The following is a 182,878-nucleotide window of genomic DNA, read 5'->3' as shown; positions in this document are numbered from 1 at the left end:
TTAAAGAGCGGTTGGTTAAGATCTTTCGTCTCAACCGAGGCGCGCATTCTACAGCAGCCTCATTTGCTGTCAAGTGGTTATTTTCAGAAGCTTTCGAGGATTTCCTCAACAACTTCAACCACTTGCGCTTCAGATCTCTCGTCAGCGGGAGGCGAATAATACAGGATTAAAACACGTGGTCAACCCCCGCCTGAAAATTCTTTGCAAAGCGCCTGAGTTGCCATCATGAAACGCCCTAGACATCTCAAGCACTACCTCAGCAAGCACGGCTAGGCGCGGGCATACGGGTATCCCTGACTCTGTGGCCTACCGAACTCCAGGAGCCTCCATCCAGTGTCTGACTTGTCGAGCAACGCTGCCTACACACAACGCTTCAATGCAGTCCTCACCTATATAGAAGCCAATCTCGAAGGTGACCTGTCCGTGAAGGCGTTGAGCCAAGTGGCGAATTTTTCGGCGTTTCACTTCCATCGGCAATTCACTGCCTTCGTCGGCGTACCAGTTTCACGCTACGTGCAATTGATGCGGCTACGACGCGCGGCGCATTGCCTGGCCTCCACCCCGGGTTACTCGGTACTGGAAACAGCCTTCGGTGCAGGTTTCGAAAGCCCCGAGGCTTTTTCCAGAGCATTCCGGCGAGCGTTCGGTATGGCACCGAGTGCGTTCAGGAAGCAGCCCAGTTGGCAGGTCTGGAGTTCGGTGTTCACCATCCCTCACTTCTCAAGGAACATCATCATGCTCGTACGAATCGTAGAGTTTCACCCCGTCAGAGTGGCAACACTCGAACACTGTGGCGCTCCCGGGCTCGTTAGCGAGAGTGTGCGCAGGTTTTCCGAGTGGCGCATGCGCAGCGGACAGTCGCCCGTGCAATCAAGTCGCAGCTTTGGCATTCCTTTCGGCAACCCCGATACAACCCCGCCCGAAGCATTCCGGTTTGCACTCTGCGGTGAAATTAACGAGGCCGTGGCCGCAAATGAGTTCGGCGTAACCGAGCGCGTTATCCCAGGAGGGCGTTGTGTTGTCGTACGCCACGTGGGCTCGACGGACCACATCGGCGAGACCATCTACCCGATCTATCGCGACTGGCTACCCACCAGCGGCGAGGAACTGCGCGACCACCCCCTGTTCTTCGATTATCTGAGCGTTTATCCCGAGACCCCGCAGGATCAATGGCAGACTGACATATATGTACCCCTGCAATAACGCGCCACCCACCTACCGCCACATCCAATTTAATCTATACAAATCAAGCCATTAATGCTTTAAAGAAAGGCCTTGAAACTCAAGGTCTTTTTTTCGCCTGCAGAAAAATGACCACCCCCGCCGCACCCCATAGGAGAGGACCCAGGACCATGGAATTGACGCTCGAAGCCGTTGCTCTATTCGCCCTCAAACTGGTGCATGAGACCGAAGATGGCAGCCCGATCCTGCGCGACGATCTGGTCATGGATGGTTACGAGCGGGAGGTGTTTGGATTGTTGGTGCGCAGTGGCGACCTGCCAACCATCCAACGCAAGGTAGAGGAATGCACCAAGCTGGCCCTGGCGACCTTGGGTGGTGCCGACACGGTGTTGGGCCGCGAGCTGCAAAAGCTTATGACTGACGTCCAGCAAGCCTCGACACTAGAGGAACTCAATCCCCCACTCGAAGCACTCAAGGACTACCTCAAGGCAATCCTGTAGCACCCTCCCAGCCCCCCAAGGACCTTCCAATGATCGACTTCAACAACAAAGGCTTCTTCAAACTCAAGCAAAACAACGAGTATGCCGAACGCGTTGCTTCGCTGTTGCTCGATGACGAACAAGTAGTCGATGCCTATAAAGCCATGCGCGACGGCGTGGTGTTCACCACCAAACGCATCATCGCCGTGAACGTACAAGGCATCACCGGCAGCAAGAAAGACTTCACCTCCCTGCCCTACAAAAACATCGTCGCGTACTCGGTGGAAACCTCCGGTACGTTCGACCTGGATTCGGAACTGGAGATCTACTTCTCATCGCTGGGCAAAGTGAAGTTCGAGTTCACGGGCAAAACCTCGATTGTCGAAATCTCCAGGCTGATCTCTAAACATCTGTTGGGATGATCGGCTGGCAATACTCCCAGCGGTTGCCAACTGTTTCATTGCTCTGGCTCCCAGCCCGATGGCTGACGTAGGATAAGTGCTTCAGCCCAAGGAGCGTCACGGATGAGCGCCACTCCCCCCCAATCGTTCTCTCTGGCGCTGCGCTCTTATTCCGGGCAGATCGAGCTGCACGAGCACGATTTTCATCAAATAGTCCTCCCCCAATCCGGGTCGATGGAGATTGAGGTCGACGGATGGGGTGGCAAAGTCGATGCGAGCCAGGGCGTGGTGATTGCCGCCGGCGCCCGGCATACGTTCCTGGCCAATACCCGTAACAGTTTCCTGGTACTGGACGTGTTGATGCCGCCTGCCGAACAACAGCAGCCAAGCACCGCGCAGCTCCTGGATCCGCTCCATGACAAACGCTTTTTCGCGGTCCGCCCCCAGATCCGGCATTTACTCGACTACGCAAACAACAACGGAACATGGCTGGTCAACTCACCAGAAATGGCCCAGTCATGGAGCCATTTGCTCTTGGGCTCATTGCTGCAACCCGACGCCCCGCCGAACGACCCCGGGCAACTCATTCTCGCCAGGGCGCTGACCTACATCGAACAGCACCTGAGTATGCCCCTGACAGTGCATGACATTGCCCGATACGCGGGCACCAGCGAGCGGCGCTTGTATGTACTGTTCGGACAACACCTGAAACGAACCCCGTTCACCCACATCGCGACCTTGCGCCTGAACCTGGCCGTCGATCTGTTGCGCCAGACCTCGCTGTCGATCATTGATATTGCGCACCGCGCCGGTTATGCCGATCAGAGTGCGTTGAGCCATGCCCTGAAGAAAGCCCGCAACCTCACCCCGGCGGCTGTGCGTAAACAAGCACGCGATCATTGAAAACAGCAGGCCTGAACATTTTTTTGGCAGGCCCGATCAATACGCGCCCCTCGAAACTTTTTTATTGTCCCGGCATTAGGATCATCTAAAGACGCGGCCGCATGAGCACTTCCAACGCATCCTTCACCCTTGCCAAGGGCGCCGCAGGTGCCACCCTGATTGGGGTCATTGCAGTGTTTTTGTGGGCGTGCCTGGCACTGTTGACCACATTGACCGCAGGAATCCCGGCTTTTCAGTTGCTGGCATCGAGTTTCGCCGTCGCATTCGTGGCAAGTCTGTTGATGCTGGGTATGCGCGGCGCTGAGGGGTTCAGCAGTTGGCGCCAGCCTTGGTACGTGTGGGCAACGGGCTTCGCCGGCATCTTTGTCTATCACTCTCTGTATTTTTTCGCCCTGAAGGCCGCGCCGGCGGCTGAAGCCAGCCTTATTGCGTACCTGTGGCCGCTGCTGATCGTCCTGCTGTCGGGGTTTTCCACTGGAGAGTCGCTGCGCAAGCGCCAACTACTGGGGGCATTGCTCGGTCTGGCAGGGACGGCCTTCATCATGCAACAGCGCGCCCAGGGTGAAAGCCTGGCGATGCCGATTGTCGGTTACGCCGCTGCCTTTGCCTGTGCCTGGGTCTGGTCGATTTACTCGGTGGTGAACCGGCGCTTCAGCAATGTCCCCAGCAGCATCATCGGCGGCATTTGCGGGTTGGTCGCAATCGCCGGATTGCTGTGCCACCTGGCCTTCGAAACCACAGTGCAGCCTGGCGCGGGCCAATGGGCGGCAATCGTCGCGCTGGGGCTCGGCCCGGTAGGCCTGGCCTTTTTCGCATGGGATCACGCAACCAAGCACGGCAACCTGGCGATGCTTGGCGCCTTGTCTTACCTGGCGCCGCTGTTCTCCACACTGCTGCTGATTGCCGTAGGGCAAAGCGACGCCAAGCCGATCCTGCTGCTCCCTGCCGCGTTAATCATCGCAGGGGCCGTCATTGCCACTTCACGCTCACGCAAAACCTCACGCTGATATCGAGCCCCCCAGGAGATAGACAAATGGATTTGATCGCTTCGCAAGATACCGTGAGGATCGAGAGCTACGGCCCCGGTTTTTCGGTTGCGCCCACACGGCCCTTGCTCAGTCACCTGGGACAGCCATCGTTACTGAGCAGCCGCACCGGCATCCGCCGGCGTGCCAATGGCGAAGCCCCTCGCGTATTGTTGTTTGTTCCCCCTTACACGCGCCTGATCGAGCCCACGCTGGACGACAGCGCATTCGCCCGCATCGGCATTGATACATTTGAAGTCATGAAACGTGCCGGTACCCCCATCGGTCTGTTGCGCATCGCCACCGTCGCCCGACGTGCGGGTTATGAGGTGCAGATTGTCGATGCGCCCTTTGCCGGCTGGTCCCAGGAGTCCAGCCTGGTCAAGGTCGACCAGGGCCACCTGATCCGCTACGGCCTGACCGATGCGCAGATGCGCAAGATCATCGAAACCGCGCAGCCCGATATTGTCGGCATCCAATGCAACTACACCGTGCAATGGGGCAATGCCCGTGCACTGGCTGAACTGGTAAGGAATATCGACCCCAATCTGGTCCTGGTAACCGGCGGTGCTCATTCCAGTGGCGATTGGAAAAACGCGCTGCTGGATTCGGCCTTCGACTTTGCACTGATCAACGAAGCCGACCGCGCCTTCACACTGCTGCTCGATGCCTTGACCCACGAGGGCACCGACATCAATGCCGTGCCTGGCGTGGCCTACCGCGACAGCCGTGGGCAACTGGTTCGCCCTAGCCACAAGTCCAGCTATCTGAGCATCGTCCCCAAGCGCCAGGACCTCGACGAGCGGCTTGGCCTGATGCCCTTGCCGGATTTCAGCTTCCTGGACATGAACCATTACCTGCAGCCCTACCACTCCTCCGGAGCACGGGTGCGCAAGTACGGTGCCTGGGCGCAGATATTCTCCACGATTGGCTGCAACGTGAACTGTAACTTCTGCTACATCCCGAAAATCAATGGCCCTTGGCGCGCCCTGGGCCTCGACTGGTTTGACCTGCACTTGGCCGACTTGGTCAAGCAAGGCGTGACCGAGGTGTTGATCGAGGACGATCACCTGATGCACGACCCGCTGTATGCCATGGAGGTCGGTCGGCTGCTGAAAAAACATGACTTGCCCTGGGTTGAGGAAGGCGGGTTGAGCCTCTTCAACCTGATCCTGCTGCACCTGGGTGAGCGTTTTATCGCCCAGATGGACGAAAAGGAGCGCAAGAACCCCCAATATCGCAATGTGATCGAAGCGGTCAAAGGAGGACTGACGGCAAGGGAGTTCATTCGCTCGATTGCCGAAAATGGCTGCTACAACATCTACCTTGCGGTGGAGAGCGCTAACGAGGACGCCCTGCTCAACTCCAACAAGTCCCGACTCAATGCCATTCAACAATCAACGTTCGAACTCATCGAAATCTTTACCGAATACGGGATTCAAGTTACTGGCGGCTTCATGCTGGGGTTCGTCAACCCGCCTGCGGGGCCTGGGCAAAAACCTTTTGTAGAAAGCCTGGAACTGATCGACCGGACCATCGATTACGCCGTCAACCTGATGGGCGCCGGCATGGCCTATGCCAACCCGTTTATCGTCACCCCAATTCCCGGGACGCCGATGTGGGAGTACCAGCAGCAATTTGTCGTGCGTCACTACGACAACGGCTGGTCCCATGAAAAAGCCACCATGGCAACCGATCAATGGAGCGCCGAGGCTATCGAAAAAGCCCGCATGGAGTTGCTGGTCAGGGCCAATGGCGCAGACCGTGTCAGGGAGATGGTGCGTCGAGGCACCTGGCCCGTAGACGCTTGATATTGGGGTTGAAACTTATCTGCGCAGAGGCGAGGGAGTGTGCCATCACATGTGAGACTGCTCCCTACCCTCCACGCAAATACCTGCGATACCAAACGACGCCAACGAACGCTGAAACCACAACCACCGCTCCATTGCCCGCCAACCGAATCCCGAAGTTGCGACTCTGCTGTGCATCCCCCCACTATCGGCCCAACCAATCCATCCCCCCAATCTATCGATTTGAGCTCTCCCCCACCCTCACCGACTATTGGCGCCACTTCCAACAACAAAAACCAGGAACACGCCATGACTGCCCGATTCCACAACCCGGTAGACACCCGCTTCGGCTGGGGCTGCCTGCAAGACCTGGCCAGTATCACCGCACACCAGACTGTCGCCCTCGTCACCTTTCCTGAAGCCCGTGCGCTGGGTTTGGTGCAGAGGATCCAGGCACTGCTGGACGAGCGCTTGGTGTATGTGGTCGAGGATGTGCAGCCCAACCCCGATGTCGCTCAACTGCGTGGCACCTATGAGCGTTTCTGGCAGCAGGCCGGAAGTTGTGATGTGGTGCTGGCCGTCGGTGGTGGCAGTGCGATTGATACGGCCAAGGCATTGATTGTCGGGACCGAGTCCGGGCAGTTCGATGAGTTGCTGGCGTTGTTGGCGACCGGCCAACCGTTTGTACCGGCCCATTGCAAGACGTTGATCGCGGCGCCGACCACCGCGGGTACCGGCAGTGAGGTGACGCCCTGGGCGACGATCTGGGATTCGGCCAGCCACAAGAAGTACTCCCTGCACCTGGACTGCACTTGGCCAAAGGTAGCGATTGTTGATCCACAGTTGATGCTCACGGTGCCAGCCGGGGTCACCGTATCCACAGGGCTCGATGCTTTATCCCACGCCCTGGAGTCGATCTGGAATATCAACGCCAACCCGGTTTCCGACACTTTTGCGGTGTCCGCCATCGAGGACATCCTGGAGTGCCTGCCGCAACTGCGGCGCGACCTTGGCAACCCAGAGTTGCGCTCACGCATGGCCTTGGCGGCACTCAAGGCAGGCCTGGCGTTTTCCAATACCAAGACCGCCCTGGCCCACTCCATTTCCTACGAAATGACCCTGCACCACGGCCTGCCCCATGGCATCGCCTGTTCCTTCACCTTGCCGTTGGTGTTGGGGTTGGCGTGGGGGCATGACGCGGCGCGCGATCACACGCTGCGCCGGGTGTTCGGCGATGACCTGGATAAAGCCCAGACCCAGTTGCGCAACTTCCTGCACAGCCTGGACGTAAAAACCGAGTTCGCCGACTACGGCGTCACGCCCACCGAGGCCGACGCGATGATCCGCTTCGCCCTGCAAGGGGCACGCGGCAAGAACTTTATCGGTTCCAGGGCCGCCTGAGCCCAACGCAATTCAGTCTTTCCTCTTGCACCTGTAAAGCGTGCCACCCCGTCGCTGCGGTTTCGGGGGCGAATAACAATAAGGAAAACATCATGAATCGTGCACACACCCTGCCTGTCCCTGCCGTTCGCTCGGCGTCGTTCCGTGTTGCCCAGTGGCGCATGCTGCTGGCGGCGATGTTCTGTTACCTGTTTTTCTACACCGGGCGCCAGACCTTCGGCTTCGCCATCCCGGGGATACAGGCCGAGTTCGGCCTGACCAAGGAGGTGCTGGGCTGGATCTCGGCCGCCATGCTCTGGGCCTATGCCATTGGCCAGGCGATCAACGGCAACCTGGCCGACAAATTCGGCGGCCGGCGCATCATGACCCTGGGCGCGGTGCTGTCCTGTGGCGCCAACTGGGTCACCAGTTTTGCCAGTGGCTTTGCCGGGTTGATCCTGCCGTGGGGCATCAACGGGTACTTCCAGGCACTGGGCTGGGCGCCGGGCAGCCGCTTGATCTCCAATTGGTGGAGCGCCAGCGAGCGCGGCCGGGTCTATGGCTTCTATGTGTTCGCCGCCGGTTGTGCGTCGGTGCTGTCCTATGTGACCTCCATCGTGGTGCTGGAGGTGCTGCACCTGGAATGGCGCTGGATCTTCCGCCTGCCAGTCCTGCTGATGCTGGCCGGGGGCATCCTGTTTTACCTGGTGGCCCGTGAACGCCCGCAGGATCTTGGCTTCGAGCCCCTGGCCGATACCGGCGTGGCCAACGCCGAGGACAAGGGCCATGAAGTGGCCCAGGACACCGAAGAAACCTCGGCACAGCGCTACAAAGCCGTGCTGAAAAACGCGCGCCTGATCATCGCCGCCGTGTCCCTGGGCTTCCAGAACGCTGCGCGCTACGGCTTGATCGTGTGGGTGCCGGTGCACTTTCTCGGTGCCAACTGGAAAAGCGGCGACAGCATGATCGATCCCAAGTGGATCACCGTCGCCCTGCCAGTCGGCATGGCCGTCGGCGCCCTGAGCAATGGCTGGGTATCCGACAAGCTGTTCGGCTCCAAGCGCTACCTGGCGATCATGCTCTATATGTTCCTCGGCGCCGCCACCAGCCTGTGGATGTGGAGCCTGCCGCCCCATAGTGCAATCGGCCTGGTGGCGCTGTTTCTGTGCGGGTTCTTTGTCTACGGCCCGGCATCCAGCTTCTGGGCTCTGTGCCCGGACTTGGTAGGCGCCAAGCGCGCAGGCACCGCAACCGGTGTGATGAACTTCTCGTCTTATCTGTTCGCTGGCCTGGCGGAACCGCTGATCGGCAGTATGCTCGACAGTACCGGCAATACGTCGCTGATCTTCATCGTCGTCACCTCGGCCTGCCTGTGCAGCGCGGTGGTGGCCCTGTTTATCCGCCGTTGACGCCCTCTGGAACAGGACCCGTTATGTACCAGTACCACAAGTGGCTGCGTTCGTTTCATGCGGTCGCGAAGACCGGTAGTTTCACCCTCGCCGCCGAGTACTTGAGCGTCGGCCAGCCAACGGTCAGCGAACAGGTGAACGCCCTGGAAAAGCAGTTCTCGGTGGAGTTGTTCCACCGCCGTGGGCGCTTTATCGAGATGAGCGCGGCCGGCCACGCGCTCTACGGAATCACCCAGGGCCTGTTCGGCCAGGAGGATGAGGCCATGCAATTGCTGCACAGCTTCAAGCAGCGCAAGACTGGGATGTTGCGCCTGGGCGCGGTGTCGCCGCCAATCGCCATGAACCTGACGTACGAGTTGATGCAACGCCACCCGGACATCGAGCTGGAAACCTCGTTTTCCCCGGAGAAGGAAACCCTCGACCGCCTGTTCAACTTTGATATCGACGTGGCAATCCTGGCCCTCTCGGAATTTGACCGACGCTTCGACACGCAACTGTACCGCCGCTACCCGATCATCGCGGTGGTGCGCGACGACCATCCCTGGGCGGCGCAGAAAGAGGTGCACGTCGCACAGATCAGCCAGGAGCGCTGGGTCATGCGCGAACGCAGCTCACGCACCCGGCAGTTGGTGGAAGAAAGCTGCAAGCGCCTTGGTGTGGACCTCAACTGCGTGATGCAGCTCAACAGCCGCGAGGCCATCGTGCATGCCATCGCCAAGGGCATCGGCATCGGCTTTGTGTCGGAGGTGGAGTACGCCGAAACGCCGGGCACCACCCCGATCACCTTTGTCGATCACCCGTTTTCCATCGACTACCACCTGTGTTGCCTGGGGATCCGGCGCAACCGCCCGATGATCGCCGAACTGTTTGAGGCCAGCCCCATACCGGCTACCTGAATCGCCTGATTTTTTTGTACGCAACCGGCTTACCCCGTTTATCGGGGGACGGCCCACTCATACCCGAAACTGGAGATTGCTCATGCATTACCAACAACCTGCCAAGCTGCAAGCCGTGGTCCTGGACTGGGCCGGCACCGTCGTCGACTTCGGTTCCTTCGCCCCCACGCAGATTTTTGTCGAAGCCTTTGCCGAGTTCGGCGTCGCGGTTTCCCTGGAGGAAGCGCGCGGCCCCATGGGCATGGGCAAGTGGGATCACATCCGCACCCTGTGCAATCAGCCGCAGATTGCCGAACGTTATCGCGCCGTGTTCCATCGCCTGCCGAGCGACGAGGACGTCACCGCCCTGTATGAGCGTTTCATGCCACTGCAGATCGAGAAAATCGCCCTGCATTCGGCGGTGATTCCCGGCGCACTGCAGGCAATTGAAACCCTGCGGGGCAAAGGCCTGAAGATCGGCTCGTGCTCGGGCTATCCGGCGGTGGTGATGGCCAAGGTGGTTGAGTTGGCGCGGCAAAATGGCTACGTGGCCGATCATGTGGTGGCCACTGACGAAGTGCCCAACGGACGTCCACATCCGGCCCAGGCCCTGGCCAACGTGATCGCCTTGGGCATCAGCGATGTGGCGGCATGCGTCAAGGTCGATGACACTTGGCCAGGGATCCTGGAAGGGCGCAGTGCCGGCATGTGGACGGTGGCGCTGACCTGCTCCGGCAACGCGCTGGGGCGCACTTACGCACAATACAAAGCGCTACCGGCCGAAGAACTGGCCCAGGAGCGCGAGCGTATTTCCCAGATGTTTGAGGGTGCGCGACCACACTACCTGATCGATACCATCGTCGACCTGCCAGCGGTGATCGATGACATCAATGGGCGGCTAGCGCGTGGTGAAACACCCCAGGGCACCTGATCCTGGCAGCCTGCTCGTCTGTGGCGAGCGGGCTTGTCGGAGCGCCGCATCGCCCGCGCTGGGCTGCGAAGCAGCCCCAACCAGCCAAATGCGGTGTATCAGATATTCGTAGCGGCTGGTTTGGGCTATTGCGTCTGGAAAGTCTCAAGATACGCCAGCAGATTCTCGATCTTCTCCTGATCGCTGATCCCCCAGAAAATCATACGGGTGCCGCTCACCACTTTCTTCGGGTTCTCGATATAGGCGGCAAGTGTTTCCCGCGTCCACACCACACCTGAGTTTTTCATCGCGTCGGAATACTGATAGTCCGCCGTGGTACCCGCCAGCCGCCCGATCACCCCATTGAGCTGTGGCCCGAAACCGCCGCGCGCATTCAACCCGACACTGTGGCAACCGCCGCAGGTCTTGGTGAACAACCTGCCACCCGCCTCGGCATCACCTGCTGCCGTCGCCGAAGTGTTAAAGAGCGCGGCAGTGAGCAAAAGAGTCAGTAAGGCAGCGGGTTTCATCAGGGGCTCCAGGTCAGGGCTTTAGCAGTGAAGGCGGCAATTATGCCTGCGGTTTACTTGTCCTCGTCCACGTTATTGAAGCGTGCCCGGTTGATCTGCCAAGGCAGGGCTGGCTGCGAACGGATTTTCTTGTGTTTGCCCCGGCTGAAAAAGTGCGTCTGCAGTTCAAGGAAGTGCCGGTCGCGCCCAACTGATTCAAAGGTCACAACGAAAAAGATCAGTGGCGTGCTGGCCTTGGCCCAGAGCTTGGAAGCCTTCTCGATGGCTTCGGGCAAATGGCTTTTGGTGCTGTAGGACACGAAGGTGGAGAACGCCGCCTGTTCATGGTTTTTAAACAGCTTGCTGATTTCATCCACTTTATCGTTGTGGGACTGGACCCACTCCCATTCGACATTGGACAAAATGCTCTTGTCGGAATACTTCAGGACCGCATCGGTACGCCCGCCCTGTTCGAAATAAGCACGTGCGCCCAGCAATTTCGCGCATTCGCGCATTACCAACCCCACATGAATCGTCCAGCCCGCACGGTTGGTGACGGCATCGACCTCCACCGGAAAATCCTGATACCACAGGCAATTGAATAAGGTGATGAAGTCGCGTTCGATCCGTTTCATTTTTACTTCCTTAGCGTCGACTGGATAAATGGCAAAGAGCCATCACTCTAAAACAACTCGAGACAAATCGCTCCCTGTACCTGGCATAACATTTAGACACAGCCATTTAATTGCCATCACTCCCGCCCTCTGCTTGCATGCGCACTTTCCCTCAGCACGTCAGTTCAGGAGCGATCGATGAGAACCATGGTGGTCGGTGCAAGCAAAGGTTTGGGCAGGGCATTTATGGAAGGCCTGGGCGGGGTGGGCGATACCTTGATCGGTGTCTCGCGCAGCCGCCCCACTGGCTTGGTCTCCAGCACCGGCGCCGAAGTGTCGTGGGTAGAAGCCGACCTTGGCCAACCAGCACAGGCCGCGCAGCTCATCGAACAAGCAGTGGCGCAGGACGGGCTGGACACGCTGATCTATAACCTGGGCATCTGGGAGGATCGGGCGTTCGATGAGGCCTACAGCTTTCTCAAGGATGAAGACACGCAGTTGGAAGCCATCGTCAGTTGCAACATCACCGCGCCTCTGCTGCTGATCAAGCGCCTGCTGCCCGTACTGTTAAAAAGCCCCAACCCACGCATCATCCTGACCGGCTCGACCTCGGGGCTGCCCCAGAGCGGGCGCCCGGAAGTCACGTTTGGCGCGTCGAAATTCGCCCTGCGCGGCATGGCCGATGCCCTGCGCGAAGGCTATCGGCACCAGCGCCTGGGCGTGACCTGCCTGAACCTGGGCTACCTGAATACCGAAGACCCGTTGAGCACATCACGGCTTGAGGCCGAGCAGCGCGGCGACGGGCAGTTGATCCCGGTACATGACGTGGTGCAGGTGGTGCGCATGGCCATGAGCCTGTCATCGGCCAGCTTCGTCAAGGAGCTGACGTTGCCGGCCTTGCTCGACGAGCGCTTCTGACTCAATAGGCCGAATCTTCAGACAGCCAGGTAGATCGCCATCAGGCACAACGGCACCAACACCAGCCCCAGCAACATCATGAACACCACACTCATGGCGTTGGCCCGGGGCGTGCCAACGTGGCTGACAACCCCCATGCACAAGCGTCGCAGCCAGTCAGCGCCCCTGGCGAACTGGTAGGCCACGGTGATGGTAAGCAGTGAGAGTGTGCCGGTGACCGCGCAGTAAAACAGGATCGGCTCAGGCATGAAGTAGCTGGAGATAAAACCTTCGGACGTGGCGTAGATAAACGTCACGGGCTGAAACAGCGAAATCGAATACAGCACATCGCGCAATGGACTGAACGCGATCGTCGGCCGCACTTCGTCGGCGGGCAACATGGCGTACAGCTCGCTCATATCCGACCAGCGAAACCAGTAAACCGCCGCGCTGAACAGCAGGTACGCCAAGGCAATCGTCGCCGAAAAGCACCACAAAAACCGCCACGAACCAAAGCCGCGGCGCATCCCCACATTGATGCTCCATTTCGTCAATTGGATGGTCACGCAATCGATCGCGATCGCGACGAGCAGGCCCTTGCTATAAAAGTCCTTGATCGCCTGCAGCACATTGGGCGGCGGCGGCACATTGAACACGTGCTCAGGGTTTTTAAACAGGTAGAGATCCAGCAGCCACACGACAAAAAACACCAGTGACACCAGCAAGGTGTACAGCGGGATGCTGATCAACTGGCGCCTGGCCAGTAACGTGCGCCCGAACACCCGTTGGAAACAACTGGCCCACAACTGCGCTATCCCGATAAAGCGATCACGCCCAAGGCTCATGCCGCTCAAGCTCTTGAGTATTTCCAGGCGACTTTTCTTGGTGCTGAACGCCACTGCCACCAACACCCCGGTGCAACCGAACAAAACGGTGGCAACGACGATCAACGCGCCGATCATTTCTTTCACACTGGCATTCCTTGCGGTGAATTTTCCGGCCCACATCCTGGCTTAACCCACCCAAGACTCGCAAGCTATAGCGGTTGTGCAGGCGCCGTAGATACCACCAAATGACCACCCATCGAATAAAAAACATCCAATCGAACCTAACCCCTGACAGGCCACTCCACCTTATTCAACCCAGATGGTGGAGTAAGGATCATGGCTCAGCCATCGATATTGGTATTGGAAGACGACGAGATTATTCGCTCGCTGATGGTGGACGTGCTGGAGGAATTCGGCGCCGTGGTGACCTCTTTCCCTTCGGCCGATGAGGGGATGATTTTTCTGGAGAGGACCAGTGATCCGGTAGACCTGATTGTCAGCGATATCCAGATGCCCGGCCTGCTCAACGGGTATGACCTGAGCAAGGTCGTGGCCCATCGCTGGCCATCCTTGCCAGTGGTGCTGACCTCAGGCAATACGGTGATGGCCGCACAACTGGGCAGCACGGTGAAGTTTTTGCCCAAGCCCTGGAGCACGGAGCGGCTGCTCGACTGTGTGCAGGCCGCGTTGGTGCAAGGTACCTCCCTGCACTAATAGCATCGCAATATCGCGGCAATCGAACTTCGCGACAGCGTGTGAGGTCTGTTTTTGAGTATCCGGTTATTTTTCTGACGAAAACGTCAGGTTTTTCGTTATGACCTCTCAGATACAGACGGTCGGGCGTATAGAATTGTGCGCCCACCCTTCACTCACGCGTCAGCCATGGCCCGCCCTGGCCGACCCCTCCGAGCTTCCTTCATGCATCTACCGGCCCATGACGTCGCGGCGCCCTCCCTGCTTGAAGCCTTGCGCTCGGGCACAGCCCAACTCCATGTGGCCCTGGAAAAACGCTTGCCGTTCTTTTCACCGAGACTGGATGCCGATTGGTATGGCCGCCTGCTTGCGGCCTACTACGGTTTCTACCATCCGATGGAATCGCGACTGTACGACAGCGCGATGATTCCCGTGGGATTCGACCAGACGCTGCGAGTGAAAACACCAACCCTGCACAGTGACCTGATTGCCTTGGGCCTGGCTAACCCAGCGATTGTCGCCCTGCCCCTCTGCCCGAGCCTCCCTCCTCTCGGCACACCGGCCGCCTGCCTGGGCGTGTTGTATGTGCTCGAAGGGGCGACCCTTGGCGGCCAGTTGCTGCGCCGGGAGATGGCCCGCAGCCTGGGGCTGGACGCCAGCAATGGCGGCGCCTTTCTCAATGTTTATGGCGCCGAGACCGGTCGGCGCTGGAAAGACTTTCTCGACTACCTGGGCCACGTTCCGCTGGACGACCTTGGCCGTCAGCAGGCGGTGGACGCGGCCTGTGCGACATTTCGCTGTTTTGAGCAATGGCTCGACAGCCAGGAGGTACTGCTATGAAACCCGATGACTTTGAACAACTGCTGGCCAACTGTGCTGACGAGCCAATCCGTTTTCCCGGTGCGATCCAGCCTCACGGCGTGCTGCTGACCCTGAGCGAACCAGACCTGCGGATCGTGCAAGTCAGCGCCAACGTGGCCAGCCTGTTCAATCACCAGCCCGAGGCCTTGCTCGGCCAACCACTGGACACGCTGCTGGGCACGCAACCTACCGACGTTGTGCGCCAGATAGCCGGCCAACCCAGCTTTATCGATGCCCCACCACTGTACGTCACCCTTAACGGTGGCCAGTTCGAAGGCCTGTTGCATCGCCACCAAGGCGTGTTGGTGCTGGAGTTCGAGCCACACTACGAGCACTTCCAGCCCAAGTCCCAGAATGGTCGTACCAGCAACCTGGGCAAGATGCTGCAACGGTTGCAGTCGGCGAAAACCCTGCAAGCCTTGTACGAAATCAGCGTGAGCGAAATCCAGGCCATGACCGGCTATGACCGGGTACTGATTTACCGCTTCGAAGAGGAAGGCCACGGCCAGGTCATCGCCGAAGCATCCGCGCCCTCCATGGAACTGTTCAACGGCCTGTTCTTCCCCGCGTCCGACATCCCGCAACAAGCCCGCGAGCTGTATCGCACCAACTGGTTGCGGATCATCCCCAATGCCGACTACGAGCCGGTGCCGCTGCTGCCCAAGCTGCGCCCGGACACCGGACAGCCGCTGGATCTGAGCTTCGCCACCCTGCGTAGCGTGTCGCCGATCCACTGCCAATACATGAAGAACATGGGCGTGCTGTCGTCCATGAGCATCTCGCTGATGAAGGGCGACAAATTGTGGGGCCTGATCAGCTGCGGTAACCGCGAGCCGCTGCACGTGCCCAACGATCTGCGCACCACCTGCCAGACCATCGGCCAGGTGCTGTCGTTGCAGATCAGCGCCATGGAAGCCCTGGATATCAGCCGCCAGCGTGAAGAAAAAGTCGACGCCCTGGGCGTACTTAACCAGGCAATGAGCAACTCATCGGACGCGGTGTTCGACGGCCTGGCCCAATGTCCGCAGGTGCTGATGGACCTGGTGCAGGCTGGCGGCGTGGCAATCATTGAAGGCCAGCAACTGCACCGCTACGGCAACTGCCCCGAGCCGGAGCAGATCCGCGCCTTGCACAAGTGGTTGAAGGACACCGGGCAACCGGTGTTTGCCAGCCACCATCTGTCAGCGGTCTACCCGCCCGCGGCGGATTATCAAGCGGTAGCCAGTGGCGTCATGGCCATGAGTTTGCCCAAACCGGTGGACAACGGCGTGCTGTGGTTCCGCCCGGAAGTCAAAGAGAACATCCAGTGGAGCGGCGACCCGAAGAAACCGCTGGCCCTGGAAAAATCCGACACTGGCCTGCGCCTTCGCCCACGCACCTCGTTTGAAATCTGGAAGGTGGAAATGGCCGGCATCTCCACCAAGTGGAGCCCCGGCGACCGCTTTGCCGCCAACGATCTGCGCCGCTCGGCCCTGGAAAACGACCTGGCCCGCCAGGTCCTGCGCGAACAACAGGCCGTGCGCGCCCGGGATGAGCTGGTAGCGGTGGTGTCCCATGACCTGCGCAACCCGATGACCGTGATCTCGATGCTCTGCGGCATGATGCAAAAGGCTTTCAGTTCCGATGGCACCCACACCTCGCGGCGGATTTCCTCGGCCATCGACACCATGCAACAAGCCGCCGGGCGCATGAATGTGTTGCTGGAAGATTTGCTCGACACCTCAAAAATCGAAGCGGGCCGCTACACCGTCAGGCCGGTGCCGCTGGACGTCAGCCAGATCTTCGAAGAGGCCTACTCACTGCTGGCGCCCCTGGCCCTGGAAAAGGGCGTGGACCTGTCGTTCAACGCCGAACCCGGCCTGCAGATCAACGCCGACCCCGAGCGCCTGTTCCAGGTGCTGTCGAACCTGATCGGCAACGCCATCAAATTCACACCACGCCAGGGCATTATCGGTATTTCGGCGATGAGCAATGACGAGGAAATTGTGTTTTCAGTGCGTGACTCCGGTGAGGGCATTGCCCCTGACCAGTTGCCCCATGTGTTTGATCGCTATTGGACCCTGACCGAAAACAATCCCACGGGCAGCGGCCTGGGGTTGTACATCACCCAGGGTATCGTCAAGGCCCACGGCGGCCGGATCGAAGCCCAAAGCGAGCTGGGACGTGGCAGTGAGTTCCGCTTTACCGTGCCAAAAGCGCCGAAAGAATCACACCTCTGATCGGGCATGCTGTGGCAAGCCCGCTTGCCACAGCGTCGCGCTCTTCGTATTCATATTTGGAAGCGAGTTGTTTATAGCTCGACTATCAGCCTCCTAGGTAGCGTTGGCGTCGCCATGGCAGCGCCAGACATTCTTACCGAGACGATACCGATGATCGCCACTATCACTTCCCCCCTCGTACACCTGCATCAGTACCCTGCACACTCGGACGAACCCGCCCTCACGCGCAACAAACGTTCCTACGACCAACCCTTCGCCGCGGGGCCGGCCAATGACTTCAACCGCCTTTCAGCCAACGACCGCCGCAAGAGCACCGGCACGCTGGACAGCCTGGGCCGTGGGAACCTGCTGTAGATGATCCAGGCCGGGGCCCCGCACCTGCCGCGTTGACAAAACACCGACATCCCCTGCGCTAACCTGCGCTGTCATCCTTCGCACAGAGCCATTTTTTCATGCTGCAACCCGACACATTGCCCGCCGTCCTCGCCGGCCCCCTGTTGCGTCGTCTGGAACCTGGGCGCCTGGTGTTGTGGCTGGTGGGCAGTCGTGCGCTGGCACTGACCCTGCGATTGCAGTTCACCCAGCACGCGCGCCAACAGTCGCTGGATATCGACCTCGACGCCAGCCGCTGCCAGGTGATCCCCGTAGGTCGCGCAGCGTTTATCCACCTGATCGATGTAACGCTGGACACGCCGCTGCCCCAGGACGTGCCCATCAGCTATGACCTGCTGACCGATGATCAAAGCGGCATCGCCGAGTGGGCGCCGCACCTGCTGTACGCCAATGCCCAGACCCCGGATTTCATCCTGCACAGCCGTATCCGCCAGTTGCTGCACGGCTCTTGCCGCAAACCCCACCATTACGCCGATGAAGGCCTGCTCTGCGCGGACCGCCTGTTGGCCGAAGATCGCAGCCTGGCCCAGCGCCCGGCCCTGTTGATGATGAGCGGCGACCAGGTGTATGCCGACGATGTCGCCGGGCCGATGCTGCGCGCCATTCATGGCCTGATTGCTCGCCTGGGCCTGTTCGATGAACACCTCGATGGCGCAGTGGTGGACGACAGCACCCGGCTCTACGACCACCCCGCCAGCTACTACCATCGCGCCGACCTGTTACCGGCGCTGGAGAGCAACGAGACCCTGCGCGAACGCTTCTTTGGCGGCGTGAAGAAACCGATCTTCACCAGCAGCACCGCCGACAACCACCTGGTAACTTTCTCCGAAGTCATGGCGATGTACCTGCTGGCCTGGTCGCCAACCCCTTGGAGCCTGATCGCCCCGCACCCTCCCACGCGGTTATCCCTGGAAGAACGGGCACGCTACGCCCGTGAACAGGTGCCTGTGGATAAGTTTCGCGATGGCCTGGCCGGCGTGGCCCGGGTGTTCGCCCATGTTCCATGCCTGATGATCTTCGATGATCACGACATTACCGATGACTGGAACCTCAGCGCCCAGTGGGAGCAGACCGCCTACGGCAACCCCTTCTCCAAGCGCATCATCGGCAACGCCCTGCTTGCCTACATGCTTTGCCAGGGCTGGGGCAACAACCCCGATGCCTTCGCCCTAATCGTGGAAAAAACCCTGGCCCTGACCGCCACCGCCCAGGACCACGACAATCATCTGCATGCCCCCAGCCAGGACCAATTGCTGGAAGAACTCCTGAAATTCCAGCAGTGGCACTACGTGCTACCCACCACTCCGGCGCTGGTGGTCATCGACACCCGCACGCGGCGCTGGCGCAGTGAGTTCACCCTCAAGCAACCGTCCGGCCTGCTGGACTGGGAAGCCTTGAGCGAATTGCAACAGGAACTGCTGGACCACCCGTCGGCCATCATCGTTTCGCCCGCGCCGATCTTCGGCGTCAAGCTGATCGAAACCGTGCAGAAAATCTTCAGCTGGTGCGGCTACCCGCTATTGGTAGATGCCGAAAACTGGATGGCCCACCGTGGCGCGGCGCAAGTGATCCTGAATATCTTCCGCCACTCGCGTACCCCGGGGAACTACGTGATTCTGTCCGGGGATGTGCACTACTCGTTCGTCTACAAGGTGCTGATCCGCCATCGCAATGTCGGGCCGCATATCTGGCAGATCACCAGCAGCGGTATCAAGAACCAGTTCCCGCCGCGCCTGCTGGAATGGTTCGACCGCCTCAACCGCTGGCTGTACTCGCCGCGCTCGCCCCTGAACTGGCTGACCCGTCGCCGTCGCATGCAGGTGGTGCCGTATATCCCGGAGCATGCCGAAGCCGGCGAGCGCCTGTGGAACAGTGCCGGCATCGGCCAGGTATTTTTCAACGAACAAGGCCAGCCTGAGTCGATCTACCAGCACAATGCCAACGGTGCGCCGCCCACGCGCATGGTAGAGCCGCAATAGCCTGCAGGCCGCGAATAATGGCACTTAGCCATGGTTTTGCGGCCTCTTCTACGCAGGCAAGCCTCGTTGTACAGTACGCCAAGCCACGGAGTATCGGCGTTAACACCTGACTGGCCATAGTGAGCCAGCACCCTCGCAGGGAGCGCGCAGATGGGCGATATATCCGATAAGGATCCGTTGAAAGGTGAGCTTTTCGACGTCAATGCCGACCTGGTCCATGCCATCATGGAACTGGTCAGCGATGGAATATGGGACTGGAATGCCAACACCGGGTTTGTCTACCGCAACCCCGGCTGGTACGAAATGCTGGGCTACAATCCCCACTCCCTGGAAAACACCGTCTTCACCTGGGAAAGCGTGATCCATCCCGACGATTACCCCCATGTGATGAAAGTCTTCGATGACTACATCAATAGCCGCGCCACCCACTATCAAGTCGAGTACCGCTGTCGAAAAAAAGACGGCACATGGCTATGGATCGAAGACCGTGGCTACGTGATCGCCCGCAATCCCGATGGTTCGGTGTGGCGTATGGTCGGCGCACACCGCAGCATTCACGAACGCAAACGCTCCCTGGAACAACTTGAGCGGCGCAACCAATCCCTGGAAGCCCTGGTGGCCGAACGCACCCGTGAGCTGTCGCGGGTCAACCAGCAACTGCAGCTACAACTGGACGAAAATCGCTCCCTGGCCGAGCGCGATACCTTGACCCGTATCGCCAGCCGCTATCGCCTGGAAAAAGCCTTGCTGGAAGAATGCGAACGCGCCCAGCGGTTTCGCCTGCCGTTGGCGGTGATTGCCATGGATGTCGATGACTTCAAACCGATCAACGACCAGCACGGGCATGCCGTGGGCGATGCCACCCTGCTGCAGGTAGTCGAACGCCTGGAGCATTGCGTGCGCCAGGGCGATCTACTGGCACGCTGGGGTGGTGATGAGTTTATGGTGATCATGCCCAAGAGCACCGTGGAAACCGCCATGGCACTGGCCGAGCGTATCCGCCAGGCAGTCCTCGACATCCCCCTGTGGGTGATTTCAAAGTGACCTTGAGCCTGGGGGTGGTACAACGCCTCGACCACGAGTCGCCCAGCAACCTGATGGCTCGGGCGGACCAGGCGTTGTACCGGTCCAAGGCAGCAGGCAAGGACCGGGTTTCACAATAGGGACTGTGCCTATACCTGTGGCAAGCAGGCTCGTCGTGGCGAGCGGGCTTGCCCTAATGCCGTTCAGTTAAGCCTTTTTGTAGGAGCGAGGGGGACGCCTAGTTCTTGCTCGCGAAGAACTTGAGAGCGCCGCGTTTACCTAGCAAACACGCGTTATCGTTGACGTCCTTCGCGAGCAAGCTCGCTCCTACAGAAAGCAGAATCCGCTTAACTGAACGGCATTAGGGCTTGCCCCGCGCTGGGCTGCGCAGCAGCCCCAACATTAGCACCCCAGCCACGCCAGACACACCGAGCAAACAGGCTTTGGGGCGGCTTCGCCACCCAACGGGGGACAAGCCCCCTCTCCACATTTACCGCGCCAGCCTGCCGACTGCGGCCAGAGCACCCGTTGTGGCAAGCGGGCTTGTTGTGGCGAGCGGGCTTGCCCGCGCTGGGCTGCGCAGCAGCCCCAACAAACCCACCCCAGCCACGCCAGACACACCGAGCAAGCAGGCTTTGGGGCGGCTTCGCCACCCAACGGGGGACAAGCCCCCTCTCCACATTTACCGCGCCAGCCCCCCGACTGCGGCCCGAGCACCCGTTGTGGCAAGCGGGCTTGTTGTGGCGAGCGGGCTTGCCCCGCGCTGGGCTGCGCAGCAGCCCCAACAAACCCACCCCAGTTACCCCAGACACACCGAGCAAACAGGCTTTGGGGCGGCTTCGCCACCCAACGCGGGACAAGCCCCCTCTCCACAGCTGACCTCCTACGCAGCAGCCCCCACTCCCCACAGGGCACAGTTTTTTTGCCAATACCCCCGCGCTAGTAACGCGCATCCACCGGCTTGCCGCCGTTCGGCCAGTCCTTGACCTTATCCGGGAAGTCCGGGCGTGGTTTTTGCGAGAAGTAGGCGGCAACGTCCACCGCTTCCTGGTCCGACAAGCCGCCCTGGCCCAACGGGAATTTTTCGTGGAAGCCGATCGGCATGTTGCGTTTGACGAACGCGGCCGCGGTGTAAGTGCGGGCCATGCCGGCACCGATGTTGAACGACTGATCGCCCCACAACGGTGGGTACACCAAAGTGCCGTCCGCTCGGACCAGGCCTTCGCCGTCATTGCCGTGGCATACCGCGCATTGCTTGGCGTAGACCTGTTCGCCATTGGCAAGGTCGGGCTTGATGGCCGGGTCGATCTTGCCGACACCCCGGCCTGGCACCTTGTCCTCGGGCTTGGTGTTGTTTTTCATCCAGTCGAAGTACGCCACCATCGCCTGCATGTCCGCCGATTGTGGCGGCACCGGTTTGCCATTCATCGAGCGGCGGAAGCAACCGTTGATGCGTTCTTCCAGGCTCACCACCTTGCCAGCACGCGGGGCGTAGCTGGGGAAGAAGGCCGACACGCCCACAAACGGCGAACCATCCGCCACGGTGCCGGCATTGAGATGGCAACTGGTGCAGTTCAGCGAGTTGCCGACATTGTCTGGCAGCAGTTCCTTGGTTTGCAGGTGCAAGCGCATGCCGCGTATCACTTGGTCGGCATTCGAAGCTGCCAGCAGATTGGCCAGGCGCGGGGTTTCGAAGGCCGATGAGTCGGTGCTGACCGGGTTGAGCTGGTCACGCATTTTCTTCACCTGGGCGGTACTGATCGGCGTGCCTTCGTTACCCCAGCGCGTGCGCACAAAGGTGAGAATTTCCGCCACTTCGTTGTTCCCCAGGCGCGCAAAGCCCGGCATGGTGTAGACCCGTGGATGGGCTGCGGTCTCGGCGGTTTCCCAACCGGTAAGGGTAATGTGCAGCAACGAGGTCGGGTTGCTGGCGACCACGCCGGCGTTGCCGGCCAATGCCGGGAACAGCCCTTTCACACCGGCGCCGTCGCTGCGGTGGCAATCGCTGCAGAACTGCATGTAACCCAGGCCGCCACGGCTGGTGAACAAATCCTTGGGCAGTTCGGCAGGACCTTTGGCGACCGCAGGCATCGGCAGGTCGTCCTTGCCCGGTGGCAGGGATTTCAAATACGTCGCGACGGCCGTCAGGTCGGCGTCCGTGAAATGCTGGGTACTGTGACGGATCACGTCCACCATGTTGCCCGACACTGTGGCAAAGCGGTTCTGCCCGGTCTTGAGCAGTTGCACGGTGTCTTCCACCGTCCACAGGTTGCGCAGACTCAAGGCGCGCCAATGCTCGACGGTTTCCCCGCCCAGGTAGTGCTCGCCGCCGCTGCCGGTGTCGCTCATGGCTTTTTCCTGGAAGGCGATACCCCGTGGGGTATGGCACGAGCCGCAGTGGCCGAGGCCCTGGACCAGATAGGCGCCGCGGTTGAGCACTGCATCCCGGGCCGGGTCGGGCTGGAACGGTTGTTTGTCGAGGAACATGAAGTTCCACAACGCCAGGCCCCAGCGCTGGTTGAACGGGAACCCCATGTCTGCTTCGAGGTTGGCCTGGCTCACCGGCTTGACCTCATGCATCAGGTAGGCGAACAAGGCGCGCATGTCCTCTTCGCTCATCTTCGCGTAGGACGGATACGGCATGGCTGGGTACAGGTTCATACCAGCCGGTGTCACACCTTCACGCATCACGCGGTCGAACTGTTCAAAGCTGTAGTTACCGATGCCGGTCTCGCGGTCCGGGGTGATGTTGCTGGAATAGATGGTGCCCATGGGCGTGCTCAGTTCCAGGCCGCCGGCCATCTGTGGACCTTGCTTGGCGGTGTGGCAGGCGATGCAGTCACCGAGTTGGGCCACGTATTTGCCTTGGGCGATCAGCTCGGTATCGGGTTTGGCAGGTTCGTTGGCGTGCAGGGGAAGCGCAAGACACAGCGTCGCCCCCATCAAGGCCAAACGTGACAGAGAAAGGGCCATCGCATTATTCCTTTAATAACCTGGCCTGGGGGTTGGCCCCTGGGTACAGGTTTATCTTCGTTTTTATGAGGTCATCAGGCGGACAACCGGGGCTTTGTAAGCCCCGGTTTGTTGTAGCGGATTTTCGAGGGTGGCCCGTTGATATGGATCAGGGCCGGGGGAGGTTCAAGCGTTTTGCAGGTATTGCGCAGCGTCGAGTTCGATCATCACCGGTTGGCGGCTGGTGGCCAGGGTTTGCAACAACGTGTGCAAGGCCTGTGGCGTGTCCGCCGTGTGGTGCTCGACATGGCAGCTGCGGGCCATCGCGGCAAAGTCCGGGGTCATGATATCCACGCCCAGCGGGGTGATTTCCCGGGCTTGCATATAGTCGCGAATCTCGCCGTAGCACTGGTTGTTCCACACCACCAGGATCACGCCGATACCTGCCTCCCGGGCTGCGATCAGTTCGTTGCTGGCAAACTGCAGGCCGCCATCGCCCACCAGCGCCACCACCGGTCGCTCGGGCTTGGCCAGCTTGGCACCGATAGCCGCCGGCAACCCGTAGCCGAGAGTGCCGTAGCCAGTGCCAGCATTGAACCAACTGTTGGCCGCCGGCGCCTGGTAACCCACTGCGCCCTGATACACCGGCTGGGTCGAATCGCCGACGATCAATGGGTCGACCAGGCTGTCGCGCAGCAGGTCCAGCAAGCCTTGCAGCCCCTGTTGCTTGGCATTCCATGTCTCGCGCTCCAGACGGTTGACCCGCTGCACGCTGTCCTGTGCCCAACGCCCGCTCGGGGCAGGTGGGCGGACCTCATCCAGCAGCACCTGCAACCCTTCGCGGGCATCGCCCACCAGCCCGACATGGGCGCGTTGCACGCCCATGACTTGCATCGGGTCGATATCCAGACGGATCAGTGGTGCCTTGAATTTCAGTGGGCCAAGGCCGAAGAAGTCGTAGTCGGTTTCCCCAAGCTCCGTGCCCACGGCGAGGATCACATCGGCTTCGTCAAACAGCGAGCGGCCATGTTTGGATGACTGCACGCCGTCCAGCAATAAGGGGTGGTTCATGGGCAGCAAGCCACGGGCATTAGTGGTCAGGGCCACCGGCGCTTGCAGGCGCTCGGCCAGTTGCTGCAACACCTCGGCGCAATCACGGGCACCGCCGCCGGCGAGAATCAGCGGCCGGCGCGCGTCGTTGAGCAAATTCAACGCCGCACGCAACGAGGCCGGCGCCGGGGCCGGTGCGCCTGGCAGGCTGCGGGGCATCAGGTTGAGGTCGATGGCCGGCATGTCCAGCACATCCAGGGGGATTTCCAGGTGCACAGGGCGCGGGCGCGCACATTTGAACACGGCGAAAGCGCGGGCCAGCAGCTCGGGCAATTGCTCAGGCGATTGCAACGTGTGGCTGAACGCACACACCCCCGAGACCATCGCGCGCTGATCCGGCAACTCGTGCAGATGCCCATGGCCCAGGCGCAGATGTTCGCGGCGGTTGGTGGTGGAAATCACCAGCATCGGCACCGAGTCGGCATAAGCCTGGCCCATGGCGGTCAGAATATTGGTCATGCCCGGGCCGGTAATGATGAAACAGACGCCCGGCTTGCCACTGGCGCGGGCGTAGCCGTCGGCCATAAAACCGGCACCCTGTTCATGGCGCGGGCTGACATGGCGCAGGCGGCTACCGTGCAGGCCGCGATAGAGCTCGACGGTATGCACGCCGGGGATACCGAACACGGTATCTACCCCATAACCTTCCAGCAGGCGAACCAGGGACTGGGCGCAGGTGGTCATTGCTCACTTCCTTCTTATTGTTCTTTGTCGATTGGCCAGACCTTAGGGTGCGACCCGAGGGCGGACAAGCAAAAAATTTACCGGCCATTGGCAAAAAAAATTCACGGATTGCCTGGCGTCAAAGCCCGCCGCCCAACTGCGACTTCACCCACTCGCCAAACGCCTGCACCACCGGTCGTTCGACTTTCTGGTGATCGGCCACCAGGTAATAGCCACGGTTGGACTCGATCTCGGTCTCGAACGGTCGCACCAGCAAGCCCCTGGCCAGGGCTTCACCGCTGATCAGGTTGTCGCCCATGGCGATACCCTGACTGGCGATGCACGCCGACTGCACAAAGTGCGCATCGGCAAACACGATGCCGCGCTGCACATCGACATTCGGCGCCCCGGCGGCGGCCAGCCAGACGCGCCAGTCGGAGTAGTCGATCATATGCAGCAAAGGTGCGCCGGCCAGGTGCTCCGGGTTCTTCAGGCCGCCCATGGTGTTGACCAGGCGCGGGCTGCACACCGGGAAGTAGCGCAGCGAAACGATCTTCTGCACATGCTGGTTGGGCCAGTCGCCCATGCCGTAGGCGATAAACAGGTCGGCGCCGTGGTCGCTGGTGTCGTCTGGGGTACGCGGTGAAATCAGGTGCAGTTCGACCTGTGGATAAAGGGCCTGGAAATCAGCGATATGCGTGCACAGCCAATAGGTGGCAAAGCCCGCCGGGCTGCTGATACACAGGCGCCCGCTGACCTGCTGGCCATCAAAGCGCTGGCCAGCCTCGAGGATATTGGCCAGCAGCCCATGGATATCCCGGGCATAACGCTCGCCTTGCCAGGTGATGCGGATATTGCGCCCGGTGCGCTCGGTCAGGGCAAAGCCCAGGGTTTGTTCCAGGCTCTTGATCTGGTGGCTGATGGCGCTGGGGGTGAGGTTCAGCTCGGTAGCGGCCTCGGACACACTGCCCAGCCGGGCCACCGCGTCCAGCGCCCGCAAGGCGGTCATGGAGGGGTAACGCATGGATGTTCACCTGCTCAAAGATACCCGCACCATAGCCGTAAACGGCCGTCAGACATAGCCACCGGCAAAGCGGACAGTTGAATTAAATTTCAAGATCGACGGAAAAATGCTCGATTGACCTCCAATGGCCAGTGGCTATTCTCGACCTTCAGCACGGCACGCCCAAACTTGCCGGCGTTGGTCGTCAACGATGACATGGGCAGGCTGGATAAACGTGGTGTTCTTGCGTTTTTCGCTGGCAAGCCAGCTCCCACAGGGGGCGGTGTCCAGGTTGATCAATTTACAAAAATAAAGAGGGAAAACCCTTGAACCCAGTCACCCCAGTGGTCGCCATTGATGCTCTGCACAAGAGCTACGCCGCGCACCATGTTCTCAAAGGCATTTCCCTGCGCGCCAACGAAGGCGATGTGGTGTCGCTGATCGGTTCCAGCGGTTCGGGCAAAAGCACCCTGCTGCGTTGCATCAACCTGCTGGAAATCCCTTGCAGCGGCAGCCTGCGTATCAACGGCGAAGAAGTGCGCCTGAAAAAGGACCGCGCTGGCAACCCGCTGATCGCCGACCCGGATCAAGTCGCTCGCCTGCGCACGCAACTGGGCATGGTGTTCCAGAGCTTCAACCTGTGGCCCCACCGCACCGTGCTGGAAAATGTCATCGAAGCCCCGGTATATGTGCTGGGTGAAGACCGCAAGGACGCCATCGCCCACGCCGAGCACCTGCTGGAAAAAGTCGGCCTGGCCAGCAAGCGCGATACCTTCCCCGCCTTCCTTTCCGGTGGCCAGCAACAACGCGTGGCCATCGCCCGCGCCTTGGCCATGCGCCCGCGCGTATTGCTGATGGATGAACCTACCTCGGCCCTCGACCCGGAGTTGGTCGGCGAAGTGCTGAAGGTGATCCAGGGCATCGCCGAAGAAGGCCGCACCATGATCCTCGTCACCCACGAAATGGCGTTTGCCCGCGACGTATCGAGCAAAGTCATGTTTTTGCACCAAGGGTTGGTTGAAGAAGAAGGCACGCCACAGCAAGTCTTCCAGAACCCCACCAGCGAGCGTTGCCGCCAGTTCGTCATGGCCCAGGACAATCGCGTTTGAACTGCCGCTTCCATCCTTCAAAACAATAACTTCGAAAGGGTCAAGCCATGCACAACACTCTGAAATCCCTCGCCGCCGGCTGCGTGCTCGCCGTGCTTTCCCACAGTGCCGTTGCCGCCGACAAAATTGTCTTTGGCATCGCCCTGGAACCGTACCCACCGTTCTCCGAAAAAGCCGGCAATGGCGCCTGGAGCGGTTTCGAACCGGACCTGATCAAGGCCCTGTGCGAACGCCTGCAAGCCCAATGCCCGCTCAAGGAAGTGTCCTGGGACGGCCTGATTCCGGCGCTGCAATCGAGCCAGATCGACGTGATCCTCAACTCCCTGAGCATCACCGAGGAACGCGAAAAGGTCATCGCCTTCACCGCCCCTTACTACCAGACCCCGGCCATGTGGGTCGCCGACAAGAGCCTGGAGCTGGTCACCACCCCCGAAGGCCTCAAGGGCAAGCTGATCGGCGTGCAGGGCTCGACGTCCAACGCCACGTATCTCAAGGCTTACTACGCCAAGGGTTCGACCCTGCGCTACTACAACACCCAGGACGACATGACCGCCGACCTGCAAAGCGGACGGATCGACGTCATGCTGGCCGACGCCCTGACCATCGAGCCGATGCTCAAGTCTGATGCTGGCAGCGGCCTGGCCGACAAGGGCCTGGCGCCCAAGGATCCATTGTTCGGTTCGGGCATCGGCGCCGCCGTGCGCAAGGGTGATGACAGCCTGCGCGAGCAGCTCAACACCGCGCTGGCGGCGCTGAAGGCTGACGGCACCTACGACAAAATTCGCAGCCGCTATTTCAGCGTCGATATTTCCGCGCAATAACGTCCAACGGAACGCGCCATGATTTCTTTGTCCGAACTCTCCCAGCTGTTCGTCGCCGACGGCTGGCTCAACGCCCTGCTCCAGGGGGCGGTGGTGACCTTGCAGATTTCCGCCGGGGCCTTTGTGCTGGGCCTGGGCATCGGCCTGCTGGTGGCCATGATCAAGCTCAAGGGCCCACGCTGGATGGTGCGCCTGGCCAACCTGTACACCACGCTGTACCGCGCGGTGCCGGAGTTGCTGCTGATTTTGCTGCTGTATTACGCCGGCACCGACCTGCTGAACATGGCGATGGCCGCCATGGGCCGCGACAGCGTGACGGTCAATGGCTTTATCGCCGCCGTGCTGGTGCTGGGCATTGTCCAGGGCGCCTATTCGGCGGAGATCATTCGTGGCGCGATCCAGGCCATTCCCGTCGGCCAATTGGAAGCAGCGCGGGCCTTTGGTATCGAGCGCTGGTTGCTGGTACGCCGGGTGTTGCTGCCCAGCATGCTGCCGTTTGCCATGGCCGGCCTGTCGAACCTGTGGCTGGTGCTGGTCAAGGACAGCGCGCTGATCAGCATCGTCGGCTACAGCGAGCTGCTCTCGGTGGGCAAGCAGGCGGCCGGTTCCACCAAACATTACCTGGTGTTCTACCTGGCGGTGGCAGCGGTGTATTTCATCATCACCCTGATTTCCAACGGCGCCTTCCGGGTGTTCGAGCGACGGATCAACCGCTGGATGCCGCAGCACTAAGGAGCGCAGTGGATGGATTTTTCATGGATCAACAGTTTTGGCAACGAGCTGCTGCATGGCCTGGGCATCACCCTGAAATTGCTGGCGTTGTCCGGGGTGTTCGGGTTCTTGCTGGCGGTGCTGGTGGCGTTGGGGCGCTTGTCGTCCAACCCGCTGATCAGTGCGCCGCTGCGCGCCTACACCGCGGTATTCCGGGGCACGCCGCTGCTGGTGCAGATCTACATCCTGTACTACGGCGTAGGCAGCGTGTTTGCCAGCTACCCGCTGATTCGCGGCAGCTTCCTCTGGCCGTACTTGCGTGAAGGTTTCTGGTACGTGGCCCTGGCGCTGATCCTGTGTGTCGGCGCCTATGTCGGCGAAGTGTTGCGCGGCGCCCTGCGTGCGGTGCCACGGGGCGAGTTGGAAGCGGCGCGGGCCTTTGGCATGAAGCGCCTGATGGTGCTGCGCCGGGTCTGGCTGCCGCGGGCGCTGGAGCTGGTGAAGCCGACATTGGTGGGCGAGACCGTGCTGCTGCTCAAGGCCACCGCGCTGGCTTCCACCGTGGCCGTCACCGACTTGCTCGGCGCCGCCAACCTGGTGCGTGCGCAGACGCTGCGGGTGTACGAACCCCTGCTGGCCGTGGCGGTGATCTACATTGTCCTGGCGTTCGTGATCGAACACGTCTTCTCGCGCTGGGGCAAAGTCCCGCAGCGCCAGGCTTGAATCAACTTTAGGAGAACAAGGATGCGTTATTCACCGTTTGTCGAGCGCATTAGTGGCGAGTCCGTCAGCGCCTGGGATATTCACTACGCGGCCGTCGAAGCCCGTGGCCGTGGCGAAGATGTGATTGTGTTGAGCGTGGGCGACCCGGACTTCGCCACCGCCAGCGCCATTTGCGAAACCGCCGTCGATGCCCTGCGCGCCGGCGACACTCACTACACCCACGTCCTCGGCCGGCCGGCCCTGCGCGAGGCGATTGCCGCCAAGCAAAGCCGCCTGCAAGGGATTGCCGTACACGCTGATAACGTGGCCCTGGTGGCCGGTGCGCAAAACGGCCTGTTCGCCACCTCGCTGTGCCTGTTCAGCCAGGGCGATGAAGTGCTGGTTCCAGAACCGATGTACCTGACTTATGAAGCGTGCATCCACGCTTCCGGTGCGCGCATCGCAACCATCGAGCAACCGGCGGCCAACGGTTTCCGCCTGACCCGCGCCGCCCTGGAAAAAGCCATTAGCGCCAAGACCCGGGGCATTGCCCTGGCCACGCCCTGCAACCCCACCGGCAACGTCTACAGCCGGGAAGAGCTGGAACTGGTGGCCGAAGTCGCCCGTGAGCATGACCTGTGGGTGATTTCCGATGAAGTCTACGGCCAGATCACTTACGACCAGCCGCACTTGAGCATCGCCTCGCTGCCGGGCATGGCTGAGCGCACCGTGGTGCTCAACAGCCTGTCGAAAACCCACGCCATGACCGGCTGGCGCGTGGGTTGGGTGGTAGCGCCGACTGCGTTGGTGGGCCACCTGGATAACCTGCTGCTGTGCATGCTCTATGGCTTGCCGGGGTTTATCCAGGAAGCGGCGATCAAAGCCCTGGAACTGGATGACGAAGTGGTCAGCGATGCGCGCACGGTGTATCGCCGCCGGCGTGACCTGGTGGTAGCGGGCCTCGGCGGCATTGCCGACCTCGATTGCCGCGTGCCCCAGGCCGGGATGTTCATGCTGGTGGACGTGCGCCGCACGGGGCTGTCGAGCATGGACTTTGCCTGGCAGCTGTTCCGCGCCACCGGCGTTTCGGTGCTCGATGCCCAGGCGTTTGGCGCCAGTGCCGAGGGCTTTGTGCGCATCTCCTTTACCGTCGCCGACGACACCCTCAAGGACGCCTGCCAGCGCATTGCCGGGTTCGTCGAGGGCCTGAGAGCCAACCGCTGATTATGTGAACACTGGGATTGATGTGGGAGCTGGCTTGCCTGTTCCCACATTTGATCTTTGCTCGTCTTGAATATTGAGGTTTCCCCCGTGACCGCTTCCGACCAATTCACTTCCACCCACTCCGTTGTCGGCGAGCACGCTGACCTGGTGCTGCACCATGGCCGTTTCTACACCCTCGACCCGAGCCAGCCGTGGGCCGACGCGGTGGCGATTCGCGGGGGACGTTTTATCGCGGTGGGCACGCTCGCCGAGCTGCAACACCTGATCGGCCCGCAGACCCGCCAGCACGATCTGCTGGGCGCATTCTGCATGCCCGGCCTGCACGACATGCACACTCACCCCGACCTCGCCCTGGCCCCGCGCTACAGCGATGACCTGGACGTGGGCATCGAAGACCCCACCCCCGAACAACTGGCGGCGGCGATCCACGCCTATGCCGACGCCCACCCCGGCGATGGCTGGATCTACGGCCAATACTGGGTGCGCTACACCTTCCGCGAAGCCGGGCTGACCCCAGGTCGCGAGTGGCTCGACAGCATCATGCCGGACCGCCCGGTGGCACTGCTGGACCGCATGTGGGGCACCATGATGGTCAACTCCTGCGCCTTGAAACTGGCCGGCATCGACCGCCACACCGCCGACCCGCGCAACGGCTATATGGAGCGCGACGAACTCAGCGGCGAGCCCAATGGCCTGATGATCGACGGTGCCTACGCGCTGATCCACGCGGCCATGCCGCCCACACCGGTGGCGGTGCTGCGCCGGGCCTATCGCGACGGCGTGCACTTCCAGAGCTCACGCGGCGTTACCGCGACCAAGTACGTGCACGTCTGCGAGCGGCGCCTGGACGCCCTCAAGGAACTGGACGACGCCGGTGAGTTGAGCGTGCGCGTGGAAGCGGCGATCAGTTGGCAGGACGATATTTTCCCGGTGCGCCGGCGCTGGGAACTGCTCGGTGGCGAGCGTCACTACTACCGCAGCGCGCGGCTCAATGCCAACGCGGTGAAGTTCCACTTCGACGGCACCGTGGAGCCCAAGTCTTCGTACCTGATGACACCCTGGGCCGCCGACTCCACCTGGCGCGGCAAGCTCAACCTGACCCCGGAACACATCACCGACATGGTGGTGGACATGGACCGTCGCGGCCTGCGGGTGATCGCCCACTGCACTGGCGACGGCGCCTCCGATGTATTCCTCGATGCGGTGGCCGAGGCGCGGCGGGTCAATGGCGACAGCGGCATCCGTCACCAGTGCGCCCACAGCACCCTGCTGCATCCGGGCAACCTCAAGCGCTTCAAGGCGCTGAACGTGATCGCCGAGTTCTCCCCGGCGGCCTGGTACCCGACGCCGTTTGCCAGTGGCGCCCGCTCCGGTTATGGCGCCGAACGCCTCAAGCGCATCTACGACTTCAAAGGTGTGCTGGCCGAAGGTGGCCTGGCGGTGATGGGCACTGACTGGCCGGTGGCCTCGATTGACCCGTGGCTGGCCCTGGAAACCATGGTCACCCGGCAGAACCCGTGGAACCAGGAACCGGACTGCTTCGGCGAGCCGATCACCCTGGAACAGGCGCTGCAAGTGGCGACCCTCAACGGCGCCCACGCCATGGGCCTGGAGCATTCCACCGGCAGCCTGGAAGTGGGCAAGTGCGCCGACCTGATCGTGATCGACCGCGACCTGTTCGCCCAGCCGGCGCGCAACTACATCCACCAGACCCAGGTGCTGCTGACCTTTGTCGATGGCCGTCCGGTCTACGACCGTCTCAACGCGTTTGAAGGCACAGCCTTGCAAGCTGTGTGGCAGGGCCTGCCGCCGGTGATCGAATGAATAACGACAGCATTGCCGTCACGGTGGTCTCGGGCTTTCTCGGCGCCGGCAAGACCACCCTGCTCAACCGCATCGCACAGCAGCCGCAACATGGCCGGATGGCGGTGATCGTGAATGACTTTGGCGAGCTGAATATCGATGCGGCGATCATCGCCGAAGTCACCGATGCGGTGTTCAGCCTGCAGAACGGCTGCATCTGCTGCACCGTGCAAGAGGACCTGCTGGCGCAACTGGTGAGCCTGAGCCAACTGCGCCCACGCCTGGATCGCATCGTGATCGAGTGCAGTGGCGTGTCCGACCCGCAGCGCATTGTGCAGACCCTGGGTTATCCACAGCTCAAGGCGCACTTGCATCTGGATACGGTGATCACCCTGGTGGATGCCAGCGGTTATGCCGCCCTGGAAGGTGAGTTCGCCCGTTTGTCCCGCGCTCAGGTGGCCTGTGCCGACCTGGTGCTGCTGAACAAGGCCGATCTGGTCAGCGCCGCCGAACTGCAAAGCCTGCGCGCAACTATCGGTGCGCGCACACGGGTGATCAGCACCGTGCAGGCGCAGATCCCCGACGCCCTGCTGCTGGGCGAACGCAGCCCGCGCAACGGCTTTACTCCCGTGCCGGCGCCGCACCATGAACTGTTTGAAAGCTGGACCTGGCAAGGCACCCAGGCCCTGCCGGCCAAGGCCCTGCGCGACTGGCTGGGGCAACTGCCCAAGGACGTGTTCCGCCTTAAAGGCCTGGTGCATTTGCAGGGCAACGACCAGCCCTTCTGGCTGCAACATGTGGGCAACCGCAGCCAGTTCACCCTGGCCAGCGGCGAGCATGCGCGAAATTCGGCACAACTGGTGTTTATCGCGCGGCGCGGCAGTGACCTGCGGGAGCGGTTGGAGGCGCAATTGCAGGAGATACAGGGCCTGTAGACGCGGATGACGATGAAGGCAGAGTGCCGCCTTGACCTTGCTACCCTGGCCCTTGAAAATGCCCGACGCTTTTTCGTCTCCCCGCTTACAGAAGTAGTGAAATTTCAATGTCTGATTCCCGTACCGAAGAATCCGTAGTCACCTTGCAATCCAAAGCTGAATACGAAAACGCCATCAATCTTTCACAGCATGTGCCAGCGGCCAAGAACATCAGTGAAATGGTGCTGGACGCGTTCCATACCTCCAAGGAAAGCGACCAGATCCGCGAGTTGCGCGTGGCCATCCGCCAGGCCCACGACGCCTTTGACGATGACAAGGCCTACGACCTGATGGGCCAGCTCAAGCAGCTCAAGGACGCCGAAGCCGCCGACAACGCCGCCCTCGAAGACCTGAGCAGCAAGTTCTCGATCAGCCGCATCCTTTCCAGCTTCAAGGACGACCCAGAGTTCCAGGAACTGGTCTACGGCCTGGCGCTGAAGGTGCTGAACCAGACCCACCAGGCCATCAGCAACCCAAGCGCCGGCAAAGGCAAGGCCGCCCGGGTGAAGAAGGAAGTGGAAGTGTTTGTGATCAGCAAGGATGGCATCAGCGTCACCCTGCCATTGCGCACACCGCGCTCCAAGCTCAATGTCGACCGCGAGGCGCTGGAATTCCTCGGTTTCAGCTTTGTGGGTGAAGGCGACGAGGCCGAGCTTGAGAGCGAGACCTTTGTGGATAACTCCGGTGCCGAACAGCCTTTGACGCGCAAGAGCATCGTCACCGCGCTGCAGCAGCAGACGGCGTTTGACGGTTACAGCATCGCCCAGCAATAAGCCCTACCCCCCAAAAAATGTGGGAGCGGGCTTGCCCGCGATAGCGTTGGGTCAGCCAACACATGTATCGACTGATTCATTGCTATCGCGGGCAAGTCGAATCGTCGCACCGCCGCTCCCACAGGGTTCTGCGGTATTTTCAGAGCTCAATAAAAAGCCCCGCTCTTCTCTCGAAGGCGGGGCTTTTCATTGCATCCCAACTCAGTGGGCGTAAGTCAGCAGCAACTCTTTCGGCACCTGGAAATCCAGGGACATCATCACGCTCAAGGCGGTGATGGTGAAGATCGAGAAGACGAACAACTTGCGCGCCCAGACGGTGTCATCCACCGCCTTGTAGCCGGTCCAGGCCATGTACAACCAGTACATGCCCATGGCCGCGGCGACGGCGAGGTAGCTCATGCCGGCGTAGCCACTGAAGGTCAACATCAAGGTCGCCACGAGGAAGGCCAGGATGTAGAGCAGGATGTGTTTCTTCGCCACCTGGATGCCGCGCTTGACCGGCAATACCGGAATCGAAGCCGCCAGGTAGTCGTTGAAACGGAAGATCGCAATGGCGTAGGAGTGCGGCATCTGCCACAGGCTGAACATCACCAGTAGCACCAGCGCGGCCATGTCGAAGCTATTGGTCACAGCCACGTAACCAATCACCGGCGGCATCGCCCCCGACAGACTGCCCACCAGCGTGCCGTGAACCGACTTGCGCTTGAGGTACAGGCTGTAGAGGCCGACGTAGATGACAAAACCGATCACGGCAAACAACGCCGCCAGCGGATTGGCCACCGTGTACAGCAACGCCACGCCGACAACACCGAGGACGGTCGCAAAGATCAGTGCCAGTTTCAGGGAGATAAGGCCCTGGACCAGCACGCGATTCTTGGTGCGCTCCATCTTGATATCGATGTCACGGTCGATGCAGTTGTTGAACACGCAACCGGAGGCCACAACAAGGGAAGTGCCGATCATTGCCGCCAGGAAGATGGCCAGATCGACATGCCCCTTGGAGGCCAGGAAGAAACCGCCTGCCACAGAAAGCACGTTACCGAAAATGATCCCCGGTTTGGTGATTTGGATAAAGTGCTTAAGCGACATCGGGTCTTACCTCACTTCGCCATCATGTAGGTGTGGATGCTGAACATGATCCACAACGACAGGCCAACCAGCAGCAGGATCACAATGGCCGTGAACACAAACGCAATCACGTTGTTGCGCTGGGCCTGGGAGCGATCCAGGTGCAGGAAGTAATACAGGTGGACAACCACCTGGATCACCGCGAACAACAGCACGATAGCCAATGTGGTGGCCTTCGGCAGGGTCGGGTACATCACTAGGCCGAACGGGATGATCGTCAGGATCACCGACAGGATGAAGCCGATAGCGTAAGACTTTACGCTGCCGTGGCTCGCATCATGGCTGTCATGGGAGTGTGCATTAGCCATTACAGAGTCCCCATCAAGTAGACAACGGTGAAGACGCAGATCCAGACCACGTCCAGGAAGTGCCAGAACAGGCTCAGGCAGCTCAGGCGCGTCTTGTTGGTCGACGTCAGGCCATGCTTGTTGACCTGGTACATCATGATCGCCATCCAGATCAGACCAGCGGTTACGTGCAGACCGTGGGTACCGACCAGGGTGAAGAACGCCGACAGGAAGCCGGAACGGCTAGGGCCGTAGCCTTCGGAGATCAGCAGGTGGAACTCGTTGATCTCCATGGCGATAAAGCCAAGGCCGAGCAGGAAGGTCAGGCCCAGCCACTTGAGCACGCCTGCCTTGTTGCCACGGAAGAACGCCAGCATGGCGAAGCCGTAGGTGATCGAACTGAACAGCAGCAAGGCGGTTTCGCCCAGTACGTAGTTCAGTTCGAAGATGTCGTGGCCCGACGGGCCACCCGCTACGTTGTTTACCAGTACCGCGTATACCGCGAAGATCGATGCAAACAGGATGCAGTCGGTCATCAGGTAGAGCCAGAAACCGTATACGGTCATCTCGCCCGCGTCGTGGTGGTCATCGTGCCCATGGTCATCGACATGGGCGTGTCCAGCATTGGTCACTAAGTTCGACATGGTTTAAGCCTGTTCCAACGAGGTTTCAACACGGTTGGCCGGAATCTTCTTCTCGGCTACCAGGCGAGCGTGCTGCTCGGCTTCGATGCGCTCGATCACGTCGACCGGCACCATGTAGCCTTGATCATCACGAGCCGCGTGGATCACGAAATAGATCACGGTGCCAGCCAGGCTTGCGATAGCCAGCCACCAGATGTGCCAGATCATCGCGAAACCGAATACCGTCAACAGCGCGCCCATCACCACACCAGTGGCGGTGTTGTTCGGCATGTGGATCGGCGAGTAGCGCACAGGACGCTGGTACGCCGTACCGTTTTCCTTGGCTTCGGTGAATGGGTCGATGGTCTCGGCCTTAGGCAGCACGGCGAAGTTGTAGAACGGTGGTGGCGACGAGGTCGACCATTCCAGGGTGTGTGCATTCCATGGATCGCCGGAGTCGCAGGCGTTTTGCTTGCGGTCACGGATACTCACGTACAGCTGGATCAACTGGCAGGCGATGCCGACAGCGATCATCACCGCACCGAACATGGCGACGTACAGGTACGGCACCCACTCAGGGTTGGTAGTGGCGTTCAGACGACGGGTCATGCCCATGAAGCCCAGTGCATAGAGCGGCATGAACGCGACGAAGAAGCCGGTGATCCAGAACCAGAATGCAGCCTTGCCCCAGCCTTCGTGCAGCTTGAAGCCGAACGCTTTCGGGAAGTAGAAGCTGAAACCAGCGATGTAGCCGAATACCGCGCCGCCGATGATCACGTTGTGGAAGTGAGCGATCACGAACAGGCTGTTGTGCAGTACGAAGTCAGCACCCGGGATGGCCAGCAGTACGCCAGTCATGCCGCCGATGGCGAAGGTCACCATGAAGCCCAGGGTCCACAGAACCTGGCTGGTGAAGCGCAGGCGGCCGTGGTAGATGGTGAACAGCCAGTTGAATAGCTTCACCCCCGTCGGGATCGAAATCAGCATCGTCGCCAGGCCGAAGAAGGCGTTGACGCTGGCCCCCGAACCCATGGTGAAGAAGTGGTGCAGCCAAACCATGAAACCCAGCACCGAGATCGCGCCGGAGGCGTAGACCATCGAGTGGTGACCAAACAGGCGCTTGCCGGTAAAGGTCGAGATCACTTCGGAGAAGATACCGAACGCTGGCAGGATCAGGATGTACACCTCAGGGTGACCCCATGCCCAGAACAGGTTCACGTACATCATTGGATTGCCACCAAGTTCATTGGTGAAAATGTGGAAATCCATGTAACGGTCAAGCGTCAGCAGTGCCAGGGTAGCGGTCAGGATCGGGAACGAAGCCACGATCAGGACGTTGGCCCAGGTGCAGGTCCAGGTGAAGATCGGCATGTCCATCAGTTTCATGCCTGGGGTACGCATTTTCAGCACGGTGGCCAGGAAGTTGACCCCCGTTAGCGTCGTACCCAACCCGGATAACTGTAGCGCCCAGATGTAGTAATCCATCCCCACGCCCGGACTGTATTGCAGCCCCGACAACGGCGGATAGGCAACCCAACCGGTCTTGGCGAATTCGCCGACGCCCAGGGACAGGTTGATCAGCACGACGCCGGAAACCAGCAGCCAGAAGCTCAGGGAGTTGAGGAACGGGAACGCAACGTCACGCGCACCGATCTGCAGCGGCACTGCCAGGTTCATCAGGCCGGTGAAGAAAGGCATCGCCATGAAGATGATCATGATCACACCGTGGGCGGTGAAGATCTGGTCATAGTGTTCAGGCGGCAGGTAGCCAGGCGAACCTTCGGTGGCCATGGCCAACTGGGTCCGCATCATGATGGCGTCGGCAAAACCGCGCAGCAGCATGACCATGGCGACGATGATGTACATCACGCCGATTTTCTTGTGGTCGACCGACGTCAGCCACTCAGTCCACAGGTAGGTCCACTTCTTGAAGTAGGTGATTGCCGCAAACAGCGCCAGACCACCCAGCGCGATCATGGCGATGGTCACCATCACGATCGGCTCGTGGAATGGGACCGCTTCCCAACTTAATTTACCAAACATCGTTTACTCCTCTGCCCCGGCAGCTGAATGCGAATTTGCGTCCGTCCCTTCCACAGCAGCCACTTCTTTCTTCTCGTGCTTGACCGGCTTGCCTGGCTTCATCCCTTCATACTTATCGATGATTTTCTGAAACAGGTCCGGCGTGTACGAGGAGTACAGCTCTACAGGGTTGTTCTGGCTTGGCTTGGCAAGGGCTTCGTATTCAGCTTTTTCAAGCTGTTTTGGTGAGCTCTTGGCTTCTTGTACCCAGGCGTTGAAGTCTTCCTGAGTGGTGGCGATTGCTTTGAATTTCATGCCGGTAAAGCCCGCGCCACTGTAGTTGGCGGAGATACCGTCGAGCTCGGCGTTCTGGTTGGCAATCAGGTGCAGCTTGGTCTGCATGCCCGCCATCGCGTAGATCTGGCCACCCAGGCCCGGGATGAAGAACGAGTTCATCACCGCATCCGAGGTCACTTTGAAGTTGATCGGGGTGTTGGCCGGGAACACGATCTTGTTGACGGTGGCGATCCCTTGCTCGGGATAGATGAACAGCCACTTCCAGTCCAGCGCGACCACTTCGATAGTGATTGGCGGCACGTCGGATTCCAGCGGACGGTAAGGGTCCAGCTCGTGGGTCGACTTATAGGTGATGTAACCCAGGGCGATGATGATGAGTACAGGTACCAGCCACACCGCGATCTCGATCTTGGTGGAGTGCGACCACTTCGGCGCGTAGGTGGCCTTGGTGTTGGACGCGCGGTATTTCCAGGCGAACGCGAAGGTCATCACGATCACCGGCACCACGACCAACAACATCAGCAGCGTAGCGGTGATGATCAGGTTACGTTGCTCCACGCCGACCTGACCCACAGGGTCGAGCAGCGTCCAGTTGCAGCCTCCCAGCAATAACATGCCGAAAAGCGGCACTATGCCTAGTAATCGGGTGTACCTGTTTTTACTCATCTCACGACCTCTAAAGCAGCTTGCGCAATGCAGTTGGGTTTTGATCGCCAACACTTCACCCTGCCAAGGGTTGGCATTTCTCTTCGATTGAATAAGGGCCTGCCCGGCGCTTCATGCGCTGATCGACACGTCCAGGTCTGGCGGTGAATTCTTATTCGATTTCGTTGGTCAAAGGCCTTGTTACAGACCAATTCCATTTGGTGCGGATAGTTGAAAGGCTGCCGGCACCTGGGGTCGCATGAAGCAATGTTTTCGCCTCTCGACCGCCCTATTTGCTCAGGGTTGAGCAGCACCGGACACTCAGTGCGGGCGATTGTAGTTAGCTAGCGATGTATAAACCATGACTTATAAAGAAATAATTTTTATCGATTCCAGCAATAATCCTGCGCCATTGTTGCAAAGGTTCGGGATCGTATCGCGTTTGATTCTCAACAAAAACCACAAAAAATGCCGTGTTATTGCCCATTGTGTCGCACCCAAGGGGTCCTTCCCGGGTCGCCAAACCCCAGGCAAGCCCTCTAAAAACAAGGCATTCGTAGATCACCGCAAGTTCTGCAACGCACGCCGTTCGCGGCTCGGCTCCAAGCAGAAAGTGACAGGTAAAAGCAACTGCCCGAGGGTGGATTAACCGGCAAACCCAGGGGTAGGAAACCTCCTGCGGCACCTCCACTGTGACAACGTGTCGCACTTCGCGCACCGCCAATCTTGTCCAGCGTCACGGTCCGTTCACAAAATGCCCACACACAAAAACGCCCCGGCCTGCATCAGCAGGACCGGGGCGTTTTGTAGGACGATTTAAGCGCTGTGCTTGCGATTGCGGTAAATGCCCAGCGGCACCAGGATCACCGTCAACACGAACGCCACCAGCGCCCACTGGGCCAGGGACAAGCCCAGTACCGGCGGATACGGCGTGCTGCAGAAACCATCGACCTGGAAGCCCAGGGGGAAGATCTTCGCCAGGGGCAGGTCATCGACAATCGGCTGCAGTACATCGACACCGCAACTGATGGCCGGATAGAACTGGGTATACACATGGTGCCCGGCGGCAGCGACACCGCCCAGGGCGCTGAGCACCACCAGTACTTCAAAGATCGTGACACTGCGCTGGGTACGCATTGCCGCGCCAATAAAGGAAAAGAGCGCAATCAGCAGCAAGGCATAGCGCTGCAGGATGCACAGTGGGCATGGCGCTTCACCCAGCACTATCTGCATATAAAGCGCGCCACCGATCAGCGCCAGGCAGATGATCCCCAGCAACACCAAAAAGCGCCGCTCACGCCCCAACCGCATTTCGTCAATCATCCCCGTTTCCCTTTGCCTAATGATGGGTGTGCCAATGGCCGCAAGTTTACACACAGGAAGTGAAAATTTAGCAGTAGGCGTCGGCATCTTAGGCGCAGGCGGGTTAACGACACATTAATGTGGGGGCTTTCGGACGCCATCGCAGGCAAGCCAGCTTCCACAATTTGATCTGTGAATACATTCAAATGTGGGAGCTGGCTTGCCTGCGATGAAGCCAACGCGGTTTAAAGAGCGGCCGCTTATTCCAGCGCCGCCGCCGGCCCGAAGAACTCATACCGGCTCTGCTTTTCAGGCACACCCAGGGCCTTGAGGTGACGCTTGATTGCACTCATAAACCCTTTGGGCCCAAGGAAGTAGGCATCCACATCACGCTCCTCAGGCAACCACGCCGCCAGTTGCTCCTGGGTCAACATCCCCAGCTTGTCCGCCGCCGGGCTGATGCCGTCGTCTTCGGCGTAGCAGTAGAAACGCTGCAGTTGCGGGTGACGCGCGGCCAGGGCATCGACCCAGTCGCGAAACGCATGCACGCCACCATTGCGCGCGCAGTGGATGAAGTGCACCGGGCGCTCGGTCGCCAACGCCGCTTCCAGCATCGGCAGGGTTGGCGTGATGCCCACACCGCCGCTGATCAGCACCAGGGGTTTGTCGCTGTCCACCAGCGTGAACTCCCCCGATGGCGGGAACAGGTCGATGCTCGCCCCCACGTGCATCTGGTCATGCAGGTAATTGGACACGCGCCCGCCCGCTTCGCGCTTGACGCTGATGCGGTATAGGCCCGCGTCGGTACGCGCCGACAATGAATAGTTGCGGCGCACTTCTTCGCCGTCGAGGATCAGCTTCAGGCCGATGTACTGGCCGGGCTCGGCGGCGAGGATCGGGCCGTTGTCCACCGGGGCAAAGTACAAGGAGATGATTTCACTGCTCTCCTCCACGCGCTTGACCAGCAAAAACGGGCGCGCCCCGCGCCAGCCGCCAACGGCCTGGGCTTTTTCGTCGTAGATGGCACTCTCTGCGCCGATCAGGATATCGGCCAGTTGCCCGTAGGCTGCGCCCCATGCACTCATCACTTCAGGGGTGGCGATTTCATCACCCAGCACCTCGGAAATCGCCCGCAGCAGGCAGTTGCCGACAATCGGGTAATGCTCCGGCAGGATTTGCAGGGCCACATGCTTGTTGATGATCTTGGCCACGAGGTCGCCCAACTGATCCAACTGGTCGATGTGCCGGGCGTACATCAGCACACCGTTGGCCAAGGCGCGAGGCTGGTCGCCGCTGGCCTGGTGGGCCTGGTTGAACAGCGGGCGCACTTCGGGGTACTCGGACAACATCATGCGGTAGAAGTGGGTGATCAGGGCTTCACCACCGCTTTCGAGCAGCGGCACAGTAGATTTGACGATGGCACGGTCTTGAACGCTAAGCATGGGGAGACTCCTGAGCCTTTGGGCTTCTGAATGATTACCTTGGGATACTCAGTATTCGTGCCAACAAATAATCCTTTAATTATCAAGGGTTTAAATTAACAGTAGTCAATATGACTTCCCACAACTTATAGTCATTAGGACTACAAGGAGTCATTATGACTGCACACTCCCTGCTCACCACCCTGCTGCCACTGGTTGCCGACCTTTCCCGCGAACTGCCGGAAGGCGAGCGCTACCGACGCCTGCTGCAAGCCATGCGCACCCTGCTGCCCTGCGATGCCGCCGCACTGCTGCACCTGGACGGCGAATGGCTGGTGCCCCTGGCGGTGGACGGCTTGAGCCCTGACACCCTGGGGCGACGCTTCAAGATCAGCGAACATCCGCGCTTTGCCGTGCTGCTGAGCAGCCCCGGCCCAACCCGCTTTGATAGCGACAGCGAATTGCCCGACCCCTACGACGGCCTGGTCGATGGCCTGCACGGGCATTTGGAAGTCCACGACTGCATGGGCTGCCCGCTGTTTGTCGACGACCATCCCTGGGGCCTGCTGACCCTGGATGCCCTCGACACCGAACGCTTCGAACGTGTGGAACTGGACGCCTTGCAGGCGTTTGCCAGCCTCGCCGCCGCCACGGTCAATGTCGCCGAACGCATGGAACACCTGGCCCTGCGCGCCGAGGACGAACACCAGCGTGCAGAAATCTATCGCCAGGCCAGCGGCCAGCAGCACAAGGAAATGATCGGCCAGAGCAAGACCCACAAACGCCTGGTGGAAGAAATCAAGCTGGTGGGCGGCAGTGACTTGACCGTGTTGATCACCGGCGAGACCGGGGTCGGCAAGGAGCTGGTGGCCCAGGCCATTCACGCAGCCTCGCCCCGTTCAGAGAAACCGCTGATCAGCCTCAACTGCGCAGCACTGCCAGAGACCCTGGTGGAAAGTGAGCTGTTTGGCCACGTTCGCGGCGCGTTCACCGGGGCGCTGAACGAACGGCGGGGCAAGTTCGAGCTGGCCAATGGCGGCACCTTGTTCCTTGATGAAGTGGGTGAGTTGTCGCTGGCGGTCCAGGCCAAGCTGTTGCGGGTGTTGCAAAGCGGGCAGTTGCAGCGACTGGGTTCGGATAAGGAGCATCAAGTGGACGTGCGCCTGATCGCCGCCACCAACCGTGACTTGGCCGAAGAAGTGCGCAACGGCCGTTACCGCGCCGACTTCTATCACCGCTTGAGCGTGTACCCGCTGCAAGTTCCGGCCTTGCGTGAACGCGGGCGTGACGTGTTGCTGCTGGCCGGTTTCTTCCTGGAACAGAACCGCTCGCGCATGGGCCTGGGCAGCCTGCGCCTGACCAGCGATGCCCAGGCGGCGTTGCTGGCTTATGGCTGGCCCGGGAACGTGCGAGAGCTGGAACACTTGATTGGCCGCAGCGCGCTGAAAGCCTTGGGCAACCACCGGGAGCGGCCGAAGATCCTCAGCCTCAGCGCCAAGGACCTGGACTTGCCGAGTGAAGCGGCGCCACTGATTGAGGAACAGGCCGAGCTAGCCGTGGTGACCGGTGACTTGCGCCAGGCCACCGAGCACTACCAAAGGCAAGTCATCAGCGCCTGCCTGGAACGCCATCAGCACAACTGGGCCAGCGCCGCCCGCGAACTGGGGCTGGACCGCGCCAACCTGGGGCGCATGGCCAAGCGCCTGGGCCTGAAGTAACACCGATCAAACTGTGGGAGCTGGCTTGCCTGCTCCCACATCAGATTTGCTTCGATTCCCAAAGCGGACTCACAGGCGTAATCGCTCGGGGCTTACGAAACACCAAGACATTCCCCAGCATCACCAGCACCAACCCGCCCAGCGCCGGGGCGGTCCACTGGTAGCCTTCGAGCAGCGCCGAGACGTTCAGCGCCACCACCGGGAACAACACCGTGCAATAGGCCGCCCGCTCCGGGCCCATGCGGCCGACCAGGGTCAGGTAGGCGGTAAAGCCGATCACCGAGCCGGGGATCACCAGGTACAGCAACGAGCCGATGTAGCGAGTGTTCCATTCCATTTCAAAAGGAATGCCCTGGATCACGCAGTACAACGCCAGCATCGATGCGCCGTAAGCCATGCCCCAGGCGTTGGTGGTCAACGGCTTGAGCCCGGCTTTCTGTTGCAGGCTCGACAGCATGTTGCCCGCCGAGAAACACATCGTCCCCAGCAACGCCAGGCCCAAGCCCAGCAGCGTCTCGGGGCTGGCGGTATGCCCGACCAGTTCCGGCCAGAACAACAACCCCAGGCCGAGCAACCCGAGACCGCCGCCCAGCAACACGTTACGCGCCACTTTCTGGCCGAAGAACACTCGGGCATTCAAGGCATTCCATAGCGTCGCGGTGGAGAACACCACGGCCACCAGGCCACTGGGGATCCATTGGCTGGCGGTAAGGAAGCACATGAAGTTCACGCAAAACAGGCACAAGCCCTGGGCCAGGCAGATCAGGTGCCCACGGCGGTTCATCACCTGCAATTTGTGACTGAGCAGCAGCAACACAAACAGCACCAGTGCCGCCAGGCCGAAGCGATAGACGATGGATGCCGCAATCTCCACCACACCCAGTTGCCATTTGAGGGCGATCCAGGTGGTGCCCCAGATCAGCACGGTCAGTAAGTACAGGGATAGGTTCATGGCGCACTCCGGTGGTTGAGCCACAGTTTCACCCCGACTGGCTGCCAGGCACTTGCAGATTCTTGCGCTTTTGTCGGGCCGAGGGATCACAGCGCCAGCCGCCGGGAGTAGGATGCAAGGCGTCGGAGAGAACCCCATGTCTGCACTGGAAAACCTACAAGTCTTCAAAGCCCTGAACAGCTCGCCCAACGCTCGCCTTGAGCTGAGTGCCGAGCTGGGTGACGGCTTGTCTGCGGCTTTGTGGAGCAACCACCACGACGCCCAGGACTACGAGGCCCCCAGCCATCACACCCTGTCTTGCTACGTGGGCGGTGGCACTGAGACATTTCGCCGTGGCCAGCCCGGCACCAAGGGCGGCCCCGACAAATTGTGCATCCTGCCCGCCGAGCATCAGTCGGCCTGGGTGATCAACGGCGAAATCCGCCTGGCCCATGTGTATTTCAGCCCGGAGCACTTTGCCCTGGGTTGCGTCACCCTGCTGGACCGCGAACCCCGGGCGCTGCAACTGCGCGAAAGCACGTTCCTGGAAGACCCGCAGCAGGCCGGGCGTTTTCATCGGTTGATCGGCCTGAACTGGCAGGAGCCCGCCGAACGCCTGCTGACCAGTAGCCTGGCCCATGAAATGCTCAGCCACACCCTGCTCAGCCAGGTCGGCCTGCGCGAAGGCTTGCGACTCAAGGGTGGATTGGCCGCACACCAACGCCGGCAGTTGGTGGAATACATCGAACAGCAACTGGCCGAGCCGCTCAGCCTGGGGCAATTGGCGGGGTTGTGTGCGTTGTCGGAGTACCACTTTGCGCGGATGTTTCGCACCAGTTTCGGCCTGCCGCCTCACCAATATGTGCTGGCCCGCCGCCTGGTGCGGGCCCAGGCCATGTTGCGCGGCGGATCACTGCCATTGGGGGAGATTGCCCTGGCGTGCGGGTTTTCCAGTGCCAGCCACTTTACCAACCGGTTTCGCCAGGCGATGGGCGCGACACCAGGTGAATACCGGCAGGCGTTCCAACCCCGCCCCCTGTAGGAGCGAGCTTGCTCGCGAAAAACCTGAGGCCAATGCGGGGCGTCAGGTTTCCCGCGTTAGCGTTAACGACCTTCGCGAGCAAGCTCGCTCCTACAAGGGGCTTTGGGCCGGGGCCGTTGCCAACCGGTTTCGCCAGGCGCTCCAACCCCGCCGCTGTAGGAGCGAGCTTGCTCGCGAAAAACCTGAGGGCGATGCGGGGCGTCAGGTGCCCCGCGTTAGCGTTAACGACCTTCGCGAGCAAGCTCGCTCCTACAAGGGGCTTTGGGCCGGGGCCGTTGCCAACTGGTTTCGCCAGGCGCTCCAACCCAGCCCCCTGTAGGAGCGAGCTTGCTCGCGAAAAACCTGAGGCCAATGCGGGGCGTCAGGCTCCCCGCGTTAGCGTTAACGACCTTCGCGAGCAAGCTCGCTCCTACAAAGGACTGTCGCCACACGGTCTTCCACAGCCTTGATCCGGCTACCCTCCACCACGTAGTTATTGGTCAGCATCGAAAACGCCAACCGCCGCCCACTCGCATCGGTGATGTAGCCCGTCAACGAAGACACCCCACCCATCGAACCCGTCTTGGCCTGCAGGTTGCCTTGTGCCGCGGTCCCGCGCAGGCGGTAACGCAGGCTGCCGCCGCTCAGGCGATCCGGGTTGCCGGCAATCGGCAGCGCGTCGTACCAGGCGTTGAACCACGGCTGCTTGCCCATGGCCAGCAGCAGGTCGGTGAAGTTCTGTGCCGACACCAGGTTACGTCGTGACAAACCGGAGCCATCCACCTGGTTCAGCGCTGCCGGGTCCAGGCCTTGGCGGCGCAGAAAATCCGCAACCGCTGCCACACCCGCCGCCGCTGTCCCGGCATTCGCCTGTTGTCGCCCCATGGCCTTGAGCAGCGCTTCGGCCATGCTGTTGTTGGACAGCTTGAGCAGCGGCCTGATCAGTTCCTGCAACGGCGCCGACTGGTGTGTCGCCAGCACAGTGGCGTTCGCCGGGCTCACACCACCGATCACCCGCCGGCCCTGCACGCTGATCCCCTGCTCCGCCAGGGCCTGGGCAAACAGATTGGCCACCAGTTGCGTCGGCTCCCACACGCTGACCCACTGGCGGCTTTGCGTCCCCGGCTTGAGGGTGCCACTGAGGCGCAGCAGGTTGCTGCCATGCTGGCGATTGAGCCCATAGCTGTTGCCTGGGCCACTGACGGCCAGATTGCTCAGTTGCACATAATCGGTAGGTGGGCTGAGGCTGACGCTCAGCGGTTGGCCGACCGCCACAGGCGCCTTGGCCGTGACGATCAAGGTGCCCGCATCAAAATCGGCATTGGGTGACACCGTCAGCGCGGAAATCTGCGCGCCGTAATACTTGTCTTCGTCGTCATGGGCCCAATCCACGCCCAGGCGTTCGGCGTCGAACCAAGTGTCATCGAACACCAAATCGCCCTGGATCTGCTGGATGCCCTGCCCGGCCAGGCTCGCCGCCAGCGCCTGGTAATCGGCCCACTGGATCGTCGGGTCGCCCAGGCCGCGCAGGTACAGATTGCCCATCAGGCGTGTGCCTTGTTGGCTGCCATTACTCAGCAACTGCGTAGAAAACCGATACTGCGGGCCCAGCACATCCATGGCCGCCGCCGTGGTCAGCAGCTTCATGCTGGACGCCGGCACCAGCCGCGTGCGTGGGTTGTGCTGGTACAGCGTGTTGCCGCTGCGGGCATCGCGCACCATCAAGGAAACGCTGGCACCGGCCAGGGCCGGATCGGCCAGCAATTGGTCCAGTGCCTGCTCGCTGGTTTTCGAAGACGTGGCACAGCCACCCAACAACAGGCTCAAGCCCACCAGCATGGCACTGGCGTGTATCCATCGTCCCAACTGCATCAAACCGTCCCGGCAATCATCAAAGAGCGCAACGCTAGCAGCTCACGCCGCCAGCGTCATCGCCAATGATCAGAACTCCAGGGTACTGGACAACGTCACCTGGCGCGCATCGCCCATGGACACAAACAGACGGCTGACGGCCGAGGTGTAGTAAGTACGGTCAAACAGGTTCTTTACGTTGAGCTGGAACTTGACCTTCTGCCCGTCGACCTTGGTGTCATAGGTGGCAAACGCATCCGCCACGGTATAGCCCGGCAAGTCGAAGCTGTTGAGGGCATCGCCGGCACGCTCACCGACATAACGCGCACCGGCACCGACGCGCAGTTGATCGCCGCCGACGATAGTGCCGAAGTCGTACACGGCTGAAACAGAGCCGGAATTCTTCGCCACGTTTTGCAGGCCCTTGCCTTTGTAGGTCGGGTCTTCGGTGACTTCGGCATCGGTATAGGCATAGCTGCCGATCAGGCTCCACTGCTCGGTCAATTGCCCGCTCAGGTCCATTTCCAGACCACGGGAACGTACCTTGCCGGCGACGCTGTAGATCGAGGTCGCGCCCTCGGTGATCGACACCAGCACGTTGCGCTTGTGGATATCAAACAACGCCACGTTGGCGGTAATGCGCCCCGGCATATCGAGCTTGGCCCCCAGCTCCCAGGACTTGGATTCTTCCGGGGCGATGCTGCCGTCGATCACCATCTTGTTGTCCAACGGCGCGATGGTGGAGTTGGGTTTGAACGATTCGGTGTAGCTGCCGTAGAACGACAGCGCATCGGTATAGCGGTACACCAGACCGGCGCGGGGCACCCACTTCTGGCCGTTGCTGTCGGTGTTGGCGGTGAACGGCCGGCCTTTGCCGGCGTACTGGTCGTACTCCTGGAAGCGGGCGCCACCGACCAGGATCCACTGGTCGGTGAGGTGGATGGCATCCTGGAAAAACACCGAGTCGCTGCGCAGCAGATCGGTCTGGTTGCTGTCCGGCGCGCTGACCGTGGTGCCCGCCACTTCGCGGCCATACACCGGGTCGTTGTAATTGAACACACTGCGGCTGGCCTGGCGGATCAGGTCGGCGCGGTAGATTTTGCGGTACTCGTCATCCAGGCCGAACACCAGGTCATGGCGCATGCCGGCCACATCCACTTTGCCTTCGAGGCTGACGGTGGTGAAGCGGTCGGTGGTCAGCGCGCCCTGGGTGCCGTCCATATTGCGGTTCAGGGTGCCATTGGGGTTGACCTTGGTCACGCGCACTTGGCTGGCGTCGTAGGTTTCGCGGTTCCAGCTGTAGCCGAAATGGGCCTTCCAGTCGTCATTCAGGTCGTGGTCAACCTCGAAGCGATACAGGTCGGAGCGGCCTTCCATATTGTTGAACGACTCGTCCAGGCGGCGCGTGGCGGGGATGTTCAGTGGGTGGTTGGTATTCGGGTCGATGGCTGTGCCACGGTCGAACGGCGAGAGGAATTCGCGGTGCTCGTAGGCCAGCAACACTTTGGTGTTGTCGCCGTACCAGGCCAGGGACGGTGCGATCAGGCTTTCGCGGTAGGTGCCAAAATTGCGCCAGTAGTCTTCATCCTGATGATCGACGATCAAGCGGTAAGCCAGGCCGCTGTCGCCGATGGGGCCGGTGGTATCGAGGTTGCCGCCGCTGCCGTTCTTGCCGCTGCCATAGCTCGAGCCGCGCACAGTAAGAGCGGTGGATTGGGTCAGCTCGGGTTTCTTGCTGACGATATTGATCACCCCGCCCGGGTCCTGGATGCCATACAGCAACGACGCCGGGCCCTTGAGCACTTCGACGCGCTCGGCGGTTTCGTTCAACGCCCGCCCCTGCACCACCGGCATGCCGTCGCGCATGACCGAGCCATTGCGGTTATCACCAAAGCCACGCAGCATCACCGCATCCTGGGTGCTGCCCAAGGTGTTGGCTTGGGTGACGCCGCTGATGTTGGTCAATGCATCGTCGAGGTTGCGCGGCACCTGGTCGCGCATCACCTGGGCCGGCACGATGTTCACGGTTTGCGGTGTTTCCAGCAGCAAGCCCTGGGAGCGCATCACCGAACTGGTGGGCGGTGGCTGGTAGCTGGTGGCTTGCTGCGGGTTCACGCCGCTGATGGTCGTGGCGCCGAGGTTGACCGCGCCTTCGGTAGGCAGCGGCTCCAGGGCCAGGGTGCGCGCGTCGATCTGGCGGAAGGTCAAGCCGGAACTGCCCAGCAGGCGCTGCAGGGCCTGGGCCGCACTCATCTGCCCAGTGACGGCCGGGGCATTGAGGGTGTAGGGCGCTTCGTCGGTGTAGACCACGCTGATGCCGGTCACGCGACTGAAATCGCTCAGTGCCTGGGGCAACGGTTTGGCCTGGAGTGCAAAGTTGAAGACCGTGCTTTGCTGTTGCGCATCCGCCGCCTGCGCCAGGCTCAGCGGCAATACCGCCAGACCTGAAGCGGCCAGAAGGGAGGCTCCCAGCCACTGTTTAACCGAACCGCCTGCCGCCGACTTTGCCCTGGACTTCATGCTTGAGAACCCGTGTAGAAAACGCCGTTAATGCGAATTTATCGCAGTTTCAAGCACTACACGGATGGCGTGGGGTTTTACCTCAGGTGAAATTGAAAATAATTTCACCCTCAGCCTTTATTCTTGTTTTTTGCCCCACCCTGGCGGGCCTTGAAGCGTGGGTTGGATTTGCAGATCACATAGATCCGCCCACGGCGCTTGACGATCTGGCAGTCGCGGTGACGGTTTTTGGCTTCTTTAAGTGAGGATAGGACTTTCATGGGGGAGGCTCCTTCGCTGAATGTAATAACATATCATAAATACAAATAAGAACAGTTATCAACTCTCTCTCACCCACCCATTCCCTGTAGGAACTGGCTTGCCAGCGATGAGGCCCCCAAGACCTACGCTGCTCTTGACGACGCCATCGCCGGCCGGCTCCTACAGGGGTGTGGATAGTTTTTAGCGAACGACGATCAGCCGGCCCAGCACATTGTGCTGCTCAAAACCCAGCACTGCTTGCAATGCCTTGAGCACCGCCTCGGGGTCCTTGCTCGGGAAGCTGCCGCTGACCCGGCGGGCGCCGAGTTGGTCATTGAGCAGCAGGATGCGGCCGGGGTAGTAACGGCCAAGGTCCTTGACCACATCGGCCAATGGGGCCTTGTAGTAGTTGAGCCAACCGTCGCGCCACCCCAGGCGTGATTCACTGTCCACGGCATGCCGCTCATCAGCCACACCCTCGACGTAGGCCAGTTGTTGGCCGGCCGTCAGAATCTGCTGAGTACCCTGGGCAGACGGCGTCACCCCTACCCGCCCCGACAACACCGTTACCTGGGCGCCCGCCGGTTGCAGGCGCACTTCAAACTGCGTGCCCAGCACCCGCACTTCGCCGCTGTCGGCGTGCACCACAAAGGCTTGCCCTGTGTGGGCGACATTGAAAAAACCGGCGCCACGACGCAGTTGGATATGCCGCTCGCCCTGGCTGAAATCCACGGCAATCGCGCTGTCGGCATCCAGGGTGATTTGGCTGTGATCGGCCAGGGTCACGGTTTTGACTTCACCCGGCGCGCTGACGTAATCGGCGCCCAGGTCGTCGGCCCAGCGCTGCGGCTGCCAACCGGCGCCCATCGACACCATCAACACCAGGCAAGCCGCCATCGCCAGTGCCGCAGACCAGCGGCGCACACGGGCGGGTTTCGCGCCATCCATGGCCTTGAGGTAACGCTGCAAGGCCAAGGCATCTTCGTCGGCCAGGGTGCTCGCCGGCACTTCGCTCAACTCCCACAACACCTGGGCCTGGGCATACGCCTCGACATGGGCCGGGTCGGCGCGCAGCCAGCGGCTGAACGTGGCCTGGTCGCCACTGCTCGGCGCATCGTGCAGCAGGCTGAGCCAGGCCAGGGCGGCCTGTTCCTGGGCGGGCGTCGGGGTGACGTTCACGGTGCTTTCCCTGGCGAGCGTGGTGGTGGGGGTTCACGAAGGCTGGCTTTGCAGGCTTCGAGGGCGCGCATCATATGTTTTTCCACGGCACTTTGGGACAGGCCCATGGCCTTGGCGATTTCTGCGTATTTGCGCCCGTGGATGCGGTTGAGCAAAAAGATCTGCCGCGTACGCTCCGGCAAACTGCGCAGCGCCGCTTCCACATGGCGCAGATCGTTGCCCGCTTCCAGCGCGGCCTGGGGCTCGGAGCCGTGATGATCCTGATGTTCCGGCAACCAGCCTTCATTGCCGCGCACCCGCGCGCCTTCGCTGCGCAAGTGGTCGATGGCGATATTGCCGGCGCAGCGCAGCAGGTAGGTGCTGAGTTCTTCGACCTGCACCAGGGGCCGGCGCCAGAAGCGCAGGAACAAGTCCTGCACCAGGTCCGCGGCCGTCGCCCGGCAGCCTACGCGGCGGCTGACCAACGCCTCCATCTGTGAGCGCTGGGACAAAAATACCTGCAGGAAATGTGCACGCCCGCCCGACGATTCTGCGTGGGGGTGATCCTGGGGTTCGGGCGGTGTGCTGATCATCGACAGGGCTCAGAGGGTCGCGAATGCCGCAACGGGGCTGGCCAGCAGGCCGATGCCCGCGAGGATCAAGGCCAGCCTTGGCCGATACGGCAACAGCAACACCAGCAACAGCCCGCTGAGCATCAGCACCGCGCACCAGTCCACCAGGCCCCGGCTCCAGCCGGCCATGTGCACCGCCGGCCAGATCGACAGCGCCAACAGCAGCCATCCGCCCACACGCAACCCCAGGCGCCGCCGTGGCGAAGGTTTGCTGTGCAGCAACTCGCCGTGGTGACGATCCAGGGACAGGCACAGCGCAACAAAGCCTGCGTAGCACAGCAACAAGGCCAGCAACATCAGTGCACCTCGCCTTTGAGAGTCAGTGGGCGGGCACGCTCGGCCCGGGGCTGCTCGGCGCTGCGGTGCTGCATTTTCCAGGCAGCCCAGGCCAGGAACAGGCCGCTGCCCAGGCACGTCAGGTCAAAACCGGCCATGGCCCAATCACCCTTGGCCAGCGACACGCCCAGGTGCTCGGAAGTGGTCAGCGCATTGAGCAGCGGCACGGCCATGAACAGCACGGCGCCCAGGCCCAGTTGCTCGATCCAGGCGCGGCGGCCACGGCGCAGCATGGCATGGAGCAAGGTCAGGCCCCAGGCGATAAAGAAGCTCTGCACTTCCCAGTCCGAACGCTCGGCGAAGGTCGCAGGCAGCAGGCGATTGGCCCAGAAAAACACTGCAATGGCGATGAGCAGCCCGGACATACTGGCCAGGTTCAGCACTTCAACCAGGCGCAATTCAAACGGCATCACCCCGGTTTTTGCGTGCTTGAGCTGCCGCTTGCCCAGCCAGATCACCAGGCCGGTGCCAATCATCGCCGTGCCCGCCAGGCCGCAGATAAAGTACAGCCACCGCAGCAGCGGGCCGGCGAAATGCCCCATGTGCAGGCCATAGAAGCTGCCCCCAATCGCCATCGGCAGCGACTGCTCGGCACTGACCCGTAGCAGCTGGCCAGTGTTGCCATTAAACGACACGGTACTGCCGAAATCATGCACCACCCGGTCAGAGCCGGCGCGGGAGACATTGACCGAGGCATTCACATCGCCAGGGTTGTTCACCGCCAGCCGCCCCACATGACCACCGTCCCACTGCGCCCGCGCCTGTTCCACCAGCGGCGCCAACGGCTGCAGTTTGCCCGGCTGGCCGAGGGCCGGCGCGTTGTCGGTGGCGGGGAACAATTCATTGAAGAAGGCGCGGGTGTCGCCGTCATAGGACGCGATGATGCTGGCGGGCATGACCATGGTCATGAAAATCACCAGGCTGCTGTAGGTGATCATCAGGTGGAACGGCAACACCAGCACGCCGACCGCATTGTGCCCATCGAGCCAGGAGCGCTGGCCCTTGCGCGGACGGAAGGTGAAGAAGTCCTTGAAGATTTTCTTGTGGGTGATGATCCCGGTGATCAGCGCCACAAACATCACCATCGCGGCGATAGTCGACAACCAGCGCCCCCACGGATGGGGCATCTGCAACTGGAAGTGGAACCGGTAGAAGAACTCGCCGCCCATGGTTTCCCGGGCCTGGAGCTGTTCGCCGGAGACCGGGTCGAGCATTTTCTCGATGAAATTGCCGCGCCGGCCAGGGTCGATCTTGTCTTGCCACATCACCGATAAACCGGGGTCGCGGCTATCGGGCAAGCCGATAAACCAACGGGCCGCCGTGGGTGCGTGCTGTTCCAGGTAGCGTTGCGCCACGGCCACGCTGCGCGCATCGTCCACGGCATGGGCGGGTACTTCCGGCTGCATCCAGTGGGTGATTTCGCCCTTGAAGTAAGACAGGGTGCCGGTGAGGAAAATCGCGAACAGCAACCAGCCGAAAATCAACCCGGCCCAGGTGTGCAACCAGGCCATTGCCTGACGGAAACCCTCTTTCATGGGCGCCCCATCCAATAGGCCAGGCCAGCCAGGGTGGCCAATATCGCGCACGGCACCAGCACGCCAAACCAGGCGCGGGCCGCACTGCGGCAGGCAAAGCACCAGATCACCGCCAGCAGGTAGAACACAAAGGAACTGAGCATGCCACTGACCACCGCATCGGCGCGCGAGAGTGGCAGCCAGAAGCTCAGGCACACGCTGGCCAGGGACGCCAACACATAGCCGCCGACGACAGCCGCCAGCAGGCGCGACGTCACACCGAGGCGATAGGAAAGAGGAAGTGAGGCTTTGCTTTTCATGCCAGTGGCGCCTGGTTTATCAGGGGCGGGAGTTTAATGATAAATATTCTCATAAGCAAAAGAGAACGACGAACATCAAATGTACCTTGGCTGCGATGGCGGTGGGGCAGTCGATATACAGGTGGCTGAACCACCGCCTTCGCGGGCAAGCCCACACAGGGGATCTCGGCGAGGCAGGAAGTTTTGGACACGCCACAAAACAAATGTGGGAGCTGGCTTGCCTGCGATAGCGGTGGGTCAGTTAACGCATAGGTGACTGACACAGCGCTATCGCAGGCAAGCCAGCTCCCACAGGTGACTGGCGGCTATAAAAGCAGCTATCGGTCTTCTGCCGATTGCTGAATGCCATCTCGCCGCCTACAATGCGAACAATTCTCGTTACCTAAAGCATGCAGATGCTGCCGGAGTGTTCGCGTTGCGGCCGTCCAATACCGTCGAAGTCCTGTATCACGACCATCACCACTGGCTGACCGGCTGGTTGCGACGCAAGCTCGGCTGCCCGCAAAGTGCCGCAGACCTGGCCCAGGATACGTTTATCCGGGTGTTGACCGCCCGCGAGACACCGACGCTGATCGAGCCCCGCGCCTTCCTCACCACCATCGCCAAGCGCGTGCTGTTCAACCACTACCGCCGCCAGGACCTGGAACGCGCCTACCTCGATGCCCTGGCGCAAATGCCCGAGTTCGTTGCGCCGTCGGAAGAAGAGCGGGCGATCATCCTGCAAACCCTGATGGAGCTGGACCAGTTGCTCGACGGTTTGCCAGTGCTGGTCAAGCGCGCTTTCCTGCTGGCCCAACTCGATGGCCTGACCTACGGGCAAATCGCTGCCGAACTGGGGATCTCCATCGCCACCGTCAAACGTCATCTGAATAAAGCCGCCATGCGCTGCTATTTCGCCCTATGAACCCCACCGCGAACTTCTCGACCCAAGTCGCCGAGCAGGCGGTGCAGTGGCTGATGCAAATGCAGCAAGGCCCGCTCAACCCGCGCCAACAGGCAAACTGGCAGCATTGGCTGGATGCCCACAGCGAACATCAACGGGCGTGGGAGCATATACAGCGGGTCAACCAGCGCTTGCGCGGGATGCCCTCGCCCCTGGCCCATGCGACGTTGAACGCACCGCAATCGAGTAGCCGGCGCCAGGCCCTGAAGCTGTTGTTGATTCTGGGCGCCGGTTCGGCAGCGACCTGGGGCTTGCGCCAGCAGCACTTGATCCCGCCATTGACCGCCGACTACCGCAGCCCCCTCGGCCAGCGGCGCAAGGTACAGCTGGCCGATGGCAGCCAACTGCAACTCAATACCGCGAGTGCGGTGGATGTGCAATTCGATGGCCCACAACGGCTGATCCGCCTGCTCGAAGGCGAGATATTGCTGCGCGCCAACACCCCACTGCAGATCATCACCAGCCAGGGCATCGTCACCACCCAGGCGGCGCAGGTGAATGTGCGCCAGTTCAACGATCACACCCAGGTCGCGGTGCTGGATGGCCAGGTGCAAATGTCACCCAAGTCCTACAGCGGTCTGCCCCTGACCCTGGAAAAATCCCACCTGGCCAACCTCACCCGCAAAGGCTGGGATATGCCGCGCCCCACCGATGCCAATACGGGCGCCTGGGCCGACGGCATGCTGGTGGCGTCGCACATGCGCCTGGCAGATTTCCTCGAGGAACTGAGCCGATATCGCCGCGGCCAATTGCAGTGTGATCCACAGGTGGCGAACTTGCTGATCTCCGGCAGCTACCCGTTGGACGACAGCGAACGCATCCTCGACCTGCTGCAAATCAGCCTGCCGGTCAAAGTGCGACGTTTTACCCGTTACTGGGTCAGCGTCGAAGCCCGCGTTTAAATTATTTTCGGCAAACTTGAGCCGTTTTCCGCACCTCGCGTGACAGAGAGGGAAAGCCACCCAGTTTCCCACCTCTGAGGAACGTTCTTCATGCCCCAGCAACCGACTCGCCTGACGCCACTTACCCGCACGCTGCGCCACTTGCTGCTGGGCGCGAGCCTCAGTTTCAGCGCCCTGCCCTACGCCATGGCGGCCGAGGCCAAGCCTTATCAGATCGCCCCGACGTCCCTGGAGGCCGCGCTGAATCAGTTTGGCCGTGAAGCCGGCGTGCTGATTTCCTTTGGCTCGGAAGTGACCGCCGGCGTACAAAGCCAGGGCCTGACAGGCAACTACACCACCGAGCAAGGTTTGAACGCATTGCTCAAGGGCACCGGCCTGCAAGCCCGCGCCGAAGGTAACAACGCCTACAGCCTGCAACCGCTGAACGCACCGGCCACCCTGGAGCTGGGCACGTCCAATGTCGTGGGAGACTGGCTGGGCGATGCCGCGCAAACCAACGTCTTCGAACACCCCGGCGCCCGTGATGTGATCCGTCGCGAAGAGTTCGAGCGCCAGGGCGCAACCCAGGCCAGGGACGTGCTCAACCGCATTCCCGGGGTCAACGCTCCAGAAAACAACGGCACCGGCAGCCACGACATGGCGCTGAACTTCGGCATTCGCGGGCTCAATCCGCGCCTGGCGTCACGCTCGACGGTATTGATGGACGGGATTCCGGTGCCCTTCGCCCCGTATGGCCAACCGCAACTGTCGTTCGCGCCGGTCAGCATGGGCAACATGGATGCAGTAGACGTGGTGCGCGGCGGTGGCGCCGTGCGTTACGGGCCGCAAAACGTCGGCGGCGTAGTCAACTTCGTGACCCGGGCGATTCCGGATGCACCGACGGTCAAGGGTGGCCTGCAGACCGAGACCAGCCCATCCTCCAGCCATGATGGCTTCAAGACCACCGGCAATCTGCTGGCGGGCGGCACTGCCGACAACGGCCTGGGCGGCGCGATCCTGTATTCCGGCACCCGCGGCGGTGACTGGCGCGAACACAGCGACACACAAATCGACGACCTGATCCTCAAGGGCAACTACCAACTGGACGAAGCCAACAGCTTCAATGCCATGGCCCAGTACTACGAAGGTCAGGCCGATATGCCCGGTGGCTTGAGCACTGCGGCCTACAAGGCCGACCCGTATCAGTCCACCCGCCCCTACGACAAATTCTGGGGCCGCCGTACGATGTTTAACGTCGGCTACCGCTACCAGGAAGATCGCCGGGAATTCACCGTCAACAGCTTCTTTACCAAGACCCTGCGCAGCGGTTATCTGGACCAGGGCAGCTTCCTTTCGCTGTCACCGCGCGAGTATTGGGTACGCGGCCTGGAAACGCGCCTGGCCCAAGGCTTCGACCTCGGCCCGACCAGCCACGAAGTCGGTGTGGGCTACCGCTACATCAACGAAGCCGGGCATGAATTGCGCTACCGCACGCCGATTGCGGCCAACCAGCAACTGCCCAACACCGACAGCCGCAACGACCGCGACACCCGGGGTGGCACCGAAGCCAATGCATTCTTTATCGACGACCGGATCGATATCGGCAAGTGGACCATAACCCCTGGCATCCGCTACGAGATGATCAAGTCGCAACAGACCAACAACCTGACCAACGTCAAATACAAGGGCGACTACAACACCGCCTTGCCGGCGTTGAACGTGCTCTATCACCTGACCGACGACTGGAACCTGTACGCCAACACCGAAGGCTCCTTCGGCAGCGTGCAGTACAGCCAGATGCCCAACCGTGTGAGCAGCGGCGCGGTCAAGCCGGAAAAGGCCCGCACCTGGGAAGTCGGCACCCGCTACGACAACGGCGCGCTGCGCGCGGAAATCGGTGCGTTCCTGATCAACTTCGACAACCAGTATGAAAGCAACCAGACCAACGACTCGGTGATCGCCCGGGGCGAAACCCGGCACCAGGGCATCGAGTCCAGCCTCAATTATGCTCTCGATGGCTTGAGCCCGGCGCTGGCCGGTTTTGATGTGTACGCCAGCTACGCCTACGTCGATGCAACCATCCGTGAAGACGGCCCGAACAAAGGCAACCGCGTGCCGTTTTCGTCCAAGCACAAAGGCACCCTGGGCGTGGGCTACACCGAAGGTGCATGGAAGTTGAACCTGGACAGCACCTACCAGAGCAGCCAATTCGCCGACAACGCCAACACCCGGGCTGAAAGCGTGGACGGCAGCACCGGGCGCATTCCTGGCTACATGCTGTTCAGCAGCCGCGCGGCCTATGACTTCGGCCCGCAATTGTCGGACTTGAATGTGGCGGTGGGGGTGAAGAACATCTTCAACACCCAGTACTACACCCGCTCGTTTGACGACAACAACAAGGGCAAATACGTGGGCGAACCGCGCACGGTGTACGTACAGACCTCGGTCGCATTCTGACGGCCGGACTACCGGCTTACTGTAGGAGCGAGCTTGCTCGCGAAAAGCTTAAGAACACCGCGTGCCCGCAGGATCTGCGCGTTATCCTTTACGCCCTTCGCGAGCAAGCTCGCTCCCACAGTGAAGCGTTCATCAGACACAAAAAAACGGGCCTGCATCTGCAGGCCCGTTTTGTATGGGGTTGAAAAACACTCAGCAATCAGCTGTTAAGCGCAGCCTGTTCGTTTTCCAGGAATTCCTCTTCAAGCCCGGCTTCATCGACTTGGTTGTTTGGCGTGCTTTTCTCTGCACGCGGCTTGCCTTGCAGCCTGCCGAACAGATGTTCCAGCGCGTTATCCAGTTTGGTGGCCGCCCCGTCGATCGCTTGTTCCAGGGTGTCGGCTTTATGGATAACCGAAATCGGTTGATGCCCCTTTGGCCGCGCTTCCAGGCGGCAACTTAAATCGTGGGGGCCCGGCTTGTCGCCGTTCTCATCCTTCAAAAAGACTTCGATGCGGGTCAAGTCTTCTTCATAACGTTCGAGCGTGCTCTCAATGGTAGTACGTACCCACTCCTCCAGTCGGATGCTGCTTTCAATATGGTTATCGCTGTTGACTAGGATTTGCATAGTGTTTCCCTTATTTCAGCTAGCTCGCCAGAGATCACAACTGCAACACCGATGCGGTGAAACCATGACCTCTTGATTACACAATTGAGCACCTGAGAGAACAATTCAACCCCTACGCAAAGATAAATCCTACATTACAAATTAAGTCTGACAACCGCCCAAAGCGCTGTTATGGTCGGGAGTTGGGTACACCTGCTCACCTGCGTAAATCCTCACAATTGCCCCTCTCCCAAGGGGTGCAATCCGCGAAAAATCTCCGCCTCCTCCACCAGCCAGTCATGCACCGCACGTACGCCGGGATGGTTCAGCGCGCCTGGCGCATACAGCAGCACGTAGCGTTTGTGATTCGCAACCGCGAGCCCGAACGGCACGATCAGGGTGCCACGCTCCAATTCATCATTGAGCAGGGTGCGCCGGGCAATCGCCACACCCATGCCGGCAATGGCGGCCTCGATGGTCAGGTGGTTACGGTTGAAGGTGTGGCCGCGCCGCACGTCCGCGTCGTGATAGCCGATAGCATTCAGGTAAAACTCCCACTCCGCATACTCATAACTCCCACGCCAGGCGGTGATGTCGTGCAGTAACGGGAAATGGGCCAGGTCGGCCGGGCCGTGCAGCGGTGGCCGACCGCGCAACAGGCTCGGCGCGCACACCGGGAATATCTGCTCATCCAGCAAGGCTGTGGATAACAAACCCGGATAACTGCCGTCGTTAAGGTCGATGGCCAGATCGAAGTCGCCTTCGTGCAAGGCGATGCTGCTGTCTTCGGCCACCAATCGCAGTTGGATATCCGGAAAACGCTGCTGCAAACGCGGCAGGCGCGGCGTCAACCACTTGCCGAGGAATGACGGAATGGAGCGCAGGCGCAAGGTGCCGCTGATCATCCCCGCATCCAGGCGCTGCAACTCGGCATCGATACTGCCGTAGGCCTCGCTCACCGTGATCGCCAGCCGCTGCCCTTCGGCACTCAACTCCACGCCGCGCGCCCGTCGATGAAACAGGCGAAAGCCCAGGCGCTCTTCCAATTGGCGAATCTGCTGGCTGACTGCACCGGGTGTTATGTGCAGTTCTTCGGCGCAACGGGTAAAGGACAGATGCCGTGCAGCGCAGGCAAATACGTGCAACCAGACATACGTCTGGGCATGCAGGGGGCGGGCCATAGAGTTTAGTCCTGCTAAAGGGTGTCTTAGGATAATTCGTTGGTCAGTGCCGATCTAGAGGGGCAGTATCGCGCCACTTCCGCTTGTCCTACAAACAATGGCAGCGATTTCCTACTCCATAGCTTGTAAGGCTTTAGCATGGCTATCAGCGTTTTTGATCTATTCAAGGTGGGCATCGGCCCGTCCAGCTCCCATACCGTTGGCCCCATGCGGGCGGCGGCCACCTTCGCCCAATCCCTCGCAGACCAACAAGTGCTGGAGCAAACCCAGCGCGTGGAAGTGCGCCTGTACGGTTCTCTGTCTGCCACCGGCGTGGGCCATGCCACCGACCGCGCCTGCGTGATGGGGCTGATGGGCGAATGGCCGGATCGGGTTGACCCTACCTCGATCGGGCCGCGTATCCAGCAGTTGCGCGAATCAGGCCGATTGTTGCTTGCCGGTACCCAAGAAATCTCCTTCAACTGGCAGCACGACCTCCTGCTGCTGGAGGAAAGCCTGCCCTACCACCCCAACGCCATGTCCCTGCATGCCTACGGGGCAGACGGCCTGTTGAGCGAACAGACCTACTACTCGGTGGGCGGTGGTTTCATCATCGAGGCCGCGGAAGCCGAGTCGGGTATTGCTCCCACCAGCGATGTAGAACTGCCCTACGACTTTTCCAGCGCCGTCGAACTGCTGGCCCTGTGCAACAAGCACGGCCTGCGGGTTTCCGAATTGATGATGGCCAACGAGCGCGCCTGGCGCAGTGACGAAGACATCCGTAGCGGCCTGCTGCATATCTGGTCGGTGATGCGCGAGTGCGTCGAGCAGGGCCTGCGTGATGAGGGCATCTTGCCCGGCGGCCTGGATGTACCGCGCCGCGCCGCCAAGCTGCACCGTAGCCTGCTGGAAATAGGCAAACCGAATGTGATCACTTCAACGTTGTCGGCCATGGAATGGGTCAACCTGTTCGCCCTCGCCGTCAACGAAGAAAACGCCGCCGGTGGGCGCATGGTCACCGCGCCGACCAATGGCGCGGCCGGGATCATTCCGGCAGTGCTGCACTACTACATGAAATTCAACGCCGACGCGTCTGATGATGATGTGGTCAATTTCTTTCTGGCTGCCGCCGCCGTCGGCATCCTGTGCAAGAAAAACGCCTCGATCTCCGGCGCCGAAGTCGGCTGCCAGGGCGAAGTCGGCTCGGCCTGCGCCATGGCCGCCGCAGGTCTGGCGGACATTCTCGGCGCCACCCCCGAGCAACTGGAAAACGCCGCCGAAATCGGCCTGGAGCACAACCTCGGCCTGACCTGCGATCCAGTCGGTGGCCTGGTCCAGGTGCCCTGTATCGAGCGCAATGCCATCGCCGCCGTCAAAGCCATCAACGCCACGCAGATGGCCCTGCGCGGCGACGGCAAGCACTTTATCTCCCTCGACCGGGTGATCCGCACCATGCGCGATACCGGCGCCGACATGCATGACAAATACAAAGAAACTTCACGGGGCGGCCTGGCTGTCAGTTGGGTGGAGTGCTGAGGAGCACGACTACCCGCCCCATACGTGAGCCCGCGCAAAAATAATAACGAGGCAATAACGATGACCGATGTACGTACACCTGCTGCCGAAAATCCCGCTTCTGTCACGCAAACCGTAACCACCGGCTGGACCAAGCACGACACCACCTGGATGCTCGGCCTCTACGGCACCGCCATCGGTGCCGGCACCCTGTTCCTGCCGATCAACGCCGGGGTCGGTGGCTTCTGGCCATTGATCATCCTGGCGCTGCTGGCCTTCCCCATGACCTTCTTCGCCCACCGTGGGCTGACGCGCTTTGTGCTGTCGGGCAAATCCGGCGACATTACGGACGTCGTGGAAGAACATTTCGGCGTTGGCGCCGGCAAGCTGATCACCCTGCTGTACTTTTTCGCCATCTTCCCGATCCTGCTGGTGTACAGCGTCGCGCTGACCAACACCCTCGGCAGTTTCATGGAACACCAACTGCACATGACCCCGCCCCCACGGGCGATTCTGTCCCTGGTACTGATCCTCGGCCTGATGGCCATTGTGCGTTGCGGCCAGGGCGTGATCGTCAAGGCCATGAGCGTGCTGGTCTACCCGTTTGTCGCCGCCCTGCTGTTGCTGGCGCTGAGCCTGATCCCCAACTGGAACGGTGCGTTCTTCGCTTCGGCCAGCGAGGGCATGCCCCTGCCGGCATTCTTCAAGACCCTGTGGCTGGCGATTCCGGTGATGGTGTTTTCGTTTAACCATTCGCCGATCATCTCGGCCTTCGCGGTGGACCAGAAACGCGTGTACGGCGCCCAAGCCGAACGCAAGAGCAGCGGCATCCTGGCCATGGCCCACGGCATGATGGTGCTCACCGTGATGTTCTTCTGCTTCAGTTGCGTACTGGCACTGTCACCCGCCGACCTCGCGGCCGCCAAGGCACAGAACATCTCGATCCTGTCCTACCTGGCCAACCACTTCCAGACCCCGGTGATCGCCTACGCTGCGCCTTTGATCGCGCTGGTGGCCATCACCAAATCCTTCCTCGGCCACTACATCGGCGCCAGCGAAGGCTTCCAGGGCCTGATCGTCAAATCCCTGCGCGGGCGCAACCGCACCCTGTCGGCGCGCTGGCTGGAACGTTGCACCGCTGTGTTCATGATCCTCAGTTGCTGGGCCGTCGCCACCTTCAACCCAAGCATCCTGGGCATGATCGAAACCATGGGCGGGCCGATCATCGCGTGCTTGCTGTTCCTGATGCCGATGTACGCCATCCGCCGCGTGCCATCGCTGCGCCAGTATTCGGGCCAGGTATCGAATGTATTTGTGGTGCTGCTGGGGTTGATTGCGCTGTCTGCGGTCATTTTCTCGCTAGTGCCCTGAAACAGATCACCCTGTAGGAGCGGGTTTGCCCGCGATGGCGGTATGTCAGTCACTAAATGGTTGGCTGATCCACCGCAATCGCGGGCAAGCCCGCTCCCACAGGGGCAGCTCGTCGTCAGAAAGATGCCTGTACGGCACGCCCCTTGCTGTACACCCACTGAAGGAAAACGGAGCTTGTGACCGGTGGTCAGGCAACACGAACCAATCCCGATACCGGTCGTCAATCAGTGCATGTTCTTATCAGGCGGTAACGCACCATGGACAATCCTTTTCAGCTGATCACCGACACGTTCTCCCCAAAGTACCGGGTCAACCTGAGCATCCAGCGCCTGGACGGCAGCATCATGCTGACCCTCTCCGACGACAGCGGCGTGGTTGCCAAACGCATGATCAGCGCCGAACAGCGCAACGACCCACAACGCCTCAAACGCCTGGTGCAAAGCGTGCAATTCGGCATTGCCATTGAACAGGGGCACAGCGCCATGGAGATCCTGGCGGTGATGACCGACGGCGACAGTCACAAACTGCTGCAGCGCCCACCGAGCAACCGGCCGCCGATCACGGCCGGGCTCTGACTCAGGACTCGGACTTTTCCTTGACCGATGGGTAACGCGACGACGCAAAGCGCACCACCAGGATGGCAAACGCCAACAGCAGAATCCCACCGCACAGGTAAATGATGCCCAGGTCCGGGGCATTGTGGTGAGACACGTCGCCGATCAGCAGGCGGGTCAATGCGGTGATTGCTACGTAAAGCAGGAAGCGGATGGGCATGTGGTTGGTCTTGAAATAGATCCCCACCATGGCGCCCAGCTCCAGGTAGATAAACAGCAACAGGATGTCATCAACGCTGATGCCACCTTTTTGCAACATGTCGATAAAGGTCAGCACAGCCGCATAGGCGGTGATTGCACCGATGCCAAACAGCGCTAGGTAGTGAAACGCCTCCACCGCCAGATTACCCAGGGAATCTGCGTTTGCGTGCAAGCTTTTGCGCACTTTGTCGGCCCACTTCATTTCTGTCATTACTCACCACCACTGTTTAAAAAATAGCCAACTGTTTGCCATTGCCTAAGCCATGCTTTGGCCCGGGGATAATGCCCGTTTGGCATGACGATTTCTCTGCATGCAGAAAGAAGGCCAGAGATTGCAGAATGAGATGATGGTGGAATGACAGGAGACACGCATACAGAAAAACACATTAACTCTGAGCCTCCGAGAGGCCGGTTTATCAGGGATACCGTTGGCGCGCATGCAAGACCGAGAGTACCCGGATGTAGTCCGTCACTTGATAAACAACCAGATAATTTGGATGAACCACCATCTCCCGCGTGCCGATAACACGTCCGGGTCGGTAAAGATGGGGCCTACGGGACAGAGCCAGTACAGAGGCTTCTATTGCCTGGTTTAGCTCAAGTGCTGCGACTAAATTGCGGTCGCTGATGTAACTAATAATTTGCTGGAGTTGCTCCCGCGCTGCGGGCGCCCACTCAATCAGCATCGCCTTTCTTGCGTTTGGATGCGATCAGGGCGCGCATCTCAGCCATCACCTCATCATGAGGAATACCTGGCCTTGGGTCATCAAGAGCGGCTTGCACCTTGGCGCGAAACCACCGGTCATAGCTGTCGGCCTGCTCTTCAGTCTCTGCGGGGGTAGCAGAAGAAAAGGAAGTGTCCATAAAAGCCTCCATTGTTGATGAAGAAGGAGTCTAGTCGTTGCTGTTTTGACTGTCGTGCTCAAAGCGATGAAGTGAGTCTGGGGGGTTGGGCATGGCGTATCTCTTCTTGATCGAATGGATATCCAGCACCGTCTGCCGCCAAGCAGATTGGGTGACGGACCGGTAAGAAGAAACCCAGCACCCCGCCTCGACACAGGAAAGCAGGCGTAAAAACACCAGCGTTCTTGTTGGGGGTTGTTGCGCTATCTTCTACCGGGCCGACAAGCCCAATCGCTGCATACACAGCGCCCGAGGAAGGTAAGCCACCGGACAAATCCAGCGCAACCCCGGCAAGTTGTCAGAAATTTTCCTTTGTAGCAAAGCCCCATTTCCCGACTACATTAAAAAGCTGCTACCCAAACCCCCTGGATTGGCTTATCCTTTTAGCTGTATATAAATACAGTAGTCGCAATAGACAACTATCGTGAAGGCATGTGAGGTGGTGAATGGCCGTCGAAGTGGTATACCGCAGCAGCCGAGATCTGGAGCGTTTGTTCATGGATAAAGCCGAAGCTGACCGTCATGACAAGATGCTTGAACTCGCTGAGTTGCTCGCAGAAGTGTTGCAAAAAGCCGTGCCGTCCCTGAGTGAGCAGCAGGTGGAGGAAGCCGGGATCTACATGGCGAAGAATCGCGATGTGTTTGCCAAGGCGTTCAAGAGCCAGCCGGACGCGCTGTCCGAGTTGCTGAACCCCGCGGCGGAATAAAGCCCGAATTGAACAGGCCCTGAATCGATGATTCAGGGCCTTTTTAATAAGTGCTAGGCGTACAGCAGGCGCTCGGCCAGTTCATCGGCGACCCGCGCGGGTGAGCGTTTTTCGGCTTGGGCGTGGGCGAAGATTTCGGTCAGGCGTGTACCGATGTTGGACAGGTGTGCGGTGATAGTCGCCAGGTCCGCGCCACCGTGCTTGAGGGCGACGTAGATCAGGCCGCCGGAGTTGATCACGTAATCCGGTGCGTAGAGGATGCCACGTGCCTCCAACTGGTCGGCCACTTGCAGGTGGGTCAGTTGTGCGCTGGCCGAGCCGGCCACGGCGGCGCAGCGCAGTTGGGCGACGCTCTGGCGATTGAGCACGGCGCCCAGGCCGCAGGGCGCGAGGATGTCGCACGGGGTGCTGAGCAACGCATCGTTGGCAATCGGGTGGGCGCCCAGTTGCTCCATGGCCAGTTGCACTTTGCCAGGGTCGATATCACTCACCAGCAATTCGGCGCCGGCGGCGTGCAGTTGTTCGGCCAGGGCGTAGCCGACGTTGCCCAGGCCCTGGATTGCCACTCGCAGGCCTTCCAGGTTGTCGCTGCCCAGGCGGGCCATGGCGGCGGTGCGGATGCCGGCGAATACGCCCATGGCCGCATGGGGCGAAGGGTCGCCGGCGGCGGTGGTGCTGGTGACAAAACGGGTGTGCTGGGCGATGCAATCCATGTCGGCCACGGAAGTGCCGCTGTCGATGGCAGTGATGTAGCGGCCATCGAGCTGCTCGATACACCGGCCGAAGGCTTCGAACAACGCGGCGCGGCTTTCGACATGGGCGGGACGGATGATCACCGCGTTGCCGCCGCCTACCGGCAAACCGGCCAGCGCGGCTTTGTAGCTCATGCCCTGGGCCAGGCGTGCGGCGTCGGCCACGGCGCTTTCGTCGTCGGGGTAAGCCAGGTAGCGACAGCCCCCCAGGGCCGGCCCCAGGCGACTGCTGTGAATGGCAATGACCGCCTTCAACCCGGTCACCGGGTCAACGCTCAGGTGCAGGGATTCAACGCGGGTGCTGTGCATGAGAGCAAACATCGTCGAGCTCCCGAATGACTGCTTGTAGTCGCCAAGTATAGGCCGCCGGGAAAAGGTTGCAGGAGCGCGCAGGAATAAGCAGCCCGTAATTACAGGCTTTGCGACATAACCAGGTAGGCCAGGTCCTAAGGGACTGGACGAAAGTTCTCGGCAAGGCTAAAACGGGACATCCGACGGAGAATGCAATGAATCCCCGCCAAGCCTTTTTCGACTGCCTGCACCGCTCGCCTCCGGCGCTGTTTGAAGCCGCCTTATGGATCGCTGCCGAGCACGACCCTACCGTAGAGCCACGGGCGATCCTGGCTGACTTCACTGTGCTGCACCAGCAGGTCAGCCTGGGCATGCCGCTGCTGCCGGCCGATGAACTGGGCCAGCCGTTGCTGCGGATAATGAATGACCTGGGGTTCGCCCAGGACGACTTCACCCCCTTGCGCCCCGCCGCCGCGCTGTTGGACAAGGTGTTGCAGCGCCGACGCGGGCAACCCCTGGCCCTGGGTCTGATTGCCCTGGAGTTGGCGCGGCGCCTGGGGATTCCCATGGCCGGGGTCAACTTTCCAGGGCACTTCCTGCTACGGGTGAGCGGTGCCGATCATTTGCTCGATCCCTGTGGCGGGCGACGGCTGTACCCCAACGACTGCCGCGAATTGCTGCAACGCCAGTACGGCCCCAATCTCAAGCTGCAAGCCGAACACTTGCGCAGCGCCGAACCGCGGCTGATCCTGCAACGGCTGTCGCGCAACCTGCGGCAACTGTACGTGGCCAATGACAATCACCTTGCGGCGCTGATCGATGCCGAACGGGTGCTGGAACTGGGCGACGCCAATGCCGCCGACTATCTGGCACGGGCCAGCCTGTACAAGCATCTGGATTGCCCGAATGCCGAGCGCTTCGACCTTGAGCATGCGCTGTTGCTCAGCGAGGATCCGGTGCAGCGACTCAGACTGACTGAACGCCTGGGCCACCTGCCACCTGGCGCGGTGGTGCATTGAATGGGGGCGACCGTTAGACCGCGTCGCCCCCATCGCAGCCGCGCCGGGCTCGACAGTTCCCACAGGTAAGCATGGTGTTCTTCAGGTTTTGAGGATATCGCCACGCAGTGAATCTTTTGGCGCCTTGGCCTCAGGCGAACGCACCTGAATGATCAGTAACGCGGCAATCACCGCCGGAATCGCACAGAAGAAGAAAATCTGCTGCACCGGTACATGCATCGCCAGCAGCATGCTGCCAAACAGTGGCCCCAGGATCGAACCAAAGCGCCCGACACCCAACGCCCATCCCGTGCCAGTGGCCCGCACATGGGCTGGATAGAAGTTGCTGGCAAACGCATTGAGGGTCAACTGGCCGCCAATGATGCAAAAGCCCGCCGCAAACACAAATGCCACCAGGTAACGCGGGTTGTCGTGATTGAGCCCCAGCAGAATCGTGCACAGCGCCGCTGCCGCCAGCACACCCGAGAGCAAGCGCACTTTGCTTTTCAGGCGGTCGGCAAACCAGGCCATGCCAATCGCGCCCAAGGTGCCGGCGAACAGGAACATCGAGGTCACCAGGTTGGCTTTATTCAAGGCCATGCCACTTTCCAGCAACAGTGACGGCAACCAACTGATCATGAAATACAGCAGGATCAGGCTGACGAAAAAGGTCGACCAGATCAGCAACGTTGGCCGTGCATAACCATTGCGGAACAACTCCACCACCGTCAGTTTGCTGCCCTGCTCCTGGCGATTCTGTTGTTCGCTGGCCGCCGGTGCCTGCCAGCCGGGCAGCATGCGCTCCGTGACTTTCTGCAGGCGCGCATAGGGCGGCGCATCGCGCAACAAACGCGGTAAGGACTCAGGCAGCAGCCATGCCAGAAACGGGAACAACAACAATGGCGTCACGCCACCGGCGAGGAACACCGCCTGCCAGCCGAAGCTGTCGATAAAGCCCGCCGCGACAAAACCACCCGCCGCCCCGCCGAACGAGAAGCCACAGGCCGCCAACGTCACCATCAGGGTGCGCATACGCGGTGGCGAGTATTCCGACATCAACGCCATGGCGCTGGGCATCGCGCCGCCCATGCCAATGCCGCAGATAAAACGCGCGACCATCAGCGTTTCGAGGGAATTGGCGAACACCATCAACACCGTGAGGCTGGCGTAGATCAGTACGCAAGCGAGCAAAATACGGCGCACGCCGAAGCGATCAGCCAAGGGCGTCACGGCCAGCGAGCCGAGGGTCAGCCCCAGCAGGTTGGCACTGAACACAGGGCCGAAGGCGGCTTTTTCCAGGCCCCAGTCCTGGGCCAGGGCCGGGACCACGTAACCCAGCACCTGGGCATCGTAGCCATCGGTCACCAGCAACAACGCCAACAACAGAAGAATCAACCACTGATAGCGCGACACCGGACGGGCGTCGAGTGCCGCGCGAAAGCTGGCAATCTGATTGTGCATCGCAAGGTACCTATTTTATTTTTATGGGGTATCACTTGTGGGAGCTGGCTTGCCTGCGATGGCGGTGTGTCAGTCAACACCGTCATCGCAGGCAAGCCAGCTCCCACATTGATCTAGGGGGTGTCAGGTTGGTTGGAGGGATGGGCCTGGATAAATGCAGGATGTTTGGCAGCCAAGGCTGCGACGCGCAGGATCCGTGGATAGCTGTCCAGCGCCACTTTGAAGCGCTCCGCCGCGTACAACTGAGGGATCAGAAAGGTATCCGCCAAGCCAGGCTGCTCGCCAAAGCAGTAACCCTGGTCGCCGATCAATTGCTCGACAGCGCCCAGGCCCTGGCTGATCCAATGCCCGATCCATGCCAGCAACTGCGCTTCGTCATGCCCCCACTGGCGCAGGAGGTTCTGGGTGCTGGAGTTGTGCAGCGGGTGAATGTCACAGCCGATGATCGCGGCCACCGCGCGCTCATGGGCGCGGGTCGCCAGGTCCTCGGCCAGTAGCGCGGGCTGTGGATAACGTTCATCCAGGTACTCGATGATCGCCGGCGACTGGATCAGCAGCTCGCCTTCATCGGTGCGCAAGGCCGGGACACGGCCCTGCGGGTTGATCGCCAGGTATTCGGGCTGGCGATTGGCGCCGCCCTTGGGTACCAGCAGGTTGACCGGCAGCGCGGTGAACGCCAGGCCCTTGAGGGCCAGGGCAATGCGCACCCGATAGGACGCCGTGGAACGGTAGTAGGTATAGAGTTCCATGCCCCTGCCCTCTTAGCGCGCCGCGACTACGGTGCCACGGCATTCGCCAAAGCCGATGGAGGCAAATCCATCACGCTGGCAGCGGGCACGCAGGATGATTTCGTCGCCGTCTTCAAGGAACTTGCGCACCTCGCCCGAGGCCAGTTCAATCGGCTTTTTCCCGCCTTCGGTGATTTCCAGCAAGCTGCCGAACTGGCCGGCCGCCGGGCCCGACAAAGTACCCGAACCAAACAGGTCGCCCGCCTGCAATTGGCAGCCGTTGACACTGTGGTGCGCAACCATTTGCGCCACGGTCCAGTACATGTGCTGGGTGTTACTCAGGGTCAGGCGATGGGCCGGCAGGTTCTGCTCGCGCATCGCCGCGGTGGTGAGCAGTACTTCCAGTTCGATATCAAAGCCACCAGCGGCCTGGTCGCGGCTGTCCAGCAGGTACGGCAGCGGTTGTGGATCACCGGCCGGCCGCGCGGGCTGGGCCTTGCGGAACGGTTCCAGGGCTTCGGCCGTGACCACCCACGGCGAGATGCTGGTGATAAAGCTTTTGGACAGGAACGGCCCCAGCGGCTGGTATTCCCAGGCCTGGATATCCCGCGCCGACCAGTCGTTGAGCAGGCAGAAACCGGCGATATGCTCGGCGGCGTCGCCAATGGCAATCGAGTCGCCCATGGCATTGCCCTGGCCGATCCAGATGCCCAGTTCCAATTCATAGTCCAGGCGTGCGCACGGGCCGAAGGTCGGTTCGCTGTGGCCGGCTGGCAGGGTCTGGCCCTTGGGCCGACGCACCTCGGTGCCGGAGGTGCGGATGGTTGACGCACGACCGTGATAACCGATCGGCACGTACTTGTAGTTGGGCAGCAAGGGGTTGTCGGGGCGAAACAGTTTGCCGACGTTCTGCGCGTGCTCGATGCCGACGTAGAAGTCGGTGTAGTCGTTGATTTTCGCCGGCAGGTGCATCTGGCAATCGCTGGCCAGGGGCAACACCTGGGCGCCCAGGGCTTGCAACTTGGCCTGCTGGTCGCTGCCCTCGGCCAGCAATTCCAGCAGGCGTTCGCGCAGGGCAACCCGCGGGCCGCGGCCCAGTTCGAAGAAGGCGTTCAATTGGCCGCCTGCCATGGCGTCGATGGCGCGGCGCGCTTCACCATCAAACAGCTCACGGGCGGCCTGCAGATCAAAAATATGCTCGCCAATCGCCACGCCACTGCGCGGCGCCGAACCGTTGAGGCTGAAGATGCCCAGGGGCAGGTTCTGCAGGGGGAAATCCGTGTGACCGTTGGCCGAGGCCACCCAACTACGGGTGAGAGTGGACTGAGTCATGGTTTATCTCCGATTCGGGTTGAAGGTTGCCGGCAACGTGGCCCAGCAAGCGTCGTAAGTGTTTTGCAGTTGCGGGCAGTCCAGGGCGAACCGGGTCGGGCGCAGCACCTGGCTGGTCTCGAACATGAAGGCCATGGTGTTATCGATCTTGTGCGGCGCCAGGTCCACGGCGATGGCCTTGGTGCAGGTCTCGCCATCCGGGCCGTGGGCGCTCATGCAGCTGTGCAGCGACGCGCCGCCCGGCAGGAAGCCTTCGGCCTTGGCATCGTAGGCGCCCTGGATCAGGCCCATGTATTCGTTCATCAGGTTGCGGTGGAACCACGGTGGCCGGAAGGTGTTCTCGGCCACCATCCAGCGCGGCGGGAAGATCACGAAGTCGAGGTTGGCCAGGCCATGGACGCTGGTGGGCGAGGTCAACACGGTAAAGATCGACGGGTCCGGGTGATCAAAACTCACCGTGCCGATGGTGTTGAAGCGGCGCAGGTCGTATTTGTACGGCACGTTGTTGCCGTGCCAGGCCACCACGTTCAGCGGTGAGTGGTCCAGGGTGCAGCCCCACAGCTCGCCGAGGAACTTCTGCACCAGGGGCGTGGGTTGGGACAGCTCTTCGTAGTGGGCGACCGGGGTCAGGAAGTCCCGCGGGTTGGCCAGGCCATTGCTGCCGATCGGCCCCAGGTCCGGCAGGCGCAGCGGTGCGCCGTGGTTTTCGGCAACGTAGCCGTTCGCCTGGGCATCCAGCAGTTCGATGCGGAATTTCAGGCCCCGAGGCAGCACGACGATTTCCAGCGGCTCGACCTCCAACACGCCCAACTCGGTGGCGATGCGCAGGCGGCCTTGCTCGGGAACGATCAACAGTTCGCCATCGGCGTTAAAGAACACGCGCTCCATGGAACGGTTGGCGCGGTAATGATAGATGCTGATGCCTGAGGGCTTTTCGGCACCGGAGTTGGCCACCATGGCCACCAGCCCATCGATAAAGTCGGTGGGTTCTGCGGGAACATCCAACGGGTTCCAACGCAGGCGGTTAGGCGTGACCTCACCCAGCGGGCCACCGGCCAGTTGCCGTTCCAGTTTGACGAATGCCGGGTGATTGGCCGACGGCTGGATGCGATACATCCAGGTGCGCCGGGCTTCGCTGCGCACCATAGTGAAGGCGGTGCCGGAGAACAGCTCGGTGTACAGCCCGTAGGGCGCTTTTTGCGGGGAGTTCTGGCCGACCGGCAGTGCACCTGGCAAGGCTTCGCTGGCGAATTCATTGCCAAAGCCCGATTGATAATCGAGGGTCATGGATCGTCCTCAGTAAGGAAGTTGTTTTTATCGTAATCCAGTTACGCATAACGTAATTTGCTCCGTATCGACCGTCAAGCTATAAAGACCGCCATTCGTCTTTGGGACACACGTTCTCCATGGAAAAGCCGCCCGCCCCCCGCGACACCGGTAAACAGAAAGTCCGCTCGGCCGAAGTCGGCACCGACATCCTCAAGGCCCTGGCCGAACTGTCGCCGGCCACCTCCCTGTCGCGCCTGGCCGAACATGTGCAGATGCCCGCCAGCAAGGTCCACCGCTACTTGCAGGCCCTGATTGCCTCGGGCTTTGCCGAGCAGAACACCGCCACCAACCATTACGGCCTGGGTCGCGAGGCCCTGCGCGTGGGGCTGGCGGCGCTGGGCAGCATGGATGTGCTGAAAGTCGCCACCCTGCCCCTGGCGCAGTTGCGCGATGAGTTGAATGAAACCTGCTTTCTCGCGGTGTGGGGCAACCACGGCGCGACCGTGGTGCATATCGAACCGGCCGTACGCGCGGTCACGGTGGTGACGCAATTGGGGTCGGTGCTGCCGCTGCTCAGTTCCTCAACCGGGCTGGTGTTCAGCGCCTTCTTGCCAGAGCGCGAAACCGTAGACCTGCGCGCGCAGGAGATCGAGGCCGGCACCGCCCATGCGCTGGCGGACGACCAGGCGTATAGGCAGGCCTGTGAGCAGATTCGCCAGCGTGGCCTGCACTTTGTGCATGGCTTGCTGATGCCGGGGGTCGATGCGCTGTCGGCGCCGGTGTTCAACGCGATGGGGCAGGTGGTGGCGGTGATGACCGTGGTGGGGCCGACCTCGTTGTTCCATGCCGATGAAGATGGGCCGGCGGCCAGGCAATTGCTTGCGGCGAGCCAGGCGGTGAGTTGGCGGATGGGGTATCAGCCCTGACTGCACGCACGTGGGCAAATGTGGGAGCTGGCTTGCTTGAAAATCAGGCCATCAGGCCCAGGGTCTTGGCCTTGGCCACCGCCTGGGTGCGGCGCTCCACCCCCAGCTTGCTGTGGATCCGCCGGGCATGGGTCTTTACGGTGTGCAGCGAGATAAACAACAGATCGGCAATTTCCAGGTTGGAGTTGCCCAGCGCAATCAGTTGCAGCACCTCCAATTCCCGCTGGCTCAGGGGGTTTTCTCCAGGTGCCGCCACCGCCTCTTGAGGTTCAAGCCCCAACTCACAGAGCAACCCCGGCTGGCGCAGGCGCAGTTCACGCACCGCCTGCTGCACCTGGCAGCGCGCCGCCAGGGCCAGCCCGGTTTGCAGCGAGCGCACCGCGTTCGCTCGCTCGCCCAGTTGCCAGGCCACCTCGCCCAACACCAAGTGCAGTTCCACCTCCAGGCATTGCATGCCGCGCTCGCGGGCAGTGTCGAGCAAGGCTGTGAGCCGCTGGATGGGCTGCTCGGCGTGGCGCAGTTTGACTTGGGCCAGCACCAACAGGTATTCCAGCCGGGGGATCAGTTCCAGGGTCGCCGGCGGTGCCTGTTTGGCCTGGGGCCCGTGATAGTGGCGCAGCACCCGGCTGACCGCTTCCTGGGTCAGTTCGGCCCGCCCCTGCTGTAACCAGAAATGCCCGCTGAGCAAGAGCAACACCGCCCGGTACACCGTGTCGGGCACGTGCCGGCGTTGCATCAGGCGTTCGGCGTCACGTAGCTGGATAAACGCCTGGGCGTAATCACCACGATTGGCCGCCAGCATCGCCATCCCAAGGAAACCATAGAGCACACGCTTGTCCTGGCTGTGCAAGCACATGCCCAGGCCGGCTTCGAGGCACTCGGTGGCCAACGCATCATGCCCCTGGCGCAAGGCCAGGTGGCCACGGCGCAAGGCTATCCGGCCCATCAATGGCCCCGCCTTGAGGCGCTGCTGCACCAGCATCGCCTGCACACCTTCCAACAGGCTCTGGGCCCGGTACGGTGCGCCTCGCTGTTCCAGCAACTGCGCATGGTCAAGTTCCAGCACCGCCTCCAACAGCAACGAACCGTTGGCCCGCGCCAGGCACAACGCCTCACGGTTGAGGGCCTGGGCCACGTCCAGTTCGCCGCGCAGCAACGCTTGCTGGGTCAGGCCCGACAAGCACATTAACCGCGATGTCCAGGCGCTGTCCGGCAAGTCATTCAACGCTTCCAGAAAATGCCCGCGCGCAGGTACCGCGTCCCCCCCAAGATGCAACAACCACCCCCACTGCGCCTGCCAGCGCGCCAGCAGATGCCGTTGCAGGGCGGCCGTAGGTTGCGGGGTGAAGCGCGCCAGTTGGTCGATACATTGCGCGGCCTGGTCGAAACGCCCGGCGAACAGCAAGGCGGCGGTGACCAGCCCCACCAGTTGCGCCGAGCCGAGCATCAACTCGTCGCCATGTTGCTCATGCAGGCGCAACAACAGCACGGCGTTTTGCTGGCGGAACAAGTCTTCAAAGCTGAAGTGCTCCAACAGGCTGACCGCCACTTCGTATTCTTCAGCCAACAGCGCCTGCTCAAACGCCGCCTGCCAGTCCTGGGCCGCGGTGAACCATTGGCAGGCGCGCCGATGCCAGGAGCGCCGGGCCGGCCACGGTTCGTCGCGCAGCAACTGGGCCAGGGGCGGGAAGACCTGCAGCCAGTCTGGCGAGTCGTCCCAGGGCTCGATGAACGCACCCAGGGCCTGAAGGTCGCGCAGGTAGCCGGCGCCATCGCCAAACCCGAACAGGTGCTCGCACAGTCCCGGGTTGAAACGCGGCAGATGTGCCAGGACGCGCCAGGCCTCCTCCAATTCTTCGGGCAACGTGCTGAACAACTCGTGCTGCAGGTAATCGAGCAAGGTTTGCGAACGCCCATGCCAGGCGCCGCTGTCGGGATGGTTGTCGCCTTCGAGCAGGGCGATACGCACGCCTGCGCACCAGCCCGCAGAAAATTGCAGGACTTTGTCGGCAGACTGCCCAGCAGCGGCGTGGTGATCGAGCAGTTGCTGGACCTCGCGCTGATCGAACGCCAACTCGGTGCCGCCCCATTCCCACAGCTCATCATCGAGCAGCAACCGCGGCCAATTGCACGCCGGCCGACGCCGCGCGCCCAGCCACCAGGTCAAGGCCGGGCTACTCGAGGCCAGCAGCCGATCGAGCAAAGCATCCAATGCGGGCGCCGCCACCCGGCAATAGTCATCGAGAAACAGCCAGGCTGGCGTTTGCCAGCGGCTCAGGTCCAGCAACAAGCTGGCTTCATCGACAAACGCCAGGCCCAGGCTTTGTGCCAGGCGCTGGCACAGAGCATGAGGGTCCAATGCCGTACCGTTGAGCGCCAACCAATACACCTGGCAGCTCGCCGGTGCCTGCTGGGCGCATTCAGCCAACAAGGCGCTCTTGCCGCTGCCGGCCGGCGCGCACAGCAACCTTACCCGCGCCTGCGTCCCTAGCAACGGGTCGGCCAGGCGGGGGCGCAGCAAATGGTGGGAAGACAAACGTGGCATGAATCCAGGACGATCCAGGCGACGGGTCATGGCGGTCATTACAGCGTCCCTTTTTTATTTTTATGCGGCGTGCGGCCTACCGTAGTCCCCTCGATGGGCGTTGTTGAAGAAGTATTCAGCGGGCTGATTGCCGGGCATAAAAAAGCCGGGCTTCAAAACAAGCCCGGCACGATCAAAGGTCAGCCAGCTCCCACAATGATTGGGTCTACAACTTTGGATCAGCGGACGCCCGAGGCGCGCAGGGCCGAGGGGGTGTAGTCCGCCGCCTTGGCATTGAAGCCGAACACAAAACTGCTCTTCTCCTCGTTCTTCATGCCCAGGGCGATGTAGCGCCCGGCGATGATGTCGTACAGGGTCTCGACGGTGTAGGCCGGGGTCTGGTGGTTGTAGTAGAACTGCGCGTGACCTTCGGCAACGCGCCACAGTTGGCCACGACCGTCGTAGTGATCCACCAGCGCCACCTGCCAGCTGTCTTCATCGATGTACATATGGCGCTTGGCGTAGATGTGCCGCTCGCTCGGCTTGACGGTGCCGACCACCTCCCAGACCCGGTGCAGTTCGTAGCGGGTCAGGTCCTGGTTGATATGCCCGGCCTTGATGATGTCGTCGTACTTGAGCGAAGGCGAGTCGAGCTTGTAGGCGTTGTAGGGAATGTACATTTCCTTCTTGCCCACCAGCTTCCAGTCGTAGCGATCTGGCGCACCGGAGAACATGTCGAAGTTATCCGAGGTACGCAGGCCGTCGGACGCGGTGCCCGGCCCGTCGTAGGCCACTTGCGGTGCGCGGCGTACGCGGCGTTGGCCGGCGTTGTAGATCCACGCCAGGCGCGGTTCCTTCACCTGGTCGAGGGTTTCGTGTACCAGCAACACGTTGCCCGCCAGGCGCGCCGGGGCGGTGACCGACTGTTTGAAGAACGTCAGCACGTTGGCGCCCTTGGCCGGGTCCATGTCGGGGATCAGTTGCGGCACCGCCACTTCTTCTTCAAAGCGGATCGGCGTGTAGCTGCCGTTGGTCTGCGGTGTGGCCTGGGTGATGATGCGCCGCAGGTTGCCGCCGTGGTAACGGGTGATGTGGTTCCACAACACCTCGACGCCAGTCTTCGGGATCGGGAAGGCGTAGTAACGGTTGCCGGTGAAGTTCTCCAGGCCGTTGCCGTCGTTGATCGACTTGACGTTGAGTGCGCTGCGCTTGATCGACTCGTAGATATCGTCGGGCAGGTTGACCGTGCGGTGGGTGGTGTAGACCGGGATTTTGTAAGTCTCGGGGTAACGTTTGAACATCGCCACCTGGCCATCCGACAGCTTGTCCTTGTACTTGTCGACCGTGGCGGCGGTGATCACAAACAGCGGTTTTTCATTGGCGAACGGGTCGGCCAAAAAGCCCTTGCTGTCGACTGCACCGGCGTTTTTCGGGATGCCACCGGTCCAGGCCGGGATCGAGCCATCGGCATTACCGGCCATTTGCGCGCCGACCGGAGTCAAGGTGGTCCCAAGCTTGGCGGCTTCTTCCGCTGACACGGCAGCCATCACGTTGGCGGCCAACAGGCTGAGGGCCAGTACGCCGCACTGCAAAATCATCTTACGCATGGTTATTGTCCTTGTTCTTTTTTAGCCGAATCAGAAGTTCACGCCAAAGCTGAGGGCGAGGAAGTCACGGTCGGTCAGGGTGTTGTAGTCACCGCCAAAAAAGTCGGTGTAGCTCAAGCTCGCGGTGTAGGTGTTGCGGTAGTCCGCATCGACCCCGACGCTGAGCGCCTTGGCCCCCTCGTTGAACAGGCCGTTGGGGCCATAGCCCTTGACGTCATGGGACCAGGACAGGTTGGGCTTGAGGTTGATCCCGGCGATCACGTTGTTGTAATCAAGAATGGCCCTGGCGCGATAACCCCAGGACGTCGCCGTGACGAAGCCGTCGGTATCACCACCAAAGCCGTACTGGCCGTAGACCGAATCGCGGCCGTAGCGCAGCTTGGTTTTGTTCTCCAGCCCGCCCACCCGCACGATGGCCGCCTCGCCCACTACAGTCAGGCGTTCGGCGCCCAGCACCTGGTCGAAGAACTGGGTCATGGTGGTTTGGAACTGGGTGATTTCCTTGCGCCGGTAGCCGGTGTTGTCGGCACCGAATGAGCTGCGAATGGGTGACACGGTGTTACCGGCAATCGGGTTGACCAGAGCCAGGGTCAGGTCTGTGGTGTTGAGTTGCACTGGCGCGTTGGGACGGTAGCTGACTTCCCCGGTCCAGGCCGTGCCGGTGGGCAAGGTGGTGGAAAAGCTGGCGCCGTACAGGCGGATGTCTTCCGGGTAATCGAGGTAGTACTGGCCGCGTCCGAGCATCACGCTCTGCGCCAGGCCGGCGCCACTGCCGGGGGCAATGCCGTTGGCGGTATTGATGATATTGCCGATGGTCGCAAGGTTAGTGTTGGCCGTGAGCGTGCCCACGGTCGGCGTGCGGCTGTGGTAATTCATGAAGTACAGGCCGTACTCGGTGTCATCGCCGAGCCAGCGCAACGCCATGCCGAACTGCCCGGAATCCCGTGCATCACGGTCGGCGGCGCGGCGCACGATCACCCCTTCATCGGTCACGCCAAACCCCTGGCCGAACGCGGCGGCCACCGGTTGCAGCGGGCGGATCGCCGGGCTGCCGACGGTGTAGTTGTCGGTGCAGCCATCGGCCGCCACGTCGCCACCAAAGAAGGTGCCGCAGTTATCCAGCACCGTCTGGTCCCATTCCAGTTGGTAGAAGCCTTCCACGGTCAGTTGGTTGGTCAGGCCCTGGGAGGCGAACAGCATGTTCACCGGAATCAGGCCTTCCTTGATCTCGGCGCCGGGCCGGCGGAAGGCCGAGACGTCGATAGGGTTGATGCTGTTGATGGAGTTGCCGATGAAGGTACTTTCGCCCCAGCTGACCACCTGTTTACCGGCGCGCACGGTGCCCGGCAAATCCCACAGGGAGTAGTTGTGATAGACGAAGGCATCGAGGATCTGCGCCCCGCTGGATTTGGAGCCTTCCTTGCGGTTGTGGTCGCTGATGGGCTTGAACTCGCGGTCTTCGTCCTTGAGTTCGAAGTCGTACCAGTATTTGCCCCGCACAAACACACCGGTATCGCCGTACTTGAGCTCCAGGTCATGCAGGCCCTTGAAGATTTTCGAGAAGGTCTCGCCTTTCTTGAAGTTCAAGCGCCCGTCATCCCCAGTGGAGGCCTGGCCACTGCCGCCATTGACCGTGCCCACCAGCTTGCGGTCGGCATCGCGCATGCCCCAACTGGCACCTACCGACAGCGACGAATCGAATTGCCCCTCGATCTCGCCGATGTTGAATGAAACAGCCTGCGCCTGAACGCAGCAACCCAAAGCAACCGCAGCGGCCAGCGCCTGTGGCCTGAAGATGGCGCGCATTGTTGTTTTTGTCATGCGTCTTCCCCGGTGGTGTGACAGAAGGCCCCACCCTACTGCCCGCCATCAGGAGCGATAAGCGCACCAAGGAGGTATTCGTTTTGTCGCTCGAAAGGATTAGCGCAGGCTCTAGCGCGGGTATTGGCGGGGCTATCGACGTAGTGGATGAAGGGTTATCAAGAGAATGGATAACCCCACGCCCCCTGTAGGAGCGAGCTTGCTCGCGAAGAACGTGAGTACGCCGCGTTAAACCAGACAAAACGCGTCATCGTTCACGTTTTTCGCGAGCAAGCTCGCTCCTACAGGGGGTAGTCACTGTTGTTGTTTTGGTAATAGTCCTTGTCCTGAATCAGTATTTTTCATTCCGCTACAAGGGACTATTCTTACCGGGCTTTCAGAACAAACCATCCGTTTCCTGGAAGCCAGTCTTCAACAGATTGAAGCGAATTTTCAGTCTGTTACCCGTGTTCACTGACGTTGATTTGTAGCTCCTTGATCCAACGTCTTACTTCGGCCGCTGCGTATGCAGCGGCCTTTTTTATGCCTGAAACAAAGCGGGGCGCCATCAGCGCCCCGCAGGATTGAATGTTTTTCAGGTAACGATCAGAGGCTGTATTTCTGCAGGTTGTCCATCATCTCTTTCAGGGCTTCGATGTTGTCCTTGGGATGGGCCGCCCCTTCAAAGTCGCAGATCTGCTGCCAGTGCGCCGCCACATCCTCTGGCGAGAAGCCGGCCTCGGGATCAAAGCCCACGCCCAGGCTGCGCTCCCAACGGGTCTTGCCGATCCAGCCGCCCCCCACTTCGAACAGCCCGGAAGTTTCCTGGCACGCCTCGCTGCCCAGGTACACCACCAGCGGGCTGACCAGCTCGGGCTTGAGGCGCTCGAACACCTGTGGCGGGATCAGGCCTTCGGTCATGCGCGTACCGCCCGTGGGCGCGATGGCATTGACCAGGATGTTGTTCTTGCGCCCTTCCAACGCCAGGGTGCGGGTCAGGCCATACAGGCCGAGCTTGGCCATGCCGTAGTTGGACTGGCCGAAGTTGCCGTAGATACCCGACGTCGACGCGGTGAAAATCACCCGGCCATAACCCTGCTCGCGCATATGCGGCCAGGCAGCGCGGGTGACTTTGTAGGCACCTTCGACGTGCACGCGGTAAACCAGGTCCCAGTCGCCGTCCTCCATTTTATGAAAGGTCTTGTCGCGCAGGATCCCGGCGTTGTTCACCACCACGTCGATGCGGCCAAATACATCGAGGGCGTGTTGCACTATCTTTTCGCCGTCGGTCACCGAATCATGGTTGGCCTCGGCAATGCCCCCGGCCTCGCGGATCTCGGCCACTACGCGGTCGGCGGCCGAGGCGTTGGCGCCTTCGCCCTGAGTCGAGCCGCCAAGGTCGTTGACCAGTACCTTGGCCCCGTGCCTGGCGAACAGCAGCGCATGGGCACGACCCAAGCCACCACCGGCCCCGGTAACGATCACGACTTTATCTTGGAACTGCACAGACTCACTCATAGGGAACTCCAGCGAAGACAGTGGACGATGGGTTGAGTGTCAGGCACGGAGCTTGTGGTCACAATAATTACGGGCGGGGGTGAATGGTGCGCAATAAGGTACGGGGATGATCGGCTCGTGTAGAAGCTGGCTTGTGTGGGAGCTGGCTTGCCTGCGATTGCCTCACCTCGGTGCAACTGACTTACCGAGGTACCCGCATCGCAGGCAAACCTGCTCCTGCATAAGCCAGTTCCCACAGGCGATCCTGGTTGCTTTCAATGCCCTCGCGAAACGCCAGGTAATGCTTGAGCACCTGGACCGGCGCCTCCACCTGCGGGTAGTGGCCGATATTGGCCAGCAATACCGTGTCGGCATCCGCTATCAGCTCGCGGTAGCGCGCGACCATATGCCCGCCGGAAATCGGGTCTACCTCGCCATCGATCACCCGCAACGGTACTTCGCCGCGTTGCATGGCCGCCACCCACCGCTCGCGTTGTTGACGGCGCTGGGGGATGTAGGCGATGAGTTTGTGCAGGATCCGTGGGCCGTCGTTGTTTTCGATCAGGCTCCAGAAGTCATCCAGAGCGCTTTCGCTGGGGCGGGTGCCGGGGCCGAAGATCTGCTTGAAACTGTCAGCCAGGGCGTTGCGCCCGAATGCACGGCCGATCATCCAACCCAAGGGGCTGAGCAATAGTTTTTGCACCAGCGCCGCGCGGTGGGTCTCGGGGAAGAGCCCGCCATTGAGAAAGACACAACTGGCCAGCTGGAAGCTGCCCTCGTAGTGCCGGGCGAGCAGTTCCTGGGCCACGCTGTCGCCGTAGTCATGGGCCATGATATGCACCGGCTGCTGCACGCGCAGATGGGCCAGCAGGGCCTGTTGCAGATCAGCCTGCTCCAGCAGGCAATAGGTGTGGTCCAGGGGCTTGGCCGAGTCGCCAAACCCGAGCATGTCGCAGGCAATCACCAGGTTGCGCTGGGCCAGGGGCTGCCAGAGGTAATGCCAGTCCCAACTGGCGCTGGGGAAGCCGTGGATCAGCAACAATGGTTCGCCCTGGCCGGCCACCCAGTAACGGATGGTCTGCCCGCGAAAAACAAAACTCTGCCCGCGTTTGCGCCAGGCACGCAGCGGAATCTCGGCCAGTGGCATTAGAGTCGGTATCCAGGGTCTTGTTTATCGAGTTTGCGCAACAGCGCCGGCCAGGCCAATGCACCACCCATGCCTTGGGCGCTTTTGGTTACGCCAGCGATCATCGCCTTGGCCCCCGCCAGAATCTGCGGCTCGATGGCGATCAATTCGGCCCCGCCGTTTTGCGCCAGTACCTGGATATCGCAGGCGCGCTGGAAGGTGAACATCATCAGGAAGGTATCGGCGATGGTCGCCCCGCAGGTCAGCAGGCCATGGTTGTGCAGCATCAGAAAATTGTTCGGCCCCAGGTCGGCTTGCAGGCGGGCCTTTTCCTCGTGGTTCAGCGCGACGCCTTCGTAGGCGTGATAGGCCAGGCTCGACAGCACGAATAGCGACTGCTGGCTGATGGGCAACACGCCCTGCTTCTGCGCCGACACCGCCACGCCGGCTGCGGTATGGGTGTGCAGCACGCAGACCACGTCGTGACGTACTTCGTGTACCGCGCTGTGAATGGTGTAGCCCGCCGGGTTGATCTCGTAGGGGCTGTCCATCAGTTTGTTACCGGCCTGGTCGACCTTGACCAGACTGGAGGCGGTGATCTCGTGGAACATCAGCCCGAAGGGGTTGATCAGGAAGTCTTCAGTGCCGGGTACCTTGGCCGAGATGTGGGTGAAAATCAGATCATCCCAACCATGCATGGCCACCAGGCGATAGCACGCGGCCAAGTCTATGCGGGCCTGCCATTCGGCAGCGCTGACCTGGTCTTTAACACTCTGTGTCGATTGAACGGGGGCTAGGCTCACGGCAATGACCTCGACGCTGTGGTGTTTTTATTATTTTTAGACTGAAGGGCCAGTCTAGTCAGACCTCGGGCACGCCGTAGTTGCGTTGGCAGCCAGCTTGATGACCGAGCGAGTCAACCGTGAGGATAGTTCGGATTCGTACAACGTGGTGTCAGAGAAGCGACGCCAATAAAGGTGCGGCGAACAGGTTGAGCAAGCCCGTAAGCACCATCACCAAGCCCGCCACCGAGCCCTCTTCGCCGCCTACTTCATGGGCACGACTGACGCCAGCACCGTGGGCGCCCACGCCAAACAACGCGCCCCGCGCCAGGGCACTGCGCAGCGGCAGCCACTTGAGCAGCACCCCGCCAAGCAGGGCGCCGAACACGCCGGTGAACATCACGAATACCGCCGTGAGTTCCGGCACGCCGCCCAGGTCGTGGGCCAGGGGCATGGCAAAGGGCGTAGTGATCGAGCGCGGCACCAATGACAGGGTGACCGAACTGTCCAAGGCCAACGCCTTGGCCAAGCCGAAAGAAGTCCCGATGGACGCCGCGCTACCCGCCAGCATGCCCAGCAGCAATGCCGACCAGTGGCGCATCAGTAACTGGCGCTGCTGCCAGATCGGGATGGCGAACGCCACCGTCACCGGTCCCAGCACCAGCATCAGCCAATGGGTGTCGGTGGCGTACTCGGCATAGGCGGTGTTCAGCGGCACGGCCACCGCCAGCAGCAGCGCGGGCACCAGGATCAGCGGCGATAGCAGGTAACGCCCGGTTCGCCGGTAGATCCAGCGGCTGAAACCGTAGGCCACAAGGGTCAGGGCCAGCCAGAACAATGGCATCAGTTCAAGCTTCATGGCGCAGCTTCCAGCGGCAGACGAGTTCAACGGTAAATGCCGTGACCAACATCACCGTCAGGGTGCTAAGGGCGATCACCAACATGATGCGCCAACCGTCATGGCGCATCAGCCCACCGTAATCGAGCAGGCTCATCAACGCCGGAATAAAGAACAGCAGCATTTCCGCCATCAACATGCCAGCGCCCAATTGCAGGGTTGCGGGCTTGATCAGGCCACTGGCGAACACCAGCAACAGCAGGCCCAGGCCAATGACCCCGCCTGGAATCGGCCAGGCCAGCCACAGGGCTACTTGGCAACCCAGCAGGTAAATCGCCAGCAATACCAGCAACTCAACCAGCAACCGGCACACATATTTGAAGGTGAAACGTTTAGTAGACATGGGTTCCTCGCAGGCCCCCATGTTAAAGAGCCCCCTGGCATCCCCAAAGCGAATTGTTAGACTGCAAGCCATTCCAATCTGGAATTACCGTAATGGAATTCAAACAGCTGCGCAGTTTTATCGAAGTGGTTCACCGTGGCGGCTTTACCCAGGCCGGGAGAACCCTGCATATCAGCCAGTCCGCGGTGAGCAAGCAAGTGGCGCAACTGGAGCAAAGCCTGGGTACGCCGCTGCTCGACCGCATTGGCTCGCAGGTGCGCCTGACCGCCGCCGGGCACGTGGTGGTGCAACGGGCCGAGGCAATGCTGCGTCTGCAAACCGAATTGTTGAGCGAGTTGGACGATTTGAATCAGTTGACCCGTGGCGAGTTGCGCATGGGCCTGCCGCAACTGGGGGGCGACACACTGTTTGCCGAGTTGTTTGCCGAATATCGGCGACGCTATCCCAATGTCAGCATCCAATTGCTTGAGGGCGGCAGTCGCAATATCGAGCAGGCGATCCTCGCCGGGGAACTGGACGTAGGCGGCAGCTTGTTGCCCACCGATCCGGCGTTTGCCTGGCAAGCCTTCTGTGATGAACCACTGGATGCGCTGCTGCCCGTGGACCACCCGCTGGCGCAGCGTGGGCAGATTGGCTTGGCGGAATTGGCCGACACGCCGTTTTTGATGTATCAGCGCAGCTTTGTGCTCAATGACCGGCTGCTCCAGGCTTGCCAGCAAGTGGGCTTCACACCCCGGGAAAGCGGACGCAGCGGCCAGGCGGATTTTCTCGTGGCACTGGTGGCTGCAGGCCAGGGCGTGGTGCTGCTGCCCAGTGTGGTCGCGCGCGGCCTGGAGCGCCCTGGCGTGGTGCGCCTGACACTCAGGGCGCCCGAATTCCTACGCTGGGACATCGCTTTTATCTGGCGCCAGGGCGCCTATCTGTCGAAAGCCGCCCTGGCCTGGCTGGCGTTACTACGCGAGTACCCGATCAGCCGCGCAGTGCCGTGACCAGCTCTGCCAACCAGGGCTCGGCGTCCGCTTCCGGGGTGACGCTTTCGCTGGCGTCCAGGCGCAGCATCGGCAGCACTTCGCGTACGCCCAACTCGCTGAACAGCTCGCGCATCTGCTCCCCGCCACCACAGAATGTGTCGCCATAGCTGGCATCACCCAGGCCGATCACCGCACCTGGCAAACCGCGCCAGGCGGCGGGCAGTTGATCGCGGATTGTCGAATACAGCGGCATCAGGTTGTCTGGCAATTCGCCCATGCCGGTGGTGGAGGTTACGGCCAGAAAGGCGTCCGGGGCGAAGGCCTGCACATCGGCCAGGGTCGCCCGCGGGTTATGCCAGGCCTCGAACCCGGCTGCGTTGAGGAGACCCATGGCGTGGCGGGCAACTTCTTCGGCCGTGCCATAGACCGAGCCGGAAAGGATGGCGACTTTCATCAATCTGATCCTGTAGTTGAGTGAAAACCTGGGATATTAGCAGTTGGCAGCCGCGTGAGTTGTCTTACACTACGAAATCCACAAACACGCTATGGATCGCTCAATGATCAACGCCAAGCTGATGCAGATGGTGATCAATGCCTCTAACGACGGGATTTGCGTGGCTGAGAGGGAGGGCAAGGACAAGCCCCTGATTTACGTGAACCCGGCCTTCGAACGCATGACCGGCTACAGCCTGGACGACATCCTTTACCAGGATTGCCGCTTCCTGCAATCGGGTGACCGTGACCAGCCGGCCCTGATGGCCATCCGCGAAGCCCTGGACACTGGCGGCGCGTGCCGGGAAATCCTGCGCAACTTCCGCAAGGACGGCACGCACTTCTGGAATGAGCTGTCATTATCGACGGTTTACAACCAGGCCGATCAGCAGACGTACTTCGTTGGCGTGCAAAAAGATGTAACGGTTCAGGTCAAGGCCCAGCAGCGTGTAGCCCAGCTTGAAGCCCAGGTGGCGCAGCTTACAGCCGAGCTGGCAGCACTCCGGGCGACGAGCGGATCTAACAAACTTTAGAAAACACGGTCTTTAGGGTGATAATCAGTTTAATCACGCCTTTCCTTGAGCCACATCAATGCAACGCGACACGCTCTTGACCCAGGACGAACTGGACTTCATCCAGAACATGCACCACAACCCGCAACTGAATGTGCGGGATGTGTCGTCGAGCCTGACGGTCAATGGCGGCGCGCAGATCCGCGACTTGCTCACGCGCCTTGCGGCCCATGAACAGGTGACGATCCAGGCGCAGTTCGATAACCAGCAGATGACCTTCCCCCTGCAATTGGTGGAGGACGAGTTTCATGCCCTGCACCTGCGCCTGGGAGTACCGAGCATTTTCGAGGACGGGCCAATGATCCGGCCTTGGCGCCTGGTCCTCGAAGAGCCGGTCGCCCTGGAAAACGTCAAGGGCCAGCCTGGGGCGCTATGGGTACATGAAGTATCGTTCAAGGGTTTGCTGGTGCAGTCCCGTGGCCGTAGCAAACCACCCAGGACTTTCTCGATGTGGTTCAGCCCGTCCGGCTACGAGAGGATTGCGGTGCGTGGCACGCTGGAGCGCGAGACCGCTCGCGGGCTGTTTGCCTACCGCTTGAGCCAGGGTGATGTGGATGAAACCGAGCGCCTGCGCCAGTTCATCCTGCAACAGCACCGCCTGGCCCACCCTGAGGTGCATGCCTGATCTCAGGTATCCAGGGTTCCCCTTAAAAACTGCTGCAAGCGCCGCTGCATCAGCCTTCCCTCATTGCCCAGGCAGCCAATGGCAGTACCGGCCAGTAGCTGCTCGGCCATGTCCGAGGCATCACCGGCCAGCAGTAGCGGGCACTCCAGGGTCAGGGCCAATCGGGCCAACCGCTTGGGCAACTCATGGGTGGGTGAACGGTTGGAGAACAGCACCAGCGCCTGCGGGCGGGTCTTCTCGCAGATCAGTGTCAACTCATCCAGGGGCTGGCCCACGTTCAGCACATGCACGGCCAGTTCATCACCATTGAGCATGAGCCCCGCCACCAGCAACTCCAGTTCTCGGCATTCACCGGCAATGGCTGCCAACAGTACCTGCGGCGTACGGCCGGCGCGGGCCAGTTGCAGGCGCTGGGAAATTCGCGCGCGCAAGAAGCTGTCGAAAAACAGCCATTCGCTGGCCTGGCCAAAACGGCCCTGATGCCGCAGCAATTGGCGCCAAAGGGGCATCAGGATGTCCTGAAACGCCACTGAAGCGGGGTAGGCCGCAAAGACCTGCCCGTACAGGCGCTCCAGTTGCAGCTCATCAAACGCACCGATGGCCAGTTGCAACTGCTGCTGCCACTGCGCCCACTCAAGCTCACCGCTGCCTTCTTGTGGGTGTTGCAGTGAAGACAGTTGCGCATCATCCCGGGCGAGAATCTTGCCGACTTTGCTGACTGCCACGCCCCGCTCGATCCAATCCAGAATGCGATGAACGGTCTCGATGTCCTTCTGCGTGTACAGGCGATGCCCACTTTCGGTGCGCACCGGCTGGATCAAACCATAACGGCGCTCCCACGCACGCAGGGTAATCGGGTTGATACCTGTCAATCTTGCGACTTCGCGAATCGGGAACAACTCATCCGCAGCGGATAGGCCGTCATGCTCAAGACCGGGGGAAGGGGCTGTGATTACAGGCATAAAATGACCAGAAACTTATACGAAGTTGGATCCCATTTAACGCTTGTATACCTGTCTTTTTCAAGGGGCCTGCCCAGCCGTCCAATGCCGCTGGCGTATTTCGTCAAATCAGGAATAATCCTTGCCTGTTTTTCTGCGTCGCCGCCCTACCCTGCGGTTTCGCCAGGGACGCCACCTACCCGGTGCTGCGCTCCCATGCATTCGGAGATACACAATGTCTACCCTACCCGTCACCTTGATGGTTGCGCGCCGCGCCGCCCAAGGTCGTTATCAAGACATGATGAGCTGGCTGCGCGAAGGCGAGCAACTGGCCACTGACTTCCCCGGCTACCTGGGTTCAGGCGTGCTTGCACCGCCTGCCGACGGTGGCGAATTCCAAATCATCTTCCGCTTCGCCGACGAGCAGACCCTGCACGCCTGGGAGTTCTCCGCCTCGCGCAGTGCCTGGCTGGGGCGCGGCAGCGAATTGTTCGCCGACCCCATGGAGCATCGTGTCAGCGGCATGGAGGGCTGGTTTGGCGCGGCGGGCCAGCGCCCACCGCGCTGGAAACAGGCCGTGGCGATCTGGCTGGCATTTTTCCCGGTGTCACTGCTGTTCAACGTCGGCCTGGAACCGTTGTTGGCCGAGTTGGGCTTGTTCAGCCGCGTGCTGGTCAGCACCCTGGCCCTGACGCCCTTGATGGTCTATCTGTTTATTCCCTTGTCGACCCATTTGCTGGCGGGCTGGCTCAATCCTGCCCCGCGCCGGGTAAAACCTGGCGAAGCAACCGTTTGAGCCGATCCACTACAGGCCGGTCGCTGGTATAGTTTTAGCTTGCCCGCGACCCGAGCTTCCCATGACCTGTACCCCCGCCCCGATCCTCATCACCGGCGCCGGCCAACGTGTCGGCCTGCACTGCGCCCAGCGCCTGCTGGATGAACAGCAACCGGTGATCTTCAGCTATCGCAGTGAACGTCCCGGTGTGCAGGCCTTGCGCGAGCGTGGCGCGGTGGGCGTATTTGCCGATTTCTCGTCCGAGGCCGGTATCCTGGCGTTCATCAGCGAACTCAAGACCCATACCGACAGCCTGCGGGCAATCATCCACAACGCCTCGACCTGGGCCGCAGAGACACCTGGTGACGAGGCCAGCGCCTTTATCGATATGTTCAGCGTGCACATGCTTGCGCCGTACCTGATCAACCTGCATTGTGCTGACTTGCTCAGAGGCTCGACGCCGGCCGACATTGTGCATATCAGCGACGACGTAACCCGCAAGGGCAGCCGCCAGCACATCGCCTACTGCGCCACCAAGGCCGGGCTCGACAGCCTGACCCTGTCCTTCGCCGCCCAATACGCGCCTCGGATCAAGGTCAATGGCATCGCGCCAGCCATGGTGATGTTCAACGAAGGCGACGACGCGGCTTATCGCGCCAAGGTCCTGGCCAAGTCGGCACTGGGTATCGAACCCGGGCCTGAGGTGATTTACCAGAGCGTGCGTTACCTGCTGGACAACCCTTATGTGACCGGCACCACCCTGACCGTCAATGGCGGGCGCCATGTCAAGTAAACCCGAACACCAGCCGCCTGGGGTTCCTGCAACTGATTGGACGGAGCAAGTAGCAATGCCACAACTTCAACCAGGTATGGCGCGCATCCGGGTCAAGGACCTGTGTCTGCGTACCTTTATTGGCATCAACGAGGATGAAATCCTCAACAAGCAGGATGTGTTGATCAACCTGACCATCCTGTATGCCGCACAAGACGCCGTGCGCGACAACGATATCGACCACGCCTTGAACTACCGCACCATCACCAAGGCCATCATCGCCCACGTCGAAAGCAACCGCTTTGCCCTGCTCGAACGCCTGACCCAGGAAGTGCTGGACCTGGTGATGAGCAATGAGTCGGTGCTGTATGCCGAAGTCGAAGTCGACAAGCCCCATGCGCTGCGCTTTGCCGAATCGGTATCGATTACGCTCGCCGCCAGCCGTTAACCCCCCTGAATCTGCGTGAACCCTATGACCGATCAACAACGCCTGGAACTCGAAGCTGCTGCCTTCCGCCGCCTGGTTGCGCACCTGGACAGCCGCAAGGATGTGCAGAACATCGACCTGATGAACCTTGCCGGGTTCTGCCGCAACTGCCTGTCCAAGTGGTACAAGGCCGAGGCCGACGAACGCCAGATCGAAGTCAGCCTCGATGACGCCCGCGAAATGGTGTACGGCATGCCGTACGCCGAGTGGAAAGCCCAGTACCAGCAAGAAGCCAGCGCCGAACAACAAGCGGCGTTTGCCAAAGGAAAAACCCATGACTGACCTGAACACCCTGCACACCAGCCTCGACAGCGGCGAACACCAGTTTGCCGATACCCTGGCCTTCATCGCCGCTGGCTACGACTACCAGCCACAGGCCTTTACCAATGGCAGCGTAGAAAACGCCGCTGGGCAGAACGAAGGCTCGTGCAAGACCCTGGGCCTGGCGCTGCTCGAAGGCTTGAGCGACCAGCAGGCTTTGCTGGCGTTCGGCGAGCATTACCGTTCGGTGCTGGCTACGCCTGAGGGCACAGATCACAGCAACATCCGCGCGTTGATCGAGCATGGGTTGGCGGGAGTGAAGTTTGTCCAGCCGCCTTTGACCCGCCGCTGATCCAGCTTGCAAACCCGGTCAATGTGGGAGCCGGGCTTGCCCGCGATGGCGGTGGTGGCTGTCACACCGCCATCGCAGGCAAGCCAGCTCCCACATTGATTGGATTGCCAGATTGAGATTGCGGTGTTCGTCAAATCAAGCACATAAAAAAACCGGCCGCGCGGCCGGTTTTTTTATTGCAACGGTTTAGAAAGAAGCGTCTTTCAAACCATCGAGGTAACGCTCGGCATCCAGGGCCGCCATGCAACCGGCGCCGGCCGAGGTGATGGCCTGGCGGTAGACGTGGTCGGCCACGTCGCCAGCGGCAAAGATGCCTTCGATGTTGGTCGCGGTGGCATTGCCTTCACGACCGCCCTGCACCACCAGGTAACCGTCTTTGGCGGTCAGCTTGCCTTCGAACAACGATGTGTTCGGGGTGTGGCCGATAGCAATGAATACGCCGTCGACTTTCAGCTCGTCGAAGCTGCCATCGTTGTTCTTCAAACGCGCACCGGTCACGCCCATGTTGTCGCCCAGGACTTCGTCCAGGTTGGCGTTGAGCTTGAGGATGATCTTGCCTTCGGCAACCCGCGCGTGCAGCTTGTCGATCAGGATCTTCTCGGCGCGGAAGGTTTCGCGACGGTGAACCAGGGTCACGGTGCTGGCGATATTGGCCAGGTACAGTGCTTCTTCCACGGCGGTGTTACCACCACCGACCACCGCCACCGGCTTGTTGCGGTAGAAGAAACCATCGCAGGTCGCGCAGGCGGAAACGCCCTTGCCCATAAAGGCCTCTTCCGATGGCAGGCCCAGGTAACGGGCGCTGGCGCCAGTGGCGATGATCAGCGCGTCACAGGTGTAGACGCCGCTGTCGCCAGTCAGGCTGTAGGGCTTTTTCGAGAAATCCACGGCATTGATGTGGTCGAAGACGATTTCGGTCTCGAAGCGCTCGGCGTGTTCTTTCATGCGTTCCATCAGCACCGGGCCGGTCAGGCCATGGACGTCGCCCGGCCAGTTGTCGACTTCAGTGGTGGTGGTCAGTTGACCACCCGCCTGCATGCCGGTGATCAGCAACGGCTTGAGGTTGGCCCGGGCCGCGTAGACCGCAGCGCTGTAACCGGCAGGGCCGGAACCGAGAATAATCACTCGCGAATGACGGGTATCAGACATGACTCACTCCTATCGACCGCCCGGACTACAGAGCGGCTGGAATAAAAAAGGACCGCGAAGCACTTGGGGAAGGCTTGAACTCGCAGGCCCTGAAAATAATGGGTGCAGCGTATAGAGGGGGGCAAGATTAAGGAAATACGGAATAACAATCCAGCTCATAGGTGGTCTCTATCTTGTGCCCCCTATTAATCGACATGTTTGTTACCGTTAATGTCGACTCGCTGACCGTGCTTTCACCGCTTTCGCAAAGCCGGTAAGGTCGGCGCGTTTGCCCCTTTACCCGGAGTTACCCATGCCCGCCCCCGTTCTGTCAGGCCCACAATACCTGCGCGAAGGCCTGAAACTGGTCTTGAGCCCAGGCCTGCGCCTGTTCGTCCTGCTGCCCCTGGCGATCAACCTGATACTGTTCGTCGGATTGATCTATTTTGCTGGCCATCAGTTCAGCCTGTGGGTCGACACCTTGATGCCAACGCTGCCCAGTTGGCTGAGTTTCCTCAGCTACATCCTGTGGCCGCTGTTCGTGCTGCTGGTGGCTTTTATGGTGTTTTTCAGCTTCACCATGCTCGCCAGTATCATCGCTGCGCCGTTCAATGGTTTTCTCGCCGAGAAGGTCGAAGTGGTGGTGCGCGGTACCGATGACTTCCCGGCCTTCAGTTGGGCCGAACTGTTCGCCATGGTCCCGCGCACACTGGCGCGGGAAATGCGCAAGCTCGGCTACTTCCTGCCACGCGCCATCGGCCTGTTTATCCTGTCGTTCATTCCCGTGGTCAACCTGATCGCCGCCCCCCTGTGGCTGCTGTTCGGGGTATGGATGATGGCGATCCAGTACATCGACTACCCAGCCGATAACCACAAGCTGGGCTGGAACGAAATGCTCGCCTGGCTGCGGCAGAAGCGCTGGCAGAGCATGAGCTTCGGTGGGATTGTTTACCTGGTGTTGCTGGTGCCGGTGGTCAACCTGCTGATGATGCCCGCGGCGGTGGCCGGGGCGACGTTGTTCTGGGTGCGTGAGCGCGGCGCCGAAACCATGCTGGCGCAAAAGCCCTAATCTGTTCGATTGACCTGGATCACGACGATTTTCCCACATAAAGCACATGGTTATTAAAACTATAAGCCTGTGGGGAGCAAGCCATGTACAGACCGTTGATGCTGATGTTTGGGTTGATGTTGGGCGGCGAGGCCTGGGGGGCCGCTGCCGCCAACGAGCCGATCTTGCCGGTGCAGCCGGCGAAAATCACTGACGCCGCCAAGGTCGAGTTGGGCAAGCAATTGTTCTTCGACCCGCGCCTGTCCAAGTCCGGCTTCATTTCCTGCAACTCGTGCCACAACCTGAGCATGGGCGGCAGCGACAATCTGCCCACCTCCATCGGCCATAACTGGCACCAGGGGCCGATCAACTCACCGACGGTGCTCAACTCCAGCATGAGCGTTGCGCAGTTCTGGGATGGACGCGCGGCAACCCTGCAAGAGCAGGCCGGCGGCCCGATTTCCAACCCGGGCGAAATGGGCTTCACCCATGATCTGGCCGTGGACGTGCTGCGCTCGATCCCGCAATACCAGGCCTCGTTCAAGAAAGTGTATGGCGATGACGGCATCAAGTTCGACGATGTGACCAACGCCATCGCGGCCTTCGAAGAAACCCTGGTCACCCCCAACGCCCCGTTCGATCGCTGGCTGCTGGGCGATAAAAAAGCCATCAGCGCCACGGCAGCGCAGGGCTACCAGTTGTTCAAGAGCATCGGCTGCGTGGCCTGCCATAACGGCGAGGCGGTCGGTGGCAGCACCTTCCAGAAAATGGGCATGGTCGAACCCTATGCCACCAAGAACCCGGCCCAAGGCGTGGCAGGCCTGACCGGCAAGGATCAGGACCGGATGATGTTCAAGGTACCGACCTTGCGCAACGTCGCCCTGACCTACCCCTACTTCCACGACGGTGCCTACTGGAACCTGAGCGAAGCGGTAGACGTCATGGCCCGCCTGCAATTGGGGCGCAAGTTGAGCACCGATGAGGTCAGCCAGATTGTCGCGTTCCTCGACACCCTGACCGGCGACCAGCCGGACTTCAAGCTGCCGATCCTCCCGCCCTCCTCGGCCAAGACCCCGCGTCCTGCGCCGTTCAACTAAGCCGGTAGCGGGCCGGTCGTCATAAATCCGTCATTGCGACGACACAATGGCGACATGGCCCGCGCCGACACTGGCTGCATGACGACAGCTTTCCTGAATATCACCCTGATTACCGAAACCTTCCCACCGGAAATCAACGGCGTGGCCAACACCCTTGGCCGCCTGTGTGAAGGCCTGCGCGCACGTGGACATCAGGTGGAACTGGTGCGCCCGCGCCAGACTGGCGACTTGAGTCGCCAGAGCGACGACGGCCTGCTGCTGTGTCGCGGCTGGCCTCTACCGGGTTATCCCGGCCTGCAATGGGGCCAGTCCTCGATGCACAAACTGCTGCGGCGCTGGAAACGCCAGCGTCCAGACGTGCTGTACATCGCCACCGAAGGCCCGCTGGGCTTGTCGGCTTTGCGGGCGGCACGGCGCCTGGGGATCAGCGTGGTCAGCGGTTTCCACACCAACTTCCAGCAGTATTCCAGCCAATACGGCCTGGGCATGCTCAGCCGCATCCTGACCCACTACCTGCGCTGGTTCCATAACCGCTCCAGCCTGACCCTGGTGCCCAGCGTCAGCCAGCGCCTGGAACTGGAACGCCGCCACTTCGAACGCCTGGACCTGTTATCGCGCGGTGTCGACAGCCAGCTGTTCCACCCAGCCAGACGTGACAACGTCCTACGTGAACAGTGGGGGCTGGGCACTGAGGACATTGCCGTCATGCATGTAGGCCGCCTGGCACCGGAGAAAAACCTCGGTGTGCTCAAACGCTGCCTCGAGGCCTTGCAGGCGACTTATCCACAGCGCCGATTGACGCTGATCGTCGTCGGCGATGGGCCGCAACGCGAGGCACTGACCAAGGCCCTCCCCGGCGCAATTTTCTGCGGCACACAACGCGGTGAGGAACTGGCGCGCCACTATGCGTCGGGGGACCTGTTTCTGTTCCCCAGCCTCACCGAGACCTTCGGCAATGTGGTGCTCGAAGCGATGGCATCGGGATTGGGCGTGGTGGCCTACGACCAGGCGGCCGCCACCCAGCACATCCGCCATGGCTACAGTGGTGCCGTGGCGATGCCGGGGGATGAGGATGCGTTTTGCGATGCCGCCTGTTGGTTGCTGGAAGAGCCCGAGAGCTTGCGTCGGGTGCGCCTGAACGCGCGCCAGCACGCCAGTCGCCAGGGCTGGCCGGCGATTATCGAGCGGTTTGAACAGCAATTGCGCGGGGCGTGTGGTGAGGATGTGATGGAGACGGGCGGTTCGAAGCTGACCTGACGAGCCCGCTCCCACATTGAAATGCAATCAACCTGTGGGAGCGGGCTTGCCCGCGATGGCGCCCGTCAATTCCCCCCTAAACCAGAGTGGTCAGCGCCTCGCGACTGAAGGGCAAGATATCCCCCTCACGGCCTTCACGCACCTTCACCGCCCAGTCCGGGTCGACCAGCAGCGCACGGCCCACGGCCACCAGATCGAACTCATCGTTGTTCAAGCGCTCCAGCAGTTTTTCCAGGCTCGCTGGCTGAGCGATTTTGTCGGTATTGACCATGAACTGCAGGAACTCACCATCCAGGCCCACACTGCCCACGGTGATGGTCGGCTTGCCGGTGAGCTTACGGGTCCAACCGGCCAGGTTCAGCTCGGAGCCCTCGAACTCCGGCTCCCAGAACCGACGGGTGGAGCAGTGAAAAATATCCACACCGGCGTCGGCCAACGGCTTGAGGAACTCCCCCAGGGCCTCGGGGGTTTGCACCAGACGCGCGGTGTAATCCTGCTGCTTCCACTGGGAGAAACGGAAAATGATCGGGAAATCGGGGCCTGTGGCAGCCCGCACGGCTTGGATCAATTCAATGGCAAACCGCGAACGGTTGGCCAGGCTGCCGCCGTATTCGTCCGTACGCTGGTTGCTGCCTTCCCAAAAGAACTGGTCGACCAGGTAACCGTGGGCGCCGTGGATTTCCACACCGTCCATGCCAATATCCTGGGCATCCTTGGCCGCCTGGGCGAAGGCGGCGATCACCTCCTGGATATCCTGGACCGTCATGCCGTGGACCAGCACGGTGCCATCCTTGAGTTTTTCCATCGGGCCGTAGGCCGGCACGCTGGCGTCCGGCTCGGTGCCGATACGCCGTACGCTGCCGACGTGCCACAACTGCGGGACGATCTTGCCGCCTTCGGCATGCACCGCATCGACCACTTTCTTCCAGCCAGCCAATGCCGCTGCACCGTAGAAATGCGGGACATTCGGGTAACCGTTGGAAGCCTGATGGCCCACTACCGTGCCTTCGGTGATGATCAGGCCTACGCCGGCCCCGGCGCGGCGACGGTAGTACTCGATCACTTTGGAATTGGGTACGCCACCCGGGGAAAACGAGCGGGTCATCGGCGCCATGACCACACGGGACGGCAGTTGCAGGGCACCGAGCTGGAAAGGTTTGAACAAGGCTTGGACAGGCATGGGAGCACTCCGCACGAGAGGGATTTTATGATGCGGATAATATGGAGTGCGGGCGGTGCTGGGTAGCACTATTGATTTCAGTGATTAACATGCAAAAGCCGGGAGCTACACAACACATTGCAGGACCCGGCAAGCCGGCTCCTACATGGATCAGGCCAGGGCTTTTTCGATGGCTTGGATGATCGTCGGGTCATCTGGCGCAGTGCGCGGGGAGAAACGCGCCAAAACCCGCCCATCCTTGCCCAACAGGAACTTCTCGAAATTCCAGGTGATGTCCCCGGGAAACTCGGCGCCCTCGCCCGCGAGCAAGCGATACAACTGATGGCGCTCGGGGCCGTTCACATCCAGCTTGCTGCCCAATGGAAAGGTCACCCCGTAGTTGAGGCTGCAAAACTCGCGGATTTCTTCCTCCGTTCCCGGCTCCTGGCCAGCAAACTGATTGCACGGCAGGCCCAGCACGGTAAACCCCTGATCCTTGTATAGCTGGTAGAGGTTTTCCAGCGCCGCATATTGCGGGGTCAGCCCACATTTGGAGGCGACATTGACCACCAGCACGACTTGCCCTTTATAGGGCGCCAGAGGCAGCTCCTGACCATCCAGGGCTTTGAGTTTAAGGTCGTGGAAAGCACTCATGACACACTCCAGGTTTCCCATATTCTGGTTAACGGCATTTCGAGATTACAGCCGCCAAGTCGGCAAGAATAGCCGCCAATCAAAAAAGGCGCCCGAAGGCGCCTTTCTTTTCAACTGACCGGCCGTAGCCCGTCAATCAATGGTGGTGACCACCTTCGCCGTGCACGTGGCCGTGAGCCACTTCTTCCTGGGATGCGTCGCGGATGGCAACGATCTTGACCTGGAAGTTCAGGCGCTGGCCGGCCAGCGGGTGGTTGCCGTCGACGGTGACGTCGTCGCCATCCAGGTCGCGGATGGTCACGATCTGCATCTGGCCGTCCGGCGCGGAGGCGTGGAACTGCATGCCCACTTCCAGTTCGTCGACGCCTTCGAACATGCTGCGGTTCAGGGTGCTGACCAGTTCGGCCGAGTACTCGCCATAGGCATCTTCAGGTTCGATGGCAACGGTCAGCTCATCACCAACCTCTTTGCCTTCCAGGGCCTTTTCCAGGCCCGGGATGATGTTACCTGCGCCTTGCAGGTAGACCAGCGGCGCGCCGCCGGCGGAGCTGTCGATGACCTCACCAGCGTCGTTGGTCAGGGTATAGTCAATGGAGACAGCCTTGTTGGCGGCGATCGGCATGGGGCGAGACCTTTTGCATAAGAATGAAGAACGGACAAGTCTAAACAAGGATTTGCCCGAAAGCGAACACAACCCGGACAGACGGAGTCGATCCAGTGACTCGACGGTCGTCGGATTTCATCAGGACGCGGACGGCCACTGGGTCGCCACGCTGTCCTGCGGCCATACGCAGCACCTACGGCACCAACCGCCCTGGCAATCCCGGGGCTGGGTGCTGGATGCGGCGCAACGCCTGGCAAAAATAGGCCAGCCCTTTGCCTGTGGCTGGTGTGCGCAGCGCCCGGATAACGATACCCTTGGCAGCTGATTCCCGGTCGGCGCGCAGCCATAGCGCACCACCTAAGCCATGCACCTTCAGAGAATTCGCATGCAGACTTTTTTTATCGCGCCCACCGACTTTGGTGTGGGTCTGACCTCCATCAGCCTTGGGCTGGTGCGTACCCTTGAGCGGGCCGGGCTGAAAGTCGGGTTTTTCAAGCCCATTGCCCAGCCCCATCCCGGCGACACCGGGCCTGAGCGCTCCACCGAGCTGGTGGCCCGTACCCATGGTCTGAAACCACCGCAGCCACTGGGCCTGGCCCATGTCGAGCGGATGCTCGGCGATGGCCAGTTGGATGAATTGCTCGAAGAGATCATCACCCTTTACCAACAGGCCGCCGTGGGCAAGGACGTGCTGATTGTCGAGGGCATGGTGCCGACCCGCAGCGCCAGCTATGCGGCACGGGTCAACCTGCACCTGGCAAAAAGCCTGGATGCCGAAGTCATCCTGGTCTCGGCCCCGGAAAACGAAGTGCTGACCGAACTGTCCGGGCGTGTGGAATTGCAGGCGCAACTGTTCGGTGGCCCGAAAGACCCGAAAGTGCTCGGCGTGATTCTCAACAAGGTGCAGACCGACGAGAGCATGGAGGCCTTCGCCGCCCGTCTCAAGGAGCATTCGCCGCTGCTACGCAGTGGCGATTTCCGCCTGCTCGGCTGCATTCCGTTCCAGCCCGAGCTCAACGCCCCGCGCACCCGTGACGTGGCGGACCTGATGGGCGCGCAAGTGCTCAACGCAGGCGACTATGAAACCCGGCGCATGAGCAAAATCATCATCTGCGCGCGCACCATGCGCAACACCGTGGAGCTGCTCAAGCCCGGCGTGCTGGTGGTGACACCGGGGGATCGCGACGACATCATCCTCGCCGTCAGCCTGGCCGCGATCAACGGCGTACCTTTGGCCGGCCTGCTGCTGACCAGCGACACCCTGCCTGACCCACGGATCATGGACCTGTGCCGTGGTGCATTCCAGGCCGGGTTGCCGGTGCTGTCGGTGAGCACCGGGTCCTATGACACCGCCAACCAGCTCAACAGCCTGAACAAGGAAATCCCGATTGATGACCGCGAACGTGCGGAGATCATCACCGATTTCGTCGCCAGTCACCTGGATGCGCGCTGGCTGCACCAGCGTTGCGGTACACCACGGGAGATGCGCCTGTCGCCGGCGGTGTTCCGCTACCAGTTGATCCAGCGCGCCCAGGCCGCCAACAAGCGCATCGTGCTGCCCGAAGGCAGCGAGCCGTTGACCGTGCAAGCCGCCGCCATCTGCCAGGCCCGCGGCATTGCCCGTTGCGTGCTGCTGGCCAAGCCGGCCGACGTCGAGGCCGTCGCCCGCGCCCATGGCATCGAACTGCCCGAAGGCCTGGAAATTCTTGACCCGGACCTGATCCGCCAGCGCTACGTCGAGCCGATGGTGGCGCTGCGCAAGAGCAAAAGCCTCAACGCGCCGATGGCCGAGCAGCAACTGGAAGACACCGTGGTGATCGCTACCATGATGCTGGCGCTGGATGAGGTGGATGGGCTGGTGTCCGGGGTGATCCACTCCACCGCCAATACCATCCGCCCTGCATTGCAGCTGATTAAAACGGCGCCGGGTTGCACCCTGGTGTCGTCGGTGTTTTTCATGCTGTTTCCCGAGCAGGTGCTGGTCTACGGCGACTGCGTGATGAACCCGCACCCCAGCGCCGCGGAGCTGGCGGAAATCGCCCTGCAAAGCGCCGACTCGGCCGCTGCCTTCGGCATTACCCCGCGCGTGGCGATGATCAGCTATTCCAGCGGTGACTCGGCCAGTGGCGAGGAAGTGGAAAAAGTCCGCGAGGCCACCTTGTTGGCCCACGAACAGCAAAGCTCGCTGCTGATCGACGGCCCGTTGCAGTACGACGCTGCGGCCAACGAAAACGTCGCCCGGCAACTGGCGCCCAACAGCCTGGTGGCGGGCAAGGCCACGGTCTTTGTGTTCCCCGACCTCAATACCGGCAACACCACCCACAAGGCGGTGCAGCGCAGTGCCGATTGCGTCAGCCTCGGCCCGATGCTGCAAGGCCTGCGCAAACCCGTGAACGACCTGCCCCGTGGGGCCCAGGTAGATGACATCGTCTACACCATCGCCCTGACCGCGATTCAAGCCGCCAACCGACCTATGGATGCCTAAATGCTGGACTTTCTGCCTGCCCCCCTGCGCGGGGTGATCGCCTCGCTGCTGTTGGCGTTGAACACCATCCTGTTGTGTTCATTCCTGTTTATCGTCGCGTTGTTCAAGGCGCTGCCGTTCGCCAAGCGCTTCAGCGAATGGCTGATGAACCAGACCCACGAGGCCTGGATCAGCAATAACAACACCTGGATGAACCTGGTGCGCCGCACACGCTGGCACATCAAGGGCCTGGAAGGCCTGGACTACCAGCACTCGTACCTGGTGACCAGCAACCACCAGAGCTGGGTCGATATCATGGTGTTGCAGTACGTGCTCAACCGGCGGATCCGCCCGCTGAAGTTTTTCCTCAAACAGGAACTGATCTGGGTGCCGGTGATTGGCCTGGCCTGGTGGGCGCTGGGCTTCCCCTTCATGAAGCGCTACACCAAGGCTTACCTGGAAAAACACCCGGAGAAGAAAGGCAAGGACCTGGCAACCACCCGCAAGACCTGTGCAAAGTTCCGTGACAACCCGGTGGGCATTTTCAACTTTGCCGAAGGCACACGCTTTACCCCAGGCAAACATGCGCAGCAGCAGTCGCCGTTTCGTTACCTGCTCAAGCCCAAGGCCGGTGGCATTGCGTTTGTGCTGGATGCCATGGGCGAGCAGTTGAAGTCATTGGTGAACGTGACGATCCACTACCCTGGCGGGCGTCCGGGGTACTGGGACTTGCTGTGCGGCAATGTCAAAGACGTGGTTGTGCAGTTTGAAGAGGTGCAGATCCCGGCCGAGTTCATTGGCAAGAATTATGAGCAGGATGGGGAGTATCGGCTGGCGTTCCAGGGCTGGATCAACCAGTTATGGGAAGACAAGGATGCTCTGCTGAGCCGACTTCACATCGAGTACCCAGGCAATAGGTGATCACGATGTGGGAGCTGGCTTGCCTGCGATAGCGGTCTGTCAGAGGTAAGTGCATTGCCTGCCTCCTGCAATCGCAGGCAAGCCAGCTCCCACATTGACGGTGTTGACCTTTAAAGTGTGAAAAAAAGCCCGCCACCGAGTGATCGGTGGCGGGCTTTTTATGGAGGCGAGGTTTAGATCGCGCCGCGCTGACGCAACAGTTCCAGCACTTGCTTGACGCTGTCTTCCAACGACAGGGCCTGGGTGTCGATCACCAGGTCGGCATTCAACGGCACGTCGTAGGGGAACGACTCGCCAGGGATGTTATCCCCACCGGCAGCGTACAGGCCTTGCGGGTCACGCTCGGCACATACCAGCGGCGATGCCTGCACGTATACGGTGAGCAAACGATCACTGCCGATCAACGCCTTGGCCTGTTCACGGCCTTCGGCGTCCGGCGCCACAAAGGCCGCCAGGGTCAGCAAGCCGGCTTCGTTGAACTGACGCGCCACGTGGGCAGCACGACGCCAGTTCTCGGTACGCCCGGCACGATCCTGCGGCAGACCTTTATTGAGGTCATGGCGCAGGTTCTGCCCATCGAGCACAAACACCGCACGCCCCATATCGAACAACTTGCGCTCGACCGCATAGGCCAGGGTGCTCTTGCCAGCACCCGACAGGCCACTGAACAACACGGTGGCTGGCTGCTGGCCGAAACGCTGGGCGCGTTCTTCGGTGGCCACGTGGGCCAACTTGCCGTGCTGCGCTGCGCTGCCATGGCTGACCGGCGGCGCGATAATCATGCCCGCTGCCACGGTGCCGTTAGTCAACCGGTCAATCACAATAAAGGCGCCGGTGGTGCGGTTGCTGGCGTAACCGTCCAGGGCGATGGCCGCATCGAGGCTGACCTTGACCCGGCCGATCTCGTTCAACTGCAAGGCACTGGCCGGGCCTTCTTCGAGCGTGTTCACATCCACACGATGCACAATGCTGGTGATGGAACCCGGCACGTAGCTGGTGGCGCGCTTGATGTCGTATTTCTTGCCCGGCAGCATCGGCTCCTCGGCCATCCACACCAGCATGGCGTCGAAGGCGTCGGTGACTTGCGGCACGTTGTCGGCATGCACCAGCAGGTCGCCACGGGAGATGTCGATCTCGTCTTCCATGGTCAGGGTCACGGCCTGGCCTGGGCCTGCGTGTTCCAGTTCACCTTCGAAGGTGACGATGGATTTGACGCGGCTGCTCTTGCCCGACGGCAGCACCACGACTTCGTCGCCCTTGTGCACGATGCCGCTGGCCAGGGTGCCGGCGAAACCACGGAAATTCAGGTTCGGACGGTTGACGTACTGCACCGGGAACCGCAGGTCGGTGTAGTTGCGGTCGTTGGCAATCTCGACGGTTTCGAGGATCTCCATTAGCGACTGGCCGGTGTACCAGGGCGAACGCTCGCTCTTGTTCACCACGTTGTCGCCCTTGAGCGCCGACATCGGCACAAAGGCCATGGTGCTCGGCTTGAACGCGATGCCATCGGCAAACTTCAGGTAGTCGGCCTTGATCGATTCGAAAATGCTCTCGTCGAAACCGTTGAGGTCCATCTTGTTGATCGCGATGACGATGTGCTTGATGCCCAACAGCGAAGCAATAAAGCTGTGGCGACGGGTCTGGGTCTGTACGCCGTAGCGCGCATCCACCAGGATGATCGCCAGGTCACAGGTGGAAGCACCGGTGGCCATGTTGCGGGTGTACTGCTCATGGCCAGGGGTGTCGGCGATGATGAACTTGCGCTTGGCGGTGGAGAAATAGCGGTAGGCCACATCGATGGTGATGCCCTGCTCACGCTCGGCCTGCAGGCCGTCGACCAGCAATGCCAGGTCGATGTCGTCACCGGTGGTGCCGACTTTCTTCGAATCGCGGGTGATGGCTTCCAGATGATCTTCGTAGATCATCTTCGAGTCGTGCAGCAGGCGCCCGATCAGGGTGCTCTTGCCGTCATCGACGTTGCCACAGGTCAGAAAGCGCAGCATTTCCTTGCGTTCGTGCTGGCCCAGGTAAGCGAGGATGTCCTCGCTGATCAAATCAGATACGTGCGACATGACAACCCCTTAGAAATAACCCTGACGTTTTTTGTCTTCCATGGAGCCGGCGCCATCGTGGTCGATGACACGGCCCTGGCGCTCGGAAGTTCGCGTCAGGAGCATTTCCTGGATGATGTCCGTCAGCGTCTCGGCTTCGGACTCCACCGCGCCCGTCAACGGGTAGCAGCCAAGGGTACGGAAACGTACTTTCTTTTTGACGATACGGGCTTTGTCTTCGTCGGACAGGTGCTCGAGGATGCGCTCGTCGTCGATCATGATCAGCGTACCGTTCTTCTCGATCACTTCCCGTTCGGCGGCGAAGTACAGTGGCACGATGGGGATGCCTTCGAGGTAGATGTACTGCCAGATATCCAGTTCGGTCCAGTTGGACAGCGGGAACACGCGGATCGACTCGCCCTTGTTGACGTTGCCGTTGTAGACGTTCCACAGCTCCGGGCGCTGGTTTTTCGGGTCCCAGCGATGCTTGCTGTCGCGGAACGAGTACACGCGCTCTTTGGCACGGGATTTCTCTTCATCGCGACGGGCGCCGCCGAATGCTGCGTCGAAACCATACTTGTCCAAGGCCTGCTTGAGGCCTTCGGTCTTCATGATGTCGGTGTGCTTGGCGCTGCCGTGGGTGAACGGGTTAATGCCCTGCGCGACGCCATCCGGGTTGACGTGGGTGATCAGTTCCAGGCCCAGTTCCTCGACCATGCGGTCGCGGAATTTGTACATCTCCTGGAATTTCCACTGGGTGTCCACATGCATCACCGGAAACGGCAGCTTGCCCGGGAAGAATGCCTTGCGCGCCAGATGCAGCATCACGGCGGAGTCTTTGCCGATGGAGTAGAGCATTACCGGGTTGTCGAACTCGGCGGCAACCTCACGGATGATGTGGATGCTCTCCGCCTCCAGCTGTTTCAGATGCGTCAGTTTGTCGACCATGGCTACTCACGGAAAAACGATTCTTTTTGGACGGCCTGCGGGCCGTGTTCGAGCGGGGCATGCTAGCACAGCACCTTCTTCTATTCAGGGAGCCAGCTAGATCGAAACGGTATATGGATATACCGCCTCGTTTGGCCGTACATCGCCCCGTAGGAGCCGCCTTGCCGGCGATGGCGTCCTTGAAATCAACGCATGACTCAAGGGCCTCATCGCCGGCAAGCCGGCTCCTACAGTGGACGCAATGGAGGCTTAGATCGGGTTGGGGCAGTCGATGAACAGGTGTTCCAGGGCAAAGCGCCGGGCCAGGTAGTCGCCCAGGGCCTGCACGCCGTAACGCTCGGTGGCGTGATGGCCGGCGGCGATGAAGCTGATGTCGTTTTCACGGGCGCTGTGGAACGTCTGCTCTGAAGCTTCGCCGCTCAGGTACAAGTCGACTCCGGCCGCCACGGCCTGGTCGATGTAGCCCTGACCGCCGCCGGTGCACCAGCCCACGCGGCGGATCATCGCGCTGCCTTCGATCAGCAGCGGCTCGCGGCCCATGGCTTCCTGCACACGACGGGCGAAATCGCGCGCCGACAGCGGCTCGGCCAGGGAGCCCACGAGGCCCACAACCTTGAGGTTGTCCGGGTCCAGCGGGCCTTCGACGGTGATGTCCAACTGACGGGCCAATTGCACGTTGTTGCCCACTTCCGGGTGCAGGTCCAGCGGCAGGTGGTAGGCCAGCAGGCTGATGTCGTGCTTGAGCAGGGTCTTGAGGCGGCGCTGCTTCATGCCGGTGATGCACGGGCTTTCGCCTTTCCAGAAATAGCCGTGATGCACCAGCACCAGGTCGGCCTTGGCCTCGACGGCTGCATCGAGCAGCGCCTGGCTGGCAGTCACGCCACTGACAATACGCAACACCTGCGGCCGCCCTTCGACCTGCAGGCCATTGGGGCAGTAATCGGCAATTTTCGCGCTGTTCAAGTAGCGATCTGCTTCTTCAACCAGGGTGCTCAGGGCGACGGCCATAAAAGACTCCTAAATATCCCGTTCAGAGGCGCTCGCGGCCTCGTATAATGCGCGACATTATGGGCGCTCCCGCGCCCCCTGCAACCTGTCAGGACTTACTTGATGCTCAAGGCGCTGCGTTTTTTTGGATGGCCATTGTTGGCCGGCGTGCTGATCGCGATGCTGATTATTCAGCGTTATCCGCAATGGGTCGGCCTGCCAAGCCTGGACGTCAACCTGCAACAGGCGCCGCAAACCAGCGCGGTGCAACAGGGCCCGGTGACCTACGCCGATGCGGTAGTGGTCGCGGCGCCTGCGGTGGTCAACCTGTACACCACCAAAGTCATCAATAAACCGGCGCATCCGCTGTTTGAAGACCCACAGTTCCGGCGCTTTTTCGGTGACAACTCGCCCAAGCAGCGCCGCATGGAATCGAGCCTCGGCTCCGGGGTGATCATGAGCCCGGAAGGCTACATCCTGACCAACAACCATGTGAGCACCGGCGCCGACCAGATTGTGGTGGCCCTTCGCGATGGCCGCGAAACCCTGGCGCGGGTGGTGGGCAGCGACCCGGAAACCGACCTTGCGGTGCTGAAAATCGACCTGAAGAACCTGCCCTCCATTACCATCGGCCGCTCCGAAGGCCTGCGCGTCGGCGATGTGGCGCTGGCCATCGGCAACCCGTTCGGCGTCGGCCAGACCGTGACCATGGGCATCATCAGCGCCACCGGGCGTAATCAGTTGGGCCTCAACAGCTACGAAGACTTTATCCAGACCGACGCAGCAATCAACCCAGGCAACTCCGGCGGCGCGCTGGTGGATGCCAGCGGCAACCTGACGGGCATCAACACCGCGATTTTCTCCAAGTCCGGTGGCTCCCAAGGCATTGGTTTCGCGATCCCGGTAAAGCTGGCGATGGAAGTGATGAAGTCGATCATCGAGCACGGCCAGGTGATCCGTGGCTGGCTGGGGATTGAAGTGCAGCCGCTGACCAAGGAGCTGTCGGAGTCCTTTGGCCTGACCGGGCGCCCAGGCATTGTCATTGCCGGCATCCTGCGCGGCGGTCCAGCGGAAAAAGCCGGGATGCAGGTGGGCGATGTGATCCTCAGCATCGACGGCGAGCCGGCTGGCGATGGCCGTCGTTCGATGAACCAGGTGGCGCGGATCAAGCCTACGGAAAAGGTCGCGATCCAGGTCATGCGCAACGGCAAAGAGATCAAACTCCTGGCCGAAGTGGGGCTGCGGCCGCCGCCAGCACCGGTTAAAGAGCAAGAATAAAGGGCGATCTTAAAGAGATACACTCTCAACAGTCATGTTATATTATTTCAATACTGATATTGGAATGTTAGACCATGACGTCTCGAAAGTTTGCGCCCCTGGCCGGTCTCGCGTTGGGATTGCTGGTGGACCCGGTGTTTGCAGAAGACACCAACACCCTTGAGTTGGGCACCACCAGCATCACCGGCGAGGCGTATGAATCCGCCACCGGCCCGGTCCAGGGCTACCGCGCGACCCGCTCGGCCAGCGCGACCAAGACCGACACGGCCCTGCGCGATATCCCACAATCGATCAGTGTGATTCCCGCCACAGTGCTCAAGGACCTGGGCAGCAACAACGTCGAGCGCGCCCTGGAGTTTGCCGGCGGCGTGTCCAAGCAGAACAACTTCGGCGGCCTGACCCTTTACGAGTACAGCATTCGCGGCTTCACCACCTCACAGTTCTACCAGGACGGTTTCAGCGCCAACCGCGGCTACCCCAGTACGCCGGACACGGCCAATATCGAACGCATTGAAGTGCTCAAGGGCCCCGCCGCCAGCCTGTATGGCCGTGGCGATCCCGGCGGTACCGTAAACATCGTCACCAAGAAACCCCAAGCCGAAGCCTTCACCACCGTACAGACCAGCGCCGGCAGTTGGGATCGCTACCGCACCGCCGTCGATATCAACACCCCGCTGGACAGCGAAGGCCAGGTGTTATCGCGGGTCAACCTGGCGGTGGAAGACAACCACAGCTTCCGCGATCACGTGCAGAGCAAGCGGGTGTTTGTTGCGCCCTCCTTCAGCTGGCAACTGGACCCGGACACCAGCCTGCTGGTGGAGAGTGAGTTCGTGCGCCACAGTTCGACCTTCGACCGGGGCATCGTGGCCCCCAACAACCGTTGGAGCGGCATGTCGCGCTCGACCTTCCTTGGCGAGCCCAACGACGGCGATATCGACAACCACAACAACCGTCTGCAAGCCACCCTCGAGCATCACTTGAACGATGCCTGGAAGCTGCGCCTGGCCAGCCATTACAAACAGGGCAGCCTGTGGGGCGAAGCCTCGGAGAGCCGTGCGCTGAATGCCGATGGCCATACCGTCAACCGCCGCTACCGCCAACGCTCGATGGGGTGGCATGACAGCATCACCCAACTGGAACTGCGCGGCCTGTTCGAGGTGGGCAGTTGGCAGCATGAACTGCTGATCGGCACCGAGTACGAGGACTACCGCAAGAAAGAACGGGTGACCGCCATCGCCGGCAGTTACCCGATTGATATCTACCGGCCGGTCTATGGCCAGCCCAAGCCCAATGGCCAGCGCTCGGGCACTGATTTTTTCACCCAGGTGAAAAGCCAGGCGCTGAACCTGCAAGACCAGATCGTCTTTACCGAGCGCCTGCGCGGTGTGGTTGGCATGCGCCTGGAGCACGTAGAGCAACGTTCAGAGGACTTCACCCGTAACGGGGCCAAGACCCAGAAAACCCACGACGTCATGACGCAGCGGGCCGGCCTGTTGTACCAACTGACCCCGCAAGTGGGCCTGTTTGCCAACGCCTCCACCTCGTTCAAACCACAAAGTGAGCTGGATGCCGCCGGCAATTTCCTCAAGCCCGAGGAAGGCGTCGGTTATGAAGTGGGCATCAAGAGCGAGCTGTTCGACGACCGCCTGAGCACCACCCTCGCCGCCTTCCATATCGAGAAGGAAAACACCCTGGCCACGGACCCGGCCACCGACACCAAGCGCGCCATCGGCAAGGCCCGCAGCCAGGGTTTCGACCTGCAATTGACCGGGCAACTGACTGACGCCGTACGGGTGATTGGCGCCTTTGCCTACATCGACGCAGAAGTAACCAAGGGCGACCAAGACGTGCCCACCGGCAGCCGCATTCTCGGCGTGGCCAAGCGCAGTGGCAGCCTGTTGGGCGTGTATGAGTTCCAGGATGGCGCCCTGCGCGGCTCTGACGTGGGCGCGGCGTTTACTTATGTCGGCGACCGTTCGGGCGAGGCTGGCAAAAGCTTCGAGTTGCCGGCCTACCACACCGTCGACCTGCTGGCCCATTACAAAGCCAGCGATAACGTCACCGTGGGCCTGAATCTCAACAACCTGTTCGACGAAAAGTACTACGAGCGCTCCTACAGCAACTACTGGGTCAACCCCGGAGAGCCGCGCAACTTCACCGTCAGCCTGACCCTCAACCTGTAAAAGGACGTCCCCATGCAAGCGCTCAAATCATTGGCCGTGCTCGGTCTGCTGTTCGCCACCCAGGTCTCGGCCCATGGCCTGTGGACCGAGCAACGCCGGGGCCATATCGAGGTGGTCTATGGCCACGGTGCCGAAGACGAAGCCTTCAAGGCGAAAAAGGTCAGCGGTGCCTGGGCCTATGACCCCAGTGGCCGGATGATCCCGGTGACGGTGCAACGCCTGGACGACCAGGCGCGCCTGCAACCGCTCAAGCCGCCTGCGGTGCTGGCGGTGGCGTTTGATAATGGCTTGTGGTCGCAAACCCCGGACAAGAAGTGGGTGAACAAGGGCCGCAGCCAAGTACCCGGCGCCCTCGAAACCACCCAGGCCCTTAAGTACAGCCTGGCGATCTATCAGGCCGGGGCCAAGTTGCCCAAGCTGGATCAATTGAGGATGGTGATCGTGCCCGAGGTCGATCCGCTCACCGTTGGCCCTGGCAAATCCCTGCCGGTGCGAGTGTTGATCGATGGCAAGCCTGCAGCGGGGATCAAGTTGATTGGCGACTACCGCAGCGCGCCGAACACCTTGAGCACCGAGACCGACAAGGATGGCCGGGCCCAGGTACTGGTGCGCAACGAGGCGTTGAATGTGATTGCGGCGCAGGTGGAAGTACCGGTCCAAGGCGATAGCGAGATCCAGACCCGTGCGCTGTTCAGCTCACTGACCTTCCTCGGCCAACCGCACCACGAATAACCCCCAGTGAACCCATCTGGGAGCTGGCTTGTGCAGGGGCTGGCTTGGGTGGGAGCCAGCTTCCACATCAGCTCCCACACCAGCCCGCTGCCACGCTAAAGGCTGACAGGCGCTCTTTCGCACAAGGTGTTGAGCGCCACCGCCCATTGCGGATCATCATTGAGGCACGGCACCAACACCAACTCCTCGCCCCCGGCTTCGCGGAACTGCTCCAGCCCGCGATCACCGATCTCTTCCAGGGTCTCGATGCAATCGGCGACAAACGCCGGGCACATCACCAACAACTTCTTCACCCCTTGCTGGGCCAATGCCTCCAGGCGTGCCTCGGTGTAGGGTTCGATCCACTTCGCCCGGCCCAGGCGCGACTGGAACGCCACCGACCATTTATCGTCCGGTAGGCCCATGCGCGCAGCAAAGTCACGGGCGACGCTGAAGCACTGCCCGCGATAACACGTCGTGCGCACCTCGGGCGAGGCATTGGCGCAGCAGTCACCACTGCCTTCAAGCGAATGCCCAGGGTTGAGTTTGTTCAGGTGCCGTTCCGGCAGGCCATGGAAGCTGAACAGCAGGTGATCGTAATCCTGCTGCAAGTGCGGCCTGGCACTGGCCACCAGGGCGTCGAGGTATTCCGGCTGGTCGTAGAACGGTTGCAGGATCGAGAACTGCAGGTCGAGTTGCTTATCCCGCACCACCCGTCGCGCTTCTTCAATCACCGTGGTCACGGTGCTGTCGGCAAATTGCGGATACAGCGGCGCCAGCGTGACCTTGCTGATGCCCTGCCCGGCCAGGCGGGTGAGTACACTTTCGATCGAGGGTTCGCCATAGCGCATCGCCAGCTCCACCGGACCCTGCGTCCACTGGGCGGTCATCTGCTGCTGCAGGCGGCGACTGAGGACTACCAGCGGCGAGCCTTCGTCCCACCAGATCGAGGCGTAGGCATGGGCCGACTGCGCGGGGCGCTTGATCAGGATCAGCGACACCAGCAAGCGCCGGACCGGCCACGGCAGGTCAATCACATAGGGGTCCATCAAAAACTGATTGAGGTAGCTGCGCACATCGGCCACCGAAGTGGACGCCGGTGAACCCAGGTTGACCAGTAACAACGCGTGATCCGTCATGCAACATCCTATCTCTAGAGGCGGCTGGACAAGTCGTCCAGGGCCGCGTGCAAATCAGTGAACTGAAAAATGAAACCGGCAGCCAACAGCCGCTCGGGTACTGCCCTCTGCCCCCCCAGCAATAACCCGGACAACTCGCCCAGCCCCAGCCGCAGGGCAAACGCCGGCATGGGCATGAACGCCGGGCGGTGCAGGACCTGGCCCAGGGTCTTGGCGAACTCGCGGTTACGCACCGGCTGTGGCGCGCAGGCATTATAAGGACCGCTGGCGTCAGGTTTATGCAGAAGAAAATCAATCAGGGCGATTTGATCCTTGATATGCACCCACGGCATCCACTGCCGACCATTGCCGATAGGCCCGCCCAGCGCCAGCTTGAAGGGCAGCAACAGCCGCGACAAAAAGCCGCCCTCAGCCGCTAGCACCAAGCCAGTACGCACCAGCACCACCCGCAAGCCAAAAGCTTCGGCACGCTGGGCGGTTTCTTCCCAGGCGATGCATAACTGGCTGGGGAAATCGTCCTGCACCGGGCCGCTGGCTTCGGTCAGCTCACGCTCACCGCCATCGCCGTACCAACCCACCGCCGAGCCGCTGATCAATACCGCAGGTTTGACTGCCAGGCCCTCGAGCCAGGCCAGCAGGGTTTCCGTCAGGCTGATCCGGCTGCTCCACAGCAACGCCTTGCGTTTGTGGGTCCAGAGGCGGTCGGCAATCGGCGCGCCGGCCAGGTTGATCACCGCATCCACCGGCTGCGTTACATCCTGCAAACGGGCGACGCCCTGCACTTGCGCACCGCACAGCGCGGCGACCTGAGTGGGGTTGCGGCTCCAGACCGTCAACCGATGCCCCTGGGCGCTCCAGTGTTGGCAGAGCTGGCGGCCGATCAGACCCGTACCGCCGGTCAGCAAAATGTGCATGAGATCTTCCTCCTGTAACGTTGGCCGAGCGTCGCTGGTCTATTTTATAAGCAGGGATCTTTTTAATCGGCGCAACCTAGGTTTAACCATAGGTCACGCGACACATTCAGGCATGCCGAAACTTATACCAAAAAACAATATTGTACAGCTATTGGTGTCGGCGTAGTCTGTACCCAACGGTAAAACGAGGCCTCCCATGACTGTTCCTATCGCGATCATCGGTACCGGCATCGCCGGACTTTCGGCCGCCCGAGCGCTAAAAGATGCCGGGCACGTTGTACAACTCTTCGATAAAAGCCGCGGCAGTGGCGGGCGCATGTCCAGCAAGCGCAGCGAAGCCGGTGCACTGGACTTGGGCGCGCAGTATTTCACCGCGCGCGACCGACGTTTCGTCAATGAAGTCCAACGCTGGCAAGCCAATGGCTGGGCTGCCGAGTGGGAGCCGCAACTCTACAATTGCCAATCCGGCCAACTGAGCCCCTCCCCGGACGAACAGACCCGCTGGGTCGGCACCCCGCGTATGAGCGCCATCACCCGCGCCCTGCTCGATGACCTGCCGGTGGAGTTTGGCTGCCGTATCACCGAAGTGTTCCAGGGCCAGCAACACTGGAACCTGCTGGACGCCGATGGCGGCAACCACGGCCCCTTCAGCCACGTGATCATCGCCACCCCGGCGCACCAGGCCACCGCTCTGCTGGCGGCAGCGCCGAAACTGGCGAGCACTGCCGCCGGGGTGAAAATGGACCCGACCTGGGCCATCGCCCTGGCCTTCGACACGCCGCTGGATACACCGATGGAAGGTTGCTTTGTACAGGACAGCCCCCTGGATTGGCTGGCCCGCAACCGCAGCAAACCCGGGCGCGATGCTACGCCCGACACCTGGATCCTGCATGCCAGCAGTGCCTGGAGTAAAAAGCACCTGGACCTGCCCAAGGACGCCATTATTGAATTGCTGCACGGCGCCTTTGCCGAATTGCTGCACTGCAGCATGCCGGCGCCCTCCTTCAGCCTCGCCCACCGCTGGCTGTACGCCCGCCCGGCTGGCAGCCATGAATGGGGCGTGCTGGCGGACGCCGACCTGGGGTTGTACGTGTGTGGCGACTGGTGCCTGTCCGGCAGGGTCGAAGGCGCGTGGCTCAGCGGCCAGGAAGCGGCGCGGCGCCTGCTCGAACACCTGCAATGAACCGCATCAACCCGGCGAAATTGCTGCTCTCGAAATGGACAGCCACGCAACCTCGGCACAAGGAAAAACATTTCCTGGTCACCGAATTGTTTCGCGATGACGAAGGCAGCGTGCTGGAGATTGAACTGCAAGCCGTCCTCACCCGCCGTTCAGAGCGCCTGGCCTGGCAAAGCCTGCAAGATGCCGAGCGCTGGAAAATCGGCTGGACGTAAAAACCTGTACAAATAATTTGACTTGTACAGCCTCAGACCTATGATGAGATTAAGTTGTACAGAAATTAAATTCTGTACAGGAATCTTGTAGAGGTTTTGCCATGTCCACCCCTGTGTCCGCCACCGGCAAACCCAAGATCGCCATCAGCGCCTGCCTGCTTGGCGAAAACGTGCGCTTCAACGGCGGGCACAAGCAATCCCCCCTGTGCAGCCAGACACTCGGTGAATACTTTGACTTCGTGCCGTTGTGCCCCGAAGTCGCCATTGGCCTGGGCATCCCCCGCGAGCCGATTCGCCTGGTGGGCGATCCGCAGCAACCGCAGGCCGTGGGCACTGTGCACCGTGAATTGAATGTAACCGCGCCCCTGGACGCCTATGGTCAACAAATGGCCGCCGAGCATACCGACCTGTGCGGCTACATCTTCATGCAGAAGTCGCCGTCCTGTGGCCTGGAACGGGTCAAGGTCTACCGCGACAACGGCACCCCGGTGGATGGCGGCGGGCGCGGCATCTATGCCCAGGCCTTCTGTGCCCGCCACCCCAACCTGCCGGTGGAAGAAGACGGTCGCCTGCACGACCCGGTGCTGCGCGAAAATTTCCTGACGCGGGTGTTTGTGTATGCCACCTGGCAGCAACTGCTGGCAGAGGGCTTGACACGTCACCGCCTGCTGGCCTTCCACTCGCGCTACAAATACCTGCTGATGGCCCACAGCCCGGCCCACTACAAGAGCCTGGGTCATCTGCTGGGCAGCATGGGCAAGGGCTGCGACCTGCAAGCCCTGGCTAGCGACTATTTCACTGAGCTGATGAGCGCACTGAAAAAGTGCGCGACCCGTGGCACCCATTCCAACGTGCTGCAACACATCAGCGGCTACCTCAAGCAAGCCCTCAGCGCCGACGACAAACAAGAAATGCAGACCCTGATCGGCCAATACCGTCACGGCATCGTGCCGCTGGTGGTGCCGCTGACCCTGCTCAAACATCACTTTCGCCAACACCCGGACCGCTACATCGCGCAACAGGCGTACCTGCAGCCCCATCCGGAAAATCTCAGCCTGCGTAATGCGATCTAACCCATGAATGTTTCCCTGCAACACCCAACCCCCCCCGTCGAAGACGTGGCCCAGGCCCTGGAACAAGGCTGGCTGCCGATTCGCGAAGTGGCGCGCCAAACCGGGGTCAACGCGGTGACTTTGCGCGCGTGGGAGCGGCGCTATGGCTTGATCGTGCCCCAGCGCACCCCCAAGGGCCACCGGCTGTTCAACGCCGAACATGTGCAGCGCATCCAGACCATCCTGACCTGGCTCAACCGTGGCGTGCCGGTCAGCCAGGTCAAGCAGTTGATCGACAACGCCCAGCCGGTGGACGACAGCATCGAAAACGAATGGCAGAGCCTGCGCCAGACGCTGGTGCAGGCAATCGCTCAACTGGCCGAACGCCGGGTGGACGATGTGTTCAACCAGGCCATGGCCCTCTACCCACCGCGCACGCTGTGCGAGCAGCTGTTGTTGCCGCTGCTCAAGGAACTGGAACAGCGCTGGCAGGGCCAGTTCGGCGCACAGATGGAGCGGGTGTTTTTCCACTCCTGGCTGCGCAGCAAATTTGGCGCGCGGATGTATCACAACAATCGCCAGCTCAATGGCCCGCCGCTGCTGTTGATCAATCATTCCGACCTGCCGCTGGAGCCGCACCTGTGGCTGAGCGCCTGGCTGGCCAGCAGCGCCGATTGCCCGGTGGAGGTCTTCGACTGGCCGTTGCCCAACGGCGAACTGGCCTTGGCCGTTGAGCATTTGCAGCCGCGCGCCGTGCTGCTGTACTCAAGCAAGGCCATCCATCTGGCGGCCCTGCCGAAACTCTTGAGCGGCACCAACTGCCCGACCCTTATCGCCGGACCAACGGTGTGCATCCACCAGGCCGAGTTGGCGGTATTAACCCAAGACATTCCTCAGTTGTTGCTGGCCGAAGACCCGTTGTCGGCTCATCAACTCCTGATCCAGCGTGGGCTTCTTTAAATGCACCTGATCTGGCTGCGCAGCGATCTGCGCCTGCATGACAACACCGCCCTCGCGGCCGCCTGCCAGCGTGGCCCGACGGCGGCGGTGTACTTGATCACGCCTGGGCAATGGCTGGCCCATGACGACGCACCGTGCAAAATCGACTTCTGGCTGCGCAACCTCAAGTGCCTGGGCCAGGCACTGGGTGAGCTGAATATCCCATTGCTGATCCGCCACGCGGATACGTGGGACCAAGTCCCACAGGTATTGCTGCAGTTGTGCCAGGAGTTGTCGGTCCAGACCGTGCACGTCAACGAAGAGTACGGGATCCACGAGAGCCGGCGTGACGCTGCCGTGGCCCAGGCCCTGGAAGCCCAAGGCCTGGGTTTTTACCGCTATCTGGACCAATTGCTGTTCCAGCCCGGCAGCGTGCTGACCAAGACGGGCACCTACTTCCAAGTGTTCAGCCAGTTTCGCAAGGTCTGCTACAACCGCCTGCACAGCGCCCTGCCACGTCGAGTGCCAACCCCCAAGGCCCAGGCCGCGCTGCCATTGGCCAGTGATGCGGTTCCCGAGCAGGTCAAGGGGTTTGCCCCGCCCAGCGACGCCCTGCGCGCACTTTGGCCGGCCGGTGAAGACGAGGCACAGCGGCGCCTTGAGCAGTTTGCCGACGCTCAGATCAGCTACTACAAGGACGAGCGCGACTACCCGGCCAAGCCCGGCACCAGCCAACTGTCGGCATACCTCGCAGCCGGGGTGGTTTCGCCGCGCCAGTGCCTGCATGCGGCGCTGCAAAGCAACCAGGGTGAATTCGAAAGCGGCGATATCGGCGCCATCACCTGGATCAACGAGTTGCTGTGGCGCGAGTTCTATAAACATATCCTGGTGGGCTACCCACGGGTGTCGCGCCACCGTGCGTTTCGCCCGGAAACCGAAGCCGTGGCCTGGCGCCATGCCCCCGCTGACCTTGCAGCCTGGCAAGAGGCGCGCACCGGCCTGCCGATCATCGACGCCGCGATGCGCCAACTGCTGGAAACCGGCTGGATGCATAACCGCCTGCGCATGGTGGTGGCGATGTTCCTGACCAAGAACCTGCTGATCGACTGGCGCGAAGGCGAGCGCTTTTTTATGCGGCACTTGATCGACGGCGATCTGGCGGCCAACAACGGCGGCTGGCAGTGGAGTTCGTCCACCGGCACTGACTCGGCGCCGTACTTCCGCATTTTCAGCCCGCTGAGCCAGTCTGAAAAGTTCGACGGCGAAGGGCGCTTTATCAAGCAATGGCTGCCGCAACTGGCGGGCTTGAACAAGAAGGAAGTACACAACCCCGACGCCGTTGGCGGGCTGTTTGGCGTGGCCGACTACCCGCGGCCCATCGTCGACCTCAAACATTCCCGTGAGCGTGCGTTGGCGGCCTTTCGTGCCCTGCCCTCACGCCAGGCGGTGGGAGGCGTGTATGAGTGACTTCCTGCGCCAGTTCGCCCAGTCCTTCGCCCGCCTGGACAAGCACAACCTGCACCTGCTCGACAGCCTGTACAGCCAGGACATATCGTTTACCGACCCACTGCATCAGGTCCACGGTATCAGCGCGCTGCAAGCGTACTTCGCCGAGCTTTATAGCAACGTCGAGCAACTGCGTTTTGACTTCCACGCCTTCGACCACGTGGCCGATGGCGAGGGTTACCTGCGCTGGACCATGAGTTTCTGCCACCCGCGCCTGGAGGGTGGCCGACAGATTCAGGTCGAGGGCTGCTCCCATCTGCTATGGCACGACAAGGTTTACCGGCACCGCGATTACTTTGATGCTGGCGCGCTGCTTTACGAACACCTACCGGTCCTTGGCCGGCTGGTCCGTTGGTTGAAAGGGAGAATGGCATGAGCCTGAAATCGCCACGGCGTTATTGGCTGACAGGGGCAAGCAGTGGCATCGGTGCCGCATTGGCCGAAGAGCTGCTGGGCAGTGGTGCGCAGGTGGCGCTGAGTGCGCGCTCCAAGGCGCCACTGGAACAACTGGCCCAACGCTACCCCGGGCAAGTGCTGGTGGTCGCCGGCGACTTGACCAACAGCCAGGTGGTACGGGAAATCGGCGAACAGATCGCGCAAACCTGGGGCGCCCTGGACACCGTGATCCTCAATGCCGGCACCTGCGAATATGTGGATGCCAAGCAGTTCGATGCCTCGATTATCGAACACGTGGTGCGCACCAACCTGCTGGCCAGCAGTTATTGCATCGAAGCCGCGCTGCCGCTGCTGCGTGCCGGGCAAACCCCGCATTTGGTGGGGGTCGCCAGTGCCGTCACCTACCTGCCGATGCCCCGCGCAGAAGCCTATGGCGCGTCCAAGGCCGGCCTGCGCTACTTGTTCGAATCCCTGCGCATCGACCTGTCGCCCGAGGGCATCGACGTCACGGTAGTGAGCCCCGGTTTCGTCGACACCCCACTGACCGAACGCAACGATTTCCCTATGCCCTTGAGCTGGCCGGCCGACAAAGCCGCACGGCATATCTTCGGCAAACTTGAAAAACGCCCACTGGAGATCGCCTTCCCAGCCCTGTTCATCGCCACCCTGTGGCCGCTGTCGAAACTGCCGAACCGCGCGCAACTGATCATCGGCAAACGCATGCTGCGCAGCCCGCCGCCGCACAAGGACAACCTGTGAAAGTCGCGATTATCGGCAGCGGAATTTCCGGGCTGACCAGCGCCTATCTGCTCAGCCGCCGCCATGACATCACGCTGTTCGAAGCCGCCGACCGGATTGGCGGCCATACCCACACGGTAGACGTGACCGTCGACGGCGCACAGTACGCGCTGGACACCGGCTTTATCGTGTTCAACGACTGGACCTACCCCAACTTCATCCGCCTGCTGCAGCAAATTGGCGTGCCGTTCAAGCCGACCCAAATGAGCTTCTCGGTCTGCGCCCCGGAGGAAAACGTCGAGTACAACGGCAATAACCTCAACAGCCTGTTCGCCCAGCGCAGCAATATCCTGTCTCCGGGTTTCTGGGGCATGTTGCGCGACATTCTGCGTTTCAATCGCCAGGCGCCCCTGGATTTGCAGGAACAACGCATCAGCGCGCAGATGACCCTGGGTGAATACTTGCAGGCGGGCAATTATGGCCCGCGGTTTATCCGCCACTACATCGTGCCCATGGGCGCGGCGATCTGGTCGATGTCCCTGGCGGACATGCTGGCCTTCCCGCTGCAGTTCTTCGTGCGGTTCTTCAAGAACCATGGCTTGCTGTCGGTGAATAATCGGCCGCAATGGTGCGTGATCGAAGGCGGGTCCAGCCGCTATATCGAGCCACTGACCCACTCGTTTCGCCAACACATCCGCCTCAACTGCCCGGTACAGAAAGTCGAGCGCACGCCAGAAGGCGCAGTGATCTACAGTGCCGACGGCCGCGAAATCTTCGACAAAGTGATCTTCGCCTGCCACAGCGACCAGGCCTTGGCTTTGCTGGACGATCCCAGCCTGGCCGAACAGCAGATCCTGGGGGCGATAACCTACGCCGACAATGACGTGGTCCTGCACACCGATACGCGCTTGCTGCCCGACCGCCGCCTGGCCTGGGCCAGTTGGAACTATCGGCTGGACGCCAGCACGCACAAGCCGGCAGCCGTCACCTACGCCATGAACATCCTGCAAGGGATCGACAGCGACACCACCTTTTGTGTGAGCCTCAACCAGACAGCGATTATCAACCCGCTGAAAATCCTTGCCCGCTACACCTATGCCCATCCGCAATACAGCCTGGCGGCGGTGGCGGCACAGGCACGCTGGGAAGAATTGCATGGCGCCCAGCACACCTATTATTGCGGGGCCTACTGGGCCAGCGGCTTTCATGAAGACGGCGTGGTCAGCGCCCTGCGCGTGGCCCTGGCGTTTGGGGAAACCCTGTGAACAGCGCCCTCTACAGCGGCTGGATTGCCCATCGGCGGTTTACCCCCAAGGGGCATGCCTTTCGCTATCGCATCGGCCTGCTGTACCTGGACCTCAGCGAACAGGAGCAGGTGCTGGGGCTGTCACCGTTGGCCGGCAGTGGCCGCTTCGCGCCCTTTGCGTTTCGCCAGCAGGATTACCTGCGTGAGTTGACCCGCGATGGCACCTGCTTGAGCGACGCCGTGCGCCAACTGGTCGGCACGACCCTTGGGCATACCCCCCAAGGCAATATCTGCCTGCTGACCCAGGCCCGCAGTTGGGGCCTGGCGTTTAACCCGGTGAGTTTCTTCTACTGCTTCGAGGGCGACGGGCAACTGGCGGCGATTGTCTGTGAAGTGACCAACACCCCGTGGCGCGAGCGCTATCACTATGTGCTGCCCGCCCGGGCCCTGGCGGGCGGCGAGCATCAGCATTTCGCGGTGGCCAAGGCATTTCATGTATCGCCCTTCCTGCCCCGGGACCTGCAATACCGCATGAGCTTCAGCCCGCCCGGCCAGCGCCTGGGGGTGCATATGGCCGACTGGCAAGGCGAGAGCAAGGTGTTCGACGCCACCTTGAGCCTGCAACGCGAAGCCCTCGACCGCGCCAGCCTGCATCGCTACTTGCGGCGCTTTCCGTGGATGACCGCCAAGACCTGCCTGGCTATCTACTGGCAAGCCCTGCGCCTGCTCCTTAAACGCACACCGATTTTCCCCCATCAGGCGGCCGATGACGCCTGTGCAATTGGGTATCCCAAGGATCGCCACCATGAAATCCCCTAGCTTATCGATCAAATCCCAGCGCCTGAACATCAACGGCCTGACCGGCGCGCTGTTGCGCAAAGCCGTGCTACGCCAACTCGGCAAGCTGCGCCATGGCCAACTGGTGGTGATCGAGGACGGTGAACGCCAGGTGTTCGGGGCACGGGAAGCGCATTTGCTGGGTGAGATCCAGATCCTCGACCCGGCCGTGTGGGGCCTGGTGGCTGCCAACGGTTCCATCGGCGCGGGCGAGGCGTTCATTCATGGTTTCTGGAGCAGCCCGGACCTGACTGCCGTGGTACGCGTGATGGTCAGCAACCTTGATGTACTGGACGCCCTCGAGGGTGGCCTGGCCAAGCTGGCCCGCCCCTTCACCCAAGGCTTGCACTGGCTCAACCGCAATACCCGCAAGGGCTCGCAAAAAAACATCGCCGCCCACTACGACCTGGGTAACGACCTGTTCCAGGAGTTTCTCGACCCGACCATGATGTATTCGGCGGCGCAGTTCCTTACCCCCGACGATACGCTGGAGCAGGCACAGCTCAACAAGCTGGAGCGCATCTGCCAGAAACTGGCACTCAAGCCCTCGGACCACTTGCTGGAAATCGGTACTGGCTGGGGCAGCATGGCCCTCTACGCAGCCCAGCAATACGGCTGCCGGGTTACCACGACTACCTTGTCCAAAGAGCAATTTGCCTACACCGAACAGCGCATCCAGGCCTTGGGTTTGCAGAATCAGGTGACGCTGCTGCTGCAGGACTACCGCGACCTGAGCGGGCAGTACGACAAGCTGGTGTCCATTGAAATGATCGAAGCGGTTGGCCATCGTTTCTTGCCCACCTACTTCAAGCAATGCGCACACTTGCTCAAGAGCGACGGGCTGATGTTGCTGCAGGCCATCACCATTCGCGAACAACGCTACGAACAGGCCAAAAGCAGCGTCGACTTCATCCAGCGCTACATCTTCCCCGGCGGCGCCCTGCCCTGTGTGCAGAAAATGTTGCAGATCGTCAGCCGCGACACCGATATGAACCTGCTGCACATGGAAGACTTCGGCCTGCATTACGCGCGAACCCTGCGCTTGTGGCATGAGAACTTTCGCCGCGCCCATGGCCGGCTCACGGAATTGGGCTACGACGAATACTTCCTGCGGTTGTGGGAGTTCTACCTGTGCTACTGCGAGGGCGGCTTTATGGAGCGCACCATCGGCACTGCGCAATTGCTGCTGGCCAAGCCCAGCGCGGTGACACAACCGCTGCTCGGGCGTTTCAATGCTTAAAAACCTGGCCAATGCCGCGCTGTTCCAGTGCGGCTGGTTTGCCTGTGTGATGGGGGGCGACAGCCTGTGGTTATTGCTCGGGCTGGTCGTCCTGGCAATTCACCTGCTGTGGATAACTTCATGGGCCGCTGAGGGGCGGTTGATCTTGAGCGTGACCGTGCTCGGTACCCTGCTCGACACGCTATTGCGCACGTTAGGCGTGTTCGAGTTCAGTGAACCCGGCCCGTTGATTCCTGGGTGGTTGATCTTGCTGTGGGCGTTGCTGGCGACCACCTTGCGCCATTGCCTGGCCTGGAGCGCGCGGCCCTGGTGGCGCGCAAGCCTGCTGGGGGCCGTGGGCGGGCCGCTGTCGTACTACGCCGGCAGCCAGTTGGCAGGCGTGAGCTTCGGATTTGCCACAGCCCCGACCCTGGTGGCAATCGCGCTGCTTTGGGCCGTGGTATTTCCCGGCCTGCACCGGCTCGCGCGCTGACGTCCGTCAGAGCTTTCACACGCATTCGACCGGCTTGCCTTACACTGCGCGTCTATGACCAACATCCCCCACACCCAAATCACCGAACCCGCCGTCACCTGTTCCACGTGCGCAGCCTGCTGCTGTCAATTGGAAGTCATGCTGATCACCGACACCGGCGTGCCTGATCGCTATATCGACACGGACGATTGGGGAGGCGAAGTCATGCTGCGCCTGGACGACGGCTGGTGCGCCGCACTGGATCGCGACACGATGATGTGCACGATCTATGAAAAACGACCGCTGATTTGCCGGGAATTCGAGATGGGCGCGCCGGAGTGCCTTGAAGAGCGCCAGGGGATTGCAACGGTCTACCGCTGATTCTGAAAACGGTGGTGGTCACATGTGGGAGCTGGCTTGTGTGGGAGCTGGCTTGCCTGCGATAGCATCACTGCGGTTTGCCTGAAGCACCGAGTCGTCTGCATCGCGGGCAAGCCCGGCTCCCACACAAGCCCGCTCCTACATGGGTCGGGCTGTGCTTGGGGAGTATCAGAGTGGCATTGTGTAGTTCAACGAATAGCTCTCGATACCATCGTTGTGGCTGCTGATGCCCGCGTTGGAATAGTGCGTGGCACGGATCCCCACCTGGTGCCCGCCGGCGAAGCGCAAGCCAAAGCCCAGCCGATCTTCGAACTGGAAAGCCCCGCCAATGTTGTTGTCTTCCACCTTGCTGCGTGAGAACAACGCCACGCCGATCCCCGCTTCGATATAGGGTTTCACCGACTCACCGGCGAATTCATACACAAACACCGGGGAAAACGACAAGCTGCTAACACTGGCGCGTTCGTCACCATCCCAGAAGGTATAGGCGCCGCTCCAGTAGCCGGTCAGGCGCCCGACATCGCTCTGCAACCAGCTCTTGTCCCAGTCCGATTGCAGGCCCAGGCGATAGGTCATGGTCGAATCGCTTGTATGCCCCACCCCAAATTCCAGGCCGGCAGCCTGGGAAGAAACAGAGTGCCCTACCAAAACGGCCGCAATCGCGGCCAAACAGAACAAGCGCTTCATAAGAAACATCCTTTCCAAACGAAGTTGTATGGTTTTGTATTGCTCATCAAGAGCTATAGAAATCACGGACAACGCAGAAGTTCAGCTGAAAAACCCGCTATTTCACGAATTTTTCACAGGGCGAAGCTTCGCACAACGCCGCTGAATTTCCATAGTGTGGGTAGGATATTTCTGAGATGTTGCGGATCACCGCTGGTCCAGAATTGCGCCGCCCGAGGATTGCCCTCGGCCAGCAGTTGGCGTTCGCCCAGCAGGCGCTGCAACTGACGCGCCACTGCCGCGCCGGTGTCGATCAGGATGATTGACGGTGGCAGCAGCGTCGCCAGCAAGGGCTTGAGGAAAGGATAGTGAGTGCAGCCCAGAATAATGGTGTCGCACCCGGCCTCGATCAGCGGCGCGACATACCCTTGCAGCATCTGGCGCAGCGCCGGGCTGTTGAGGTCGCCGGCTTCGATCAGCTCTACCAGCCCCGGGCAAGGTTGCGTCACCACCCGCACATCGGTGGCGAAGCGATCCAGCAGCGCGGCGAACTTGGCGCTTTGCAAGGTGCCCGTGGTGGCAAGTACCCCGACCACACCACTGCGCGTCGCGGCAGCCGCAGGTTTGACCGCCGGCTCCATGCCCACCAGCGGCCAATCCGGATAATCACTGCGCAAATCCGCGACCGCCGCCACAGTTGCCGTGTTGCAGGCAATCACAAAGGCCTTGGCGCCCCGCTCGCGGAAAAACTCTGCAACCACCCGCGAACGTTCGCGAATGAATGCCGGGGTTTTCTCGCCGTAGGGGATATGCCCGCAATCCGCCACGTACAGCAGCGACTCATGGGGCAACAAACGATGAATTTCGTCGAGCACCGACAGGCCGCCGACCCCGGAGTCGAATACACCAATCGGTGCATCCTTAACCATGCTGGCGACCGCAGACGCTGCAAGCGGGATCACGCTTGACCCGCAGCTCGCGAAAACGTGTGCCCAGGGCGTCGATCAGCAGCAGCCGGCCGACCAGGGGTTCGCCAAAACCGGCCAGCAGCTTCAGGGCTTCCAAGGCTTGCAGGCTGCCGACCAGGCCTACCAGCGGACCGGCGACGCCGGCTTCGCTACAGGTCAGTTCGGTGTCGCTGCCGTGCCCATATAAACAGTGGTAGCACGGGCTTTCCGGGCGCCGCGGGTCGAACACCGAGAGTTGGCCTTCCAGGCGAATCGCCGCACCGCTGACCAAAGGCTTGCCCGCTTCGACGCACGCCGCGTTCACCGCTTCGCGGGTCGCGAAGTTGTCGCAGCAATCGAGCACCAGGTCCACGCCGGCTACAGCAGCGGCCAACGAATCAACGTCCAGCGCAGCGCGGTGGGCAACCAGCCGGATCTCGGGGTTGATCGCACTCAGGCGGCGGATAGCCGAATCGACCTTGCTCAGGCCGACGCTGTCGGTGTCGTGGATGATCTGGCGTTGCAGGTTGGTCAGGTCGACCGTGTCAAAGTCCGCCAGATGCAGCTCACCCACACCGGCGGCTGCCAGGTACAGGGCCACCGGAGCACCGAGGCCACCCAGGCCGACGATCAATACACGGCTGTTTTTCAGGCGCAACTGGCCGTCGATATCGACCTGTTGCAACAGAATCTGTCGGCTATAGCGCAACAGCTCCTGATCGGTCAGCACGGCCGGCGTCCCAGGCTGATGCGCTCATGGCCGCCGAGGTCGATACGGCTGTGGACCTCGGCAAAACCTTGCGCCAGCAACAGGTCACGCACGGCCGGCGCCTGGTCGTAACCATGCTCCAGCAGCAACCAGCCACCGGCCTCCAGGTGCAGCGGCGCCTGGGCGATGATCAGCCGTAGGTCGTCCAGGCCATCGTGACCTGCGACCAATGCGCTGGCGGGTTCGAAGCGCACATCGCCCGCCACCAGGTGCGGATCGTTGTCGGCAATATAGGGGGGATTGCTGATGATCAGGTGATAGGTGTGATCTTTCAGGGCACTGAACCAGTGGCTGTTGAGCACCGTGACGTTATCCAGGTGCAGGCGCTGGCGATTGCGCTCGGCCAGGGCCACGGCTTCGAGCACGCGATCCACCGCGGTCACGCGCCAGGCCGGGCGCTCGCTGGCCAGGGCCAGGGCGATGGCGCCGCTGCCGGTGCCCAGGTCGAGGACGTTGGCCGGGCTGGCGGGCAATAATTCCAGGGCCGCTTCCACCAGCAGCTCGGTGTCGGGGCGCGGGATCAACGTGTGCGGCGCGACTTCCAGGTCGAGCTTCCAGAAGCCCTGCTGGCCGAGGATGTAGGCCACCGGCTCACCGCTGCGACGACGTTGCAGGTAGCCGGCAAAACGTAGCGCGTCTTCGCTGCTGACGATTTTTTCTGGCCAGGTGTGCAGGTAGCTGCGGGACTTGCCCAGGGCAGCCGCCAGCAGCAACTCCGCATCCAGACGGGCAGTCGGCGAGTCGGGCAGCTCGGCGGCGCGCAACAAGCTGGCAATAATGGTCATTTATTCACCTATCGCGGCCAGTTGGTCGGCCTGGTATTCGGCAAGCAACGGCTCGATCACTGCGTCCACGCCACCGGCAAGGATTTCGTCCAGGGAATACAGGGTCAGGTTGACCCGATGGTCGGTGACCCGGCCCTGGGCGTAGTTATAGGTGCGAATGCGCTCGGACCGGTCACCCGAGCCCACCAGCAACTTGCGCTCGCTGGCAATCGCGTTGGCGGCGGCGCTGGTCTGCTGGTCGTTGAGCTTGGCCGACAGCCAGGACATGGCCCGCGCACGGTTCTTGTGCTGGGACCGCTCTTCCTGGCACTCCACCACAATGCCGGACGGCAAGTGAGTGATGCGGATCGCCGAGTCGGTCTTGTTGACGTGCTGGCCACCGGCGCCGGACGAACGATAGGTGTCGACACGCAAATCTGCCGGATTGATTTCGATGGTTTCCTGCTCGTCCGGCTCGGGCAATACCGCCACGGTGCAGGCCGAGGTGTGGATGCGGCCTTGGGACTCGGTGGCTGGAACGCGCTGTACGCGGTGGGCGCCGGATTCGAACTTCAGCTTGCCGTAGACGTTCTCGCCTTCGACCCGGGCGATGATTTCCTTGTAGCCGCCGTGCTCCCCTTCGTTCTCGGAGAGGATTTCGACACGCCAGCCGCGACGCTCGGCATAGCGCGAATACATGCGGAACAGGTCGCCGGAGAAGATCGCCGCCTCGTCGCCGCCGGTACCGGCGCGGATTTCCAGGAAGACGTTGCGCCCATCGTTAGGATCCTTGGGCAGCAGCATGCGTTGCAGGTCGCCTTCCAGCTCAACGAGCTTTTCCTTGGCTTCGCGGACTTCTTCCACGGCCATTTCACGCATGTCCGGGTCGCTGTCCTTGAGCAGCGCCTGGGCGCCTTCGAGGTCGGCCTGCACTTTGAGCAGTTGCGAGTAGGTGGTCACGATCGGCTCAACTTCGGCGTATTCCTTGGAATAGGCGCGGAACTTGGTTTGATCGGAAATAACCTCGCCATCGCCAAGCAAGGCGGTCAGTTCTTCGAAACGGTCCTGGAGCACGTCCAGTTTATTGAGCAGTGACGCTTTCATTGCAGTTTTTTATCCGAAGAGCTGTCTGACGCGCCCTCACCGAGGGCAAAGAGTTCCTGGGCCATGGCCAGCGCATCGAGGCGGCCTTCGGCTGTCAGTTTTTTAAGCTGTACGCTGGGAGCATGCAACAGCTTGTTGGTGAGGCCACGGGCCAATTGCATCAAAATATCTTCAGCGTTACCGCCATTGGCCAGCAGACGCTGGGCCTTGAGCAATTCCTCGTCACGCAAGCGCTCGCCCTGTTGGCGATAGGCCTTGAGCACATCCACGGCAGCCAGCTCGCGCAGACGCACCATAAAGTCATCGGCGCCGATCGCGACCATTTCCTCGGCCGCCTGGGCAGCACCCTGGCGGCTCTTGAGGTTTTCGGCGACCACTTCATGCAGGTCGTCGACGCTATAGAGGTAAACGTCGTCCAACTCGCCGACTTCTGGCTCGATATCCCGGGGAACGGCGATATCCACCATGAAAATCGGCTTGTGCTTGCGCAGCTTCAAGGCGCTTTCCACCGCCCCCTTGCCCAGGATCGGCAACTGGCTGGCGGTGGAGCTGATCACGATATCGCTGCGCACCAGCTCGGCCGGGATGTCAGCCAGCAATACCGCGTGGGCACCGAACTCTTCGGCCAGGATGCTGGCGCGCTCCAGGGTTCGGTTGGCTACCACGATACGCTTGACGCCCAGGTCATGCAGGTGCCGGGCGACCAGGGTGATGGTCTCGCCCGCGCCGATCAGCAGGGCCTGGCTGCGCTGCAGGTCGCTGAAGATCTGCTTGGCCAGGCTGACGGCAGCAAAAGCCACGGAGACCGGGTTTTCACCGATCGCCGTATCGGTGCGCACCTGCTTGGCCGAATTGAAGGTGGCCTGGAACAAACGCCCCAGCAACGGCCCCACGGTCCCGGCTTCGCGGGCCACGGCGTAGGCCGACTTCATCTGGCCGAGGATTTGCGGTTCGCCCAGCACCAGCGAATCGAGCCCGGATGCAACACGCATCATGTGACGAACTGCCGCATCATCTTCATGCACATAAGCACTGGCGCGCAGGTCATCCAGGCTCAAATGATGGTAATCAGCCAGCCAGCGCAGCACGACATCCGCCGAAAGATGTTCCTGCTCTATATAGAGCTCGCTGCGATTGCAGGTGGAAAGGATCGCAGCTTCGCGGCTGTCGGTGAGCCGGCACAGCTGCTGCAAAGCCTCAACCAATTGCTCCGGGGTAAACGCCACGCGCTCGCGGACGTCTACAGAAGCAGTCTTGTGGTTGATACCCAGAGCAAGGAAGGCCATTCAATATCGCTGATGATGTCGAGAAGCCGACAATTGTCCTACTTCGACTCATCCAGAACAACCACCGTCGTCTATTGTCCTAATGCCTTGTGTCTATAAAGACCCTTTGCAGGGGCGAGCTTGCTCGCAAAAATCGTCAACGAAAACGCTGGCACCTTGGGTAAACGCGGCGTCTTGGCGTTTTTCGCGAGCAAGCTCGCTGCTACATAGAAGGCATTTAAGGCAATACGAGTGCCCCGGTTATGTTTGACCGAGGGCTTGTGTCATGATGATCCGACCGCAGGTTAGTCGTCCTCTTCCTATATGAATAGATCTTCCGCGTTGCTCCTTGCCCTTGCCTTCCTCGGGGGCTGCCAGTCCATGGCCCCCGTATCGTCGCAGAGTCCTGCGCCGGTGGAAGACAGCACCCCCGCCCCTGAAAAGCCCAAGGTTTATTCCTCGTTCAGCGAAGAAACGGTGTTCAGCCTGCTGAGCGCGGAGCTCGCCGGCCAGCGCAATCGTTTCGACATTGCCCTGGATAACTACGTGACCCAGGCCGTCAACACCCAGGACCCGGGGATCTCCGAGCGAGCGTTTCGCATCGCCGAATACCTGGGCGCCGACCAGGCAGCCCTGGATACCGCGTTGATCTGGGCGAAAAACGCCCCGGACGACCTGGAGGCCCTGCGCGCCGCGGCGATCCAGCTGGCGCGGGCCGGGCGCTACGACGACTCCATGGTCTATATGGAGAAAGTCTTGCAGGGCAAGGGCGATACCCACTTTGACTTCCTCGCCCTCTCCGCGGCCGATACCGACCAGGACACCCGCGATGGCCTGATGAAGAGTTTCGACCGCCTGCTGCAAAAGCACCCGAGCAACGGCCAGCTGGTATTTGGCAAGGCGCTACTGCTGCAACAGGATGACGAACCGCAAGCCGCCCTCAAGCTGCTGGAGCAAAACCCGCCGGAAGAAGGTGAAATAGCCCCGCTGCTGTTGCGCGCACGCCTGCTGCAAAGCCTCAACCGGGGCAAGGAAGCCTTGCCGCTGCTGCAAAAGAGCATCAAGAAGTATCCGGACGACAAGCGCCTGCGCCTGACTTACGCGCGCATGTTGGTGGAACAGGACCGCATGGAAGACGCCAAGGTGGAGTTCGCCAGCCTGGTCCAGCAATACCCGGATGATGACGAACTACGTTACTCCCTGGCGCTGGTCTGCCTGGAAGCCAAGGCCTGGGAAGAGGCCAAGGGTTACCTGGAAGAACTGATCGCCCGGGAAAGCCACGTCGACTCGGCCCACCTGAACCTGGGGCGCATCGCCGAGGAACGGGATGACCCGCAAGGCGCGCTGATCGAGTACGCCCAGGTCGGCCCCGGCAACGACTACCTGCCGGCGCAACTGCGCCAGGCCGATATCCTGATGAACAACGGCCGCACCGACGAAGCCGAAAAACGCCTGGCCGCTGCCCGCGATGCCGAGCCGGACTATGCCATCCAGTTGTATCTGATCCAGGCCGAGACCTTGTCGGCCAACAATCAGGGGGAGCGTGCCTGGAAAATCCTCGCCCAGGCCCTGCTGCAATACCCCGACGACCTGAACTTGCTGTACACCCGCGCCATGCAGGCCGAGAAACGCAATGACCTGGCGCAGATGGAAAAGGACCTGCGCTTGATCATCAAGCGCGACCCGGACAATGCCATGGCACTGAACGCCCTGGGCTACACCTTGTCAGACCGTACAACGCGCTATGCCGAGGCCAAGGTCCTGATCGAACAGGCGCACCAGCTCAACCCGGAAGACCCGGCAGTGCTGGACAGCCTGGGCTGGGTGAATTACCGCCTGGGCAACCTCGACGAAGCCGAACGCCTGTTGCGCCAAGCCCTGGAGCGGTTCCCCGACCAGGAAGTGGCCGCACACCTGGGCGAAGTGCTCTGGGCCAAGGGCAACCAACGCGAAGCCCGACAAATCTGGGCCAAGTTCCTCAAGGAACAACCCGACAGCCCTATCCTGCGCAGCACCATCAAGCGCCTGACCGGATCCGAGACTCTTTAATTCTATGTTTTTGCGCCACGCCATCGTTTTCAGTTTTATCGCCCTGCTCGCCGGTTGTGCGGGCTTCGGTGCCCGTGAATCCGTCGAAGGCCAGGGCAACCCGGCGCAATGGCGCCAGCACAAGGATCAGCTCAGCAGCATTGATGGCTGGCAGATCGAAGGCAAGATCGGCGTGCGTGCACCGAAGGATTCGGGCAGCGGCACCTTGTTCTGGCTGCAACGCCAGGATTATTACGATATCCGCCTCTCTGGCCCCCTGGGCCGTGGCGCTGCACGCCTGACCGGGCGACCGGGGCAAGTGAGCCTCGAAGTGGCCAACCAGGGCCGCTATGAAGCGCCATCACCGGAGGCATTGCTTGAAGAGCAGGTCGGCTGGAAGCTGCCGGTCTCGCACCTGGTCTGGTGGGTTCGCGGCCTGCCCGCGCCTGACAGCAAGAGCCGCTTGAGCCTCAATGGCGATAGCCGCCTGGCCACCCTGGAACAGGATGGCTGGCAGGTTGAGTACCTCAGTTATGTGGAGCAAAGCGGCTATTGGCTGCCCGAGCGCATCAAGCTGCACGGCAGCAACCTTGACGTCACGCTGGTGATCAAGGACTGGCAACCGCGCAAGCTGGGGCAGTGACATGACCGAACGCCTGACCCTGCCCTCCCCGGCCAAGCTCAATTTGATGCTGCACATCCTCGGTCGTCGTGAAGACGGCTATCACGAGTTGCAGACGCTGTTTCAATTTCTCGACTACGGCGATGAGATGACCTTCGCCGTACGCGACGATGGGGTGATTCAACTGCACACCGAATTTGCCAATGTGCCCCATGACAGCAATCTGATCGTGAAGGCGGCAAAAAAGCTCCAGGAACAATCCGGCTGTTCGCTGGGTATTGATATCTGGATCGATAAAATCCTGCCAATGGGCGGCGGCATCGGCGGTGGCAGCTCGAATGCCGCAACCACCCTGCTCGGTCTTAATCACTTGTGGCAACTGGGCTGGGATGAAGATCGCCTGGCCGCGCTGGGCCTGACACTGGGCGCCGACGTCCCGGTTTTTGTGCGTGGGCACGCCGCATTTGCTGAGGGTGTCGGGGAAAAACTCACCCCCGTAGACCCCGAAGAGCCGTGGTATGTCGTGCTTGTTCCGCAAGTATCTGTAAGTACAGCAGAAATTTTTTCAGATCCGTTGTTGACACGTAACTCTTCTCCCATTAAAGTGCGCCCCGTTCCCAAGGGAAACAGTCGAAATGACTGCTTACCGGTGGTAGCAATGCGTTATCCAGATGTACGTAACGCATTGAATTTGTTAGGTAAATTTACCGAAGCAAAACTCACCGGAACTGGAAGTTGTGTGTTTGGGGGCTTCCCAAACAAAGCTGAAGCTGATAAAGTCTCGGCCCTTCTTACAGAGACCCTTACAGGGTTTGTAGCAAAGGGGAGCAACGTTTCGATGTTGCATCGCAAGCTGCAAAGTCTGCTCTAAAGGAACCGAGTACTGGGTACTCGTTGCAACAGATACAGGGGCGTCGCCAAGCGGTAAGGCAGCAGGTTTTGATCCTGCCATGCGTTGGTTCGAATCCAGCCGCCCCTGCCATTTTCTATACTCATCCAGGTTACCCTCAGCCTCTAGGTACTGCGCGTGTCCAAGATGATGGTCTTTACGGGGAATGCTAACCCCGATCTGGCTCGGCGTGTTGTACGTCAGCTGCATATCCCTCTCGGTGACATCTCAGTCGGTAAATTTTCCGACGGCGAGATTACAGCCGAGATCAATGAAAATGTCCGCGGTAAAGATGTTTTCATTATTCAGCCGACTTGCGCTCCGACCAACGATAACCTGATGGAACTCGTCGTGATGGCTGATGCCTTCCGCCGCTCCTCAGCGACTCGAATCACAGCTGTAATCCCTTACTTTGGTTATGCCCGTCAGGATCGCCGTCCGCGTTCCGCACGTGTGGCTATCAGCGCGAAAGTCGTCGCTGACATGCTGACCGTGGTAGGCATCGATCGTGTTCTCACGGTTGACCTGCACGCTGACCAAATCCAGGGGTTCTTCGATATTCCGGTAGATAACATCTACGGCTCCCCAGTTCTTGTGGATGACATCGAAGACCAGCGCTTTGAAAACCTGATGATCGTGTCCCCGGACATTGGTGGCGTCGTGCGTGCACGGGCTGTTGCCAAATCCCTGGGCGTGGACCTCGGGATCATCGACAAACGCCGTGAGAAAGCCAATCACTCTGAAGTGATGCATATCATCGGTGATGTCGAAGGGCGTACCTGTATTCTGGTCGATGACATGGTCGATACCGCCGGCACCCTGTGCCACGCGGCTAAAGCCTTGAAAGAGCACGGTGCGGCTAAAGTCTTCGCCTACTGCACACACCCTGTGCTGTCGGGCCGAGCGATCGAGAACATCGAGAATTCCGTGCTGGACGAACTGGTGGTGACCAACACCATCCCGTTGTCCGCCGCTGCTCAAGCCTGTGCGCGTATCCGTCAACTGGATATCGCACCGGTTGTTGCTGAGGCGGTTCGCCGCATCAGCAATGAAGAATCGATCAGTGCGATGTTCCGCTAAGGGTCAAACCTTGGTGGCATCAACCTGACGAAAAGCGCCCCGCCCCAGCACCATGCTGGGGCGGGGCTTTTTTGCCCATATCGCCTTTAGCGCTGGTCGCAAACGCTGGGGCGAATGTGGTTATTTTGGAGATACAACATGAACGATTTTACTTTGAATGCTGAACTGCGTTCCGACCTGGGGAAAGGTGCGAGCCGCCGCCTGCGTCGTCTCGCAAGCCTGGTTCCAGCTGTAGTTTACGGTGGCGAAAAAGCCCCTGAATCCATCAGCATGCTGGCTAAAGAAGTTGCCAAACTGCTCGAAAACGATGCTGCCTACAGCCACGTTATCGAACTGAACGTTGGCGGCAAAAAGCAGAACGTTATCATCAAGGCTCTGCAACGCCACCCGGCCAAAGGTCACGTACTGCACGCTGACTTCGTACGCGTTGTTGCTGGTCAGAAACTGACCGCTATCGTGCCTGTGCACTTTGTTGGTGAAGAAGCTCCGGTCAAGAAAGGTGGCGTTGTTTCCCACACCACTACCGAGTTGGAAGTAAGCTGCCTGCCGAAAGATCTGCCTGAGTTCATCGAAGTCGACCTGTCGGCTGCTGAAATCGGCACCATCATTCACCTGTCCGACCTCAAGGCCCCTAAAGGCGTTGAGTTCGTTGCACTGGCTCACAACGACGACAAGGCTGTTGCCAACGTCCACGCGCCACGTGTTGTAGCAGAAGATGAAGCTGGCGAAACCGCTGCCGAGTAATACTCTCTGCAGCGTCGGAGCTTGAGGAAACATCGCGGACCGAAACGTAGCGAGAAAGCGGGCGATAACGCGAAGTTTATCTCTGGATAAGTGAGCTCCTGTCGTCCACTTTCGCCGCAACGAGGTTGCGGCGATGTTATCCACAACTCCAAAGGAAGGGCCCCTGTCGTGACTGCCATCAAACTGATCGTTGGCCTGGGAAATCCAGGCGCCGAATACGAACAGACCCGGCATAACGCGGGGGCCCTTTTTGTTGAGCGCATCGCCCACGCCCAAGGCGTCAATCTTGTGGCCGATCGCAAATATTTTGGCCTGACCGGACGCTTCTCGCATCAGGGTCAGGATGTTCGTCTGCTGATTCCCACCACCTACATGAACCGCAGCGGCCAGGCTGTCGCGGCGCTTGCGGGGTTCTTCCGGATCAAACCCGAAGAAATCCTGGTGGCCCATGACGAACTGGACCTGCCACCCGGCGTTGCCAAGCTCAAGCAAGGCGGCGGCCATGGCGGTCATAATGGCCTGCGCGACATCATTGCGCAGTTGGGCAATCAGAATACCTTTTACCGTCTGCGGCTCGGCATTGGCCACCCAGGCGTTGCCAGTATGGTTTCAAATTTCGTCCTGGGTCGTGCGCCACGCGCCGAACAGGAAAAACTCGATGCCAGCATCGATTTTGCCCTCGGCGTGCTGCCGGATATCTTCGCCGGTGAATGGAACCGCGCGATGAAAAACCTGCACAGCCAGAAGGCCTGACTTTTTTCCGAGGGGAAACACCATGGGATTCAATTGCGGCATCGTCGGCCTACCTAACGTCGGCAAGTCCACCCTGTTCAACGCCCTGACCAAGTCCGGTATTGCGGCGGAGAACTTCCCCTTCTGCACCATCGAACCCAACACCGGTATCGTGCCGATGCCCGATCCGCGCCTGGAGGCCCTGGCCGCCATCGTCAATCCCAAGCGCATCCTGCCGACCACCATGGAGTTCGTCGACATCGCAGGCCTGGTAGCCGGTGCGTCGAAAGGTGAAGGCCTGGGCAACAAGTTCCTGGCCAACATCCGTGAGACCGATGCCATCGCTCACGTGGTCCGCTGCTTTGAAGACGAGAACGTGATTCACGTCTCCAACAGTGTCGACCCGAAACGCGACATCGAGATCATCGACCTGGAACTGATCTTCGCCGACCTCGACAGCTGCGAGAAGCAACTGCAAAAGGTTACGCGCAATGCCAAAGGCGGTGACAAGGACGCCGTGGTGCAGAAGGCCCTGCTTGAGCAACTGATTGCTCACTTCACCCTGGGCAAGCCTGCACGCAGCCTGATGAAGAACATGAGCGTCGACGAAAAGGCCGTGATCAAGGGCTTCCACCTGCTGACCACCAAGCCTGTGATGTACATCGCCAACGTGGCTGAAGACGGCTTCGAGAACAACCCGCTGCTCGACGTGGTCCTGGCCATTGCCGAAGAAGAAGGCGCAATGGTTGTTCCGGTGTGCAACAAGATCGAAGCGGAAATCGCCGAACTGGAAGACGGCGAAGAAAAAGACATGTTCCTCGAGGCCCTGGGCCTGGAAGAGCCCGGCCTTAACCGTGTGATCCGTGCAGGCTACGAAATGCTGCACCTGCAAACCTACTTCACCGCTGGTGTCGAAGAGGTCCGCGCCTGGACCGTCAAGGTCGGCGCCACCGCGCCACAGGCTGCCGGCGTGATCCACACCGACTTCGAAAAAGGCTTTATCCGCGCCGAAGTGATCGCCTACAACGACTTCATCCAGTTCAAGGGTGAAGCCGGGGCCAAGGAAGCCGGTAAATGGCGCCTGGAAGGCAAGGAATACATCGTCAAAGATGGCGATGTAATGCACTTCCGCTTCAACGTGTAACGCTTGACCTGCGGCACCTGCCGCCCACAAAAAAGCCGATGCCCTGCATCGGTTTTTTTGTGGGCGCTTCATTTACAACAGGGACTTTCCAGCGGGGGAAATATTAAGACACTGTTATGTATTTTAATAACATGAACAGGCAGAGCAGAAAACTGACACTTCAAGCGCACAGCCCGCCAATTAAATAACAATCATAAAATATTTAGGATTGCTCCTACGCGCTACAGCAAATACCACTCCTACAAAAACTTGAATATTTTTCCAATTCAAGTTCTTTAACAACACCGGCAAAACAGTGAGCAATCCCAACATCCTTTCGCAATGACATCATGGGCATTTTCCGGTCTACTGATCCCTATCACTAGAAAAATCAAACAATAGTGACGCGACAACTCTAATGGAATTGGAGCAATAGCAACATGTCGGCCTCCTATCAAAGTGAAGTTGAAACAGACACCCCGTTCAATGATTGCCCAGACATAGAAACAACCATCAATAACACTGCCGCGCTCAACATCGACATTCTGCTGCTTGGGGAAACAGGCACTGGCAAGGACACTTTAGCGCAACGTATTCATTGCCTGTCAGGACGACGGGGGAACTTCGTCGCGGTCAACTGTGCGGCGATACCGGAGAGCCTTGCCGAAAGCCAGCTCTTTGGAGTCAACAGCGGCGCCTACACCGGGGCCATGCAATCGCGTGCAGGTTCTGTCGAAGCCGCGCACCTGGGCACGTTGTACCTTGACGAAATAGACAGCATGCCGCTTCCCCTGCAAGCCAAGTTGCTGCGGGTATTGGAGTCCCGTGGCGTCGAACGCTTGGGCTCGACCCGGTTTATCCCCGTAGACATGCGCGTCATTGCCTCTGCCCAGCAGTCCTTGCATGAGATGGTCGCTCAAGGGTCCTTCAGGCGCGACCTGTACTTTCGCCTGAATGTGGTCAACATCAACCTGGCGCCACTCAGGCAGCAACCAGAACGCATCATCCCGCTGTTCGTGAAAATGATCCGGCAGGAGGCTGAGTACTTCAAGTGCCCAGCACCCTCGCCTCCCAACGCTCTGCTTTCACAATTGCTTTGCCATCCCTGGTCAGGGAATGTGCGCGAACTGCGCTCGACAGCCAAGCGTTTCGTCCTGGGGCTCCCTCCCCTCTGTGCTGCGGTAAAAGAACGCCAGGACTGGGAGATGCCGCTCAAGGAACGTTTACAGCAAATCGAGAAAGTTCTGATTGAAGAGTCGCTGAACCGACATGCCCATAATGTTGATGGCGTCGCCATCGAGTTAGGCGTGCCCAAGCGCACCCTCTATTACCGAATGAAGCAACTGGAAATATCACTGACATAACTTGCGCACTATAAAGATCTGGCAACAAACTTAAAAATTACATTTTTTGAAACATACCCTGCAGACACAATTGGAACGCATACATTTCCTGCGCCACATAAATGATGGAACGGCGAAACTGCATGTGATAAATGCTTCTCTCAGCATCGCTAGAGTCCAGTGAAATCAACGTTAAATACGGAGTAAACAATATGAGTATTGGTTCAGTTGGCTCTTCCGGCTCCAACCCTTACGGTAGCAGCGCTGGTGGTATGAGTGCAGAGCAGGCAGACGCAGGCCTTGAAGCCGCAGAAGCGAAAAAGAGGGCTGACGGTGTGAAAAACGCATGGAAAACTGCGGTAAACCAAAATACCGCAGGCATCAAAACCGCGTCTGACGCACTCCGTTTGTAATCAGCCTGGCCCTCTCTGACCTTCCTGCCACTGGGTGGCGGGAAGGTCACTTCGCCAATCTAACAACGAATGGCCTCATCAATAACAAACCCTCCCCGCGATACTTACGTAATAGGCGCCATATGTTTATAGGAAGAGCACGCTCTGCTGAACATGAGGATCTCAATGGGTCCTCCAGCGCACAGGAGTCCTCGATCTCCCACACCGATGTCAATTATTTCGCCTCAATCATGGACTCGTCAGCCCAGCCCAGCCCAGGGACCCATTACACGACACCACAGAGCATGCTGTCCGAAGCATCCGAGCGGCTGACTTCTGTCACCCAGCGCATGACCAAAAGTCTGCGAGCCTTGAGCAGCGAGAATAAGTTTGATGAAGCGCGAAAGTATCCTGAGCAACTGTCCGATACGTTATTGCTGACGCAAATGCTCGTTAAAAGTGTCGGTAAAACCGCACAAGGCATCGATAAAATCTGCAACCTTCAGTAGATAAAAATGACTCGCCTACGGTTTATTACGTTAACGCTAGTGTTGTCATTCATGCTCAATGCCTGCAGTGACCGCGTCGAACTTCACCGCCAACTCTCCGAGCAGGAAGCCAATGAAGTCATCGCGGAGTTGGCAGACAAGCATATACGCGCCACCAAAGTCCCCGCCAAAGACGGCGTGGTCGTCGTGGTCAACGCCTCCGATATCGGGCGGGCCGTACGCACGCTGGAAGCTGTTGGATTGCCCAAGACCGCCCGCGCCACCCTGGGCGACACCTTTCGCAAGGAAGGGGTTATCTCAACTCCGCTCGAGGAGCGCGCGCGCTATATCTATGCCTTGTCCCAGGAACTGGAAACCACGTTATCGAACATCGACGGCGTGATTGTCGCCCGCGTACACGTAGTGTTGCCCGAGCGTGTTGCACCGGGCGAACCGGTACAACCGGCCTCCGCGTCCGTGTTCATCAAGCACGATCCCAGGCTTGACCCCGACAACATCCAGGCCCGTGTGCGCCGGATGGTCTCCAGCAGTATTCCTGGCATGACCAACGCCGTCGAAAATCCGCAAAAACTGACGGTGGTATTCGTTCCCGCTACGGCCTATTTGGAGCAGCAACGCCTGGCCTATTTCGGTCCGTTCCTGGTGCCAGGCGATGACATTGGCTTTTGGCGGGCCAGCGTCACCTTCACCATGATCGTTTTAGTGGTGCTCATTATCGCCGTGACATTCTGGCGGATCAGGGGCCAGCGAGCGCTGCCGCATGCCCAAACGGCCGGCCCATCCTCGCACGATGAGTAACCTGGCATGGGTCCAGTGGTGGGCAACCCCCTGGCTGCATTCACGCGAAGGCTGGAGAACGGTTGATGAGCACGCGGCACTGACTGCGCTTGTTCACAGTCGACACCTGTGGGTAGCCAGACTCTATGGGATCACGCCCTGCCTGCCGCCCACGCCTCAGCCCACATTGCTGCAACTGGCGCTCGCCTCGCCGGAGCAACTGGACCTGGTGCTGGCGTTGATTGACAGCGCGTGTCGCCCGGCCTACGCAAGCGCGTTGAATGAAAACCTCCACCAGTGGTGCAACAGACTGTCCAAGGCATTGCCCCCAGATATGCTGCAGCCCGATGAAGACCCCTTGCAGCTGCTACGCACCTGGGTCAGCCCCGCCACCTGGCAACGCATCAGGTTGAGATTCCCTCGCCAGCGCGTTCTGGAACTGGAAAAAAAAGCCCTTTCGCTTGGGGACTCCTACAGCCGCCTCGATACCCTTTGGCACGCCGTGGTCTGGCGTATTGCGACAATCCACAGCGACGCTCAAGCACCTGGCGCCAAGGACCATGGAGACTGAACACGATGTTTTGCCGACATAAAATCGACTTGCCCAAAGGCTCCACCGCCTTTGCCGAAACCCTGATCCCCCGGGAAACCCTGGCCAATTACGCCCATGCCCACAACACACTGGAGCATGCCAAGGCCCAGGCCAGGCAATTGCTGAAGCGGGCAGAAAAGCAGCGGGAAAAACTGCTGGAGCAGGCCGGCCTCGAAATCTGGCGGCGTGCCGACGCGCAGTTCAAACGCTGGGAAGGCGAACGCCAGGCGATGTACGACAACCTTGAACGATATGCCTCTTCAATCGCCAACCAGGCGATTCGTCTGCTGCTGGAAGATACGCCCCTGCCACAACGCATGGCCGCGTTGGTCAGACAATTGATGGCCAGCCAGATGCCGATGGTCAAGGCGGCATTGCTGTGCCATCCCCAGGAGCTGGAGGCCGCACGCCAGGCTCTCGCCGACCACAACACCACGCTCTGGGCGCTACGCGCCGACGATACCGTCAAACCCCAGACGTTGCTGTTACAAACCGAAGAGGGCGACTTTTGCATTGATTGGGCCGCCATGCGCGACACCTTTCTAGAGCCAGGCAGCAAGCGGTTGGATGCCTGATTTTCCACCACGCACACGCGCCAAATAAACAGCTACACATGGAACCAATTCGACATACAAAACCACTGAGAGGAAACACAAAAAAGGAGCAAATCCATGAACTACTACTCGGGTTACAGAGAGCAACTTCTTAGCGATGCGAAGCGCAGCAGAAACGATGTCAGCGACTTGATGGAGCAGAACTCTGGATCCGAGGCGGACATGGACTTGTTCTATGAACTGGTGATGACCAACCGTAAATCCGAATACGCCTTCACTGAACATATCAGGGCCAGGCATATGCTACTGAAGTCCGGCCTGGACAGCGGACAATAACGTGAAGGCGCTCATTACCAATTGGTTGAACAGCCGCGCCGAAGAATTAAGGCTGATCGAAGACCATGACGAAATACTCCTGCGCCACGGCCCTGACACCCTCTTGTTGCAGGTCCAACTGACCCAGGGCCGCCCTGACAAATCACAGCTCAACACCTGGATGCTCCTGGGTAACGCAAGCCTGAGTCACTTTCAAGGTGCACTCGCACAGGCGCCTGCAACGGGTGCGCTCTGGTTGACTCAGTGTCTACAGCAAAGCACCAGCGAGAAGCCTTTGCTGGACAGTCTCCAAGCCCTGCTCAACCAGCGCGATACCTGGCGCGCAATGATCGCGCGCCTTGCAAAACAGGCCCCACGGTTCCAACCCACGTCACTGCGCTCGCTGCCGCACTAATCAGAGAACACCCCATGCCCAACAAGAATCACGAGCGCACCCGCTTGCGCTCCGTCTCGCCCGCGGCCCTTCAAAAAGGCCCTCATTGGCGCTACCTGCTGGTACTGCCCTGGTTGCTTTTGCCCATGCAAAGCTCGCTCGCCGCGATCCCCGCCGAATGGAAAAATACCGCCTACGCCTATGAGGCTGACCATAAGCAGGTGCGTGAGGTGCTGGAGGATTTCGCCCAGACCTTTGGCACGCAGATTCAATTCGACGGCCACCTGGAAGGCACCGTCAACGGCAAGATACGCGCCAACACCCCGCAGTCGTTGCTTGATCGGCTGGCAGTAGAGCATCGCTTCCAGTGGTACATGTACAACAACATGCTGTACATCAGCACCCTGGACCAGCAGCAGTCCGCGCGCCTGGAGGTCTCATCGCAAACCGTTGCGGACCTCAAACAGGCATTGACTGACATTGGCCTGCTCGACAACCGTTTCGGTTGGGGGGAACTCCCTGACGATGGCGTGGTGCTGATATCCGGCCCCAAGCGTTACATCGAACAGATCAGGCAATTCAGCAGCCAGCGAAAATCCCCCGATGAAAAACAGAGCGTGCTGACGTTCCCGCTGAGATTCGCCAACGCGGCGGACCGCCCGATTGATTATCGCGGAGAAAAGCTGGTCATCGCGGGTGTTGCCAGCATGCTACGCGGGCTGTTGGAGCCCCGGGACAACTTTGTCCTGTCGTCGATGAGCCCACGCCCGGCCTCGGCAGCGCAGCCCTCGCCCATCACCCCGATCCTTCCCCGGCTGGGCAACCCGATGCTGAACCAGTTGCTCGGCGCACAGGCGCCCCTGGGGCAGACGGAGCCCGGCATGTCGCTCACCTCCAGAGCCCCCACTGCAAGAGGGCGAATTCGGGTGGAGGCGGATGTGCGCAACAACGCCGTCTTGATCTATGACTTGCCAGAGCGCCAGGCAATGTACCGCGAGCTGATCGCCCAACTCGATGTGGCACGCAAACTGGTGGAGATCGACGCAATCATCCTGGATATCGAGCGCACCCAACTGCAAGAGTTCGGGGTCAACTGGGGTTTTCAGAACAGCCGCTTTCTCGGCGGTGTGAACATGGCGCCTGGGACATCGGCGCAACTGTCGATCGAAAAGCGCGACCGTTTCTACGCCGATGTACGGGCCCTGGAGGCCAAGGGCCTGGCGACCATGGTGTCCAACCCTTCGGTGCTGACCCTGGAAAACCAACCTGCGGTGATTGACTTCAACCGCACTCAATACCTGACGGCCGGCGTCGAAAACGCGACCATCCTGCCGATCACCGTGGGCACCAGTTTCCAGGTGGTGCCACGGGTCATTACCACCCGTGGCAGGCACCAGGTCCATCTGGCGGTGGATATCGAAGACGGCAACTTCGACGAGTCCAACCCCGAACGCATAGGCCCCGATGTACGCCGGGGCAAAGTCAGCACCCAGGCGGTGATGGCGGAAAAACGTTCGCTGGTGGTCGGCGGGTTCCATGTCACCGAAAGCACCGATAAAAGAAGCAAGGTGCCGTTGCTGGGCGATATACCGTTGCTGGGCAAGGCACTGTTCTCTTCCACCGAGCGGCAGAACAACCGACGTGAACGCCTGTTTATCCTCACCCCTCGTGTTATCGGCGACCAGGCCGACCCGTCACGCTACTTGCCACCGGACGACCAGGTAGAACTGCAGGCGGCCCTCAAACCGTTGGCCAGGCGCTATGCCGAGCACCCGCCGGTGATCAAGCGCAGCGCGATCACCAGCGCCCTCGCCCACCTCGTCACCGGGCAAGTACCTGACGCCTTCAAAGCCGCCCCCATGCCGCTGGGCCTGGACACCTTGTGCAAAACCCGTGACCTGCTGGCGCTCAACACCGAACGCAGCCAGTGGTACGCCGGCCCGCAGTTCAACGTGGCGGTGGTGGTGATGCGCAATCAGTTCAATCGCAACGTGCGCATCGACGAGAACGAATGCAGCAATTCCCAGACCCTGGCCGTCAGCGTCTGGCCACGGGCCTGGCTCAAGCCGGGTGAAGAGGCGGAGGTGTTCATCGCCATGCGCCCGGTGGTGAAGGATGAACATATCGGTGTAACCCGCCCCTCCCTGCTCACGCCAACACGGAAGACCGCGCCATGAAACAGCGACTCTCCTGCATCACCCTCCTGGGCCTAGTGCTGCTTATGGCCGGCTGTACCCCGACGTGCAAAGGCAACTCCTGCTCCCGGCCGCAATCGAGCGCTGGCAAGCTGGTGGTCTGGTGGCCGCCGCAAATGCGCGTCGAACCCGGCCCATCAGGCGAAAGGGCGGACTATCAGACGATCTCGTTGGAACAGTGACCGCCATGGGCTTACCCGACACTGATGCGCCTCGCCAGGTGCCTCTGGACAAACTGGTGAGCGGCGACGTCGCTCACCACACGTTGTGCCCGGGCATCAGCCTGTGCCGGTTGAACGCCGGCCAGAAGCCCGGCCTGGCCCTGAAGATTGCACCTGAGGCGCTGCAGGCCGGCCAGGTGCAGCGGGTGCTGGAGCGGCGCTTTGTCCACGCCATGGTGTTCGATAGATGCTTCGTGTACCTCGATGCCAAGGGCAACCTGGTGATCTGGCATGCGCTGGTGCCCAACGGCCAGCCGCTCGATGACATCGTCAGCCGCCTGCTCTCACTGGCCAAGCTCGAAGCCCTGGATGTACAACGCGCGCCCTAGCGGCGCGCAAGCTCCGGTAACTCAAGGGTCTGGCGCTTGGATTCATCATCCAGCTCACGCAGGGTGCGATAGATCAGCGCCACCGCCTGCAAACTCTCCCGTGGAATCGGCGCCCCCAGCTTTCGCTCATACAGCATGCGCGCCAGCCACACACACTGGATCACCGGCACGTCGGCGGCCTTGGCCCGGCCAATCAACTGGCGCGCCTGGGCGTCTGTGCCTTTGTCGACCAACATCGGCAGCGGCGTTTTGCCGGGGCGGTAGTACAGTGCCACGGCAAAGTGCGTCGGGTTGACCACCAGCATGTCGGACTCTTCCAGCTTGGGCAGCTTGACCTTTGGCTCTTCCTGGGCGAGTTGGTAGGCCAGGGAGCGACGCTGGCCCTTGACGTGAGGGTCGCCCTCCATGTCCTTGTACTCCTTGACCACCTCCACCTGGGTCATGCGCATGCGCTTGGCAAAGAAATACTTCTGCATGCTCCAGTCGATCAGCGCGAGCACCAGCAGCAACCCCAGGCAGGCATGCAGCAAGTGGCGGAACAGGGCGATCAGCGCCACGATGTAGCTTTGCAGATCGCTGGTGGCCAAGTCGATCAACACCTGTAGCGAGGGGGTTATCACTACATAGAGGATCAGCGAGAGCAACAACGCCTTGCCCAGTCCCATCAAGAGATTGATCACCGACTGCGCAGAGAACATTTGCTTGAGCTGGCTGAGCGGGTTGAGGCGATTGAAGTCCGGCTTCAGGCTTTCCGGGGCGAACAACAAGCCGAACTGCATCCAGCTGCTTATCAGCTTCACCGCGATCGCCACCCCGCACATCAACAGGCCGAACGAAAAAAACACCACCAGGCCATCCATCAGCACTTCTTCCAGGGCGCGCACAAACGGCTGGCCGACGCGCGCAAAAGGCAATGCCATCATCTGCTGGAAGCGCTGCAGGCTGGTTTCGGCGGTGAACAGAGCGATCTCGCTGATCGCGGTGAGCACCAACAGTTTGGCCACGTCCTGGCTTTGGGCAACCTGGCCTTTCTTGCGTTGGTCCTTGAGTTTCTTGGGGCTCGCCGCGTGTTTTTTTTCGCCGGAGTCACTCATTGCCCCGGGCCCCGAACCATCAGGCCAAGAGCATGCTTGAGGTCCGTCAGCAAGCCCATGCGCCCGACGATCAAATCCTCCAACAGGGCAAAGTACAGCAACAGGAAAGCCAGGCCCGCCAGGCTCTTGGCCGGCATGGCCAGGGTGGACACCTGTAGCTGCGGACTGTAGAGCCCGAGCAAGGCGAAACCGAACTCCAGCAGCAACAGCACCGCAATAAACGGCGCCGCGTAGAGCATCATGTGCACGAAGGTATCGCCGAGCAGGCCAAGGAACTCGCTGAAGCCATTGACCGCCGGCAGCGGCACCCACGCCGTGGGTGGCCAGATCAGGTAGCTGTCCCAGATCACTTGCGTCAGCACGCCCAACCCAAGGGTCGAGATCAGCAGAAAAATCGCCAACTGCTTGAACAGGTGCCCGACCGGTGTCGCATCCGGCCCCAGCGAAGGGTTGAGTTGCCCGCCCGCCAGGGCGCCACGCTGGTTATCGAGCAACGCGCCTACCGACTCGAACATCCAGAACGGCATGAACAGCAAAACCCCGAGCAAGAACCCCAGGGCCGCCTCCTTGAGCACCAGCCCGCCCAGCATCAATGCGGAGTAGTCCTTGCCCATCAATGCGGCATGAATGCCGGGTGTGGGAAACAGGGCCACGACCATCACGATCGTGTGCCGGGTCATCCCGCGCACATGCTGGAAACAGAAGGCCGGCACCAGGAACATGCACGGGTAGATGCGCGCCATGCTGATCAACAGGCTGGGCAAGAACTCAAGGTAAAGGAGCAATGCGTCTGCCTCAGTTCAGTGCCGAGCGGGCAATCATGTCGAATGTCATGTTGATCAGTTGAATCAACTCCACGCCAATCCAGCGCCCGGTCAGGATCAGGGTGATGCCGACGGCCACCAGCTTGATGCCAAAGGGCAATGTCTGGTCCTGTACCTGCATCAGGGCCTGCACCAGGGAGGTCAGCACCCCGACGATCACCGCGACAATCAGCGGCGGCGCCGAGAGCACCACCACCAACAGCATGCCTTGCTTGAACAGTACGATCGGTTCCATAGGTCACTCACAGATAAGAAAGGAACAGACTGTCGAGCAGCCGCGACCAACCGGAAACCAAGACGAACAGCAGCAACTTGAGGGGCAGGGAGATGGTCATCGGCGAGACCATCTGCATGCCCAGGGCCAGCAGCAGGTTGGAGACAATCAGGTCGATGACGATAAAGGGGATATAGATCAGGAAACCGATTTCGAACCCCGCCTGCAATTGTGAAATCACATAGGCCGGAATCAGCAAGATGAGGTCGTCGCGCTGGGCGTTCTGCGCCATTTCCGGCGGCCACATGCGTGCGGTGTTTTCCAGCAGGTGCGTGAGGACGTCCGGGTCGGTATTGCGGGTCATGAACAGGCGCAGCGGCTCGATGGCCACCAGCCCCGTTTCCTGGAAGCGTTGCACGCTGCTCAAGTCCACCGGGGCTTGCTTGACGTTCTGGGCGATGGCATACCCTACCGGCGCCATGATAAACAGAGTCGCCGCCAGGGCGATGCCGTTGAGCGCCATGCTCGGCGGCACCTGCTGCACGCCGATGGCGTTACGGGTGATCATCAGCACAATGATAATTTTCAGAAAGGCGGTGCAGACGATCAACAGCATCGGCATCAAGGCCAGTGCGCCGATGAATAACGCGAGGATTACGGGCTCGACCCCCTGGAACGTCATCGCGCAAAAATCACACGGGACAGCTGCAAGCCCAGGCGTCCGTCCATCTCCACCAACTGGCCCTGGCCAATCGGCCGATCGCCATAGTAGAGCCCCGCCATGCCGGGGGCGTAGCCCGCGATGCTCAACACCGCACCGGGCGCAAGGTTGCGCAGTTCCCCGAGCGTCAGGTTCAGGGTGCCACAGCGCACATTCAAGGCCATGCTCAACTCATCGAAAGGCTCATGGCCAAAAACATCCACCACGGGTTCATCAAGGTCATGCTCTTCATACCCCGAGTAGTGTTGTGCTGAAAGATCCTCGTCCACAGACGTTTCCTCAGTAGATATAAGTGTCAGGCCCATCGGCCCTGATTCATCGTCAATGCGCCCATGCAGGCGATGCTTGCCAATCCGTAAATGACCATTGCCATGCACATCAAAAAAAGCCTGCTCCAGCATCACCACATCACCGGCACGCAGGCCGCGAACTTGGCTCAGGGGCAGCTTCAAACGCCCCAACGTCGCGGCAATCGTCAGTTGAAACGAGGGCGGCAATGGCAGGGCCGTGGGTTGCCAGCGCCCCGCATCACACAATGCCAACAGACTTTCGGGAGCCAGCAACAGGTAGCCCACCACCCTGGAGGCACCCAATGTCACCGTGAGCCGGCAGCCGAAATTCAGTTTTCCAGGGGAGGCCCGCAGCCGCAGATAACCAAACAACGCGCGCACCTGAGGGCTCAAGTGGTGCTGGAACAGTTCCCAGAACCAGGAGTCCGGATCATTGCCGGCCTCGGCCAGCGTCACCGGGCACTCCCCCAGAAGACTGAACATCGGCCCTGGCTCGCTGAAGGCCAACAGCCCACAGGCGGTTTCGAAATACAGAGGCGCGGCACTCCTGGGCGCACGACCAGGCTCAAGCAGCAGCTCACCGTGCTGGCCTGTGACCTGAAACGGCATACGCAGGCCCCGCCCCAGGCGCAGGCGTGCCGCAACCGTGGCGCTTTTGACCAAGGGAATCGCGAGTGCCGGCATGATCATGCCGCGCCCACATGGACCAGGTGTAACGCGACAGGCGCGCCCAGGGCATCGGCCAGACGCTCCTCACAGCGCTCGCGCACACCGCCCAGCCAACGCGCGGCAAGCTCCTGCTCGGCCGCCAGCTCGATGTTCCACAGCCCCTGTTCACGGCGCACACTGGCGCTGATCCGCCCCAGGCGCGGCAAGTAAAGCACCGCCTGCAGCGGCCATTGCGCGCTGCCATGAATCCGGGGGGCCAATTGCGCCGTCATCGCCTCAATCATCAAGGTATCGCCCGCCACCCCGGCGGCCGTTGCCGAGGTGCCGTAGCCTGCCCCCTCGCCATCACTGTCCAGCAGTTGCGCAAACAACCGCCCCTGCTCCCAAGGTACGACCCCCGACGGTTGAGGCTCCTGTTCCGCTCGTGGATCGCGCGGGCGCGGGCGTTCAGGTTTGCTTGCTTGGACTTGGGTCATAGTTCTTCCTGTACCTCTTCCTGCCTCAATAAAACCGACAACTCCTGGAGTTTCTCGACCTCTCGCAGGCATTGGCTCACCTGTTTCTGCGCGCTGGCGATCTGCACCACGTGCTCCTCCCGCTGGTCATGCAATTGACCCAACTGGCCTTCTTCGCGCCGGGTCCCTGCGGACAAGGTGCGCTCCTGGAGGCTCCAGGCCTTGAGTTGCTGCAACGAGAGCACCTGGCCTTGATGCTTATCCAGCAACTCGGCGGTTTTCTCGATCTCCTGCAGCCGCGTTTGCTCCAGCGCCGCCTGTGCCTGCTGGATTTGCACCAACAAGGCTTGCTGATACCGCTTGGCTTCACGCAACGCGCGCTCGGCGCGGTCTGCCCGATGCCGACGCAGCCGCCGCAAGGTGTCGATTTCAGAAAGGGACATGGGTGGTCAGGCTCATCAGTTGCTCGAGTGTCAACGGCATCGGCGCGGGTTCGCGCAAGTCCTGGCGCAGAAAGCCGTCCACCGCCTGGCGACTGTCCACCGCCATATCAGTCAGGGCATCGCTGCCCGGTTGGTACTCGCCCAACTTGAGCATCAACTCAATCTGCTGATACGCCGATAACAAGCGGCGCAGCGCGGTGCCGGCCTGGATATGCGCGGGCTCGGCGACGTTGCTCAGAATCCGCGACAGGCTGGCCAGCACATCCACCGCCGGGTAGTGGCCGCGCTCGGCCAGTTTGCGCGACAAGACGATATGGCCATCAAGCAGCGAGCGCACTTCATCGGCCACCGGATCGCTCATGGAGTCCTGCTCGATAAGTACGGTGTAGATCGCCGTGATCACCCCTTCGCGGGTCAACCCGGCACGTTCCACCAGACGTGGCAGCAAGCTGTATACCGAAGGCGGCAGACCGCCACGCCCCAGCGGCTCGCCAGCGGCCAGGCCGATTTCACGCTGGGCCCGGGCAAAACGGGTCAGGGAGTCGATCAGCAGCAGGACCCGTTTGCCCTGGCGTCGATAGCCTTCAGCCAATGCCGTGGCGGTGAAGGCGGCGCGGGCGCGCTCCATGCTTGAGCGGTCGGACGTCGCGCACACCAGCACCGCCTTGGCGCGCAGTTGATCGTCCAGTTCGTGGTCGAGAAACTCGCGCAGCTCGCGGCCACGCTCACCAATCAGGCCGAACACAATCACATCACAGTCAACGTTACGCGCGATCTCCGCGAGCAAGGTGGTCTTGCCACAGCCGGCGCCCGCAAACAAACCAACGCGCTGGCCTTCGCCCAGGGTCAACAGGCCATCGATCGAGCGCACCCCGGTGGCCAGTGCCCGGTGGATACGCGGCCGCTCGGTGGGCAAGGGCGCCTCGCACAACACCAGGCTGGTGTCCTCGGCGTGCGCCTCGACGAAGGCGCTGGCGCCCTCCCCCGCAATCGGGCGCCCAAAGCCATCCAGCACCTGGCCCAACAGTTCATCACTGACACGAACCCGGTGCGAGACGCCCAACTGTTCGACACTGGCGCCCACCCGCACGCCTTCAAGATTGCCCAGGGCACTGAGCACCGCATCCTGCTGATCGAAACCGATGATCTCGGCCAGCATGTAATCGCCGGTGGACTTTTCAACCTGGCACAAATCACCGATACGCGCCTGGGGCAAACGGCATTGCAGCAACATGCCGTTGACGCGCTGGCCAGCGCCTGCGCCCGGTCCTGCTGCCAGGCCTCCAGGCGCGCCTGCAGGTCGGCACTCACCAACGCACCTCATAACGCTGTACGCCGTCGAACACCACCTTGGTGTTATCGATCAGGACCAATCGCAAGCCATCCACTTCATCTCCCACAAACAGCCGATTGCCTTCATCCAGGACCACATGGCCATTGGGCCCGCCGACGATCTGCAGAATCTTGAAAGGGAGTGCCGTGCTACGTTCCTTGACCCGGCTGATCACTGGCACAGACGTATCGAACTGCTCCCCAAAACGATTGAGCATGCGCGACACCAATCCCATCTCTTCCTGGGCAACGTCCCCTTCCAATGTCACCTGGTCATTGATCACCTGCAGGCGGATGCGATTGCCCAGTTCACGTTCGTTGAGCATTTTCAGCAGTTGCTGGCGTACTTCGTAGGCCGAACCCAGCTCGTTTTTCTGAGTTGGCGCGGCCATCAACGACGCCTGGGCCTCATGCTCTCCGGTGGTCGCCAGGCCCACTACCATGATGATGACCGCGATCACCACCACCAGGCTGATCAGACGCTTCTGCTGGGCCCCGGATATCGACGACAACATCAGCCCCGGTGCAGCCTCATTCACCGCCCTGGCCGCTGGCGCGATGGGCATGGCAGCCGGGGCTTGCGGCCAGGGCTGATCGGCCAGGGTGACGCACAGTCGAACATTGCCCAGGGCAAAAGGAACGCCCAGTGCCAGGTCGGCAATCTGTGCCAGGAGCTGACCGTCACTGGCCCGCACCAACCCTTCTTGAGCCTGGACCGACCAGTGCTGCTCAATACACCGTAGCAGCACATGGCGCTCGGCAATCCCTTCGTCATACAGCGAAAGGTCGGCATCCGGATGCGCACCAATACTCCATTGCCCGCCGAACAACGGCAACGCCGCGCCCTGGCGCGAACCATCAAGCACACGTAGCTCAAACATCGCCAGGCCTCATGAACGTTGCAATGACAGTGACGTGTTCAACAGCCTGCACAACCACCCCAGACGTGCTCATGCCACCTCCTCGCGCAACAGATTGTCCTGGGCAAGATCAAAGCGCCCCAACACCTTGACCTTGGACGAAGCGCTGAGCTCGGCGAACGACAGGACCGGTACATGGTTGAACTCTTCCAACAGCAAGGTGCGCATGGGACTGCGCAAATCCTGTGCAACCAACAGCACACTTTTGCTCTTGGGGCGCACGACAAAGGCTTGCTTGAGCAGGCTGACCAGCGCCGCACTGCTTTCGTTATCCAGGGAAAAGAACACGCCCGTCTGGGTCTGGCGCAGGGCATCGCGCAACACGTTTTCGGTATGGGGCGACAACAGCCAGGCATGCAGGCCGTCGGCTTCGCTGTACTGGTGAAGAATCTGCGACTTGAGGGCAATGCGCGCATAGTCGGTCAGGGCTTCCGGTTCACGTTCATGCTGACCGTGTTCGATCAGGGCCTCGACAATCAGCCGCACCGCCCGCAGCGGTACCCCTTCGCCGGCCAGGCGCTGCAACACCGATGAGAACCGCGAAAGCGGCATGATCCGCTGCAGTTCCTGCACCAACTCCGGCTGATTGAACTCCAGCCAACTGAGAATCGCCTTGCTCTCCTGGATACCGAGGAACTGCGGGCCGCTGAGCAACATGGCCCGGGTCATCCGCTCCTGAAGCAGGCTGTACGCCGTCGAGCGCGCCAAGTGCTCATCGGCAAGCACAGGGTCGTCGGGCGCAAACCACACCCAGTCCTGTTCATCGCGCTCGGCCAGGCCCCTGCTCCCGCTTTCTGGATCCGCTGCCAGTGCCGCAAGCTCCACGCCAACCCAGTCACCGAGCGTGGCCTTCAACAGGGGCACTTCGTGCACGCAGAAGCGAAATTCATCGTCGGCCAACGCCGGCGCAAACTCGACTTCGAATGGCGGTAACGTCAAGCCAATCTGGGTCACCAGGCTGTTGCGGCTCTGGCGCACGCCGTGGATGACCTCCGTCACCAGCGGGCTGTTCTGCAGGGCCAGCGGAAACTGCAACAGGTAGGGGCGCGACGGATCAAAACCGCGCAGATCCTCCACCCCGTTTTGCTCAGGCGGGACGGTATCGGCAACCGGCTCCTGTGATTTTTCGTCACGCTGGCGCTGGCGCATCAGGTAATAACCCAGGCTGCCAGTCATCAGCGAAATCAGGATAAACACCACCGTGGGCATCCCCGGCAACGCCGCAAAAGCAAGCATGCCGACCGAAGCGATCATCCAGCTCTTGGGTTCGCTGGTCATTTGCCGGGCAATTTCGGCGCCCATGTTGTTGCTGCCCTTGCTGCGCCCGGACGGGGCCACACGGGTGATAATCATGCCGGCAGTCAGCGAGATCAGCAGGGCCGGAATCTGCGCGATCAGGCCATCACCAATGGTCAATACCGAGTACAACGCCATGGAGTCGCCGGCACTCATGCCATGCTGGAACATGCCGGTGGCAAAACCACCCAGCAAGTTGATCATCACAATGATCAACCCCGCGATGGCGTCTCCCTTGACGAACTTCATCGCGCCGTCCATGGCCCCGAACAGCTGGCTTTCGCGCGACAGCTGCTCACGCTTGTCCCGGGCCTGGTTGCCGTCGATCAGCCCGGCACGCAGGTCGCTGTCGATGGACATTTGCTTGCCGGGCATCGCGTCCAGGCTAAAGCGTGCCGCCACTTCCGCGACCCGTTCCGAGCCCTTGGTAATGACCAGGAAGTTGACCAGGGTCAGGATCATGAAGATCACCAACCCCACCGCCAGATTGCCGCCCACCACAAAGTTGCCGAACGCCTCGACAATGTCACCGGCGTCCTGCTCCAGCAGGATCAGGCGTGTGGTCGCAATCGACAACGCCAGGCGAAACATCGTGGTCAACAGCAGAATCGATGGAAACGAAGAAAAGGCCAGCGGCCCCGGCAAATACAACGCCAGCACGATCAACAGGCACGAAATACAAATATTGAGGGCAATCAGGATATCCACCAGCCAGGTGGGCAACGGCACGATAAAGATAAACACGATAGCCATGACCACCACCGCGCCCAGCACCTCGGCGCGTTGTGCAACCTTTAGCAGCAACGCATTGATTGCCCGCAACGCACTCATGCCTTCAATCCCGGCCACGTGTGGGTATGGCGCGAGCCACGCTCCTGCGCGGCGTATTCAAGCAGCACGTGCTTGTAGCTGTTCAACGCTTCTTCGCGGCGTCTCGCATCACACCACCAGGCCAGGGGCAGGGCCTTGAGTTCCGGGAAAAAGGCACTGAGGCCGCTCAACTGATGAGCCAGCTGACTGCCGCCCAAATCCCGGGCCAGATGTTTGATTTCCTGGGAGGAAAGACCACCGGCCGCATACCCCAGCAAGCGTTGCAACAAGCCCACCGGATCCAGCTGCAGTTCGGGGTACAGAAGCAGGGATTGCCCGATCAACGCCTTGCAGCGCGCGAGCACACCACTCAATCGACTGCAGTCATTGAGACCCAGCAACAAGGTCCGCAACTGGCCCCGGTCGACCGACGAGGTCTGTGCCGCAACATCATCGGCCAGGGCCCGGCGTATCAGCTTCAACCCGGACGCAAAGTCCCCTTCACCGAACAGCCCCAGCAATGATTGCATCAGGGTCGCCAGCGATTGGCTCGTGACCACGCTGGTGTAATACATGCTGCGTACAGCCTGGCGCAGCTGCGGGTCATCAGTGCCCGCCTGCAGCGCCAACGCGGTATTCAGCCCCGCCTGGATCTGCGGCTTGTAATCGGCCTCCAGGCCAGCCAGGGAAGTGCGCGCCAGGCTTGCCTCTGCGCTGCGGCCCTCGGCATCCGCCTGCAGCGCCACGTGCTTGAGCACCACATAGGCCCGCGCGGGGTCGTTGCCGGTGATGTCCATCATCTTGCCGACCCCGGCACCGAGCAGCAGTTGGACCCTGACATTGCGGGCGATGGTCGCCATTTTCGCCTGGGCCGGGTGACCCAATTGCTCATAGAGCTGGGTCAGTTGTTCGACCGCCGGGATGCGCAAGCCTAGTTGGCGCTGCCCCAACGCCCGGGCGTTGAGTTCGACCTCTTGGCTGAACAGCACACTGAGATCGTCCGCAACGGGGGCGCTTATCGGCGAAGACAGCCCACTTTCAATCCGTGCCGGTGCCGGTTGATTCAGGTGCGCGGAATTTTGCACATCTAGGTTGGGATCGACTTTCATGGAAATGCCATAGCAAGAGATTCGTATCCTTGTGTGGCTGGAAGGCCCGATCCGGTTCCATCTTCATGCGCCTCCCATGGCGCATGAAAATACCCGCACAAATCCACGATGCTCTGCGCAAGCGATTGCACAAAAAACACCTAAAACAAGATATTTCCTTATATTTATCAAATAGATATCGATCTTTTCCGTTTGGCACAAGCGGTGCTAACAGGGTTCTCGTCGAAACCATTTCGACCGTTTTTACCCTGAGGAAAAATCATGGATATCCCAATCAGTGTTTTAGTCAATCTTCCCCGCGACCCTAGCCAATCCATCCAAGATCTGTCCGACGAGCACCACAAACGCCTGCGCCGGTTCATTCATAAACGCGTACTGAACCCGGAGGATGCGGACGATATCCTGCAACTGACGTATCTGGAGGCATGGCGTAACCGCCATCACTTCAGCGCGCAGGCGTCCCTGAGCACCTGGATGTGCGGGATCGCGCTGAATTTGATCCGCAATCACTTTCGCCGGCTCTATGCCAAGCCAGTGCATTGCGAGTTCGATGAATCGTTGTCCCACGGACACAACGAAGAGCAGGACCTGGCGCGCCAATTCGAGATCAGCCGCCGGCTGGAAAACACCCTCAATGCGATCCAGCACCTGCCCCTGGAAATGCGCAACACCTTGTATGCCTCACTGGAAACCGACGGCAGCTACCAGGACACCGCCGATGCCCTGGCGATTCCGATCGGTACCGTCCGTTCCCGCCTGTCCCGGGCACGGGAACAACTGAAACGCGCGACAAACTCTCACCCGTTCCAGTAGGAGAGGGAGCGCCCAGGGATAGGGCCAACCTTCCGGTTTCAGGCTTTTTTCGAACGTGGCAACAAAATCGCCAGCACCCCGAGCAGCGGCAGGAACGAGCACAGCGTGTACACGTATTCGATGCCGTGGATGTCCGCCAGATAGCCCAGCAACGCCGCACCAATCCCGCCAAACCCGAACATCAGGCCAAAGAATACCCCGGCGATCATCCCCACATTGCCCGGTACCAATTCCTGCGCGTACACCACAATCGCCGAGAACGCCGAGGCCAGGATAAAACCGATCACCACACTGAGCACGCTGGTCCAGAACAGATCGACATGGGGCAGCAACAGGGTGAACGGGGCCACGCCCAGGATCGAGAACCAGATCACCGCCTTACGGCCGATTTTGTCGCCAATCGGCCCACCAAAGAACGTGCCCGCCGCCACGGCCCCAAGGAACAGGAACAGATGCAGTTGGGAGCTGGCCACCGACAGGTCGAACTTCTCGATCAGGTAAAAGGTGAAGTAGCTGGTGAAGCTGGCCATGTAGAAGTACTTGGAAAACACCAACAACCCCAGCACCACCAGCGCACCCAGTACGCGGTTTTTCGACAGGCCATGGGTAGCGGCCTGGCCTTGCTTGAGCTTGAACAGGTTCAAGTGGTTGCGGTACCAGCGGCTGATCGCGTACAGCACCCCCAGGGCGAACACCGCGAACAAACCGAACCAGGCCACATTGCCCTGGCCAAACGGAATGATGATCGCCGCCGCCAGCAACGGGCCAAAGGCCGAGCCGGCGTTACCGCCCACCTGGAAGGTCGACTGCGCCAGGCCGTAGCGGCCACCCGATGCCAGGCGCGCCACGCGGGATGCTTCCGGGTGGAAGGTCGAGGAACCGATACCGATCAAGGCCGCCGCCAGCAGGATCAGTGGAAAACTGCCGACCTGGGACATCATCAGAATCCCGATCAGCGTGCAGATCATCCCGCACGGCAGCAGGAACGGCTTGGGATGGCGATCGGTGTAGTAACCCACCCACGGCTGGAGCAAGGACGCCGTGAGTTGGAACGTCAGGGTAATCAGGCCGACCTGGGTAAAGGTCAGGCCATAACTTTCCTTGAGCATCGGATAGATCGACGGCAACACCGCCTGAATCAGGTCATTGATCAAGTGCGCCAGCGCTACGGCGCCGATGATAGACATGACCAACGGGCTGGATTGCCCGGCGGCCGGCGCCGTAGCCACTGAAGGCTGGGAATTGGTAAGAGCCATGAGGAACGTTTCCGTACAGCAGATGGATGCACAGGTGCAGGTGTGACAATGTGCCACTTATTGGGGCAGGAAGGCTATCCCGTTAGCAGGCTAACGAGTAGGTGAATCGATGCAGCGGTCATGTCTTGTAAAGGGCCAGCAAGCTAGTACGCCGACGGTAGAACACCCCAGATCAAATGTGGGAGCGGGTTTGCCCGCTCCCACACTTTAATCTTTGGCTTTGGGACCTGCGCAAAACCCAGCCAATGGCCGCCTTACCCGGCGTTTTTGCTTAAACAGTTGATAGCGTAGATAAATTTTCAAAAAAAGCGCTTGACGCTTCTTCGTTCTGAGCGAATAATGCGCGCCACTTGGCTACATAGCTCAGTTGGTTAGAGCATAGCATTCATAATGCTGGGGTCCGGGGTTCAAGTCCCTGTGTAGCCACCAAGTACCGATTCATAGATGTCTACAGCAGTCTATGAATCACCTCAAGAAGCCCGCCTCGTGCGGGCTTTCTTGTTTCTGGCTATCCCTCCCTGCATCCCCCTGTACCTTCTCCGCGCATTCCCTGAACCAGCAAGAGCCTAAAGAATGCGCCGTGATTTCCACTGGCAACCTGGCCGGGCTCGAAAAAACGTCGCCTCCCTCTCGCCGTTGCCCTTACTGTTTAATCAGCATCCCACGCAGAAGCAACTCCAGCGCTACGACGCCCTGGGCCAGTCGAGTGTTGCCATCTTCACCCTCGGCGATCCAGAACGCGGCTTCCGCCAGACTGCCGTAGATCATCGATGCCAAGGCCTGCGGATCGGCCGGAGCAACGATGCCGCTCTGCATGAGGCTGTCGATCAGGCGCCGCTTAGATTCAACACAATGACGCTGTGAGTCAGGCGACGCCCCCCCTAGCACCGCCCTGGCGTCGCGCAGCACGATGCGCTGGATTTCCGGCTCAAGCGCCATCTCCAGATAAGCCCGACAGCGGCTGCGGAAACCTTCCCACTCATCATCGGCGGCGTTGGAGATGGCTTGCAGGCGTTGGTCCATCTCAGCATCGATTTGCTCCACCGCCGCTGCCAGCAACCCTTTCTTGTCGCCGAAGTGGTGATAGAGCGCACCCCGTGTCAGGTTCGCTTGAGCGGTGAGGTCGTCCATAGACGTATCGGCGTAGCCGCGATCACTAAAGACCTTACGGGCAGTTACCAGCAATGTGGCTCGAGTTTCTTCCATTTCAGCACGCGTGCGACGAGCCATTACCACCCCTCTTACATACTATCCGTATGATTATTTACATTCTCTGCGTATGAATATACAGTCCTATTCATACATTGCGTATGTATCTTCACATATTTTACCGCCATGCGTCGCAGTCGCACCGAGGAAAACCAACAACCGCTCCTCACCGCAATGACACTTACCGACGGCATTGCTTGCTCCTCTATTCCAAGGATCTGAACCATGAGCACGTTTTCACCCAACCCCGCAGCAACCTCTGCTCAGCATCCATGGATGGCAGTGACTGCAGTGGGGCTTGCCACCTTTTCCGTTGTGACCACTGAAATGCTCCCTGTCGGATTGCTGACACCGATTGCCGAAACGCTGGACACCTCCACAGGAACAGCGGGACTGATGATCTCTCTGCCTGCGTTGCTGGCGGCGTTGTTCGCACCGCTGGTAGTGATCGCATCTGGCGGCATAGACCGGCGCAAAATTCTATGCGGGTTGCTAGGGCTGTTGGTGGTTGCCAACATTGCGTCGGCATTGGCACCCAGCATGGCTTGGATGCTGGCCGCCCGTGTCCTGGTCGGATTTTGCATGGGGGGTATATGGGCTATCGCCGGGGGGCTGGCTTGTCGGCTTGTTCCTGACCACTCTGTAGGCCTGGCTACCTCCATCATCTTCGGAGGAGTGGCAGCGGCTTCAGTGCTGGGGGTTCCACTGGGCGCGTTGATCGGTGACTTTGCTGGGTGGCGCTGGGCCTTTGGCGGCATGGCGCTATTCTGCGGATTGGTATTGGCGTTGCATCTTGCTGTTATCCCCGGACTACCTGTTGCTGGCTCAGTGACCTTGCGCCAGTTTGGCGAACAGCTAGCCAACCGGAAGCTTCAAGTCGGGCTGCTTCTGACACTGGCACTGGTTGCCGGGCACTTCATGGTTTTTACCTTCGTGCGTCCGTTACTGGTGTCGGTTTCGGGGTTCGATACCCAATGGGTTGGCGCACTGCTGTTCGCCTATGGCTTCGCGGGCATTGTCGGCAACTTCCTTGCGGGGGTCATCGCAGCGCAGCGCACAGCGCAAACCTTGATGACTATCTCATCAGGCCTGCTAATTACTCCAGCGCTGTTCCTCATCGTCGGCGACTCCAACCTCGGCGGCATCGTGCTGCTGGTTTGGGGGCTAGCCTACGGTGGTGTGTCGGTCGGCCTAATGACGTGGATGATGAAAGCCGCACCGCGCGCCATGGAAATTGCGACGGCGCTGTATGTAGGCGTTTTCAATGTCGCCATTGCATTAGGCGCATGGGCTGGCGGCCTGGTTTTAGATGAGGTTGGCCTGACAGCTAATCTCTGGATGGCCGGTGGGTTCGCCACTCTTGCCTTGCTGCTGTCTCTGCTTATCTGCCTGGCCGAGCGCAGAACAGAAGCTGCTGACCGGCAGATTGGCTCGACCATGGACTGACTGAACAGAGGGCCATGGAGATGCGCGCGGCGCACAGCTACCCGCACCCGCTTCAGCCGAACACCGAGGACTGCGCACCATCAGGCGTAAAAAAACGGCTTACCGAAAGGTAGGCCGTTTTTTTATGCCTGCGCGAATCTTCAAGAACAAGCCCGCGAACAACTGACGCTCGCGAGCCCTGGCTTGGCTACCCCTCAAAAGTAAGTGGTCGCCCCGGCAAAGAACGCACGGCCCGGCACATAGAACGTCGTCGAACCATCCCGCGCATCTTCATCCAGCAAGTTCTGCACGCCGCCATTCAACGTCAACCACTTGGTCACAGCCAGGTTCGCCGTCAGGTCGTAGGTGGTGTACGACTTTACGAAGTCATTGCCAATACCCCGCTGTTTGCCGACATGCTGCGCCGACAGTTCGGTGTTGAGCTTGTCGGTGACTTGCCAGTTGAGCGCACTGAAGGCAGACAACTTGGGCGCGCTGATCAGGTCCTGGCCGGTGGACAGGTTTTTGCTCTCCAGCATGTAGGTGGCGTTGGTGCGCCAGTCCAGGGAGTCGGTCAGCGGGACGCGAAACGAGCCTTCCCAGCCACGGGTCCGGGCTTCTTCGACGTTTTCCAGCATGGTCCACCAGCGGCCCTGGAACTGGCCCAGTGGCGCGTATTCGATCTTGTCTTCGAAATCGGTGTGGAAGTAGGTGAGGCTGGCCTCCCAACCGTCACGGTCGAAGGACACGCCAATCTCCTTGTTGACGCTGGTTTCTGGCGACAGGTTCGGGTTACCGGCCATCCAGCAACTGCCGCTCACGTAACCCAGGGGTTTCAACGAACCGCAACCGCGACCGCCGGACTCGGTGGCGGCACCGGCGCTGCCCTCTTTCAGGCTGGGCGCACGGAAGCCCTTGGACACACCGCCGCGCACGGTCCAGTCCGGATGCGGATGGTAGACCAGGTACGCCCGCGGGCTGTTGTGGTTGCCATAGTCTTGACTGTGGTCGAAGCGGTTACCCAGGGTCAGCGCCAGGTTGTCGAGCAGGTACAACTCATCTTCGATAAACGCGGCCGAGTAGTCGCCCTTGAGCGAAGAACCGGAGACTGCAGCACCTTGATAGTCCACGGGCACCGTGCCCAGGGTGTCGCTGTTGGTCAGCTCTTCACGCTTCCACTGCCCGCCCACCGTCAAACGCTGATCGAGAAGGAATTCAAACGGGATGTTCAGGCTGCCTTCGGCGATTTTTTCTTCGGCGCTGGATTTGCCCCAGTCGATGTCGTTCTTGAACTTGTTCAGGTACAGGTCCACTTTCGACGTACCGAAACTCCAGTCGCCCGTGTGGGACACGGAATAGCTGTCGCGAATCAAACGGCCGGGACCGAAGCCCTCACCCAGGGTTTCACCCCAGTCACCAAAAGTCTTTTTGCTCGACCAGGACCGCTCGACGCCATGCACAGCCTCGAACGACAGGCTTTGCTCGTCATTGATCTTCCAATCGAGCAAGGCGTTGACGCTGTGGTCCTTGGCGCCGCCCGCGCCGTCGCCGTACATGAACTCGCCATCCTTATCCAGGCGCGCGGTGACCTCATCAGCCGCACGGCGGGTGAGGTTGGCACCCAGGCGCAGGCCCACCGACTCGGTCAGAGGCCCGGACAGGTTGAGACTGGTCTGGGTAGTCTGGCCGCGGTCGGAGTCTTCGGGAATCGTGGTGTTGACGTTGGCCGACCCGCTCCAGGTGCGCGACACCTTGCGGGTGATGATGTTGATCACGCCGCCCATGGCATCCGAACCGTACAGCGAAGACATAGGCCCGCGCACGATCTCGATGCGCTCGATCATGTTCGGGGTGATCCAGTTCAGGTCCTGGCGCGCCAGGTCACGGCGATAGCTCAAATCCCCCGAGCCGCCGAGGCGTTTGCCATCCACCAGGATCAAGGTGTACTTGTCGTCCAGGCCGCGCAGTTTGATTTTCGACTGCTCGCCCACCGGCCCGAAGCCACCGGTGACACCTGGCACACGCCGCAGCAGGGTGTTGAGGTCGTACACCGGCTGGCGCTCGATTTCTTCGCGGGTAATGACGCTGACGCTGGCCGGCGCATCGCGCAGGTCGGTGGCGCCGCCGGTGGCGGTGACAAACGAGGTGTCGAGTTCTGTGACGGCGTGTTTATCGACCTCACCAATCTCTTCTGCTTGCAACGCCGGGGCGGCGATCAGCATGCCGACGGCCAGGAAAAGAGAACTGAAAAGATAGGGGGGATTATTCATTGCAAACAGTCCTTGTTGAGCCGGCATGCACCAAGACGGAGCACTAAAGGCTGCGGAGTGTAATGCAAATCCTTATCATTTAGAAAAGCATTTATGACAAGTCCGATACAACTCCATACATTTCAAGCAGATTTATTTTCTGCAAAATCCGTCGAAAATCTGGAAAACCCACCAATAACTAGATATTTGGCAACTTTAAAATATTTACTAAAAAGTCGAAATAATGCTCTGCTCACCGCCCCCGAATGGCCAGTTAAACGACAGTTGCCCTGCTTGACCTTCACCGGTTGACTGAAGCACCAGAAGTCCACCGTCAGGTTGATCGCGCTCAGCTTTTGACGCTCCTGCATCCCACTGTTAGTGTCCGCCCTCCTTCCCCGCAGATACCTGCCCGGTGCGACTTACCCGCAAAGCATCACCCCAGGGACAACAGATCATTCTCAAAATGAACGGAGTTCAGCGCGTGCTTTTCACCCTACGCTTGCAACGCCTTACCAGCCTTTCGGTGATCGCCGCCGCCCTCAGCCTCGGCGCCTGCCACAACGCCAGCAGCCCCGATTTGCCGCCCGCCCCGGAGCTGGGTTCGGGCTATCGCACCGACATGCACGTACGCCACGCCGAGCGCCATATGGCAGCGGCAGCCAACCCGCTGGCGGCCGAAGCCGGGCGAAGCATCCTGCGCCAGGGTGGCTCGGCCATCGATGCGGCCATCGCCATGCAGGCGGTGCTGACGTTGGTGGAGCCGCAGTCCTCGGGGATCGGCGGTGGCGCATTCATCATGCTGTGGGATGGCAAGCAGGTACGGGCCTATGACGGCCGTGAAACCGCACCGGCCAGCGCCACGCCCGATATGCTGCTCGATGCCGACGGCACACCGATGGCGTTTGCCCAGGCGCAGATCGGGGGCCGTTCGGTCGCCACCCCCGGTGTACTGCGCGCGCTGAAGATGGCCCACGAACAAAGCGGCCGACTGCCCTGGGCGCAATTGTTTGCGCCGGCAATCCAGCTCTCCGAGCAAGGTTTTGCGATTTCTGCGCGCCTGCACAGCCTGATCGCCGCCGACCGCTACATCAGCCAGTCACCGGACATGGCGGCGTACTTCCTCAACGCCGACGGCAGCCCAAAGGCCACTGGCACCCTGTTGAAAAACCCGGCGCTGGCCAATGTATTCAAACGTATCGCCAAGGAAGGGCCCGACGCGCTTTACCACGGCCCGATCGCCGAGGAGATTGCACGCAAGGTCCAGGGCCATCACAACACTGGCCGCCTTGCGCTGAACGATCTCCAGGCCTACCGCGCCAAAGAGCGTGCGCCGCTGTGCACCGACTACAAGCGCTGGCAGGTATGCGGCATGCCGCCGCCGTCTTCGGGTGGGGTGGCCATTGCGCAGATCCTCGGCACCTTGCAGGCCCTCGAAGCCCGCGACCCGCGCTGGTCCCTGGCGCCGCTCAAACCCGTGAAGACCGCGACTGCCGCTGGCCTGGAACCTGCGCCCAGCGCCGTGCACATAATTGCCGAGGCCGATCGCCTGGCCTACGCCGACCGTGCACAATATGTGGCCGATCAAGACTTCGTCGCCGTGCCGGTCGCGGGCCTGGTCGCCCCCGGCTATCTGGCCAGCCGCGCAGCATTGATTGGCGAGCGCAGCATGGGCGTAGCCAAGCCCGGCCAACCGGCGGGGGTTGAGGTGGCTTACGCGCCAGATCGCTCGCCACTGCGTATTTCCACCTCGCAAGTGGTCGCTGTGGATGACCAGGGCGGCGCGGTGTCGATGACCACCACCATCGAAGCCGCGTTCGGCTCCCACGTGATGGTCCAGGGCTTCCTACTGAATAATCAGATGACGGACTTTTCCTTTATCCCCGAAGAAAACGGCCAACCGGTGGCCAACCGAATCGAGCCGGGCAAACGCCCGCGTTCGTCCATGGCGCCGACCCTGGTCTTCGACCGCCAAAGCGGCGAGTTGCTGGCCACGGTCGGCTCCCCCGGCGGGTCGCAGATCATCGAATACGTGAGCAAATCCCTGGTGGGCATGCTCGACTGGAACCTCGACCCACAAGCCGCCATCAGCCTGCCCAACTTCGGTAGCCGCAACGGCGCGACCGAGCTGGAACGAGGGCTGTTCAGCGCGCAATTGAAAGCGGCACTCAAGGACCGTGGGCACGCCTTGAGCGAGATCGATATGACCAGCGGCACCCAGGCCATCGTGCGAGTGCGCGATGCTCAGGGCAAGGCGACGTGGAGTGGCGGCGCGGATCCGCGGCGTGAGGGTGAGGCGCTGGGGGATTGAGAGCCAGCCCTGGTGGCGAGGGGACGAGCCCCCTCGCCACAGTCCTTGGTCAGTCCCTTAGCGGCTGATCTTCAAGCCCTTGCGCGCCGTGTGCCGTTCCAGCGCCAGTTCGATCAGGCGGCTGACCAGTTCGCTGTAACTCATCCCCGCCGCCTGCCACAACTTGGGGTACATGCTGATGCGGGTGAAACCGGGCAGTGAGTTGACTTCGTTGATCAGGACTTCACCGTCTTCACACAGGAACACATCCACCCGCGCCAGCCCGGCGCAGCCCAGCACTTCAAACGCCTCGACGGCCAGGGCCCGGATGCGCTCGCTGGCCTCGACGCTGATGTCGGCCGGCACCAGCACTTGCGCGGCCTGGTCGTCGATGTATTTGCTGTCGTAGGAATAGAAGCCGTCACGGACCACGATCTCGCCACAACCGCTGGCAATGGGACGCTCATTGCCCAGTACCGCACACTCGATCTCCCGGCCTTTGACGGCGGATTCCACCAACACTTTTTCATCGAAGCCCAACGCCAGCTCAACAGCGGCCAGATACTCGGCTTCATTAGCGACTTTGCTCACGCCAACGGAGGAGCCTTGGTTGGCCGGCTTGACGAACAGCGGCAAACCGAGCTTTTGCCGTGCCTGGTCGAAGGTTGTGCGCGCCGCGTTGCCACGGTTGAGGGTGATAAAGGGCGCCACGGCAATGCCGGCATCGCGCAGCAGGCGTTTGCTGATGTCCTTGTCCATGCACACCGCCGAGCCCAGCACATCGGAACCCACGAACGGCAGGTCTGCCATGCGCAGCAAACCTTGCAGGCAACCGTCTTCGCCAAGGGTGCCGTGGACAATCGGGAAGATCACATCGACGTGTTCCAGCAGGCCCTGGCCCGAGGTTTCCACCAGTTGCTGGCTGGCCTTGCCTGGCACTACCGCCAGTTCGCGGTTGGACTGGTTGAGGGCGATCAGCGCAGGGTTCTCCTGGTTGAGCAGGAAGTTCGAGGTGTCATTGAGGTGCCAGTGGCCAGCCTTGTCGATGCCGATCAGCACCGGCTCGAAGCGCGTCCGGTCGAGGGCGTCGACGATGTTGCGTGCCGACTGCAACGACACTTCGTGCTCGGCCGAACGGCCACCAAAAATAATCCCTACCCGCAACTGACTCATGACCCGGCCTCACTGTAGAAAGTAAGGCTTATTACCACGGGCCGTCAGCGCTTCGCCAGCGTTGCGACCGCGCACAATCGTACAAGACCCCGGCAGACAGCCGCCCCAGACTCAGTTAACGTAACTCCATCCGACATCTTTCGAAAAACATTCCATGGGCAAACTCACCGCGAATATCGACTGGCTGCACCGCGCGCCCCATGGCAGCGGCCTGGAGCGGATCGAAGCGTATTTTTCCGGGTTTGGCTTCGACCCTCATCGCCACGATACCTACGCCATTGGCCACACTTTGTTTGGTGTGCAGAGCTTTCACTATCGCGGCAGCCAGACCCACAGCCTGCCAGGCACGACCATGGTGATTCATCCTGATGAGGTCCACGATGGCTGGGCCGGCAGCGATGAAGGCTTCAAGTACCGGATGATTTATGTAGAGCCGGCGCTGATCCAGCAGGTTCTCGGCGGCAAGCCGCTGCCCTTTATCCACAACGGGCTGTCCAACGACCCGTGGCTGCACCGAGCCTGCCAGGCCTTTGTGCAGCAACTCGATTGCCCGCTGGACCCGATGCAGGAGCAAGACGCATTGTTCGACCTGGCCCATGCCCTGAACAACGCATCGGGTATCAGCGCCAACCGCAAGACCTTTGATTACCAGGCCGCCGAGCGGGCCCGGGAATTTATCCACAGCGCCTTGGGGCGCAGCATCACCCTCGATGAGATGGCCGCGCACTGCGGGCGGGATCGCTGGGCCTTGTCGCGGGATTTTCGCCTGTTGTTCGGCACCAGCCCCTACCGCTACCTGACCATGCGCCGCCTGGATCTGGTGCGCAACCTGCTGGGCCAGGGCCAGTCACTGGTGGATGCGGCGCTGATCGCCGGCTTCACCGACCAGAGCCACATGACTCGGCAATTTCGCAGCACCTTCGGTATCCCACCGTCACGTTGGGTGAAGATGCTCGGCCGCTAAACGGTAGGAGCGAGCTTGCTCGCGAAAAACCTGAGAACGCCACGTTTATCCAGGATAAACGCAGTGCAGTTAAGCGCTTCGCGTGCAAGCTCGCTCCTACACAAACCCTAAGCCGCCTCCAGAACCGGTCCGGGCCGCGATGACCTCAGTCGCAATGCCACCAGCGCTCCCACCAACGCGATGCCCGCGCTCCACCACAACGCCAACTCGATCCCCTGGGCCTGAGCCGCGCCCGTCGCGCCACCGGCGTTGGCCAGCGACACCAGCACCGCCAACCCCAGTGCCCCGCCGATCTGTTGCGTGGTCGAGGCCATGCCCGCCGCCACGCCCTGCTCTCCCGGCTTGACGCCAAGGCCTGCGGCCACCCACATCGCGGTCCAGGTCATGCCCTGGCCAAGGCTCAAGATAAAGATCCCCGGCAGCAACGACCAGAACCCCACCCCTGTGGGCAACGCCAGGCACACCAGGGCAATCCCCAGCGCCCCCGCCAACTGGCCGCTGACCAGTGTGTTGCGCAAGCCGATCTTGACCAGCGCGCGCTCGGCCAGCCAGATGCCCAGGGTGCACACCAGTGTCGCCGGCAAGAACGCCAGCCCGGCCTGCAGCACGCTGTAGCCGTAGACTTGCTGGTAGTACAGCGCGAGGAAGTAGTACTGCACGCCGAAGCTGCTCATAAAGACAGCGGTCAGCACCATGGCCATGCGCAACTCGCGGTAACCCAGCAGGCGCAGTGGCATCAACGGGTCACGGCCACGGTGCTCGATCCAGGCGAACAGCCCGAGCAAGGCCAGCGCCAGCAACATGCAGCCCAGGGTCGCGGGTGCCGTCCAACCCCATTCAGGCCCCTGCACCAGGGCGAACACCAGCAGGGTGCCGCCGACGGTAACGGTCAACGCGCCACTCACATCAAAACTGCGACCTCGGCTGCGCTCGCCATCGGCGGGGATCCAGTAGCGCGCCGCCAGCGCACAGCCGCCAGCCAAGGGCACGTTGACCAGAAACACCGCCTCCCAGCCCCACCATTGGGTCAGCACGCCGCCCAACAACGCACCCAACGCCAGCCCGGCGGCCGACGCCGCACTCCACACCGCAAAGGCCCGGTTGCGCTGCGGCCCTTGCGCATAGTGCGTGTTGATCAACGCCAAGGTCGCCGGAAACAGCAGCGCACCGCCCACCCCTTGTACGGCGCGCGCCAGCACCAGCAGCAACGCGCTGCCGCCCAGTACCGCCGCCAACGATGACAGCGCGTACAACGACTGGCCCACCCGGTACATACGGCGTTTGCCCAGCAGGTCCGTGGCCCGGCCGCCGAGCAATAGAAAACCGCCAAACGCCACGGTGTACGCGCTGACGACCCACTGCAACTGTTGGGCAGAAAAGCCCAGGTGGCTGCCGATCTGCGGCAAGGCGACAAACACAATGGTCGCGTCCAGGGCGATGATCAGTTGGGCCGTGGCCAGCAACATCAGCATCCAGCCCGAGGGACGACTTGAGGGAATGGCGGGCATCACAACATCCTGTTTAAAAAAGAGTGCGGCCAGTGTCTTTCATGCCCAGCAGATGATAAATAGCCATATCAATCTTTCAGTTATGACTTTAATCATGGATCTGAACGCCGTTCGCTTGCTGGTTCGCGTCGCCGAAACCCGCAGTTTCACCCGCGCCGCCGGGGATCTGGGGCTCACCCAATCAGGCTTGTCGCGCGCCATTTCACGCCTTGAGGCCGAGCTGGGCGTACGCCTGCTGCAACGCAACACCCGCAGCGTCAGCCTGACCCCGGATGGGCAAATGCTGTATGAACGCAGCGCACCGTTGCTGGCCGAGCTGGCCGAAACCGAAAAGCTGCTGCTCGACCGTCGCAGCACGCCCTCGGGTTTACTGAAAATCAGCACCCCCTCGCTGTTCGGGCGCAAAGTGGTGATGCCGGTGATTGGCGAGCTGACCCTACGCTACCCCGAGTTGCGCATCGAAGCGGTGATGACCGACCGCCTCGTGGATATCGTCGATGAGGGTTTCGACGCCCTGCTGCGTACCGGCGAGATCCAGGACCAGCGCCTGATCGCCCGGGCCTTGACGCCCCTGCGCTGGGTGACCGTCGCCTCCCCCACCTACCTGGCGCGCTTTGGCACCCCGCGAACCGTCGAAGAATTGCACGACCATAGCTGCCTGACCGTGCGCAATCTGCGCAGCGGGCGGATGGTGGACTGGCAGTTCATGCTCGACGGCAAGGTGCGCGATGTCAGCGTCGAAGGGCGGCTGATCTTCGACATTGGCGATGCCCTGGTGGACGGCGCGGTGGGCGGCTTCGGGATTGCCCAGGTGATGGACTTTGCCGTGCGCGACGACCTCGCTGCCGGGCGCCTGGTGCCGATCCTGGAAAGCTTCGCCGGGCGCAGCCGCGCAATATCCCTGGTGTATCCACCCTCGCGCCAATACTCGCCGAAGCTGATCGCCTTTGCCGACGCACTGACACAGGCGCAATGGTAGGCAGCGCTTGAATCCAGCGGCCCGAGTGTGAGAAGAAAGGATGCGCGGCCACCACCTAGAGGTTTTCCAGGGATGAACCTGACATTGACGCCCCCACAATGGGATGACGTGAACGAGTTACTGGCGTTCGAGCTGGCCAATCGGGACTTTTTCGAAAGTTGGATCAATGCCCGGCCCGAGGCGTACTACAGCGTCGAAGGCGTTCAGCGCGCCATCGAGAGCGCACTGCTGGAGGCCAGCGAAGACCGCGCCTATCAGTATCTGATCCGCGAAAACGGCGTGCTGGTGGGGCGGATCAACTTTACCCAAGTGCGCCGCCGCTACTATCACTCGGCGTCCCTGGGCTACCGCATGGGGGCCCAGTTCACCGGGCGTGGCCTGGCACGACAGGCCGTGGCGCTGGGCCTGCAAAAAGCCTTTGGCGAGCATGCCCTCAAGCGCATCGAAGCCACCGTACGCCCGCAGAACCCAGGCTCGCTGCGGGTGTTGCAGCGCAACGGCTTTACCCAGTACGGGCATTCACGCAAGGCGTTCCTGCTCGATGGACAATGGTTCGACCTGCTGCTGTTCGAGGTTCATGCCCCCTGATTGGCCGGCCTTGAGTCTAGGTGGACAACTGGTTGGCAAACTGGCCCACCGCACTGACCACTTTCTGCGCGCCGTCCTGGATCTCGACGATCACCGTGCCCGCCTCTGCCGCCAGCGACAAACCCTGCTCGGCCTGCAACCGGCCATCGGTCATCAGCGCCACCGCATCGCGGGCCATGTCCTGGTTCTGGCGCACCACGCCGACGATTTCTTCCGTGGCTTTGCTTGTACGCGAGGCCAACTGGCGCACTTCATCGGCCACCACCGCAAACCCGCGACCCTGCTCGCCGGCACGGGCCGCTTCAATCGCGGCGTTGAGCGCCAGCAGGTTGGTCTGCTCGGCAATCCCGCTGATGGTCTTGACGATAGTGCCAATCACCTGGGACTGGGCGTTGAGCGCCTCGATGCCCTCGCCGGCCTGTTCCATGTGCTTGGCCAAGTCGCGCATCACCTCCACCGCCTGGGTAACCACAGCGGTACCGCGCTGGGCACTGCTGTCGGTGTGCAATGAGGTGCTGTAGGCAATGTTGGCGGCCTCGGCCACCGCGCGTTCCTGATTGATCTGGTCGGTGATTACCGTGGCGAACTTGACCACTTTGTACAGCCGGTCGTTGGCGTCCAGCACCGGGTTATAGGAGGCTTCCAGCCAGACTTCGCGGCCATGGGCATCCACGCGCTTGAAGCGGCCGGCGACAAACTCACCGCTGTTCAAGCGTTTCCAGAAGGCCTGGTAGTCAGCGCTGTTGTAATCCTGGGGCTCACAGAACATACGGTGATGTTTGCCCTGGATCTGCGCCAGGCTGTAACCCATGCCCTGCAGGAAACGCTCGTTGGCGCCCAGCACATTGCCATTGAGGTCGAACTCGATCACCGCCGTGGAGCGCACCAGCGCGGTGATCAGGTTTTCATGCTCACGGGACGCCTCAATGGTGCGGGTCAGGTCGCTGGAGTACACCGAAAACCGCTTGATGCGCCCGTCCGCGCTCCGCACCGGCTGCACGATGGAGCGCAACCACGCTTCCTTGCCATTGCCGCGCAGCAGGCGCACGGTGCCGGCAAAGTGTTCGCCACGGCTCAAGGCGTTGGCAAAGCGCTGCTGGAATTCGTCGCGCTTCACATGCTCCGGCACAAACCCATGGATGGCATGGCCCAGCAGATCGCTGGACTTGTAGAACATTTCGTCGAGGAAGTTCTGATTGACCGACTCGATCCGGCCCTCAGGGTCGAGGCTCAATGCCAGCATCTCGCTCTCCAGGCTTTCCTTGACCTGCTGCAGGCTGGACAGTTCTTCGCGAAGAGCGGACAGCTCCTGCTTCAAGCGGGTATTGAACATGGGGAACACCGGAGGGCAGTCATAGTGGATTGTCTAACCATCGGCGCTGCCGGCGTTTTCTGAAGAGGGCTTGAGCCCCCTGATACAATTATTTTTTCAGTGCCTCAACTGCCGTTATTACGGCACAAGCCCAAGACCTGATACTCAAGGGTCTTGAGCTGACCGCTGGAATCTTCATAGGTCATGCGCGAGGGCACCACCTTGCAGGTTCGCACCGGCGGCGTGACATTCACCACCCGGGCGATATCCAGCTTCATCCCGTAGCGATAAGCCTGGACTTCAGGCACCGGCTTGCCCTGCGCGGTGGCATAGCGCGCCATGGCCTCCTGGTTTTTTTGCATCAACTGCGCCATGGCGCGGTCCCCGCCACCTTCGGCCATCGCCCCCATGGACAGAGAAAAAACCACCACGCCCAGGGCTCGTGTCAAATGCTTCATTAAAGTGTCCTCGTCTGATTTCAAGTCGTTGAAAGTTCAGGATCGAGGGTAACTAACGCTTCCTGTCAGGAGCTTCACGGGCGGATTACGTATCCGTCATAAACCGTTGAACTGGCAAAATTGTAATGTGCAGGCCACCTCGGCGTTATCCGCTGTTTGCAACTATGAGCCGGGCTCCCCGCATCAGGGATAGCTCTCCAATAAGAACGCCCCAGGCGACTAAAAAGCTCATAGCTGCCAACACCGAGGAGCGATACATGCGTACTAACCGCACACTTTCCCTTTCCATCATCGCAGCACTGGCCAGCACAACACCGCTGGCGGGCATGGCCGCAGAAGATAAACCCGAGGGGTTTATCGAAGGCAGTACGCTGAACGTACTGGCGCGCAACTTTTACTTCAATCGCGATGACCGCAAAGGCCAGTCAAGCCCGACCGGAAACGGCTATTCAGAAGCGTGGGCCCAGGGCCTGATCGGCAAGTTCGAGTCCGGGTTCACCCAGGGCACCGTGGGGTTCGGCCTGGATGCGTTTGCGATGTATGGCCTCAAGCTCGATTCCGGCACCGGGCGCAGCGGCGGCCGGGGCTCATTCGACATGTTGCCGGTAGACAGCGACAACCGTCCCGAAGACGACTACAGCAAGCTCGGCGGTGCAGTAAAAATGCGTTTGCTGGACACGGTGGTCAAAGTCGGCGACGTCTTCCCGCAAACCCCGGTGGTGCACTACGGCGACTCACGCCTGCTGCCGGAAAGCTTTCGTGGTGTGACCCTGGAAAACACCAGCCTGGAAGGCCTGACCTTGCAAGGTGGACGCTTGCACGCCATGAGCCAGCCAACCCAAAGCGGCATGCGTGAGGGTTTTGCGACGTTTTACGCAGGCAATGTGAATGCGCCCTGGGTCGGTTACTTCGGCGGCGACTACCAGGCCCAGCATTGGAGCCTGAGCCTCTACAGCAGCCGCCTCAAGGACGCCTGGGATCAGTACTACTTCGGTACAGCGGTCAATTATCCGCTGACGGACGAGGTGGCGATGTTTGCCGGTTTCAACTATTACAACGCCCAGGACGAGGGCAAGCGGTTGCTGGGCGAGCTCAACAACAATATCTGGAGTGCCAAGCTTGGGGTTAAGGTCGGCGCCCATCGCCTGGCGCTGTCCCACCAGCGCAACAACGGCAACGATGACTTCGATTACCTGCGCCAGTCCGACTCGATCTTCCTCGACAACTCGATCCAATACAGCGACTTCAACTCGCCCAAGGAACGTTCATGGGCCCTGCGATATGACCTGGACATGCAGACCCTGGGCATCCCCGGCCTGTCGTTCATGACCCGCTATGGCAAGGGCACTGGCGCTGACTACAGCAACGCCAACTCGGTGTATATGCGTCGCGACGCCTTGGGTGACCCACTCACCGACCAGCGCCGCTGGGAGCGCGATATCGAGGCCAAGTACGTGTTCCAGGGCGGCAGCCTGAAAGACCTGTCGATACGCATTCGCCAGGCGACGGTACGCTCCAGCGCCTTTGAATCGGACCTGGAAGAATTGCGGCTGATCATGGAATACCCGCTGGCCATCCTCTGATAACACTCAACGGCAAGTGCTTACATTCACTTGCCGTTGACTAGCACTTCTTCACAATTTGCAGCCTGTCAGAACTGTAATATGCGCCTCACGTTCTCGTTAAGTTGCCCTTCATATACTGCCTGCCTCGACCGACCGCGAACTAACGGCACGGGTCTTTTGCGGAGAAAGTTAATGAAGCCACTGCACATTTTATTCAGCGTTTTAATCAGTGCTGCCTCCACCGCAGCCCTGGCCGATGACGGCGGTGATCGCTCCCGCCAGTGGCTGGCCGAGTTTCGCCAGCAGCAGCAACAGATCCACGGCAGCCAAGCCGTGGCCGAGCAAAATCCAGCGCCCTCGGATACATCGGCCCCCACCGCCATCTGAGCGGCGCACCCCGAGCACATTCATCTCTTGAAGCTTTTTTTGTGGAGCTCCTTTGGAAGGAGATGAATTTTTAGCGCCCTCACGGGCGCTTTTTTTTGCCCGCTCGACGCCATCCAACGCCGCCCTTGACCCTGAAGCTACTTCAAGGCTCAGAATTTTCCTACTTTGTGGACTACAGCCGTTATCCCGTGTAGCTCCCGTCGCCTATTCGCTTATCAGTAAGAGGTCAATCTGCATGCGTATCCTTGTGGTTGAGGACGAGCCAAAAACTGCCGACTACTTGCATCAAGGCTTGAGTGAGAGTGGTTATGTCGTCGATTGCGCCGCCAGCGGCATCGACGGCCTGCACCTGGCCGGCCAGCACCGCTATGAACTGGTGATCCTTGACGTCAACCTGCCCGGCCAGGACGGCTGGCAGGTGCTGCAACAGTTGCGCCGCGACAACACCTTACGGGTGATGATGCTCACCGCCCGTGGCCGCCTGGCCGATAAGATCAAAGGCCTGGACATGGGCGCCGATGACTATCTGGTAAAGCCTTTCGAGTTTCCCGAGTTGCTGGCCAGGGTGCGCTCGTTGCTGCGGCGCAGTGAGCCGATTGCGTTGCCGGAAATATTGCGCGTCGCCGACCTGGAGCTGGACCCACGTCGCCACCGGGCATACCGGGGTACGCGGCGCATTGACCTGACCACCAAGGAGTTCGCGCTGTTGCAGGTATTGATGCGCCAGAGTGGCGAGGTGCTGACGCGCACGCAGATTATCTCGCTGGTCTGGGACATGAACTTCGACTGCGACACCAACGTGGTAGAGGTCTCGATCAGCCGGCTGCGGGCCAAGGTCGATGACCAGAGCGAGGTCAAGTTGATCCACACCATTCGTGGCGTGGGCTACGTACTGGAAACACGCCAATGAGAACCGGCAGTCTATCCATGCGCCTGGGGCTCACCGTCAGCCTGATGGGCGCCGGCCTGGTGCTGTTGCTGGCGAGCCTGGCGTACCTGGCCCTCACCCATGAGCTGGAAAACCTCGCGCGCAAGGGCCTGGAAAGCAAGATGGAGCAGATCCAGCACAGCCTGCTGCAAGACCTCAACACCCGCGACATCAGTGCCCGGCCGCATTCATTGCTGGACCTGGTGATGGGCCATGACAACTTCTACCTGACCATCATCGGCCCCGCGCCCGCCAATGCGGTGTTGCTGAGCGTCGGTGCCAGGCCCCAGGAGCCCTTGCTGCTGGACTTTGCCGCGAGGCAAACCCTGGGGTTTCTGAACTGGACCGATGGCCGTGACAACCAGATCCTCAGCGCATCGAGCGTGATGCGCCTGCACACCGGGGAGAATGTGCGGGTGTTGCTGTCCCTGGATCGTTCCGACGATCAGGCACTGCTCAGTGCCTACCTGCAATCCACGGTCATCGCCCTGCCGCTGTTGTTGATCCTGATTGGCATGGGTGCGTGGTGGCTGGTGCAGCGCGGGCTCGCCCCATTGCAGCAATTCAGCCGCGTCGCCGCCAAAGTCACTACCCAGGACCTGAGCCATCGCCTGGCCGTCGACAACCTGCCCAGGGAACTCAACGAACTGGCGCGGGGCATCAACGTGATGCTCGATCGGCTGGATGCCGGAGTACAGCAACTGTCGCAATTCTCCGACGACCTGGCCCACGAACTGCGCGCGCCCTTGACCAACCTGATGGGCAAGGCCCAGGTGACCTTGTCCCGTGCCCGGGCGCCCGACGAGTACAAATCGGCTCTGGAATCCAGCACCGAAGAACTGGACCGCTTGGCGCGGATCGTCGCCGACATGCTGTTTCTGGCCCAGGTCAGCCATCCGGCGGCGCGGGCTTCGTTTACCGCAGTGAACCTGCGCGATGAAGCGCTACGGGTCATGGAGCTGTTTGCGTTGAGCGCCGAAGACAAAGCGTTGAAGCTGAGCCAGGCGGGCGACGCCTGGGTCCTGGGTGATCGGCTGATGATTCAACGGGCCATTTCCAACCTGCTGTCCAACGCAATCCGCCATAGCCCGCACGGCTCTAGAATTTCATTGCAGGTCGACACCTATCACCAGCGTGTATCGCTGACCGTCAGCAACCCGGGCACGGGAATTGAAGCGCAACACCTGCCGCACCTGTTCGAGCGTTTTTACCGCGCCGACAACAGCCGCGCCCGCACCGAAGGCGGCACCGGGCTGGGGCTGGCGATCGTGCGCTCGATCATGAGCCTGCACCAGGGCCAGGCCGAGGCCAACTGCGTGCCGGGCGACGTGACCCAGTTCCGACTGATATTCCCCACCCTGCCCGCCACCCCGCAAGTCCCGTAGCTACCGACTCCCTTGCCGCACTCAGCAGTCTTATTGCCGCAAACGGGCTTGCTATGGCAAGCAGGTTCGTTGTGGAGAACGGGCTTGTCGTGGCGAGCGGGCTTGTCGTGGCGAGCGGGCTTGCCCCGCGCTGGGCTGCGCAGCAGCCCCAACAAACCCACCCCACTTACCCCAGGCACACCGAGCAAGCAGGTTTTAGGGCGGCTTCGCCACCCAACGGGGGACAAGCCCCCTCTCCACAACAAGCCCCTTCTCCACCGTAAGCCCATCCAGCGCGAGGTCAGGACGCTACCGGCTCTTCATCGCGCCGATGGGCCCAGTGGTAAAGCGCTGGCAGTACCAGCAAGGTCAACAAAGTCGACGAGATAATCCCGCCAATCACCACCGTCGCCAGCGGCCGCTGTACTTCAGCGCCGGTGCCGGTGGCCAGGGCCATGGGGATAAAGCCGAGGGACGCCACCAACGCCGTCATCAACACCGGGCGCAAGCGGGTCAAGGCTCCTTCATTGATCGCCACCGACAACGAACGCCCCTCCTCACGCAGGTTGCGGATAAACGCAATCATCACCAGGCCATTGAGCACCGCCACCCCCGACAACGCGATAAACCCCACCCCGGCAGAAATCGACAACGGAATATCGCGCAACCACAGCGCCATGATCCCACCGGTCAACGCAAAGGGAATGCCGGTGAATACCAGCAGCCCATCCTTGAGGTTGTTGAACATCATGAACAACAAACCAAACACCAGCAGCAACGCCACCGGGACCACGATCTGCAAGCGCTCGGAGGCTTCCTTGAGCTGTTCGAACTGGCCGCCCCAGGTTGTCCAGTAGCCGGCGGGGATCTTCACCTGCTCTGCCATCACCCGTTCGGCCTCAGCGACAAACGAGCCAATATCCCGCCCGCGCACGTTGGCACTGACAATCACCAGACGCTTGCCGTTTTCGCGGCTGATCTGGTTCGGGCCCAACACCAGGTCCAGGCTGGCCACTTGCGACAGGGCGATAAAGCCCAGTTGCCCCGTGGTATTGCCGGCCAGCGCGGGGATCGGGATCAGTAGCCGCGACAAGCCCTCGATATCGGTGCGCAGGGTTTCCGACAAACGCACCACCATGTCAAAACGCCGGTCGCCTTCGTACATCGTGCCGGCCTGGCGCCCGCCCACGGCGACGGCGATGGTGTCTTGCACATCTCCCACATTCAGGCCAAAGCGCGCGGCCTTGTCTCGGTCGATATTGATAGTCAGCACCGGCAGGCCGGAGGTCTGTTCCACCTTCACTTCCGACGCGCCATCAAGCTTGCGCAAGGTTTCGGCGATTTCCCCGGCGGTGTTGTTCAGCACATCCCGATCATCGCCAAATACTTTCACCGCCACGTCACTGCGCACCCCGGAAATCAGCTCGTTGAAACGCAGTTGGATCGGTTGCGACAACTCGTACTGGCTGCCCGGCACAATCGCACTGGCGCGCTGGATATCGGCGATCAGCGCTTCGCGGGACTTTTTCGGGTCCGGCCACTGCTCCTTGGGCTTGAGCATCAAGTAGGCGTCGGAAATATTCGGCGGCATCGGGTCGGAGGCAATTTCTGCAGTACCGGTGCGGGCAAATACCCGCTGGATTTCCGGCACCTGCGCCATCAAGTTTTTTTCCAGTTGCTGCTGCATCTGCACCGATTGCGTGAGGCTGGTGCCCGGAACGCGCAAGGCTTGCAGGGCGAAGTCACCTTCACTGAGGCTGGGGATAAATTCGCTGCCCATGCGGCTGGCCACGGCGCCAGACATCACGATGGTCAACAGCGCCAGGCCGAACGCCCAGGTACGGTGCGCCATCACCCAATCCAGCACCGGCGCATAACCACGGCGCGCGTTGCGCATCACCCAGTTTTCGTCCTCCTTGACCTTGCCGGTGACGAACAGCGCAATCGCCGCCGGGACGAAAGTCACCGACAGAATCATCGCGCCCAGCAAGGCCATGACCACGGTGAACGCCATGGGGTGGAACATTTTCCCGGCCACCCCGGTCAGGGCGAAGATCGGCAGGTACACCACCATGATGATCAGTTGCCCGAAGATCAGCGCGCGGCGCGCTTCTTTGGCAGCGGCGAACACTTCGTGCAGGCGCTCGCTGCGGGTCAGCAGGCGGCCGTGGCGTTGCTGTGCATGGGCCAGGCGGCGGATGGCGTTCTCGACGATCACCACCGCGCCATCGACGATAATCCCGAAATCCAAGGCCCCCAGGCTCATCAGGTTGGCGCTGACCTTGTTAGTGAACATCCCGGTAAAGGTGAACAACATGGCCAGCGGGATCACCATCGCGGTGATCAACGCCGCGCGGATGTTGCCCAGGAACAGGAACAGAATCACGATGACCAGCAGCGCACCTTCGAAGAGGTTTTTCTTCACGGTGGCGATGGCTTTTTCCACCAGGTTGGTGCGGTCATAGACCGTAACCGCGACCACGCCTTCGGGCAGCGAACGGTTGATCTCTTCGAGTTTTTTCGCCACCGCCCGGGACACACTGCGGCTGTTTTCGCCGATCAACATGAACACCGTGCCGAGTACCACTTCACGGCCATCTTCGGTGGCCGCGCCGGTGCGCAACTCGCGACCGATATCGACCTGGGCCACATTGCGCACGCGGATCGGCGTGCCGTCGACGGTGTTGATCACGATGTTGGCGATGTCATCGATGGACGCCACCTGCCCCGGCGCGCGGATCAGCAATTGCTCGCCGCTGCGCTCGATGTAACCGGCGCCGACGTTGGCGTTGTTGCGTTCAAGCGCCGTCACCAGGTCGCTCAAGGTCAGGTTGTAGGCGGCCAGGCGCTTGGGGTCCGGGGCGATCTGGTATTCCTTGGCAAAGCCGCCAATGGTGTTGATCTCGGCCACGCCAGGCACGTTGCGCAACTGCGGCTTGATGATCCAGTCCTGGATCACCCGCAGGTCCGTCGGCGTGTAGGCCGAGCCGTCTTCCTTGCGCGCCCCCTCCTCGGCCTCCACGGTCCACAGGAAGATTTCCCCGAGGCCAGTGGAAATCGGCCCCATCGCGGTTTCAATACCGTCCGGCAATTGTTCGCGGGCCACCTGCAAACGCTCGTTGACCAGTTGCCGGGCGAAGAACAGATCGGTGCCATCCTTGAAGATCACCGTGACCTGGGACAGCCCCGAACGCGACAGCGAACGGGTCTGCTGCAAGCCCGGCAAACCGGCCATGGCGGTTTCAATAGGAAAGGTGATGCGCTGTTCGGTTTCCAGCGGTGAAAAGCCGGGCGCCGCCGAGTTGATCTGCACCTGGACGTTGGTGATGTCCGGTACCGCGTCGATCGGCAGTTTCTGGTAGCTGGCGATGCCGACACCGGCCATCAACAACACCGCCAGCAACACGATGATGCGCTGCTCGATGGCAAATTGAATCAGACGTTCAAACATGGGGAATCACTCGCAGGATCAATGGGCGTGCTCGGCCGAAGCCTTGCCCAGTTCGGACTTGAGGACGAAGCTGCCAACGGTCGCCACCTCGGCGCCAGCCTCCAGGCCCTGGCGCACCTCGACAAAGCCGTTTTCACTGACACCCAGTTCAACGTGGCGGGTGACGAAGCCTTCGGCGGTGCGCACAAACAGCGAGGGTTTGTCTTCCACGGTCTGGATCGCCTCCACCGGCACAGTGACCGGCGCCGAATAGCTATCCGTGGCCACCTGCACCGCGACAAACAGGCCAGGTCGCCACGAGTCGTCGGGGTTGGCCACACTGACCCGCACCGTGGCGGTACGCGTCTGCTCGCCCAGCAAGTTGCCGACATAGGCCACGGTGCCCATCACGTCGGTACCCATTTCCGCCGAGCTGACCTTCACCGGCCGACCGACCTGGACCTTGTTCAGATCCTTGGGGAACACACCAAACGTGACCCACACCTGGGACAGGTCCGACAGGGTGAAAGCGGCGCTGGTCTCACTCACCACTTCGCCAACGCCCAGGTGTTTTTCCACCACCACCCCGGCAAACGGCGCACGCAGTTCATAGCGATTGCCGCCGGCCAGGACCGCGCTGCCACTCAGGGCGTTCATCTTTTGCCGCGCGTTGTTCAGGGCAATTTCGGCTTCTTGCAGGCTCTGGCGGGCCAGCAGGTAATCCTGTTCGGCGGAGATCTTGTCCTGCCATAACTGGCGCTCGCGCTGGAAGGTGGTGCGGGCCAGTTCGACCCGGCGTTGGCTGGCCGCCAACTCGCTGCGCTGATCCGAAATCTGCTGGCTGGCGATCACCGCCAACAGCTCGCCTTGCTTGACCTTCTGCCCAAGGTTGACCTTCACCGACTCCACCACCCCCGCCGCACGGGGCACGATATGGGAGGTGCGGTCTTCGTCGAATCGCACCTCGCCCGGCAACGACAGCAGGGTGCTGATTTGTCGGGGCTGGGCCTTGGCCAGTTGAATGCCGGCGGCCTGGATCTGCTGCTCATTGAGCACCAGCACGCCCTCTTCCTCTTCTTCCTCCGGCGCTTTGACGCTCGCCACCGGTGCCTGGGGCGCCACGCTGGTGGCCGGCCAAAACACCATCGCCGCGAGGGCAATAGCCGCTGCAACAGCCAAAGCCAGGCCTTGTTGTTTGTTCATGGGGAACTCCTGAAAGATCAAATGCGGGCAAGGTCGCCGTAAATCCGTTCGATGCGCACCCAGGCATCGGTGGCCTGGGCGAGTGCGGCGAGGTATTGGGTGCGGGCGGCGATCAAGGTGCGCTGGGCGTCGAGCACATCGAGGAAGTTGAACTTGCCCATCTCAAAGCCACGGGTGGCGCTGTCCACCGCGCTTTGGGCGGCGGGCAGGATCACTTGGTTGAAGGCGCGCACCTCACTGTTGGCGGTTGCCCACAGGTCCAGGGCCTGGCGGGTTTCGGTGCGCAGGCGCAGTTCGGTGGCGTTGCGCAGGTCCCGCGCCTGATCGGCTCGGCGGCTGGCCGCCAGCACATTGCCCTGGTTGCGATTGAACAGCGGGATCGGCATCGAGACGCCCACCAGATTCACCCGCTCGCGGACGCTGGCGTCGTACTGGCTGCCGATGGAGATATCCAGGTCGGGAATCCGCTGGGCCTTCTCCAGGCCCAGGCCGGCGTCCCGTTGCTGGATTTGCAGCTGCGCCAGGCGCAGCTCGGCGGTGCTCTCCAGGCGCGCCAGCAGTTGGGTGACCGAAGGCAGCGCCGGCGTATTCACGGCACCTGCCTCGACACGTTCAAAACCGATGGTGGCGCTGCCAGTGATGGCCGCCAGGCGGCGATAGGCATCACTTACGCCGATCTCGGCGCGGCTGCGCTCCAGGCGGATTTGCGAGACCTCTACCTGGGCGCGGGTGGCTTCGACCGGCGACGCCTTGCCCGCCGTGACCCGGCCATTGGCAATCACCAGGCCGCGCTCGGCCAGCGCCATTGAACGCTGGGCCAGTTCCAGGCGCTCCTGGGCCCACAGCGCACCATAAAAGCCATCGATGACCTCGGCTCGCAGCAGGTTGCGCCGCTGTTCCAGTTCCTGGGCGGCCGCATCTTGGGCCCGCGAGGCCACCTCGATGCGCGCCCCGCGTTTGCCGCCCAACTCCAGGGTCTGGCTCAGCTTGACGGTGGTGGTGCGGGTGCTGCGGCGGGTGTCTTCGGCATCCCAGGAGGCCACCGGGTTGGGGATCAGCCCGGCCTGCTGACGACCGCCCTGGGCGATGTCGATTTCCCATTGCGCAGCGGCCAGGTCCGGGTTGCCGGCAAACGCACTTTGCAGGGCCGATTCGAGGGTCAGGGTCTGGGCGCTTGCCACTTGGGCCATCGCCAATAACCCCACTACGGAGCACACAATTGTTCTTGAAAACATTGGCATAACAAGCGTTCCACACCCATGAGTTGGCGGACAAATCCAAGCAGGGGCAATGTAACTTTCGCTACTTATCAGGGGGGTGGCCAGAACATTACAAATCCGTTAGCAAAGGCTCTGGCCCGGGCTTTTGCTTTAACCTTCGCGGCAATTTCAGCGACTTCCCCTTGCACCGAGGCACCCTCGACATGCGAATCCTGGTTATCGAAGATGAACTGAAAACGGCCGAGTACTTGCACCAGGGACTGAGCGAGAGTGGCTATGTGGTCGACTGCGCAGCCAGTGGCGCGGACGGCGTTCACCTGGCGCGGCAACACGCCTATGACCTGGTGATTCTGGATGTGAACCTACCGCTGATGGACGGTTGGGATGTGTTGCAGCGGATCCGCCAGACCAGCAACACCCGGATCATGATGCTGACCGCCCACGGCCGCCTGGCCGACAAAATCAAAGGCCTGGAACTGGGCGCCGACGACTACCTGGTCAAGCCTTTCGAGTTTCCCGAACTGCTGGCCAGGGTCCGCACCCTGATGCGCCGCAGCGTCGAGGCGGCGGTACCGGACGTGCTGCGGGTGGCCGACCTGGAACTGGACCAGGGTCGCCACCGGGCCTTTCGCGGCAGCCAGCGCATTGACCTGACCACCAAGGAGTTCGCCCTGCTGCACTTGCTGATGCGCCAGAGCGGCGTGGTGCTGTCACGTACGCAAATCATCTCGTTTGTGTGGGACATGAACTTCGATTGCGACACCAATGTGGTCGAAGTCTCGATCCGCCGCCTGCGCGCAAAGATCGACGACCCGTTCGAGCGCAAGTTGATCCACACCCTGCGCGGGGTGGGCTACGTGCTGGAAGAGCGCGAGTAGCGGTACACCAGCGATCCAAACAGTGACTGATCCACCGCCATCGCGGGCAAGCCCGCTCCTACAGGGAGATTGTGGTGGCTTTAAAAAACCGGTCGATTGGCAAACCGCACGGCACTGGCCACGCCGACCGCACCCATCACCATGCAATAAAAAACGCAAATCCATGGGCTGGCGGGCATCAATGCAATCAGCATCAACGGCGTGGTACTCGCCCACAGCGCGTAGGCGATGTTGTAGGTAAAGGAAATCCCCGACACCCGCACCGGCGCCGGGAACAGGCTGACCATCACCGAAGGCACCGCGCCCACCACCCCGCAACTCAACCCGGCAATGGCATAGGCTGCGCCCAGCCACACGCCGCCGGCAATCAGGCTGGCGTAAAGCACGGCGATGCCCACCGGCAGCAGCAGGCTGTAGACCAGCACCGCGCGCCAGGCGCCGATGCGATCCACCAACAGGCCCGCCAATACGCAACCGATATTCAGGAAGACGATGCCCAATGCACTCAGGGCGAAGGTGTGGCTGGGGCTCATGCCGAAGGTTTTCTGCATCATGGTTGGCGTGATCACCACCAACACCACCACCGCCGAGGTGAGCACACAGGTCAGCAACATGGCCGGCAACAACGCCTGGCGATGGTCGCGCAACACCGTGCGCAGCGGCAGTTCGGCGTCGGCCTGGCGGCGCGCCTGCATGGCCAGGAACACCGGGGTTTCACTGAGCCAGCGGCGTAGCCAGACACCGATCACACCAAACACACCGCCCAATAGAAACGGAAAGCGCCAGGCGTAATCGAGGATTTGTTCAGCGGTGAACATCTGCGCCAGCAAGGTCGCCGTCAATGCCCCCAGCAGGTAACCGAAGGTCAGCCCGGCTTGCAGGAACCCCAAGGCATAACCGCGATGGTTGGCCGGCGCGTGCTCAGCGACAAAGACCCAGGCGCTGGGCACTTCGCCGCCCACCGCGGCGCCCTGCAAGACCCGCAGCGCCAGTAGGATCAGCGGTGCGAAATAGCCGATTTGCGCGTAGGTCGGCATGATCCCGATCAGTAGGCACGGCAAGGCCATCATCAGGATGCTCAGGCTGAACACCCGCTTGCGCCCCAGGTGATCGGCGAAGTGCGCCATCAGGATGCCGCCCAGCGGCCGCGCCAGGTAGCCGGTGACGAAAATTCCGAAACTCTGCAGCAGGCGCAGCCATTCGGGCATTTCCGGGGGGAAGAACAACTGGCTCAGGGTCAGGGCGAAAAATACGAAAATGATGAAGTCGTAGATTTCCAGGGCACCGCCCAGGGCGGCCAGGCCCAGGGTTTTATAGTCGGAGCGGGAAAAGCGCTGCGCCTGTGGATAAGCGGTGGCAGTCATGGAGAAGCTCGGCAGACAGACAAAATGGCGTGCAGGTTATGAGCTGGGCCGGATCCTGGCAATCGCAGCGGATATATTCGGTTTACTCATTGATCCATGAAAATAACAACATTCCCAAATAAATGGCCGTGGGCCAAGATGCCCGCAATCCGCCCCATAATAAATACAAGAGGTAAATAACGTGGCCGATCCTATCGAAGAAAGCCGCTACGCCCGCTTTGCCCTGCGTTGCTCGAACTTTGCCGAACGCTGGTTTCCTGACTCCTGGGTGTTTGCCGCCCTCGCCGTAATCATTGTCGCCGTGGCCGCGCTGGGCATGGGTGCAGCGCCCACCGACGCCGCCAAGGCCTTTGGCGACGGTTTCTGGAGCCTGATACCGTTCACCATGCAAATGGCCTTCGTGGTGATTGGTGGCTATGTGGTCGCCAGCTCGCCGCCTGCCGTGAAGTTGATCGACCGCCTGGCGCGCATCCCGAAAAACGGCCGCTCGGCCGTGGCGTGGGTGGCGTTGATCTCGATGGTTGCCTCGCTGCTCAACTGGGGCCTGTCCCTGGTGTTCGGCGGGTTGCTGGTGCGGGCGCTGGCCCGCCGCACGGATTTGCGCATGGACTATCGCGCTGCCGGCGCGGCGGCCTATTTGGGCCTGGGTGCCGTGTGGGCGCTGGGGTTGTCGTCATCGGCCGCGCAACTGCAGGCCAACCCGGCCAGCTTGCCGCCGTCGATCCTGGCGATCACCGGCACTATTCCCTTCACCGATACGATCTTTTTGTGGCAATCGGGCGTGCTGTTGCTGGCGCTGATCGTGGTGTCGCTGGTCATCGCCTACGTCACCGCACCGGGCCCCAACTCGGCGCGTGACGCCAAGGCCTGCGGTGTGGACCCGGCATTCAACCTGCCCAAGCCACAGCCACCAAGCCGTCCGGGAGAATGGCTGGAACACAGCCCGTTGCTCACCATTTTGCTGGCGCTGCTGGCTGCCGGCTGGCTGTTCCATGAGTTCTCGACCAAACCTGCGATCAGCGCTATCTCGGGGCTCAACACCTATAACTTCCTGTTCATCATGGTCGGCGCCTTGCTGCACTGGCGCCCGCGCAGCTTCCTCGATGCCGTGGCTCGCGCGGTGCCGACCACCACCGGGGTGTTGATCCAGTTCCCGCTGTATGGCTCCATCGCGGCGCTGATGACCGTGGTCAAGGGCGGCGATGGCCAGACCCTGGCCCACCATATCTCGACCTTCTTCACCTCCATCGCTTCACACGACACCTATGCGCTGCTGATGGGCGTGTATTCGGCGGTACTGGGGTTCTTTATCCCATCGGGCGGTGGCAAGTGGATCATTGAGGCGCCGTATGTGATGCAGGTGGCCAATGACCTGCAATATCACCTGGGCTGGGCCGTGCAGATCTACAACGCCGCCGAGGCGCTACCGAACCTGATCAACCCGTTCTACATGCTGCCGCTGCTCGGTGTGCTGGGGCTCAAGGCGCGGGACCTGATTGGCTTCTCGTTTGTGCAGTTGCTGGTGCACACGCCGTTGGTGCTGTTTTTGCTGTGGGCACTGGGGACGACGTTGAAGTACATGCCGCCCGTGATGCCTTAACCCTTGAGCGTCGCACCTGTCATTACGGCGGGTGCGCGCCTGCGACTCAAGCCCTATCTAGGTTTTGCTACTGCCGGACAGGAAGTTAGAAGCCCATTATGGGGCTTGCTTTCTACAAACGCCCCGGCAGCGTGTTTGTAGCATCCAAGCAGGATTCGTCACGAAGTAACTTGGCACGCCAGGCAGGTATATCGTCTGCGTCCACATCCAAGCGCTTGAGCCACTGGTCAGCCGACCAGTCCACCAGCCGCAACTCGCCATCATGAGAGCCACCGTGCAGTGAGCCTACAGTCTCGTAGCGGATGTCCTTGAGCACGTGGTTCAACAACACATAGGCAGCCGGTTTCGGATCATCGGCATCACCGCCAAGGTATGGGTATGCACCGGCCTGGATCACTACGCCGTTACCGTAGTCATAGAAGGCAAAATGGCTGGAAGGTAGCTGCGCACGCAGGCCATCCAGGCCGCCAACAAGATCCAGGCGTGTTTGGTCGAGCAAGGTCAGCCAACTGACCGTTTTGATTCTTGTGGGTTTGAACTCGGGGATATTCGCCAACAGAGCGGCTGTGCCTACATCCAATCCCGGCATGCGCGCCGCCATAAAGGCTTCAGTAGGTTCGTTACCATCCCGGTTGGTGACGGAAAGATTGAAGGCATGCCCCGCGCAGCCCTGCTCGGGGACTAATCGGCGCGCGGAGTCTAGGAACAAGCGCAAGAAACTGAGTGGGCTCTGCTCTTGGTACAAAAGCGGTACTGAGAACTGCAGGACGCTGAGCTCATCCCCCATCTTTGCCTTCCATCCACGCATACCAAAAACATCGAAGAGCCAAGCGCTAGCGTCGTTGGATTGCTTGCCACTGAGGTAGTAGAAGCTGAGAAGGTCGTCTGCATCCATTGCTTCGACCATATCTCGGAGTGGCTTTGCGTCAGCAAAAGCTGACAGTGGCTTGCCCTGAGGAGGTTCTTCGCGCCAGAGCCAGGTGAGGTGGGGCTCAGCCAAGCGTTTGAAGTCGTCGAAACACTGGCATAGCGCTTCGCGCACCAAACGTGTATGGGCCTCCTTGAAATACAGCGTTCCCCGCAGGCAAAGTACTGCGCCGATATAATTCTGGGGGCCGCCCGTCATCAATAGATGACCGGGTATTTCCAGCAGGTGTGGTTGCTTGGCAAGCTCTTCGGCTACATTGAATTCCGGTTCCATGGGGGCTCCTCCAAATCAGTAAGCGGGGATCATTGGCCGAGGGAAGCGGCCACGCGTCATGATAAACATCACGCCACCAGCGATGGCTGCGGCCCAGCCAAGCTGCGCCACTGGCACGTTGGACTGCTGATTTTCCTGGCTACAGTCACATTCGGTGGA

Annotated in this window: 173 protein-coding genes, 2 tRNA genes and 5 pseudogenes; 99 read left to right on the top strand and 81 right to left on the bottom strand. The window is 60.9% G+C overall.

The features are described from left to right. Positions 1 to 333: 333 nt before the first annotated feature. The 10 genes from BHC62_RS27105 to phnX all read left to right on the top strand — a co-directional run bounded on the left by BHC62_RS27105 (position 334) and on the right by phnX (position 10,375). Entirely contained in the window at positions 334 to 1,203 is an 870-nt protein-coding gene (locus BHC62_RS27105) for a GyrI-like domain-containing protein (RefSeq protein WP_070996895.1), read from the top strand. 149 nt (positions 1,204 to 1,352) lie between these two features. Beyond that, on the top strand, positions 1,353 to 1,682 hold the full coding sequence (locus tag BHC62_RS27100) for a hypothetical protein (protein WP_029300266.1): 330 nt from the start codon (positions 1,353 to 1,355) through the stop codon (positions 1,680 to 1,682). 29 nt (positions 1,683 to 1,711) lie between these two features. Beyond that, positions 1,712 to 2,083, top strand: a complete 372-nt coding sequence (locus BHC62_RS27095) for a PH domain-containing protein (RefSeq protein WP_029300265.1) — start codon at positions 1,712 to 1,714, stop codon at positions 2,081 to 2,083. Positions 2,084 to 2,185: 102 nt separating this feature from the next. Beyond that, positions 2,186 to 2,965 carry an AraC family transcriptional regulator gene (locus BHC62_RS27090; protein WP_070996893.1) on the top strand — a complete coding sequence of 260 codons (780 nt, stop codon included), beginning with the start codon at positions 2,186 to 2,188 and terminating at the stop codon, positions 2,963 to 2,965. A gap of 101 nt (positions 2,966 to 3,066) precedes the next feature. Then, a complete protein-coding gene (locus tag BHC62_RS27085) occupies positions 3,067 to 3,972 on the top strand; it encodes a DMT family transporter (RefSeq protein ID WP_070996891.1) in 906 nt (301 codons plus the stop codon). A gap of 26 nt (positions 3,973 to 3,998) precedes the next feature. Further along, positions 3,999 to 5,801 (top strand): B12-binding domain-containing radical SAM protein, encoded by a 1,803-nt coding sequence (locus BHC62_RS27080; RefSeq protein WP_070996889.1) that lies wholly within the window; start codon positions 3,999 to 4,001, stop codon positions 5,799 to 5,801. 288 nt (positions 5,802 to 6,089) lie between these two features. Continuing rightward, positions 6,090 to 7,181, top strand: coding sequence for an iron-containing alcohol dehydrogenase PsrA (gene psrA, locus BHC62_RS27075; RefSeq protein WP_070996887.1), 1,092 nt, complete (start codon positions 6,090 to 6,092; stop codon positions 7,179 to 7,181). Positions 7,182 to 7,273: 92 nt separating this feature from the next. Then, positions 7,274 to 8,569 (top strand): MFS transporter, encoded by a 1,296-nt coding sequence (locus tag BHC62_RS27070; protein WP_029300259.1) that lies wholly within the window; start codon positions 7,274 to 7,276, stop codon positions 8,567 to 8,569. Positions 8,570 to 8,592: 23 nt separating this feature from the next. Then, on the top strand, positions 8,593 to 9,465 hold the full coding sequence (locus tag BHC62_RS27065; RefSeq protein WP_070996885.1) for a LysR substrate-binding domain-containing protein: 873 nt from the start codon (positions 8,593 to 8,595) through the stop codon (positions 9,463 to 9,465). 82 nt (positions 9,466 to 9,547) lie between these two features. After that, a complete protein-coding gene (gene phnX / locus BHC62_RS27060) occupies positions 9,548 to 10,375 on the top strand; it encodes a phosphonoacetaldehyde hydrolase (protein WP_070996884.1) in 828 nt (275 codons plus the stop codon). A 125-nt stretch (positions 10,376 to 10,500) separates the two neighbouring features. Here the strand turns inward: phnX and BHC62_RS27055 are convergent, their stop codons facing one another. After that, entirely contained in the window at positions 10,501 to 10,884 is a 384-nt protein-coding gene (locus BHC62_RS27055) for a cytochrome c family protein (protein ID WP_070996882.1), read from the bottom strand. Positions 10,885 to 10,937: 53 nt separating this feature from the next. Then, positions 10,938 to 11,498, bottom strand: a complete 561-nt coding sequence (locus BHC62_RS27050; RefSeq protein WP_083335492.1) for a hypothetical protein — start codon at positions 11,496 to 11,498, stop codon at positions 10,938 to 10,940. 177 nt (positions 11,499 to 11,675) lie between these two features. Between BHC62_RS27050 and BHC62_RS27045 the strand changes: the two genes are divergently transcribed. Beyond that, positions 11,676 to 12,395 (top strand): SDR family oxidoreductase, encoded by a 720-nt coding sequence (locus tag BHC62_RS27045; protein WP_070996880.1) that lies wholly within the window; start codon positions 11,676 to 11,678, stop codon positions 12,393 to 12,395. Positions 12,396 to 12,412: 17 nt separating this feature from the next. Here the strand turns inward: BHC62_RS27045 and BHC62_RS27040 are convergent, their stop codons facing one another. Next, positions 12,413 to 13,345 (bottom strand): hypothetical protein, encoded by a 933-nt coding sequence (locus BHC62_RS27040; protein ID WP_070996878.1) that lies wholly within the window; start codon positions 13,343 to 13,345, stop codon positions 12,413 to 12,415. A gap of 192 nt (positions 13,346 to 13,537) precedes the next feature. On the opposite strand from BHC62_RS27040, the gene BHC62_RS27035 reads away from it, so the two are divergent. The 6 genes and pseudogenes from BHC62_RS27035 to BHC62_RS27010 all read left to right on the top strand — a co-directional run bounded on the left by BHC62_RS27035 (position 13,538) and on the right by BHC62_RS27010 (position 20,509). Beyond that, the gene (locus BHC62_RS27035; RefSeq protein ID WP_029300246.1) at positions 13,538 to 13,915 is read left to right on the top strand and encodes a response regulator; all 378 of its coding nucleotides are present in this window, start codon (positions 13,538 to 13,540) and stop codon (positions 13,913 to 13,915) included. 204 nt (positions 13,916 to 14,119) lie between these two features. Beyond that, the gene (locus BHC62_RS27030) at positions 14,120 to 14,734 is read left to right on the top strand and encodes a biliverdin-producing heme oxygenase (protein WP_070996876.1); all 615 of its coding nucleotides are present in this window, start codon (positions 14,120 to 14,122) and stop codon (positions 14,732 to 14,734) included. Continuing rightward, positions 14,731 to 16,974, top strand: coding sequence for an ATP-binding protein (locus BHC62_RS27025; RefSeq protein ID WP_070996874.1), 2,244 nt, complete (start codon positions 14,731 to 14,733; stop codon positions 16,972 to 16,974). Before BHC62_RS27030 ends, BHC62_RS27025 begins: the two co-directional genes overlap by 4 nt. 114 nt (positions 16,975 to 17,088) lie before the next feature. Further along, positions 17,089 to 17,328, top strand: a complete 240-nt coding sequence (locus BHC62_RS27020) for a hypothetical protein (RefSeq protein ID WP_143007606.1) — start codon at positions 17,089 to 17,091, stop codon at positions 17,326 to 17,328. 98 nt (positions 17,329 to 17,426) lie between these two features. Next, the gene (locus tag BHC62_RS27015) at positions 17,427 to 19,346 is read left to right on the top strand and encodes an alkaline phosphatase D family protein (RefSeq protein ID WP_070996872.1); all 1,920 of its coding nucleotides are present in this window, start codon (positions 17,427 to 17,429) and stop codon (positions 19,344 to 19,346) included. 150 nt (positions 19,347 to 19,496) lie between these two features. Next, positions 19,497 to 20,509: pseudogene (locus tag BHC62_RS27010) on the top strand (diguanylate cyclase domain-containing protein). A gap of 799 nt (positions 20,510 to 21,308) precedes the next feature. On the opposite strand, the gene BHC62_RS27005 reads toward BHC62_RS27010, so the two are convergent. The 3 genes from BHC62_RS27005 to BHC62_RS26995 form a co-directional block, all read right to left on the bottom strand. After that, positions 21,309 to 23,342 carry a c-type cytochrome gene (locus tag BHC62_RS27005; protein WP_029300237.1) on the bottom strand — a complete coding sequence of 678 codons (2,034 nt, stop codon included), beginning with the start codon at positions 23,340 to 23,342 and terminating at the stop codon, positions 21,309 to 21,311. Between the two features lie 165 nt (positions 23,343 to 23,507). After that, complete coding sequence (locus tag BHC62_RS27000) at positions 23,508 to 25,115, bottom strand: 5-guanidino-2-oxopentanoate decarboxylase (RefSeq protein ID WP_070996870.1); 1,608 nt, start codon at positions 25,113 to 25,115, stop codon at positions 23,508 to 23,510. Between the two features lie 118 nt (positions 25,116 to 25,233). Then, positions 25,234 to 26,118, bottom strand: coding sequence for a LysR substrate-binding domain-containing protein (locus BHC62_RS26995; RefSeq protein ID WP_029300234.1), 885 nt, complete (start codon positions 26,116 to 26,118; stop codon positions 25,234 to 25,236). Positions 26,119 to 26,423: 305 nt separating this feature from the next. On the opposite strand from BHC62_RS26995, the gene BHC62_RS26990 reads away from it, so the two are divergent. From BHC62_RS26990 to BHC62_RS26955, 8 genes are all read left to right on the top strand, one after another. Beyond that, positions 26,424 to 27,206: an ABC transporter ATP-binding protein gene (locus tag BHC62_RS26990; RefSeq protein ID WP_038446245.1), complete on the top strand. Its 783-nt coding sequence runs from the start codon at positions 26,424 to 26,426 to the stop codon at positions 27,204 to 27,206. A gap of 47 nt (positions 27,207 to 27,253) precedes the next feature. Then, positions 27,254 to 28,027 (top strand): transporter substrate-binding domain-containing protein, encoded by a 774-nt coding sequence (locus BHC62_RS26985; protein WP_070996867.1) that lies wholly within the window; start codon positions 27,254 to 27,256, stop codon positions 28,025 to 28,027. Between the two features lie 18 nt (positions 28,028 to 28,045). Then, positions 28,046 to 28,759: an ABC transporter permease gene (locus tag BHC62_RS26980; RefSeq protein ID WP_029300229.1), complete on the top strand. Its 714-nt coding sequence runs from the start codon at positions 28,046 to 28,048 to the stop codon at positions 28,757 to 28,759. Between the two features lie 12 nt (positions 28,760 to 28,771). Beyond that, the gene (locus tag BHC62_RS26975; RefSeq protein WP_029300227.1) at positions 28,772 to 29,461 is read left to right on the top strand and encodes an ABC transporter permease; all 690 of its coding nucleotides are present in this window, start codon (positions 28,772 to 28,774) and stop codon (positions 29,459 to 29,461) included. Between the two features lie 21 nt (positions 29,462 to 29,482). Continuing rightward, positions 29,483 to 30,664 (top strand): pyridoxal phosphate-dependent aminotransferase, encoded by a 1,182-nt coding sequence (locus tag BHC62_RS26970; RefSeq protein ID WP_029300225.1) that lies wholly within the window; start codon positions 29,483 to 29,485, stop codon positions 30,662 to 30,664. Positions 30,665 to 30,751: 87 nt separating this feature from the next. Beyond that, positions 30,752 to 32,488: an amidohydrolase gene (locus BHC62_RS26965; RefSeq protein ID WP_070996865.1), complete on the top strand. Its 1,737-nt coding sequence runs from the start codon at positions 30,752 to 30,754 to the stop codon at positions 32,486 to 32,488. Then, positions 32,485 to 33,402, top strand: a complete 918-nt coding sequence (locus tag BHC62_RS26960; protein ID WP_070996863.1) for a GTP-binding protein — start codon at positions 32,485 to 32,487, stop codon at positions 33,400 to 33,402. Before BHC62_RS26965 ends, BHC62_RS26960 begins: the two co-directional genes overlap by 4 nt. Positions 33,403 to 33,509: 107 nt before the next feature. Next, positions 33,510 to 34,214: a hypothetical protein gene (locus BHC62_RS26955; protein ID WP_070996862.1), complete on the top strand. Its 705-nt coding sequence runs from the start codon at positions 33,510 to 33,512 to the stop codon at positions 34,212 to 34,214. A gap of 201 nt (positions 34,215 to 34,415) precedes the next feature. On the opposite strand, the gene cyoE is transcribed toward BHC62_RS26955, so the two are convergent. From cyoE to cyoA, 5 genes are read right to left on the bottom strand one after another with little or no spacing between them, the layout of a single operon-like run. Then, positions 34,416 to 35,303, bottom strand: coding sequence for a heme o synthase (gene cyoE, locus BHC62_RS26950; RefSeq protein ID WP_070996860.1), 888 nt, complete (start codon positions 35,301 to 35,303; stop codon positions 34,416 to 34,418). Positions 35,304 to 35,314: 11 nt separating this feature from the next. After that, positions 35,315 to 35,650 (bottom strand): cytochrome o ubiquinol oxidase subunit IV, encoded by a 336-nt coding sequence (gene cyoD / locus BHC62_RS26945; RefSeq protein ID WP_029300215.1) that lies wholly within the window; start codon positions 35,648 to 35,650, stop codon positions 35,315 to 35,317. Continuing rightward, positions 35,650 to 36,273: a cytochrome o ubiquinol oxidase subunit III gene (cyoC, locus tag BHC62_RS26940; protein WP_029300213.1), complete on the bottom strand. Its 624-nt coding sequence runs from the start codon at positions 36,271 to 36,273 to the stop codon at positions 35,650 to 35,652. Before cyoC ends, cyoD begins: the two co-directional genes overlap by 1 nt. Before the next feature lie 3 nt (positions 36,274 to 36,276). Further along, entirely contained in the window at positions 36,277 to 38,295 is a 2,019-nt protein-coding gene (cyoB, locus tag BHC62_RS26935; RefSeq protein WP_029300211.1) for a cytochrome o ubiquinol oxidase subunit I, read from the bottom strand. A gap of 3 nt (positions 38,296 to 38,298) precedes the next feature. Further along, positions 38,299 to 39,237, bottom strand: coding sequence for a ubiquinol oxidase subunit II (gene cyoA, locus BHC62_RS26930; protein ID WP_029300208.1), 939 nt, complete (start codon positions 39,235 to 39,237; stop codon positions 38,299 to 38,301). 27 nt (positions 39,238 to 39,264) lie between these two features. Here cyoA and BHC62_RS29440 point away from each other — a divergent pair. Both BHC62_RS29440 and BHC62_RS28515 read left to right on the top strand, forming a co-directional pair. Further along, a pseudogene (locus BHC62_RS29440) lies at positions 39,265 to 39,479 on the top strand (hypothetical protein). A 98-nt stretch (positions 39,480 to 39,577) separates the two neighbouring features. After that, entirely contained in the window at positions 39,578 to 39,865 is a 288-nt protein-coding gene (locus BHC62_RS28515; protein ID WP_139273553.1) for a hypothetical protein, read from the top strand. Between the two features lie 167 nt (positions 39,866 to 40,032). On the opposite strand, the gene BHC62_RS26925 is transcribed toward BHC62_RS28515, so the two are convergent. Next, entirely contained in the window at positions 40,033 to 40,539 is a 507-nt protein-coding gene (locus BHC62_RS26925; protein WP_029300206.1) for a disulfide bond formation protein B, read from the bottom strand. Positions 40,540 to 40,778: 239 nt separating this feature from the next. Further along, entirely contained in the window at positions 40,779 to 41,960 is a 1,182-nt protein-coding gene (gene hmpA, locus BHC62_RS26920) for an NO-inducible flavohemoprotein (protein ID WP_029300203.1), read from the bottom strand. A 155-nt stretch (positions 41,961 to 42,115) separates the two neighbouring features. Here hmpA and norR point away from each other — a divergent pair, with 155 nt between their 5' ends. Then, complete coding sequence (gene norR / locus BHC62_RS26915) at positions 42,116 to 43,657, top strand: nitric oxide reductase transcriptional regulator NorR (RefSeq protein ID WP_070996858.1); 1,542 nt, start codon at positions 42,116 to 42,118, stop codon at positions 43,655 to 43,657. A 40-nt stretch (positions 43,658 to 43,697) separates the two neighbouring features. On the opposite strand, the gene BHC62_RS26910 is transcribed toward norR, so the two are convergent. Continuing rightward, a complete protein-coding gene (locus tag BHC62_RS26910; RefSeq protein ID WP_070996856.1) occupies positions 43,698 to 44,609 on the bottom strand; it encodes a DMT family transporter in 912 nt (303 codons plus the stop codon). 136 nt (positions 44,610 to 44,745) lie between these two features. Between BHC62_RS26910 and BHC62_RS26905 the strand changes: the two genes are divergently transcribed. After that, on the top strand, positions 44,746 to 45,630 hold the full coding sequence (locus BHC62_RS26905) for an AraC family transcriptional regulator (RefSeq protein WP_070996854.1): 885 nt from the start codon (positions 44,746 to 44,748) through the stop codon (positions 45,628 to 45,630). A gap of 381 nt (positions 45,631 to 46,011) precedes the next feature. Here the strand turns inward: BHC62_RS26905 and dacB are convergent, their stop codons facing one another. The 8 genes from dacB to BHC62_RS26865 all read right to left on the bottom strand — a co-directional run bounded on the left by dacB (position 46,012) and on the right by BHC62_RS26865 (position 54,180). Continuing rightward, entirely contained in the window at positions 46,012 to 47,481 is a 1,470-nt protein-coding gene (dacB, locus tag BHC62_RS26900; RefSeq protein ID WP_070996852.1) for a D-alanyl-D-alanine carboxypeptidase/D-alanyl-D-alanine-endopeptidase, read from the bottom strand. A 69-nt stretch (positions 47,482 to 47,550) separates the two neighbouring features. Further along, a complete protein-coding gene (locus BHC62_RS26895) occupies positions 47,551 to 49,980 on the bottom strand; it encodes a TonB-dependent receptor (RefSeq protein WP_029295507.1) in 2,430 nt (809 codons plus the stop codon). A 110-nt stretch (positions 49,981 to 50,090) separates the two neighbouring features. Further along, a complete protein-coding gene (gene ykgO / locus BHC62_RS26890) occupies positions 50,091 to 50,240 on the bottom strand; it encodes a type B 50S ribosomal protein L36 (RefSeq protein WP_020297337.1) in 150 nt (49 codons plus the stop codon). 181 nt (positions 50,241 to 50,421) lie between these two features. After that, positions 50,422 to 51,399 (bottom strand): FecR family protein, encoded by a 978-nt coding sequence (locus BHC62_RS26885; protein WP_070996850.1) that lies wholly within the window; start codon positions 51,397 to 51,399, stop codon positions 50,422 to 50,424. After that, positions 51,396 to 51,971 carry an RNA polymerase sigma factor gene (locus tag BHC62_RS26880; RefSeq protein ID WP_029295516.1) on the bottom strand — a complete coding sequence of 192 codons (576 nt, stop codon included), beginning with the start codon at positions 51,969 to 51,971 and terminating at the stop codon, positions 51,396 to 51,398. The genes BHC62_RS26885 and BHC62_RS26880 overlap by 4 nt, the downstream gene beginning before the upstream one ends. A gap of 9 nt (positions 51,972 to 51,980) precedes the next feature. Continuing rightward, entirely contained in the window at positions 51,981 to 52,307 is a 327-nt protein-coding gene (locus tag BHC62_RS26875) for a DUF3325 domain-containing protein (RefSeq protein WP_070996848.1), read from the bottom strand. Next, a complete protein-coding gene (locus tag BHC62_RS26870) occupies positions 52,307 to 53,881 on the bottom strand; it encodes a PepSY domain-containing protein (RefSeq protein WP_070996847.1) in 1,575 nt (524 codons plus the stop codon). Before BHC62_RS26870 ends, BHC62_RS26875 begins: the two co-directional genes overlap by 1 nt. Continuing rightward, complete coding sequence (locus BHC62_RS26865) at positions 53,878 to 54,180, bottom strand: DUF3649 domain-containing protein (protein ID WP_029295523.1); 303 nt, start codon at positions 54,178 to 54,180, stop codon at positions 53,878 to 53,880. Before BHC62_RS26865 ends, BHC62_RS26870 begins: the two co-directional genes overlap by 4 nt. 415 nt (positions 54,181 to 54,595) lie before the next feature. Between BHC62_RS26865 and BHC62_RS26860 the strand changes: the two genes are divergently transcribed. From BHC62_RS26860 to fecA, 3 genes are all read left to right on the top strand, one after another. Then, positions 54,596 to 55,084 carry a sigma-70 family RNA polymerase sigma factor gene (locus BHC62_RS26860; protein WP_070996845.1) on the top strand — a complete coding sequence of 163 codons (489 nt, stop codon included), beginning with the start codon at positions 54,596 to 54,598 and terminating at the stop codon, positions 55,082 to 55,084. After that, positions 55,081 to 56,025, top strand: coding sequence for a FecR domain-containing protein (locus tag BHC62_RS26855; protein WP_070996843.1), 945 nt, complete (start codon positions 55,081 to 55,083; stop codon positions 56,023 to 56,025). Before BHC62_RS26860 ends, BHC62_RS26855 begins: the two co-directional genes overlap by 4 nt. Before the next feature lie 90 nt (positions 56,026 to 56,115). Beyond that, positions 56,116 to 58,461: a TonB-dependent Fe(3+) dicitrate receptor FecA gene (fecA, locus tag BHC62_RS26850; RefSeq protein WP_029295529.1), complete on the top strand. Its 2,346-nt coding sequence runs from the start codon at positions 56,116 to 56,118 to the stop codon at positions 58,459 to 58,461. Between the two features lie 199 nt (positions 58,462 to 58,660). Here the strand turns inward: fecA and BHC62_RS26845 are convergent, their stop codons facing one another. Both BHC62_RS26845 and BHC62_RS26840 read right to left on the bottom strand, forming a co-directional pair. Further along, positions 58,661 to 59,068, bottom strand: a complete 408-nt coding sequence (locus BHC62_RS26845) for an HPF/RaiA family ribosome-associated protein (protein WP_029295532.1) — start codon at positions 59,066 to 59,068, stop codon at positions 58,661 to 58,663. Positions 59,069 to 59,280: 212 nt separating this feature from the next. Next, on the bottom strand, positions 59,281 to 60,228 hold the full coding sequence (locus tag BHC62_RS26840) for a LysR substrate-binding domain-containing protein (protein ID WP_029295534.1): 948 nt from the start codon (positions 60,226 to 60,228) through the stop codon (positions 59,281 to 59,283). A gap of 138 nt (positions 60,229 to 60,366) precedes the next feature. On the opposite strand from BHC62_RS26840, the gene BHC62_RS26835 reads away from it, so the two are divergent. The 3 genes from BHC62_RS26835 (at position 60,367) to BHC62_RS26825 (ending at position 63,668) form a co-directional block, all read left to right on the top strand. Further along, positions 60,367 to 61,743: an L-serine ammonia-lyase gene (locus tag BHC62_RS26835; protein WP_070996841.1), complete on the top strand. Its 1,377-nt coding sequence runs from the start codon at positions 60,367 to 60,369 to the stop codon at positions 61,741 to 61,743. 60 nt (positions 61,744 to 61,803) lie between these two features. Next, entirely contained in the window at positions 61,804 to 63,093 is a 1,290-nt protein-coding gene (locus BHC62_RS26830; RefSeq protein ID WP_070996839.1) for a serine/threonine transporter, read from the top strand. A 257-nt stretch (positions 63,094 to 63,350) separates the two neighbouring features. Beyond that, positions 63,351 to 63,668: a DUF3509 domain-containing protein gene (locus BHC62_RS26825; protein ID WP_070996837.1), complete on the top strand. Its 318-nt coding sequence runs from the start codon at positions 63,351 to 63,353 to the stop codon at positions 63,666 to 63,668. 1 nt (position 63,669) lies between these two features. Here BHC62_RS26825 and BHC62_RS26820 read toward each other — a convergent pair whose 3' ends face one another. The 3 genes from BHC62_RS26820 to BHC62_RS26810 all read right to left on the bottom strand — a co-directional run bounded on the left by BHC62_RS26820 (position 63,670) and on the right by BHC62_RS26810 (position 64,772). Next, complete coding sequence (locus tag BHC62_RS26820; RefSeq protein ID WP_029295539.1) at positions 63,670 to 64,119, bottom strand: phosphate-starvation-inducible protein PsiE; 450 nt, start codon at positions 64,117 to 64,119, stop codon at positions 63,670 to 63,672. Positions 64,120 to 64,324: 205 nt separating this feature from the next. Then, entirely contained in the window at positions 64,325 to 64,594 is a 270-nt protein-coding gene (locus BHC62_RS26815) for a type II toxin-antitoxin system RelE/ParE family toxin (RefSeq protein WP_070996835.1), read from the bottom strand. Beyond that, positions 64,584 to 64,772, bottom strand: coding sequence for an antitoxin (locus BHC62_RS26810; protein WP_070996833.1), 189 nt, complete (start codon positions 64,770 to 64,772; stop codon positions 64,584 to 64,586). Before BHC62_RS26810 ends, BHC62_RS26815 begins: the two co-directional genes overlap by 11 nt. A gap of 485 nt (positions 64,773 to 65,257) precedes the next feature. On the opposite strand from BHC62_RS26810, the gene BHC62_RS26805 reads away from it, so the two are divergent. Further along, complete coding sequence (locus tag BHC62_RS26805) at positions 65,258 to 65,518, top strand: YebG family protein (protein WP_003188807.1); 261 nt, start codon at positions 65,258 to 65,260, stop codon at positions 65,516 to 65,518. Positions 65,519 to 65,571: 53 nt separating this feature from the next. Here BHC62_RS26805 and BHC62_RS26800 read toward each other — a convergent pair whose 3' ends face one another. Next, positions 65,572 to 66,591: a Glu/Leu/Phe/Val dehydrogenase dimerization domain-containing protein gene (locus tag BHC62_RS26800; protein WP_029295541.1), complete on the bottom strand. Its 1,020-nt coding sequence runs from the start codon at positions 66,589 to 66,591 to the stop codon at positions 65,572 to 65,574. A 185-nt stretch (positions 66,592 to 66,776) separates the two neighbouring features. Between BHC62_RS26800 and BHC62_RS26795 the strand changes: the two genes are divergently transcribed. Further along, a complete protein-coding gene (locus BHC62_RS26795) occupies positions 66,777 to 67,580 on the top strand; it encodes a SirB1 family protein (protein WP_029295542.1) in 804 nt (267 codons plus the stop codon). 81 nt (positions 67,581 to 67,661) lie between these two features. On the opposite strand, the gene BHC62_RS26790 is transcribed toward BHC62_RS26795, so the two are convergent. The 4 genes from BHC62_RS26790 to hmgA form a co-directional block, all read right to left on the bottom strand. Then, on the bottom strand, positions 67,662 to 69,020 hold the full coding sequence (locus tag BHC62_RS26790; protein WP_070996831.1) for an aromatic acid/H+ symport family MFS transporter: 1,359 nt from the start codon (positions 69,018 to 69,020) through the stop codon (positions 67,662 to 67,664). A gap of 113 nt (positions 69,021 to 69,133) precedes the next feature. Then, positions 69,134 to 69,769 (bottom strand): maleylacetoacetate isomerase, encoded by a 636-nt coding sequence (maiA, locus tag BHC62_RS26785; protein ID WP_070996829.1) that lies wholly within the window; start codon positions 69,767 to 69,769, stop codon positions 69,134 to 69,136. Between the two features lie 12 nt (positions 69,770 to 69,781). Then, positions 69,782 to 71,080 (bottom strand): fumarylacetoacetase, encoded by a 1,299-nt coding sequence (fahA, locus tag BHC62_RS26780; protein WP_070996827.1) that lies wholly within the window; start codon positions 71,078 to 71,080, stop codon positions 69,782 to 69,784. 3 nt (positions 71,081 to 71,083) lie between these two features. After that, on the bottom strand, positions 71,084 to 72,367 hold the full coding sequence (hmgA, locus tag BHC62_RS26775; protein WP_070996825.1) for a homogentisate 1,2-dioxygenase: 1,284 nt from the start codon (positions 72,365 to 72,367) through the stop codon (positions 71,084 to 71,086). A 119-nt stretch (positions 72,368 to 72,486) separates the two neighbouring features. Between hmgA and BHC62_RS26770 the strand changes: the two genes are divergently transcribed. Beyond that, on the top strand, positions 72,487 to 73,275 hold the full coding sequence (locus BHC62_RS26770) for an IclR family transcriptional regulator (protein ID WP_070996823.1): 789 nt from the start codon (positions 72,487 to 72,489) through the stop codon (positions 73,273 to 73,275). A gap of 43 nt (positions 73,276 to 73,318) precedes the next feature. Here BHC62_RS26770 and BHC62_RS26765 read toward each other — a convergent pair whose 3' ends face one another. The 8 genes from BHC62_RS26765 to BHC62_RS26730 all read right to left on the bottom strand — a co-directional run bounded on the left by BHC62_RS26765 (position 73,319) and on the right by BHC62_RS26730 (position 83,852). Continuing rightward, positions 73,319 to 75,859, bottom strand: coding sequence for a LuxR C-terminal-related transcriptional regulator (locus BHC62_RS26765; RefSeq protein WP_070996821.1), 2,541 nt, complete (start codon positions 75,857 to 75,859; stop codon positions 73,319 to 73,321). Positions 75,860 to 76,038: 179 nt separating this feature from the next. After that, the gene (locus tag BHC62_RS26760; RefSeq protein ID WP_029295549.1) at positions 76,039 to 77,406 is read right to left on the bottom strand and encodes a DUF1329 domain-containing protein; all 1,368 of its coding nucleotides are present in this window, start codon (positions 77,404 to 77,406) and stop codon (positions 76,039 to 76,041) included. Positions 77,407 to 77,436: 30 nt separating this feature from the next. Next, on the bottom strand, positions 77,437 to 79,227 hold the full coding sequence (locus BHC62_RS26755) for a DUF1302 domain-containing protein (RefSeq protein WP_070996819.1): 1,791 nt from the start codon (positions 79,225 to 79,227) through the stop codon (positions 77,437 to 77,439). Between the two features lie 585 nt (positions 79,228 to 79,812). Continuing rightward, entirely contained in the window at positions 79,813 to 80,724 is a 912-nt protein-coding gene (locus BHC62_RS26750) for an SDR family oxidoreductase (protein ID WP_029295554.1), read from the bottom strand. A 181-nt stretch (positions 80,725 to 80,905) separates the two neighbouring features. After that, positions 80,906 to 81,850: an alpha/beta fold hydrolase gene (locus BHC62_RS26745; protein WP_050492893.1), complete on the bottom strand. Its 945-nt coding sequence runs from the start codon at positions 81,848 to 81,850 to the stop codon at positions 80,906 to 80,908. Continuing rightward, complete coding sequence (locus BHC62_RS26740) at positions 81,850 to 82,632, bottom strand: class II aldolase/adducin family protein (RefSeq protein ID WP_070996818.1); 783 nt, start codon at positions 82,630 to 82,632, stop codon at positions 81,850 to 81,852. The genes BHC62_RS26745 and BHC62_RS26740 overlap by 1 nt, the downstream gene beginning before the upstream one ends. Positions 82,633 to 82,783: 151 nt before the next feature. Further along, positions 82,784 to 83,470 (bottom strand): LrgB family protein, encoded by a 687-nt coding sequence (locus BHC62_RS26735; protein ID WP_029295559.1) that lies wholly within the window; start codon positions 83,468 to 83,470, stop codon positions 82,784 to 82,786. Then, on the bottom strand, positions 83,460 to 83,852 hold the full coding sequence (locus BHC62_RS26730) for a CidA/LrgA family protein (RefSeq protein ID WP_143007605.1): 393 nt from the start codon (positions 83,850 to 83,852) through the stop codon (positions 83,460 to 83,462). The genes BHC62_RS26735 and BHC62_RS26730 overlap by 11 nt, the downstream gene beginning before the upstream one ends. 92 nt (positions 83,853 to 83,944) lie before the next feature. On the opposite strand from BHC62_RS26730, the gene BHC62_RS26725 reads away from it, so the two are divergent. Continuing rightward, positions 83,945 to 84,841, top strand: a complete 897-nt coding sequence (locus BHC62_RS26725; protein ID WP_070996814.1) for a LysR family transcriptional regulator — start codon at positions 83,945 to 83,947, stop codon at positions 84,839 to 84,841. Here the strand turns inward: BHC62_RS26725 and BHC62_RS26720 are convergent. After that, on the bottom strand, positions 84,822 to 85,277 hold the full coding sequence (locus tag BHC62_RS26720; RefSeq protein WP_029295565.1) for a flavodoxin: 456 nt from the start codon (positions 85,275 to 85,277) through the stop codon (positions 84,822 to 84,824). The two genes, BHC62_RS26725 and BHC62_RS26720, sit on opposite strands and share 20 nt — an antisense overlap. A 103-nt stretch (positions 85,278 to 85,380) precedes the next feature. On the opposite strand from BHC62_RS26720, the gene BHC62_RS26715 reads away from it, so the two are divergent. Together BHC62_RS26715 and BHC62_RS26710 are read left to right on the top strand one after the other, a co-directional pair. After that, positions 85,381 to 85,848: a PAS domain S-box protein gene (locus BHC62_RS26715; RefSeq protein WP_029295567.1), complete on the top strand. Its 468-nt coding sequence runs from the start codon at positions 85,381 to 85,383 to the stop codon at positions 85,846 to 85,848. Positions 85,849 to 85,906: 58 nt separating this feature from the next. Then, positions 85,907 to 86,512, top strand: a complete 606-nt coding sequence (locus BHC62_RS26710) for a hypothetical protein (RefSeq protein WP_070996812.1) — start codon at positions 85,907 to 85,909, stop codon at positions 86,510 to 86,512. 2 nt (positions 86,513 to 86,514) lie between these two features. Here the strand turns inward: BHC62_RS26710 and BHC62_RS26705 are convergent, their stop codons facing one another. Then, a complete protein-coding gene (locus tag BHC62_RS26705) occupies positions 86,515 to 87,474 on the bottom strand; it encodes a MerR family transcriptional regulator (protein WP_070996810.1) in 960 nt (319 codons plus the stop codon). A 214-nt stretch (positions 87,475 to 87,688) separates the two neighbouring features. Between BHC62_RS26705 and BHC62_RS26700 the strand changes: the two genes are divergently transcribed. From BHC62_RS26700 to BHC62_RS26680, 5 genes are all read left to right on the top strand, one after another. Then, on the top strand, positions 87,689 to 88,249 hold the full coding sequence (locus BHC62_RS26700) for an antibiotic biosynthesis monooxygenase (protein WP_029295573.1): 561 nt from the start codon (positions 87,689 to 87,691) through the stop codon (positions 88,247 to 88,249). 61 nt (positions 88,250 to 88,310) lie between these two features. Continuing rightward, entirely contained in the window at positions 88,311 to 89,021 is a 711-nt protein-coding gene (gene folM, locus BHC62_RS26695; protein ID WP_070996808.1) for a dihydromonapterin reductase, read from the top strand. A 55-nt stretch (positions 89,022 to 89,076) separates the two neighbouring features. Next, entirely contained in the window at positions 89,077 to 89,448 is a 372-nt protein-coding gene (folX, locus tag BHC62_RS26690) for a dihydroneopterin triphosphate 2'-epimerase (RefSeq protein WP_029295577.1), read from the top strand. Between the two features lie 24 nt (positions 89,449 to 89,472). Continuing rightward, the gene (locus tag BHC62_RS26685) at positions 89,473 to 89,769 is read left to right on the top strand and encodes a DUF1244 domain-containing protein (RefSeq protein WP_070996807.1); all 297 of its coding nucleotides are present in this window, start codon (positions 89,473 to 89,475) and stop codon (positions 89,767 to 89,769) included. After that, positions 89,762 to 90,100, top strand: coding sequence for a HopJ type III effector protein (locus BHC62_RS26680; protein WP_029295581.1), 339 nt, complete (start codon positions 89,762 to 89,764; stop codon positions 90,098 to 90,100). The genes BHC62_RS26685 and BHC62_RS26680 overlap by 8 nt, the downstream gene beginning before the upstream one ends. Before the next feature lie 186 nt (positions 90,101 to 90,286). On the opposite strand, the gene trxB is transcribed toward BHC62_RS26680, so the two are convergent. Then, positions 90,287 to 91,249, bottom strand: coding sequence for a thioredoxin-disulfide reductase (gene trxB / locus BHC62_RS26675; protein WP_029295584.1), 963 nt, complete (start codon positions 91,247 to 91,249; stop codon positions 90,287 to 90,289). A 292-nt stretch (positions 91,250 to 91,541) separates the two neighbouring features. On the opposite strand from trxB, the gene cysZ reads away from it, so the two are divergent. From cysZ to BHC62_RS26660, 3 genes are all read left to right on the top strand, one after another. Next, a complete protein-coding gene (gene cysZ / locus BHC62_RS26670) occupies positions 91,542 to 92,297 on the top strand; it encodes a sulfate transporter CysZ (RefSeq protein ID WP_070996805.1) in 756 nt (251 codons plus the stop codon). Positions 92,298 to 92,380: 83 nt separating this feature from the next. Continuing rightward, positions 92,381 to 93,373, top strand: a complete 993-nt coding sequence (locus BHC62_RS26665) for a cytochrome-c peroxidase (RefSeq protein ID WP_029295589.1) — start codon at positions 92,381 to 92,383, stop codon at positions 93,371 to 93,373. Between the two features lie 78 nt (positions 93,374 to 93,451). After that, positions 93,452 to 94,630 (top strand): glycosyltransferase family 1 protein, encoded by a 1,179-nt coding sequence (locus BHC62_RS26660; protein WP_176770993.1) that lies wholly within the window; start codon positions 93,452 to 93,454, stop codon positions 94,628 to 94,630. Positions 94,631 to 94,706: 76 nt separating this feature from the next. Here the strand turns inward: BHC62_RS26660 and BHC62_RS26655 are convergent, their stop codons facing one another. The 3 genes from BHC62_RS26655 to BHC62_RS26645 form a co-directional block, all read right to left on the bottom strand. After that, positions 94,707 to 95,810, bottom strand: coding sequence for an NADH:flavin oxidoreductase (locus tag BHC62_RS26655; RefSeq protein ID WP_070996801.1), 1,104 nt, complete (start codon positions 95,808 to 95,810; stop codon positions 94,707 to 94,709). A 150-nt stretch (positions 95,811 to 95,960) separates the two neighbouring features. After that, complete coding sequence (locus BHC62_RS26650; protein WP_029295594.1) at positions 95,961 to 96,443, bottom strand: glutathione peroxidase; 483 nt, start codon at positions 96,441 to 96,443, stop codon at positions 95,961 to 95,963. Between the two features lie 136 nt (positions 96,444 to 96,579). Continuing rightward, positions 96,580 to 97,065, bottom strand: a complete 486-nt coding sequence (locus BHC62_RS26645; RefSeq protein ID WP_029295595.1) for a peptidylprolyl isomerase — start codon at positions 97,063 to 97,065, stop codon at positions 96,580 to 96,582. On the opposite strand from BHC62_RS26645, the gene BHC62_RS27655 reads away from it, so the two are divergent. From BHC62_RS27655 to BHC62_RS26635, 3 genes are read left to right on the top strand one after another with little or no spacing between them, the layout of a single operon-like run. Then, entirely contained in the window at positions 97,034 to 97,372 is a 339-nt protein-coding gene (locus tag BHC62_RS27655; protein WP_071610070.1) for a DUF3565 domain-containing protein, read from the top strand. The genes BHC62_RS26645 and BHC62_RS27655 overlap by 32 nt on opposite strands. A gap of 60 nt (positions 97,373 to 97,432) precedes the next feature. Then, entirely contained in the window at positions 97,433 to 99,532 is a 2,100-nt protein-coding gene (gene pta / locus BHC62_RS26640) for a phosphate acetyltransferase (protein ID WP_029295597.1), read from the top strand. Then, positions 99,533 to 100,432, top strand: coding sequence for an acyltransferase (locus BHC62_RS26635; protein WP_070996800.1), 900 nt, complete (start codon positions 99,533 to 99,535; stop codon positions 100,430 to 100,432). A 173-nt stretch (positions 100,433 to 100,605) separates the two neighbouring features. Here the strand turns inward: BHC62_RS26635 and cysN are convergent, their stop codons facing one another. From cysN to BHC62_RS26620, 3 genes are all read right to left on the bottom strand, one after another. After that, positions 100,606 to 102,504: a sulfate adenylyltransferase subunit CysN gene (gene cysN, locus BHC62_RS26630; RefSeq protein ID WP_029295599.1), complete on the bottom strand. Its 1,899-nt coding sequence runs from the start codon at positions 102,502 to 102,504 to the stop codon at positions 100,606 to 100,608. A gap of 9 nt (positions 102,505 to 102,513) precedes the next feature. Then, positions 102,514 to 103,431, bottom strand: a complete 918-nt coding sequence (gene cysD, locus BHC62_RS26625) for a sulfate adenylyltransferase subunit CysD (RefSeq protein WP_029295601.1) — start codon at positions 103,429 to 103,431, stop codon at positions 102,514 to 102,516. A gap of 249 nt (positions 103,432 to 103,680) precedes the next feature. Beyond that, the gene (locus BHC62_RS26620; protein WP_029295607.1) at positions 103,681 to 104,439 is read right to left on the bottom strand and encodes a Nif3-like dinuclear metal center hexameric protein; all 759 of its coding nucleotides are present in this window, start codon (positions 104,437 to 104,439) and stop codon (positions 103,681 to 103,683) included. A gap of 102 nt (positions 104,440 to 104,541) precedes the next feature. Between BHC62_RS26620 and algW the strand changes: the two genes are divergently transcribed. From algW to BHC62_RS26605, 3 genes are all read left to right on the top strand, one after another. Next, the gene (gene algW / locus BHC62_RS26615) at positions 104,542 to 105,696 is read left to right on the top strand and encodes a Do family serine endopeptidase AlgW (RefSeq protein WP_029295609.1); all 1,155 of its coding nucleotides are present in this window, start codon (positions 104,542 to 104,544) and stop codon (positions 105,694 to 105,696) included. A 74-nt stretch (positions 105,697 to 105,770) separates the two neighbouring features. Continuing rightward, positions 105,771 to 107,879, top strand: a complete 2,109-nt coding sequence (locus BHC62_RS26610; protein ID WP_029295610.1) for a TonB-dependent siderophore receptor — start codon at positions 105,771 to 105,773, stop codon at positions 107,877 to 107,879. Between the two features lie 12 nt (positions 107,880 to 107,891). Continuing rightward, the gene (locus BHC62_RS26605; RefSeq protein ID WP_070996798.1) at positions 107,892 to 108,611 is read left to right on the top strand and encodes a DUF4198 domain-containing protein; all 720 of its coding nucleotides are present in this window, start codon (positions 107,892 to 107,894) and stop codon (positions 108,609 to 108,611) included. Between the two features lie 95 nt (positions 108,612 to 108,706). Here the strand turns inward: BHC62_RS26605 and hemH are convergent, their stop codons facing one another. Next, on the bottom strand, positions 108,707 to 109,729 hold the full coding sequence (gene hemH / locus BHC62_RS26600) for a ferrochelatase (protein WP_029295616.1): 1,023 nt from the start codon (positions 109,727 to 109,729) through the stop codon (positions 108,707 to 108,709). 14 nt (positions 109,730 to 109,743) lie between these two features. After that, positions 109,744 to 110,643 carry a TIGR01777 family oxidoreductase gene (locus BHC62_RS26595; protein ID WP_070996797.1) on the bottom strand — a complete coding sequence of 300 codons (900 nt, stop codon included), beginning with the start codon at positions 110,641 to 110,643 and terminating at the stop codon, positions 109,744 to 109,746. A 196-nt stretch (positions 110,644 to 110,839) separates the two neighbouring features. Here BHC62_RS26595 and BHC62_RS26590 point away from each other — a divergent pair, with 196 nt between their 5' ends. From BHC62_RS26590 to BHC62_RS26535, 12 genes are all read left to right on the top strand, one after another. Beyond that, on the top strand, positions 110,840 to 111,826 hold the full coding sequence (locus tag BHC62_RS26590) for an NAD(P)/FAD-dependent oxidoreductase (RefSeq protein WP_070996795.1): 987 nt from the start codon (positions 110,840 to 110,842) through the stop codon (positions 111,824 to 111,826). Further along, positions 111,823 to 112,038, top strand: a complete 216-nt coding sequence (locus tag BHC62_RS26585) for a TIGR02450 family Trp-rich protein (protein ID WP_070996794.1) — start codon at positions 111,823 to 111,825, stop codon at positions 112,036 to 112,038. The genes BHC62_RS26590 and BHC62_RS26585 overlap by 4 nt, the downstream gene beginning before the upstream one ends. 113 nt (positions 112,039 to 112,151) lie before the next feature. Further along, on the top strand, positions 112,152 to 113,111 hold the full coding sequence (locus BHC62_RS26580) for a DUF523 and DUF1722 domain-containing protein (RefSeq protein WP_083335493.1): 960 nt from the start codon (positions 112,152 to 112,154) through the stop codon (positions 113,109 to 113,111). Between the two features lie 3 nt (positions 113,112 to 113,114). After that, positions 113,115 to 114,050, top strand: coding sequence for a MerR family transcriptional regulator (locus BHC62_RS26575; protein ID WP_029295628.1), 936 nt, complete (start codon positions 113,115 to 113,117; stop codon positions 114,048 to 114,050). After that, positions 114,051 to 115,496 carry a deoxyribodipyrimidine photo-lyase gene (gene phrB, locus BHC62_RS26570; RefSeq protein ID WP_070996790.1) on the top strand — a complete coding sequence of 482 codons (1,446 nt, stop codon included), beginning with the start codon at positions 114,051 to 114,053 and terminating at the stop codon, positions 115,494 to 115,496. It begins immediately after the preceding gene. After that, positions 115,489 to 115,911, top strand: coding sequence for a nuclear transport factor 2 family protein (locus tag BHC62_RS26565; protein ID WP_070996789.1), 423 nt, complete (start codon positions 115,489 to 115,491; stop codon positions 115,909 to 115,911). Before phrB ends, BHC62_RS26565 begins: the two co-directional genes overlap by 8 nt. Beyond that, positions 115,908 to 116,690, top strand: coding sequence for an SDR family oxidoreductase (locus BHC62_RS26560; RefSeq protein ID WP_029295635.1), 783 nt, complete (start codon positions 115,908 to 115,910; stop codon positions 116,688 to 116,690). Before BHC62_RS26565 ends, BHC62_RS26560 begins: the two co-directional genes overlap by 4 nt. Then, a complete protein-coding gene (locus BHC62_RS26555; protein WP_070996787.1) occupies positions 116,687 to 117,934 on the top strand; it encodes an NAD(P)/FAD-dependent oxidoreductase in 1,248 nt (415 codons plus the stop codon). The genes BHC62_RS26560 and BHC62_RS26555 overlap by 4 nt, the downstream gene beginning before the upstream one ends. Then, entirely contained in the window at positions 117,931 to 118,734 is an 804-nt protein-coding gene (locus BHC62_RS26550) for a DUF1365 domain-containing protein (RefSeq protein WP_070996784.1), read from the top strand. Before BHC62_RS26555 ends, BHC62_RS26550 begins: the two co-directional genes overlap by 4 nt. Continuing rightward, positions 118,721 to 119,992: a cyclopropane-fatty-acyl-phospholipid synthase family protein gene (locus tag BHC62_RS26545; RefSeq protein ID WP_029295644.1), complete on the top strand. Its 1,272-nt coding sequence runs from the start codon at positions 118,721 to 118,723 to the stop codon at positions 119,990 to 119,992. The genes BHC62_RS26550 and BHC62_RS26545 overlap by 14 nt, the downstream gene beginning before the upstream one ends. Beyond that, a complete protein-coding gene (locus BHC62_RS26540) occupies positions 119,985 to 120,464 on the top strand; it encodes a DUF2878 domain-containing protein (RefSeq protein WP_070996782.1) in 480 nt (159 codons plus the stop codon). Before BHC62_RS26545 ends, BHC62_RS26540 begins: the two co-directional genes overlap by 8 nt. Before the next feature lie 54 nt (positions 120,465 to 120,518). Continuing rightward, positions 120,519 to 120,824, top strand: coding sequence for a YkgJ family cysteine cluster protein (locus BHC62_RS26535; RefSeq protein ID WP_029295648.1), 306 nt, complete (start codon positions 120,519 to 120,521; stop codon positions 120,822 to 120,824). 168 nt (positions 120,825 to 120,992) lie between these two features. Here the strand turns inward: BHC62_RS26535 and BHC62_RS26530 are convergent, their stop codons facing one another. The 6 genes from BHC62_RS26530 to hemA form a co-directional block, all read right to left on the bottom strand. Continuing rightward, positions 120,993 to 121,511 carry an acyloxyacyl hydrolase gene (locus tag BHC62_RS26530; protein WP_070996779.1) on the bottom strand — a complete coding sequence of 173 codons (519 nt, stop codon included), beginning with the start codon at positions 121,509 to 121,511 and terminating at the stop codon, positions 120,993 to 120,995. Positions 121,512 to 121,624: 113 nt separating this feature from the next. Next, entirely contained in the window at positions 121,625 to 122,419 is a 795-nt protein-coding gene (gene murI, locus BHC62_RS26525) for a glutamate racemase (RefSeq protein WP_070996777.1), read from the bottom strand. Then, positions 122,412 to 123,167, bottom strand: coding sequence for a molybdopterin-synthase adenylyltransferase MoeB (locus BHC62_RS26520; RefSeq protein ID WP_029295654.1), 756 nt, complete (start codon positions 123,165 to 123,167; stop codon positions 122,412 to 122,414). Before BHC62_RS26520 ends, murI begins: the two co-directional genes overlap by 8 nt. Then, on the bottom strand, positions 123,161 to 123,991 hold the full coding sequence (gene prmC, locus BHC62_RS26515; protein WP_070996774.1) for a peptide chain release factor N(5)-glutamine methyltransferase: 831 nt from the start codon (positions 123,989 to 123,991) through the stop codon (positions 123,161 to 123,163). Before prmC ends, BHC62_RS26520 begins: the two co-directional genes overlap by 7 nt. Next, on the bottom strand, positions 123,992 to 125,074 hold the full coding sequence (gene prfA, locus BHC62_RS26510; RefSeq protein WP_029295658.1) for a peptide chain release factor 1: 1,083 nt from the start codon (positions 125,072 to 125,074) through the stop codon (positions 123,992 to 123,994). Further along, the gene (gene hemA, locus BHC62_RS26505; RefSeq protein ID WP_029295660.1) at positions 125,071 to 126,360 is read right to left on the bottom strand and encodes a glutamyl-tRNA reductase; all 1,290 of its coding nucleotides are present in this window, start codon (positions 126,358 to 126,360) and stop codon (positions 125,071 to 125,073) included. Before hemA ends, prfA begins: the two co-directional genes overlap by 4 nt. Positions 126,361 to 126,663: 303 nt before the next feature. On the opposite strand from hemA, the gene BHC62_RS26500 reads away from it, so the two are divergent. The 19 genes from BHC62_RS26500 to BHC62_RS26415 all read left to right on the top strand — a co-directional run bounded on the left by BHC62_RS26500 (position 126,664) and on the right by BHC62_RS26415 (position 141,178). Further along, the gene (locus tag BHC62_RS26500) at positions 126,664 to 128,388 is read left to right on the top strand and encodes a tetratricopeptide repeat protein (protein ID WP_070996771.1); all 1,725 of its coding nucleotides are present in this window, start codon (positions 126,664 to 126,666) and stop codon (positions 128,386 to 128,388) included. Positions 128,389 to 128,392: 4 nt separating this feature from the next. Continuing rightward, positions 128,393 to 129,010 (top strand): lipoprotein insertase outer membrane protein LolB, encoded by a 618-nt coding sequence (gene lolB / locus BHC62_RS26495; protein WP_070996768.1) that lies wholly within the window; start codon positions 128,393 to 128,395, stop codon positions 129,008 to 129,010. A gap of 1 nt (position 129,011) precedes the next feature. Beyond that, entirely contained in the window at positions 129,012 to 129,860 is an 849-nt protein-coding gene (gene ispE, locus BHC62_RS26490; protein WP_070996765.1) for a 4-(cytidine 5'-diphospho)-2-C-methyl-D-erythritol kinase, read from the top strand. 36 nt (positions 129,861 to 129,896) lie between these two features. Then, positions 129,897 to 129,971 (top strand) — tRNA-Gln (locus BHC62_RS26485). A gap of 45 nt (positions 129,972 to 130,016) precedes the next feature. Beyond that, positions 130,017 to 130,958 carry a ribose-phosphate pyrophosphokinase gene (locus tag BHC62_RS26480; RefSeq protein ID WP_003171603.1) on the top strand — a complete coding sequence of 314 codons (942 nt, stop codon included), beginning with the start codon at positions 130,017 to 130,019 and terminating at the stop codon, positions 130,956 to 130,958. A gap of 138 nt (positions 130,959 to 131,096) precedes the next feature. Further along, positions 131,097 to 131,702 (top strand): 50S ribosomal protein L25/general stress protein Ctc, encoded by a 606-nt coding sequence (locus tag BHC62_RS26475; protein ID WP_029295688.1) that lies wholly within the window; start codon positions 131,097 to 131,099, stop codon positions 131,700 to 131,702. Between the two features lie 168 nt (positions 131,703 to 131,870). Beyond that, positions 131,871 to 132,455: an aminoacyl-tRNA hydrolase gene (gene pth / locus BHC62_RS26470; protein ID WP_003208389.1), complete on the top strand. Its 585-nt coding sequence runs from the start codon at positions 131,871 to 131,873 to the stop codon at positions 132,453 to 132,455. A 22-nt stretch (positions 132,456 to 132,477) separates the two neighbouring features. Beyond that, a complete protein-coding gene (ychF, locus tag BHC62_RS26465; protein WP_029295691.1) occupies positions 132,478 to 133,578 on the top strand; it encodes a redox-regulated ATPase YchF in 1,101 nt (366 codons plus the stop codon). 419 nt (positions 133,579 to 133,997) lie between these two features. After that, a complete protein-coding gene (locus BHC62_RS26460; RefSeq protein WP_070996764.1) occupies positions 133,998 to 134,921 on the top strand; it encodes a sigma 54-interacting transcriptional regulator in 924 nt (307 codons plus the stop codon). 191 nt (positions 134,922 to 135,112) lie between these two features. Continuing rightward, positions 135,113 to 135,313, top strand: coding sequence for a hypothetical protein (locus BHC62_RS28490; protein ID WP_139273549.1), 201 nt, complete (start codon positions 135,113 to 135,115; stop codon positions 135,311 to 135,313). Positions 135,314 to 135,597: 284 nt separating this feature from the next. After that, positions 135,598 to 135,801 carry a type III secretion system rspB gene (locus BHC62_RS26455; protein WP_224791186.1) on the top strand — a complete coding sequence of 68 codons (204 nt, stop codon included), beginning with the start codon at positions 135,598 to 135,600 and terminating at the stop codon, positions 135,799 to 135,801. 51 nt (positions 135,802 to 135,852) lie between these two features. Continuing rightward, on the top strand, positions 135,853 to 136,599 hold the full coding sequence (gene sctJ / locus BHC62_RS26450; protein ID WP_236299122.1) for a type III secretion system inner membrane ring lipoprotein SctJ: 747 nt from the start codon (positions 135,853 to 135,855) through the stop codon (positions 136,597 to 136,599). Beyond that, the gene (locus BHC62_RS26445) at positions 136,592 to 137,149 is read left to right on the top strand and encodes a type III secretion protein (protein ID WP_070996762.1); all 558 of its coding nucleotides are present in this window, start codon (positions 136,592 to 136,594) and stop codon (positions 137,147 to 137,149) included. The genes sctJ and BHC62_RS26445 overlap by 8 nt, the downstream gene beginning before the upstream one ends. Positions 137,150 to 137,154: 5 nt before the next feature. After that, positions 137,155 to 137,745 carry a type III secretion system stator protein SctL gene (gene sctL / locus BHC62_RS26440; protein ID WP_070996761.1) on the top strand — a complete coding sequence of 197 codons (591 nt, stop codon included), beginning with the start codon at positions 137,155 to 137,157 and terminating at the stop codon, positions 137,743 to 137,745. Between the two features lie 96 nt (positions 137,746 to 137,841). Continuing rightward, complete coding sequence (locus BHC62_RS26435; RefSeq protein ID WP_029295703.1) at positions 137,842 to 138,060, top strand: hypothetical protein; 219 nt, start codon at positions 137,842 to 137,844, stop codon at positions 138,058 to 138,060. Between the two features lies 1 nt (position 138,061). Next, positions 138,062 to 138,454, top strand: coding sequence for a type III secretion protein (locus BHC62_RS26430; RefSeq protein ID WP_070996759.1), 393 nt, complete (start codon positions 138,062 to 138,064; stop codon positions 138,452 to 138,454). A gap of 14 nt (positions 138,455 to 138,468) precedes the next feature. Continuing rightward, complete coding sequence (sctC, locus tag BHC62_RS26425; protein WP_070996757.1) at positions 138,469 to 140,610, top strand: type III secretion system outer membrane ring subunit SctC; 2,142 nt, start codon at positions 138,469 to 138,471, stop codon at positions 140,608 to 140,610. Next, positions 140,607 to 140,810: an HrpT family type III secretion system protein gene (gene hrpT / locus BHC62_RS26420; protein WP_029295710.1), complete on the top strand. Its 204-nt coding sequence runs from the start codon at positions 140,607 to 140,609 to the stop codon at positions 140,808 to 140,810. The genes sctC and hrpT overlap by 4 nt, the downstream gene beginning before the upstream one ends. Before the next feature lie 5 nt (positions 140,811 to 140,815). Continuing rightward, entirely contained in the window at positions 140,816 to 141,178 is a 363-nt protein-coding gene (locus tag BHC62_RS26415) for a transcriptional regulator (RefSeq protein ID WP_070996755.1), read from the top strand. On the opposite strand, the gene sctU is transcribed toward BHC62_RS26415, so the two are convergent. The 11 genes and pseudogenes from sctU to BHC62_RS26360 all read right to left on the bottom strand — a co-directional run bounded on the left by sctU (position 141,175) and on the right by BHC62_RS26360 (position 151,355). Continuing rightward, positions 141,175 to 142,272 carry a type III secretion system export apparatus subunit SctU gene (gene sctU, locus BHC62_RS26410; protein WP_070996753.1) on the bottom strand — a complete coding sequence of 366 codons (1,098 nt, stop codon included), beginning with the start codon at positions 142,270 to 142,272 and terminating at the stop codon, positions 141,175 to 141,177. The two genes, BHC62_RS26415 and sctU, sit on opposite strands and share 4 nt — an antisense overlap. Beyond that, positions 142,269 to 143,057 (bottom strand): type III secretion system export apparatus subunit SctT, encoded by a 789-nt coding sequence (sctT, locus tag BHC62_RS26405; RefSeq protein ID WP_070996751.1) that lies wholly within the window; start codon positions 143,055 to 143,057, stop codon positions 142,269 to 142,271. Before sctT ends, sctU begins: the two co-directional genes overlap by 4 nt. 10 nt (positions 143,058 to 143,067) lie before the next feature. Further along, complete coding sequence (gene sctS / locus BHC62_RS26400) at positions 143,068 to 143,331, bottom strand: type III secretion system export apparatus subunit SctS (protein ID WP_029295719.1); 264 nt, start codon at positions 143,329 to 143,331, stop codon at positions 143,068 to 143,070. Positions 143,332 to 143,338: 7 nt separating this feature from the next. Further along, on the bottom strand, positions 143,339 to 143,992 hold the full coding sequence (gene sctR, locus BHC62_RS26395) for a type III secretion system export apparatus subunit SctR (RefSeq protein ID WP_029295721.1): 654 nt from the start codon (positions 143,990 to 143,992) through the stop codon (positions 143,339 to 143,341). Then, positions 143,989 to 145,011: a FliM/FliN family flagellar motor switch protein gene (locus tag BHC62_RS26390; RefSeq protein WP_070996750.1), complete on the bottom strand. Its 1,023-nt coding sequence runs from the start codon at positions 145,009 to 145,011 to the stop codon at positions 143,989 to 143,991. The genes sctR and BHC62_RS26390 overlap by 4 nt, the downstream gene beginning before the upstream one ends. Continuing rightward, the gene (locus tag BHC62_RS26385) at positions 145,008 to 145,466 is read right to left on the bottom strand and encodes a type III secretion system HrpP C-terminal domain-containing protein (protein ID WP_070996748.1); all 459 of its coding nucleotides are present in this window, start codon (positions 145,464 to 145,466) and stop codon (positions 145,008 to 145,010) included. Before BHC62_RS26385 ends, BHC62_RS26390 begins: the two co-directional genes overlap by 4 nt. Beyond that, positions 145,463 to 145,888 carry a YscO family type III secretion system apparatus protein gene (locus BHC62_RS26380; RefSeq protein ID WP_070996746.1) on the bottom strand — a complete coding sequence of 142 codons (426 nt, stop codon included), beginning with the start codon at positions 145,886 to 145,888 and terminating at the stop codon, positions 145,463 to 145,465. The genes BHC62_RS26385 and BHC62_RS26380 overlap by 4 nt, the downstream gene beginning before the upstream one ends. Continuing rightward, positions 145,875 to 147,199, bottom strand: a pseudogene (locus BHC62_RS26375) (FliI/YscN family ATPase). Before BHC62_RS26375 ends, BHC62_RS26380 begins: the two are co-directional and overlap by 14 nt. Continuing rightward, positions 147,196 to 148,101 carry an FHA domain-containing protein gene (locus BHC62_RS26370; protein WP_029295733.1) on the bottom strand — a complete coding sequence of 302 codons (906 nt, stop codon included), beginning with the start codon at positions 148,099 to 148,101 and terminating at the stop codon, positions 147,196 to 147,198. Before BHC62_RS26370 ends, BHC62_RS26375 begins: the two are co-directional and overlap by 4 nt. Positions 148,102 to 148,170: 69 nt before the next feature. After that, positions 148,171 to 150,267 (bottom strand): type III secretion system export apparatus subunit SctV, encoded by a 2,097-nt coding sequence (sctV, locus tag BHC62_RS26365; protein ID WP_070996897.1) that lies wholly within the window; start codon positions 150,265 to 150,267, stop codon positions 148,171 to 148,173. Next, positions 150,264 to 151,355, bottom strand: coding sequence for an HrpJ domain-containing protein (locus BHC62_RS26360; RefSeq protein WP_070996744.1), 1,092 nt, complete (start codon positions 151,353 to 151,355; stop codon positions 150,264 to 150,266). The genes sctV and BHC62_RS26360 overlap by 4 nt, the downstream gene beginning before the upstream one ends. 261 nt (positions 151,356 to 151,616) lie before the next feature. Between BHC62_RS26360 and BHC62_RS26355 the strand changes: the two genes are divergently transcribed. Further along, positions 151,617 to 152,168 carry an RNA polymerase sigma factor gene (locus BHC62_RS26355; protein ID WP_029295739.1) on the top strand — a complete coding sequence of 184 codons (552 nt, stop codon included), beginning with the start codon at positions 151,617 to 151,619 and terminating at the stop codon, positions 152,166 to 152,168. Positions 152,169 to 152,206: 38 nt separating this feature from the next. Here BHC62_RS26355 and BHC62_RS26350 read toward each other — a convergent pair whose 3' ends face one another. After that, on the bottom strand, positions 152,207 to 153,424 hold the full coding sequence (locus BHC62_RS26350; protein ID WP_029295741.1) for an MFS transporter: 1,218 nt from the start codon (positions 153,422 to 153,424) through the stop codon (positions 152,207 to 152,209). A gap of 352 nt (positions 153,425 to 153,776) precedes the next feature. On the opposite strand from BHC62_RS26350, the gene BHC62_RS26345 reads away from it, so the two are divergent. Beyond that, positions 153,777 to 153,853 (top strand) — tRNA-Met (locus tag BHC62_RS26345). A 213-nt stretch (positions 153,854 to 154,066) separates the two neighbouring features. Here BHC62_RS26345 and BHC62_RS26340 read toward each other — a convergent pair. Then, positions 154,067 to 154,654, bottom strand: coding sequence for a TetR/AcrR family transcriptional regulator (locus BHC62_RS26340; protein WP_070996743.1), 588 nt, complete (start codon positions 154,652 to 154,654; stop codon positions 154,067 to 154,069). A gap of 204 nt (positions 154,655 to 154,858) precedes the next feature. Between BHC62_RS26340 and BHC62_RS26335 the strand changes: the two genes are divergently transcribed. After that, positions 154,859 to 156,079: an MFS transporter gene (locus BHC62_RS26335; RefSeq protein WP_070996741.1), complete on the top strand. Its 1,221-nt coding sequence runs from the start codon at positions 154,859 to 154,861 to the stop codon at positions 156,077 to 156,079. Positions 156,080 to 156,273: 194 nt separating this feature from the next. Here BHC62_RS26335 and BHC62_RS26330 read toward each other — a convergent pair whose 3' ends face one another. After that, the gene (locus BHC62_RS26330) at positions 156,274 to 158,328 is read right to left on the bottom strand and encodes a TonB-dependent receptor domain-containing protein (RefSeq protein WP_070996739.1); all 2,055 of its coding nucleotides are present in this window, start codon (positions 158,326 to 158,328) and stop codon (positions 156,274 to 156,276) included. Between the two features lie 445 nt (positions 158,329 to 158,773). Between BHC62_RS26330 and ggt the strand changes: the two genes are divergently transcribed. Further along, on the top strand, positions 158,774 to 160,618 hold the full coding sequence (ggt, locus tag BHC62_RS26325) for a gamma-glutamyltransferase (RefSeq protein ID WP_070996737.1): 1,845 nt from the start codon (positions 158,774 to 158,776) through the stop codon (positions 160,616 to 160,618). A 57-nt stretch (positions 160,619 to 160,675) separates the two neighbouring features. Here ggt and ddlA read toward each other — a convergent pair whose 3' ends face one another. Further along, positions 160,676 to 161,770 (bottom strand): D-alanine--D-alanine ligase, encoded by a 1,095-nt coding sequence (ddlA, locus tag BHC62_RS26320; RefSeq protein WP_070996736.1) that lies wholly within the window; start codon positions 161,768 to 161,770, stop codon positions 160,676 to 160,678. Between the two features lie 154 nt (positions 161,771 to 161,924). On the opposite strand from ddlA, the gene BHC62_RS26315 reads away from it, so the two are divergent. Next, a complete protein-coding gene (locus tag BHC62_RS26315; protein WP_070996734.1) occupies positions 161,925 to 162,734 on the top strand; it encodes an AraC family transcriptional regulator in 810 nt (269 codons plus the stop codon). Positions 162,735 to 162,841: 107 nt separating this feature from the next. Here BHC62_RS26315 and BHC62_RS26310 read toward each other — a convergent pair whose 3' ends face one another. Beyond that, a complete protein-coding gene (locus tag BHC62_RS26310; RefSeq protein ID WP_371128938.1) occupies positions 162,842 to 164,206 on the bottom strand; it encodes an MFS transporter in 1,365 nt (454 codons plus the stop codon). Positions 164,207 to 164,336: 130 nt separating this feature from the next. Between BHC62_RS26310 and BHC62_RS26305 the strand changes: the two genes are divergently transcribed. After that, complete coding sequence (locus BHC62_RS26305) at positions 164,337 to 165,221, top strand: LysR family transcriptional regulator (protein WP_070996731.1); 885 nt, start codon at positions 164,337 to 164,339, stop codon at positions 165,219 to 165,221. 72 nt (positions 165,222 to 165,293) lie between these two features. After that, a complete protein-coding gene (locus BHC62_RS26300; RefSeq protein WP_029295784.1) occupies positions 165,294 to 165,809 on the top strand; it encodes a GNAT family N-acetyltransferase in 516 nt (171 codons plus the stop codon). 16 nt (positions 165,810 to 165,825) lie between these two features. Here the strand turns inward: BHC62_RS26300 and BHC62_RS29435 are convergent. The 3 genes and pseudogenes from BHC62_RS29435 to BHC62_RS26290 all read right to left on the bottom strand — a co-directional run. Beyond that, positions 165,826 to 166,254: pseudogene (locus tag BHC62_RS29435) on the bottom strand (methyl-accepting chemotaxis protein); the annotation flags it as partial. A gap of 111 nt (positions 166,255 to 166,365) precedes the next feature. Continuing rightward, positions 166,366 to 167,052 (bottom strand): annotated as a pseudogene (locus BHC62_RS29430) (PAS domain-containing protein); the annotation flags it as partial. A gap of 194 nt (positions 167,053 to 167,246) precedes the next feature. Further along, positions 167,247 to 167,579 carry a DUF2790 domain-containing protein gene (locus BHC62_RS26290; RefSeq protein WP_029295788.1) on the bottom strand — a complete coding sequence of 111 codons (333 nt, stop codon included), beginning with the start codon at positions 167,577 to 167,579 and terminating at the stop codon, positions 167,247 to 167,249. 257 nt (positions 167,580 to 167,836) lie between these two features. On the opposite strand from BHC62_RS26290, the gene BHC62_RS26285 reads away from it, so the two are divergent. From BHC62_RS26285 to BHC62_RS26270, 4 genes are all read left to right on the top strand, one after another. Next, the gene (locus tag BHC62_RS26285) at positions 167,837 to 169,162 is read left to right on the top strand and encodes an OprD family porin (RefSeq protein ID WP_070996728.1); all 1,326 of its coding nucleotides are present in this window, start codon (positions 167,837 to 167,839) and stop codon (positions 169,160 to 169,162) included. 174 nt (positions 169,163 to 169,336) lie between these two features. Beyond that, a complete protein-coding gene (locus BHC62_RS26280) occupies positions 169,337 to 169,531 on the top strand; it encodes a hypothetical protein (RefSeq protein ID WP_029295793.1) in 195 nt (64 codons plus the stop codon). 235 nt (positions 169,532 to 169,766) lie between these two features. Then, on the top strand, positions 169,767 to 170,441 hold the full coding sequence (locus BHC62_RS26275; protein ID WP_029295795.1) for a heavy metal response regulator transcription factor: 675 nt from the start codon (positions 169,767 to 169,769) through the stop codon (positions 170,439 to 170,441). Next, on the top strand, positions 170,438 to 171,844 hold the full coding sequence (locus BHC62_RS26270; RefSeq protein ID WP_070996727.1) for a heavy metal sensor histidine kinase: 1,407 nt from the start codon (positions 170,438 to 170,440) through the stop codon (positions 171,842 to 171,844). Before BHC62_RS26275 ends, BHC62_RS26270 begins: the two co-directional genes overlap by 4 nt. A gap of 280 nt (positions 171,845 to 172,124) precedes the next feature. Here the strand turns inward: BHC62_RS26270 and BHC62_RS26265 are convergent, their stop codons facing one another. From BHC62_RS26265 to BHC62_RS26255, 3 genes are read right to left on the bottom strand one after another with little or no spacing between them, the layout of a single operon-like run. Further along, the gene (locus BHC62_RS26265) at positions 172,125 to 175,274 is read right to left on the bottom strand and encodes a CusA/CzcA family heavy metal efflux RND transporter (protein WP_070996725.1); all 3,150 of its coding nucleotides are present in this window, start codon (positions 175,272 to 175,274) and stop codon (positions 172,125 to 172,127) included. A gap of 18 nt (positions 175,275 to 175,292) precedes the next feature. Next, positions 175,293 to 176,456 carry an efflux RND transporter periplasmic adaptor subunit gene (locus tag BHC62_RS26260; protein WP_070996723.1) on the bottom strand — a complete coding sequence of 388 codons (1,164 nt, stop codon included), beginning with the start codon at positions 176,454 to 176,456 and terminating at the stop codon, positions 175,293 to 175,295. A gap of 17 nt (positions 176,457 to 176,473) precedes the next feature. Beyond that, complete coding sequence (locus BHC62_RS26255) at positions 176,474 to 177,697, bottom strand: TolC family protein (RefSeq protein WP_070996721.1); 1,224 nt, start codon at positions 177,695 to 177,697, stop codon at positions 176,474 to 176,476. Positions 177,698 to 177,879: 182 nt separating this feature from the next. Here BHC62_RS26255 and BHC62_RS26250 point away from each other — a divergent pair, with 182 nt between their 5' ends. Beyond that, entirely contained in the window at positions 177,880 to 178,554 is a 675-nt protein-coding gene (locus BHC62_RS26250; RefSeq protein ID WP_070996719.1) for a heavy metal response regulator transcription factor, read from the top strand. A gap of 80 nt (positions 178,555 to 178,634) precedes the next feature. Here the strand turns inward: BHC62_RS26250 and BHC62_RS26245 are convergent, their stop codons facing one another. After that, positions 178,635 to 179,918 (bottom strand): MFS transporter, encoded by a 1,284-nt coding sequence (locus tag BHC62_RS26245; protein ID WP_029295808.1) that lies wholly within the window; start codon positions 179,916 to 179,918, stop codon positions 178,635 to 178,637. 181 nt (positions 179,919 to 180,099) lie between these two features. Between BHC62_RS26245 and BHC62_RS26240 the strand changes: the two genes are divergently transcribed. Continuing rightward, the gene (locus tag BHC62_RS26240) at positions 180,100 to 181,518 is read left to right on the top strand and encodes a short-chain fatty acid transporter (protein WP_029295811.1); all 1,419 of its coding nucleotides are present in this window, start codon (positions 180,100 to 180,102) and stop codon (positions 181,516 to 181,518) included. Positions 181,519 to 181,630: 112 nt separating this feature from the next. Here BHC62_RS26240 and BHC62_RS26235 read toward each other — a convergent pair whose 3' ends face one another. Continuing rightward, a complete protein-coding gene (locus BHC62_RS26235) occupies positions 181,631 to 182,719 on the bottom strand; it encodes a DUF3396 domain-containing protein (RefSeq protein ID WP_070996717.1) in 1,089 nt (362 codons plus the stop codon). Positions 182,720 to 182,878: the final 159 nt, after the last annotated feature.

Origin of the sequence: Pseudomonas sp. 06C 126 (genome assembly GCF_001855215.1) — a bacterium.
Lineage (GTDB): Bacteria > Pseudomonadota > Gammaproteobacteria > Pseudomonadales > Pseudomonadaceae > Aquipseudomonas > Aquipseudomonas proteolytica.
This window is presented reverse-complemented; position numbering and strand designations above follow the sequence as displayed.

Excerpts from the sequence above, each read along its gene's own strand:
- BHC62_RS26280 (WP_029295793.1), top strand. The coding sequence starts at position 169,337 with ATGAAGCCACTGCACATTTTATTCAGCGTTTTAATCAGTGCTGCCTCC.
- BHC62_RS26975 (WP_029300227.1), top strand. The coding sequence starts at position 28,772 with ATGGATTTTTCATGGATCAACAGTTTTGGCAACGAGCTGCTGCATGGC.
- BHC62_RS26660 (WP_176770993.1), top strand. The coding sequence starts at position 93,452 with ATGACGACAGCTTTCCTGAATATCACCCTGATTACCGAAACCTTCCCA.
- BHC62_RS26770 (WP_070996823.1), top strand. The coding sequence starts at position 72,487 with ATGGAAAAGCCGCCCGCCCCCCGCGACACCGGTAAACAGAAAGTCCGC.
- BHC62_RS26245 (WP_029295808.1), bottom strand. The coding sequence starts at position 179,918 with ATGACTGCCACCGCTTATCCACAGGCGCAGCGCTTTTCCCGCTCCGAC.
- BHC62_RS26370 (WP_029295733.1), bottom strand. The coding sequence starts at position 148,101 with ATGTTTGAGCTACGTGTGCTTGATGGTTCGCGCCAGGGCGCGGCGTTG.
- BHC62_RS26750 (WP_029295554.1), bottom strand. The coding sequence starts at position 80,724 with ATGAGTGAGTCTGTGCAGTTCCAAGATAAAGTCGTGATCGTTACCGGG.
- fecA (WP_029295529.1), top strand. The coding sequence starts at position 56,116 with ATGCCCCAGCAACCGACTCGCCTGACGCCACTTACCCGCACGCTGCGC.
- BHC62_RS27000 (WP_070996870.1), bottom strand. The coding sequence starts at position 25,115 with ATGACCACCTGCGCCCAGTCCCTGGTTCGCCTGCTGGAAGGTTATGGG.
- BHC62_RS27050 (WP_083335492.1), bottom strand. The coding sequence starts at position 11,498 with ATGAAACGGATCGAACGCGACTTCATCACCTTATTCAATTGCCTGTGG.
- BHC62_RS26565 (WP_070996789.1), top strand. The coding sequence starts at position 115,489 with ATGAGTGACTTCCTGCGCCAGTTCGCCCAGTCCTTCGCCCGCCTGGAC.
- dacB (WP_070996852.1), bottom strand. The coding sequence starts at position 47,481 with ATGCAGTTGGGACGATGGATACACGCCAGTGCCATGCTGGTGGGCTTG.
- sctU (WP_070996753.1), bottom strand. The coding sequence starts at position 142,272 with ATGAGTGACTCCGGCGAAAAAAAACACGCGGCGAGCCCCAAGAAACTC.
- BHC62_RS27085 (WP_070996891.1), top strand. The coding sequence starts at position 3,067 with ATGAGCACTTCCAACGCATCCTTCACCCTTGCCAAGGGCGCCGCAGGT.
- BHC62_RS27025 (WP_070996874.1), top strand. The coding sequence starts at position 14,731 with ATGAAACCCGATGACTTTGAACAACTGCTGGCCAACTGTGCTGACGAG.
- BHC62_RS26760 (WP_029295549.1), bottom strand. The coding sequence starts at position 77,406 with ATGCGTAAGATGATTTTGCAGTGCGGCGTACTGGCCCTCAGCCTGTTG.
- hemA (WP_029295660.1), bottom strand. The coding sequence starts at position 126,360 with ATGGCCTTCCTTGCTCTGGGTATCAACCACAAGACTGCTTCTGTAGAC.
- cyoC (WP_029300213.1), bottom strand. The coding sequence starts at position 36,273 with ATGTCGAACTTAGTGACCAATGCTGGACACGCCCATGTCGATGACCAT.
- prfA (WP_029295658.1), bottom strand. The coding sequence starts at position 125,074 with ATGAAAGCGTCACTGCTCAATAAACTGGACGTGCTCCAGGACCGTTTC.
- BHC62_RS26260 (WP_070996723.1), bottom strand. The coding sequence starts at position 176,456 with ATGAACAAACAACAAGGCCTGGCTTTGGCTGTTGCAGCGGCTATTGCC.
- BHC62_RS26635 (WP_070996800.1), top strand. The coding sequence starts at position 99,533 with ATGCTGGACTTTCTGCCTGCCCCCCTGCGCGGGGTGATCGCCTCGCTG.
- ispE (WP_070996765.1), top strand. The coding sequence starts at position 129,012 with ATGACCGAACGCCTGACCCTGCCCTCCCCGGCCAAGCTCAATTTGATG.
- cysZ (WP_070996805.1), top strand. The coding sequence starts at position 91,542 with ATGCCCGCCCCCGTTCTGTCAGGCCCACAATACCTGCGCGAAGGCCTG.
- pta (WP_029295597.1), top strand. The coding sequence starts at position 97,433 with ATGCAGACTTTTTTTATCGCGCCCACCGACTTTGGTGTGGGTCTGACC.
- BHC62_RS26535 (WP_029295648.1), top strand. The coding sequence starts at position 120,519 with ATGACCAACATCCCCCACACCCAAATCACCGAACCCGCCGTCACCTGT.
- BHC62_RS26235 (WP_070996717.1), bottom strand. The coding sequence starts at position 182,719 with ATGGAACCGGAATTCAATGTAGCCGAAGAGCTTGCCAAGCAACCACAC.
- BHC62_RS27020 (WP_143007606.1), top strand. The coding sequence starts at position 17,089 with ATGGCAGCGCCAGACATTCTTACCGAGACGATACCGATGATCGCCACT.
- BHC62_RS26845 (WP_029295532.1), bottom strand. The coding sequence starts at position 59,068 with ATGCAAATCCTAGTCAACAGCGATAACCATATTGAAAGCAGCATCCGA.
- BHC62_RS26815 (WP_070996835.1), bottom strand. The coding sequence starts at position 64,594 with ATGCTGATTGAGTGGGCGCCCGCAGCGCGGGAGCAACTCCAGCAAATT.
- BHC62_RS26645 (WP_029295595.1), bottom strand. The coding sequence starts at position 97,065 with ATGCCGATCGCCGCCAACAAGGCTGTCTCCATTGACTATACCCTGACC.
- hmgA (WP_070996825.1), bottom strand. The coding sequence starts at position 72,367 with ATGACCCTCGATTATCAATCGGGCTTTGGCAATGAATTCGCCAGCGAA.
- sctJ (WP_236299122.1), top strand. The coding sequence starts at position 135,853 with ATGCTCAATGCCTGCAGTGACCGCGTCGAACTTCACCGCCAACTCTCC.
- ggt (WP_070996737.1), top strand. The coding sequence starts at position 158,774 with ATGAACGGAGTTCAGCGCGTGCTTTTCACCCTACGCTTGCAACGCCTT.
- BHC62_RS26855 (WP_070996843.1), top strand. The coding sequence starts at position 55,081 with ATGAACCCCACCGCGAACTTCTCGACCCAAGTCGCCGAGCAGGCGGTG.
- BHC62_RS26500 (WP_070996771.1), top strand. The coding sequence starts at position 126,664 with ATGAATAGATCTTCCGCGTTGCTCCTTGCCCTTGCCTTCCTCGGGGGC.
- BHC62_RS26285 (WP_070996728.1), top strand. The coding sequence starts at position 167,837 with ATGCGTACTAACCGCACACTTTCCCTTTCCATCATCGCAGCACTGGCC.
- BHC62_RS26340 (WP_070996743.1), bottom strand. The coding sequence starts at position 154,654 with ATGGCTCGTCGCACGCGTGCTGAAATGGAAGAAACTCGAGCCACATTG.
- BHC62_RS26705 (WP_070996810.1), bottom strand. The coding sequence starts at position 87,474 with ATGCCTGTAATCACAGCCCCTTCCCCCGGTCTTGAGCATGACGGCCTA.
- BHC62_RS27080 (WP_070996889.1), top strand. The coding sequence starts at position 3,999 with ATGGATTTGATCGCTTCGCAAGATACCGTGAGGATCGAGAGCTACGGC.
- norR (WP_070996858.1), top strand. The coding sequence starts at position 42,116 with ATGACTGCACACTCCCTGCTCACCACCCTGCTGCCACTGGTTGCCGAC.
- BHC62_RS26585 (WP_070996794.1), top strand. The coding sequence starts at position 111,823 with ATGAACCGCATCAACCCGGCGAAATTGCTGCTCTCGAAATGGACAGCC.
- BHC62_RS27030 (WP_070996876.1), top strand. The coding sequence starts at position 14,120 with ATGCATCTACCGGCCCATGACGTCGCGGCGCCCTCCCTGCTTGAAGCC.
- sctL (WP_070996761.1), top strand. The coding sequence starts at position 137,155 with ATGTTTTGCCGACATAAAATCGACTTGCCCAAAGGCTCCACCGCCTTT.
- BHC62_RS26790 (WP_070996831.1), bottom strand. The coding sequence starts at position 69,020 with ATGCACAATCAGATTGCCAGCTTTCGCGCGGCACTCGACGCCCGTCCG.
- BHC62_RS26445 (WP_070996762.1), top strand. The coding sequence starts at position 136,592 with ATGAGTAACCTGGCATGGGTCCAGTGGTGGGCAACCCCCTGGCTGCAT.
- BHC62_RS27005 (WP_029300237.1), bottom strand. The coding sequence starts at position 23,342 with ATGGCCCTTTCTCTGTCACGTTTGGCCTTGATGGGGGCGACGCTGTGT.
- BHC62_RS26665 (WP_029295589.1), top strand. The coding sequence starts at position 92,381 with ATGTACAGACCGTTGATGCTGATGTTTGGGTTGATGTTGGGCGGCGAG.
- cyoE (WP_070996860.1), bottom strand. The coding sequence starts at position 35,303 with ATGTCGCTTAAGCACTTTATCCAAATCACCAAACCGGGGATCATTTTC.
- BHC62_RS26305 (WP_070996731.1), top strand. The coding sequence starts at position 164,337 with ATGGATCTGAACGCCGTTCGCTTGCTGGTTCGCGTCGCCGAAACCCGC.
- BHC62_RS26595 (WP_070996797.1), bottom strand. The coding sequence starts at position 110,643 with ATGCACATTTTGCTGACCGGCGGTACGGGTCTGATCGGCCGCCAGCTC.
- BHC62_RS28490 (WP_139273549.1), top strand. The coding sequence starts at position 135,113 with ATGAGTATTGGTTCAGTTGGCTCTTCCGGCTCCAACCCTTACGGTAGC.
- BHC62_RS26680 (WP_029295581.1), top strand. The coding sequence starts at position 89,762 with ATGACTGACCTGAACACCCTGCACACCAGCCTCGACAGCGGCGAACAC.
- psrA (WP_070996887.1), top strand. The coding sequence starts at position 6,090 with ATGACTGCCCGATTCCACAACCCGGTAGACACCCGCTTCGGCTGGGGC.
- lolB (WP_070996768.1), top strand. The coding sequence starts at position 128,393 with ATGTTTTTGCGCCACGCCATCGTTTTCAGTTTTATCGCCCTGCTCGCC.
- BHC62_RS26460 (WP_070996764.1), top strand. The coding sequence starts at position 133,998 with ATGTCGGCCTCCTATCAAAGTGAAGTTGAAACAGACACCCCGTTCAAT.
- fahA (WP_070996827.1), bottom strand. The coding sequence starts at position 71,080 with ATGACTCAGTCCACTCTCACCCGTAGTTGGGTGGCCTCGGCCAACGGT.
- cyoD (WP_029300215.1), bottom strand. The coding sequence starts at position 35,650 with ATGGCTAATGCACACTCCCATGACAGCCATGATGCGAGCCACGGCAGC.
- BHC62_RS28515 (WP_139273553.1), top strand. The coding sequence starts at position 39,578 with ATGACTTATAAAGAAATAATTTTTATCGATTCCAGCAATAATCCTGCG.
- BHC62_RS26745 (WP_050492893.1), bottom strand. The coding sequence starts at position 81,850 with ATGCCACTGGCCGAGATTCCGCTGCGTGCCTGGCGCAAACGCGGGCAG.
- BHC62_RS26455 (WP_224791186.1), top strand. The coding sequence starts at position 135,598 with ATGCTGTCCGAAGCATCCGAGCGGCTGACTTCTGTCACCCAGCGCATG.
- BHC62_RS26875 (WP_070996848.1), bottom strand. The coding sequence starts at position 52,307 with ATGTTGCTGGCCTTGTTGCTGTGCTACGCAGGCTTTGTTGCGCTGTGC.
- BHC62_RS26390 (WP_070996750.1), bottom strand. The coding sequence starts at position 145,011 with ATGATCATGCCGGCACTCGCGATTCCCTTGGTCAAAAGCGCCACGGTT.
- BHC62_RS27055 (WP_070996882.1), bottom strand. The coding sequence starts at position 10,884 with ATGAAACCCGCTGCCTTACTGACTCTTTTGCTCACTGCCGCGCTCTTT.
- BHC62_RS26795 (WP_029295542.1), top strand. The coding sequence starts at position 66,777 with ATGAATCCCCGCCAAGCCTTTTTCGACTGCCTGCACCGCTCGCCTCCG.
- cyoA (WP_029300208.1), bottom strand. The coding sequence starts at position 39,237 with ATGAGTAAAAACAGGTACACCCGATTACTAGGCATAGTGCCGCTTTTC.
- BHC62_RS26980 (WP_029300229.1), top strand. The coding sequence starts at position 28,046 with ATGATTTCTTTGTCCGAACTCTCCCAGCTGTTCGTCGCCGACGGCTGG.
- BHC62_RS26255 (WP_070996721.1), bottom strand. The coding sequence starts at position 177,697 with ATGCCAATGTTTTCAAGAACAATTGTGTGCTCCGTAGTGGGGTTATTG.
- folM (WP_070996808.1), top strand. The coding sequence starts at position 88,311 with ATGACCTGTACCCCCGCCCCGATCCTCATCACCGGCGCCGGCCAACGT.
- BHC62_RS27065 (WP_070996885.1), top strand. The coding sequence starts at position 8,593 with ATGTACCAGTACCACAAGTGGCTGCGTTCGTTTCATGCGGTCGCGAAG.
- BHC62_RS26330 (WP_070996739.1), bottom strand. The coding sequence starts at position 158,328 with ATGAATAATCCCCCCTATCTTTTCAGTTCTCTTTTCCTGGCCGTCGGC.
- BHC62_RS26835 (WP_070996841.1), top strand. The coding sequence starts at position 60,367 with ATGGCTATCAGCGTTTTTGATCTATTCAAGGTGGGCATCGGCCCGTCC.
- BHC62_RS26800 (WP_029295541.1), bottom strand. The coding sequence starts at position 66,591 with ATGTTTGCTCTCATGCACAGCACCCGCGTTGAATCCCTGCACCTGAGC.
- BHC62_RS26840 (WP_029295534.1), bottom strand. The coding sequence starts at position 60,228 with ATGGCCCGCCCCCTGCATGCCCAGACGTATGTCTGGTTGCACGTATTT.
- BHC62_RS26310 (WP_371128938.1), bottom strand. The coding sequence starts at position 164,206 with ATGCTGATGTTGCTGGCCACGGCCCAACTGATCATCGCCCTGGACGCG.
- BHC62_RS26755 (WP_070996819.1), bottom strand. The coding sequence starts at position 79,227 with ATGACAAAAACAACAATGCGCGCCATCTTCAGGCCACAGGCGCTGGCC.
- BHC62_RS26575 (WP_029295628.1), top strand. The coding sequence starts at position 113,115 with ATGAATGTTTCCCTGCAACACCCAACCCCCCCCGTCGAAGACGTGGCC.
- BHC62_RS26720 (WP_029295565.1), bottom strand. The coding sequence starts at position 85,277 with ATGAAAGTCGCCATCCTTTCCGGCTCGGTCTATGGCACGGCCGAAGAA.
- BHC62_RS26685 (WP_070996807.1), top strand. The coding sequence starts at position 89,473 with ATGACCGATCAACAACGCCTGGAACTCGAAGCTGCTGCCTTCCGCCGC.
- BHC62_RS26475 (WP_029295688.1), top strand. The coding sequence starts at position 131,097 with ATGAACGATTTTACTTTGAATGCTGAACTGCGTTCCGACCTGGGGAAA.
- BHC62_RS26710 (WP_070996812.1), top strand. The coding sequence starts at position 85,907 with ATGCAACGCGACACGCTCTTGACCCAGGACGAACTGGACTTCATCCAG.
- BHC62_RS26905 (WP_070996854.1), top strand. The coding sequence starts at position 44,746 with ATGTCTGCACTGGAAAACCTACAAGTCTTCAAAGCCCTGAACAGCTCG.
- BHC62_RS26560 (WP_029295635.1), top strand. The coding sequence starts at position 115,908 with ATGAGCCTGAAATCGCCACGGCGTTATTGGCTGACAGGGGCAAGCAGT.
- BHC62_RS26250 (WP_070996719.1), top strand. The coding sequence starts at position 177,880 with ATGCGAATCCTGGTTATCGAAGATGAACTGAAAACGGCCGAGTACTTG.
- BHC62_RS26725 (WP_070996814.1), top strand. The coding sequence starts at position 83,945 with ATGGAATTCAAACAGCTGCGCAGTTTTATCGAAGTGGTTCACCGTGGC.
- BHC62_RS26810 (WP_070996833.1), bottom strand. The coding sequence starts at position 64,772 with ATGGACACTTCCTTTTCTTCTGCTACCCCCGCAGAGACTGAAGAGCAG.
- BHC62_RS26985 (WP_070996867.1), top strand. The coding sequence starts at position 27,254 with ATGCACAACACTCTGAAATCCCTCGCCGCCGGCTGCGTGCTCGCCGTG.
- BHC62_RS26955 (WP_070996862.1), top strand. The coding sequence starts at position 33,510 with ATGTCTGATTCCCGTACCGAAGAATCCGTAGTCACCTTGCAATCCAAA.
- BHC62_RS27100 (WP_029300266.1), top strand. The coding sequence starts at position 1,353 with ATGGAATTGACGCTCGAAGCCGTTGCTCTATTCGCCCTCAAACTGGTG.
- BHC62_RS26995 (WP_029300234.1), bottom strand. The coding sequence starts at position 26,118 with ATGCGTTACCCCTCCATGACCGCCTTGCGGGCGCTGGACGCGGTGGCC.
- cyoB (WP_029300211.1), bottom strand. The coding sequence starts at position 38,295 with ATGTTTGGTAAATTAAGTTGGGAAGCGGTCCCATTCCACGAGCCGATC.
- cysD (WP_029295601.1), bottom strand. The coding sequence starts at position 103,431 with ATGGTCGACAAACTGACGCATCTGAAACAGCTGGAGGCGGAGAGCATC.
- BHC62_RS26650 (WP_029295594.1), bottom strand. The coding sequence starts at position 96,443 with ATGAGTGCTTTCCACGACCTTAAACTCAAAGCCCTGGATGGTCAGGAG.
- BHC62_RS26530 (WP_070996779.1), bottom strand. The coding sequence starts at position 121,511 with ATGAAGCGCTTGTTCTGTTTGGCCGCGATTGCGGCCGTTTTGGTAGGG.
- BHC62_RS26360 (WP_070996744.1), bottom strand. The coding sequence starts at position 151,355 with ATGAAAGTCGATCCCAACCTAGATGTGCAAAATTCCGCGCACCTGAAT.
- BHC62_RS26765 (WP_070996821.1), bottom strand. The coding sequence starts at position 75,859 with ATGACCGCCATGACCCGTCGCCTGGATCGTCCTGGATTCATGCCACGT.
- BHC62_RS26865 (WP_029295523.1), bottom strand. The coding sequence starts at position 54,180 with ATGAAAAGCAAAGCCTCACTTCCTCTTTCCTATCGCCTCGGTGTGACG.
- murI (WP_070996777.1), bottom strand. The coding sequence starts at position 122,419 with ATGGTTAAGGATGCACCGATTGGTGTATTCGACTCCGGGGTCGGCGGC.
- BHC62_RS26960 (WP_070996863.1), top strand. The coding sequence starts at position 32,485 with ATGAATAACGACAGCATTGCCGTCACGGTGGTCTCGGGCTTTCTCGGC.
- ykgO (WP_020297337.1), bottom strand. The coding sequence starts at position 50,240 with ATGAAAGTCCTATCCTCACTTAAAGAAGCCAAAAACCGTCACCGCGAC.
- BHC62_RS27070 (WP_029300259.1), top strand. The coding sequence starts at position 7,274 with ATGAATCGTGCACACACCCTGCCTGTCCCTGCCGTTCGCTCGGCGTCG.
- BHC62_RS26300 (WP_029295784.1), top strand. The coding sequence starts at position 165,294 with ATGAACCTGACATTGACGCCCCCACAATGGGATGACGTGAACGAGTTA.
- BHC62_RS27035 (WP_029300246.1), top strand. The coding sequence starts at position 13,538 with ATGGCTCAGCCATCGATATTGGTATTGGAAGACGACGAGATTATTCGC.
- BHC62_RS26880 (WP_029295516.1), bottom strand. The coding sequence starts at position 51,971 with ATGATCAGCACACCGCCCGAACCCCAGGATCACCCCCACGCAGAATCG.
- hemH (WP_029295616.1), bottom strand. The coding sequence starts at position 109,729 with ATGACGGATCACGCGTTGTTACTGGTCAACCTGGGTTCACCGGCGTCC.
- BHC62_RS26970 (WP_029300225.1), top strand. The coding sequence starts at position 29,483 with ATGCGTTATTCACCGTTTGTCGAGCGCATTAGTGGCGAGTCCGTCAGC.
- prmC (WP_070996774.1), bottom strand. The coding sequence starts at position 123,991 with ATGACCATTATTGCCAGCTTGTTGCGCGCCGCCGAGCTGCCCGACTCG.
- BHC62_RS27090 (WP_070996893.1), top strand. The coding sequence starts at position 2,186 with ATGAGCGCCACTCCCCCCCAATCGTTCTCTCTGGCGCTGCGCTCTTAT.
- BHC62_RS26270 (WP_070996727.1), top strand. The coding sequence starts at position 170,438 with ATGAGAACCGGCAGTCTATCCATGCGCCTGGGGCTCACCGTCAGCCTG.
- BHC62_RS26265 (WP_070996725.1), bottom strand. The coding sequence starts at position 175,274 with ATGTTTGAACGTCTGATTCAATTTGCCATCGAGCAGCGCATCATCGTG.
- sctC (WP_070996757.1), top strand. The coding sequence starts at position 138,469 with ATGCCCAACAAGAATCACGAGCGCACCCGCTTGCGCTCCGTCTCGCCC.
- BHC62_RS26610 (WP_029295610.1), top strand. The coding sequence starts at position 105,771 with ATGACGTCTCGAAAGTTTGCGCCCCTGGCCGGTCTCGCGTTGGGATTG.
- BHC62_RS26315 (WP_070996734.1), top strand. The coding sequence starts at position 161,925 with ATGGGCAAACTCACCGCGAATATCGACTGGCTGCACCGCGCGCCCCAT.
- BHC62_RS26805 (WP_003188807.1), top strand. The coding sequence starts at position 65,258 with ATGGCCGTCGAAGTGGTATACCGCAGCAGCCGAGATCTGGAGCGTTTG.
- hrpT (WP_029295710.1), top strand. The coding sequence starts at position 140,607 with ATGAAACAGCGACTCTCCTGCATCACCCTCCTGGGCCTAGTGCTGCTT.
- BHC62_RS26730 (WP_143007605.1), bottom strand. The coding sequence starts at position 83,852 with ATGTCTACTAAACGTTTCACCTTCAAATATGTGTGCCGGTTGCTGGTT.
- phnX (WP_070996884.1), top strand. The coding sequence starts at position 9,548 with ATGCATTACCAACAACCTGCCAAGCTGCAAGCCGTGGTCCTGGACTGG.
- BHC62_RS26735 (WP_029295559.1), bottom strand. The coding sequence starts at position 83,470 with ATGAAGCTTGAACTGATGCCATTGTTCTGGCTGGCCCTGACCCTTGTG.
- BHC62_RS26385 (WP_070996748.1), bottom strand. The coding sequence starts at position 145,466 with ATGACCCAAGTCCAAGCAAGCAAACCTGAACGCCCGCGCCCGCGCGAT.
- trxB (WP_029295584.1), bottom strand. The coding sequence starts at position 91,249 with ATGTCTGATACCCGTCATTCGCGAGTGATTATTCTCGGTTCCGGCCCT.
- BHC62_RS26825 (WP_070996837.1), top strand. The coding sequence starts at position 63,351 with ATGGACAATCCTTTTCAGCTGATCACCGACACGTTCTCCCCAAAGTAC.
- BHC62_RS26700 (WP_029295573.1), top strand. The coding sequence starts at position 87,689 with ATGTCTACCCTACCCGTCACCTTGATGGTTGCGCGCCGCGCCGCCCAA.
- BHC62_RS26290 (WP_029295788.1), bottom strand. The coding sequence starts at position 167,579 with ATGAAGCATTTGACACGAGCCCTGGGCGTGGTGGTTTTTTCTCTGTCC.
- BHC62_RS26820 (WP_029295539.1), bottom strand. The coding sequence starts at position 64,119 with ATGACAGAAATGAAGTGGGCCGACAAAGTGCGCAAAAGCTTGCACGCA.
- BHC62_RS26380 (WP_070996746.1), bottom strand. The coding sequence starts at position 145,888 with ATGTCCCTTTCTGAAATCGACACCTTGCGGCGGCTGCGTCGGCATCGG.
- phrB (WP_070996790.1), top strand. The coding sequence starts at position 114,051 with ATGCACCTGATCTGGCTGCGCAGCGATCTGCGCCTGCATGACAACACC.
- BHC62_RS26870 (WP_070996847.1), bottom strand. The coding sequence starts at position 53,881 with ATGAAAGAGGGTTTCCGTCAGGCAATGGCCTGGTTGCACACCTGGGCC.
- BHC62_RS26435 (WP_029295703.1), top strand. The coding sequence starts at position 137,842 with ATGAACTACTACTCGGGTTACAGAGAGCAACTTCTTAGCGATGCGAAG.
- BHC62_RS26605 (WP_070996798.1), top strand. The coding sequence starts at position 107,892 with ATGCAAGCGCTCAAATCATTGGCCGTGCTCGGTCTGCTGTTCGCCACC.
- BHC62_RS26830 (WP_070996839.1), top strand. The coding sequence starts at position 61,804 with ATGACCGATGTACGTACACCTGCTGCCGAAAATCCCGCTTCTGTCACG.
- sctR (WP_029295721.1), bottom strand. The coding sequence starts at position 143,992 with ATGACGTTCCAGGGGGTCGAGCCCGTAATCCTCGCGTTATTCATCGGC.
- sctV (WP_070996897.1), bottom strand. The coding sequence starts at position 150,267 with ATGAGTGCGTTGCGGGCAATCAATGCGTTGCTGCTAAAGGTTGCACAA.
- BHC62_RS26335 (WP_070996741.1), top strand. The coding sequence starts at position 154,859 with ATGAGCACGTTTTCACCCAACCCCGCAGCAACCTCTGCTCAGCATCCA.
- BHC62_RS27015 (WP_070996872.1), top strand. The coding sequence starts at position 17,427 with ATGCTGCAACCCGACACATTGCCCGCCGTCCTCGCCGGCCCCCTGTTG.
- ddlA (WP_070996736.1), bottom strand. The coding sequence starts at position 161,770 with ATGAGTCAGTTGCGGGTAGGGATTATTTTTGGTGGCCGTTCGGCCGAG.
- BHC62_RS26540 (WP_070996782.1), top strand. The coding sequence starts at position 119,985 with ATGCTTAAAAACCTGGCCAATGCCGCGCTGTTCCAGTGCGGCTGGTTT.
- BHC62_RS26925 (WP_029300206.1), bottom strand. The coding sequence starts at position 40,539 with ATGATTGACGAAATGCGGTTGGGGCGTGAGCGGCGCTTTTTGGTGTTG.
- BHC62_RS26545 (WP_029295644.1), top strand. The coding sequence starts at position 118,721 with ATGAAATCCCCTAGCTTATCGATCAAATCCCAGCGCCTGAACATCAAC.
- BHC62_RS27045 (WP_070996880.1), top strand. The coding sequence starts at position 11,676 with ATGAGAACCATGGTGGTCGGTGCAAGCAAAGGTTTGGGCAGGGCATTT.
- BHC62_RS26590 (WP_070996795.1), top strand. The coding sequence starts at position 110,840 with ATGACTGTTCCTATCGCGATCATCGGTACCGGCATCGCCGGACTTTCG.
- BHC62_RS27655 (WP_071610070.1), top strand. The coding sequence starts at position 97,034 with ATGGAGACAGCCTTGTTGGCGGCGATCGGCATGGGGCGAGACCTTTTG.
- sctS (WP_029295719.1), bottom strand. The coding sequence starts at position 143,331 with ATGGAACCGATCGTACTGTTCAAGCAAGGCATGCTGTTGGTGGTGGTG.
- BHC62_RS26715 (WP_029295567.1), top strand. The coding sequence starts at position 85,381 with ATGATCAACGCCAAGCTGATGCAGATGGTGATCAATGCCTCTAACGAC.
- folX (WP_029295577.1), top strand. The coding sequence starts at position 89,077 with ATGCCACAACTTCAACCAGGTATGGCGCGCATCCGGGTCAAGGACCTG.
- BHC62_RS26415 (WP_070996755.1), top strand. The coding sequence starts at position 140,816 with ATGGGCTTACCCGACACTGATGCGCCTCGCCAGGTGCCTCTGGACAAA.
- BHC62_RS26355 (WP_029295739.1), top strand. The coding sequence starts at position 151,617 with ATGGATATCCCAATCAGTGTTTTAGTCAATCTTCCCCGCGACCCTAGC.
- BHC62_RS27095 (WP_029300265.1), top strand. The coding sequence starts at position 1,712 with ATGATCGACTTCAACAACAAAGGCTTCTTCAAACTCAAGCAAAACAAC.
- maiA (WP_070996829.1), bottom strand. The coding sequence starts at position 69,769 with ATGGAACTCTATACCTACTACCGTTCCACGGCGTCCTATCGGGTGCGC.
- BHC62_RS26655 (WP_070996801.1), bottom strand. The coding sequence starts at position 95,810 with ATGCCTGTCCAAGCCTTGTTCAAACCTTTCCAGCTCGGTGCCCTGCAA.
- ychF (WP_029295691.1), top strand. The coding sequence starts at position 132,478 with ATGGGATTCAATTGCGGCATCGTCGGCCTACCTAACGTCGGCAAGTCC.
- BHC62_RS26275 (WP_029295795.1), top strand. The coding sequence starts at position 169,767 with ATGCGTATCCTTGTGGTTGAGGACGAGCCAAAAACTGCCGACTACTTG.
- hmpA (WP_029300203.1), bottom strand. The coding sequence starts at position 41,960 with ATGCTTAGCGTTCAAGACCGTGCCATCGTCAAATCTACTGTGCCGCTG.
- BHC62_RS26910 (WP_070996856.1), bottom strand. The coding sequence starts at position 44,609 with ATGAACCTATCCCTGTACTTACTGACCGTGCTGATCTGGGGCACCACC.
- BHC62_RS26350 (WP_029295741.1), bottom strand. The coding sequence starts at position 153,424 with ATGGCTCTTACCAATTCCCAGCCTTCAGTGGCTACGGCGCCGGCCGCC.
- BHC62_RS26620 (WP_029295607.1), bottom strand. The coding sequence starts at position 104,439 with ATGGCCGTCGCCCTGAGCACCCTGGTTGAAGAAGCAGATCGCTACTTG.
- BHC62_RS26895 (WP_029295507.1), bottom strand. The coding sequence starts at position 49,980 with ATGAAGTCCAGGGCAAAGTCGGCGGCAGGCGGTTCGGTTAAACAGTGG.
- cysN (WP_029295599.1), bottom strand. The coding sequence starts at position 102,504 with ATGTCGCACGTATCTGATTTGATCAGCGAGGACATCCTCGCTTACCTG.
- algW (WP_029295609.1), top strand. The coding sequence starts at position 104,542 with ATGCTCAAGGCGCTGCGTTTTTTTGGATGGCCATTGTTGGCCGGCGTG.